At 52.9% G+C, this 202,336-nt stretch carries 190 protein-coding genes, 7 tRNA genes and 5 pseudogenes (1 of these 202 cut by a window edge); 125 read left to right on the top strand and 77 right to left on the bottom strand.

Annotated elements, in window-relative coordinates; genetic code table 11:
- Nucleotides 1-1,098 precede the first annotated feature (1,098 nt).
- Nucleotides 1,099-4,881 (top strand): peroxidase family protein, encoded by a 3,783-nt coding sequence (locus FDX22_RS19330; protein WP_186805347.1) that lies wholly within the window; start codon nucleotides 1,099-1,101, stop codon nucleotides 4,879-4,881.
- Nucleotides 4,882-5,312: 431 nt separating this feature from the next.
- On the opposite strand, the gene FDX22_RS19325 is transcribed toward FDX22_RS19330, so the two are convergent.
- Nucleotides 5,313-5,388, bottom strand: a tRNA-Phe gene (locus FDX22_RS19325).
- 169 nt (nucleotides 5,389-5,557) lie between these two features.
- Here FDX22_RS19325 and FDX22_RS19320 point away from each other — a divergent pair.
- Both FDX22_RS19320 and FDX22_RS19315 read left to right on the top strand, forming a co-directional pair.
- Nucleotides 5,558-6,403 carry an AraC family transcriptional regulator gene (locus tag FDX22_RS19320; RefSeq protein WP_137400510.1) on the top strand — a complete coding sequence of 282 codons (846 nt, stop codon included), beginning with the start codon at nucleotides 5,558-5,560 and terminating at the stop codon, nucleotides 6,401-6,403.
- A gap of 36 nt (nucleotides 6,404-6,439) precedes the next feature.
- Complete coding sequence (locus tag FDX22_RS19315; RefSeq protein ID WP_115259639.1) at nucleotides 6,440-7,030, top strand: LysE family translocator; 591 nt, start codon at nucleotides 6,440-6,442, stop codon at nucleotides 7,028-7,030.
- Here the strand turns inward: FDX22_RS19315 and FDX22_RS19310 are convergent.
- The 5 genes from FDX22_RS19310 to aspA all read right to left on the bottom strand — a co-directional run bounded on the left by FDX22_RS19310 (nucleotide 7,027) and on the right by aspA (nucleotide 12,651).
- Complete coding sequence (locus FDX22_RS19310) at nucleotides 7,027-7,602, bottom strand: transcriptional regulator (protein ID WP_115259638.1); 576 nt, start codon at nucleotides 7,600-7,602, stop codon at nucleotides 7,027-7,029. The genes FDX22_RS19315 and FDX22_RS19310 overlap by 4 nt on opposite strands.
- 35 nt (nucleotides 7,603-7,637) lie before the next feature.
- Nucleotides 7,638-9,347, bottom strand: a complete 1,710-nt coding sequence (locus FDX22_RS19305) for a protein-disulfide reductase DsbD (protein WP_146717632.1) — start codon at nucleotides 9,345-9,347, stop codon at nucleotides 7,638-7,640.
- Nucleotides 9,323-9,670 (bottom strand): divalent cation tolerance protein CutA, encoded by a 348-nt coding sequence (gene cutA, locus FDX22_RS19300; protein ID WP_096758613.1) that lies wholly within the window; start codon nucleotides 9,668-9,670, stop codon nucleotides 9,323-9,325. Before cutA ends, FDX22_RS19305 begins: the two co-directional genes overlap by 25 nt.
- Nucleotides 9,671-9,798: 128 nt before the next feature.
- A complete protein-coding gene (gene dcuA, locus FDX22_RS19295; RefSeq protein WP_115259636.1) occupies nucleotides 9,799-11,100 on the bottom strand; it encodes an anaerobic C4-dicarboxylate transporter DcuA in 1,302 nt (433 codons plus the stop codon).
- Nucleotides 11,101-11,214: 114 nt separating this feature from the next.
- A complete protein-coding gene (gene aspA / locus FDX22_RS19290; protein WP_096758611.1) occupies nucleotides 11,215-12,651 on the bottom strand; it encodes an aspartate ammonia-lyase in 1,437 nt (478 codons plus the stop codon).
- Between the two features lie 339 nt (nucleotides 12,652-12,990).
- On the opposite strand from aspA, the gene FDX22_RS19285 reads away from it, so the two are divergent.
- A complete protein-coding gene (locus FDX22_RS19285) occupies nucleotides 12,991-13,470 on the top strand; it encodes an FxsA family protein (RefSeq protein ID WP_115259635.1) in 480 nt (159 codons plus the stop codon).
- Between the two features lie 53 nt (nucleotides 13,471-13,523).
- Here FDX22_RS19285 and yjeH read toward each other — a convergent pair whose 3' ends face one another.
- On the bottom strand, nucleotides 13,524-14,786 hold the full coding sequence (yjeH, locus tag FDX22_RS19280; RefSeq protein WP_146717631.1) for an L-methionine/branched-chain amino acid transporter: 1,263 nt from the start codon (nucleotides 14,784-14,786) through the stop codon (nucleotides 13,524-13,526).
- Nucleotides 14,787-15,061: 275 nt separating this feature from the next.
- Between yjeH and FDX22_RS19275 the strand changes: the two genes are divergently transcribed.
- The 4 genes and pseudogenes from FDX22_RS19275 to FDX22_RS19260 all read left to right on the top strand — a co-directional run bounded on the left by FDX22_RS19275 (nucleotide 15,062) and on the right by FDX22_RS19260 (nucleotide 17,803).
- Nucleotides 15,062-15,355, top strand: coding sequence for a co-chaperone GroES (locus FDX22_RS19275; protein WP_000027827.1), 294 nt, complete (start codon nucleotides 15,062-15,064; stop codon nucleotides 15,353-15,355).
- A 43-nt stretch (nucleotides 15,356-15,398) separates the two neighbouring features.
- Nucleotides 15,399-16,532, top strand: a pseudogene (gene groL, locus FDX22_RS19270) (chaperonin GroEL); the annotation flags it as partial.
- 14 nt (nucleotides 16,533-16,546) lie between these two features.
- Nucleotides 16,547-17,263 (top strand): annotated as a pseudogene (locus tag FDX22_RS19265) (TCP-1/cpn60 chaperonin family protein); the annotation flags it as partial.
- Nucleotides 17,264-17,449: 186 nt separating this feature from the next.
- On the top strand, nucleotides 17,450-17,803 hold the full coding sequence (locus FDX22_RS19260) for a DUF4156 domain-containing protein (protein ID WP_042999161.1): 354 nt from the start codon (nucleotides 17,450-17,452) through the stop codon (nucleotides 17,801-17,803).
- Nucleotides 17,804-17,891: 88 nt separating this feature from the next.
- Here FDX22_RS19260 and yjeJ read toward each other — a convergent pair whose 3' ends face one another.
- Both yjeJ and epmB read right to left on the bottom strand, forming a co-directional pair.
- Complete coding sequence (gene yjeJ, locus FDX22_RS19255; protein ID WP_146717630.1) at nucleotides 17,892-18,755, bottom strand: YjeJ family protein; 864 nt, start codon at nucleotides 18,753-18,755, stop codon at nucleotides 17,892-17,894.
- A 183-nt stretch (nucleotides 18,756-18,938) separates the two neighbouring features.
- Nucleotides 18,939-19,967, bottom strand: coding sequence for an EF-P beta-lysylation protein EpmB (epmB, locus tag FDX22_RS19250; protein WP_096758606.1), 1,029 nt, complete (start codon nucleotides 19,965-19,967; stop codon nucleotides 18,939-18,941).
- A gap of 40 nt (nucleotides 19,968-20,007) precedes the next feature.
- On the opposite strand from epmB, the gene efp reads away from it, so the two are divergent.
- From efp to ecnB, 3 genes are all read left to right on the top strand, one after another.
- Nucleotides 20,008-20,574 (top strand): elongation factor P, encoded by a 567-nt coding sequence (efp, locus tag FDX22_RS19245; RefSeq protein WP_096758605.1) that lies wholly within the window; start codon nucleotides 20,008-20,010, stop codon nucleotides 20,572-20,574.
- Nucleotides 20,575-20,630: 56 nt separating this feature from the next.
- On the top strand, nucleotides 20,631-20,765 hold the full coding sequence (gene ecnA, locus FDX22_RS19240; RefSeq protein WP_043018154.1) for a lipoprotein antitoxin entericidin A: 135 nt from the start codon (nucleotides 20,631-20,633) through the stop codon (nucleotides 20,763-20,765).
- Between the two features lie 107 nt (nucleotides 20,766-20,872).
- Entirely contained in the window at nucleotides 20,873-21,019 is a 147-nt protein-coding gene (gene ecnB / locus FDX22_RS19235) for a lipoprotein toxin entericidin B (RefSeq protein WP_096758604.1), read from the top strand.
- A gap of 30 nt (nucleotides 21,020-21,049) precedes the next feature.
- On the opposite strand, the gene FDX22_RS19230 is transcribed toward ecnB, so the two are convergent.
- Nucleotides 21,050-21,649 carry a helix-turn-helix domain-containing protein gene (locus FDX22_RS19230; RefSeq protein WP_096758603.1) on the bottom strand — a complete coding sequence of 200 codons (600 nt, stop codon included), beginning with the start codon at nucleotides 21,647-21,649 and terminating at the stop codon, nucleotides 21,050-21,052.
- 259 nt (nucleotides 21,650-21,908) lie between these two features.
- Here FDX22_RS19230 and sugE point away from each other — a divergent pair, with 259 nt between their 5' ends.
- Nucleotides 21,909-22,226, top strand: coding sequence for a quaternary ammonium compound efflux SMR transporter SugE (gene sugE / locus FDX22_RS19225; RefSeq protein ID WP_016151397.1), 318 nt, complete (start codon nucleotides 21,909-21,911; stop codon nucleotides 22,224-22,226).
- Here sugE and FDX22_RS19220 read toward each other — a convergent pair.
- The 5 genes from FDX22_RS19220 to frdA form a co-directional block, all read right to left on the bottom strand.
- Nucleotides 22,223-22,756, bottom strand: coding sequence for a lipocalin family protein (locus tag FDX22_RS19220; RefSeq protein WP_096758602.1), 534 nt, complete (start codon nucleotides 22,754-22,756; stop codon nucleotides 22,223-22,225). The genes sugE and FDX22_RS19220 overlap by 4 nt on opposite strands.
- Before the next feature lie 106 nt (nucleotides 22,757-22,862).
- Entirely contained in the window at nucleotides 22,863-23,219 is a 357-nt protein-coding gene (gene frdD / locus FDX22_RS19215; RefSeq protein ID WP_003025535.1) for a fumarate reductase subunit FrdD, read from the bottom strand.
- A 10-nt stretch (nucleotides 23,220-23,229) separates the two neighbouring features.
- On the bottom strand, nucleotides 23,230-23,625 hold the full coding sequence (gene frdC, locus FDX22_RS19210; RefSeq protein WP_003025537.1) for a fumarate reductase subunit FrdC: 396 nt from the start codon (nucleotides 23,623-23,625) through the stop codon (nucleotides 23,230-23,232).
- A gap of 10 nt (nucleotides 23,626-23,635) precedes the next feature.
- A complete protein-coding gene (gene frdB, locus FDX22_RS19205) occupies nucleotides 23,636-24,370 on the bottom strand; it encodes a fumarate reductase iron-sulfur protein (protein ID WP_096758601.1) in 735 nt (244 codons plus the stop codon).
- Nucleotides 24,363-26,153, bottom strand: a complete 1,791-nt coding sequence (gene frdA, locus FDX22_RS19200) for a fumarate reductase (quinol) flavoprotein subunit (RefSeq protein ID WP_117342443.1) — start codon at nucleotides 26,151-26,153, stop codon at nucleotides 24,363-24,365. Before frdA ends, frdB begins: the two co-directional genes overlap by 8 nt.
- Nucleotides 26,154-26,477: 324 nt before the next feature.
- Here frdA and epmA point away from each other — a divergent pair, with 324 nt between their 5' ends.
- Entirely contained in the window at nucleotides 26,478-27,455 is a 978-nt protein-coding gene (gene epmA / locus FDX22_RS19195) for an elongation factor P--(R)-beta-lysine ligase (protein WP_096758600.1), read from the top strand.
- A gap of 212 nt (nucleotides 27,456-27,667) precedes the next feature.
- Nucleotides 27,668-29,170: a glutamate/gamma-aminobutyrate family transporter YjeM gene (gene yjeM / locus FDX22_RS19190; protein WP_137400505.1), complete on the top strand. Its 1,503-nt coding sequence runs from the start codon at nucleotides 27,668-27,670 to the stop codon at nucleotides 29,168-29,170.
- Nucleotides 29,171-29,251: 81 nt separating this feature from the next.
- On the opposite strand, the gene mscM is transcribed toward yjeM, so the two are convergent.
- From mscM to rsgA, 3 genes are all read right to left on the bottom strand, one after another.
- Nucleotides 29,252-32,566, bottom strand: coding sequence for a miniconductance mechanosensitive channel MscM (mscM, locus tag FDX22_RS19185; protein WP_096758598.1), 3,315 nt, complete (start codon nucleotides 32,564-32,566; stop codon nucleotides 29,252-29,254).
- Between the two features lie 17 nt (nucleotides 32,567-32,583).
- Nucleotides 32,584-33,552, bottom strand: a complete 969-nt coding sequence (gene asd / locus FDX22_RS19180; RefSeq protein ID WP_096758597.1) for an archaetidylserine decarboxylase — start codon at nucleotides 33,550-33,552, stop codon at nucleotides 32,584-32,586.
- 92 nt (nucleotides 33,553-33,644) lie between these two features.
- Nucleotides 33,645-34,697 (bottom strand): small ribosomal subunit biogenesis GTPase RsgA, encoded by a 1,053-nt coding sequence (gene rsgA, locus FDX22_RS19175; protein ID WP_170972982.1) that lies wholly within the window; start codon nucleotides 34,695-34,697, stop codon nucleotides 33,645-33,647.
- 106 nt (nucleotides 34,698-34,803) lie between these two features.
- Between rsgA and orn the strand changes: the two genes are divergently transcribed.
- The 6 genes from orn to FDX22_RS19145 all read left to right on the top strand — a co-directional run bounded on the left by orn (nucleotide 34,804) and on the right by FDX22_RS19145 (nucleotide 36,432).
- Complete coding sequence (gene orn, locus FDX22_RS19170) at nucleotides 34,804-35,349, top strand: oligoribonuclease (protein ID WP_146717629.1); 546 nt, start codon at nucleotides 34,804-34,806, stop codon at nucleotides 35,347-35,349.
- A 196-nt stretch (nucleotides 35,350-35,545) separates the two neighbouring features.
- Nucleotides 35,546-35,621: transfer RNA gene (locus FDX22_RS19165), tRNA-Gly, on the top strand.
- Nucleotides 35,622-35,778: 157 nt separating this feature from the next.
- A tRNA-Gly gene (locus FDX22_RS19160) sits at nucleotides 35,779-35,854 on the top strand.
- Nucleotides 35,855-36,011: 157 nt separating this feature from the next.
- A tRNA-Gly gene (locus FDX22_RS19155) sits at nucleotides 36,012-36,087 on the top strand.
- A gap of 157 nt (nucleotides 36,088-36,244) precedes the next feature.
- Nucleotides 36,245-36,320: transfer RNA gene (locus FDX22_RS19150), tRNA-Gly, on the top strand.
- A gap of 36 nt (nucleotides 36,321-36,356) precedes the next feature.
- Nucleotides 36,357-36,432, top strand: a tRNA-Gly gene (locus tag FDX22_RS19145).
- Between the two features lie 269 nt (nucleotides 36,433-36,701).
- Here the strand turns inward: FDX22_RS19145 and queG are convergent.
- Entirely contained in the window at nucleotides 36,702-37,841 is a 1,140-nt protein-coding gene (gene queG, locus FDX22_RS19140) for a tRNA epoxyqueuosine(34) reductase QueG (RefSeq protein ID WP_115259624.1), read from the bottom strand.
- Between queG and nnr the strand changes: the two genes are divergently transcribed.
- From nnr to FDX22_RS19035, 21 genes and pseudogenes are all read left to right on the top strand, one after another.
- A complete protein-coding gene (gene nnr, locus FDX22_RS19135; RefSeq protein WP_146717628.1) occupies nucleotides 37,840-39,369 on the top strand; it encodes a bifunctional ADP-dependent NAD(P)H-hydrate dehydratase/NAD(P)H-hydrate epimerase in 1,530 nt (509 codons plus the stop codon). The two genes, queG and nnr, sit on opposite strands and share 2 nt — an antisense overlap.
- Nucleotides 39,359-39,820 (top strand): tRNA (adenosine(37)-N6)-threonylcarbamoyltransferase complex ATPase subunit type 1 TsaE, encoded by a 462-nt coding sequence (tsaE, locus tag FDX22_RS19130; RefSeq protein WP_096758592.1) that lies wholly within the window; start codon nucleotides 39,359-39,361, stop codon nucleotides 39,818-39,820. The genes nnr and tsaE overlap by 11 nt, the downstream gene beginning before the upstream one ends.
- Nucleotides 39,821-39,837: 17 nt before the next feature.
- A pseudogene (gene amiB, locus FDX22_RS19125) lies at nucleotides 39,838-41,168 on the top strand (N-acetylmuramoyl-L-alanine amidase AmiB).
- A gap of 9 nt (nucleotides 41,169-41,177) precedes the next feature.
- Nucleotides 41,178-43,046, top strand: coding sequence for a DNA mismatch repair endonuclease MutL (gene mutL / locus FDX22_RS19120; protein ID WP_146717627.1), 1,869 nt, complete (start codon nucleotides 41,178-41,180; stop codon nucleotides 43,044-43,046).
- Nucleotides 43,039-43,989: a tRNA (adenosine(37)-N6)-dimethylallyltransferase MiaA gene (miaA, locus tag FDX22_RS19115; protein WP_096758589.1), complete on the top strand. Its 951-nt coding sequence runs from the start codon at nucleotides 43,039-43,041 to the stop codon at nucleotides 43,987-43,989. The genes mutL and miaA overlap by 8 nt, the downstream gene beginning before the upstream one ends.
- Before the next feature lie 84 nt (nucleotides 43,990-44,073).
- The gene (gene hfq, locus FDX22_RS19110; protein ID WP_096758588.1) at nucleotides 44,074-44,385 is read left to right on the top strand and encodes an RNA chaperone Hfq; all 312 of its coding nucleotides are present in this window, start codon (nucleotides 44,074-44,076) and stop codon (nucleotides 44,383-44,385) included.
- Between the two features lie 74 nt (nucleotides 44,386-44,459).
- Nucleotides 44,460-45,740, top strand: a complete 1,281-nt coding sequence (gene hflX / locus FDX22_RS19105) for a ribosome rescue GTPase HflX (protein WP_096758587.1) — start codon at nucleotides 44,460-44,462, stop codon at nucleotides 45,738-45,740.
- Nucleotides 45,741-45,929: 189 nt separating this feature from the next.
- Complete coding sequence (gene hflK / locus FDX22_RS19100) at nucleotides 45,930-47,186, top strand: FtsH protease activity modulator HflK (RefSeq protein WP_115259619.1); 1,257 nt, start codon at nucleotides 45,930-45,932, stop codon at nucleotides 47,184-47,186.
- Nucleotides 47,187-47,188: 2 nt separating this feature from the next.
- A complete protein-coding gene (gene hflC, locus FDX22_RS19095; protein WP_115259618.1) occupies nucleotides 47,189-48,193 on the top strand; it encodes a protease modulator HflC in 1,005 nt (334 codons plus the stop codon).
- Between the two features lie 82 nt (nucleotides 48,194-48,275).
- Nucleotides 48,276-48,473, top strand: coding sequence for a DUF2065 family protein (locus tag FDX22_RS19090; RefSeq protein ID WP_096758584.1), 198 nt, complete (start codon nucleotides 48,276-48,278; stop codon nucleotides 48,471-48,473).
- A 102-nt stretch (nucleotides 48,474-48,575) separates the two neighbouring features.
- Complete coding sequence (purA, locus tag FDX22_RS19085; RefSeq protein ID WP_096758583.1) at nucleotides 48,576-49,874, top strand: adenylosuccinate synthase; 1,299 nt, start codon at nucleotides 48,576-48,578, stop codon at nucleotides 49,872-49,874.
- A 216-nt stretch (nucleotides 49,875-50,090) separates the two neighbouring features.
- Nucleotides 50,091-50,516, top strand: coding sequence for a nitric oxide-sensing transcriptional repressor NsrR (gene nsrR / locus FDX22_RS19080; RefSeq protein WP_096758582.1), 426 nt, complete (start codon nucleotides 50,091-50,093; stop codon nucleotides 50,514-50,516).
- Nucleotides 50,517-50,554: 38 nt separating this feature from the next.
- A complete protein-coding gene (gene rnr, locus FDX22_RS19075) occupies nucleotides 50,555-53,017 on the top strand; it encodes a ribonuclease R (protein ID WP_146717626.1) in 2,463 nt (820 codons plus the stop codon).
- 73 nt (nucleotides 53,018-53,090) lie between these two features.
- The gene (gene rlmB / locus FDX22_RS19070; protein WP_096758580.1) at nucleotides 53,091-53,822 is read left to right on the top strand and encodes a 23S rRNA (guanosine(2251)-2'-O)-methyltransferase RlmB; all 732 of its coding nucleotides are present in this window, start codon (nucleotides 53,091-53,093) and stop codon (nucleotides 53,820-53,822) included.
- Nucleotides 53,823-53,944: 122 nt separating this feature from the next.
- On the top strand, nucleotides 53,945-54,349 hold the full coding sequence (locus FDX22_RS19065) for a YjfI family protein (RefSeq protein WP_146717625.1): 405 nt from the start codon (nucleotides 53,945-53,947) through the stop codon (nucleotides 54,347-54,349).
- A gap of 15 nt (nucleotides 54,350-54,364) precedes the next feature.
- A complete protein-coding gene (locus tag FDX22_RS19060) occupies nucleotides 54,365-55,063 on the top strand; it encodes a PspA/IM30 family protein (protein WP_096758578.1) in 699 nt (232 codons plus the stop codon).
- 58 nt (nucleotides 55,064-55,121) lie between these two features.
- Nucleotides 55,122-55,781: a YjfK family protein gene (locus tag FDX22_RS19055; protein ID WP_096758577.1), complete on the top strand. Its 660-nt coding sequence runs from the start codon at nucleotides 55,122-55,124 to the stop codon at nucleotides 55,779-55,781.
- Nucleotides 55,782-55,798: 17 nt separating this feature from the next.
- The gene (locus FDX22_RS19050; protein WP_096758576.1) at nucleotides 55,799-56,197 is read left to right on the top strand and encodes a DUF350 domain-containing protein; all 399 of its coding nucleotides are present in this window, start codon (nucleotides 55,799-55,801) and stop codon (nucleotides 56,195-56,197) included.
- 9 nt (nucleotides 56,198-56,206) lie between these two features.
- On the top strand, nucleotides 56,207-56,848 hold the full coding sequence (locus tag FDX22_RS19045; RefSeq protein ID WP_117342427.1) for a DUF1190 domain-containing protein: 642 nt from the start codon (nucleotides 56,207-56,209) through the stop codon (nucleotides 56,846-56,848).
- Between the two features lie 2 nt (nucleotides 56,849-56,850).
- On the top strand, nucleotides 56,851-58,017 hold the full coding sequence (locus tag FDX22_RS19040) for a glutathionylspermidine synthase family protein (protein WP_115259612.1): 1,167 nt from the start codon (nucleotides 56,851-56,853) through the stop codon (nucleotides 58,015-58,017).
- Between the two features lie 84 nt (nucleotides 58,018-58,101).
- The gene (locus tag FDX22_RS19035) at nucleotides 58,102-59,724 is read left to right on the top strand and encodes an isovaleryl-CoA dehydrogenase (RefSeq protein WP_146717624.1); all 1,623 of its coding nucleotides are present in this window, start codon (nucleotides 58,102-58,104) and stop codon (nucleotides 59,722-59,724) included.
- A gap of 85 nt (nucleotides 59,725-59,809) precedes the next feature.
- On the opposite strand, the gene yjfN is transcribed toward FDX22_RS19035, so the two are convergent.
- Both yjfN and bsmA read right to left on the bottom strand, forming a co-directional pair.
- Nucleotides 59,810-60,085 (bottom strand): DUF1471 family protease activator YjfN, encoded by a 276-nt coding sequence (yjfN, locus tag FDX22_RS19030; protein ID WP_135912687.1) that lies wholly within the window; start codon nucleotides 60,083-60,085, stop codon nucleotides 59,810-59,812.
- A 147-nt stretch (nucleotides 60,086-60,232) separates the two neighbouring features.
- Entirely contained in the window at nucleotides 60,233-60,562 is a 330-nt protein-coding gene (gene bsmA / locus FDX22_RS19025) for a biofilm peroxide resistance protein BsmA (protein WP_096758571.1), read from the bottom strand.
- A 182-nt stretch (nucleotides 60,563-60,744) separates the two neighbouring features.
- On the opposite strand from bsmA, the gene yjfP reads away from it, so the two are divergent.
- Entirely contained in the window at nucleotides 60,745-61,494 is a 750-nt protein-coding gene (gene yjfP, locus FDX22_RS19020; RefSeq protein WP_115259609.1) for an esterase, read from the top strand.
- On the opposite strand, the gene ulaR is transcribed toward yjfP, so the two are convergent.
- The gene (gene ulaR / locus FDX22_RS19015; RefSeq protein ID WP_146717623.1) at nucleotides 61,491-62,246 is read right to left on the bottom strand and encodes an HTH-type transcriptional regulator UlaR; all 756 of its coding nucleotides are present in this window, start codon (nucleotides 62,244-62,246) and stop codon (nucleotides 61,491-61,493) included. The genes yjfP and ulaR overlap by 4 nt on opposite strands.
- 106 nt (nucleotides 62,247-62,352) lie before the next feature.
- Complete coding sequence (gene ulaG, locus FDX22_RS19010) at nucleotides 62,353-63,417, bottom strand: L-ascorbate 6-phosphate lactonase (RefSeq protein ID WP_096758568.1); 1,065 nt, start codon at nucleotides 63,415-63,417, stop codon at nucleotides 62,353-62,355.
- A 366-nt stretch (nucleotides 63,418-63,783) separates the two neighbouring features.
- Between ulaG and ulaA the strand changes: the two genes are divergently transcribed.
- From ulaA to FDX22_RS18980, 6 genes are read left to right on the top strand one after another with little or no spacing between them, the layout of a single operon-like run.
- Nucleotides 63,784-65,181 carry a PTS ascorbate transporter subunit IIC gene (ulaA, locus tag FDX22_RS19005; RefSeq protein WP_096758567.1) on the top strand — a complete coding sequence of 466 codons (1,398 nt, stop codon included), beginning with the start codon at nucleotides 63,784-63,786 and terminating at the stop codon, nucleotides 65,179-65,181.
- A 15-nt stretch (nucleotides 65,182-65,196) separates the two neighbouring features.
- Nucleotides 65,197-65,502, top strand: coding sequence for a PTS ascorbate transporter subunit IIB (gene ulaB, locus FDX22_RS19000; RefSeq protein WP_096758566.1), 306 nt, complete (start codon nucleotides 65,197-65,199; stop codon nucleotides 65,500-65,502).
- Nucleotides 65,503-65,511: 9 nt separating this feature from the next.
- Entirely contained in the window at nucleotides 65,512-65,979 is a 468-nt protein-coding gene (ulaC, locus tag FDX22_RS18995; RefSeq protein ID WP_096758565.1) for a PTS ascorbate transporter subunit IIA, read from the top strand.
- Between the two features lie 13 nt (nucleotides 65,980-65,992).
- Entirely contained in the window at nucleotides 65,993-66,643 is a 651-nt protein-coding gene (gene ulaD / locus FDX22_RS18990; RefSeq protein ID WP_096758564.1) for a 3-keto-L-gulonate-6-phosphate decarboxylase UlaD, read from the top strand.
- A gap of 9 nt (nucleotides 66,644-66,652) precedes the next feature.
- Nucleotides 66,653-67,507, top strand: coding sequence for an L-ribulose-5-phosphate 3-epimerase UlaE (gene ulaE / locus FDX22_RS18985; protein WP_117342423.1), 855 nt, complete (start codon nucleotides 66,653-66,655; stop codon nucleotides 67,505-67,507).
- On the top strand, nucleotides 67,507-68,193 hold the full coding sequence (locus FDX22_RS18980) for an L-ribulose-5-phosphate 4-epimerase (protein ID WP_115259606.1): 687 nt from the start codon (nucleotides 67,507-67,509) through the stop codon (nucleotides 68,191-68,193). The genes ulaE and FDX22_RS18980 overlap by 1 nt, the downstream gene beginning before the upstream one ends.
- Nucleotides 68,194-68,329: 136 nt before the next feature.
- On the opposite strand, the gene yjfY is transcribed toward FDX22_RS18980, so the two are convergent.
- Entirely contained in the window at nucleotides 68,330-68,605 is a 276-nt protein-coding gene (gene yjfY / locus FDX22_RS18975) for a DUF1471 family protein YjfY (RefSeq protein ID WP_135323393.1), read from the bottom strand.
- 298 nt (nucleotides 68,606-68,903) lie between these two features.
- Between yjfY and FDX22_RS18970 the strand changes: the two genes are divergently transcribed.
- The 6 genes from FDX22_RS18970 (at nucleotide 68,904) to FDX22_RS18945 (ending at nucleotide 72,333) form a co-directional block, all read left to right on the top strand.
- Entirely contained in the window at nucleotides 68,904-69,668 is a 765-nt protein-coding gene (locus FDX22_RS18970; protein ID WP_096758560.1) for a TSUP family transporter, read from the top strand.
- Between the two features lie 158 nt (nucleotides 69,669-69,826).
- Complete coding sequence (gene rpsF / locus FDX22_RS18965; protein ID WP_096758559.1) at nucleotides 69,827-70,222, top strand: 30S ribosomal protein S6; 396 nt, start codon at nucleotides 69,827-69,829, stop codon at nucleotides 70,220-70,222.
- A 6-nt stretch (nucleotides 70,223-70,228) separates the two neighbouring features.
- Nucleotides 70,229-70,543 (top strand): primosomal replication protein N, encoded by a 315-nt coding sequence (priB, locus tag FDX22_RS18960; RefSeq protein WP_096758558.1) that lies wholly within the window; start codon nucleotides 70,229-70,231, stop codon nucleotides 70,541-70,543.
- Between the two features lie 4 nt (nucleotides 70,544-70,547).
- Complete coding sequence (gene rpsR / locus FDX22_RS18955; protein ID WP_002210155.1) at nucleotides 70,548-70,775, top strand: 30S ribosomal protein S18; 228 nt, start codon at nucleotides 70,548-70,550, stop codon at nucleotides 70,773-70,775.
- 39 nt (nucleotides 70,776-70,814) lie between these two features.
- Nucleotides 70,815-71,264, top strand: a complete 450-nt coding sequence (rplI, locus tag FDX22_RS18950; RefSeq protein WP_003025676.1) for a 50S ribosomal protein L9 — start codon at nucleotides 70,815-70,817, stop codon at nucleotides 71,262-71,264.
- A 142-nt stretch (nucleotides 71,265-71,406) separates the two neighbouring features.
- On the top strand, nucleotides 71,407-72,333 hold the full coding sequence (locus tag FDX22_RS18945) for a DMT family transporter (RefSeq protein WP_096759481.1): 927 nt from the start codon (nucleotides 71,407-71,409) through the stop codon (nucleotides 72,331-72,333).
- A gap of 88 nt (nucleotides 72,334-72,421) precedes the next feature.
- On the opposite strand, the gene FDX22_RS18940 is transcribed toward FDX22_RS18945, so the two are convergent.
- Nucleotides 72,422-73,072, bottom strand: a complete 651-nt coding sequence (locus tag FDX22_RS18940) for an OapA family protein (RefSeq protein WP_096758557.1) — start codon at nucleotides 73,070-73,072, stop codon at nucleotides 72,422-72,424.
- A gap of 219 nt (nucleotides 73,073-73,291) precedes the next feature.
- Between FDX22_RS18940 and fklB the strand changes: the two genes are divergently transcribed.
- Together fklB and cycA are read left to right on the top strand one after the other, a co-directional pair.
- Nucleotides 73,292-73,912: an FKBP-type peptidyl-prolyl cis-trans isomerase gene (fklB, locus tag FDX22_RS18935; protein WP_168246986.1), complete on the top strand. Its 621-nt coding sequence runs from the start codon at nucleotides 73,292-73,294 to the stop codon at nucleotides 73,910-73,912.
- 308 nt (nucleotides 73,913-74,220) lie between these two features.
- Nucleotides 74,221-75,636 carry a D-serine/D-alanine/glycine transporter gene (cycA, locus tag FDX22_RS18930; protein ID WP_146717622.1) on the top strand — a complete coding sequence of 472 codons (1,416 nt, stop codon included), beginning with the start codon at nucleotides 74,221-74,223 and terminating at the stop codon, nucleotides 75,634-75,636.
- A 63-nt stretch (nucleotides 75,637-75,699) separates the two neighbouring features.
- Here the strand turns inward: cycA and ytfE are convergent, their stop codons facing one another.
- The gene (ytfE, locus tag FDX22_RS18925) at nucleotides 75,700-76,362 is read right to left on the bottom strand and encodes an iron-sulfur cluster repair protein YtfE (protein WP_115259604.1); all 663 of its coding nucleotides are present in this window, start codon (nucleotides 76,360-76,362) and stop codon (nucleotides 75,700-75,702) included.
- 245 nt (nucleotides 76,363-76,607) lie between these two features.
- On the opposite strand from ytfE, the gene FDX22_RS18920 reads away from it, so the two are divergent.
- Complete coding sequence (locus tag FDX22_RS18920; protein WP_135912682.1) at nucleotides 76,608-78,179, top strand: methyl-accepting chemotaxis protein; 1,572 nt, start codon at nucleotides 76,608-76,610, stop codon at nucleotides 78,177-78,179.
- A 57-nt stretch (nucleotides 78,180-78,236) separates the two neighbouring features.
- Here FDX22_RS18920 and FDX22_RS18915 read toward each other — a convergent pair whose 3' ends face one another.
- From FDX22_RS18915 to FDX22_RS18905, 3 genes are all read right to left on the bottom strand, one after another.
- Complete coding sequence (locus FDX22_RS18915) at nucleotides 78,237-79,202, bottom strand: DMT family transporter (protein WP_146717621.1); 966 nt, start codon at nucleotides 79,200-79,202, stop codon at nucleotides 78,237-78,239.
- 75 nt (nucleotides 79,203-79,277) lie between these two features.
- Nucleotides 79,278-80,102: an AraC family transcriptional regulator gene (locus tag FDX22_RS18910; RefSeq protein WP_096758553.1), complete on the bottom strand. Its 825-nt coding sequence runs from the start codon at nucleotides 80,100-80,102 to the stop codon at nucleotides 79,278-79,280.
- A gap of 81 nt (nucleotides 80,103-80,183) precedes the next feature.
- Nucleotides 80,184-81,032 carry an SDR family oxidoreductase gene (locus tag FDX22_RS18905; protein WP_146717620.1) on the bottom strand — a complete coding sequence of 283 codons (849 nt, stop codon included), beginning with the start codon at nucleotides 81,030-81,032 and terminating at the stop codon, nucleotides 80,184-80,186.
- Between the two features lie 88 nt (nucleotides 81,033-81,120).
- Between FDX22_RS18905 and FDX22_RS18900 the strand changes: the two genes are divergently transcribed.
- The gene (locus FDX22_RS18900; RefSeq protein WP_115260000.1) at nucleotides 81,121-81,495 is read left to right on the top strand and encodes a helix-turn-helix domain-containing protein; all 375 of its coding nucleotides are present in this window, start codon (nucleotides 81,121-81,123) and stop codon (nucleotides 81,493-81,495) included.
- 95 nt (nucleotides 81,496-81,590) lie between these two features.
- Here FDX22_RS18900 and cpdB read toward each other — a convergent pair whose 3' ends face one another.
- On the bottom strand, nucleotides 81,591-83,534 hold the full coding sequence (gene cpdB / locus FDX22_RS18895; protein ID WP_146717619.1) for a 2',3'-cyclic-nucleotide 2'-phosphodiesterase: 1,944 nt from the start codon (nucleotides 83,532-83,534) through the stop codon (nucleotides 81,591-81,593).
- 189 nt (nucleotides 83,535-83,723) lie between these two features.
- Here cpdB and cysQ point away from each other — a divergent pair, with 189 nt between their 5' ends.
- On the top strand, nucleotides 83,724-84,464 hold the full coding sequence (cysQ, locus tag FDX22_RS18890; protein WP_115259599.1) for a 3'(2'),5'-bisphosphate nucleotidase CysQ: 741 nt from the start codon (nucleotides 83,724-83,726) through the stop codon (nucleotides 84,462-84,464).
- On the opposite strand, the gene FDX22_RS18885 is transcribed toward cysQ, so the two are convergent.
- A complete protein-coding gene (locus tag FDX22_RS18885) occupies nucleotides 84,454-85,011 on the bottom strand; it encodes a YtfJ family protein (RefSeq protein ID WP_135912677.1) in 558 nt (185 codons plus the stop codon). The two genes, cysQ and FDX22_RS18885, sit on opposite strands and share 11 nt — an antisense overlap.
- A gap of 326 nt (nucleotides 85,012-85,337) precedes the next feature.
- On the opposite strand from FDX22_RS18885, the gene FDX22_RS18880 reads away from it, so the two are divergent.
- Entirely contained in the window at nucleotides 85,338-85,544 is a 207-nt protein-coding gene (locus FDX22_RS18880; protein WP_003025710.1) for a DUF1107 domain-containing protein, read from the top strand.
- An 84-nt stretch (nucleotides 85,545-85,628) separates the two neighbouring features.
- On the opposite strand, the gene FDX22_RS18875 is transcribed toward FDX22_RS18880, so the two are convergent.
- The 7 genes from FDX22_RS18875 to FDX22_RS18845 form a co-directional block, all read right to left on the bottom strand.
- A complete protein-coding gene (locus FDX22_RS18875; RefSeq protein WP_096758548.1) occupies nucleotides 85,629-86,966 on the bottom strand; it encodes a hemolysin family protein in 1,338 nt (445 codons plus the stop codon).
- A gap of 166 nt (nucleotides 86,967-87,132) precedes the next feature.
- Nucleotides 87,133-88,203 (bottom strand): 1,4-beta-xylanase, encoded by a 1,071-nt coding sequence (locus tag FDX22_RS18870; RefSeq protein WP_146717618.1) that lies wholly within the window; start codon nucleotides 88,201-88,203, stop codon nucleotides 87,133-87,135.
- Nucleotides 88,204-88,225: 22 nt separating this feature from the next.
- The gene (locus FDX22_RS18865; protein ID WP_146717617.1) at nucleotides 88,226-89,758 is read right to left on the bottom strand and encodes an MFS transporter; all 1,533 of its coding nucleotides are present in this window, start codon (nucleotides 89,756-89,758) and stop codon (nucleotides 88,226-88,228) included.
- Nucleotides 89,759-89,964: 206 nt separating this feature from the next.
- On the bottom strand, nucleotides 89,965-90,987 hold the full coding sequence (locus tag FDX22_RS18860; protein WP_146717616.1) for a Gfo/Idh/MocA family protein: 1,023 nt from the start codon (nucleotides 90,985-90,987) through the stop codon (nucleotides 89,965-89,967).
- Between the two features lie 10 nt (nucleotides 90,988-90,997).
- A complete protein-coding gene (locus tag FDX22_RS18855; RefSeq protein ID WP_137363254.1) occupies nucleotides 90,998-92,065 on the bottom strand; it encodes a Gfo/Idh/MocA family protein in 1,068 nt (355 codons plus the stop codon).
- Nucleotides 92,065-93,246, bottom strand: coding sequence for a Gfo/Idh/MocA family protein (locus FDX22_RS18850; RefSeq protein ID WP_146717615.1), 1,182 nt, complete (start codon nucleotides 93,244-93,246; stop codon nucleotides 92,065-92,067). The genes FDX22_RS18855 and FDX22_RS18850 overlap by 1 nt, the downstream gene beginning before the upstream one ends.
- Nucleotides 93,247-93,256: 10 nt before the next feature.
- The gene (locus tag FDX22_RS18845; protein WP_096758543.1) at nucleotides 93,257-94,417 is read right to left on the bottom strand and encodes a Gfo/Idh/MocA family protein; all 1,161 of its coding nucleotides are present in this window, start codon (nucleotides 94,415-94,417) and stop codon (nucleotides 93,257-93,259) included.
- Nucleotides 94,418-94,606: 189 nt separating this feature from the next.
- On the opposite strand from FDX22_RS18845, the gene FDX22_RS18840 reads away from it, so the two are divergent.
- Nucleotides 94,607-95,659 (top strand): LacI family DNA-binding transcriptional regulator, encoded by a 1,053-nt coding sequence (locus FDX22_RS18840; RefSeq protein ID WP_146717614.1) that lies wholly within the window; start codon nucleotides 94,607-94,609, stop codon nucleotides 95,657-95,659.
- Between the two features lie 47 nt (nucleotides 95,660-95,706).
- Here the strand turns inward: FDX22_RS18840 and msrA are convergent, their stop codons facing one another.
- The gene (gene msrA / locus FDX22_RS18835; RefSeq protein ID WP_115259592.1) at nucleotides 95,707-96,345 is read right to left on the bottom strand and encodes a peptide-methionine (S)-S-oxide reductase MsrA; all 639 of its coding nucleotides are present in this window, start codon (nucleotides 96,343-96,345) and stop codon (nucleotides 95,707-95,709) included.
- A 212-nt stretch (nucleotides 96,346-96,557) separates the two neighbouring features.
- Here msrA and tamA point away from each other — a divergent pair, with 212 nt between their 5' ends.
- From tamA to FDX22_RS18820, 3 genes are read left to right on the top strand one after another with little or no spacing between them, the layout of a single operon-like run.
- Nucleotides 96,558-98,291: an autotransporter assembly complex protein TamA gene (tamA, locus tag FDX22_RS18830; RefSeq protein WP_146717613.1), complete on the top strand. Its 1,734-nt coding sequence runs from the start codon at nucleotides 96,558-96,560 to the stop codon at nucleotides 98,289-98,291.
- Nucleotides 98,288-102,064, top strand: a complete 3,777-nt coding sequence (tamB, locus tag FDX22_RS18825; RefSeq protein WP_146717612.1) for an autotransporter assembly complex protein TamB — start codon at nucleotides 98,288-98,290, stop codon at nucleotides 102,062-102,064. The genes tamA and tamB overlap by 4 nt, the downstream gene beginning before the upstream one ends.
- Before the next feature lie 2 nt (nucleotides 102,065-102,066).
- A complete protein-coding gene (locus tag FDX22_RS18820; protein ID WP_096758538.1) occupies nucleotides 102,067-102,411 on the top strand; it encodes a gamma-glutamylcyclotransferase in 345 nt (114 codons plus the stop codon).
- Between the two features lie 163 nt (nucleotides 102,412-102,574).
- Here the strand turns inward: FDX22_RS18820 and FDX22_RS18815 are convergent.
- From FDX22_RS18815 to ppa, 3 genes and pseudogenes are all read right to left on the bottom strand, one after another.
- A pseudogene (locus FDX22_RS18815) lies at nucleotides 102,575-104,584 on the bottom strand (TonB-dependent receptor domain-containing protein).
- A gap of 84 nt (nucleotides 104,585-104,668) precedes the next feature.
- Nucleotides 104,669-105,739 carry a YncE family protein gene (locus FDX22_RS18810; RefSeq protein WP_146717611.1) on the bottom strand — a complete coding sequence of 357 codons (1,071 nt, stop codon included), beginning with the start codon at nucleotides 105,737-105,739 and terminating at the stop codon, nucleotides 104,669-104,671.
- Nucleotides 105,740-105,945: 206 nt separating this feature from the next.
- Nucleotides 105,946-106,473, bottom strand: a complete 528-nt coding sequence (gene ppa / locus FDX22_RS18805; protein ID WP_005134479.1) for an inorganic diphosphatase — start codon at nucleotides 106,471-106,473, stop codon at nucleotides 105,946-105,948.
- Between the two features lie 309 nt (nucleotides 106,474-106,782).
- Between ppa and ytfQ the strand changes: the two genes are divergently transcribed.
- The 5 genes from ytfQ (at nucleotide 106,783) to FDX22_RS18780 (ending at nucleotide 111,960) form a co-directional block, all read left to right on the top strand.
- A complete protein-coding gene (gene ytfQ, locus FDX22_RS18800; RefSeq protein WP_096758535.1) occupies nucleotides 106,783-107,739 on the top strand; it encodes a galactofuranose ABC transporter substrate-binding protein YtfQ in 957 nt (318 codons plus the stop codon).
- 103 nt (nucleotides 107,740-107,842) lie between these two features.
- The gene (gene ytfR / locus FDX22_RS18795; RefSeq protein ID WP_146717610.1) at nucleotides 107,843-109,345 is read left to right on the top strand and encodes a galactofuranose ABC transporter, ATP-binding protein YtfR; all 1,503 of its coding nucleotides are present in this window, start codon (nucleotides 107,843-107,845) and stop codon (nucleotides 109,343-109,345) included.
- A gap of 13 nt (nucleotides 109,346-109,358) precedes the next feature.
- Nucleotides 109,359-110,381: a galactofuranose ABC transporter, ATP-binding protein YtfT gene (gene ytfT, locus FDX22_RS18790; protein ID WP_146717642.1), complete on the top strand. Its 1,023-nt coding sequence runs from the start codon at nucleotides 109,359-109,361 to the stop codon at nucleotides 110,379-110,381.
- Nucleotides 110,368-111,369: a galactofuranose ABC transporter, permease protein YjfF gene (gene yjfF / locus FDX22_RS18785; protein ID WP_096758532.1), complete on the top strand. Its 1,002-nt coding sequence runs from the start codon at nucleotides 110,368-110,370 to the stop codon at nucleotides 111,367-111,369. The genes ytfT and yjfF overlap by 14 nt, the downstream gene beginning before the upstream one ends.
- Before the next feature lie 78 nt (nucleotides 111,370-111,447).
- Nucleotides 111,448-111,960 (top strand): DUF2569 domain-containing protein, encoded by a 513-nt coding sequence (locus FDX22_RS18780; RefSeq protein WP_146717609.1) that lies wholly within the window; start codon nucleotides 111,448-111,450, stop codon nucleotides 111,958-111,960.
- Between the two features lie 38 nt (nucleotides 111,961-111,998).
- On the opposite strand, the gene fbp is transcribed toward FDX22_RS18780, so the two are convergent.
- Entirely contained in the window at nucleotides 111,999-112,997 is a 999-nt protein-coding gene (gene fbp / locus FDX22_RS18775; protein WP_096758530.1) for a class 1 fructose-bisphosphatase, read from the bottom strand.
- A gap of 175 nt (nucleotides 112,998-113,172) precedes the next feature.
- Here fbp and mpl point away from each other — a divergent pair, with 175 nt between their 5' ends.
- Nucleotides 113,173-114,552, top strand: coding sequence for a UDP-N-acetylmuramate:L-alanyl-gamma-D-glutamyl-meso-diaminopimelate ligase (mpl, locus tag FDX22_RS18770; protein ID WP_115259583.1), 1,380 nt, complete (start codon nucleotides 113,173-113,175; stop codon nucleotides 114,550-114,552).
- A gap of 99 nt (nucleotides 114,553-114,651) precedes the next feature.
- Here mpl and yjgA read toward each other — a convergent pair whose 3' ends face one another.
- Nucleotides 114,652-115,203, bottom strand: coding sequence for a ribosome biogenesis factor YjgA (gene yjgA, locus FDX22_RS18765; protein ID WP_115259582.1), 552 nt, complete (start codon nucleotides 115,201-115,203; stop codon nucleotides 114,652-114,654).
- A 95-nt stretch (nucleotides 115,204-115,298) separates the two neighbouring features.
- Here yjgA and pmbA point away from each other — a divergent pair, with 95 nt between their 5' ends.
- The 13 genes from pmbA (at nucleotide 115,299) to FDX22_RS18700 (ending at nucleotide 125,528) form a co-directional block, all read left to right on the top strand.
- A complete protein-coding gene (gene pmbA / locus FDX22_RS18760) occupies nucleotides 115,299-116,651 on the top strand; it encodes a metalloprotease PmbA (protein WP_096758525.1) in 1,353 nt (450 codons plus the stop codon).
- A gap of 80 nt (nucleotides 116,652-116,731) precedes the next feature.
- Nucleotides 116,732-117,118, top strand: a complete 387-nt coding sequence (cybC, locus tag FDX22_RS18755) for a cytochrome b562 (protein WP_096758524.1) — start codon at nucleotides 116,732-116,734, stop codon at nucleotides 117,116-117,118.
- A gap of 344 nt (nucleotides 117,119-117,462) precedes the next feature.
- Nucleotides 117,463-117,783, top strand: coding sequence for a glycine dehydrogenase (locus FDX22_RS18750; RefSeq protein WP_115259581.1), 321 nt, complete (start codon nucleotides 117,463-117,465; stop codon nucleotides 117,781-117,783).
- Between the two features lie 10 nt (nucleotides 117,784-117,793).
- Nucleotides 117,794-118,156, top strand: a complete 363-nt coding sequence (locus FDX22_RS18745) for an SFCGS family glycine-rich protein (RefSeq protein WP_096758522.1) — start codon at nucleotides 117,794-117,796, stop codon at nucleotides 118,154-118,156.
- A gap of 2 nt (nucleotides 118,157-118,158) precedes the next feature.
- A complete protein-coding gene (locus FDX22_RS18740; protein WP_096758521.1) occupies nucleotides 118,159-118,458 on the top strand; it encodes a DUF4312 family protein in 300 nt (99 codons plus the stop codon).
- Nucleotides 118,459-118,480: 22 nt separating this feature from the next.
- Nucleotides 118,481-119,257, top strand: coding sequence for a DUF4311 domain-containing protein (locus FDX22_RS18735; RefSeq protein ID WP_096758520.1), 777 nt, complete (start codon nucleotides 118,481-118,483; stop codon nucleotides 119,255-119,257).
- Between the two features lie 11 nt (nucleotides 119,258-119,268).
- Entirely contained in the window at nucleotides 119,269-119,913 is a 645-nt protein-coding gene (locus FDX22_RS18730) for a DUF4310 family protein (protein ID WP_096758519.1), read from the top strand.
- Between the two features lie 113 nt (nucleotides 119,914-120,026).
- The gene (locus FDX22_RS18725) at nucleotides 120,027-121,160 is read left to right on the top strand and encodes an amidohydrolase/deacetylase family metallohydrolase (protein WP_146717608.1); all 1,134 of its coding nucleotides are present in this window, start codon (nucleotides 120,027-120,029) and stop codon (nucleotides 121,158-121,160) included.
- Nucleotides 121,144-122,262 (top strand): DgaE family pyridoxal phosphate-dependent ammonia lyase, encoded by a 1,119-nt coding sequence (locus FDX22_RS18720; RefSeq protein WP_146717607.1) that lies wholly within the window; start codon nucleotides 121,144-121,146, stop codon nucleotides 122,260-122,262. Before FDX22_RS18725 ends, FDX22_RS18720 begins: the two co-directional genes overlap by 17 nt.
- Nucleotides 122,259-122,999: a KDGP aldolase family protein gene (locus tag FDX22_RS18715; protein WP_146717606.1), complete on the top strand. Its 741-nt coding sequence runs from the start codon at nucleotides 122,259-122,261 to the stop codon at nucleotides 122,997-122,999. The genes FDX22_RS18720 and FDX22_RS18715 overlap by 4 nt, the downstream gene beginning before the upstream one ends.
- 21 nt (nucleotides 123,000-123,020) lie before the next feature.
- Entirely contained in the window at nucleotides 123,021-124,934 is a 1,914-nt protein-coding gene (locus tag FDX22_RS18710; protein WP_146717605.1) for a BglG family transcription antiterminator, read from the top strand.
- Nucleotides 124,935-125,011: 77 nt separating this feature from the next.
- Nucleotides 125,012-125,254: a type II toxin-antitoxin system RelB/DinJ family antitoxin gene (locus FDX22_RS18705; RefSeq protein ID WP_115259576.1), complete on the top strand. Its 243-nt coding sequence runs from the start codon at nucleotides 125,012-125,014 to the stop codon at nucleotides 125,252-125,254.
- Nucleotides 125,244-125,528 carry a type II toxin-antitoxin system RelE/ParE family toxin gene (locus tag FDX22_RS18700; RefSeq protein WP_000220581.1) on the top strand — a complete coding sequence of 95 codons (285 nt, stop codon included), beginning with the start codon at nucleotides 125,244-125,246 and terminating at the stop codon, nucleotides 125,526-125,528. Before FDX22_RS18705 ends, FDX22_RS18700 begins: the two co-directional genes overlap by 11 nt.
- Nucleotides 125,529-125,531: 3 nt before the next feature.
- Here FDX22_RS18700 and nrdG read toward each other — a convergent pair whose 3' ends face one another.
- The 5 genes from nrdG to treR form a co-directional block, all read right to left on the bottom strand.
- The gene (gene nrdG / locus FDX22_RS18695; RefSeq protein ID WP_096759476.1) at nucleotides 125,532-125,996 is read right to left on the bottom strand and encodes an anaerobic ribonucleoside-triphosphate reductase-activating protein; all 465 of its coding nucleotides are present in this window, start codon (nucleotides 125,994-125,996) and stop codon (nucleotides 125,532-125,534) included.
- 121 nt (nucleotides 125,997-126,117) lie between these two features.
- Nucleotides 126,118-128,256, bottom strand: coding sequence for an anaerobic ribonucleoside-triphosphate reductase (nrdD, locus tag FDX22_RS18690; protein ID WP_115259574.1), 2,139 nt, complete (start codon nucleotides 128,254-128,256; stop codon nucleotides 126,118-126,120).
- Nucleotides 128,257-128,674: 418 nt separating this feature from the next.
- Entirely contained in the window at nucleotides 128,675-130,327 is a 1,653-nt protein-coding gene (treC, locus tag FDX22_RS18685; RefSeq protein ID WP_146717604.1) for an alpha,alpha-phosphotrehalase, read from the bottom strand.
- A 49-nt stretch (nucleotides 130,328-130,376) separates the two neighbouring features.
- Nucleotides 130,377-131,795 carry a PTS trehalose transporter subunit IIBC gene (treB, locus tag FDX22_RS18680; RefSeq protein WP_161959012.1) on the bottom strand — a complete coding sequence of 473 codons (1,419 nt, stop codon included), beginning with the start codon at nucleotides 131,793-131,795 and terminating at the stop codon, nucleotides 130,377-130,379.
- A gap of 157 nt (nucleotides 131,796-131,952) precedes the next feature.
- Nucleotides 131,953-132,900, bottom strand: coding sequence for a trehalose operon repressor TreR (gene treR / locus FDX22_RS18675; protein ID WP_146717603.1), 948 nt, complete (start codon nucleotides 132,898-132,900; stop codon nucleotides 131,953-131,955).
- Between treR and mgtL the strand changes: the two genes are divergently transcribed.
- From mgtL to FDX22_RS18655, 5 genes are all read left to right on the top strand, one after another.
- The gene (gene mgtL, locus FDX22_RS32665) at nucleotides 132,872-133,144 is read left to right on the top strand and encodes a mgtA regulatory leader peptide MgtL (RefSeq protein WP_370317568.1); all 273 of its coding nucleotides are present in this window, start codon (nucleotides 132,872-132,874) and stop codon (nucleotides 133,142-133,144) included. The genes treR and mgtL overlap by 29 nt on opposite strands.
- A gap of 143 nt (nucleotides 133,145-133,287) precedes the next feature.
- Nucleotides 133,288-135,996: a magnesium-translocating P-type ATPase gene (gene mgtA, locus FDX22_RS18670; protein WP_096759475.1), complete on the top strand. Its 2,709-nt coding sequence runs from the start codon at nucleotides 133,288-133,290 to the stop codon at nucleotides 135,994-135,996.
- A gap of 378 nt (nucleotides 135,997-136,374) precedes the next feature.
- Nucleotides 136,375-137,352, top strand: coding sequence for a TRAP transporter substrate-binding protein (locus tag FDX22_RS18665; RefSeq protein WP_096758508.1), 978 nt, complete (start codon nucleotides 136,375-136,377; stop codon nucleotides 137,350-137,352).
- Between the two features lie 62 nt (nucleotides 137,353-137,414).
- Nucleotides 137,415-137,924 (top strand): TRAP transporter small permease, encoded by a 510-nt coding sequence (locus FDX22_RS18660; protein WP_096758507.1) that lies wholly within the window; start codon nucleotides 137,415-137,417, stop codon nucleotides 137,922-137,924.
- 30 nt (nucleotides 137,925-137,954) lie between these two features.
- Nucleotides 137,955-139,241, top strand: a complete 1,287-nt coding sequence (locus FDX22_RS18655; protein ID WP_006686394.1) for a TRAP transporter large permease — start codon at nucleotides 137,955-137,957, stop codon at nucleotides 139,239-139,241.
- Between the two features lie 91 nt (nucleotides 139,242-139,332).
- Here the strand turns inward: FDX22_RS18655 and ridA are convergent, their stop codons facing one another.
- From ridA to pyrL, 4 genes are all read right to left on the bottom strand, one after another.
- The gene (gene ridA, locus FDX22_RS18650) at nucleotides 139,333-139,719 is read right to left on the bottom strand and encodes a 2-iminobutanoate/2-iminopropanoate deaminase (RefSeq protein ID WP_006686395.1); all 387 of its coding nucleotides are present in this window, start codon (nucleotides 139,717-139,719) and stop codon (nucleotides 139,333-139,335) included.
- 76 nt (nucleotides 139,720-139,795) lie between these two features.
- A complete protein-coding gene (pyrI, locus tag FDX22_RS18645) occupies nucleotides 139,796-140,257 on the bottom strand; it encodes an aspartate carbamoyltransferase regulatory subunit (protein WP_003025816.1) in 462 nt (153 codons plus the stop codon).
- A 12-nt stretch (nucleotides 140,258-140,269) separates the two neighbouring features.
- Nucleotides 140,270-141,205, bottom strand: a complete 936-nt coding sequence (gene pyrB, locus FDX22_RS18640) for an aspartate carbamoyltransferase (protein ID WP_115259569.1) — start codon at nucleotides 141,203-141,205, stop codon at nucleotides 140,270-140,272.
- Between the two features lie 2 nt (nucleotides 141,206-141,207).
- Nucleotides 141,208-141,342 (bottom strand): pyr operon leader peptide, encoded by a 135-nt coding sequence (gene pyrL / locus FDX22_RS18635; RefSeq protein ID WP_096758504.1) that lies wholly within the window; start codon nucleotides 141,340-141,342, stop codon nucleotides 141,208-141,210.
- 239 nt (nucleotides 141,343-141,581) lie between these two features.
- Between pyrL and FDX22_RS18630 the strand changes: the two genes are divergently transcribed.
- Nucleotides 141,582-142,034, top strand: a complete 453-nt coding sequence (locus FDX22_RS18630) for a YhcH/YjgK/YiaL family protein (protein ID WP_117342398.1) — start codon at nucleotides 141,582-141,584, stop codon at nucleotides 142,032-142,034.
- 117 nt (nucleotides 142,035-142,151) lie between these two features.
- Here FDX22_RS18630 and argF read toward each other — a convergent pair whose 3' ends face one another.
- A complete protein-coding gene (gene argF / locus FDX22_RS18625) occupies nucleotides 142,152-143,156 on the bottom strand; it encodes an ornithine carbamoyltransferase (RefSeq protein WP_096758496.1) in 1,005 nt (334 codons plus the stop codon).
- Nucleotides 143,157-143,320: 164 nt separating this feature from the next.
- On the opposite strand from argF, the gene rraB reads away from it, so the two are divergent.
- The 3 genes from rraB (at nucleotide 143,321) to FDX22_RS18610 (ending at nucleotide 145,535) form a co-directional block, all read left to right on the top strand.
- Nucleotides 143,321-143,746 (top strand): ribonuclease E inhibitor RraB, encoded by a 426-nt coding sequence (gene rraB / locus FDX22_RS18620; RefSeq protein WP_096758495.1) that lies wholly within the window; start codon nucleotides 143,321-143,323, stop codon nucleotides 143,744-143,746.
- A gap of 51 nt (nucleotides 143,747-143,797) precedes the next feature.
- Entirely contained in the window at nucleotides 143,798-144,556 is a 759-nt protein-coding gene (gene miaE / locus FDX22_RS18615; RefSeq protein ID WP_115259566.1) for a tRNA isopentenyl-2-thiomethyl-A-37 hydroxylase MiaE, read from the top strand.
- A gap of 148 nt (nucleotides 144,557-144,704) precedes the next feature.
- On the top strand, nucleotides 144,705-145,535 hold the full coding sequence (locus FDX22_RS18610; protein WP_115259565.1) for a topoisomerase II: 831 nt from the start codon (nucleotides 144,705-144,707) through the stop codon (nucleotides 145,533-145,535).
- 25 nt (nucleotides 145,536-145,560) lie between these two features.
- On the opposite strand, the gene FDX22_RS18605 is transcribed toward FDX22_RS18610, so the two are convergent.
- The 4 genes from FDX22_RS18605 to pepA form a co-directional block, all read right to left on the bottom strand.
- The gene (locus FDX22_RS18605; protein WP_115259564.1) at nucleotides 145,561-146,064 is read right to left on the bottom strand and encodes a GNAT family N-acetyltransferase; all 504 of its coding nucleotides are present in this window, start codon (nucleotides 146,062-146,064) and stop codon (nucleotides 145,561-145,563) included.
- A gap of 207 nt (nucleotides 146,065-146,271) precedes the next feature.
- Nucleotides 146,272-149,127 (bottom strand): valine--tRNA ligase, encoded by a 2,856-nt coding sequence (locus FDX22_RS18600; RefSeq protein ID WP_146717602.1) that lies wholly within the window; start codon nucleotides 149,125-149,127, stop codon nucleotides 146,272-146,274.
- Complete coding sequence (gene holC, locus FDX22_RS18595; protein ID WP_096758490.1) at nucleotides 149,127-149,570, bottom strand: DNA polymerase III subunit chi; 444 nt, start codon at nucleotides 149,568-149,570, stop codon at nucleotides 149,127-149,129. Before holC ends, FDX22_RS18600 begins: the two co-directional genes overlap by 1 nt.
- Before the next feature lie 129 nt (nucleotides 149,571-149,699).
- Nucleotides 149,700-151,211, bottom strand: coding sequence for a leucyl aminopeptidase (pepA, locus tag FDX22_RS18590; RefSeq protein WP_115259562.1), 1,512 nt, complete (start codon nucleotides 151,209-151,211; stop codon nucleotides 149,700-149,702).
- Nucleotides 151,212-151,364: 153 nt separating this feature from the next.
- On the opposite strand from pepA, the gene FDX22_RS30545 reads away from it, so the two are divergent.
- The 3 genes from FDX22_RS30545 (at nucleotide 151,365) to lptG (ending at nucleotide 153,660) form a co-directional block, all read left to right on the top strand.
- On the top strand, nucleotides 151,365-151,415 hold the full coding sequence (locus FDX22_RS30545) for a hypothetical protein (RefSeq protein ID WP_212723231.1): 51 nt from the start codon (nucleotides 151,365-151,367) through the stop codon (nucleotides 151,413-151,415).
- Between the two features lie 62 nt (nucleotides 151,416-151,477).
- Nucleotides 151,478-152,578, top strand: a complete 1,101-nt coding sequence (gene lptF / locus FDX22_RS18585) for an LPS export ABC transporter permease LptF (RefSeq protein ID WP_115259561.1) — start codon at nucleotides 151,478-151,480, stop codon at nucleotides 152,576-152,578.
- Nucleotides 152,578-153,660, top strand: a complete 1,083-nt coding sequence (lptG, locus tag FDX22_RS18580; protein ID WP_115259560.1) for an LPS export ABC transporter permease LptG — start codon at nucleotides 152,578-152,580, stop codon at nucleotides 153,658-153,660. The genes lptF and lptG overlap by 1 nt, the downstream gene beginning before the upstream one ends.
- Before the next feature lie 106 nt (nucleotides 153,661-153,766).
- On the opposite strand, the gene FDX22_RS18575 is transcribed toward lptG, so the two are convergent.
- The 5 genes from FDX22_RS18575 to idnD all read right to left on the bottom strand — a co-directional run bounded on the left by FDX22_RS18575 (nucleotide 153,767) and on the right by idnD (nucleotide 159,620).
- Nucleotides 153,767-155,269 carry a helicase HerA-like C-terminal domain-containing protein gene (locus FDX22_RS18575; protein WP_146717601.1) on the bottom strand — a complete coding sequence of 501 codons (1,503 nt, stop codon included), beginning with the start codon at nucleotides 155,267-155,269 and terminating at the stop codon, nucleotides 153,767-153,769.
- A gap of 79 nt (nucleotides 155,270-155,348) precedes the next feature.
- Entirely contained in the window at nucleotides 155,349-156,347 is a 999-nt protein-coding gene (locus tag FDX22_RS18570; protein ID WP_096758486.1) for a LacI family DNA-binding transcriptional regulator, read from the bottom strand.
- A gap of 51 nt (nucleotides 156,348-156,398) precedes the next feature.
- Nucleotides 156,399-157,721, bottom strand: coding sequence for a gnt-II system L-idonate transporter (gene idnT / locus FDX22_RS18565; protein ID WP_324187049.1), 1,323 nt, complete (start codon nucleotides 157,719-157,721; stop codon nucleotides 156,399-156,401).
- A 79-nt stretch (nucleotides 157,722-157,800) separates the two neighbouring features.
- Nucleotides 157,801-158,565 carry a gluconate 5-dehydrogenase gene (gene idnO, locus FDX22_RS18560; RefSeq protein WP_096758485.1) on the bottom strand — a complete coding sequence of 255 codons (765 nt, stop codon included), beginning with the start codon at nucleotides 158,563-158,565 and terminating at the stop codon, nucleotides 157,801-157,803.
- Between the two features lie 11 nt (nucleotides 158,566-158,576).
- Complete coding sequence (gene idnD, locus FDX22_RS18555; RefSeq protein WP_146717600.1) at nucleotides 158,577-159,620, bottom strand: L-idonate 5-dehydrogenase; 1,044 nt, start codon at nucleotides 159,618-159,620, stop codon at nucleotides 158,577-158,579.
- A 217-nt stretch (nucleotides 159,621-159,837) separates the two neighbouring features.
- Between idnD and idnK the strand changes: the two genes are divergently transcribed.
- Nucleotides 159,838-160,359, top strand: a complete 522-nt coding sequence (gene idnK / locus FDX22_RS18550; RefSeq protein ID WP_096758483.1) for a gluconokinase — start codon at nucleotides 159,838-159,840, stop codon at nucleotides 160,357-160,359.
- A gap of 31 nt (nucleotides 160,360-160,390) precedes the next feature.
- On the opposite strand, the gene FDX22_RS18545 is transcribed toward idnK, so the two are convergent.
- The 3 genes from FDX22_RS18545 to FDX22_RS18535 form a co-directional block, all read right to left on the bottom strand.
- Complete coding sequence (locus tag FDX22_RS18545) at nucleotides 160,391-161,410, bottom strand: NAD(P)-dependent alcohol dehydrogenase (RefSeq protein ID WP_146717599.1); 1,020 nt, start codon at nucleotides 161,408-161,410, stop codon at nucleotides 160,391-160,393.
- A gap of 74 nt (nucleotides 161,411-161,484) precedes the next feature.
- Entirely contained in the window at nucleotides 161,485-162,066 is a 582-nt protein-coding gene (locus FDX22_RS18540; protein WP_096758481.1) for a bifunctional 2-polyprenyl-6-hydroxyphenol methylase/3-demethylubiquinol 3-O-methyltransferase UbiG, read from the bottom strand.
- On the bottom strand, nucleotides 162,066-163,079 hold the full coding sequence (locus FDX22_RS18535) for an HNH endonuclease domain-containing protein (protein WP_146717598.1): 1,014 nt from the start codon (nucleotides 163,077-163,079) through the stop codon (nucleotides 162,066-162,068). The genes FDX22_RS18540 and FDX22_RS18535 overlap by 1 nt, the downstream gene beginning before the upstream one ends.
- Nucleotides 163,080-163,368: 289 nt before the next feature.
- Between FDX22_RS18535 and FDX22_RS18530 the strand changes: the two genes are divergently transcribed.
- From FDX22_RS18530 to FDX22_RS32660, 13 genes and pseudogenes are all read left to right on the top strand, one after another.
- Nucleotides 163,369-163,453 (top strand) — tRNA-Leu (locus tag FDX22_RS18530).
- Nucleotides 163,454-163,617: 164 nt separating this feature from the next.
- Nucleotides 163,618-164,880 (top strand): integrase arm-type DNA-binding domain-containing protein, encoded by a 1,263-nt coding sequence (locus FDX22_RS18525; protein ID WP_146717597.1) that lies wholly within the window; start codon nucleotides 163,618-163,620, stop codon nucleotides 164,878-164,880.
- A gap of 46 nt (nucleotides 164,881-164,926) precedes the next feature.
- Nucleotides 164,927-165,565, top strand: a complete 639-nt coding sequence (locus FDX22_RS18520) for a hypothetical protein (RefSeq protein WP_086813435.1) — start codon at nucleotides 164,927-164,929, stop codon at nucleotides 165,563-165,565.
- 363 nt (nucleotides 165,566-165,928) lie between these two features.
- The gene (locus FDX22_RS18515) at nucleotides 165,929-166,153 is read left to right on the top strand and encodes an AlpA family transcriptional regulator (RefSeq protein ID WP_086813434.1); all 225 of its coding nucleotides are present in this window, start codon (nucleotides 165,929-165,931) and stop codon (nucleotides 166,151-166,153) included.
- Between the two features lie 32 nt (nucleotides 166,154-166,185).
- Entirely contained in the window at nucleotides 166,186-167,058 is an 873-nt protein-coding gene (locus FDX22_RS18510) for a hypothetical protein (RefSeq protein WP_146717596.1), read from the top strand.
- A gap of 89 nt (nucleotides 167,059-167,147) precedes the next feature.
- On the top strand, nucleotides 167,148-168,140 hold the full coding sequence (locus FDX22_RS18505) for a P2 family phage major capsid protein (protein ID WP_086813432.1): 993 nt from the start codon (nucleotides 167,148-167,150) through the stop codon (nucleotides 168,138-168,140).
- Between the two features lie 60 nt (nucleotides 168,141-168,200).
- A pseudogene (locus tag FDX22_RS31340) lies at nucleotides 168,201-168,557 on the top strand (ash family protein); the annotation flags it as partial.
- Nucleotides 168,558-168,586: 29 nt separating this feature from the next.
- Complete coding sequence (locus FDX22_RS18495; protein ID WP_146717641.1) at nucleotides 168,587-168,781, top strand: host cell division inhibitor Icd-like protein; 195 nt, start codon at nucleotides 168,587-168,589, stop codon at nucleotides 168,779-168,781.
- Between the two features lie 154 nt (nucleotides 168,782-168,935).
- Nucleotides 168,936-169,370, top strand: coding sequence for a hypothetical protein (locus tag FDX22_RS18490; RefSeq protein WP_134950247.1), 435 nt, complete (start codon nucleotides 168,936-168,938; stop codon nucleotides 169,368-169,370).
- Nucleotides 169,363-169,602 (top strand): Derepression protein, encoded by a 240-nt coding sequence (locus tag FDX22_RS31335; RefSeq protein ID WP_146717595.1) that lies wholly within the window; start codon nucleotides 169,363-169,365, stop codon nucleotides 169,600-169,602. The genes FDX22_RS18490 and FDX22_RS31335 overlap by 8 nt, the downstream gene beginning before the upstream one ends.
- Nucleotides 169,603-169,658: 56 nt before the next feature.
- Nucleotides 169,659-170,069 (top strand): hypothetical protein, encoded by a 411-nt coding sequence (locus FDX22_RS18480; RefSeq protein WP_023239740.1) that lies wholly within the window; start codon nucleotides 169,659-169,661, stop codon nucleotides 170,067-170,069.
- Nucleotides 170,066-172,762 carry a DUF927 domain-containing protein gene (locus FDX22_RS18475; RefSeq protein ID WP_146717594.1) on the top strand — a complete coding sequence of 899 codons (2,697 nt, stop codon included), beginning with the start codon at nucleotides 170,066-170,068 and terminating at the stop codon, nucleotides 172,760-172,762. Before FDX22_RS18480 ends, FDX22_RS18475 begins: the two co-directional genes overlap by 4 nt.
- Before the next feature lie 499 nt (nucleotides 172,763-173,261).
- Nucleotides 173,262-173,750, top strand: coding sequence for an ogr/Delta-like zinc finger family protein (locus FDX22_RS32660; RefSeq protein WP_111761614.1), 489 nt, complete (start codon nucleotides 173,262-173,264; stop codon nucleotides 173,748-173,750).
- Between the two features lie 313 nt (nucleotides 173,751-174,063).
- On the opposite strand, the gene FDX22_RS30540 is transcribed toward FDX22_RS32660, so the two are convergent.
- The 5 genes from FDX22_RS30540 to FDX22_RS18450 all read right to left on the bottom strand — a co-directional run bounded on the left by FDX22_RS30540 (nucleotide 174,064) and on the right by FDX22_RS18450 (nucleotide 178,483).
- Nucleotides 174,064-174,288, bottom strand: a complete 225-nt coding sequence (locus FDX22_RS30540) for a hypothetical protein (RefSeq protein ID WP_222592532.1) — start codon at nucleotides 174,286-174,288, stop codon at nucleotides 174,064-174,066.
- Between the two features lie 659 nt (nucleotides 174,289-174,947).
- Nucleotides 174,948-176,204: an FAD/NAD(P)-binding oxidoreductase gene (locus FDX22_RS18465; protein ID WP_146717593.1), complete on the bottom strand. Its 1,257-nt coding sequence runs from the start codon at nucleotides 176,202-176,204 to the stop codon at nucleotides 174,948-174,950.
- On the bottom strand, nucleotides 176,191-176,445 hold the full coding sequence (locus FDX22_RS18460) for a (2Fe-2S)-binding protein (protein ID WP_146717592.1): 255 nt from the start codon (nucleotides 176,443-176,445) through the stop codon (nucleotides 176,191-176,193). Before FDX22_RS18460 ends, FDX22_RS18465 begins: the two co-directional genes overlap by 14 nt.
- Nucleotides 176,442-177,545 carry an FAD-binding oxidoreductase gene (locus FDX22_RS18455; protein ID WP_146717591.1) on the bottom strand — a complete coding sequence of 368 codons (1,104 nt, stop codon included), beginning with the start codon at nucleotides 177,543-177,545 and terminating at the stop codon, nucleotides 176,442-176,444. The genes FDX22_RS18460 and FDX22_RS18455 overlap by 4 nt, the downstream gene beginning before the upstream one ends.
- The gene (locus FDX22_RS18450) at nucleotides 177,542-178,483 is read right to left on the bottom strand and encodes a 4-hydroxyproline epimerase (protein WP_135912640.1); all 942 of its coding nucleotides are present in this window, start codon (nucleotides 178,481-178,483) and stop codon (nucleotides 177,542-177,544) included. The genes FDX22_RS18455 and FDX22_RS18450 overlap by 4 nt, the downstream gene beginning before the upstream one ends.
- Nucleotides 178,484-178,791: 308 nt before the next feature.
- Between FDX22_RS18450 and FDX22_RS18445 the strand changes: the two genes are divergently transcribed.
- The 8 genes from FDX22_RS18445 to FDX22_RS18410 all read left to right on the top strand — a co-directional run bounded on the left by FDX22_RS18445 (nucleotide 178,792) and on the right by FDX22_RS18410 (nucleotide 186,762).
- Complete coding sequence (locus FDX22_RS18445; RefSeq protein WP_146717640.1) at nucleotides 178,792-179,607, top strand: AraC family transcriptional regulator; 816 nt, start codon at nucleotides 178,792-178,794, stop codon at nucleotides 179,605-179,607.
- Between the two features lie 138 nt (nucleotides 179,608-179,745).
- Entirely contained in the window at nucleotides 179,746-180,666 is a 921-nt protein-coding gene (locus FDX22_RS18440) for a dihydrodipicolinate synthase family protein (RefSeq protein WP_146717590.1), read from the top strand.
- A gap of 14 nt (nucleotides 180,667-180,680) precedes the next feature.
- Nucleotides 180,681-182,288, top strand: a complete 1,608-nt coding sequence (locus FDX22_RS18435; RefSeq protein WP_146717639.1) for an aldehyde dehydrogenase (NADP(+)) — start codon at nucleotides 180,681-180,683, stop codon at nucleotides 182,286-182,288.
- Nucleotides 182,289-182,299: 11 nt separating this feature from the next.
- Nucleotides 182,300-183,901, top strand: coding sequence for an APC family permease (locus FDX22_RS18430; RefSeq protein WP_146717589.1), 1,602 nt, complete (start codon nucleotides 182,300-182,302; stop codon nucleotides 183,899-183,901).
- An 11-nt stretch (nucleotides 183,902-183,912) separates the two neighbouring features.
- The gene (locus FDX22_RS18425) at nucleotides 183,913-184,923 is read left to right on the top strand and encodes an Ldh family oxidoreductase (RefSeq protein ID WP_146717588.1); all 1,011 of its coding nucleotides are present in this window, start codon (nucleotides 183,913-183,915) and stop codon (nucleotides 184,921-184,923) included.
- 552 nt (nucleotides 184,924-185,475) lie between these two features.
- Nucleotides 185,476-185,931 carry an STM2901 family protein gene (locus tag FDX22_RS18420; protein ID WP_094760969.1) on the top strand — a complete coding sequence of 152 codons (456 nt, stop codon included), beginning with the start codon at nucleotides 185,476-185,478 and terminating at the stop codon, nucleotides 185,929-185,931.
- The gene (locus FDX22_RS18415; protein WP_146717587.1) at nucleotides 185,925-186,257 is read left to right on the top strand and encodes a DUF1493 family protein; all 333 of its coding nucleotides are present in this window, start codon (nucleotides 185,925-185,927) and stop codon (nucleotides 186,255-186,257) included. Before FDX22_RS18420 ends, FDX22_RS18415 begins: the two co-directional genes overlap by 7 nt.
- A 19-nt stretch (nucleotides 186,258-186,276) precedes the next feature.
- A complete protein-coding gene (locus tag FDX22_RS18410; RefSeq protein ID WP_094760967.1) occupies nucleotides 186,277-186,762 on the top strand; it encodes a type VI secretion system tube protein TssD in 486 nt (161 codons plus the stop codon).
- A gap of 58 nt (nucleotides 186,763-186,820) precedes the next feature.
- Here FDX22_RS18410 and symE read toward each other — a convergent pair whose 3' ends face one another.
- Nucleotides 186,821-187,183, bottom strand: coding sequence for an endoribonuclease SymE (gene symE, locus FDX22_RS18405; protein ID WP_117342378.1), 363 nt, complete (start codon nucleotides 187,181-187,183; stop codon nucleotides 186,821-186,823).
- Nucleotides 187,184-187,963: 780 nt separating this feature from the next.
- Between symE and FDX22_RS18400 the strand changes: the two genes are divergently transcribed.
- Both FDX22_RS18400 and FDX22_RS18395 read left to right on the top strand, forming a co-directional pair.
- Nucleotides 187,964-189,334, top strand: a complete 1,371-nt coding sequence (locus FDX22_RS18400) for a tyrosine phenol-lyase (protein WP_096758452.1) — start codon at nucleotides 187,964-187,966, stop codon at nucleotides 189,332-189,334.
- A 189-nt stretch (nucleotides 189,335-189,523) separates the two neighbouring features.
- Nucleotides 189,524-190,789 (top strand): aromatic amino acid transporter, encoded by a 1,266-nt coding sequence (locus FDX22_RS18395; RefSeq protein WP_096758451.1) that lies wholly within the window; start codon nucleotides 189,524-189,526, stop codon nucleotides 190,787-190,789.
- Nucleotides 190,790-191,261: 472 nt separating this feature from the next.
- Here FDX22_RS18395 and FDX22_RS18390 read toward each other — a convergent pair whose 3' ends face one another.
- Nucleotides 191,262-192,815 carry an L-lactate permease gene (locus tag FDX22_RS18390; RefSeq protein WP_096758450.1) on the bottom strand — a complete coding sequence of 518 codons (1,554 nt, stop codon included), beginning with the start codon at nucleotides 192,813-192,815 and terminating at the stop codon, nucleotides 191,262-191,264.
- Between the two features lie 432 nt (nucleotides 192,816-193,247).
- Between FDX22_RS18390 and dld the strand changes: the two genes are divergently transcribed.
- The 6 genes from dld to FDX22_RS18360 all read left to right on the top strand — a co-directional run bounded on the left by dld (nucleotide 193,248) and on the right by FDX22_RS18360 (nucleotide 200,035).
- Nucleotides 193,248-194,945, top strand: a complete 1,698-nt coding sequence (dld, locus tag FDX22_RS18385) for a D-lactate dehydrogenase (protein WP_146717586.1) — start codon at nucleotides 193,248-193,250, stop codon at nucleotides 194,943-194,945.
- Between the two features lie 130 nt (nucleotides 194,946-195,075).
- Nucleotides 195,076-195,795, top strand: coding sequence for a (Fe-S)-binding protein (locus FDX22_RS18380; protein WP_064186363.1), 720 nt, complete (start codon nucleotides 195,076-195,078; stop codon nucleotides 195,793-195,795).
- A 10-nt stretch (nucleotides 195,796-195,805) separates the two neighbouring features.
- Nucleotides 195,806-197,233 carry a LutB/LldF family L-lactate oxidation iron-sulfur protein gene (locus tag FDX22_RS18375; RefSeq protein WP_146717585.1) on the top strand — a complete coding sequence of 476 codons (1,428 nt, stop codon included), beginning with the start codon at nucleotides 195,806-195,808 and terminating at the stop codon, nucleotides 197,231-197,233.
- Entirely contained in the window at nucleotides 197,226-197,921 is a 696-nt protein-coding gene (locus FDX22_RS18370) for a lactate utilization protein C (RefSeq protein WP_146717584.1), read from the top strand. Before FDX22_RS18375 ends, FDX22_RS18370 begins: the two co-directional genes overlap by 8 nt.
- Before the next feature lie 715 nt (nucleotides 197,922-198,636).
- Entirely contained in the window at nucleotides 198,637-198,837 is a 201-nt protein-coding gene (locus FDX22_RS18365; RefSeq protein WP_096758446.1) for a hypothetical protein, read from the top strand.
- A 190-nt stretch (nucleotides 198,838-199,027) separates the two neighbouring features.
- Nucleotides 199,028-200,035, top strand: coding sequence for a porin (locus tag FDX22_RS18360; RefSeq protein ID WP_096758445.1), 1,008 nt, complete (start codon nucleotides 199,028-199,030; stop codon nucleotides 200,033-200,035).
- Between the two features lie 63 nt (nucleotides 200,036-200,098).
- On the opposite strand, the gene FDX22_RS18355 is transcribed toward FDX22_RS18360, so the two are convergent.
- The 4 genes from FDX22_RS18355 to FDX22_RS18340 form a co-directional block, all read right to left on the bottom strand.
- A complete protein-coding gene (locus tag FDX22_RS18355; protein WP_137399037.1) occupies nucleotides 200,099-200,500 on the bottom strand; it encodes a hypothetical protein in 402 nt (133 codons plus the stop codon).
- Nucleotides 200,501-200,692: 192 nt separating this feature from the next.
- The gene (locus FDX22_RS18350) at nucleotides 200,693-201,880 is read right to left on the bottom strand and encodes an MFS transporter (RefSeq protein ID WP_137399038.1); all 1,188 of its coding nucleotides are present in this window, start codon (nucleotides 201,878-201,880) and stop codon (nucleotides 200,693-200,695) included.
- Nucleotides 201,881-201,969: 89 nt separating this feature from the next.
- Entirely contained in the window at nucleotides 201,970-202,209 is a 240-nt protein-coding gene (locus tag FDX22_RS18345; protein WP_115259550.1) for a DUF2164 domain-containing protein, read from the bottom strand.
- 9 nt (nucleotides 202,210-202,218) lie between these two features.
- Nucleotides 202,219-202,336, bottom strand: the 3' portion of a protein-coding gene (locus tag FDX22_RS18340) for a DUF445 domain-containing protein (protein WP_115259549.1). It continues 1,163 nt past the right edge of the window; only the last 118 of its 1,281 coding nucleotides appear in the window; its start codon lies off the right edge, out of view — the gene reads right to left on this strand; it ends in the stop codon at nucleotides 202,219-202,221.

The raw sequence follows: 202,336 nt of genomic DNA, 5'->3' as shown, positions 1-202,336 counted from the left end.
AAAGCCTCTCTTCTGTCCGCGTAAAATGTCCTTTATCCTGCCCGTGAACGACAAAGCATTCTTCTTTAATTATAAAATCTAACTGCCCATTAATTTATGGGGGGTAGCAGCGACGGTTGCGGGTAATTGATAAGGAGATGGCTTGGGATTGGCTGAAAAGCCTTGGGAAATACAATAACAAAAAACCAGCCCGTAGGCTGGTTCTTCTAAATAGTGGTGCTGGACACGGAATCGAACCAAGGACACGGGGATTATCAAAACTCATGTCAAATTTGGCTGTTAAATGTCCATCTTGCCAGTGTACCCTATTTAGCTTCGATCCTATCGCGACATAACTTCTTTCAAGGAAGTCATCTGAATTTTCCGCGCGTCCTTACATTCCGACGTTATCCAGTAAAACCTCTAGGAAATCCGAGGCTATTCCGTATAATCCAGTCAGGAAAATCATAATTTAAACCGCATAAGAAAATTTAACATTACATATAATGACTTCATTTATGTTGGTAATGATATATTAAAATAGTTTAGCTCCGGAATTTCAGCGGCGCGGTAATGAGGATGTATTATTTTTATTGTCGCCATTTAAACTTTTATATCATTTTTATTAGTGCGGCTTGATGGGTGTTCAATTTTTTCTTTATGATTTATTCAATACTTGTCTGAATGGGTTTTTGTAGGGTATTGAATTTAAAGTAGATTAATGTGCGACTGTTAACGCAGTGATGATCGATTAAATTCTGGGTGATGTATTAGCTATGTAATATTGATGATTTTTTTTGCCATTCGAAATTTAAAAATAGTTGCTACTAATTGACGGATGTTATTTTTTTGGCTTTATTCAATATTAAGGGGTCGCTTGTCTGAAGCCTGCTATCAGTTTGGCAAAGTAAGTCGTCGCGATTTTCCAGTGGGGGCTGAGCATATCTATCATAGGGTCTTTTGTGACGTTAAAGGGTGATATATAGGTTGTGCGTCCACCCGGAGCTCGAAGTCGCTCTACCTATTCGCTCAGTTAGCAATTCCAGGCGCGTAATTCGAGTGCCGCTTACCGGCTTCGCCTTTTCGTGCCTTTCATAATCATTACTGAGAGAAATGAAAATGAAGAATGTCATAAAACCTGACCTGAAATATACCCTCAAACAAATATCTATAGCACAAATGGATGTCGACGATCTCAACTTCAATATATTATCTAACCATCTTGTGCCATTCAGTATGCGAACCTTCGATGCTAGCTTTAACAACCTGGTCACAGGGCAAGGCAAGTTTGGTGTTACAGACTTTTCCTTCCTGCGCTTTTTTGATTCCTCATTTCAGGCGGGATACGCTGGGATATGGTCGGTTATAGATCCGCCGTCATGGATTATCAGCAACCGGACCGCCAATTTCTTATCCGCAGTTGAAGTGAACAAAGAGACCGATCCGGTGCTCGGTATAAGTCTGGATGATGTGTTTGGCACGCCGACGCCGCAGGAGGTGATTGAGCTGGCACCGAGATCCAAGGCTTCTACGCTAACTCAGGACAAGATCACGGTGCATGATGGCATAAACACCAAGTTGAAACCTACCGATCCCATTGTCTTAGCACGCAAGGAAACGTCGACGGAAGCCGATGACGATGACGATGACGATGACGATGACAATGACAATGACAATGACGATGTCGGCGGCGACGGTGCTTTCCCTCTCACCGCCAGTGATGTCGCCAACCTGAAGAATCTCGTCAACGGGCTTGCAGGAGGGGAAGACAACGATGCGCTCGGGATCCGAGATCTCGAAGGTACCGGTAATAACCGGGTTCACCTTGACTATGGTTCAGCCGATCAGCCGTTCATACGGCTCACCGACGCGCACTACGGCGCCTGGAACGAGACGACCCAAAACCGCGACATCAACCCCTTGTTCTCCGGGCTGGATCCGCGAGCCATCAGCGATGCCCTTGGTGCACAGGAAGCAAACCTGTCCGGCAATGCCGCTGGCGTGAACAGCTTATTCACGGCCTTCGGTCAGTACTTCGATCACGGTCTCGATTTCCTCGGTAAGGGAGGTAACGGAACGATCCAGATTGGCACTCCGGGCTCGGTTCCAAACCCCGCGGACCTGACTCGTGGCACCGTTGACAGTATTGATGCCAATGGAATCCCGCAGCATCTCAATAAGACATCGCCATTCGCTGACCAGAACCAAACTTATGGCTCTAACGAACTCGTCGGCCAGTTCCTGCGAGAAGGTGATGGACTGGGCGGGTTTACGGGCAAGCTGTTAGAGGGCGGAGTGGATCCATCAAATCCAAATTTCAAGCTACTGCCCACGCTGAGTGAACTGATCCTGCATCACTGGAACAACAACACGCTGTTCACCGACAGCTCGCTGCCGGGCGACCACCGCGTAGCCTTCCGGGAGTACTTCGCCGGACTGGTCGACAGCAATGGCGTTATTAACCAAGCGATGCTTCCTGCCATGACCTCTAATTTCATGGGAAGTGGCTTTGCACTGCTGCTCGACACCAACCCCTTTATCAACCTGCTCGACCACTACGTGGCGGGTGATGGACGTGCGAACGAAAACATCGCACTAACCGCGATCCACAACATCTGGGAACGGAATCACAACTTCCATGTCAACGCATTGCTCGAAGCCGGATTTAATGGAACAGCTGAAGAGCTGTTCCAGGCTGCCAAGATCATTAACGAAGCTGAATATCAGCGCGTTATTTACACCGACTTTGCCGACAAGTTGCTTGGTGGCATGAGAGGTGAGGGCGATCACGGCTTCGCCGAGTACAATCCGGAAGTGGATGCACGAGTCTCGCACGAGTTCGCGGTTGCCGCTTACCGGTTCGGGCATTCGCTGATAGGGCAGACGCTGACGGTGCTCGACGCTGAGGGCAATGCAACGCAGGTGCCGCTGTTCGACGCGTTCCTCAACCCGACCAACGATACGAGCGCGTTTAACTTCCCCAAATCGCAATTGCCTTACTCTCCACAGCCAGGCTATGAGCAACTGGGTGCCGCCGGGATCATTGCCGGGGGGGTTGTCCAGCCTGCGGAAGAAGTCGACGTCAATATCGTCGATGCTGTGCGCAACGACCTTGTTCGTATGAGTGCTGACGTGTTCGCCTTCGACGTCGCCCGCGAGTGGGACGTTGGTCTGGGTTCGATGAACCAGATCCGGGCCGACCTGATGGCCTCTCTCGATCCGTACGTCAAAGAGGCGGTCAGCTTTGCGGGCGATCTCACACCCTACGGTTCATGGGAAGACTTCCAGGCACGGAACAATCTCAGCGACACCGTCATTGCGCAATTCAAGAAGGCCTATCCCGACCTCGTACTAGAGGATAGTCAAATTGCAGACTTCCTGGCGGCGAATCCTGGCTATAAATTGGTCAACGGAAACACCGTCAAAGGTATCGACAGAGTGGATCTGTTCGTTGGCGGACTCGCCGAGAAGCACATCAATGGTGGTGTGGTTGGCCAGACCTTCTGGGTCATCATCCACGAACAACTTGACCGCATCCAGGAAGGTGACCGGCTGTATTATCTCGATCGCGTGGAGCATCTGGACCTCTACGAGGTTATCGAGGAACAGGGTTTTGCCGGGATCGTGGCACGCAACACGGGCCTGACCAATCTTCCCGAGAACATCTTCGGGACGAGTCAGCTCGATAAACCGCCGGTCATTGCCCACAATAACGTCGTCCTGAATGGTGGGAACGGCATTGACATCCTGAATGGTGGGCTCGGCAACGACGTCCTGAATGGCGGGGGCGGCAACGATACGCTCAACGGTGGGGCTGGCAACGATATTCTCAACGGTGGCCTCGGGGCCGATGTGATGGTGGGCGGCCTCGGCAATGACATCTATGTTGTTGATAATAATGGCGATGTCGTCACAGAAGGTCTTAATGGCGGGACAGATACTGTCCAGACCACCCTCCACAATTACACGTTGACCAATAACGTTGAAAACCTGGTGTTCACCGGGACAGGCGCGTTTACCGGCAGAGGGAATGCCATTGCCAACACCATCACCGGTGGCAGCGGTAATGACTTTTTGTATGGGATGGGAGGAAACGACACGCTCAACGGTGGGGCAGGAAATGACGTCCTTGATGGAGGGGAGGGTGCCGATAACCTTCAGGGCGGGACCGGTAACGATAAAATGACAGGCGGAGAGGGTAACGACAGGCTTGACGGTGGCGAAGGGGCTGATCTGATGGTGGGCGGCCTCGGCAATGACACCTATATTGTTGATAATAATGGAGACGTCGTCACAGAAGGTCTTAATGGCGGGATAGATGCTGTCCAGACCGCCCTCCATAATTACACGTTGACCAATAACGTTGAAACCCTGGTGTTTACCGGGACAGGCGCGTTCACCGGCAGAGGTAATGCCATTGCCAACACCATCACCGGTGGCAGCGGTAATGACTTTTTGTATGGGATGGGAGGAAACGACACGCTCTACGGTGGCGCAGGAAATGACGCCCTTGATGGGGGTGACGGTGCCGATAACCTTCAGGGCGGGGCCGGTAACGATAAACTGACAGGTGGAGCGGGTAACGACAGACTCGAGGGGGGCCAGGGTGACGATATCATGACCGGTGGTGCCGGAAATGACACCTTCGTCTTTAGCGCAGGCTTTGGGCGAGACCGTATTACCAGCGGCTTCGACAGTAACCCCAGCGGCGGACAGGATTACCTCGATGTGAGTTTATTCGGCATTGGTGTGGCGAATTTTGCCAGCAGCGTCAAGATTGCCGGGGGAACCGGTAACAGTACCGTAATTACCATCGGCGATCCTGTTAATGCCAATGTCATTACTTTAGAAAACGTAAACTCTAAAAGCGTCAATATTGATGATTTTATTCTAATCGGATAAGGAGACGACGATGTCGCGCCAGCATACGCCAACAACACTAAATAAGTTATTAAAGGGAACGAAAGCTACCTTTATAACGCTGTTTTTTTAGTCGCGTTATCCATTTGCTTATGCTGGCGCCTCTACCGATGTGAATAGGTTCTATACCCAAAACCGAGGCTATCAAGATAAGGCGTTCAGGATTATTTTATTCCGAAAGCAATATAGTTTAATGCTCTCCATTAAATCTGAATGAGCCACAAGGAAGCGCAAAGAAGTTACAGAAATCCTGAGTGGACAACTTAAAAAAGGTCACAAATTTTTCAGTGCCATCAATATCCTCAGACTGGATGGCGGAAGCATGGTAATGACATCAGCGGTCAAAGTGACCAGAAATCTACCGTAACCCCAGAAAGCAAAAAACCAGCCCTTAGGCTGGTTTTTCTAAATAGTGGTGCCCGGACTCGGAATCGAACCAAGGACACGGGGATTTTCAATCCCCTGCTCTACCGACTGAGCTATCCGGGCAACGGGGCGCATTAAACCGCATTCACGCCTGGCAGTCAATCAAATATCGTGAAAAGCTGTTCAACCGCTTAATATTACGGCAGTCTGTACGTTTATGCCTGACGTTTGCACAAATCTTCCAGACAGGTGTGATTTAACCAGGCAATGCTGGCAGCGAGAGGAGGGCAGTATGGCAAACGACTGGCTTGAACTACGACAGCATGCCGATACCGGTATTGAGACTATTAAGGCGCACTTTGAAGGCCATGCCTTTGACCCGCACTGGCATGACAGCTATCTGGTGGGGATCACCCTTTCCGGTACCCAGCAGTTTCACTGTCGCCGGGAGCGTCATCACAGCCAGCCGGGTGATGCGTTTCTGCTAGAACCGGGTGAAATCCATGATGGTGATGCCCCGGTTGCAGGCGGTTTTACCTATCTGACCTTTTACCTTGATGAACAGTGGCTGACCCACACGTTACATGGGCTGTACGAGGCTACTCCGGGTAGCTATTCACTGCACTTTAACCAAACGCTGACCCGTGAGCCGCATCTGGTTCGGGCGATTGGTGAGACATTTGGTTCACTGCATACCGATGAAATGCGTATCGTGCAGCAAAGCAATATGGATAATTTGCTGACTCAGCTCACGGCACATTGTCGGTGGCGTAAGCGTCTGCCATCACAAATACAGGGTTGTGCAATGGCGCATCGAGCGCGGGACTATATGCATGCGCATATGGGCGACAATATCGGCCTTTCCGATCTGGCACGGGAGACAGGGACAGACCGCTTTACCCTGACCCGCAGTTTCAAGCGAGAATTCCATATGGCACCGCATGCCTGGCTTATCCAGTTGCGGCTGGCAAAAGCACGTCAGCTCCTGGCGCGAGGGGAACAGCCCGTCGCTGTGGCGACAACGCTGGGCTTTGCCGATCAAAGTCATCTTGGGCGCTGGTTCCAGCGGGCGTACAGGATTACGCCTGCACATTACCGTAAGTTGTGCACAAACCTTCCAGACGTTTCCAATAAATAACGGCACAGTCAGGACTCCAATAATAAGGAGTCACCTGTGAATATTATGCCGTACTTGCTGTTTGCTTTTGTTGCTTCGATAACGCCAGGCCCCACCAATATTCTTGTGTTGACCAGCAGTCAGCATTATGGCGTGAGAGCCACACTGCCTGCGCTTGTCAGCGGCTGTGTGGCCGCCAGCGCCATTGTGCTGATATCTGGAGCCGGTGCAGGCGAACTGCTGCGCCAGTATCCGCTGGTACGCCAGGTGATGAGCTGGGCGGGTGTACTGTGGCTGACATGGATGAGCTGGCAGCTGTTTTGTGCTCCGGCAACGAATATTGCTGGGCAAACGCGCCATCGCTTTACTGCCAAAGCAGCGGCACTGTTGCAGATTATCAATCCCAAAACGTGGATGATGGCGCTGGCGGTGGTGAGTCTGTTTGCCCCTACGGGTGAGCATATGCTGCGGGATGTCGCGCTAATGGCGCTGTGGTTCTTACTGATATCTGTGGCGTGCTTGTTGTGCTGGGCGTGGCTGGGTAAGGCGGTAAACAGGGTGTTTCGCACCACCACGGCGATGGTGCGTTTTCAACGGGTGATGGCGCTGTGTCTGCTTATCTCCGCATGGGCGGGGATGTTTGCTTAGGTCAGCGCACCGCCCATACGACATTGAGCGAAGCGCAGGATGTCTTCCGCCAGCCGGTGTGCCGTTTCCACGTCGGCCTGGCTACGATTGACCAGCATGCGGCTCAGGCAACCTTCAAGCACCAGTTCCATCTGTTTGGCGACCATCGCCGGGTCGTCAACTTCCAGCGTCGTCAGCAGTTCATGGGTAAAATCATGGGCCGCCTTTTTTTGTTGATCCGCAAGTTGATGGATAGGGTGGCCAGGGTCAGGGTAGAAGGTACAGGCGGCGATGAACAGGCAGCCGGGGTAACGATTGTTGCTCACACATTCGGCCAGGGCGTTATAGCGAGCCAGTAACTTCTGCTCAGCGCTCAGGGTGTCATCAAGCAGAAGCTGACGCCGCCAGATATCTACCCGCTGGCTAAGGTACCGCAGGGCATCGTACAAGATGGCCTCTTTATCGGGCCAGAAGCGCTGCAGCTCATCAAGCGGATAATCAATATGGTCGGCCACCATTTCCAGCGTGGTATTGGCTATCCCTTGCACCTCAAGTAATTTCAGGGCTTCTCCCAGGACATCTTCACGTTGCACGGTATTCTCCTCCGTTTTCCTTTTGCAAGTGTCGCTCACGGTTGGCGATCGTGCAAATGTGCGCTAAATGTTGCGGCATCCATAAAGCCTGTTACCCGCGCGTTTGGCTGCTCTTTACCCTGAGCATCAAAAAACAAAATGGTTGGCAGCCCTAAAACCTGCAGATGCTTCAGCAGTGCGACATCCTGGGCATTATTTGCCGTGACGTCCGCCTGCAGTAATACCGTGTTGCTTAATGCCTGTTGAACCAGCGGATCGCTGAAGGTGTATTTCTCAAATTCTTTGCAGGCTACGCACCAGTCGGCATACAGATCCAGCATCACCGGCTTACCTTTTGCCTCTGCCAGCGCCTGATTTAACGCATCGACCGTCGCGATGGGTTTGAAGTTCAGATGTGCCTGCGTTTGTGCATGCGGCGTACCGTATGCCCAGTCCTGCAAGGGACGTACGCTCACCAGAGCGGCGGCGAGCAGGGCTATTTGCACAAGGCGCATCCATGGGCGTTTGGCTTGCAGACTGGTAATGAAGGCCCAGCTAAAGAACGCGACGCCGAGTAACGACCACAAGCGGATCCCCCACTCGTCACCGATAATACGTTCCAGTAAAAATACGGGAAGCGCCAGGATGACAAAACCAAAGGCGGTTTTGACATGCTCCATCCACGGGCCGCTTTTCGGTAGCAGACGGTTACCAAAGACGGTAATGAGCATCAGGGGCAGTCCCATTCCCAGCGCGTACAGATACAGCGTGCCGCCGCCTAGCCACATGTTTCCGCTCTGAGCGATATACAGCAGAATTGCGCTCAGTGGGGCGGTGGTGCAAGGCGAACAGATCAGACCGGCAATCGCCCCCATTGTAAATACGCTGCCGGGAGAGCCGCCTTGCTGACGGTTACTCATTAACGTGAGGCGTGTTTGCAGTGATGAAGGCAGCTGTAGCGTGAACAGGCCAAACATCGATAAAGCCAGCAGCGTAAAGGCGATAGCAAGGCCAACCAGGACATAAGGATGCTGTAGCGCCGCCTGGAACTGTAACCCCGCAGCGGCAACCACCAGACCCAGCGCGGTGTAGGTGAGCGCCATTCCCTGGACATAGATAAAGGTTAGCAGTAGTGCTCGTCCGGTTGATAAGCGCTGTTTTCCACCTAGCACGATACCGGAAATCAGCGGGTACATCGGCAGGACGCAAGGTGTAAAGGCAATGCCAATCCCGATCAGCAGTGCCCACAATGCGGAGAACGGCAGTTGGGTCGTGGGTTGTGGTTGTTCTTCTGGCGATACCGTTGCTGAAGAGGTCGTTGGTGGTGTTTCTGCACTGGCCGCCACTTCACGTAACGGCACGGTTTTTGTCTCAGGCGGATAACAGAACCCGGCGTCGGCACAGCCCTGGTAGGTAACCGTTAGCATCGCACCCGCAGCAGCCTGCTTGACGGTGACAGGGATAGTCAACTGCTGACGATAAATTTCACTTTTGCCGTAAAACTCATCTTCATGCCAGACCCCGGGCGGCAATTTTACCTCGGCAGTCTCGGCCCGAGATGGGGTTATGCTTATCTGTTTACGATATAGATAATAGCCGTCTTTGACCTGCCAGGAGAGGTTCAGATCGTGTTGGTTTTGCTGAAAATCGAACACAAATGCCTGGTCGGCCGGGACAAACTGCGAGCGACCTGGTGCGTCAAATAAGCCAGCAAAAGTTGATGTGCTGCAGAGCAGCAGGATCAGCGTAAGGATGCGTTGAGCCATGAGCGGTAATCAAAATCTCCGTGAGTGACGGGTAAAACCAGAAGTTCAGGTGTTTGGTACGGGTGATGTGACTTCAGGCAATCGAGAAGTGCTTGCTGGTGTGAAACTGCGGTTTTTAAGATCATCTGGACTTCATATTCCTGCTCCAGCTTGCCTTCCCAATAATAGAGGGAGGTAGCGCCGGGCAGGAGTGTGACGCAGGCGGCCAGTTTTTCCGCCAGCACTTTAGCGGCCAGATCCTGAGCGGTTGCTTCATCCGGGGCGGTACAGAGCACGACAACGGTATCGGGGATGGAGATATCCTGATTCTTTACATCAAGCATAAACACCTCGAAAGCACAGAGTAACCAGCAAGAGAGGAGTCACTATACAACGGACGGAAGAAGGATGTTAGTCAAAGCGAGACGGGAGAGAGGAACTGCAGGGCGCACAGGCGCCCTGCAGGTAAAACTTACAGCATGAAGCTGCCCAGCAGGAAGCCGAAGCAGACAGCCAGTACCACACCCAGCGTACCCGGGATGAAGAACGGATGGTTAAAGACGAATTTACCGATGCGGGTTGTCCCGGTGTCATCCATCTGAACCGCCGCAACCAGCGTTGGGTAAGTTGGCAGAATGAACAGGCCAGAAACAGCCGCGAAGGATGCGACAGCGGTCAACGGAGAAACGTTCAGTGCCAGAGCCATCGGCATCAGAGCTTTTGCCGTTGCTGCCTGAGAGTACAGCAGTGCAGAAGCAAAGAAGAAGATGACGGCCAGCAGCCACGGATGACCCTGAATGACGCTACCTGCAGTCTCTTTGATCCAGTCAATGTTATGAGAGACGAAAGTATCACCCAGCCATGCAACGCCCAGGATACAAATACAGGCGCTCATACCGGCTTTGAAGGTGCTGGAGTTCAGGATAGAGTCCGTTTCAACGCGGCAGATGATCGTGGTCAGCGTCGCGATGCTCAGCATGATGATCAGGATGGCGTTGGTGGTGTTCATCAGCGGTTTAGCGACCAGACCGAGGCTTGGGCTGTTGATAATGGCGTAAGCCACCACGCAAACTACGCCCAGCAGGAACAACCATACGGAGGTTTTTGCACCCGCTTTGATTTCAACTTGTCTTTCACCGCGCAGTTCGACCAGGCCTTCTTCCAGACGTTTACGGTAAATCGGATCGTCAGACAGCTTGGAGTTGAACAGCATAGTGACCAGGAAGGACATCACCAGTACCGCCAGCAGCGTGGACGGAATGACCACGGACAGCAGGTGGATGTAGCTGATGCCATGACCTTCCATGACGGAAGACATGTACACCACAGCTGCGGAGATTGGCGACGCAGTAATCGCAATCTGTGCAGAAACCACAGCAGTAGACAGCGGACGGCAAGGTTTGATGCCTTGTTCCTTCGCCACTTCAGCGATAACCGGCAGCGTTGCCAGAGAGATGTTGCCTGTACCTGCAAAGATAGTCAGGAAATAGGTCACGATCGGTGCAAGGATCGTGATGTATTTTGGGTTCTTACGCAGCAGTTTTTCAGTTTGGTGAACCAAATAGTCCAGACCACCTGCAATCTGCATAGCAGAAATGGCAGCGATGACCGCCATGATAATGGAAATAACATCGAACGGAATGTTACCCGGTTTTACGCCAATAGCGGCGAGAACCAGAACACCCAGCCCACCTGCAAACCCAATACCGATACCCCCAAGTCTGGCACCTAAAAAGATTGCCAGCAAAACGATGATAAGTTCTAAAACTATCATATTAGCCTTCCTTGTTGTTTAACAAGTTGATATTAAATTGTTGTTTTTAAGTAACTTCGTGCAAGAAAAAAGGCACGTCATCTGACGTGCCTTCTCTGGTACTACCCTACACGATTACTGTTCGCTTTCATCAGTATAACGTTTTGCTTTATAAGCAGGGTGCATCAGGTTCTGAGCAGAGAAGATATCGTCCAGCTCAGCTTCGGTCAGCAGGCCACGTTCAAGGACAACTTCACGCACGCTCTTACCGGTTTCGGCACAGATTTTACCGACGATATCGCCGTTGTGGTGACCGATGAACGGGTTCAAATAGGTCACGATACCGATAGAGTTATACACGAATGCTTCACACACTTCTTTGTTAGCCGTAATGCCGCTAACGCATTTTTCCAGCAGGTTATAGCAAGCGTTGCTCAGGATGTGGATAGATTCAAACATCGCCTGGCCAATAACCGGTTCCATAACGTTCAACTGCAGCTGACCTGCTTCAGACGCCATGGTGACGGTGATGTCGTTACCGATGACTTTAAAGCACACCTGGTTGACGACTTCCGGGATAACCGGGTTTACTTTTGCTGGCATGATGGAAGAGCCCGCCTGCAGTTCCGGCAGGTTGATCTCGTTCAGGCCGGCACGTGGGCCAGAGGAGAGCAAACGCAGGTCGTTACAGATTTTGGACATCTTAACAGCCAGGCGTTTCAGTGCGCTGTGCACCATAACGTATGCGCCACAGTCGGACGTTGCTTCAATCAGGTCTTCAGCCGGAACACAGGCAAAACCAGTCACTTCAGCCAGTTTCTGTACAGCCAGCGGAGAGTACTCTTTCGGGGTGTTCAGACCTGTACCGATTGCGGTTGCGCCGAGGTTAACTTCCAGCAGCAGCTCAGCAGTACGGCCAATGTTCTTCACTTCTTCTTTCAACAGAACGCTGAAAGCACGGAATTCCTGACCGAGAGTCATCGGTACAGCATCCTGCAGCTGGGTACGACCCATTTTCAGGATGTCCTGGAATTCAACAGCTTTTTGTTCGAAGCCTTCACGCAGTTGGTTAAGGGCATCAATCAGTTTGATGATGGATGCGTAAACAGCGATACGGAAGCCGGTCGGATAAGCGTCGTTGGTAGACTGACATTTGTTCACGTGGTCGTTCGGATTCAGGTACTGATATTCACCTTTCTGGTGACCCATCAGTTCCAGACCGATATTGGCCAGCACTTCGTTGGTGTTCATGTTGACGGAGGTACCCGCACCACCCTGGTAAACATCTACCGGGAACTGATCCATGCATTTTCCGTTATTCAGAACTTCATCACATGCTGCGATGATGGCATTTGCCACACTCTTAGGAATGGTTTGCAGCTCTTTGTTGGCCAGGGCCGCTGCCTTTTTCACCATTACCATACCGCGAACAAATTCAGGGATATCGCTGATTTTGTTGTTGCTAATGTAGAAGTTTTCAATCGCTCTCAGAGTATGAACACCGTAGTAGGCGTCCGCTGGAACTTCCCTGGTACCCAACAAGTCTTCTTCGATACGAATGTTGTTTAACATGTGAACCTTCTTTTTCAAGCTGCCAATGATTTTTTACTAAACACACAGGATATATGTGATTTCGATTGTTTCTCGACCGACGATTATCCCCTGCATCGGTCTGATACCCGAGATCATATGCTGGTTCAGGATTTCTACCGTAATCTGGATCACTTAAAACGCGGAAATTACCCCTTAATTATTATTCTGTGAAATGGATCACCCCTTTAGGATTAATACCAAAAATAAGTGTAGAACCCGCTTGAAATTTTGCTAATTCCCCCCACATCTTTCCGATGCGAGTCACATAACCATTCGGACAGACGTGGCGAAAACGGCTGTTATTTACAGGAGAGTCCTTTGCGCTGGATACCATTACTTGCCATTTTTCTCTATGTTTACATAGAGATATCTATTTTCATTCAGGTTGCCCATGTTATGGGTGTTCTGATGACGCTGATTTTGGTCATTTTTACCTCGGTTATCGGTATGTCTCTGGTTCGTAACCAAGGGTTTAAGAACTTTTTGTTGATGCAACAAAAAATGGCGGCGGGTGAAAGTCCTGCTGAAGAAATGATCAAGAGCGTGTCGCTGATTATTGCTGGTTTGCTGCTGGTGCTGCCGGGCTTCTTCACAGATTTCCTTGGTCTTCTTCTTTTATTACCTCCGGTGCAGAAGCATCTGACCATGAAGCTGCTGCCGCACCTGCGCTTTTCTCGTATGCCGGGGGGCGGCTTTAGTGCAGGAACTGGTGGGGGCGAGACCTTTGACGGTGAGTTCCAGCGTAAAGATGATGAGCGCAACCGCCTTGATCATAAAGACGACGACCGTCGGGATTAATGACGTTGTAGGCCGGATACGCCGTGTGAGCGGCATCATCCGGCAACGAGGCTTTACTTGCCGGATTGCGGTGTAACGGCCTTATCCGGCCTGCGGGGTAAAAACAACCACAGTCCAGCCAGCATAACCAGTGCATACAGACTCTTCCAGCCAACCATTGCCAGCAGCAACAGGCACAACAGACAGCCAATCACCGCCAACGCACGATAATGTCCTTTTAGCAGTCGGCACCCTGCCAGCATGCACAGCAGATAAATCATAATAAAGATGCCGTTGGCATAGATGATTAATGCATCGAGGTTGATTTGCAGTATATAGATGCACAATGTGCTGACCACGCAGCAAGCTAACACCGCGTTCAAAGCATTGCGCGGAAGATGGCGAGGGGACAAGCGAGCCAGGTAACTCTCCGGCTTATATTGCGCTTGCGACCACACCAGGCGGGAGAAACTCTGAATATAAATGTTCAGGCTGGCAAAGCAGGCCAGATAACCAATGATGCAGGCTACCCACAGAGCTTGTACGCCAAACAGTTGCACGACAATATTAGGTAGCGATGCTGCCGCAGCCATTTGCTCACCATAGGCGCCAAAATGTAGTACCACGACCGTACATGCCCAGTAGACTGAACCGGCCAGTAGCAGGCCGATCATCAGTGCACGGGGAAAGTCTCGCTCCGGTTTTTTGAACTCCGAGGCCAGGTGTGCGAATGCTTCAAGACCAACAAAACACCAGAACATCACCGACAGCGCCGCGAATAGCCCAGGCAGTTCAATATCGGTAATGGTAGGAAAGGGGATTTCGCCGGGTTTAAGTTCACCCGCCCACCAGATGCCAACGATCAGGGCAACAATCAGCCCGGCGATAACCGTTTGCAGGTTTGCACTGGAGCTGGCACCGCGGGAACCCACATACCAAACCAACGCCAGCGTACCGAGTTCTGCCAACAAAAGCTGCCAGCCATGCCAGCCAAACATGGCTTGACCGAATCCGGCGGCAATGTGCAATGCCGCTGGCAGCCCGACCGGAATCACCGATAAAAACAGCCAGCCGGTAACACGCTCCAGGCGAGAGCCAAAGGCCATGCCGACAAAATGTGCCACACCGCCGGCGCTGGGGTAATGGCGACCGAGCACGGCAAAGACAATCGCTACGGGGAAGACTAGAAGAATGAGGACCGGCCAGGCCCACAGGCTATTGTTACCCGCCACCAGGGCAGCCAATGCGGGAACAGCAAAAACGCCTGTCCCTAACAATGATGTCGACAACAGGCCAATGCCCTGAGCCAGCCCCAGCTCTTGCTTCAGTCCACTCATAAATTGTTATCCGATTATGCCCGTTAAATAGGCTACAGCGCAGATTTTCGATGGTATCACAATCGGATTTGCTTATGACGACGTGACTGAAATCGGTATTAAATGTGAGGTGTGTCGGTGTTTTGGCGGGATTTTCTCCTGATAAAAAAAATTTTTCGCTTGCCCCCTTGAAGGGAGAAAACCCCATCCCCATCTCTCTGGTCACTAGCCGGTAAACCGTTCACGGGCCGGCGCCACCCATAACTGATAAAGACTTTCTCAAAGGAGAGCTATCAATGAGTATTCGTCCGTTACATGATCGTGTGATCGTCAAACGTAAAGAAGTTGAATCCAAATCTGCTGGCGGCATCGTACTGACCGGTTCCGCAGCGGGTAAATCAACTCGTGGCGAAATCATCGCTGTCGGTAAGGGTCGCATCCTGGACAACGGTACCGTACAGCCGCTGGACGTGAAAGTTGGCGATATCGTCATTTTCAACGATGGCTACGGTGTTAAATCTGAGAAGATCGACAATGAAGAAGTGTTGATCATGTCTGAAAGTGACATCCTGGCGATTGTTGAAGCTTAATCCGCGAACGACACTGAACATACGAATTTAAGGGAAAGAGAAAATGGCAGCTAAAGACGTAAAATTCGGTAACGACGCTCGTGTGAAAATGCTGCGCGGCGTGAACGTACTGGCAGACGCAGTAAAAGTTACCCTCGGTCCGAAAGGCCGTAACGTGGTTCTGGATAAATCTTTCGGTGCCCCAGCTATCACTAAAGATGGTGTTTCCGTAGCACGTGAAATCGAGCTGGAAGACAAGTTCGAAAACATGGGCGCGCAGATGGTGAAAGAAGTTGCCTCTAAAGCGAACGACGCTGCAGGTGACGGTACGACTACTGCGACCGTACTGGCTCAGTCCATCATCACTGAAGGCCTGAAGGCTGTTGCTGCGGGTATGAACCCGATGGATCTGAAACGTGGTATCGACAAAGCTGTCGCTGCTGCGGTTGAAGAACTGAAAGCCCTGTCCGTACCGTGCTCCGACTCTAAAGCGATTGCTCAGGTTGGTACCATCTCCGCTAACTCCGACGAAACCGTAGGTAAACTGATCGCTGAAGCGATGGACAAAGTCGGTAAAGAAGGCGTGATCACCGTTGAAGACGGTACCGGTCTGCAGGACGAACTGGACGTAGTTGAAGGTATGCAGTTCGACCGTGGCTACCTGTCTCCTTACTTCATCAACAAGCCGGAAACGGGCGCAGTAGAACTGGAAACGCCGTTCATCCTGCTGGCTGATAAGAAAATCTCCAACATCCGCGAAATGCTGCCGGTTCTGGAAGCCGTTGCGAAAGCAGGCAAACCGCTGCTGATCATTGCTGAAGATGTTGAAGGCGAAGCGCTGGCTACCCTGGTCGTTAACACCATGCGTGGCATCGTGAAAGTGGCTGCGGTTAAAGCACCTGGCTTCGGCGACCGCCGTAAAGCTATGCTGCAGGATATCGCGACCCTGACCGGCGGTACCGTTATCTCTGAAGAGATCGGTATGGAGCTGGAAAAAGCGACCCTGGAAGATCTGGGCCAGGCAAAACGCGTTGTGATCAACAAAGACACCACCACCATCATCGATGGTGTGGGCGAAGAAGCGGCAATCCAGGGTCGTGTAACCCAGATTCGCCAGCAGATCGAAGAAGCAACTTCTGACTACGACCGTGAAAAACTGCAGGAGCGCGTAGCGAAACTGGCAGGCGGCGTTGCAGTCATCAAAGTGGGTGNAAAGCAACTCTGGAAGATCTGGGTCAGGCTAAACGCGTTGTTATCAACAAAGACACCACCACCATCATCGATGGCGTGGGTGACGAAGCTGCAATCCAGGGTCGCGTGACTCAGATTCGTCAGCAGATCGAAGAAGCAACTTCAGACTACGACCGTGAAAAATTGCAGGAGCGCGTAGCGAAACTGGCAGGCGGCGTTGCAGTCATCAAAGTGGGTGCTGCTACCGAAGTTGAAATGAAAGAGAAGAAAGCACGCGTTGAAGATGCCCTGCACGCGACCCGTGCTGCGGTAGAAGAAGGCGTGGTTGCTGGTGGTGGTGTTGCGCTGATCCGCGTAGCATCCAAACTGAGCGAACTGCGTGGTCAGAACGAAGACCAGAACGTGGGTATCAAAGTTGCGCTGCGCGCAATGGAATCCCCGCTGCGTCAGATCGTTCTGAACTGCGGCGAAGAACCGTCTGTTGTCGCTAACACCGTGAAAGCGGGTGACGGTAACTACGGTTACAACGCTGCAACTGAAGAATACGGCAACATGATCGACATGGGTATCCTGGATCCGACTAAAGTAACCCGTTCTGCTCTGCAGTACGCGGCTTCTGTTGCGGGTCTGATGATCACCACCGAGTGCATGGTAACCGACCTGCCGAAAGGCGATTCCGCTGACTTAGGTGCTGCTGGTGGTATGGGCGGCATGGGCGGAATGGGCGGCATGATGTAATTTAATCTTCATACTTCAAGCCGCAGGTTCGTTGGCTGCAACTTGAATTATTTGATTAAATACGCATCTCGCGAAAAATGAGAAACCCCCGGGCAGAAATGTCCGGGGGTTTTTCTTTTGGTCATCTTTTTAGTATATGATTCAGCTACGGACAAAACGTCCAGCGCATTGATTATGGGGAATAACATGCACGTGAAATATTTAGCAGGGATCGTTGGTGCCGCGCTACTGATGGCGGGTTGTAGCTCCAGCAACGAACTGAGTTCAGCCGGACAAAGCGTACGCTTCGTTGAAGAGAAGCCAGGTGCCGAGTGCCAGCTGATTGGTACCGCAACCGGTAAGCAGAGCAACTGGCTTTCTGGTCAGCACGGCGAAGAGGGCGGCTCTATGCGCGGCGCGGCGAACGATCTGCGTAACCAGGCTGCGGCAATGGGCGGTAATGTGATTTATGGTGTAAGCAGCCCATCACAAGGTATGTTGTCGAGTTTTGTCCCAACCGCCAGCGAGATGATTGGTCAGGTTTATAAGTGCCCTAATTGATAAACGCTGTTGATGCCGGATGGCGACGCTGAAGCGTCTTATCCGGCCTACGGTACACATGAGCGTAGGCCTGATAAGCGCAGCGCCATCAGGCATTCTGCGCTTTACTGGCAGACTGTAGGCGTAAATGATGCAGCGCGCGCAGGCACTGATCCTGTGTCAGCTTTTGTGTTTTATCCCCCGTGAGTGTTCTGACAAACACTTTGCACGGTACACCGGCCAGTTTTTTTAGCCGTGGGCTGAAGTCGATAAGCCGACGAGAGATCGCTTCTACGTCTTTATCATCCGAAGGGGATCGAGTTTTCACCACTGAACCACAGAACCGAACTTTCCCTGCTTTGTCTTTATAGCGATAGATGACAGCCAGATAATGATTAAACAGATTATGTTTCCATTCTGATTGTGTATAGGCATCGTATTCAAGATTATCGTTATCCAGGCAATCAATGTCGTATAGAGGCAGGAAATCTAATAACGATGTGATACGCAGTGCTAATTCGCGCATCCCTGCATTATTTATTGCGTGAATAATTGCATGTGCCAGTACCGTAATTTGTAGTTCATTAATTAATAGCTCACAAACTCGACCATTATGCAGTGTAAGAGAGAGTGTTAAGTTTTCGCCTTCGTCGCTTACTAATGCCAGTGAATTTATCCGACGATTAATATCCGCATTTTTAAGTTCATCCTCCTGCATTAATGGCATGTTTTCATGCATTTTTTGACTGACTTTGTCACGTGCTTTTTCATACTGCAGACGCGCATCCTCGCCCAAAAGGTGCTTGGTATGCAATCTGCTCTCCAGCGCGATAAGCAGGTCTCGTAGCCCTAATGGTGACAGAAAAAACAGCGACTCTTTATTTCTGGGTTCCTTTATCTTTAATGCCAGCGCAATGAACTCATTTTTTTGAAGAATAATGCCCGTATTAATACCTTTAATCGTTATAGCCACGGCGGTTCTCTCTCTCACCTAATATTCAACGGAAAACTAAATATTGATCTATTTATATGATTTATAAATATATTAAAAGATAGCTATCGTTAAAATAACATAAATTAAAAGTCAGAGAAGGACTGAATAAATTGAAATTATATTATTTGGCAGTGAGTGTCCGAAAACGGACACTCATTTGGATTATTGCTGACGTAATTGCAGATCCAGCGGCGTTTTACTGGGCTCTCCGCCAATTTCACGCGCCAGTTTGGGGACCATATAGCCAGACACCAGCGTCAACAGTTCTCGCATGATTTGACGCGCTTCATCGTCGCTGACCATAAAGTGTGCGGCCCCTTGCACCTTATCCAGCACGTGCAGGTAATAGGGCATCACGCCGGCATCAAATAGCGCGTTGCTAAGATTCGCCAGCGTCTGGGCGTTATCGTTCACGCCGCGCAATAACACGCTTTGGTTGAGCAGTGTGACGCCAATCCGACGCAGTTTTGCCATCGCCTGACGAAATGTCTCATCAATTTCGTTGGCGTGGTTAATGTGATTCACCAGCAGAACTTGCAGAGAAGAGTGAGCAAAACGCTCGACCAATCCGTCGGTAATTCGCGCCGGGATGACAATCGGCAAACGGCTGTGAATACGCAGGCGCTTAATATGTGGGATGGCTTCCAGTTGCGTGAGCAACCAGTCCAGTTCGTGGTCTTTGGCCATTAACGGATCGCCGCCGGAGAAGATAATCTCATCCAGCTCCGGGTGCGCCGCGATGTAATCTAACGCAATCTGCCAGTTACGCTTATTCCCCTGGTTATCGGCATAAGGGAAATGGCGACGGAAGCAGTAGCGACAGTTGACCGCGCATCCGCCTTTTACCAGCAGCAACGCCCGATTGCGATACTTATGTAGTAATCCCGGCACGACGCTGTGCTGTTCTTCCAGCGGGTCGGTCGAGAATCCTGGCGCGGCGACAAATTCATCTTGGGAGGTGAGTACCTGGCGCAGCAGCGGATCGTTGGGGTTGCCTTTTTCCATCCGCGCGATAAACGATCGCGGGACGCGCAGGGCAAAAAGACGTTTTGCCTCACGACCTGCGAGCATATTTTCATCAGCGTCTATATTCAAAAGACGTAATAGTTCATCCGGATCGGTGAGAACATCGGCAAGTTGTACTAACCAATCTTCTCTGGATGGGGTGTTTAGGGTTACAATATGCGCCATTTTGTGGCTAAGCTACCAGTTAACAATTTCAGAGGGCCTTATGGCGACTTACTATAGCAACGATTTTCGTGCCGGTCTTAAAATCATGATGGACGGCGAACCTTATGCGGTTGAAGCCAGTGAATTCGTTAAACCGGGTAAAGGCCAGGCTTTCGCGCGCGTTAAGCTGCGCCGCCTGCTGACCGGTACTCGTGTAGAGAAAACCTTCAAATCCACCGACTCCGCTGAAGGCGCAGACGTTGTAGATATGAACCTGACTTACCTGTACAACGACGGTGAGTTCTATCATTTCATGAACAACTCCACTTTCGAACAGCTGGCTGCTGACGCGAAAGCGGTAGGCGATAGCGCTAAATGGCTGTTGGATCAGGCTGAGTGCATCGTGACCCTGTGGAATGGTCAGCCTATCTCCGTGACCCCACCGAACTTTGTTGAGCTGGAAATCGTTGAAACTGACCCGGGTCTGAAAGGTGACACCGCGGGTACGGGTGGCAAACCAGCGACGCTGTCCACCGGCGCAGTTGTTAAAGTTCCGCTGTTCGTACAGATCGGCGAAGTGATCAAAGTGGATACGCGTTCAGGCGAATACGTTTCCCGCGTTAAGTAATACATCCTATTTGATCGATGGCGCAGGCTGCTGCGCCATACTTTTCCAGGGCAGGAATGATGAAACGTCTTCTCGGTCTTGTAATGCTTATCCTGTTCACCAGCACACTCCTGACGGGCTGTAATACCGCACGTGGCTTCGGTGAAGACATCAAACATCTTGGTAATTCAATCTCTCACGCGGCCAGTTGAGCCTGTCATATTGTCTTAAAAATCTGCGTTTTTCCGTCATCCTTCCGGATCTTGTCTATCATTAAGTAGCTATACACAAACAATATTGGCTAGAAAAGGAAGACGTTATGGTTAAAAAGACAATTGCAGCGCTCTTTTCTGTGTTGGTTCTTTCTTCAGTGTTGACTGCGTGTAATACAACAAAAGGTGTTGGGCAGGATATTTCTGAAGGCGGTAGCGCAATCTCTGGTGCAGCGACAAAAGCTCAGCAATAATCATGAACGGTACGACGCTCTGTCGTACCGTTAATTCATTTTCTCGGGTAGTGACAGAAACGGTGAAAAGCGGTTTCCTAAATGCAGCTTGATGCGAATGTTGCGTTTATAGGTGTAAACCGTCTTGCCATGAATGCCGAGTGCCGAGGCTATCGCAGTGTTACTCACGCCATCCATCCACATCGACAGTACTTTCTCTTCCTGCGGCGTAAGCAGCGGTGTCGCGTTTTTAGTGGTCTTTAGCGCAGGACGAACGCAGAGAGCATCCTGAATACTGTCTGACAACTCAGAGAGCGTAGTGCGTTTGGATAATACCGAATGGACGGCGTATTGCGGGTTGTGAGCGGGTACAGGCTTTCTGTCTCCTGATTGCAGTAAAATCAGGGGGATCAGACCACAGCTCATAAAAAAAGGCGCAATAGGCGGACTGGCATGTACATCGCTGAGAAAACCATATAAATCTGCGATCACCAGATGCGGTTTCCACTGCGAAATATGTTCTTTTGCCAGTAAGAGGTTATTGATTCCTGATACCAGAAACGACGAATTAAACCTACCAGAATGATTAAGCAAGGCCTCGACCCCTGTACGGGTAAAGTGGCACCGGTCAATCACTAAAATTTTATGCATAAACTTTTCGTATTCAGAAGTGGGAAAAACGGCTTCCTGACTTCAGAAAGCCATTTATCATAGATAAGACCAATGGCAGCCAAATGCGGGAACTACGCTGCTATTTGTGCTCAATTCTTGCTTTAAGCAGGCAATGGATAAAAATGTTGAAATTCATTTTCTTTCGGGCAAAAATGCTTTTTCATACTTCAGCGTTGTAGGACGACCTGCAAACGCTTCTCTCACCGGGGACGGCCCCATTGTTATTCTGGAGCCTGATATGTCCTGGATCGTTTTATTGATTGCTGGCCTGCTTGAAGTCGTATGGGCAATTGGCCTGAAATATACCCACGGTTTTACCCGTCTGACACCGAGCATTATTACCATTGTGGCCATGATCGTCAGTATCGCCATGCTTTCCTGGGCGATGCGAACGTTGCCCGTTGGAACAGCTTATGCGGTCTGGACCGGTATTGGTGCGGTAGGGGCGGCCATTACCGGTATCCTGCTGCTGGGGGAATCCGCCAGTCCGGCACGTTTGCTGAGTCTGGGTCTGATTGTCGCCGGAATTATTGGTCTGAAGCTCAGTACCCACTAAGCGCCAGGCTGTTTTACCCAAATTAGCTTGTTCACTTCAAACCCTTCCCGGGCCGCGACTGCCAGCATTTGCTGTTTCATCTCGTCTGAAATAGTGGGGGTACGTGAGAGGATCCACAGGTAGTCGCGATCCGGGCCACAAACCAGCGCGTGGCGATACTCCCGATCGAGAGCAATCACGTTATACCCACCGTAGAATGGACCGAAGAACGACACCTTCAGCGCCGCTCGCGTAGGATCACCAGTGAAATAAGCCTTGCCTTCCGTTTTTTGCCACATGCTTCTGTCGGGGTTGTAGCCTTTGTTGATGACGTTGATACCACCATCATCACGTAGGCTGTAGGTGGCCGTGACTTTATCCAGTCCTCGTTCGAAGCGATGATCGAAGCGCGCGATTTCGTACCAGGTTCCGAGATAGCGTTTAGCATCAAAGTTATTGACAACGGTCACGCCTGCTGGTGGCGTAGGGGAGCTGCAAGCGACAACCAGAAATGCAGCCGTAACGGCAGCAACTACAGGCAGCAAGCGCATAGGATTTTCCTTTTAAGGTTTTTCCTAAGTGTAGAACCTGGCGGGGAATTAAGGGAAGAGAGAGCGAAAAAACGCCCTCTTACCGGATGATAAGAGGGCGGAGCGATTAGATGGTCAGAATACCAATCGCCGTTACAACGGTCAGGATCGCAGCCAGACCGTAGAATACCCACTTGCCAGCCGGCACGTGGATTTTCAGGTCATGCATCGCGTGGTGCATACGGTGTAAACCACACCACAGCGGCAGAACGATCATCAGGAACAGGAACGCACGTCCGATGAAGCTCTGAGCAAATGCCAGTACGCGTTCATAGCTGAAAGCATCAGGAACAAAGCCCAGCGGCAGCATAATGCCTACCAACAGGATCATCACCGGCGCAATGATAGCGCTCCACATACCGCCTGCACCAAACAGGCCCCAGAATACGGGTTCGTCAGAGCGTTTTGGATTTGGATTAATCATTCCGGACTCCTTACCAGAACAGGGCAACAAACAGTATTACTACTGTCGCAACCACAGTAACTGCCCAGAGACCTTTGATGATCGGCTCTGGCCCCATTTTTTCGTCTTTTACGATGATGTTGGCAGCTTTTGGCGCCAGCTCAAACCAGGTTTTGGTATGCAGCAGCGCTGCAGCCAGGGCGATAATATTAAGAATTACCACCACCGGGTTTTGTAAAAAGGCGACAAAACCCATCCAGGACTCTGCACCATGCTTGAGTGCAAACAGGCCGATAATCAGTTCAATGCTGAACCAGACTGCCGGAACTGCCGTGCCTTCACGCAGCATGTAAAAACGATAAAATGGCAGTTTTTTCCACCAAGTGGACGTCATTGGCCGCACATAGGCTTTGCGTTTAGTCGTCATCGTGCACTCCTTAGCGTGGTTTCAGGGTAGCGATAAGAAAGTCTTTTGAACTTTCAACTTTACCCTGCTGAATGGCCGCAGCCGGATCGACGTGTTTCGGGCAGACTTCGGAGCAGTAGCCCACGAAAGTACAGGACCAGACGCCGTTCGGGCTGTTCAACTGAGCCATACGCTCCTTCTTACCGTGGTCGCGGCTATCTTCGTTATAACGATGCGCCAGGGTGATTGCAGCCGGTCCAATGAACTCTGGGTTCAGGCCGAACTGCGGGCACGCGGCATAGCACAGACCACAGTTGATGCAACCGGAGAACTGATGATACTTCGCCATTTGCGCCGGAGTCTGGGTGTTTGGACCCTGATCCGGAGTACGCGGGTTACCAATGATGTACGGCTTGATCGCTTCCAGGCTTTCGATAAAGTGCGTCATATCGACGACCAGATCGCGTTCGATCGGGAAGTTGCCCAGCGCTTCAACCTTCATACCGTTGGTGTATTCACGCAGGAAGGTTTTGCACGCCAGTTTAGGCACGTTGTTGACCATCATGCCGCAGGAACCGCAGATTGCCATACGGCAGGACCAGCGGTAGCTCAGGTCCGGTGCCAGGTTATCTTTGATGTAACCCAACGCATCCAGTAGAGATGTGGTTTCATCATAAGGAACTTCATAGAAAGCACTGTGCGGCGCGGTATCGGTTTCCGGGTTATAGCGCACCACCTCAACTTTCAGGTTTTTCATCTCAGCCATTCGCCTTCTCCTTCTTATCGGCTGCTTCCGCTTCGCCACCGTACATACGTTTAGCTGGCGGCAGAGTGGTGATTTTCACGTCGCTGTATTCCAGGCGAGTTGTGCCGTCAGCATCACGGAAGGCGAGAGTGTGTTTGAGGAAGTTAACGTCATCACGCTCGGTGCAGCCTTCATCCAGACGCTGGTGCGCGCCGCGGGATTCTTTACGTGCCAGCGCAGAGTGCGCCATACATTCAGCAACGTTCAGACCATGACCCAGTTCGATGGTGTACAGCAAGTCGGTGTTGAAGACGCTGGAGGTATCGGTGATACGTACGCGCTTGAAACGTTCCTGCAGTTCGGCCAGTTTATCAACGGTTTTCTGCATGAGTTCCGGCGTACGGTAGATACCGCAACCTTCTTCCATGGACAGACCCATTTCGTCGCGGATTTTGGACCAGTTTTCGTTACCTTCCTGGTTCACCAGATCTTTCAGACGTTTTTCAACGCCAGCAACCTGTGCGTCGAGTGCGGCACCGTTTGCTGCGCCTACCGTTGCAGCGCGTTCTGCTGCACGTTCACCCGCCATGCGGCCAAAGACCACCAGTTCTGCCAGAGAGTTAGAACCCAGACGGTTAGCGCCATGCAGACCAACAGAGGAACATTCACCAACGGCGAACAGACCTTTAATGCGGGTTTCACAGTGCTGATCGGTTTCGATACCGCCCATGGTGTAGTGCGCGGTCGGACGTACCGGGATCGGTTCTTTAACCGGATCGACACCCACGTAGGCTTTCGCCAGTTCGCAGATGAACGGTAAGCGCTCGAGCAGTTTTTTCTCACCGAGGTGACGCAGGTCGAGGTAAACCACATCGCCACGCGGGGTGGAAATGGTGTTGCCTTTACGCCATTCGTGCCAGAAGGCCTGAGAAACTTTGTCGCGCGGACCCAGTTCCATGTATTTGTTCTTCGGCTCGCCCAGTGGGGTTTCCGGACCCATGCCGTAGTCCTGCAGATAGCGATAGCCATCTTTGTTGACCAGAATACCGCCTTCACCGCGGCAGCCTTCGGTCATCAGGATACCGGAGCCTGGCAGACCAGTCGGGTGATACTGAACGAATTCCATATCACGCAGCGGAACGCCGTGGCTCAGTGCCATGCCCATACCGTCGCCGGTAACGATGCCGCCGTTGGTGTTGTAACGGTACACACGGCCAGCGCCGCCTGTTGCCATGACAACCGCATTAGCACGGATTTGCATCAGCGTGCCTTCCATCATGTTCATCGCAACCAGGCCGCGAGCCTGACCGTCATCAACCAGGATGTCCAGGACGAAGTGTTCGTCGAAACGCTGAATTTGCGGGAACTGCAAAGACGTTTGGAACAGCGTATGCAGCATGTGGAAGCCGGTCTTATCCGCGGCAAACCAGGTGCGCTCAATTTTCATACCGCCGAAGCGACGTACGTTGACGCTACCGTCTTCACGACGGCTCCATGGGCAACCCCATTGTTCCAGTTGCGTCATTTCAGTTGGGCAGTGGTGGACAAAGTAATCCACGACATCCTGCTCACACAGCCAGTCTCCGCCAGCTACCGTATCGTGAAAATGGTAGTCAAAGCTGTCATGATCCTGCGCGACAGCAGCAGAGCCGCCTTCGGCAGCAACGGTATGGCTGCGCATTGGGTACACTTTTGAGATCAGTGCGATTTTAGCGTTGGGATTTGCTTGTGCGGCAGCAATTGCAGCACGTAATCCCGCGCCACCGGCGCCTATAATGGCAAGATCGGCTTGAAAGGTTTGCACGACATTCCTCCAGATTGTTGTTATTTCATCCCCGCCCGTAATCAGATGCTTCATCTGAGTCAAACGGGTTATGAACGCGTTTCCACTGCTCCTTTATAGGTACAATAGTATAGTCTCAGGGAGGAGCGGGAAATTTGACGTGTTCGATTTTTTTAGCGTATCACAGGGGGGAATTATCATTGATTTTGATTAATTTAATTACTAAACCACCCAATGTTGCTTTTTTTATCAACTTGTCCGTGTTTGTTATTCCCTCCCGAAATTTGTCTCGCTAACGCGTTACGAGTAGACTTCGTGCCCTTGTCTTAAATCGGAGAAACAACCATGAGCGAAACGGCAACCTGGCAGCCGAGCGCGTCCATCCCCAATCTGTTAAAACGTGCAGCAATTATAGCGGAAATCCGCCGCTTTTTTGCCGACCGTGGCGTGCTTGAGGTTGAGACACCTTGTATGAGTCAGGCGACGGTTACGGATATTCATCTGTTCCCGTTCGAAACGCGTTTCGTTGGCCCGGGTCATTCTCAGGGCATGAACCTCTATTTGATGACCAGCCCGGAATACCATATGAAGCGCCTGCTGGTTGCAGGGTGTGGTCCGGTCTACCAACTGTGTCGCAGTTTCCGTAACGAAGAGATGGGGCGTCACCATAACCCCGAGTTCACCATGCTCGAGTGGTACCGTCCTCATTATGATATGTACCGTCTGATGAATGAAGTGGATGATTTGCTCCAGCAAGTGCTGGACTGCTCTCCGGCGGAAAGCCTCTCTTATCAGCAAGCCTTCCAGCGTCATCTTGAAATCGACCCGCTGTCAGCGGATAAAACACAGTTGCGCGAAGCGGCGGCTAAGCTGGATCTCAGCAATATCGCGGACACCGAAGAAGACCGGGATACCTTGCTGCAACTGCTGTTTGCGATGGGCGTCGAACCGCACATTGGCAAAGATAAACCGACGTTTGTATATCATTTCCCGGCCAGCCAGGCGTCGTTGGCGCAAATCAGTACTGAAGACCACCGCGTGGCCGAACGTTTTGAGGTGTACTACAAAGGTATTGAGCTGGCGAATGGTTTCCATGAGTTGACCGATGCACGCGAGCAGCAGCAACGCTTCGAACAGGATAACCGCAAACGAGCCGCCCGTGGCTTACCGCAACAGCCTATCGATAACAATCTGCTTGAAGCGCTAAAAGTTGGGATGCCGGATTGCTCAGGCGTGGCGCTGGGCGTCGACCGTCTGGTTATGCTGGCACTGGGGGCCGATAGCCTCGCTGATGTTATCGCCTTTACCGTCGATCGTGCGTAATTCACGTCTCCGCATTGCAAAGTGGCGCATAGTCGTCACTTTGTAGCATCTTTTTTCATTTCCCCTCTAATAGCCACAATTTAACTCTGGAATTTTGTTAGCATTCAGGTATCAATCCTGTGTTGATTTTCTTATTGCTGATCTCTGCAAGGGGGCAGTATTCACCGGTGAGTGGTGTTTGATAAACACTCTCCAGAGTAAGGGATAGTTTAATGACCCAAACAATAAAAAAGATGAGCCTGACTGGTCTCATCCTGATGATATTTACGTCTGTTTTTGGATTTGCTAATAGCCCCTCGGCTTTCTATTTAATGGGATACAGTGCCATTCCATGGTATGTATTTTCTGCATTATTATTCTTTATCCCATTTGCCTTAATGATGGCTGAAATGGGGTCTGCCTATCGGAAAGAAGAGGGTGGGATCTATTCGTGGATGAATAATAGCGTCGGACCTCGTTATGCGTTTATCGGCACCTTTATGTGGTTCTCTTCCTACGTTATCTGGATGGTGAGCACCGCGGCGAAAGTCTGGGTGCCTTTTTCCACCTTTATATTCGGCGCGGATATGACGCAGACCTGGCGTATCGCCGGGTTTGAGCCCACGCAGGTCGTCGGACTGCTTGCTGTTGGCTGGATGGTGTTAGTGACTGGCGTAGCGTCACGGGGTATTAATAAGATTGCTCGCATTACGGCGGTTGGCGGAATTGCCGTCATGTGTCTTAATTTAGTTCTGTTGTTAGTGAGTGTCGCTATTTTGTTATTAACCGGTGGCCACTTTGCACAGGATATTAATTTTGTCTCTTCACCGAATCCGGGATATCAGTCCGGTCTGGCCATGCTGTCATTTGTGGTGTTTGCTATTTTTGCCTATGGCGGAATAGAAGCCGTGGGTGGACTGGTTGATAAAACAGAGAAACCTGAAAAGAACTTCGCGAAAGGCATTGTCTTCGCGGCGATTGTCATTTCAGTGGGTTATTCGCTGGCCATCTTTTTATGGGGCGTGAGTACCAACTGGCAGGATGTATTAAGTAATAGTTCAGTGAACTTGGGTAATATTACTTATATCCTGATGAAGAGTTTGGGGATGACTCTGGGCCATGCGCTGCATCTTTCACCTGAGGCGGCTATCACTACAGGCGTCTGGTTTGCGCGTATTACCGGCCTGTCTATGTTCCTTGCTTATACCGGGGCATTCTTCACGCTCAGCTACTCGCCGCTGAAAGCGATTATTCAGGGGACGCCAAAAGCACTGTGGCCTGCACCGATGACCAGACTGAACGCTATGGGGATGCCGACGACGGCGATGTGGATGCAGTGTCTGCTGGTGAGCCTGTTTATTCTTCTGGTGTCGTTTGGCGGCGATACGGCCTCAGCGTTCTATAACAAGCTGACGCTGATGGCGAACGTCTCGATGACGCTGCCGTATCTGTTCCTCGCGCTGGCGTTCCCTTTCTTTAAATCTCGCGTCGGCCTGGAAAGACCGTTTGTGATATTTAAAACCCGAGCCGCAACGCTACTGGCCACGAGTGTTGTGGTGCTGGTAGTGACGTTCGCCAACGTGTTCACCATTATCCAGCCGGTGATTGAAGCTGGTGACTGGAACAGTGCGCTGTGGATGACCGGCGGGCCGATTTTCTTCTCGTTGTTAGCCATGGCGATTTACCAGAACTACAGCCGTCGTATGGCCAATGAGCCTGAATGGGCGGTTGAATAAACGACCTGCCTAATCCGGCCTACTAAAGAAGCATCTTCGTAGGCCGGATAAGGCGAAGCCGCCATCCGGCACCACTCACGTTTACAAGCTTCCCGCCGGGCGCTTACCTCTGCCCGCAGAACTTAACGTTCTCCCCGTTTGCTTTCCGCTGAGGCTCTCAAGACGCATCTGGAACGGTGGGAATGGCATATCAATACCGTGCTCACGGAAGCCCGCCAGAATCAGCTGGTGGATCTCGTGGCGCAATGGCATACGGTGTCCCATCTCTGCGGCATAGATACGCAGCTCAAAGATCTGAATCCCCTGCTGAAGGTCAACCAGGAAGACTTCCGGCGCCGGTGTGTCGATAACCAGTGAGCAGCGCTGGGCGGCAGTGAGCAGGATTTGCGTGACCTCCTCGCTGTTGGCTTCTGACGGTGCAGGAATGGTCAATACCACACGAGTCACTGAGTCGGATAACGACCAGTTGATAAACTGCTCGGTGATAAACGCCTTGTTGGGCACGATGATCTCTTTACGATCCCAGTCGCTGATGGTGGTCGCGCGGGTGTTAATCTTGGTCACGCTGCCGGTGAGGTCGCGAATGGTCACCGTGTCGCCAATACGAATTGGTTTTTCAAACAGGATGATCAGGCCGGATATAAAGTTGGCGAAGATCTCTTGCAAACCAAAGCCCAAACCAACACCGAGAGCAGCAACCAGCCACTGCAGTTTCGACCACTCAATACCAATCATTGAGAAGCCCACCAGGCCACCAATTAGCATCAGTAGATACTTGGTTATAGTGGTGATGGCGTAACCGGTACCTGGTGTTAAATCCAGGTGCTGCAACAGCGCCAGTTCCAGCAGTGCAGGCAGGTTACGCACCAGCTGGGTGGTGATGATAAACACCAGAATGGCAATAAGCACTGCGCCCAGCGTAATCGGCTCTAAGCTTTCTACGCCCTGCACCGTGGACGTCACATCCCATAGAGAGATATTTTCCAGGAAGCCGAACGCGGAATGAATTTCTGACCACAGCACGATGACTGAAAGCAGGGCGATGAGCATCAGGATAGACCGCACCAGGCGCAGCGACTGTGCGCTTATCGCGTCCAGATCGACTTCGCTTTCATCGATATCTATCGCTCCTTCCAGGCTGGTGGAGTGCGCGGGTTCTTCTTCACCACGTGCACGCTGCGCCAGCATTTCTGCGCGTCGGTGTTTGGCGCGGTCAAAAGCCAGACGACGGCGCTGGATAAGCATCCAGCGGCGGATGACGTGATAAACCACCAGCAACAAGAACCATATAGCAACAGACGTCTCCAGGCGGGCCAGCAGCGCCTGTGCTGTGGCCAGGTAACCTACCGCGGCCGCAAGAATGGCAACTAACGGGGCACCCATTAGCATATTCCACAGCATGCTGTTGACCATGTTGTCGCCGTTGCCCTCTTTGTCGAGGTACAGCGGGATCCCGGCGCGTTTGAGGCTCAGAGTGACGATGGCCAGTGCGCCACAAATCAACATAAAGCACAGGCGTCCTAATGAAGCGGAGAATTCCCGGTCATTGAGATTATCAAACATGATCACCGCCATGATCAGCGGAACAATCAGTCCGATGCTCATCAGGTAATAGTGCATAGCTTTAGCGACGCGGTTGCGCGGCCAGCCAAAGTGCGCGATGAACAGACCATTCGGCCGCGCAAAGGTAGCGCAAATCATCACCGCCCACAGCATAGGCACCGTGGCGGTCACACCATCGCCGATGGCGACGGCCAGCGGATAGGGCCAGGCTTCTTGCAGGCCGTAACCCAGCGTCGCCCACAGCACCGGCAGCGGCGAGGCAACGAGAATTGACCAGAATACCGTTCGTATCGTCAGCCAGAAGTGATCCTGGGTGACTTTACCGACCCGCGCAGACGATCGCTCAAGAAAGCGGGTGAAGTGCTTACGCGAATAGAGGCTAAACCCTACCAGCACCAGCGCGGCGAACAACGGCAGCAGCGTGGCCTTACTGGTGAGCATCATGACGCTGGCTTTACCAAGCTGATTAAACGTATCTAATGAGATTAGACGACGCAGATCCTGAACCAAATCGACCGGCCAGGAGAGTGAAATCGGGCTGACGTCAGAGGTCCAGAACAGATAGCGGTGCGTGGCTTCGTTAACCTCTTTCAGCGCATCTTCCAACTGACTATTGGAGACTTTCAGCTTGGTTAACTCGAGTATCAGCGTATCGCCGCCCTGTAGCAGGGAATTCAACAGCTCACGCTGGGTACGCAGTTGGGCATTGAGAATACGGGTCTGCTCTGCGGTAAGCGGCTGTCCATCCGCTTGATGGATCTGGCGTAGCTGCGGCTGTTTGTTGAGGAGGTCTTCATAGCGCATGCGATGTACGCGCAGCTGCGCCATTTCGGTATCGAGCTGTTGCGGCTTAGGCATTTCAGGTAGACGGGAAACCTGCGCGCGAAGAGCTTCACCCAGCATATTCGACGCCCCCAGCCACTGTGACTGCTCGCGCAGCGTGTTCAATGCCTGACGTACCTGCAACGTTTGACCGGTGGCCTGACGCTGCTGAGACGCCACCAGGTCCATACGTTGTGCCTGTTGGTTTAACGCCTGTGACAGTTCGCGGTTGACCTTGAACTGATCGACAATGCCTTCCGGCAGTCCTGCACTGTTTTCTGCCAGCAGTTCGGTGCTTTCCAACGCCCGCTCCGCTTCACGCTGCCGCTGGCTATTGAGCTGATTTCGTAATGCCTGCAGGTAAGCGTCGAGCTGCTGGCTCTGTTTTTCGGCCAGTTCTGAGCGCATACGCGCCAGTTCCTGACGATTGTTGGCGGAAAGTTGTGCCAGCTCCAGCTCATCGACCAGCGCTTTGAGTCTGGCGGATTCAGCTTGCAACGACTGATTGAGCGGCGTATTGCCGCTGGCTGCGCCAAGGCGTCGTTCAATTTCATTTAATTGACGGCGAGCATCGGTTTGCTGTTGAGGGAGCTGGTTTAATGAATCGGCGATTTCGCGGGCGCGATCCTGCTCCTGCTGGGCCTGACGGCTTTTTTCCAGCAACTGGCTGCTGACCTGCAGGATCTCCTGGTTTAAGGCGTCAGCCGAGAGGTCCGTGGGGATGCTGCGAGGTTCATCGCGCAGGTTGCTAAGCTGCGCGCGTAGCGTCGCGGACAGCTTGGGGAAGTTATCAATAACCTGCTGATACTGTTCGGCGCGCTCGAGAGAGCCTTTACGCTCTTCAAGGGCATTCAGCGCGGACTGGAGCGCCTCGACGGCTTCTGGCTGAGCGGGTTTTGCCGCTTTGGCCTGCTCCAGTTCCTGGGTGATTTGTTTGGTATCGGGGGCCGTCGCAGCGTACGCCCCCTGGCTGAGGCACCAGGCCATCAGAAAAGTGATAATCAGGCGCACAGCAGCGATTCCTATGTTTAACTTTCGTCTTTTTTGTCGTCAACCAGCGGGCTGGCAGCGTGTTCTGCTTCGATCTCGTCTTGCGCAAGCGGGGCGGGTTCGGCCTCTGGCGTCACGAACGTTTCGGTAGAGATTGCCATCGGTTGACCGATTTTGGTGACCGAAAGATCCTGCAACTGCTCGACCAGATTAACTTTGCCTGGCGCAAACAGGTTGATGACGGTTGAACCAAGCTTAAAGCGGCCCATTTCCTGGCCTTTCAGCAACGCCACTGAACCTTCACTTTCACCTTCAGGCCATGTCCAGCGCTTAATTACGCCTTCACGCGGTGGCGTGATGGTGCCAGCCCAGACAGTTTCGATGCTACCGACGATGGTTGCACCGACCAGAATTTGCACCATCGGGCCAAATTCAGTGTCAAACAGGCAAATAACACGTTCGTTACGCGCAAAAAGGTTGGGCACGTTTTGCGCGGTCAGAATGTTGACCGAGAAAAGATCGCCGGGCACGTACAGCATTTCCCGCAGAATACCGTTACACGGCATATGTACGCGGTGGTAATCACGCGGTGAGAGGTACGTCGTGACAAACGTTCCGTTACGGAACTTGTCCGCCATCTGGTAGTTACCTGCCAGCAGTGCTTCAAGGCTGTAGCTGTGCCCTTTGGCCTGCAACAGTTTGTCTTCTTCGATGTTCCCCAACTGGTTAATCACGCCGTCAGCTGGCATAACCAGAACATTCGGGTCGGTATTAATTGGGCGGGCATCGTCACGCAGTGGGCGCACGAAGAAGTCGTTAAAGGTGCGATAGCTGGCGGTATCCGGCTTCTGCGCCTCTGTCATATCGACCTTGTAATATTTCACGAACAGATCGATAACCAGTTTAGTTAGCCATCCTGCTCGTTTGCTTGCACCCCAACCCGCCAGGCGAGTGAGCCATAGTTTCGGCAGAATGTATTGTAGCGAAAGCTTAAATGAATTTAACAAGGTAGCCTCCAGGCCATAATTTGTTCCCGATCCGGCATGCGGGCCGGATCCTGAAAAAAGGGGGACGATTCTAGCGATGCTTAGCTTAGTTGTCAGTTGTCCGTATCAGAAAAGTTTTTACGCGTTTTTACCTGCGCCATGCTTTCAAGGATGCGGTGATAATTCTCAAACCGAGTTTCGGCGATAGCCCCTTTCTCTACTGCTTCACGGATAGCGCAGCCTGGATCCGTATCATGCTTACAGTCGCGGTATTTGCAATGACCTAAGAAGTCATGGAATTCGACAAACCCGTGGGTGATTTGTTCCGGCTCAAGATGCCACAACCCAAACTCACGTACGCCGGGGGAGTCAATGACGTCACCGCCGTGCGGGAAGTGGTACAAGCGAGAGGCCGTGGTGGTGTGTTGCCCAAGACCGGAGTTATCGGAGACATCGTTGGTCAGGATCTCTTTCTGCAGGCCGAGCAGGTTGTTGAGCAGGCTGGATTTGCCCACGCCTGATTGACCAGCAAAAATGCTGATGCGATCGGTCAGCGCTTCCTCAAGCGGCTGCAGGCCGTCTTTTTTATGGCTGGAGACCATCAACACGCGATAGCCAATATTGCGATAGATATCCATCTGCTCATTCACGAAGACCATGCCTTCATCGTCGAGCAGATCGATTTTGTTGAGTACGATAATGGGCTCAACCTGCAACGTTTCGCAGGCAACCAGATATCGGTCGATAATATTGAGTGACAGCTCGGGTAAGATGGCTGAGACAATGACGATTTGGTCGATGTTGGCCGCAATGGGTTTTACACCGTCATAAAAGTCCGGACGCGTTAGCACCGAGGTACGTTCATGTACCGCTTCAACGATCCCTTTAACGTTCACGCCTTCGGCTGCGGCCTTACCTGGACGCCAGACTACACGATCGCCGGTTACCAGCGAACGAATTGTGCGACGGATGTTGCAACGGTGGACATCGCCGTCGGCAGACTCCACGTCGGCATGCATGCCAAAGCGGCTGATAACAATACCTTCAGCGGTCTCGCCAAACAGGTTGTCGTCGTAGTCGGGCTTCTCCGTGGACGTTTTAAGACGACGCTGGTGATTGGCGTTCACGCGGCGCTGTTGGCCTTTGGAGAGTTTATTTTTACTCAATCGTACTGACTCCTGGTCGCCCATGATGGGCAAAACATTTATGATACACGCAATTTTAGATGAATATAGTCACACTGAATGTGACGTCTGAAGGGTGGAAAATAGCATGAATGGCAATGAAAACAACCTGATTTGGATCGATCTGGAGATGACAGGTCTGGATCCCGAGCGCGATCGCATTATTGAGATCGCGACGCTGGTGACTGACGCCAATCTGAATATTCTGGCTGAAGGACCGACGATTGCCGTCCACCAGTCCGACGCGCAGCTGGCGCTAATGGATGACTGGAACGTGCGTACGCATACCGGAAGTGGTCTGGTGGAGCGCGTGAAGGCGAGCACCATGGGCGATCGTGAAGCGGAGCTGGCGACGCTGGCATTTTTAAAAGAGTGGGTTCCGGCAGGGAAATCCCCGATTTGTGGCAACAGCATCGGCCAGGATCGTCGTTTCCTGTTCAAATACATGCCGGAACTGGAAGCGTATTTCCATTATCGCTATCTGGACGTTAGCACGTTGAAAGAGCTGGCCCGTCGCTGGAAGCCGGAGATCCTCGATGGCTTCACGAAGCAGGGGACACACCAGGCGATGGACGACATTCGTGAGTCCGTCGCTGAGCTGGCTTACTACCGTGAGCATTTTATTAAGCTTTGATTTTGTTCTCCGGTGGCTTGCGTCACCGGCTTTTTGACGCTAAATTGTCCAGCTTGATTGTAAAGTAATCACTTGAACGAGTTTTCAAAAAAATCGTATTCAAGGGGGTTGCAGCTAAACGAATTTCTCGTATAATGCGCCTCCCGTAACGACAGAGATTTACGCGTTACGACAGCAACAAAAGCAGTACAGATTTGCGGGAATAGCTCAGTTGGTAGAGCACGACCTTGCCAAGGTCGGGGTCGCGAGTTCGAGTCTCGTTTCCCGCTCCAAAATTTGAAAAGTGCTTTCTAAGCACAGACCACCAATCGCAGGATTTCGAATTGCGACAAGGCGGCAACTGAATGAATCCTTGGGAACTTACTTGAGTAAGTGACTAAGGTGAATGAAGGCAGCCAACGCAGTAGCGTTTCGAAAGACGAAGATTAAGCGGGAATAGCTCAGTTGGTAGAGCACGACCTTGCCAAGGTCGGGGTCGCGAGTTCGAGTCTCGTTTCCCGCTCCAAAATTTGAAAAGTGCTTTCTAAGCACAGACCACCAATCGCAGGATTTCGAATTGCGACAAGGCGGCAACTGAATGAATCCTTGGGAACTTACTTGAGTAAGTGACTAAGGTGAATGAAGGCAGCCAACGCAGTAGCGTTTCGAAAGACGAAGATTAAGCGGGAATAGCTCAGTTGGTAGAGCACGACCTTGCCAAGGTCGGGGTCGCGAGTTCGAGTCTCGTTTCCCGCTCCAAAATTTGAAAAGTGCTTTCTAAGCACAGACCACCAATCGCAGGATTTCGAATTGCGACAAGGCGGCAACTGAATGAATCCTTGGGAACTTACTTGAGTAAGTGACTAAGGTGAATGAAGGCAGCCAACGCAGTAGCGTTTCGAAAGACGAAGATTAAGCGGGAATAGCTCAGTTGGTAGAGCACGACCTTGCCAAGGTCGGGGTCGCGAGTTCGAGTCTCGTTTCCCGCTCCAAAATTTGAAAAGTATCGCAAGATACGCACCACCCAAGCGGGAATAGCTCAGTTGGTAGAGCACGACCTTGCCAAGGTCGGGGTCGCGAGTTCGAGTCTCGTTTCCCGCTCCAAATTCTTATCTCAATAAACATATCCACAACGAATAATCGCGTTGGGGCTGTTTTCTTTTGTCTTTGACATACTCTTGTAAACAGACTTATCCACAGGTCAGAGTAATATTCCTGGAATGCAAAAAACTTCGCTTGGTGAATAGTATCTTTATAACCATTTGAATTTAATGAATTAATTATCATTTCAAATTGTTAATGTGATCACTTGACGATTTTTTCCTTCTTGAATATCAATGTGTTTTTATTTTTATGCACAAGCTGTGGATGACTTAAGCATCACGCGGCAGACCTTTTTCAATCACCCTGACCAGCCGCTGTTTCTTCGGTAACTGCACTTCAACCACGCAGGCATTTCTTTTCTCAATCTGCTGCGCAATCGCCCATTCTATGTGCTCGTCGAGAAGTGGGTGCTCACCTCTGCGATTTTCCAGCGCATTTATTACGGTTTCATCCCACGGGGCATTTCCCAGCGCGACGGCGATATTTCGCAACCAACGCAAGTGTCCGATGCGACGAATAGCCGAACCTTCCGTCACTTTTAAAAACCACGCTTCGCTCCAGCCAAACAGCTCAATCAGTTCCGGGGCATGCAGTTGTTTTCTTGGGCTAAAGTCATCTTCTACAGTGAGCTGCGAATAGCGATTCCAGGGGCAAATGAGCTGGCAGTCATCGCAGCCATAGATTCGGTTGCCCAACAGTGGGCGAAACTCTTCCGGGATAGCGCCTTCTAGTTCGATCGTGAGATAGGAAATACAGCGGCGGGCATCAACGGTGTAGGGTTCAACGATGGCGCCCGTGGGGCAAATGGTCATACAGGCCACGCATTTGCCGCAGGCTTCTTCTACAGGCTGATCCACAGGAAGCGGTAAATCGATCAGCAGTTCACCAAGGAAGAAAAATGACCCGGCTTCACGGCTAAGAATTAGTGAGTGCTTACCAACCCAGCCAAGTCCGGCTTTTTCCGCCAGCGGACGCTCCAGAATGGGCGCAGAATCGACAAAAGGTCTAAAATTCAGCGAAACGCAATGCTGCTGGATCAACTCTCCCAGCTTTTTTAAACGGTTACGCAGCAGCTTATGGTAGTCACGGCCCAGTGCATAACGGCTGATGTAGCCCAGCGACGGATTTTTTAGCGTGCTGGCAAACGCGGCGTTAGCGGGGAGATAATTCATCCGTACGCTGATGACGCGTAAAGTTCCGGGTAATAACTCGTGGGGGCGGGCGCGCATCATACCGTGACGGGCCATCCAGTCCATTTCGCCATGGTATTGTTTATCCAGCCAGGCCTGCAGTTTGGGTTCGGCTTCGCTAAGGTCTGTATCGGCAATACCGACCTGCTGAAAGCCAAGTTCCAGCCCCCACTGCTTAATTTTTTGTGCTAACTGATTGAGATCGAGGGGCTCTGACATGACGGACCATACAATGAAGAAAAACCCCGCAAGTATACCACACTCCATCTGGCACGCCGATGACATCAAACGGATGGAGCATGAGGCGGCAGACAGCCTTGGGCTGACGCTGTATGAGCTGATGCAACGTGCGGGAGAGGCGGCGTTCCAGGTTGCTCGCAATGCATATCCTGCCGCTCGGCACTGGCTGGTGCTCTGTGGCCACGGTAATAACGGCGGCGACGGCTATGTCGTGGCGAGACTTGCCAAAGCCGCGGGGATTCACGTCACGCTATTAGCGCAAGAAAGCGACAAACCGCTCCCACAGGAGGCAGAACATGCTCGTCATGCTTGGCTGAACGCAGGTGGCGTTATCCACGCCCCGGATATTATCTGGCCGCAAGAGGTGGATGTGATTATCGATGCGCTGCTCGGCACCGGCTTAAAACATGCACCTCGCGACCCACTGGCGACATTAATCAAACAGGCGAATGCGCATTCTGCTCCCACAGTGGCTATTGATATTCCTTCCGGTCTGCTGGCGCAGACGGGGGGAACGCCCGGAGCGGTGATTCATGCTACCCATACCGTTACCTTTATTGCATTGAAGCCCGGTCTGATCACGGGCAAAGCGCGTGATGTCACAGGGCGTATCCATTTTAACGCGCTCGGGCTGGATGCCTGGCTGGCGGGGCAGGACGCGCACATTCAGCGCGTTGATGCCTCACAGCTTAGATGCTGGCTGACACCACGCCGCGCAACATCGCACAAAGGTGACCATGGTCGACTGGCGATCATCGGGGGTGACTATGGCACAGCAGGCGCCATACGCATGGCCGGTGAAGCGGCGCTTCGCGCTGGTGCCGGATTGGTTAAGGTGCTCACGCGCAGTGAAAATATTGCACCGATCCTGACCGCCCGTCCGGAACTGATGGTCGATGAGTTGACGCCTCGCGCGGTGGAGGAAAGTCTGGTGTGGGCGGATGTCGTGGTCATCGGTCCCGGGCTTGGGCAGCAAGAGTGGGGAAAAAAAGCACTGCAAAAAGTTGAGAACTTTCGCAAACCGATGCTGTGGGATGCCGATGCGCTTAACCTGCTGGCAATCAATCCCGATAAACGTCACAATCGCGTGATCACGCCGCATCCGGGCGAGGCTGCGCGACTGTTGGGCTGTTCCATTACAGAAATTGAAGACGATCGCTTACTTTCTGCACAACGTCTGGTAAAACGGTACGGGGGTGTGGTGGTACTGAAAGGCGCGGGTACGGTAGTGGCCTCGGAGCACAATGCATTAGCCGTTATCGATGCCGGTAACGCAGGAATGGCCAGCGGCGGTATGGGTGATGTCCTTTCCGGAATCATTGGCGCATTGCTCGGACAGAAGCTTACCCCGTATGATGCTGCGTGTGCGGGATGTGTGGCGCACGGCGCGGCAGCGGATGTGCTGGCGGCGCGATTTGGTACGCGCGGCATGCTGGCGACAGATCTCTTTACCACGCTACAGCGTATTGTTAACCCTGATGTGATTGACGTTTATCATGATGAATAGAGTAATTCCGCTACCGGATGAACAGGCGACGTTAGACCTGGGACTGCGGGTCGCGAAGGCCTGTGACGGCGCAACGGTTATTTATTTGTACGGCGATTTAGGTGCGGGTAAAACCACCTTCAGCCGGGGATTCCTGCAGGCGCTAGGTCATAAAGGCAATGTAAAAAGCCCCACCTATACGCTGGTCGAACCCTATTCGCTTGAAAATTTAATGGTATATCACTTCGATCTGTACCGACTTGCGGACCCCGAGGAGCTCGAATTTATGGGGATCCGTGATTATTTTGCCAATGATGCAATTTGCCTGGTGGAATGGCCACAACAAGGTAAAGGTGTGCTCCCGGACCCGGACGTCGAAATACACATCGAATACCAGGCGCAAGGTCGAGAGGCGCGCGTAAGTGCCGTCTCCTCATCGGGTAATTTATTGCTGGCGCGTTTAGCCGAATAACCTTAAAGGGTGGCGGGATGATTTATCGCATCAGAAATTGGCTGATGGCAACCCTGGTCCTGCTGTGCGCGCAGGCAGGGGCCGCCAGCCTTTCCGATCTTCAGGTTTCTAACGGCGAACAGCAGGCGCGGATTACGCTCAGTTTTATTGGCGAGCCTGAATATGCTGTTTCGCAGGACGGGAAGCGCACCGTTGCGCTGGATATTAAACAAACCGGCGTGATTCAGGGACTGCCGCTGCTGTTTAGCGGTAATAACCTGGTTAAGGCCATCCGTGCGGGTACACCGAACGATCCACAGTCTTTGCGACTGGTTGTCGATTTAACCGAGAACGGAAAAGCCGCCGCTGTAAAACGGCAAAACGGCGGTAACTATACCGTGGTGTTTACCATCAATGCTGATGCACCTCCGCCGCCACCGCCACCTCCTGTGGTGGTGAAGCGCGTTGAAGCACCCGTTGTCGCTCCGCGTCCGTCAGAACCTGCGCGTAACCCGTTTAAAACGGAAAATAATCGCACGACAGCCGTCATCAACAGTAATACGGCCACGCGGCCTGCCGCTCGGGCGGTGAGCAACAATAATGGCGATAAAGTGGTCATTGCGATTGATGCCGGGCACGGTGGACAAGATCCTGGCGCGATTGGTCCTGGCGGCACGCGTGAGAAAAACGTCACCATCGCCGTCGCGCGTAAGCTGCGCAGTCTGCTCAATGACGATCCGATGTTTAAGGGCGTACTCACTCGTGACGGCGATTACTTCATCTCGGTGATGGGCCGTTCTGACGTGGCGCGTAAACAAAATGCCAACTTCCTGGTCTCCATTCATGCTGATGCGGCACCCAACCGGGATGCCACGGGTGCTTCCGTTTGGGTGTTGTCAAACCGTCGAGCCAACACTGAAATGGCTGGCTGGAACAGCACGAGAAGCAATCGGAGCTGTTGGGTGGCGCGGGTGATGTGCTGGCCAACAGTCAGTCCGACCCGTATTTGAGTCAGGCGGTGCTGGACCTGCAGTTCGGTCATTCACAGCGTGTAGGGTATGATGTGGCAACCAGTATGATCGGCCAGCTGGAGCGCATTGGTTCGATGCATAAGCGTCGTCCGGAGCACGCCAGTCTTGGCGTATTGCGTTCGCCGGATATCCCGTCTGTGCTGGTTGAAACCGGCTTTATCAGTAACAACAGCGAAGAACGATTGTTGGCGAGCGATGATTATCAGCAGCAGCTGGCCGAGGCGATTTACAAAGGATTGCGTAATTACTTCCAGTCGCATCCGATGCAAACCGGGCCACAGGGCGCACCGGCGCAAACTGCCAGTGCCATTTCGCCGGGCGACACGTTAACCAATTAAGGATTAGCCATGCCGATTCAGGTTCTACCGCCACAGCTGGCGAACCAAATTGCCGCAGGTGAAGTGGTAGAACGGCCTGCGTCAGTGGTTAAAGAACTGCTAGAAAACAGTATCGATGCGGGTGCAACGCGCATTGATATTGATATCGAACGTGGTGGCGCCAAGCTGATCCGTATTCGTGACAACGGCTGTGGCATTAAAAAAGACGAGCTGGCGCTTGCGCTGGCGCGTCATGCGACCAGTAAAATTGCCTCCCTTGACGATCTCGAAGCTATTGTTAGCCTCGGATTTCGCGGGGAAGCGCTGGCCAGCATCAGCTCGGTCTCTCGTTTAACCCTGACGTCACGTACGCAAGAACAATCCGAAGCCTGGCAGGCCTATGCCGAAGGGCGCGATATGGATGTGACGATTAAACCTGCCGCACATCCGGTGGGCACCACGCTGGAAGTGTTGGATCTGTTCTACAACACGCCAGCACGGCGTAAGTTCATGCGCACCGAGAAAACCGAATTTAACCATATCGACGAGATAATCCGCCGCATTGCGCTGGCGCGTTTTGATGTGACCATAAATTTGTCGCACAACGGTAAAATGGTGCGTCAGTACCGCGCAGTCGCCGCCGATGGACAGAAAGAGCGTCGTCTGGGCGCGATTTGCGGCACGCCGTTTCTGGAGCATGCGCTGGCGATTGAGTGGCAGCATGGAGATTTAACGCTGCGTGGCTGGGTCGCTGACCCGAATCACACCACGACGGCGCTGGCCGAAATACAGTACTGCTATGTGAATGGCCGTATGATGCGCGATCGGCTGATCAACCATGCTATCCGTCAGGCCTGTGAAGACAAACTTGGGGCCGATCAACAGCCAGCGTTTGTCCTGTACCTGGAAATCGACCCGCATCAGGTGGACGTTAACGTGCATCCAGCCAAGCATGAAGTCCGTTTCCATCAGTCCCGGCTGGTGCATGACTTTATCTATCAGGGGGTGTTGAGCGTATTGCAACAGCAGCTTGAAACGTCGCTGCCGTTGGCCGATGACGACACGCCTGCGCCAAGGCATATCCCGGAGAACCGGGTTGCGGCTGGACGAAACCACTTTGCCGAACCTGCCCCCGCGCGTGAACCGGCTACGCCGCGTTATTCCGTATCGGCAGGCGGTGGTGGTGGTGGTGGTGGTGGCCGTCAGGCGAGTGCCAGTTGGCCACATGCTCAGCCTGGGTATCAAAAGCAGCAGGGGGAAGTTTATCAGCAACTGCTGCAGACACCTGCGCCAACGCATAAAACCACGATGCCTGAAACACCCGCGGCACCGCTTACCGGAAATAGCCAAAGTTTTGGTCGTGTATTGACGATCGTGGGGGCTGACTGTGCATTACTGGAATGTGACGGTCATATTCGCCTGCTGGCGTTGCCGGTGGCCGAGCGCTGGCTGCGTCAGGCGCAGTTAACGCCAGCGCAAGGACCCGTTTGCGCCCAGCCGTTACTGATCCCTTTGCGTTTGAAAGTGACCGATGATGAGAAGACGGCACTGGAAAAAGCACAGAGTCAGTTGGCTGAGTTGGGCATTGAATTTCAACTGGATGCGCAGCATGTGACCATCCGAGCGGTGCCTTTACCCTTACGCCAACAAAATTTACAAATCTTGATTCCTGAACTGATAGGCTACCTGGCGCTGCAGTCCGTATCCGAACCTGGCGATATTGCACAGTGGATTGCGCGAAACGTCACGAGTGAACATCCGCAGTGGAGCATGGCTCAGGCCATTACGCTGTTAACGGATGTTGAGCGGCTATGCCCACAATTAGTGAAGGCGCCGCCGGGTGGTCTGTTACAACCTGTTGACTTACATTCGGTAATGAACGCCCTGAAACATGAGTGATATCAGTAAGGCGAGCCTGCCAAAGGCACTATTTTTGATGGGGCCGACGGCCTCCGGTAAAACAGCATTAGCAATTGAATTGCGTAAAGTTTTGCCAGTAGAGTTGATAAGCGTTGATTCCGCCCTTATCTACAAGGGGATGGATATCGGTACAGCTAAGCCGGATGCTGAAGAGTTAAAGGCTGCGCCGCATCGATTGCTGGATATTCGCGACCCAGCACAGGCGTATTCTGCGGCGGATTTTCGTCGCGATGCGCTAGCGGAGATGGCCGATATCACCGCAGCGGGACGAATTCCGCTGTTAGTGGGTGGCACAATGTTATATTTCAAAGCCTTGCTGGAAGGGTTGTCGCCGTTACCGTCGGCGGACCCGGAGGTCAGAGCCAGCATTGAGCAGCAGGCGGCAGAGCGTGGATGGGATGCGTTACACCGACAGCTTCAGGAGATCGATCCGGTTGCTGCGGCGCGGATTCATCCAAATGATCCGCAAAGACTTTCCCGGGCACTGGAAGTTTTTTTCATTTCGGGTAAAACTTTAACGGAGCTGACGCAAACGTCAGGAGATGCTTTGCCGTATCAGGTGCATCAGTTTGCAATCGCCCCGGCGAGCCGTGAACTGCTCCATCAGCGAATTGAGCAGCGTTTTCATCAGATGTTAGCTTCAGGTTTTGAAGCAGAAGTCCGGGCGCTTTTTGCCCGAGGAGATTTGCATACGGATTTGCCTTCCATTCGTTGTGTTGGGTATCGCCAGATGTGGTCGTACATTGAAGGCGAAATTTCATACGATGAAATGGTTTATAGAGGTGTTTGCGCCACGAGGCAATTGGCGAAGCGGCAGGTAACCTGGTTACGTGGTTGGGAAGGGGTGCACTGGCTTGACAGTGAAAAGCCTGACCAGGCGCGAAACGAAGTATTACAGGTTGTTGGTGCTATCGCGAATTGAATGTGTACAATTGAAACGTATCGTGCGCAATTTTTCAGAATCGAAAGGTTCAAAGTACAAATAAGCATATAAGGAAAAGAGAGAATGGCTAAGGGGCAATCTTTACAAGATCCGTTCCTGAACGCATTGCGTCGGGAACGTGTTCCAGTTTCTATTTATTTGGTGAATGGTATTAAACTGCAAGGTCAAATCGAGTCTTTTGATCAGTTCGTGATCCTGTTGAAAAACACGGTCAGCCAGATGGTTTACAAGCACGCGATTTCTACTGTTGTCCCGTCTCGCCCGGTATCTCATCACAGCAATAATGCCACCGGCGGCACAGGTAGCAGTAACTACCATCATGGTAGCAGCGCGCAGGGTTCTTCTGCGCAACAGGACAGCGAAGAAACCGAATAAGGTTTTGGGCTGTTTTACACACGGGGAGCCAGAGATCCTGCGTTCCCCGTTGATATATATTAAGGGGTTGACGCTTGTTTGACCGTTATGATGCCGGTGAGCAGGCGGTACTGGTACACATCTATTTTTCGCAAGACAAAGATATGGAAGACCTCCAGGAGTTTGAATCTCTGGTTTCTTCCGCCGGTGTCGAAGCAATGCAGGTGATTACCGGGAGCCGTAAAGCACCGCACCCGAAGTTTTTTGTTGGTGAAGGTAAGGCAATCGAAATTGCGGAAGCCGTAAAAGCGACTGGCGCTGCGGTGGTGATTTTTGATCATGCTTTGAGCCCTGCCCAGGAACGTAACCTGGAACAGTTATGCCAGTGTCTTGTTATCGACAGGACCGGTCTCATTTTAGATATTTTTGCCCAGCGTGCGCGTACCCATGAAGGTAAGTTGCAGGTTGAGCTGGCGCAGTTGCGCCATATGGCTACGCGTCTGGTCCGTGGCTGGACCCACCTTGAAAGGCAAAAGGGCGGGATTGGTTTGCGCGGTCCGGGTGAAACCCAGCTCGAAACCGACCGTCGTTTGCTGCGTAATCGTATTTTGCAGATCCAGTCGCGCCTGCAAAAAGTTGAAAAGCAACGTGAGCAGGGGCGGCAGTCGCGCAAGAAAGCGGATGTCCCAACCGTATCACTGGTGGGATATACCAACGCCGGAAAATCCACCCTGTTCAACCAGATAACCGAAGCCCGGGTTTATGCAGCAGATCAACTGTTTGCGACCCTGGATCCGACGCTACGTCGTATCGACGTAGCGGACGTCGGCGAAACCGTGCTGGCGGATACCGTAGGGTTTATCCGTCATTTACCGCATGACCTGGTAGCGGCATTTAAAGCCACTTTACAGGAAACTCGTCAGGCGACATTGCTGCTGCACGTTATTGATGCGGCAGATTTTCGTGTGCAGGAAAACATTGAGGCCGTCGATACGGTACTCGAAGAGATCGATGCGCATGAGATCCCGACTCTGCTGGTAATGAATAAAATCGATATGCTGGACGATTTTGAACCGCGTATCGACAGAGATGAAGAAAATAAACCAATCCGCGTTTGGGTTTCAGCGCAAACCGGTATTGGCATACCACAGCTTTTTCAGGCTTTAACAGAGCGTCTTTCTGGTGAGGTTGCGCAGCATACGCTGCGTTTGCCGCCGCAGGAAGGGCGTCTGAGAAGCCGGTTTTACCAACTTCAGGCAATAGAAAGAGAGTGGATGGAGGAGGACGGCAGCGTAGGTCTGCAAGTACGTATGCCGATCGTTGACTGGCGTCGCCTCTGTAAACAAGAACCGGCACTGGAAGACTATGTTGTCTGACCTGTCGGATATGGCCTGAAGATTTTTTCGCCTCTATACCTCGTGGATTTTGTACGGTAGGAAGGCGGCAAGTCCCGGCATCCCCAAACGCATAGTCAACTATGTGACTGGGGGTGAAGGGCGTAGCCAACGCATCTGCAACGCAAAAGACGCAGGTATAGCATCGCATAACAAATATGGAGCACAAACATGGCGTGGAATCAGCCCGGTAATAACGGACAAGACCGCGACCCCTGGGGAAGCAGCAAACCTGGCGGCAACCCTGAGGGAAATGGAAACAAAGGTGGTCGCGAGCAGGGGCCTCCCGATCTTGATGATATCTTCCGCAAGCTGAGTAAAAAACTCGGTGGTCTGGGTGGCGGTAAAGGTACAGGCTCTGGTGGTGGCGGTAGTTCATCGCAAGGCCCGCGTCCGCAACTGGGCGGTCGAGTCTTTACTATTGCTGCTGCCGCTATTGTCATTATCTGGGCAGCCAGCGGTTTCTACACCATTAAAGAAGCGGAACGCGGCGTAGTGACACGCTTCGGTAAATTCAGCCATTTGGTTGAGCCGGGTCTGAACTGGAAACCGACATTTGTGGATACCGTTACGCCGGTAAACGTTGAAGCCGTGCGTGAACTGGCAGCCTCCGGTGTGATGCTGACTTCTGACGAAAACGTCGTGCGCGTTGAGATGAACGTGCAGTACCGCGTGACCGACCCGCAGAAATATCTGTTTAGCGTGACCAGTGCTGATGACAGCCTGCGTCAGGCAACCGACAGTGCACTGCGTGGGGTTATCGGTAAATACACCATGGACCGTATCCTGACCGAAGGGCGTACCGTTATTCGTAGCGATACCCAGCGTGAACTGGAAGAGACCATTCGTCCATACAACATGGGTATTACCCTGCTGGACGTCAACTTCCAGGCTGCTCGTCCGCCGGAAGAGGTGAAAGCGGCATTTGACGATGCCATTGCGGCGCGTGAAAACGAGCAGCAGTACATTCGTGAAGCAGAAGCGTACACCAACGAAGTACAGCCGCGTGCTAATGGTCAGGCGCAGCGTATTCTTGAAGAAGCGCGTGCATACAAAACACGAACCATCCTAGAAGCTCAGGGTGAAGTGGCGCGTTTTGCCAAAATCCTGCCGGAATATAAAGCCGCACCGCAAATTACTCGCGAGCGTCTGTATATCGAGACCATGGAAAAAGTGCTGAGCCATACCCGTAAGGTGTTGGTTAACGACAAGGGTGGCAATCTGATGGTTCTGCCGTTGGATCAAATGCTAAAAGGCGGCAACGCTCCGGCAGCCAAGAGTCAGAGCAGCTCAAACCTGCTGACTCTGCCGCCAGCATCCTCTTCCAGCACGGGAGCAAGCAACACTTCGTCCACCAGTCAGGGCGATATTATGGACCAACGCCGCGTTAACGCGCAGCGTAACGACTACCAGCGTCAGGGGGAATAACGATGCGTAAGTCAGTTATTGCGATTATCATCATCGTTCTGGTAGTGCTGTTCATGTCTCTCTTTGTGGTCAAAGAAGGCGAGCGTGGTATTACTCTGCGCTTTGGCAAAGTTTTACGTGACGATGACAACAAACCATTGGTTGTTGCACCGGGTCTGCACTTCAAGATTCCATTTATTGAATCCGTGAAGATGCTTGATGCGCGTATTCAGACCATGGACAACCAGGCCGATCGCTTTGTCACCAAAGAGAAGAAAGACCTGATCGTTGATTCCTACATCAAGTGGCGTATCAGTGACTTCAGCCGTTACTACCTGGCAACGGGCGGTGGCGATGTTTCTCAGGCAGAAGTTCTGCTGAAACGTAAGTTCTCTGACCGTCTGCGTTCTGAAATTGGTCGTCTGGACGTAAAAGACATCGTTACCGACTCTCGTGGTCGCTTAACGCTGGAAGTCCGTGACGCGCTGAACTCGGGTTCTGCAGGTACGGAAGACGAAGTCGCAACGCCGGCAGCGGATAGCGCGATTGCCGAAGCGGCTGAGCGTGTTCAGGCTGAAACCAACGGTAAAGTACCGGTCATCAACCCGAACAGTATGGCGGCGTTGGGGATCGAAGTGGTTGACGTGCGTATTAAGCAAATCAACCTGCCTGCTGAAGTGTCTGAGGCGATCTACAACCGTATGCGTGCTGAGCGTGAAGCCGTAGCACGTCGCCATCGTTCACAGGGTCAGGAAGAAGCGGAAAAACTGCGTGCAACAGCGGACTATGAAGTCACCAAAACGTTGGCAGAATCTGAGCGTCAGGGCCGTATTATGCGCGGTGAAGGCGATGCAGAAGCCGCTAAACTGTTTGCTGATGCATTCAGTCAGGATCCTGACTTCTACGCCTTCATCCGTAGCCTGCGTGCTTATGAGAAGAGCTTCGAAGGCAATCAGGACGTGATGATCATGAGCCCGGACAGCGATTTCTTCCGCTACATGAAGACGCCGAGCAACGCAACACGCTAAACTCGCACCCGCGGTTTTAAACCAGCAAAACCACCAGCATCCCCAAGGATGCGGTGGTTTTCTTTTTAGATAAGGACAACGGATGAACTCAACAATTTTGTTGGCACTCGCGCTGGTTTTGGTGCTGGAAGGACTGGGTCCGATGCTTTATCCCAGTGCCTGGAAGAAAATGATCGGGGCAATGGCGCAACTTCCTGAAAATATTTTGCGGCGTTTTGGTGGAGGTCTTGTGGTTGCAGGCGTGGTGGTCTACTACATGTTGAAGAAAACGATTGGCTGACCAATAAGTAGACTAATTTACGGATTTCCGCATGCAAAAAGTGCTGTATATCTGAAAAAGCGGTGGTAGAATCCATTTTTAAGCAAACGGTGATTTTGAAAAATGGGTAACAACGTCGTCGTACTGGGCACCCAATGGGGTGACGAAGGTAAAGGGAAGATCGTCGATCTCCTGACTGAACGGGCTAAATATGTTGTGCGCTACCAGGGTGGTCACAACGCAGGCCATACTCTCGTAATCAACGGTGAAAAAACCGTCCTCCATCTTATTCCATCAGGTATTCTTCGCGAAAACGTCATCAGCATCATCGGTAACGGTGTTGTGCTGTCTCCGTCCGCGCTGATGAAAGAGATGAAAGGACTGGAAGACCGCGGGATTCCTGTCCGTGAGCGCCTGCTGCTGTCTGAAGCGTGTCCGCTGATCCTTGATTATCATGTTGCGTTAGATAATGCGCGTGAGAAAGCACGTGGCGCGAAAGCGATCGGCACCACCGGTCGTGGCATCGGGCCAGCTTATGAAGACAAGGTAGCACGTCGCGGTCTGCGCGTTGGCGATCTGTTTGATAAAGCAACCTTCGCTGAAAAACTGAAAGAAGTGATGGAATATCACAACTTCCAGCTGGTGAATTTCTATAAAGTTGAAGCCGTTGACTACCAGAAAGTGCTGGATGATGTGATGGCGATTGCCGACATCCTGACCTCTATGGTTGTTGATGTCTCCGATCTGCTGGACCAGGCGCGTAAGCGTGGCGATTTCGTCATGTTTGAAGGTGCGCAAGGTACGCTGCTGGATATCGACCACGGTACCTATCCGTACGTAACATCCTCCAACACCACCGCAGGTGGCGTGGCGACCGGCTCCGGCCTGGGCCCGCGTTATGTGGACTACGTTCTGGGTATCATCAAAGCCTACTCTACTCGTGTAGGTGCGGGTCCGTTCCCGACCGAACTGTTTGATGATGTCGGCGAGTTCCTGTGCAAGCAGGGTAACGAATATGGCGCAACCACCGGTCGTCGTCGTCGTACCGGCTGGCTGGACTCCGTTGCTGTGCGTCGTGCAGTACAGATTAACTCCCTGTCTGGCTTCTGCCTGACCAAACTGGACGTCCTGGACGGTTTGAAAGAAGTGAAAATCTGTGTCGCTTACCGTATGCCGGATGGCCGTGAAGTCACGACTACCCCGCTGGCAGCTGACGACTGGAAAGGCATCGAGCCGATCTACGAAACCATGCCTGGCTGGTCTGAGTCCACCTTCGGTGTGAAAGAGCGTAGCGGTCTGCCGCAGGCAGCGCTGAACTACGTCAAGCGTATTGAAGAGCTGACCGGTGTGCCGATTGATATCATTTCAACTGGCCCAGACCGTACTGAAACCATGATTCTGCGCGACCCGTTCGACGCATAATGTAGGTTGTAGCGTAGCGTCAGATGGCGCTGCGCTTGCTTTAAAGCAAGCCGGATGCAAGGCTTTGTATCAGTATCTGGCTTAAAATCATGTAGGTTCCTCGCTTTTTTCCTTCCCGAATTGAAATAAATTAGCGACCTGGCTGGTGGCTGGTTTATCATCAATATAATTAATACTACCAGGCTTATCCGTTTTATCCTTTTTCCAGAGGTTGATGTGCAGTTAACGAGTTTCACCGATTACGGATTACGTGCGCTAATCTACATGGCGTCGCTACCCGAAGGACGTATGACCAGTATTTCTGAGGTGACAGAAGTCTACGGCGTGTCCCGTAATCATATGGTCAAAATAATTAATCAACTTAGCCGGGCTGGCTTCGTTACTGCTATCCGTGGAAAAAATGGCGGTATCCGCTTGGGCAAAGCGGCAAAGGATATTGGTATTGGTGATGTGGTCCGCGAGTTGGAGCCGTTGACGTTGGTCAACTGCAGCAGCGAGTTTTGCCACATTACCCCTGCCTGTCGACTCAAACAGGCGCTTTCTAAGGCAGTGCAAAGTTTTCTCACGGAACTGGACAACTACACACTTGCTGATTTGGTTGAAAAGAATCAACCGCTATATAAATTATTGCTGGTGGAGTGACGAAAATCTTCATCAGAGCTGACAATGGAGGAACCTCGATGTCACATGATCCTTTCCAGGAACGCGAAGCAGAAAAATACGCGAATCCCATCCCGAGCCGGGAATTTATCCTCGAACATTTAACTAAACGTGAAAAACCGGCCAACCGCGATGAGCTGGCCGTTGAACTCAACATTGAAGGCGAAGAGCAGCTCGAAGCGCTTCGTCGCCGCCTGCGCGCGATGGAGCGTGATGGGCAACTGGTCTTCACCCGCCGGCAGTGTTACGCACTGCCGGAGCGTCTTGACCTGCTGAAAGGTACCGTTATTGGCCACCGTGATGGCTACGGCTTTCTGCGCGTCGAAGGACGTAAAGACGATCTGTATCTCTCCAGTGAGCAGATGAAAACCTGCATCCATGGCGATCAAGTACTGGCGCAACCGCTGGGCGCGGATCGTAAAGGCCGCCGCGAAGCGCGTATTGTGCGTGTACTGGTGCCGAAAACCAGTCAGATTGTCGGTCGTTACTTTACCGATGCGGGCGTAGGTTTTGTCGTTCCGGACGACAGCCGTCTCAGCTTTGATATCCTGATCCCACCAGAAGAGGTGATGGGCGCCCGCATGGGCTTTGTGGTGGTGGTTGAACTGACCCAGCGCCCAACTCGTCGCACTAAAGCGGTGGGTAAAATTGTTGAAGTGCTGGGTGACAACATGGGTACCAGCATGGCCGTTGATATGGCCCTGCGTACGCACGAAATCCCTTATATCTGGCCTGATGCAGTCGTTAAACAGGTCGCCGGGCTGAAAGAAGAAGTACCGGAAGAGGCCAAAATCGGTCGTGTTGACCTGCGTGATTTGCCGTTGGTGACAATTGATGGTGAGGATGCGCGTGACTTTGATGACGCAGTCTACTGTGAGAAGAAACGCGGCGGTGGCTGGCGTTTGTGGGTTGCTATCGCTGACGTCAGTTATTACGTGCGTCCGCCTACCCCGCTGGACCAGGAAGCGCGCAGCCGCGGGACTTCCGTCTACTTCCCGTCGCAGGTTGTACCGATGCTACCGGAAGTCCTTTCCAACGGGTTATGCTCGCTGAACCCGCAGGTAGACAGGCTGTGCATGGTTTGTGAGATGACCATCTCCACGAAAGGGCGTCTGACGGGCTACAAATTCTATGAAGCGGTGATGAGCTCCCACGCGCGTTTGACCTACACCAAGGTCTGGCACATGCTGCAGGGTGATGAGGAGCTGCGTGAGCAATACGCACCGTTGGTGAAACACATTGAAGAGCTGCACAATCTCTACAAAGTGTTGGATAAAGCCCGTGAAGAGCGCGGCGGTATCTCGTTTGAGAGCGAAGAAGCGAAGTTTATCTTCAATGCCGAACGCCGTATTGAACGCATTGAGCAGACTCAGCGTAACGACGCACACAAGCTGATCGAAGAGTGCATGATCCTGGCGAACATCTCAGCGGCACGTTTTGTTGAGAAAGCCAAAGAGCCGGCACTGTTCCGTATCCACGACAAGCCGACGACTGAAGCGATTACCTCTTTCCGTTCCGTGCTGGCGGAGTTGGGACTGGAGCTGCCGGGCGGTAACAAACCCGAGCCGCGCGATTACGCCGAGTTGTTGGAGTCGATTGCCGATCGACCTGACGCAGAAATGCTGCAAACTATGCTGCTGCGCTCAATGAAGCAGGCGATTTACGATCCCGAAAACCGCGGTCACTTTGGTCTGGCGCTGCAGTCTTATGCCCACTTTACCTCGCCGATCCGTCGTTACCCGGACCTCTCTTTGCACCGTGCGATCAAGTATCTGCTGGCGCAGGAGCAGGGCCACAAAGGCAATACCACGGAAACCGGTGGCTACCACTATTCGATGGAAGAGATGCTGCAACTGGGTCAGCACTGTTCTATGGCAGAACGTCGTGCTGATGAAGCTACGCGCGATGTATCTGACTGGCTGAAGTGTGACTTCATGCTGGATCAGGTCGGTAATGTCTTTAAAGGCGTCATTGCCAGTGTGACCGGTTTTGGCTTCTTTGTTCGCCTGGATGAACTGTTTATTGACGGCCTGGTGCATGTCTCCTCGCTGGATAACGACTACTATCGCTTCGATCAGGTTGGGCAACGCCTGACCGGTGAATCAAGCGGTCAGATGTATCGCCTGGGCGATCGCGTCGAAGTGCGTGTGGAAGCCGTCAACATGGACGAGCGTAAAATCGACTTTAGCCTGATCTCCAGCGAACGTGTCCCGCGCAACGAGGGTAAAACTGCGCGTGAAAAAGCGAAGAAAGGCGATACGGGTAAAAGCACCGGCCGACGTCGTCAGGCGGGAAAAAAGGTGAATTTCGAACCGGATAGCGCATTCCGCGGCGAGAAAAAAGGCAAAGCTAAACCTCAGGCGGATAAAAAAACGGCTGAGAAAAAAGGCGATAAAAAAGCGAAAAAGCCTTCGACAAAAACGCTTAAAATCGCGGCCGCCACCAAAGCCAAACGCGCGGCGAAAAAGAACGTCGCGCAATAACAGCCATAAACCGTAAGCCGGGCGGCCACGCGTTGCCCGGCGTTACACTTAAACTATCTTAACGAGTACATTCATGAGTGAAATGATTTACGGCATCCATGCGGTGCAGGCCCTGCTTGAGCGTGCGCCTGAGCGCTTTCAGGAGGTCTTTATTCTCAAAGGGCGTGAAGACAAACGCCTGCTGCCGCTTATCCATGCCCTGGAAGCCCAGGGTGTTGTCATCCAGTTGGCGAATCGCCAGTTCCTGGATGAGAAAAGTGAGGGTGCAGTTCATCAGGGAATCATTGCCCGCGTGAAACCGGGTCGTCAGTATCAGGAGAACGATCTGCCGGATCTGATTGCCTCACTTGATCAACCGTTCTTTTTGATCCTCGATGGTGTCACCGATCCGCACAACCTTGGTGCTTGCTTGCGTAGCGCAGACGCTGCCGGTGTGCACGCGGTTATCGTACCGAAAGATCGTTCTGCGCTGCTGAATGCCACGGCGAAAAAAGTAGCCTGCGGTGCTGCTGAAAACGTACCGCTGATCCGCGTGACCAATCTGGCACGTACCATGCGTATGCTGCAGGAAGAGAATATCTGGATCGTCGGAACCGCCGGTGAAGCGGACCATACTCTGTTCCAGAGTAAAATGACCGGTCGTCTGGCATTGGTGATGGGCGCAGAAGGCGAAGGTATGCGTCGTCTGACCCGCGAACATTGTGATGAGCTGATCAGTATTCCGATGGCGGGGAGCGTTTCATCGCTTAACGTTTCTGTTGCGACGGGGATTTGCCTGTTTGAGGCCGTCCGCCAGCGTGGATAAACGTTAATTTTCAGAAAAAGCCATCCAATTTCGGATGGTTTTTTTTTATCTAAAACTGATATTCTAATAAGAGAAGGAAAATATTTTTATATTTATTTAAGTATAACATACAGGATTTATATATGGCATGGACCCCGCATGTGCTGACTAAAGCGCTCACTAATTTTCATGGTTTAAATATAGATATTATAAGTAATGAGCAGTCATTGATTATTAAAATGAATGATTATGGAGACTTACTTCTCAGTATTCTATTTACCTCCCGCCAGATGATTATCGAAACTGTTATTTGCCCAGTGAATAATATTCAGCATCAGGACGCATTTAATCTTTTCTTATTACGCAATCAAAAGCTGCTTCCACTGTCGTCTGTAGGCATTTCTCGTGTGCGGCAGGATGAATACTACGTCGCATTTGGTGCGCTGTCGCTGAACTCCACATTAGAGGACGTGGTGCTTGAAATGACAACGCTCGTGGATAACGCGCTAGATCTGGCGGAAATCACTGAAGAATATACTCACGAATAACAAGGAACGCTGTTGATGGGAATCTTGAAAAGCCTGTTTACCCTCGGCAAATCTGTGCTTTCTCAGGCAGAAGAGTCAATCGAAGAAGCACAGGGCGTCAGAATGCTGGAGCAACACATTCGTGACGCAAGAAATGAACTGGAAAAAGCCGGGAAATCGCGAGTTGACCTGTTGGCACGCGTGAAACTGAGCAATGACAAACTGAAAGATCTGCGCGAACGTCAGTCCACTCTTGAAGCGCGGGCGCTGGAAGCGCTAAGTAAAAACGTCAATCCGTCGTTAATTAACGAAGTCGCCGAAGAGATCGCGCGTCTGGAGAACGTGATTGCGGCTGAACAGCAAGTGCTTACTAACTTAGAAATCTCACGTGATGGCGTTGAAAAGGCCGTTACCGCAACGGGCCAGCGGATTGCTCAGTTTGAACAGCAGCTTGAGGTGGTTAAGGCAACGGAAGCGATGCAGCGCGCTCAACAGGCCGTGACAACATCTACAGTCGGGGCTTCTTCCAGCGTATCGACGGCAGCAGAGTCACTTAAACGTCTGCAAACACGTCAGGCAGAGCGACAGGCCCGGCTGGATGCGGCAACACAGCTGGAGAAAGTGGCTGACGGACGTGATCTGGACGAGAAACTGGCTGAAGTCGGCATTGGCGCTGCCAACAAAAGTTCTGCCCAGGATGTGCTGGCGCGACTACAACGCCAGCAAGGCGAGTAATTATACGGCAAAGCCTGCCCGCAAAGATTGCTAGCTGGCAGGTTAGTAAGGGATAACGATGTCGACTTTTTTACAGCGTATATTTGGCACAGCAGAGGCCGCTACGCCCGTTCGTGGCCCATTGGGCCTACATTTGAGCGCAGGGTTTACGCTCGACACACTGGCGTTTCGCCTGTTAGAAGAGGATTTGTTGGTGGTGTTGCCCGGCGAGGAGTATACCGTTGCGGCAATCAGCCATATTAATTTGGGCGGTGGAAGCCAGATTTTCCGCTACTACACCTCGGGCGAGGAATTTCTGCAAATCAATACTACCGGCGGGTCAGATATGGATGATATCGACGATATCAAACTGTTTGTGTATGAAGAAAGCTATGGCTTAACTCAGAAAAAACACTGGCAGTCCGCCATTAGCCCGGCAGAGATCGGCATGCCAGCGCTTTTCTGGCAGGGTCAGCACTGGCAGCGTTTTTTTAATGACGAAGAACCGGGGAATATTGAGCCAGTCTACATGCTGGAAAAGGTCGAGAATCAGCAGCATGCAAAGTGGGAAGTGCATAACTTTACCATGGGCTACCAACGACAGGTAACAGCAGATACCTGGGAATATCTGCTGTTGAACGGCGAAGAGTCGTTCAATGAACAAGGCGAGCCAGAGTGGATATTCTCACGGGCGCTGGGTGTCGATATCCCATTAACATCTCTTAATATTATTGGTTAACGTCAGGGACGAAAACAATGCATATTCTGGAATCATTACTGGCCTTTTGTGCCTATTTTTTTATTGGTGCGGCCATGGTGATAATTTTTCTTATTATCTATTCAAAGATAACACCGCACAATGAATGGCAGTTGATTAAAAATAACAATACGGCAGCCTCTCTGGCATTTAGCGGCACGCTGCTGGGCTATGTTATTCCTTTATCCAGCGCAGCAATCAACGCGGTCAGTATTCCTGATTATTTTGCCTGGGGCGGTATTGCGTTGGTGATACAGCTTATTATCTACGGTGGTGTACGCTTATATATGCCAGCATTGAGTGAAAAAATTATTAACCACAACACCGCTGCGGGACTGTTTATGGGAACCGCTGCGCTGGCTGGCGGGATTTTTAATGCCGCCTGTATGACATGGTAATGGACGATCATGGCTAGAAAACGTAAATCCGGACAAAAGAAATTGGGAACAGGTCATTCGGCGATCGCCCGAATGAATCGCCCGGTGAATCCCTTTGAGAAAAAACGTAGTCGCTACAGTGGAAAGTATCTGACGCTGGCGATTATGGGCGGTGCAGCATTTTTTATCCTCAAGGGATGCGGGGATGATACAGGCTCGGACAACGACGGCGACGGCCGGTTTTACTCCACGGTGAGCGAATGTATTGATGACGGTAATACCGCTACCGTGTGTGCGGACGGCTGGAACAATGCCAAGACAGAGTTCTATGGCAAAGTGCCAACGCAATTAAGTAAGGCGAGTTGTCAGACCCAGTTTGGCGATTGCTACCTTGACAGCACCGATCAGAGCTGGGTGCCGGTGTTTACCGGTTTTTTGCTCAGTCGGGTGATTCGCAAAGATCGTGACGAGCAGTATGTTTACAGCAGTGGCGGCTCATCATACGTTTCCCGCCCCGTCTGGCGTACGACCTCAGGCGACTATGCCTGGCGTTCCGGTAGCGGAAAAAACGATACCGCCACGACGCATGCCTACACGACGAAGAAAGTCTCGACGGTTTCTCGCGGGGGTTACGGGCGTTCGTCCAGCGCGCGCGGGCACTGGGGAGGCTAACGATGTTACGACATGATATTCCTGTTCGCCAGGATCTGGACCAGATCGCCTACGATCATGGTTTTGATTTTCACATTATCGACAACGAAATCTACTGGGATGAAAGCCGGGCTTATCGCTTTACGCTACGGCAAATTGAAGAGCAGATCGAAAAGCCTACTGCTGAGTTGCATCAAATGTGTCTGGACGTCGTTGAGCGAGCAGTTAAGGACGAGCAGATTCTTCAGCAATTGGCCATTCCCCCACTGTACTGGGATGTTATTGCTGAGAGCTGGCGCAATCGCGATCCTTCGCTGTATGGGCGAATGGATTTTGTCTGGTGTGGCAACAATTCGCCGGTCAAGCTGCTGGAATACAACGCTGATACACCAACGTCGTTGTACGAGTCGGCGTATTTCCAGTGGCTATGGCTGGAAGATGCTCGCCGCAGTGGGGCGATCCCGCGGGACACCGACCAGTACAACGCTATCCAGGAACGTCTGATCGCCCGTTTTAGTGAGCTTTACAGTCCGGAGCCGTTTTACTTCTGCTGCTGCGAAGATTCCGACGAAGATCGCACCACCGTACTGTATTTGCAGGATTGTGCGCAGCAGGCAGGTCAAGCGTCGCGGTTTATTTATGTTGAGGATCTGGGGCTTGGCGTCGGCGGTGTGCTGACGGATCTTGATGACAACGTCATTCGTCGCGCCTTTAAGCTCTATCCTCTGGAGTGGATGATGCGTGACGATAACGGTCCGTTGCTACGTCATCGCCGGGAACAGTGGGTCGAACCACTGTGGAAGAGCGTGCTCAGTAACAAAGGGTTGATGCCTCTGCTGTGGCGATACTTCCCCAACCATCCAAACCTCCTGCCAGCCTGGTTCGAAGGTGAAACGTCAAAAATTGCACCCGGCGAAAGCTATGTACGCAAACCGATATTTTCCCGTGAGGGGGGCAACGTCACCATTTTTAATGGTCAGCAGCAGATTGTTGAACATGCTGATGGCGACTACGCAGAAGAACCGATGATCTATCAGGCGTTTCAGCCGCTGCCGCGTTTTGGCGATAGCTACACGCTGATTGGTAGTTGGATCGTCGACGATGAAGCCTGCGGCATGGGGATCCGTGAAGACAATACGTTGATTACGAAAGATACTTCTCGTTTTATTCCTCATTACATTGCTGGCTAAACGTACTTTTGTGATCTCCCTCCTTCGCAGAGAGTGTGGTTCTGACCATACTTAAGGCGATGGCCATTGATGGAGGGAGACACAATGCATTGGCAAACGCATACCGTTTTTAACCAACCAGTACCACTCAATAACAGCAACTTATACCTATCGGATGGAGCACTGTGTGAAGCAGTCAACCGCGAAGGCGCTGCCTGGGATAGCGATCTCCTCGCCAGTATTGGTCAGCAATTAGGCACTGCAGAATCGCTTGAACTGGGTAGGTTGGCTAACGCGTATCCGCCTGAACTGCTGCGATACGATCCGCAGGGGCAGCGGTTGGATGATGTGCGCTTTCATCCTGCCTGGCATTTACTGATGCAGGGATTGTGCGCCAACCGCGTGCATAATCTTGCCTGGGAAGAGGATGCGCGGCAGGGAACGTTTGTTGCCCGAGCTGCACGTTTTATGCTGCATGCACAGGTGGAAGCGGGAACCTTATGCCCGGTGACCATGACCTTTGCCGCTACGCCGTTGTTACTCCAGATGTTACCTTCGCAATTTCATGACTGGCTGACGCCGCTGCGTAGCGATCGCTACGATTCTCATCTTCTGCCCGGCGGGCAAAAACGCGGCCTGCTGATTGGTATGGGGATGACGGAAAAGCAGGGTGGCTCGGATGTGCTGAGCAATACCACTCAGGCAGAACGGCTGGCGGATGGTGCGTATCGGCTGGTGGGGCATAAATGGTTCTTCTCGGTACCGCAAAGTGACGCCCATCTGGTGCTGGCGCAGGCCAGAGGCGGCTTATCCTGCTTTTTTGTGCCGCGATTTTTACCTGATGGCCAGCGTAACTCCATCCGTCTTGAGCGCCTGAAAGATAAGCTAGGCAATCGCTCTAATGCCAGCTGTGAGGTTGAATTTCAGGACGCGATGGGCTGGCTGCTGGGAGAAGAAGGTGAAGGTATTCGCCATATTCTGAAAATGGGCGGCATGACGCGTTTTGACTGTGCGCTGGGGAGCCACAGTATGATGCGACGCGCTTTTTCTGTTGCCATTTATCATGCGCATCAACGCCAGGTATTTAGCAAGCCGTTGATTGATCAACCGATGATGAGACAGTTATTAAGCCGCATGGCGCTTCAACTGGAAGGTCAAACCGCGCTACTGTTTCGCCTGGCGCGGGCCTGGGATCGTCGAACGGATGCGAAAGAAGCGTTGTGGGCCCGGTTATTCACCCCGGCAGCCAAGTTTTCCATCTGCAAAGGCGGTATGCCATTTGTTGCAGAGGCCATGGAGGTGCTCGGCGGTGCAGGCTATTGCGAAGAGAGTGAGCTGCCGCGTTTATACCGTGAAATGCCGGTCAACAGCATCTGGGAAGGGTCTGGCAACATCATGTGCCTTGATGTGTTGCGGGTGTTGGCGAAACAACCAGGTATGGTCGACATGCTCAGCGAGGCCTTTGCCGAGGTCAAAGGGCAAGACAGGCATTACGATCGAATGGTGCGTAAGCTACAGCCGCATTTACACAAACCCAGTGAAGCGCTGGGACGGGAAATTACCCAGCAGCTGTTCCTGCTCGGCTGCGGGACGCAGATGTTGCGTTATGCGTCTCCGCCCGTGGCGCAGGCCTGGTGTCAGATGATGCTGGATACGCGCGGCGGGATGAAGTTGTCTGAACAGGTACAGAATGATTTGCTACTGCGGGCTACGGGGGGATTACGGTAATAATATGCCTGATGGCGACGCTGGCGCGTCTTATCCTGCCTACGTTCGTTGTAGGTAGGATAAGTTTACGCCATCCGGCAATCTGTTATGCATAAAGTATGGCCTGTACGCGCCAGTTATCGGGCTGCTGTTCTTCGTACATCTGAATAATCCGGTACCATGAGGCACCTTGCTCATCCGCTTTTAACGCCACAACACGCTCCACATCCTGCGGATTTCCCGCAATGTTACTGACAGATATCTGGCCAATTTCGTTGAGACCCGTTACGCAGTCAGCGCTGGCGAACTCGGCAGACTGTGCCGTGGTATCCACCATTCCAGCAGAAAGCAGCAGTGAGGATAAGGCTAGTGATTGTTTCATCGTCAGCTCCATTATTCGTACCCCTACACGTGGCAGGGCATTCCATCGCGAGAATAAACCTCCAGCTCCCTGCTGTTGGTTTATTGTGCACAGGAAAACGCATAGGGGCGCAAAGCAATGTAAAACTGACTAAATTTCAACCCAATGTTATTTACGATACAAAATGGCTTGTGAATACCATTGGCCTGTTACGATGGTCTCATCGACTAATAAGACAACGTAATAATCAGCTTTAGCCGCAGCGGCTTTGGCGCGGATCTCTGCCAGCGCATCATCTGGAGAACCTCTTACCAACGCGCTCACAACCCCCAATCGCTGTAACCCATTACTCTGGTCACGGCGGATTTCTTGTGGGTGATCGGCGACGGGCGGTGCCGGTTGTGGCGTGCCCTGCAGCACGCTACAGGCGCTTAACAACATCACCAGCATCAAAGAGGCAAACCGACGCATAACTCTATCTCGTTTCCTGATAGCCATAGTGTAGTGCCTTATTAATTTCCCTTTAGGGGGAATGTTCCCGAATTGTTATCTCTCACGCGATTTTCGAATGAAAATGTTGCGAAAGCGTAACCCAGTTCTCAACATTATGAATCATTGCCGCACACATTCACTTGCGTTAAGTATTTCGCCATGGCATACCAGAAAAAAAGAGGCGACATATGATAGAAATTGAAACACGACAGTTGGCGGGGATCCCTGTCCTGCACGCATTTCCCACGAATAAACACGACCTTTCACTCCCCTGCGTTATCGTCTATCACGGGTTTACCTCTTCCAGTCTGGTCTACAGCTATTTTGCCGTTGCACTGGCACAGGCCGGGTTTCGGGTCATCATGCCCGATGCGCCCGATCATGGCACGCGCTTCCACGGTAATGCGCAGGAAAGAATGCACCGCTTCTGGCAGATATTGCAGCAAAACATGCAGGAATTTACGGCGTTACGTGCGGCGCTGGTGGCTGAAAATTGGCTGTTGGATGAACGTCTTGCCGTGGCAGGGGCATCTATGGGGGGTATGACAACGCTGGGCATTATGGCGCGCCATCCCGAGGTGAAATGTGCAGCCTGCCTGATGGGATCGGGCTATTTTACCCGACTTGCCCATACGCTTTTTCCGCCAGTATTGGTACAGACGACGGAGCAGCAGGCGGAATTTGATGCGATTGTCGCGCCACTGGCTGACTGGGAGGTAACGCATCAACTGGAGCGCCTTGCCGACAGACCGCTGCTGTTGTGGCATGGCCAGGATGACGACGTGGTGCCGGCAGTGGAAACCTTCCGCTTACAACAGGCGCTAATCCAGGCAGGTCTGGACAACTCGCTGACCTGCCTGTGGGAAGCAGGCGTACGGCATCGCATCACGCCAGAAGCGCTGGCGGCGACAGTCGCGTTTTTCCGCCAACACCTCTAAACGCGCAGAATAGTCACGCCCTGTGCTTCCAGCTGTTGCAGGATCTCAGGGTTCGCATTTTTGCCGGTAATCAGCATGTCGATTTGATCGGCACGGCTGAACAGCATGCCCGCGCGCTCACCGACCTTGCTGCTATCGACCAGCACCACCAGTTTGCCGACCACGTTAAGCATCTTTTGTTCAGCCATCGCGGTGAGCATATCGGTTTTATACAGTCCGTCAGATGTCAGTCCTTTACCGCTGGTAAACATCCAGTGTCCGGCATACAGGCTATTCTCGCTGCCTTGTGGGCTCAGCGTGATGGACTGACTTTTGTTGTACTGTCCCCCCATGATGATGACGCTTTCATGCTCCTGGTCGATCAGAAAATTCGCCAGCGGCAGGTAGTTGGTGATGATTTGCACCGGTTTGCCACACATTTCGCGGCCAAGCAGGAACGCCGTTGATCCACAGTTGATCACGACACTTTCACCCGCGTTCACTAACTGGGAAGCGGCTTTGGCAATCCGCACTTTTTCGTCGTGGTTTTGCGCCTGATGCAGATTCATTGGGGTCCAGCGCGGGCGCTGCTGGGTAATGGCTTCTGCACCGTTACGGACTTTCTTGAGCTTGCCGCTTTCGTCGAGTTTATTGATATCCCGGCGCGCTGTGGCGGGTGAGATTCCCAAACGTTCAATCACGTTCTCAACGGTAACAAAGCCCAATTGCGCCAGCATATCCAGCAATATTTGATGTCTTTGTGCTTCAGTCATGAGCTATTCCGATACAAATTGATTTGAAAAGATGATATTTGAAATAGCCTGAAAATACTAAGATAAATGGGTAAAAATGCCGGGAAGACCCGGCATTTAACTGCAATCACAGGAAGGATTTAAACGGTAAATCCGGTTCAATGGTAAAGCAGTCTTCAAAGCCGCGCGGGTAGTGATACTCAAAATTATCTTTGTCCAGCGGCCAGGTGAACTTGCCGCCAACCTGCCAGATAAACGGTTTGAAGCCATACTTCAGCCGGTCTTTTTTCATCTCCCAAAGAACACGGATCTCCTGTGGATCGGCCTGGAAGTTTGACCAGATATCATGGTGGAAGGGGATAACCACCTGGGTGTTCAGCGCTTCTGCCATACGCAGCATATCGGAACTGGTCATTTTGTCGGTGATACCGCGCGGGTTCTCACCGTAGGAGCCAAGTGCGACGTCGATGTGATGCTCGTTGCCGTGCTTTGCATAATAGTTGGAGTAGTGAGAATCACCGCTGTGATATAGCGTACCGCCCGGCGTTTTGAACAGGTAGTTAACCGCACGTGCATCCATGCCGTCAGGCAGGATACCTGCCGCTTTTTGATCCGCAGGCAAGGTGATTAATGCCGTACGATCAAACGCGTCGAGCGCATGGATTTCAATATCTTTTACTTTAACGACGTCGCCTGGCTTCACCACGATGCAGCGTTCTTTTGGCACGCCCCAACCCACCCACAGATCCACACAGGTTTGTGGTCCGATAAACGGCACATCGTCGGCACAGTTCTGCATGACGGCGGCAGCAACGTTCACGTCGATATGATCGTTATGATCGTGCGTGGCGAGAACGGCATCGATCTGGCGAATAGCGAAAGGATCGAGAACAAACGGCGTGGTGCGCAGGTTTGGCTGGAGTTTCTTCACGCCTGCCATACGCTGCATCTGATGGCCTGTTTTCATCAGTGGATTACCGTGGCTCTGCTTGCCTGTTCCGCACCAAAAATCAACGCAGACGTTAGTCCCGCCTTCCGATTTCAGCCAAATTCCGGTACAGCCCAGCCACCACATCGCAAAGGTGCCTGGTGCAACCTGTTCTTGTTCGATCTCTTCGTTTAGCCAGCTGCCCCACTCCGGGAATGTGCTCAGGATCCATGATTCACGCGTGATACTTTTTACTTTACTCATCGCATTTACCTTCATGTTTGTTCAAGTTGAATCAAATTGTGACTTATTTTGATTAATCCTGACACCATTTTATCAAAATGGCAATGCGTGTTTTTTCAACGAAAAGAGACGTTCTCGATAAATATTGCAATAAGATAAAGTGCCTCCTCATTAATTGATAATCATACTTAATTGTTTTTATTGATTTTATTTTCGTTTTATTGAATGTGGTAAAAACCATTTCATTCGTAAGTGAATAATTTGCGTACTGCATCACATTTAATCAAATTCAATCTTGATGTGATTACTTTTGAAAACTAAAGTGAGGGCACAATATCCTGGGCATCTGTAATGAATGTTCAGCAACTTCGTCTACTGGAGATCGTTATGGAGATCCTCTACAACATCTTTACCGTGTTCTTTAATCAGGTCATGACCAACGCCCCGCTGCTGTTGGGTATTGTGACCTGCCTCGGTTACATCCTGCTGCGTAAAAGTGTCAGCGTTATCATCAAGGGCACTATCAAAACGATCATCGGCTTTATGCTGCTGCAGGCCGGGTCCGGCATTCTCACCAGTACGTTCAAACCGGTCGTGGCGAAGATGTCTGAGGTTTATGGCATCAACGGGGCGATTTCCGATACCTACGCCTCAATGATGGCAACCATCGAACGCATGGGCGACGCTTATAGCTGGGTGGGCTATGCGGTGCTGTTAGCGCTGGCGCTGAACATCTGTTACGTGTTGCTACGACGGATTACCGGGATTCGCACCATCATGCTGACCGGGCACATCATGTTTCAGCAGGCGGGATTGATTGCGGTCTCGTTCTATATCTTCGGCTATTCCATGTGGACCACCATTATCTGCACTGCGGTGCTGGTGTCGCTTTACTGGGGCATCACTTCAAACATGATGTACAAGCCGACGCAGGAAGTGACTGATGGCTGCGGCTTCTCTATCGGGCACCAGCAGCAGTTTGCGTCGTGGATTGCTTATAAAATCGCACCGTATCTGGGCAAAAAAGAGGAAAGCGTTGAAGACCTCAAGCTGCCAGGCTGGCTGAATATCTTCCACGACAATATCGTCTCGACAGCGATTGTGATGACCATTTTCTTCGGTGCGATCCTGCTCTCTTTCGGTATCGATGTGGTGCAGGCGATGGCGGGGAAAACCCACTGGACGGTCTATATCCTGCAAACCGGCTTCTCGTTTGCGGTGGCCATTTTCATTATTACCCAGGGCGTGCGCATGTTTGTCGCCGAACTCTCTGAGGCCTTTAACGGTATCTCCCAACGCCTGATCCCTGGGGCGGTACTGGCCATCGACTGTGCGGCTATTTATAGCTTCGCGCCGAATGCCGTGGTCTGGGGCTTTATGTGGGGCACTATCGGTCAGCTGATCGCCGTCGGCATCCTTGTCGGCGTAGGTTCCTCCATTCTGATCATTCCGGGCTTTATCCCGATGTTCTTCTCTAACGCCACTATCGGCGTGTTTGCTAATCACTTTGGCGGCTGGCGTGCTGCGCTCAAGATTTGCCTGGTGATGGGAATGATTGAAATCTTCGGCTGCGTTTGGGCGGTGAAACTCACCGGTATGAGCGCCTGGATGGGCATGGCGGACTGGTCAATTCTGGCACCGCCGATGATGCAGGGCTTCGCCTCCATAGGGCTGATTTTTATGGCCGTCATTATTGTGATTGCACTGGCTTATATGTTTTTCGCAGGACGCTCATTGCGCGCTGAGGAAGACGCAGAAAAACAACTGGCAGAACAGTCTGCTTAATAAGGAGTTCCGATTATGACCGTACGTATTCTGGCTGTATGTGGTAATGGGCAAGGCAGCTCCATGATTATGAAAATGAAAGTGGACCAGTTTTTAACCCAGTCAAATATCGACCACACGGTGAACAGCTGCGCGGTGGGTGAATACAAAAGTGAACTGAGCGGCGCGGATATCATCATCGCCTCCACCCACATCGCCGGTGAGATTACCGTTACCGGCAATAAATACGTGGTGGGTGTACGTAACATGCTGTCGCCCGCTGACTTTGGTCCAAAGCTGCTGGAAGTGATCAACGCGCATTTCCCACAAGATGTGAAGTAAGGACGCCATATGAAATTACGAGATTCATTGGCGGACAATAACGCGATCCTATTACAGGCCGAGGCCAGCACTTGGCAGGAGGCGGTCAAGCTGGGCGTTGATCTGCTGGTTAAGGCTGATGTGGTTGAGCCGCGCTACTACCAGGCCATTCTGGATGGCGTTGCCCAACATGGTCCCTATTTTGTGATAGCGCCGGGTCTGGCGATGCCGCACGGGCGCCCAGAAGAAGGTGTGAAGAAAACCGGTTTTGCGCTGGTGACCCTGAAAACGCCGCTGGTCTTCAACCATGAAGATAACGACCCTGTCGATATCCTGATAACGATGGCGGCTGTTGACGCCAACACCCATCAAGAAGTGGGCATCATGCAGATCGTTAACCTGTTTGACGATGAAGCTAACTTCGACCGTTTACGTGCCTGCCGCACCGCGCAGGAAGTGCTGGATTTAATTGATAACGCCACCGCGGCGGCTGTTTAAAAGGAACACCAAAATGTCATTACCTATGTTGCAGGTTGCGCTGGATAACCAATCCATGTCTTCCGCGTATGAAACGACACGCCTGATTGCCGATGAAGTAGACATTATTGAAGTGGGTACCATTCTTTGCGTTGCCGAAGGCGTGCGTGCGGTTCGCGACCTGAAAGCGCTGTATCCGCATAAAATCGTGCTGGCAGACGCCAAAATCGCCGACGCGGGAAAAATTCTCTCCCGCATGTGTTTTGAAGCCAACGCGGATTGGGTGACAGTTATCTGCTGTGCAGATATCAATACCACCAAAGGTGCGCTGGACGTGGCGAAAGAGTTCAATGGCGACGTGCAGATTGAACTGACCGGCTACTGGACCTGGGAGCAAGCGCAGGAGTGGCGTGAAGCGGGCATTCAACAGGTGGTGTATCACCGCAGTCGCGATGCACAGGCAGCAGGTGTGGCGTGGGGTGACGCGGATATCAGCGCGATCAAACGTCTGTCTGATATGGGCTTTAAGGTCACGGTGACCGGTGGCCTGGCGCTGGAAGATCTGCCGCTGTTCAAAGGCATTCCGATTCACGTCTTTATCGCGGGTCGCAGCATTCGCGATGCCGCTTCCCCGGTTGAAGCCGCGCGTCAGTTTAAACGCTCTATTGCCCAGCTGTGGGGCTAAGGAGCAATTATGCTGTCGAAACAAATTCCGCTCGGCATCTACGAGAAAGCACTCCCCGCCGGAGAGTGCTGGATGGAGCGGCTACAGCTTGCGAAAACGCTGGGTTTTGACTTCGTTGAGATGTCAGTCGATGAAACCGACGCTCGCCTGGCGCGTCTCGATTGGAGCCGTGAGCAGCGTCTGACGTTGGTTAACGCCGTTGCCGAAACCGGCGTGCGGGTACCGTCGATGTGCCTGAGCGCCCATCGTCGCTTCCCGCTCGGCAGTGAAGATGACGTGGTACGTGCTCAGGGGCTGGAGATCATGCGTAAAGCGATCCAGTTCGCCCAGGACGTCGGCATTCGAGTCATCCAACTGGCGGGCTATGACGTTTACTATCAAGAAGCCAACAACGAGACGCGTCGGCGTTTTCGCGACGGGCTGAAAGAGAGCGTCGAGATGGCGAGCCGCGCACAGGTGACGCTGGCGATGGAGATCATGGATTACCCGCTGATGAACTCGATCAGCAAGGCGCTAGGCTACGCGCACTACCTGAATAACCCGTGGTTCCAGCTCTACCCAGACATCGGCAACCTGTCGGCGTGGGATAACGACGTGCAGATGGAGCTACAGGCCGGAATCGGACACATCGTCGCCGTACACGTGAAAGACACTAAACCCGGCGTATTTAAGAACGTACCGTTTGGTGAAGGCGTTGTCGATTTCGAGCGCTGTTTTGAGACGCTCAAGCAGAGTGGCTATTGCGGACCCTATCTGATTGAGATGTGGAGTGAAACCACTGACGACCCGGCGGCGGAAGTGGCGAAAGCGCGTGACTGGGTGAAGGCCCGAATGGCAAGCGCAGGTCTGGTGGAGGCGGCGTAATGCAAAAACTCAAACAGCAGGTGTTCGAAGCCAATATGGATCTGCCGCGCTATGGCCTCGTGACCTTTACCTGGGGCAACGTCAGCGCTATCGACCGTGAACGCGGGCAGGTGGTAATCAAGCCCAGCGGTGTCGCCTATACGCATATGACAGTAGACGATATGGTGGTGGTGGATATGTCAGGGAACGTGGTGGAGGGTGGCTATCGCCCTTCCTCTGATACCGCGACTCATCTGGCGCTGTATCAGCGTTATCCATCGCTTGGCGGCATAGTGCATACCCACTCTACCCACGCCACAGCATGGGCGCAGGCGGGGCAGGCGATCCCGGCGCTGGGAACCACCCATGCGGATTACTTTTTTGGCGATATTCCCTGCACCAGGGCATTAACGGAAGAAGAAGTGCAGGGCGAATATGAGCTGAACACAGGAAAGGTGATCATAGAAACGCTAGCCGACGTTGAGCCGTTACATACGCCGGGCATTGTGGTCTATCAGCACGGCCCGTTTGCCTGGGGTAAAGATGCCGAGGATGCGGTGCATAATGCGGTGGTGATGGAGGAGGTGGCAAAGATGGCGTGGATTGCGCGCGGCATTAACCCCGGGCTTAACCCCATCGACGATTACCTGATGAATAAACACTTCATGCGTAAGCACGGTCCGAACGCCTATTACGGGCAGAAGTAAGAAAAATGCCCCGGAGCTAAATCTTTAAGGGGATGTTATCGGTCTGGCTTCGGCGGCGTTTTACTGCAAAAAAAAGCCCCCAATCAAGGGGGCAAGTCAAACTGTGGCAATGTTCTCGTTGGTTATTTCTGGGTAGCTAGCGATAAATATCCGCGCTGGCGTGCATATTTCCGTTACTACCGGGTTCCCTGGTGAGGATCACATGATAGTAGGTGGCGCCTTGCGCATCAGTCTCTTCATTCAGGGCCTGATTGGCTTCACTTTCAGTGGCGAAGTTATGGTTTATGTAAATCACGCCTAAGCTCTGCACATCATCCATATTCCTGGCCTGACGATGGGTAATTTCAATGGCTGCCATTGCATTTGCACTGAGCAATAGCACGGCCAAAAGGGTCAACACACGGGCTCGCATAGGTACCTCCTCGACCGCGGTCTCTGGTTAGCGCTCTCCTGTGAGTGGATAACTTCTGATTTAATTTTAACCACAACCGACAGAGTCGATAGCGACCATTTCTGATGCAGTTGTTCAAAAAATTACCGCATAGCCGTCTTTTCTTTAATTAACAATCAACTGATACCTTCCGCTACGGTTAAAAAATTCCTGTTTCCCCGGCATAAGCTCTTACCAAATGGTCAATTTAACCGGAAGGGTACGCCGTTTATAGTGAGCTGAAAAAGAATATAACTTCATGATTATAAGGCAAAAGCTTATGGATACTTCATTCATGGATTTCAGCTACTTCGTGATTATGTTTATGGTTGCGCTGGTGGCGGGTTTTATTAATGTGGTTTCAGGGGGCGGTGGGTTTCTTTCAATTGGCGCATTGTTGATCTCCGGTTTACCGCCGGCCAATGCGCTGGCGACCAATAAAATTCAGGCTCTGGGTAGTTCACTCACCTCTGGGATTTACTTTTTGCGCCGGGGGCATATCAACGTGCAGGAACACAAGTATGTGTTCTTATCTGCCTTTATCGGTTCCGCGCTGGGTACCACACTGATTCAGTTCATTGAGCCGGACCTGCTAAAAAAGCTGCTGCCGGTGCTGATAATTACCGTCGCCATCTACTTTATTTTTGCCCCTAACCTGAGCGAACCAAAAAGAAAGCAGCAGGTATCGCTGTTTCTCTTTTCACTTATCGGCGGTGGGTGCGTAGGTTTTTATGACGGTTTTCTCGGCGCAGGGGCCGGTTCCTTGTATACGCTCTGCTATATCACGTTATGGGGATACGGCATCGATAAGGCGCAAATTCACTCCAACTTTATTAACCTGGCGTCGAACATCGCCTCGATTCTGTTCTTCATTTTCGGCGGTAAAATGATCTGGTCGCTGGGACTGGTGATGTTCGTTGGGCAATCTCTCGGTGCGCGTCTTGGAGCCTCGGTGGTACTGACGCGTGGGAAGAAAGTCATCCGACCGATGATTGTGATTGTCTCGATTTGCATCAGTGTCAAAATGCTGGTGGATATGTATTAATGACGGTTTGATAAATATTCATACAATCACCTTGAGTTTACCTGCTACCGCCAGTATTATGACGCGTCATTTTTCAGCCGACCTTTAACACGTTCCTTGCCTCCATGGGCCTCGGCTGACCCAGACAGGAGGCTGAATAATCCGTAAGGAGCAATTCGATGCGTCATTACGAAATCGTTTTTATGGTCCATCCTGACCAGAGCGAACAGGTTCCGGGTATGATCGAACGCTACACTGGTGCAATCACTGCAGCAGAAGGCACGATCCACCGTCTGGAAGACTGGGGCCGCCGTCAGCTGGCTTACCCGATCAACAAACTGCACAAAGCTCACTACGTTCTGCTGAACGTTGAAGCGCCGCAGGAAGTTATCGATGAGCTGGAAACAAACTTCCGCTTCAACGATGCCGTTATCCGTAGCATGGTAATGCGTACTAAGCACGCTGTTACCGAAGCATCTCCGATGGTTAAAGCGAAAGACGAGCGTCGTGAACGTCGCGATGATTTCGCTAACGAAACCGCAGATGATGCTGAAGCTGGGGATTCTGAAGAGTAATTTCTGATGACCAACCGTCTGGTGTTATCTGGCACAGTGTGCAGGACGCCGCTTCGCAAGGTCAGCCCATCAGGAATTCCTCATTGCCAGTTCGTGCTTGAGCATCGTTCTGTGCAGGAGGAAGCCGGTTTCCACCGGCAGGCGTGGTGCCAAATGCCCGTTATTATTAGCGGACACGAAAACCAGGCCATTACTCACAGTATAACGGTCGGTAGCGCAGTAACTGTTCAGGGGTTCATTTCTTGCCACAAGGCAAAGAACGGCCTGAGCAAAATGGTTCTGCATGCCGAGCAGATTGAATTGATAGATTCTGGAGACTAGCCATATGGCACGTTATTTCCGTCGTCGCAAGTTCTGCCGTTTCACCGCGGAAGGCGTTGTTGAGATTGATTACAAAGACATCGCAACGTTGAAAAACTACATTACCGAAAGCGGTAAAATTGTCCCGAGCCGTATCACCGGTACTCGTGCAAAATACCAGCGTCAGCTGGCTCGCTGCATCAAGCGCGCTCGCTACCTGTCCCTGCTGCCGTATACCGATCGTCATCAGTAATCGGCCGCTGTCTATTAACGACTTTAAGAGGATAAGGTAATGCAAGTTATTCTGCTTGATAAAGTAGCAAACCTGGGTAGCCTGGGTGATCAGGTTAACGTTAAAGCGGGCTACGCTCGTAACTTCCTGGTACCACAGGGTAAAGCTGTTCCTGCTACCAAGAAAAACGTTGAATTCTTCGAAGCACGTCGCGCTGAACTGGAAGCCAAACTGGCTGACGTTCTGTCTGCTGCTGAAGCTCGCGCTGAGAAAATCAATGCACTGGAAACCGTAACCATCGCGTCTAAAGCAGGCGACGAAGGTAAACTGTTCGGTTCCATCGGTACTCGCGACATCGCTGACGCTGTAACTGCAGCTGGCGTTGAAGTGGCTAAGAGCGAAGTTCGTCTGCCGAACGGCGTTCTGCGTACCACTGGCGAGCACGAAGTGAGCTTCCAGGTTCACAGCGAAGTGTTTGCTAAGCTGACTGTAAACGTAGTTGCAGAATAAGTTTTTATTCTAAAAACCGCGTAAAAGCGCCGGCCTTGTGCCGGCGTTTTGCTTTTCTGCCCTCCTGTTTTTCGCTCTGGCTATTCTTTATCCTTTTCGCGATAATCATAAAAATAAAACACAATTTCAAAGTGGTGATGGCATGGACACAACGCACCAACCTCTGTTCGCGCGTAAAAACGTGGTCTACCTGAGCGCGGCATTTTGCTGCCTGCTGTGGGGGAGCGCCTATCCGGCGATTAAAAGCGGATATGAGATTTTCCAGATTGCCACCGATGATATTCCGTCAAAGATTGTTTTTGCCGGATACCGATTTTTGTTTGCGGGGTTATTGCTGCTACTGCTGGCGATGGCGCAGCGCAAACCCATTGGCAGGTTAAGTCCGCGTCAATTTGGTCAGCTTACGCTGCTGGGTCTGACGCAAACCTCGCTGCAATACATCTTCTTCTATATTGGTCTGGCCTTCACCACGGGTGTGAAAGGCTCAATCATGAACGCCACCGGAACGTTCTTTAGTGTGCTGCTGGCCCACTTTATCTATCAGAACGACAAGCTGAGCTACAACAAAGCGTTGGGCTGCATTCTGGGCTTTGCTGGCGTGATGGTGGTGAATTTTAACAGTGGGCTGATGGATTTTAGCTTTACCCTGTTAGGAGACGGTTCAGTGGTATTGGCGGCCTTTATTCTCTCTGCCGCTACGCTGTACGGAAAACGTATTTCGCAGACGGTTGACCCGACGGTAATGACGGGGTATCAGCTGGGGATGGGCGGTCTGGCTCTGGTTATCGGTGGCTACGCTTTTGGCGGAACACTTACCGTCCACGGCTCTGCATCGGTGGCGATTCTGGGCTACCTGACGCTGCTCTCCTCAGTGGCGTTCGCACTGTGGAGTATTCTGCTCAAATACAACCGCGTGGGAATGATCGCGCCGTTTAACTTCCTGATCCCGGTCTCTGGTGCGGTGCTGTCGTCGATTTTTCTTGGTGAGAACATTCTCGAATGGAAATACGCAGTGGCGCTGGTGCTGGTCTGTTCGGGGATTTGGTGGGTGAATAAGGTGAAGCGGTAACGCCTGATGGCACTACCGCTTATCAGGCCTACAATCGCGGGAGCCGTAGGCCGGGTAAGGCGAAGCCGCCACCCGGCAATCAGTACATTTAACGTGCGCGAATAAAGCTGCCGTTAGGCTGACGGGTAAACAGCACCTGCTGGCCGTTGCCGGTATCGATGGTTAACCCCGTGACCACGCCATTGGCATTCTGCCTGATTTGTATCATCTGACCGTCTTTCAGGTTGCTCAGCGGTTTTCCGGTACCTTCAACCTGCGCCATGGCATACACATCGGTCGGTGGAAGATTATGGTCACGGAACACCTGGGCGAGCGTTTTTCCGGAGTCTACACGGTAGGTACGCCATTGTTGGTCAATCCCGCTATCGGGCTGAAAAGGCTGCGTCTGAGGCTGGGACTGCTGGGCTTGCGGCTGCGCATCGGGATCGCCTTCCTGGATGGGTTCCGGTGCGACCGGTGCCATCTGACCCGGATCGTTTTGCGGGGCGACCAGCTGCGCCTGCAGCTGAGCTTCAGTGGGTGGCTGCGATTGCGACTGGAGATCCAACTGGGCATCACGTGTGACCGCAGGAGTATCGCTGGTATCGTTGGAAGGGAGCAGGAAACCTATCACCAGCACGATAGCGGCAGCAATAATGCCGCGGCGATGCATAGGCGGTAGCGGGTCCATAATGCGAAAATTGTCCGGTGCATGCCAGATTTTCGCCAGGGTTGGTTTTAATTCAAAGCGCCCGGGCATGGCTTTCCTCCTGCTCCGCGTCTCGTTCCTGAATCATAGAGTATAGATGCCTGATTCTATGATATTTGCCTTCATGCCCGCTTTCGTGACGTCAACGCGGGATATTCCTATTGTTTATGTTTCCTCGCGATTTGTCATCTGTTCCCGAGACAAAGTTTTACCGGATGCGGCATGGCTGCTATGCTGCCCGCTACTTTACCTCCGATGAAAGGAAATATGATGGCCACCCCGACTTTTGACACTATCGAAGCGCAAGCAAGCTACGGCATTGGTTTGCAGGTAGGACAGCAGCTGAGCGAATCCGGTCTGGAAGGGCTGTTGCCTGAAGCGCTGGTTGCGGGTATTGCTGACGCGCTGGAAGGCAAACATCCAGCTGTGCCGGTTGACGTTGTTCACCGTGCGCTGCGTGAAATCCACGAACGTGCTGATGCGGTCCGTCGTGAGCGTTTCCAGTCTATGGCTGCTGATGGCGTCAAATATCTGGAAGAAAACCGTGAGAAAGACGGTGTAAACAGCACTGAATCCGGTCTGCAGTTCCGCGTTCTGACGCAGGGCGAAGGGGCTATTCCGGCACGTACCGACCGTGTACGCGTGCACTACACCGGTAAGCTGATCGACGGTACCGTGTTCGACAGCTCCGTTGCCCGTGGTGAACCGGCTGAATTCCCGGTTAACGGCGTTATCCCTGGCTGGATTGAAGCGCTGACCCTGATGCCGGTGGGTTCCAAATGGGAGCTGACTATCCCTCAGGAACTGGCCTACGGTGAGCGTGGCGCGGGTGCGTCCATTCCTCCGTTCAGCACGCTGGTATTCGACGTTGAGCTGCTTGAAATCCTGTAAGCAGTGACTTCTGTTCCCCTCAGCTTGGGGGGAGCAGAAAAATAGCGTGAAAAGCTATAGTTATACCGATGTCGATATTTTATCTTGCAAATAGCGCGCTTGCGCGTATTTTTGTGAGCTGATTCGCGCTATCAGAGTGATATGACACTCACTTTAAACATAAAATTAACATTATATCTAAATCTTAGTATTCATCCCGCCAATTCTTACCTAATATCGATGAGTCCTGATAACGGGATCGTCGTATCATAGACACACCAAAGGCCGTAGAGCCTGAACAACACAGACAGGTACAGGAAGAAAAAAACATGGTAGATCAGGTAAAAGTCGTTGCCGACGAAGAGGCTTCGTCTGAACAGTCGCTGCGGCGCAATCTCACAAACCGTCATATTCAACTTATTGCCATTGGTGGCGCTATCGGTACCGGCCTGTTTATGGGCTCCGGGAAAACCATCAGCCTCGCCGGGCCGTCGATCATCTTTGTTTATATGATCATCGGTTTTATGCTGTTTTTCGTGATGCGCGCAATGGGAGAATTGCTGCTCTCGAATCTCGAATACAAATCTTTTAGTGATTTCGCCTCTGACCTGCTCGGGCCGTGGGCTGGGTATTTTACCGGCTGGACCTACTGGTTTTGCTGGGTCGTGACCGGGATGGCGGACGTCGTTGCCATTACCGCGTATGCGCAATCGCAATTCTGGTTCCCTGGGCTATCCGACTGGGTGGCATCGCTGGCGGTAATCATTCTGCTGCTGGTCCTCAACCTCGCCACGGTGAAAATGTTTGGTGAGATGGAATTCTGGTTTGCGATGATCAAAATTGTCGCCATCGTCGGCCTGATCGTGGTTGGTCTGGTGATGGTACTGACGCACTTCCAGTCACCTACTGGTGTTCAGGCATCGTTCACCCACCTGTGGAATGACGGTGGCTGGTTCCCGAAAGGTCTGAGCGGCTTCTTTGCGGGCTTCCAGATTGCGGTGTTTGCGTTCGTGGGTATTGAATTGGTCGGGACGACAGCGGCGGAAACCAAAGATCCGGAGAAATCCCTGCCGCGTGCGATTAACTCGATTCCAATCCGTATCATCATGTTCTACGTGTTCGCGCTGATTGTGATTATGTCTGTCACCCCGTGGGGCTCGGTGGTTCCAACCAAGAGCCCGTTTGTCGAACTGTTCGTGCTGGTCGGCTTGCCGGCGGCGGCGAGCCTGATTAACTTTGTGGTTCTGACGTCTGCGGCGTCTTCTGCGAACAGCGGTGTGTTCTCGACTAGCCGTATGTTGTTCGGTCTGGCGCAGGAAGGCGTGGCACCGAAAGCGTTCGCCAAGCTGTCCAAACGTGCTGTTCCGGCGAAAGGCTTAACCTTCTCCTGTATCTGCCTGCTGGGCGGTGTGGTGATGCTGTACGTTAATCCGAGCGTAATCGGTGCGTTCACCATGATCACCACCGTATCGGCGATTCTGTTCATGTTTGTCTGGACCATCATTCTTTGCTCGTACCTGGTGTACCGCAAACAGCGTCCGCAGCTGCATGAGAAGTCGATTTACAAAATGCCGTGGGGCAAGGTGATGTGCTGGGTGTGCATGGCGTTCTTCGTGTTCGTGCTGGTACTGCTGACGCTGGAAGAAGATACCCGTCAGGCGCTGATCGTCACGCCGCTGTGGTTCATTGCGCTGGGGCTGGGCTGGTTGTTTATCGGTAAGAAACGTATGGCAGGTGTACGTTAATAAAAAAAGAGCCGCGACGCGGCTCTAATGCTTCATCAATCAGGGCGCTCTCAGGCGCCCTTTTTATTCACCAGCGAGGGCACGCGGGAACAACACATTGTTTTCCAGACTGATGTGTTCCATCAGGTCGTCGATCAGTTCGTTAATGCCGTTATACATGGCTTTCCAGGTGGTGCAGGCTTCCGGCGGCGGCGTCACGTTTTGGGTGATGTGCTTGATCACTTCGACCAGCTCACCGGCGTCGTCATGCTCGCTTTCCATCACGCTGATTGGCCCCATCGCCTGGCTACCCATTCCCTGTTTGATCATCGGGAACAGGATCTGCTCTTCTTTCATCATGTGGCTGGACAGCTCGTCATGCAGCATGGTCAGGTTTTTCGCCAGACCGCGTGGTACGTTTGGCTTGTCTGCGTGCACGCGTTCAACTTTGGTGGCCTGCAGGATCAGTTCCGGCAGCTGTTCGCGGTGGCGGTCATGATAACGAACGACGATATGGTCGATAATTTCTGCCAGTGCCACGCTGCGCCAGTCTTTTTCCAACGGTTGCTCAGCCAGTTTCGCCAGTTCGGCTTCGATAGCCTCGACATCCAGCTCTTTACGTGCGGCAGCGCGTGCCAGCGTTTGCTTACCGCCGCAGCAGTAATCCATATCGTACTTACGAAACAGTGCCGAAGCGCGAGGAATAGAGAGCGCCAGTTCACCTAAAGGTTGATCGCGATAAGACATAGCCGTTACCTCATTCTCAATAATATAAGATGTATTTTAAATGCAACTTATAGCGAAGGATATACCCCTTTCGGGGTGGTGGGATTTGTGATGGCTGTCACGAAAATTTCTTATACCGTTAACCTGCTGAATCTTATTGAAAAGGCGTAAAACGGCGAAAAAAGCCGCGTCAGAAGATTAAATAAGCGGGCGCGGCTGCCGATAGTTAGACCTCAGACAATACCTGCATAATAAAAAGGCAACAGATGTTCAAACGAATCAAAGTGATAACCTTACTTATCACCGTGTTACTTTCCCTGGGCGCGATGCAGCTCATCTCCGCAGGCGTTTTTATTGGCGCACTCAACAACGATAAGCAAAATTTTAACGTGTCTCAGCTTTCCAGCCAGAACGTGGCCGAGTTTACCGATGCGTGGATTAGCCTGAACCAGGCGCGCGTCACGCTCAACCGGGGCATGCTGCGTCTGCAGGGCACGATGGCCAGCGAGGTGAACGGCGGGCAGCTCACAGAGCTGGTAAGCACGGCAAATCGACTGCTGGCAGAAGCGAAAGAGCATTACGATAAATACTATGCGTTGCCGGAAACGCCGGGTCTGGATGAACATCTGGCTGATCGACTGGAAGAGCAGTACGGCATTTATTCGACCACGCTTGCCAAAATGAACGCGCTGCTGGCGGAAGGCAAACTGGAAGAGATGTTCAAACAGAATGCTGAACAAAAGCAGACGGCAATGCAGGGTGTGTATCAGGAATGGCGTGCGGCACAATCCGCGCTGGCCAATGCGGGCGTGCAGGATAACGAGAATGACTACCAGAAAATTATCTGGTTGCTGTCTGCCGTCATGCTGATTGTGATCACGGTGATTGTCGTTAGCTGGATAGCCATGCAGCGCGTACTGTTGAAGCCACTGCGCGAGGTGATGGAACATATTCGCCATATTGCCGCAGGTGACCTGACCCACAGCATCAGTGCTGACGGCAGCAATGAAATGGCGCTGCTGGCACGTAACGTCCGCGATATGCAGCAGTCGCTGGCGAACACGGTTAGCGTGGTGCGTGACGGGGCCGATACGATTTACACCGGGGCGGGTGAAATCGCCGCGGGCAGTAACGATCTCTCCTCGCGTACCGAACAGCAGGCCGCATCGCTGGAGGAAACGGCAGCCAGCATGGAACAGCTCACCGCTACCGTGAGACAGAATGCGGATAATGCACGACAGGCGACTAGCCTTGCAAAAAATGCCTCGCAGACGGCGCAAAAAGGCGGCACGGTGGTTGATGGCGTGGTGCGTACCATGGATGAAATTGCCACCAGTTCCAGCAAAATCGCGCAAATTACCACTGTTATTGACGGTATTGCCTTCCAGACCAATATTCTGGCGCTGAACGCGGCGGTAGAAGCCGCACGCGCCGGTGAACAGGGGCGTGGTTTTGCGGTAGTAGCAGGAGAAGTGCGCACTCTGGCGCAGCGCAGCGCGCAGGCGGCTAAAGAGATTAAGGCCCTGATTGATGATTCTGGTCATCGGGTCAACGCCGGTACCGCACTGGTGCATGAGGCGGGTGAAACAATGGCGGAGATCGTCAGCGCCGTCACCCGCGTGACCGATATCATGGGTGAGATTGCTTCGGCCTCTGATGAGCAGAGTCGGGGAATCGATCAGGTTGGTCAGGCCGTTGCCGAGATGGATCGCGTGACGCAGCAAAACGCCTCGCTGGTGGAAGAATCCGCGTCAGCGGCGGCGGCGCTCGAAGAACAGGCGGCACGCCTGAATCAGACCGTTGCGGTATTTAAAGTGTCGCGCCGAATGGCGGCGTAAACGCCTTATCCGGCCTATTATCGCGTAGGCCGGATAAGCGCAGCGCCATTCGGCACATTATGATTGTGGAACCACGACGACGCTCGGTTTCTCCGGCTTGGCTTTGACGGCCACAACCACACCGATAACCAATAACGCGATACCGCTAATCGTCAGCGCCGACGGCATTTCATGGCGCAAGATAAAGGTATACAGCAGTCCCGCCAGCGTCTCGAATACAATCAACGGCCCGAGGATCACCGTTGGCAGCTTTTGGCTGGCGATGTTCCAGCACAATGCCCCCACCCACGAACACAGCACCGCAATGGCGACCATCAGGCCGATAAATACGCCTGGACGCGGGCCGAAGGGCAGGGAGAAGTCCGGCGTTTGCCCGTTCAGCCACAGGCAGGCCGCAATGTAACCGAGCAGAGAAACGGGCAGCGTCACCAGTGCCTGGGCGGTGGCCCACATCATCGGATGCTTATCAGGGTTTTCACGCAGCCAGCGGGCATTACGCAGCGCATACCATGCCCAGCACACCACGGAAACCAGTGCCAGGGCGATACCCGACCCGTAGCGCCAGCCGCTAAAATCAGGTAACCCCTGATTCAACTCAGAAATATTCACGCACAGCAGGCCAATGCCGATCAGCACCAGCGCCGGGGCCAAGCGCCACCAGGATAATTTACCGTCACGCTGGCTATAGAGCAGATTGGCGAAGACCGGGATCACTACCGGTAATGTGCCAATGATCATCGTCGAGACCGGCGCACCGGTGCGCTGAATGGCGCTGGCCAGACAAACATAATAAATCAGGTTGCCCATCATCGTCAGAGCCAGCGCGGTTCTCCAGTCCTTGCGCGACAGCTGACGCAGACGTCCGCGACCCAGCCAGGCCAGCGGCAGGGCAATCAGCCCCAGCGCCAGGTAGCGTCCCATCGACTGTAATACCGCCGGGTATTCCGGCACGATCAACGGCCCGACAAAAATCAGCCCCCACATCAACCCCGCCAGCAGGGCGTACAACACACCGCTAATCATTTTGACATCCACATCATTGAACATTGCGCCGAGTGTAGGCAGGGAAAATGCCGCTGTATTGTATGAGATTGCGCATTAGCGCGAATAAACCTGCTTCTGATAACGCACAGGCGTAATACCGTAGCGATGGGTAAACGCGCGGGTGAGGTGCGACTGGTCGGTCAGGCCGGTTGCCGCAGCAACGTCGGCGGCGGGCATACCGCGCGTGAGAAAATCTTTGGCGCGCCACAGGCGAACAGCCATGAGCATCTGATGCGGGGTGACGTGAAAGTGCAGTTTGAACTGGCGCTGAAAATGCCAGGGGCTGAGCGCAGCCACGCGAGCCAGTTCGTCGAGCGTAACCGGGTGCATGTAGTTATCATGCAGATATTCGCGCACGCGATCAAAGCGATGCGCGCCTTCCCGCGACACCGGTGCATGACGAGCCAGTGGCTGGAAGGTGTCGATCAGATCGAGCAGCAATCCTTTTTGTGCCAGCGGATCCTCGGTGTTCCACATCCCGTGGATCAGCGAACAGATCTGGCGTGAACGGTGGGGATCGTGGCGCGTCACATCATGGAACCACCAGTGGCGGATCCCGGTGACCTCTTGCAGAAGAGAGGGGTCGAGATAAATCATCCGGTAGCGCCAGCCGTCGGCGGTTTCAGCCTCGCCGGTGTGCAGCTCATCGGGATTCATGGTCACGACGGAATGGGCCGGTGCCACGTACTGGGTGCCACGATAGCGAAAACGCTCGGCGCCGGCTTCGATCGCGCCAATGCCAAACGCTTCGTGGGTATGAGGCTCAAACGCGTAACGCGAGATATGCGCATGATACAGCTCAACGCCCGGTATCTGCGCCAGATGGCGAAAACGGGCGCTGTCTTTCTCATCAATAAACTGCTCAGGTACACCCTGCACGTTATCTCTCCCCACACATCGTCTTATCATTATCAGAGAGGATGCGCGGGGATGCCACCGTAATTAACCAAATTTTAACAGTTATACGATGCCGCTGACGCTCTCCGCCAGCGATGTGGTCGGGCGTTTAATCAGTGTGCTCAGCGTATGGCTGTCGTCAAACAGTCCACCTTTTGAGGCACCGATATCAGAGTCGGCCAACATTTCTGCCAGTCCGGCAGGCAGGCCAAACCCTTTCAGCGCGGCGGAAAAATCGGCCTCGCTAAGGTTCTGATACACCACTTTTTTGCCGCTCTGTTGAGCCAGTTCGGCGGCCAACTGGCTCAGCGTCCAGCCTTCATCTCCCGCCAGCTCGTAGATTTTCCCGGCATGGCCTTCTTCACTGATGACGCGCGCGGCGGCAGCAGCGTAGTCCGCGCGGGTGGCGGCGGCGATTTTGCCGTCTCCGGCGGCACCAATAAACACGCCGTGCTCGAGGGCTGCGGGGGCGCTGGCGAGATAGTTTTCGCTGTACCAGCCGTTACGCAGCAGCGCGTAATCGAGGCCGGATTCTGCCAGCATCTTCTCGGTTGCCACGTGTTCATCTGCCAGCCCCAGCGGGGAGGTATCGGCATGCAGCAGGCTGGTGTAGGCGATGAATTTCACACGTGCAGATTTCGCCGCATTGATCACGTTGCGGTGCTGTGGGGTACGCTGTCCGACTTCGCTTGAGGAGATCAGCAGCAGTTTGTCGATGCCTTGCAACGCGGTGGTAAAGGCGGCTTCGTCGGTGTAATCCGCCTGGCGGACGGTAATACCCTGCAGGCTGAGGGTAGCGGCTTTCGCTGGGTTACGCACAATCGCCACAATCTGGCTGGCGGGAACGGTTTTCAGCAGGTTTTCAATAACGTGTTGGCCCAGTTGGCCAGTGGCGCCGGTAATCGCAATCATGAGGAACTCCAGGTTTTTGTCTTGTGTTGACTCACGCTAACACCTAAACTTACTTTTAGTAAGTACGCACAAAAAGGTAAGTATGAAAATGACAGATTCGACGCTTTCTCAGCAACTGCGCGACGGCAACTTATTTGCTGAACAGTGTCCTTCCCGCGAGGTGTTAAAACACGTTACCAGCCGTTGGGGAGTATTGATTCTGGTGGCGCTGCGCGACGGCACGCACCGTTTTAGCGATCTGCGCCGTAAGATGGGCGGTGTCAGTGAAAAGATGCTGGCGCAATCCTTACAGGCGCTGGAGCAAGACGGGTTTATCAACCGGGTATCGTATCCGGTGGTACCGCCGCATGTGGAATACAGTCTGACGCCGTTGGGTGAGCAGGTGAGTGATAAAGTCGCCGCACTGGCGGACTGGATCGAAATGAATTTACCGCAGGTTTTGGCGCAGCGGATCCCGGGGTGAACGATGTGCCGGATGGCGCTGCGCTTATTCGGCCTACAAGTCGGCTTCATGCGTAGGCCGGATAAGACGCTATTGTGTCGCATCCGGCACTAAAATTACTTACTCAAATCCAGCTGATAAATCGCAAAACCGATATCGTCGGTGGCGACTTTTTGCAGTGGATACTGTCCTTTTTCTTTGATAAACGCGGCGGCTTTATCGGACGGCGAGGTTTCAAAACGAATATCCAGCTTCGTCTCGCTGTGGATCGGCGCCAGACGCCAGTTATTATCCGCCGCCGGGTGAATTTCACCGGCACGCTTCGTCTCGGCCCCTATCCATGCGGCCAGCACCGAGCGGTTTTCATCCGGTGAGGCAAAGGCGATATGGCTGTCGCCGGTACCGGCAAACTTACCGCCGTAGGCGCGATAGTTATTGGTTGCTACCAGGAAGGTAGCGTCCGGGTCGATAGGTTTACCGTTAAAGGTCAGATGCTTAATACGCTCTGCCTGCGGGTTGACCGTCTGGCATTCGCCGTCGTAGCGGGCGGGTTGTGACACATCAATCTGATAGTCTACGCCGTCGATCACGTCGAAGTTATAGGTACGAAAGCCATCCCAGTTGATCAGCGACTGCGGTTTGCTGCTGTGAATATCAATCTGATTAAACTGTCCTGCGGAACATTCCAGCCACTCTTTCACCTCTTTACCGCTGGCTTTTACCACTACCAGCGTGTTGGGATAGAGGTACAGATCGGCGGCGTTGCGGAAGGTGAGCTGGCCTTTTTCCACTTCAACAAAGCTGGCCGGATCGTTCTTACGGCCGCCCACTTTAAACGGTGCGGCGGCGGAAAGTACCGGCAGTTTCGCCAGATCCGGATCGCCCTGAATAAAGCGTTCAACGTAAGCTTTTTGCGCGTTGTTCACCACCTGCACGGTTGGATCGTCCTGCACCAGTGCCAGATAGCTGTACATGTTATCGGCCGATTTACCGATTGGTTTGCTGACGAATTCGCGCGTGGCGTCATGGTCGGCTTTCAGGATCTCAACGATTTTCGTGTCTTCAGCGGCCAGGGATTTTTTTGCCGCCGCATCATAAATCGGGCGGGCTTCAGCTTTCGCCTGGGTGACCTGCCATTTCCCGCTGTCGTTATTCAGCACCAAATCCACCACGCCCAGATGATCGCCCCACATGCCTGGCATTACTGCCGGAACGCCGTTCAGGGTACCTTTAGCGATATCTGCGCCTTTGATGTTGGCAAAGTCTTTCCCCGGGAACACGGCGTGAGCATGACCAAACATGATGGCATCAACACCCGGTACTTCGCTGAGGTAATAAACCGAGTTCTCCGCCATAGCCTGATACGGGTCGGCAGAAAGGCCCGAGTGAGCCACCACGACGACCACATCCGCGCCCTTGGCCCGCATTTCCGGTACGTATTGACGTGCGGTTTCGGTGATGTCATTCACTGTCACTTTGCCGCTGAGATTGGCTTTATCCCAGGTCATGATTTGCGGTGGCACAAAACCGATGTAGCCAATTTTCAGCGTCTGCTTGTGACCCTCTTTGTCGACCACCTCGGTGTCTTTAATCAAATAGGGGGTAAAAAGCGGTTTTTTGGTTTTAACGTCGATGATATTGGCGTTAACGTAAGGGAACTTCGCGCCTGCGAGCGCCTTATGCAGATAGTCCAGACCGTAGTTAAATTCATGGTTGCCGAGGTTGCCGACCGCGTAATCCAGCGTATTCAGCGCCTTATAAACCGGGTGCGTTTCGCCGGCTTTCAGCCCTTTCGCCGCCATGTAATCCCCGAGCGGGCTGCCCTGAATCAGATCGCCGTTATCGACCAGTACGCTGTTTTTGACTTCATTTCTGGCGGCATTGATCAGACTTGCCGTACGCACCAGACCGAATTTTTCCGTTGGCGTATCTTTGTAATAATCGAAATCCATCATATTGCTATGCAAATCAGTGGTTTCCATTATGCGCAGATCGACGGTTGAGGCATTCACGCTGGCCGCTATCAGCGTGGCCAGAAGCGTTGCACTAAACTTAATCATCAGAGGGCATCCTTTTTTGAACCAGGCCACAAAAGAAAATGTATATACAGCTTATTGCTTACAGAAGTGTGAATCATGCCATGAATAGAGCGTTTAAAACCGCAGGCGCTATCACAGTTGGCGGATCCTCTGACGATCGGGTATAAGTAAAACAACGAGTTAACACCGCTGCTATAAATGAGGTGGAGAATGCTAGAACATGTATGCCAGCTTGCACGGAACGCGGGCGATGCCATTATGCAGGTCTACGATGGAATCAAACCGATAGAAATCACCAGCAAGCAGGATGATTCTCCGGTCACGGCGGCGGATATTGCCGCGCACACGGTGATCCTTGCAGGATTACAGGCGCTGACGCCGGATATACCGGTGTTGTCAGAAGAGGACCCGCCGGGCTGGGATATCCGCCAGCACTGGCAGCGTTACTGGCTGGTTGATCCGTTGGATGGTACCAAGGAGTTCATCAAACGTAACGGTGAATTTACCGTTAATATCGCGCTGATCGAGAAAGGAAAACCGGTACTGGGCGTGGTATATGCCCCGGTAATGAAGGTGATGTACAGCGCGGCCGAAGGTAAAGCCTGGAAAGAAGAGTGCGGCGTGCACAAACAAATCCAGGTGCGCGACGCGCGTCCACCGCTGGTGGTGATAAGCCGTTCGCATGCCGACAACGAGCTAAAAGAGTATCTGCAACAGCTCGGTGAGCACCAGACCACGTCGATTGGCTCATCGCTGAAGTTCTGCCTGGTGGCTGAAGGGCAGGCACAGCTGTACCCGCGTTTTGGGCCGACCAACGTCTGGGACACCGCAGCAGGCCACGCCGTTGCCGCGGCAGCCGGAGCGCACGTTCACGACTGGCAGGGTAAACCGTTGGATTACACCCCGCGTGAATCGTTCCTTAACCCCGGCTTCCGGGTCTCTATTTACTGAGCAATTTGTGCAGCAGGGCGATAACCTGCTGCACCTCTTCCTGCGTTAACGCCCCGTCTTTCGCCCACTGAACGCGACCGTCTTTGTCGAGGACCGCGATGGCTGAGCTCTCTTCGTCCAGTTGCCAGGTTTTACGCGCGATGCCATTGCTGTCGACAATAAACTGTGACCACGGGTAAAGCTTCTTGTTGCTCTCAAGGCTGCTGCGTACAAACATGCCGGAGCCGGGAATGGCATCATCCGTGTTAACGATGGTGGTGGTCTGATAGCGGTCGTGCGGCAAGTTCGCCGCTTTGATGGCCTCAATCAATGTGGCGTTTTTCTCTTTTGCCGAGGTGCGTCCGGCGATGTGTTGCACAATGCGAACTTTCCCCGGCAACTGCGCGCTATTCCAGCTTTTGTAGCTAAACTTATCGTTATCAAGAATCAGTTCGCCGCGATCGGCGATCCCGACCGGCGGCACGCGCTGGTTGGTTTCAAATTTATGGGCAGAGGCCATCATCGGCAGCAACAGGCACGACAGTGCCAGCAGTTTTTGTAAGGTCATGGTGTTTCCTTCTTTCTTATTTTGCAGGTGATCCGACCACTTGGGTGTGGAGTTTAAGCATATGTGCGATTGATGCTTTTTCCCGCAAGCGCAATACCAGTTTGCGGACGAGCGCACAAATCCTGTGAAAAATGAAGGCTTATACTGAGGACAGCGAAACGTTGAAAAGATAATTCTGAATAATTGTAACCTGAAGGTAAATAAACTTATACACGCTGGAAACAACGTAGAGATAGTCTATAGTCATATGGCATTAAAATTTGCGCCTGAGGATTGTCGGACCGATTGTGGTACCGCAAAGGCGTAATGCTCAGCAGGAGACAACAATGAAAATTTTCCAACGGTACAACCCGCTGCAGGTGGCGAAGTACGTGAAGATCCTGTTTCGTGGACGGTTATATATCAAGGACGTAGGCGCTTTTGAATTTGATAAGGGTAAGATTCTTATCCCAAAAGTGAAGGACAAACTGCATTTTTCTGTTATGTCCGAAGTTAACCGTCAGGTCTTGCGTCTGCAAACTGAGATGGCTTGATCAAAGTGCTATGCGGTAGTTTAAGTAGTCTATAAAAAAACGGCTCCTGTAACAGGAGCCGTTGATGTTTTCAGGTCGGCAAACTTATGCCGCGCCGTCTTCTTTCGCATCCGGCAGCTTTGGCACCAGAACGGTGGGTTTGCTGTCCAGACGCGTCACCAGCAGCTGATCGATCTTGTAGTTATCGATGTCCACCACTTCGAATTTATAGCCTGAGTACTTCACTGAGTCGGTACGTTTCGGGATTTTACGCAGCATAAACATCATAAAACCACCGATGGTTTCATAGTTGCCGGACTGCGGAAACTCGTCGATATCCAGTACGCGCATCACGTCATCAATGGGCGTACCGCCGTCGATAAGCCAGGAGTTCTCGTCACGCGCCACAATCTGTTCTTCCAGACCCTGACCGACTAAGTCACCCATCAACGTGGTCATCACGTCGTTCAGTGTGATAATGCCCACTACCAGCGCGTACTCGTTCATGATAACGGCAAAGTCTTCGCCTGCGGCTTTAAAGCTTTCCAGCGCCTCAGACAGCGTCAGGGTATCCGGGACGATCAGCGTATTGCGGATCTGCACGCCGCTGTTCAGCGCCATGCTTTGGTTGGCCAGCACACGGTTCAGCAGATCTTTGGAGTCCACGTAGCCGATGATGTGATCGATATCTTCGTTACACACCAGAAACTTGGAATGTGGATGTTCCGCCACTTTATTCTTCAGGCTCTGCTCATCTTCGTGCAGATCGAACCAGATGACGTTCTCACGTGAGGTCATAGATGACGGTACGGTACGGGATTCCAGTTCGAACACGTTTTCGATCAGCTCATGCTCCTGCTTACGCAAGACACCCGCCAGCGCACCGGCTTCAAATACGGCATAGATATCATCGGAGGTGATGTCATCTTTACGCACCATTGGGATCTTGAACAGCCGGAAAATACTGTTTGCCAGCCCATTGAAGAACCACACCAGCGGACGGAACACCATTAAACAGAAGCGCATCGGGTTGATGATGCGCAAAGCCACAGTTTCTGGCGCAATCATACCGATGCGTTTCGGGGTTAAATCCGCGAACAGGATGAACAGACCCGTTACTAGCGAGAACGACAAAATAAAGCTCAGTTGTTCGGACAGTTCTGGAGCAAAGTACTTTGAGAAAAGGCCGTAAAAGACCGGGGAAAATGCCGCATCACCCACGATACCGCCAAGAATGGCGACGGCGTTAAGGCCAATTTGCACCACCGTGAAGAACATGCCGGGGTTTTCCTGCATCTTCATTACGCGTTGCGCATTAATGTTGCCTTCATCGGCAAGCAGCTTAAGTTTAATTTTGCGTGATGCGGCAAGCGAGATCTCGGATATCGAGAAAAACGCACTCACGGCGATCAGGCAGAGAATGACTAAAATACTGTTTAACATATCTTATCCAGCCGTTAAGGCCAGATCCTCGGAAGGGAAATGGATAAATCCGTATGAATCTATATTGAATTCAAACTAAAGACCGGCTCGTGGAAGTGAGCCGGTAAATTCAGAAGCTAGTATAGCGTAAGGTACTGTAAAGTCGCCAGAGGGGGATTATTACGGCTTATCCAACGGCGTTAATCCGGCGTACGGTCTGCATCTCTTGTTCGCAATAGGGTGAACCGTCTGGCTTCAGGACATCATGAAACCATAGCTGTGCGGTCTTGTCGTTGAGCTCGATATCCGGCCACGGTAGCCAGGTTTGCGTTTTGCCCTGCACCAGCCCCCAGTGATAGCTGGAAACGCGCTGCGCGTTAAACAGCGGCAGCTGTTCTTCTATTCGGCTACCAACGTGGCGGGCCAGCCATTCGGTACAGAAAACCGGTCTGCCAAACTCAGCGAGCTGTGACAAAAGAGACAGTTGGCCTGGGGGATCAACATACGCATGGTAGCTAATGACATCTGAAAGTCGCAGTGCGGCAACATCTATCGGATGGGTAAAGGCGCTCCCGCATGCTGCGCGATCGTCAATATGCCAGGCGGCGACGGTTAGGGGCTGAGACGGCGACTCCTGTCGCGCCCAGCTAAACAGGTGGGTTAGCAGGGTCAAGGCGTAAATTTCCAGCCGGTCGTCGTAACGGGCAAATTCACCTGTGCTACAGAAAATCCCGCCATTGCCGGGCTCATTGTAGAGATCCCAGACGCAGATGCGCGAGTCATGACGATAGTATCGAATGATATCGCGAACGTAGGCTTCAATGTGCGGCCAGCAGGTTCTGTCCATTACGCAGGCCCGTCCCGGACTGCCCGCCGCCTGGCTATTATGCACGCCGGGAACCGGGGCTTTTTGCAGGCCGATAAACGGTTCATCGCCGGAAAAGGCGCAGTCGTCGAGCAGCGTCAACATCACCTTGATACCGTGGGCGTGTGCAATGCTTAGAAAGGTGTCGATACGGCCAATCAGGCCATCGCGGTCATGCTGCCAGACGGTAAACGGTAAGTTCGTTCGCAGCTGGTTATAGCCGTACTGGCTGGCCCAGCGAAGTTCCTGTTCGATGGTGTGGATATCGAAACTCTCGGCTTGCCACATGTCGAGCCAGTTGACCGCTGTACGTGGTAAATAGTTAAAACCACAGCCCCAGGGTTGCTGCTGATGCCAGCGCTGTGCCTGCGTTTTGCTCCAGGGTTTATACATGATGCGCTCCTTATTCTGCTTCTCAAAGACTGACGCGTCCCGTGGCCCGCTGCGTTGCACTGCCACCCCAGACTTCATCGTACTCGTAGCCGGTGAGCTGCTTTATCACCACCCGAGTTTCCTCATCGCAGTCGCGATAGTTGCCTCCCAGCTTGCGGCGGGCTATCTCTTTGAGCAGCAATTTATGCGTCTCACGCGTGAGCTTGAATTTGTAGGTGGTGTAGAAACTGACGGCCAGCAGCGCGGTGGTAGCAAAGATCATCAAGCCGATAATGGCGTGCAGCGCCATTGCAGGCTGGGCGCCGCTGCCTTTCACAAAACCCGACTCCTCCAGCACCATGCCGATCAGCAGGATAGCGATAGCCACGGTACTTTTGCGGGTGAGTACCATTACGCCCGCAAAAATGCCTTCGCGCCGCTGTTGGGTCACCATCTCGTCGATATCGGGGATAAAACTGTAAATATTCCACGGAATATAATAGAGACCCGAGCGCGCTATGCCGAGCAGAATAAAGACGGCGGAGAACAACACGTTGGAGACCTGAGTTTGGGTGTAATAGATAATAAATAAAAATGCCAGCACCGCAAATATACAGCTATAAGAGAGTCGCAGCGCCGCGGACGGCGTAATATTGAGTTTATTCAGTAATAGCATAAAACCATAGGTGCCAAACACCGACGCAAACGCGGCAATGCTTAACCAGCCGGAAACCGATGCGGCATCCTGATTCAAACAATAGATAACGTAAAAGGTAAATACTGAACCGAATACATCCATCGCGGTGAAAGAGAAAATATAAATAATAATATGCAAACGAAAGGCGCGAATTTTGAACGAGGAGAAGAGATCGAGTACCAGGTACTTCAGATGATTGAACAATCCGCTACTGCGCTGAAGGTCCGTTTTAAATGTCTCCTCTTGCACATCTTTGGCCTCCCATGTGCAGCGCCAGGTAATAAACACGGCGATACAGAAAACGACGGAAAAGATAATCCCGGTCAGGGTGTAGGTAAACGGATTATCTTTGCCCGTAAACTGCATCAGAATGCCGGGAACCGAGACGGCCAGAAAGCCGCCGAGCTGCGAGCAGATCATGCGTACGCCGGAAAGGCGGCTACGCTCTTCGTAACGGTTAGTCATCTCTGCTGCCAGGGTTTCCCACGGTACCAGTACCATGGCCGACAGCAATTCAATCGACAAATAGGTTCCCAGGTAATACCAGTAACCCATATCGGTCAGCCACAGCAGGGCATAGAGAAACATGAGCGGCGAACTGAGTAATAAAAAGAAGCGGCGACGGCCAAATTTCCGCCCAAGCCAGGTATTGCCAAAATTATCGGTGACGTAGCCCATAATCGGGCTGAGTAAAGCATCAATCACGCGGGCAATAGCAAATATGGAACCTGCCTCCAGGACGCTTAAACCGCAATAGGTAGTGTAAAAAAATAACAGCCAGGTGCCGATAATAGCGAAAGCCCCGCCGCCAAATAAATCAGTGATGCCGTAGCCAATTGCCACGCCATAACCGACTCTGCGTTCAGTTGGTTTAACCATAATTATTTTTCCAGTGTATATATACGTCATCCTTCAAGCAGCCTCTTTGTTGGCTACGCCTGCTCACCCCAGTCACTTACTTATGTAAGCGCCTGGGCGTTACCAGACTTGCCGCCTTAAAGCATCTTGAATGATTTTGTGTATAGGGTATCTGTATGCCGGTATTACCCGGCTTATTTATTTACTTATGGAATGCTTAATGAATTTTAATTATTAATATTTATCCATTGTCGCGTCAGAGATGAACGATAAATAGCGTCCACCATCAACAGCGATTTTTGGGCTTGATGGATATCGATATATTCTGTCTGACCGCGATGGGTAATAGCATGATAGAACTGGCGAATGGCCAGTTGGTGACCAAGACCCCAGTAGCTTTTGGCGCTGCCGTCTGGTGAACCATCGCTTTCCAGCTTCAGGCGCTGGTCCTTTGTGACGCGCCATAGCGCGTTGTCAGTTAGCTGAAGCATGCCGTTTTCACAGTGGATCTCCAGCAGCAGCGGCGAATCGAGCGTATTGCAGTTGCTGGCGTAAAACAGGCCACGTGCACCGTTGGCAAAATGCAGCGTTGCCATCGCGCTGTCTTCTGCTTCCGTCACCGCTGCCAGTTCGCTGCTATCCACCACGCCTTTTAAGCGTGTGACGCCCCCGGCGAACCACTGCATCAGATCGAGAGTATGAATGGCCTGATTAATCAGCAAACTGCCGCCTTCGCGGGCAAAACGCCCGCGCCACGGACTGTCGCTGTAGTACGCCCCGGAGCGTGACCAGGTCAGCACGGCTTTCATGCTGAGCATTTTGCCAAGCGTATTTTTCGCCAGTTCATCGCGTATGCGTAGGCTGGTGGGATTCAGTCGGTTTTGGTAACACACGCCCAGTAGTCCCGGCGCCGAGGCTGCGGCGTCAGCGATGTCGGCAACTTCCCCTCCATTCATGCCTACCGGTTTTTCGCAAAACACATGCTTCCCGGCAGCAAGGGCGGCGAGAATCATATTTTTATGCTCAAAATGCGGCGTACAGATATGCACGACGTCAATGTCGTTATCCAGCAGCATTTCCCGGTAATTGGGATAAAAGCGGCAGTTATAGGTCATCGCCTGCTGTAGCCCGTTGACGCTGTCGGTGTCGACCAGCGCGCGTAGCGTCACCCCCGGCAAGAGCCGTAGGGCGTTGACGTGACTACGGTGGATGGCACCGGCACCAATAATGGCGGCATTTAACGTTTTCATGCTGCCCCCATTATGCATGCGCATTGGCGAGCATTTGCGCCTTCACGCACAGCTCGGCGGCTTTAAACGCATGGGCCTGGGTCATGGCGTTTTCGGTACGGTTCAGGCAGTCGAGAATAAACTCGCCGAAGAACGGGAACCCTACCTTACCGGCGACCGGATAGCGGAATTCCCCCTCTTTATTAACCAGATACACCACATCCTGTTCACCTTGGGTAATATCGACATACTTGCGGATCTCGATATAGCCCTCAGTGCCCAGCAGCGTCAGGCGTCCGTCCCCCCAGGTGCTGAGGCCGTCCGGCGTGAACCAGTCGCAGCGGAAATAGCCCGTTGCGCCGTTCTCGCCCGCCAGCATCGCATCGCCAAAGTCTTCAAACTGTGGATACTGCGGATGATTGACGTTGCGCACCTGGCTTGCGACCACACGCGCCTCGAGGTTGTCGGTGTAAAACAGGAACTGCTCAATCTGATGGCTGCCGATATCACACAGAATGCCGCCGAAATAGCGTCGATCGTAGAACCAGTCCGGACGTCCGCTGCCTTCACGATGCGGGCCGGTGCCCAGGGTCTGGATCACCCGGCCAATTGCCCCCCGCTTGACCAGAACGCCCGCAAAAACTGCGCTTTCAACGTGCAGGCGCTCGCTGTAGTAAACCGCGTACTTGCGCCCGGTCCTGGCCACCATGGCTTTGGCGTCTTCCAGCTGTTCGAGAGTAGTCAGCGGTGCTTTGTCGGTGAAATAATCTTTACCCGCTGCCATCACCTTTAGTCCCAGTGGGCAGCGTTCAGAGGGGATTGCCGCCCCGGCGACCAGTCTGACATCGCGGTCGTTGAGAATGGTCTCCAGTGAGTCAGCCACCTGCGCCTGCGGGTACTGTTGCAGGAATTTCTCCACTTTCGCCGGGTCCGGGTCGTACACCCACTTCAGGGTGGCTCCGGCTTCGATCAGCCCGTTGCACATCCCGTAGATATGACCGTGGTCGAGCGTGGCAGCGGCAATCACAAACTCACCAGGTTTTACCACCGGCTGTGGTTTGCCGGTCGGGGCGTAGTTCATTCCATCTGTCTTGTTCATTACTCTGCTCCTGAATCTAAGTCTTTACCCAGAGGGATAGCACCGACTTCCGTGAAATTGCTCACGGAGGCGGATTTCTCATAAAAATGCGGGGCTTTTGCCATCAGGCCGCCGGTACGATAAAAATCGTCGTGGCTGGGGATGGGCAGCGTTACCACCGTGCGGGTAATGGCGGATTTGTAGATAGCGGTAATCAGCTCCAGCGAACGTTTACCCTGTTCCCCGTCGACCAGTGGGGGCGTCTGTTGTTCGATGGCGCTGAGCAGGTTGTCGATTTGTCCGCTATGCAGCGTCCATTGAAGCGCAGGCGTGGCATGAAACAGCGCGTCCAGTTGCTCTTCCAGTTCGCGATGATTGTCCGCTTGTGGAAAGCCGTTATCCGCCGACTGGCTGGCATACACCTTCCACGGGGCGGAGATCCGCGCCTTTTCGCCCTGAATAACGATTTTCTGATCTTCACCATGATGCACAACGGATGCGGTGAGCTGAGCCAGCGCCCCGTCTGAATATTTGAAAATGGCCGCACTGAGATCTTCCACTTCCGCGTTGTCATGGGCGACATTGCTCATCATCGCTACCACTTCGCTCGGGAAGCCGAGCATCCACTGAATTGCATCGATGTGGTGTACCGCATGATTCAGCGTGCAGCCGCCGCCTTCTTTCTGCCAGGTGCCACGCCACCACAGATCGTAATAGCAATGCCCGCGCCACCAGAACGAGTCCACCTGTGCGTGGCAAATTTTGCCCGCAAGGCCGGAATCAACGGCGGCTTTTAAGCGCCAGAAGGCATCGGTAAAGCGGTTTTGTGCGATGACCGATAACATTTTTCCGCTGGCTTTCTGCGCGGCAATCATCGCATCACACTCTGCGAGCGAGGCGGCCATCGGTTTTTCGCACAGCACGTGTTTGCCCGCGTGCAGAGCATCAATGCTGATGTCGGCGTGGACGTACGGCGGAGTACAGACGTCGACAACGTCCACATTAATACCCGCGTCCAGCATGGCCTGATGGCTGTTGTAGACCCGTGCTTCGCTTAGGCCGTAGCGCGTTTTCTTCTCTTCGGCTTTTTCCGGCCAGATGTCGACCAGCGCGACGATCCGGCAGCGATCCGCAAACTGTAAATAGCTTTGAATGTGGTTATGGGAGATGTTTCCGGTGCCGACAATGGCAATATTCAGCATGGTCATCCCCTTAACGCTGCCAGCTTGCGGAGGCGTCCAGCGTGCGGCTGGCGGTGGTTTTCTCGACCGATGAGTCGATACGCGCCTGCAACAACCGGGCATAGCGCTGCTCGTCAATCGGTAACTCAACCCAGTCATCGGTCCAGGTAGAGAGATGCATGGCGTTGGACAGCGTCAGGCCGCGAATGCCTTCCAGACCAGGGGCGATGAGCGGTTCGCCGTGCAGGACCGCGGCGGTGAAATTGGCGGTGATGACATGATGCTCACTGCATTCTGGTGCGGTAGGGATAGTCACTTCCCAGCACTCCGGCTCGCCAAAGCCGTTTTGCCAGCGGGCGTTGAAGTCGGTTTCGGATTCACGCAGTCGCCAGAAGCGCAGGCGACCTTCTTCCACCACCACTTTTCCACGATCGCCGACGATCTCGAGGCGATTGGTGCCGGGGGTTTCGGCGACGGTGGTGATGAACACGCCGGTTGCACCGTTGGCGTATTCCGCGTAGGCGGTGACCTCATCTTCTACTTCAATCTGGCGGTGTTTGCCAAACTGGCAAAACGCGCGCAAGCGTATGGGCATACCGACCAGCCATTGCCACAAATCAAGCTGGTGCGGGTCCTGATTGAGCAGCACGCCGCCGCCTTCGCCTTTCCATGTCGCGCGCCAGCCGCCGGAGTTGTAGTAACTCTGTGAGCGATACCAGTTGGTGATTATCCAGTTGGAGCGGCGCAATTCGCCCAGCTCGCCGCTGTCGATCAGATCTTTCACCTTCTGATACAGCGGGTTCGGGCGCTGGTTGTACATCATGCCGAACACCACATCGCATTCTCGGGCGCAGGTGTTCATCTCGTGGACCTGCGCGGTACAGACCCCGGCAGGTTTTTCGCACAACGTATGAATGCCAAGACGCATCGCCATCATCGATAAACCCGGATGCGCATAGTGCGGCGTAGCGACGATAACCGCGTCGACAAGCCCACTGTTCAGCATCTCCTCAGCGCTGATAAACAGTGCAACCGCATCGCCTACCAACTGGCGAATAGCGGCATGCTTGTCGGCGTTATTATCGCAGACCGCCGTCAGGCAGGCGTCCTTTACGGTCCCAGCCAGCAGATAGCGGGCGTGGACGGTGCCAATATTTCCCACGCCAATAATGCCAAAGCGTAATTTTTTCATGTCAGGCCTTTTCATCAGAAATAAGGGATAAGCGGACCATAAGAAACGCCTGGAATATCGACAATGTGATTTTGTGAGAGCGGTTGCAGGATGAGGAAGAAGTTCGCACAGATATTAAAAAAGTGTTTTAGAGTCAATGAACTAGGTTTGCAAAAACTTGCAAAAATAGATTGCGAGCGAGGTCACAGAATGTCAGGCAAGCTAAAAATGGATGAAATCGCTGCCTTAACCGGGTTCTCCGTGAGTACCGTGTCGAGGGTATTGAGCGGGAAGTCCTGTACCAGCGATAAAGCTCGGGAAGCCATCGTGAAATGCGCGCGCCAGCTAGGGGTGCTTGATACGCTGGCCTGCGGGCGGCTGCTGATCAACGGGATTGTGGTCTTCGCTCCACAGCGCACATTCATTGCGCAGGGTGATGTGTTTTACCTCGAAGTGACGCGCGGCATTGCTGAAGCTATTGCGCCGCATGATGTCTATCTGAGCTACTGCGGGTTAGATGAGCAGCGAGCCGACATCAAGCTCTTTCTGCAAAAGGCCAACAGTAAGAATATCAACGCCATTATTCTCATCGGCATTGATGACCCCACCGTGCATAAGCTGGCGCAGTCGCTGGGAAAACCCTGCGTGCTGATCAACTCACAGGATAAAGAAGGGGTATTGGACGCGGTCTCGCCCGATCACCGATCGATTGGCAACCAGGCAGTGCAGTATCTTTTTGAGCAGGGGCATCGGCGCATTCTCCACGTCACCAGCCTGCGACGTGAAACCCTGTACTGGCGTCTGGAAGGCATAAAGGAGATCTATCGGCAGTATCAGGTGCCGTTTGATGCCCGACGCGATCTGTTGGTGACGGAAGGATTTTCTGAACCAGAGGCGATACAGGCGATTAGCGACCGGCTACGTGAACTGCCACAGAGTGAGTGGCCGGAAGTGATTTTCTGTGCCGGGGCGTCAATGTCCAGCGGCGTTCGTCGCGTGCTGGAAGCGTTGGGGGTACGCATTCCCGATGATATCTCGCTGATGACCACGGACGTCAAAGAACTGGATGGCCATGTGGTTTCTGCGGTCACCAGCATTACCATTCCCTGTCGGGCATTAGGCGTAGAAGCGGTGCATTTGCTGCAAAACCGCCTCAATCGCCCGGCTGCGCCGGTGTTTAATCTGCTGCTCAAGGGCAAAGTGACGGAAAGGGGAACCGTCGCCAATGCCACGCGCCATGCCGCGCTGGCGCGGGAGCAATAGTTGACCCGACAGGCCCGATAAACGTAGCGCCATCGGGCAGCAGCAGATTAGTTCTGCGGCGGCAGGCACACGCCAATGCCGCCAATACCACAATATCCATAAGGGTTTTTATGCAGATATTGTTGGTGATCGTCCTCGGCATAATAGAACGGCGTGGCGGTATTAATCTCTGTCGTGATGTGGCGGTCATCGCCCGCAGCGGTCATCGCCGCCTGAAAACGCGCGAGGCTGGCATCTGCTGCACTCTTTTGCTCCGGCGTGAGCGGATAAATGGCCGAACGATACTGCGTGCCCTGGTCATTGCCCTGACGCATGCCCTGCGCCGGGTCGTGATTTTCCCAGAACACCTGCAGCAGTTGCTCGTAGCTGATAACATGCGGGTCATAAACGATACGCACCGCTTCGGCATGGCCCGTTTCGCCAGAACAGACTTCCCGATAGGTTGGGTTAGGCGTGTAGCCGCCGGTATACCCGGCAGCCGTGCTGTAAACGCCGGGTAAAGACCAGAACAAACGCTCCACGCCCCAGAAACAGCCCATCGCGAACAGGGCGATTTCCATCCCTTCGGGTACGTGGGTCATCGAATGTTGGTTCACCGCATGCAGCGTTGCCACGGGCATCGGGGTGTTGCGTCCAGGTAGAGCATCTGCTTGAGAAACAAGATGCTTTTTATCAAATAAACTCATGGCCGTTCTCCCGAAATCAGTCATTTGGGTTAAGGTTGTAACAAGACGCGTCTTTGCCCACAATAACTGGCGTGAATACGTCTAGAGTTAAACATAAGAAATATTTGGGTTGCCGTCTGTTTTTCAACTCTTATTGTTGATTTTTTGTTAAGCCGAGGAACGGCAGAGTATTTTTTTCCAGGGGTGGGAAAAAAGGATATTCAGGAGAAAATGTGCCACATATCCGTCAGTTGTGTTGGGTGGGGTTGCTGTTCTTAAGCGGCCCGGCCGTCGCCGCAAATGTTCGCTTACAGGTCGAAGGATTATCGGGACCGCTGGAGAAAAACGTCCGTGCGCAGTTGTCCACGATTCAAAGTGATGAAGTCACACCGGACCGACGTTTTCGTGCGCGCGTTGATGACGCTATTCGCGAAGGGTTAAAAGCGCTGGGCTATTTTGAGCCGACCATTGATTTTGAACTGCGTCCGCCGCCGGCGAAGGGACGTCAGGTATTAATCGCTAAAGTGACGCCCGGAGAGCCGGTACTTATTGGTGGCACCGACGTTGTTTTACGCGGCGGGGCGCGCACCGATAGCGATTACCTGGATCTGCTGAAAACGCGTCCGGCAATCGGCACGGTGCTCAATCAAGGAGACTATGACAGCTTCAAAAAGTCATTAACCAGCGTGGCGCTGCGCAAAGGCTACTTTGACAGTGAATTTAATAAAAGCCAGCTGGGGATTGCGCTCGATCGTCGCCAGGCGTTCTGGGATATCGATTACAACAGCGGTGAGCGCTATCGCTTTGGTCATGTCACCTTTGAAGGTTCGCAAATTCGCGATGAGTACCTGCAAAACCTGGTGCCGTTCAAAGAGGGCAAAGAGTACGAATCCAAGGACCTGGCGGAGCTGAACCGCCGTCTCTCAGCAACCGGCTGGTTTAATTCTGTCGTTGTGGCACCAGAGTTCGACAAAGCCCGCGAAACCAAAGTGTTACCGCTGAAAGGCGTGGTCTCACCACGCACGGAAAACACCATTGAAACCGGGGTGGGCTATTCAACCGACGTCGGGCCACGGTTAAAAACCACGTGGAAAAAGCCGTGGATGAACTCCTACGGCCATAGCCTGACCACCAGTGCCAGTATCTCTGCGCCGGAGCAGGTCCTGGATTTCAGCTATAAAATGCCGCTGTTAAAGAACCCGCTGGAGCAGTATTACCTGGTGCAGGGGGGCTTTAAACGTACCGATTTAAACGACACCGAGCAGGACTCAACAACGCTTGCCGTCTCCCGCTACTGGGACCTCTCCAGCGGCTGGCAGCGTGCGATCAACCTGCGCTGGAGTCTTGACCACTTTACTCAGGGTAACGTCACCAACACCACGATGCTGCTGTATCCGGGCGTGATGATCAGCCGGACGCGCTCGCGCGGCGGCCTGATGCCCGTCTGGGGCGATTCCCAGCGCTATTCCATTGATTACTCCAATACCGCCTGGGGCTCTGACGTCGACTTCTCCGTCTTTCAGGCGCAAAACGTCTGGATCCGTACGCTGTACGACAGCCATCGCTTTGTGATGCGTGGCAACCTCGGCTGGATTGAAACCGGCGATTTCGACAAAGTCCCGCCGGACCTGCGTTTCTTCGCCGGGGGCGATCGCAGTATTCGCGGCTATAAATACAAATCTATTTCGCCTGAAGGGAGTGACGGCAAGCTGAAAGGGGCCTCCAAGCTGGCGACCGGATCGCTGGAATACCAGTACAACGTAACCGGTAAATGGTGGGGGGCGATGTTTGTGGATAGCGGTGAAGCGGTGAGCGATATCCGCCGAAGCGATTTCAAAACCGGTGCCGGGGTTGGCGTTCGTTGGCAGTCTCCGGTCGGGCCGATCAAGCTCGATTTAGCTGCGCCGATCGGCGACAAAGATGAACATGGTTTACAGTTTTACATCGGTCTGGGGCCTGAATTATGAGTTTATGGAAGAAGATAAGCCTCGGCGTATTGATTGTTATCCTGCTGTTGTTGGGCTCCGTGGCGTTCCTCGTCGGCACGACCTCGGGCCTGCATTTGGTTTTCAAGGCCGCTAATCGTTGGGTTCCAGGGCTGGAGATTGGCCAGGTCACCGGCGGCTGGCGGGATCTGTCGCTTAAAAATATTCGCTACGACCAACCTGGTGTGGCGGTGAATGCCGGTGAAGTGCATCTGGCCGTTGGTCTTAACTGCCTGTGGGACAGCAGCCTGTGCGTCAACGATCTATCGCTGAAAGACATCAACGTGGCGATCGACAGCAAAAAGATGCCGCCTTCTGCGCCGGTTGAGGAAGAAGACAGTGGCCCGCTAAACCTCTCCACGCCTTACCCGATCACGCTTTCCCGCGTGGCGCTTAACAACATCAATATCAAAATCGATGACACCACGGTGTCGGTGCTGGATTTTACCTCCGGACTGAACTGGCAGGAAAAAACGCTGACCCTGAAACCTACGTCATTGCAGGGGCTGTTAATCGCCCTGCCAAAAGTGGTGGACGTGGCGCAGGAAGAGGTGGTGGAACCGAAGATCCAAAACCCGCAGCCGGATGAAAAACCGCTGGGCGAAACGCTGAAAGATCTGTTCTCAAAACCTGTTTTGCCGGAAATGACCGACGTTCATCTGCCGCTGAATCTTAATATCGAAGAATTTCGCGGTGAGCAGTTGCGCGTCACTGGTGATACGGATTTAACGGTGCACAGCATGCTGCTGAAGGTGAGCAGCATTGACGGCAACATGAAGCTCGACGCGCTGGATATCGACTCCAGCCAGGGGGCAGTGAAGGCCAGCGGTACGGCGCAACTGACCGACAAATGGCCGGTTGATATTACCCTCAACAGCACGCTGAACATCGAACCGTTAAAAGGCGAGAAGGTGAAGCTGAAGGTTGGCGGCGCGCTGCGTGACCAGCTGGAAGTGGGTGTCAATCTGTCTGGTCCGGTGGACATGGATCTGCGTGCACAGACACGTCTGGCGGAAGCGGGATTACCGCTCAATCTGGAGGTGGTGAGTAAGCAGGTTTACTGGCCATTTACCGGCGATAAGCAGTTCCAGGCCGATGACATCAAGCTCAAACTGACCGGCAAGATGACCGACTATACGCTCTCGATGCATGCCGCCGTGAAAGGCCAGGATATTCCTCCGGCGACCATCACGCTGGATGCCAAAGGCAATGAGCAGCAGATCAATCTCGACAAACTTAGCGTTGCCGCGCTGGAAGGTAAAACCGAGCTGAAAGCGCTGGTGGACTGGCAGCAAGCCATTAGCTGGCGCGGGGAGCTGACGCTGGACGGCATCAATACGGCGAAAGAGGTGCCGGAATGGCCCTCGAAACTGAATGGTGTGATCAAAACCCGCGGTAGCCTGTACGGCGGAAGCTGGCAGATGGAGGTGCCAGAGCTGAAGCTGAGCGGTAACGTGAAGCAGAACAAGGTCAATGTGAACGGCTCGCTGAAGGGTAACAGCTACCTGCAGTGGACCATCCCCGGCCTGCATCTGGAACTGGGGCGCAACAGCGCTGAGGTGAAAGGTGAGCTGGGCGTCAAAGATCTCAATCTCGACGCGACAATTGATGCCCCAAGCCTGGATAACGCGCTGCCGGGGCTGGGCGGCACGGCGAAGGGGCAGGTCAAGGTGCGTGGTACGGTAGAGGCGCCGGAACTGCTGGCGGATATCACCGCCCGTGGCCTGCGCTGGCAGGAACTGTCCGTGGCTCAGGTGCGTGTTGAAGGCGATGTGAAATCAGCGGAGCAGATTGCCGGTAAGCTCAACGTGCGCGTTGAGCGGATTGTGCAACCTGATGTGAACATCAATCTGGTTACGCTGAACGCCAAAGGAAGCGAAAAGCAGCATGAGCTGCAGCTACGTATTCAGGGCGAGCCGGTCTCGGGACAGCTTGATCTGGCCGGGAGTTTTGATCGCAAAGAGCAGCGCTGGAAAGGGGAATTAAGCAATACCCGCTTCCAGACCCCGGTAGGCCCGTGGTCGCTGAACCGCGCCATTGCGCTGGATTACCGCAATCAGGAACAGAAAATCAGCATCGGGCCGCACTGCTGGAACAACCCAAATGCGGAACTGTGCGTACCGCAGACGATAGATGCCGGAGCGGAAGGTCGCGCAGTGGTGAACCTTAACCGTTTCGATCTGGCGATGCTGAAACCGTTTATGCCGGATGCCACCCAGGCCAGCGGCGTGTTCACAGGCAAGGCCGATGTGAGCTGGGACACCACCAAAGAAGGACTGCCGCAGGGGCAGGTGACGCTGAATGGACGTAATGTGAAGGTGACACAAAGCGTCAACGATGCCCCGCTGCCGGTGGCGTTTGACACGCTGAATCTCACCGCCGACCTGCACAACAACCGTGCCGAACTGGGCTGGCTGATCCGCCTGACCAATAACGGCCAGTTTGACGGTCAGGTGCAGATAAGTGACCCGCAAGGACGACGCAATCTGGGCGGGAACGTCAATATCCGCAATTTCAATCTGGCGATGGTGAACCCTATCTTCTCGCGCGGCGAAAAAGCCGCCGGGATGCTAAACGCCAACCTGCGCCTCGGAGGTGACCTGCAAAGTCCACAATTGCTCGGCCAGTTGCAGCTGAGCGGCCTGGATGTTGACGGCAACTTTATGCCGTTCGACATGCAACCCAGCCAGTTGGCCGTTAACTTCACCGGGACCCGTTCGACAATTGCGGGCGTGGTGCGCACGCAGCAGGGAGAGATAAACCTGAGCGGTGACGCCGACTGGAGTCAGCTAGACAACTGGCGAGCGCGCATTGCGGCCAAAGGCAGCCGGGTGCGTATCACCGTGCCGCCAATGGTGCGCCTGGATGTCTCGCCGGATGTGGAATTTGAAGCCACACCGAACCTGTTTACTCTGAACGGCAATGTTGATGTGCCGTGGGCGCGTATTGTGGTGCACGACCTGCCGGAAAGCGCAGTCGGTGTTTCCAGTGATATGGTGATGCTCAATGACAATCTACAGCCGGAGAAACCGCAGAGCGCCGGGATCCCGATCAACAGCAACCTGAACATCCACGTCGGCAACAACGTGCGCATCGATGCCTTTGGTCTGAAAGCACGTTTGACGGGCGATCTCAAAGTGGCACAGGATAAGCAGGGGCTGGGCCTCAATGGGCAGATTAATATCCCAAGCGGCCGCTTCCATGCGTATGGTCAGGATTTGATTGTACGTAAAGGTGAGCTGTTGTTCTCCGGTCCACCGGATCAGCCGTTGCTCAATATCGAGGCTATTCGTAACCCGGATGCCACCGAAGACGACGTGATCGCCGGTGTTCGCGTAACGGGTACGGCAGATGAACCGAAAGCGGAAATCTTCTCCGACCCGGCGATGTCGCAGCAAATGGCGCTCTCTTACCTGCTGCGCGGGCAAGGATTGGACAGCGAACAGAGCGATAGTGCGGCAATGACGTCTATGCTTATTGGCTTAGGGGTTGCACAAAGTGGTCAGATTGTGGGTAAAATCGGGGAGACGTTTGGCGTAAGCAATCTGGCGCTGGACACGCAAGGGGTGGGCGATTCATCTCAGGTGGTTGTCAGCGGATATGTACTGCCAGGTCTGCAGGTGAAATATGGTGTGGGTATATTTGACTCTTTAGCGACACTCACGCTACGTTATCGTCTGATGCCTAAGCTATATCTGGAAGCTGTGTCTGGCGTTGATCAGGCACTTGATTTGCTCTATCAGTTCGAGTTTTAGCAATGCGAATATTTGTTTATGGTAGTTTACGTACCAAGCAAGGTAACAGCCACTGGATGACCAACGCCCAGTTGCTGGGTAATTTCAGCATCGATAACTACCAGTTGTACAGTCTGGGCCACTATCCAGGCGCGGTTCCGGGAAACGGAACGGTACACGGGGAAGTTTATCGTATTGATAACGCCACGCTGGCAGAGCTTGATGCGCTGCGCTCGCGCGGCGGAGAGTACGCACGCCAGTTAATTCAGACGCCTTACGGAAGTGCATGGATGTATGTATATCAACGTCCGGTAGATGGGTTAACGCTGATAGAAAGCGGTAACTGGTTAGACCGCGACAAGTACTAACATATACCTGATGGATTTCGAGTTGCATCAAGGCGGCGACGCAGGAATCCCCAGTCACGTACATCAGTACGTGACTGGGGTAAGCGAGGAAAGCCAACGCAGAGGCAGTTTGAAAGACGACAGGTATAACACGCCACCCTCGGGTGGCGTTGTTTTTTAGGATTTAGAACTCCACGCGCGCGCCAAGGTTATAGCGGCGTCCTTCCACCTGAGCGGACTCACTCCATGCGGTCGTGAGTTTCGGATCCTCATCCAGCACGTTGTAGACCCCCGCCATCAGCTGTGTGTGCTTATTCAACTGGTAGCGTACGCCCACATCCACCATCGTGTAATCATCGTACTTGTTGTTATTACCGCTGTTGCGGTTGCTGCTGCGGTAGTTCACCGTACTCCACACGTCGAGGCTTTGCGTCGCCGTCCAGTTCAGTGAAAGGTTCGCCATATGGCGTGGGTAATCGTTCAGTGCGTAGCCTTTGTTGACGCCGCTTTTCTGCTCGCTGTGGTTGTAGGTGTAGTTGGCATTGGCTTTGAAGTCGGTGCTAATTTGCCAGTCGGCGTTGAGCTCGACGCCGTACACATCGGCTTCGCTGACGTTAAAGTATTTACTCACCGAGTCGGCGTTGTAGCCATTGACTGAGCACTGGTTGGTCGCCGTGGTTTCACAAATGGTTTGTTCCGCAATCTTGTCTTTGAATTGCGTATAGAACACGGTGCCATCGAGCGACAACACATCGCCCGTCTAGTACAGACCCAGCTCAGAGTTAACGCTTTTCTCCGGTTTTAAGTCGTCATTGCCGACCGTCAGGAAGGGATAGGGCACGGTTGAACCGTAAGGGGTGACGAAGTTACTGGAGGTGGCTCGCAGTTCCGGCTTTTTATACCCGGCGGAGACGCCACCTTTCAGCGCCCAGGCATCGTTGAATGCCCAGTTGCCGTACATTTTCGGCGTAATGTGCGTACCAAAGTTATCGTCCTGATCCATACGCGCGGAGGTCGTCAGGATGAAATCGTTGATGCTCCAACCGTCTTCCACGAACAACGCCCAACCGTTGCGGCTGATTTTGGTAACAGGCTCCGAGCCTGGCAGCGTTTTGTTGGCGACATCAAACCGGTCGTTTAACTCTTCGCGGGTGAAGTTCGCCCCGACGGTCAGCTTATGGGTGTCGAGCGTGAAGGTGGTTTGTGAATTGGCGACGTAGTTTTCCATCTGCACATACTGCGGTGACTGCCCGTCATAAACGTATTTTGAGCGGCCTTTTTCGTAGTTAATGTAGTTAGTTGTCGCGATCGTATCGTCGGCATACCAGCCGGTATGGGTCAGGGTGGCGGCGTTACGATCATATAACCATGACCACGGCGCACCACGTTTCTGGGTGCGGTTTTTTTCCTGCTCGCCGGTGACAACGTTGAGATCGAAGAGGTTATTTTCGCTGGCGGCCAGACCCAGCGTCATATCCACGGATTTGCGGTTATGTTTGCCGAAGTAATTATTCCGATCGTCGTCGCGACGGTCGAGCCAGTCGGCAGCCACGCTTAAGCCGAGAACATCGGGAATAATTGGCCCCATGGTGAAAAGATTCATTTGACTGGTATTGCCGAGATACTGGTGTTCCTGAAGCCAGGTATTCGCGGCAATTGCCGTCGTCCAGTCTTTCGCCCCATAAGGTTTTTTGGTGATGACGTTAACCACGCCGCCGATGGCATCGGAACCGTACAATGATGACATCGGCCCACGAATAACCTCGATGCGCTCAATGGCTTCCATTGGCGGTAAGAAGTTGGCTTCGGTGCCTATGTCGTGCCCATAGGGGCGTGACTGGCCGGTATTTTGTTTGACGCTGTTCACCATGAAGGCGGTATAGGACGGGTCCATGCCGCGGATCATAATGCTGCCAGCATTCATGCCGCTGCTGTTCGACACCGAGACGCCGGGAATATTTTTAATGGCTTCCCCCACGTTGCGGTCCGGCTGAATATCCAGCGTTTTACGATCGATAACTGAAATAGTCGCCGGGGCTTCACGCTTTTGCTGCGAGAAACCGGACGCCGTAATCACCATTTCATCTTCGCTATTGCGTGAGGTTTCCGTTAATTCTTCGGCCTGCGCGGGAAAAATAACCCCGCCTGAGAATGCAACGATCCCTGTCAGCGTAATAAGTTGACGCGTTTTCATAATATAAGACACCTGAAAAGTAAAAAATAAAAGCGACACCTTGCCGCGCAACATGGCGACAAGGTGCAAAATAGTTTTTGATTATTAGTATTGAGATAAATCGATTTTCAGCACGTAGTCGGGCTTGACGCCAATCATTTTTTCCGGCTGTTTTACGCTGACATACAAGGTGTTAGCGTCCGGTGAAAGCGCCAGGCTGTTAGGTAACGCATTGGTTTCAATGCTGTGTTTTACCTGATAGGTGTTGCTATCGACAATGCTGACCTGCTTGGCATTGCGGTGTGTAATATAAACTTCCTGACGCGTCTCGTTATAGAGAACGGCCAGTGAATTAATGACTTTGATTGGGGCAATGACTTTTCCGGTATGAATATCGACAACCAGAACATCGGCTAAATCAGGATCGGTCAGGAACGCGCGATTATTTTTGCTATCAAGGGCGATATTCAGGAAGAAATGCTTTTTAGCGGGTTCAACGGAAAAACGGTTAATTATTTTGTGGCGGGTGGTATCCAGCGTAATCAGCTCGTTTCTGCCGTTCACCACGTACAGACGATCGTTTGTAGCATCAATCGCCATGCCGGTCGGGTATTCGCCCATATTTTCAAGGGTGGCTATTTTTTCACGCTTTTGCGTATCCACCACCCAGATAACGCCTTTTTCAGCCACGCCGGAAACGTACAGGCGGTGATGTTGCTTATCCAGCACCATTTCACGCGTATGGATGATTTCCTTCGGGTTGCTGGTATCGCTCAGTTGCAGTATCGCCCGTTCTTTACCGCTGCGGGTATCGATAATCGTCACCGAACCTTCCAGCGTATTACCGACATACAGCACCTGATTTTCTTCATCCAGCGCGGTAGCAAACGCCCGGCGGCTGGTTTCGATGACTTCGGTGGTGGTGAGTTTCTCCAGATCGAGTTTGTAGATAACCCCGCGGGTTTTGTCTTTATCAAACGACGGTGAAGAGGCGGCAAAAAGCGCCTTCTGCTGGCCATCAACCGCCAACTCATACACCCCGTTACCGACGTCGCGGGTCAGGAAATCTTTCTCAGACAGCATCTCTGCCACGCAGGGCAGGCTGGTAAATAACAATGTTGTGGCGAGGGCCACGGCGGAATAGTGTTTCAGGGACTTCACAGTGTGGAGGTTCATTGACGTTTATTCACATTTATTTACGTGTTGCGAATGATAATGAGATCTAGTCTCATTCGCAAATAAGATGAGCAAAATGTGACTACCCGATCTGGTAGGTCAAAAAGAAAACAGCGGAGAAAGGAAAAACGAAGAGAGGGAAAATGAGAAGTAAAAAACCCTTACTAACCAGACGCTGGCGTTCAGGGTTTTGAGCTCAGGCGAACTTATTTCTTCGCACGCTCGAAGGATGCAACGATTTCAGCTTTAGCGGCTTCAGCGTTGTCCCAACCGTCAACTTTCACCCATTTGCCTGCTTCGAGATCTTTGTAATGCTCGAAGAAGTGAGTGATCTGCGCTTTCAGCAGGTCCGGCAGGTCGTTCACATCTTTGATGTGATCGTATTCTTTGCTCAGCTTGGTGTGCGGTACCGCAACCAGTTTCGCATCTTCACCGGATTCGTCGGTCATTTTCAGTACGCCAACCGGACGGCAGCGGATCACTGAACCTGGCTCCAGCGGGTACGGTGTCGGGACCAGAACGTCGACCGGGTCGCCATCCAGAGACAGGGTGTGGTTGATGTAACCGTAGTTGCACGGATAGAACATCGCAGTGGACATGAAGCGGTCAACGAACAGGGCGCCGCTCTCTTTGTCAACTTCGTATTTGATCGGATCTGCGTTCGCAGGGATCTCGATAACAACGTAGATATCTTCCGGCAGATCTTTACCGGCAGGGACGTTGAGTAAGCTCATGTCTGTTTCCTTTAAATATGCTATGGCAAACAAGTGGCGGGTATTATAGCCAACTCGCGCTGAATGTCTCCGCTTGTTTTCGATTTGCCACCTCGGATTTTCGCTTTTTCTCCCTGTCTTGATGACAGAAAAATCCATAACTTCAGCTGCATTTTTCATAGGGTAATGAAAGCGATTACAAACTTGTGATTAACGTTTTATTTACTTTTTTGAAGTGTGATGTAACGCAATCCGTTACATGCTCGATTGTCTATAGTTTTTTCGCGACGGTTTATTAATCAACAATAATCACCCTACGAGGACGCACTTATGTGGAAGCGCTTACTTTTAGTCACAGCAGTTTCGGCAGCCATGTCATCTATGGCGATGGCCGCCCCTTTAACCGTAGGATTTTCGCAGGTCGGGTCTGAATCCGGCTGGCGTGCAGCAGAAACCAACGTAGCGAAAAGCGAGGCCGAGAAGCGCGGCATTACGCTGAAAATTGCCGACGGCCAGCAAAAACAGGAAAACCAGATTAAAGCGGTACGTTCATTCGTGGCGCAGGGCGTGGATGCTATTTTCATTGCGCCAGTGGTAGCAACAGGCTGGGAGCCGGTATTAAAAGAAGCAAAAGATGCCGAGATCCCGGTCTTTTTGCTCGATCGTTCCATCGATGTCAAAGACAAATCTCTCTATATGACCACCGTGACGGCCGACAACGTGCTGGAAGGCAAATTGATTGGCGACTGGCTGATTAAAGAAGTGAACGGCAAGCCGTGTAACGTTGTGGAGCTACAAGGAACCGTCGGTGCCAGCGTGGCGATTGACCGTAAAAAAGGCTTTGCTGAAGCCATTGCCAAGGCACCAAACATCAAAATTATCCGCTCTCAGTCCGGCGACTTTACCCGCAGTAAAGGCAAAGAAGTCATGGAGAGCTTTATCAAAGCGGAAAACAACGGCAAGAACATCTGTATGGTTTACGCCCACAACGATGACATGGTGATCGGGGCGATTCAGGCAATCAAAGAAGCGGGTCTGAAACCGGGCAAAGACATTCTGACCGGCTCTATCGACGGCGTGCCGGATATCTATAAAGCGATGATTGACGGGGAAGCCAACGCCAGCGTCGAGTTGACGCCGAACATGGCCGGTCCAGCCTTTGACGCGCTGGAGAAATTCAAAAAAGACGGCACCATGCCTGAGAAGCTGACCATTACCAAATCTATCCTCTATCTGCCGGATACCGCGAAAGAAGAGTTAGAGAAGAAGAAAAACATGGGCTACTAAGCCTTCATGAAAATGCCGGGGGCGCTGCGCTTGCCCGGCCTACATTAAGCGCTTTTGTAGGCCGGATAAGCGTAGCGCCATCCGGCGTAATGCAGGGGGAACCATGACCACCGACCAACATCAGGAAATCCTTTGCACCGAAGGGTTGAGTAAATTTTTTCCTGGCGTCAAAGCGCTGGATAACGTGGATTTCAGCCTGCGGCGTGGCGAGATTATGGCGTTGCTCGGTGAAAACGGAGCCGGTAAATCGACGCTGATCAAAGCGCTGACCGGCGTTTACCACGCCGATCGCGGCACCATCTGGCTTGAAGGCCAGGCTATCTCACCCAAGAATACCGCCCATGCCCAGCAACTGGGGATTGGCACCGTGTATCAGGAAGTGAACCTGCTGCCCAACATGTCGGTGGCAGATAACCTGTTTATTGGCCGCGAGCCGCGACGTTTTGGCCTGCTGCAGCGCAAGCAAATGGAAAAGCGTGCCACGGAGCTGATGGCCTCCTACGGTTTTTCCCTTGATGTGCGCGAGCCGTTAAACCGTTTTTCGGTGGCGATGCAGCAAATTGTCGCCATTTGCCGGGCTATCGATCTGTCGGCGAAAGTATTGATCCTCGACGAACCCACCGCCAGCCTGGATACCCAGGAAGTCGAGATGCTGTTCGGTCTGATGCGGCATCTGCGCGATCGCGGCGTCAGCCTGATCTTCGTTACCCATTTTCTCGATCAGGTCTATCAAGTCAGCGATCGGATCACCGTTCTGCGTAACGGCGGCTTTGTCGGCTGTCGCGAAACCCGCGAACTGCCGCAGATCGAACTGGTGAAGATGATGCTCGGTCGGGAACTGGATACCCACGCGTTGCAGCGTGCGGGCCGCACGCTGCTGAGTGACAAACCGGTGGCTGCCTTCAGTGGTTTTGGCAAAAAAGGCACGATCGCACCGTTCGATCTGCAGGTCCGTCCCGGCGAGATCGTCGGCCTGGCGGGGTTGCTGGGATCGGGACGTACAGAAACTGCAGAAGTGATCTTTGGCATTAAACCTGCCGACAGCGGCAGTGCGCTGATCAAAGGCAAACCGCAGACCCTGCGATCGCCGCATCAGGCCTCGTGTCTGGGGATCGGCTTCTGCCCGGAAGACAGGAAAACGGACGGCATTATTGCTGCCGCCTCGGTGCGAGAAAATATCATCCTGGCCCTGCAGGCACAGCGCGGCTGGCTGCGGCCGATTCCGCGCAAAGAGCAAAATGACATTGCCGAGCGTTTTATCCGCCAGTTGGGTATCCGCACCCCCAATGCCGAACAGCCGATCGAGTTTCTCTCCGGCGGTAATCAGCAAAAAGTACTGCTGTCGCGCTGGCTGCTGACCAAACCGCAGTTTTTGATCCTTGATGAACCCACGCGTGGGATCGACGTTGGGGCACACGCCGAGATCATTCGCCTGATCGAGACACTCTGCGCCGACGGTCTGGCGCTGCTGGTGATCTCTTCTGAACTGGAAGAACTGGTGGGTTACGCCGATCGGGTCATTATCATGCGCGATCGCAAACAGGTGGCCGAGATCCCGCTGGCTGAACTGTCCGTACCGGCAATCATGAACGCCATTGCGGCCTAAGGAGACTGTTGTGATGCCTCAATCTCTCCCTCAATCCAACACCACGAAACGACGATTTCGCTGGCCGAAGGGCATGCCGCAACTGGTGGCGCTGCTGCTGGTGCTGCTGGTTGACAGCCTGGTCGCCCCGCACTTTTATCAGGTGATTTTGCAGGATGGCCGTCTGTTCGGCAGCCCGATTGATATTCTCAACCGCGCCGCGCCCGTGGCGCTGCTGGCGATTGGCATGACGCTGGTGATTGCCACCGGCGGTATCGATCTTTCCGTTGGCGCGGTGATGGCCATTGCGGGGGCTACCACCGCCGCGATGACGGTTGCCGGGCACAGCCTCCCGGTGGTCCTGCTTGCGGCGTTAGGCTCCGGTATCCTGGCGGGATTGTGGAACGGGATTCTGGTGGCCATCCTTAAGATCCAACCGTTTGTTGCCACGCTGATTCTGATGGTGGCCGGACGCGGGGTAGCGCAGTTGATCACCTCCGGGCAGATCGTCACGTTTAACTCGCCCGATCTGTCATGGTTCGGTAGCGGATCGCTGTTGCTGTTCCCGACGCCGGTGATCATCGCGCTGCTAACGCTGGTCGCTTTTTGGCTGCTGACGCGTAAAACGGCGCTGGGTATGTTTATTGAGGCGGTCGGCATCAACATTCGGGCGGCGAAAAATGCCGGGGTGAATACCCGCGTTATTGTGATGCTCACCTATGTGCTGAGCGGTCTGTGCGCGGCCATTGCCGGGATTATCGTCACGGCGGATATTCGCGGAGCCGATGCCAACAACGCCGGGTTATGGCTGGAATTAGATGCCATTCTGGCGGTAGTGATCGGCGGCGGTTCGCTGATGGGCGGGCGATTTAACCTGCTGCTGTCGGTGGTGGGGGCGTTGATTATTCAGGGCATGAACACCGGGATTTTACTGTCCGGCTTCCAGCCGGAGCTCAACCAGGTGGTTAAAGCCATCGTGGTGCTGTGCGTGCTGGTCGTCCAGTCGCAACGCTTTATCAGCCTGATAAAAGGAGTGCGTGGTCATGATAAAACGTAACTTACCGCTGATGATCACCCTTGGCGTCTTTGTGCTGGGCTACCTCTACTGCCTGACGCAGTTCCCGGCCTTTGCCTCGACGCGCGTGATCTGCAATATCCTGACCGACAACGCCTTTTTAGGCATTATCGCCGTGGGTATGACCTTCGTGATCCTCTCCGGCGGCATCGATCTTTCCGTCGGTTCGGTGATTGCCTTTACCGGCGTATTTCTGGCAAAAGCCATTGGTTACTGGGGGATTTCCCCGCTGCTGGCGTTCCCGTTGGTTCTGGCGATGGGCTGCGCGTTTGGCGCCTTTATGGGGTTACTGATTGATGCCCTGAAGATCCCGGCGTTTATTATTACGCTGGCGGGAATGTTCTTTCTGCGTGGCGTCAGCTATCTGGTCTCCGAAGAGTCTATCCCGATCAACCACCCGATTTATGACACTCTCTCCAGCCTTGCCTGGAAGATCCCCGGCGGTGGTCGTCTGAGCGCCATGGGACTGTTGATGCTGGGCGTCGTGGTGATCGGTATCTTCCTTGCGCACCGTACACGCTTTGGCAATCAGGTGTACGCCATTGGCGGTAGCGCGACGTCAGCTAACCTGATGGGGATCTCGACCCGCAGCACGACAATCCGCATCTATATGCTTTCTACTGGGCTGGCGACGCTGGCCGGGATTGTCTTCTCCATTTATACCCAGGCCGGATATGCGCTGGCAGGCGTCGGCGTCGAGCTGGATGCCATTGCCTCGGTGGTGATCGGCGGTACGTTGCTGAGCGGCGGCGTGGGCACGGTGCTGGGCACCCTGTTTGGCGTGGCAATCCAGGGATTGATTCAGACCTACATTAACTTTGACGGCACATTAAGCTCATGGTGGACGAAGATCGCCATCGGTATTCTGCTGTTTGTTTTTATCGCCTTACAGCGCGGTCTGACGGTGCTATGGGAAAACCGCCAAAGTTCACCGGTCACACGGGTGAATACCACGAGCGCGTCAAAATGATGTCGTGGGCTGTTTTTCGCGTATAGCGGGTAATGCGTATACACTAGGAGGCTACACTTACTTAATGGAATCAAAAGCATGAAAGGAATCGAAGGCGAAGGGCTACCGACAGCATGCGCCAGCTGTGGGGAGAACGTACTGCCTCCGGATACCCATTGCACGCGTTGTGAGAATAAAAAATATACGGGAATTGGCGGCTGGCTTTATTTACCGGCGGTGACGCTGGTGATGTCCGTCATTTCTGGGGCCATTGGCTTTTTCGGTGTGGCGATGTTTGTTTTGCACACTGAAACGGACGTGAGTGCGCTGGTTATTTTTGAACTCGTCTGTATGGCCGTTCTCTTAATGCTGCTGGTTTACACGACGTTTTTGTTTTTCAAAAAGAAACGTCAGCTACCCAAGTTTTATACTGCCTTCATTTTAGGCACCACGCTTTACTACGCGATGGACAGCTGGCTGGGCGCCACGTTCTATGGCGTGGGGCTGAGCACTGACGATATAAAAGCGTTTGTTTCCTGCGCGGCCCAGATCCTTATCTGGATACCGTATTTCCGCGTATCAAAACGAGTCAAACTGACCTTCGTCAACTAAGCACGTAAAGGACGCCGGATTGCTCCGGCGTCTGAGTCTTACGCGTCCGGGAACTCACGGATTAAACGTTCAACGTCTTCAACCATATGGTCGTTACCGACGAAGAATGAACGACGCTGGTGCAGGCTCTCCGGGATGATATCCAGAATACGGTTTTTACCGTCACTTGCTTTGCCGCCCGCTTGCTCGGCCAGCAGGGCCATTGGGTTGCATTCGTACAGCAGGCGCAGTTTTCCATCCGGATGGCTGGCCGTGCTCGGGTACAGATAGATCCCGCCTTTCAGCAGATTGCGGTGGAAATCCGCCACCAAAGAGCCAATGTAGCGCGAGGTATACGGGCGCTGGGTGGCTTTATCTTCTTCCTGGCAGAACTTAATGTACTTCTTCACGCCATTCGGGAATTTGATGTAGTTGCCTTCGTTAATGGAGTAGGTGCTGCCTTTGGCCGGGAAACGCATGCGCTCCTGGCTGAGGCAAAATACGCCCAGAGAAGGATCGTAGGTGAACGCATGTACGCCACAACCGGTGGTATACACCAGCATGGTGGATGAACCGTAAACGACGTAGCCCGCCGCCACCTGCTTGTTGCCCGGTTGCAGGAAATCCTCTTCCGTTACCGGCGTACCGACAGGGGTGACACGACGATAAATCGAGAAGATCGTGCCGACAGAGACGTTAACATCGATGTTCGATGAACCATCCAGTGGATCCATGAGTACAACGTATTTTGCGTGTTCACAGCCTTCGAAGACGACGATTTCATCTTCTTCTTCAGAGGCAATGCCCGCCACAATATCGCGTGCCTTCAGTGCAGCTTTCAGTTTTTCGTTCGCGAACAGATCGAGCTTCTGCTGAACCTCTCCCTGCACGTTCTCAGCACCGCTGGCACCCAGGATATCGACCAGACCGGCCTTGTTGATATCGCGGTGGATGATCTTGGCGCCCAGCTTTATTGCCGATAACAAAGCAGTCAGCTCACCGGTAGCATGAGAGAACTCGTGCTGCTTTTCGACAATAAATTCACCTAACGTTTTCATAACACTTTCCCTGCAAATTGTATGGAGTAAAGCGACCGCCATAATCTTAACAAATATTTCAGCCCTCGCGCTTAGGTGAATCGCGCCAGCAAACTGCGGATTATCCTGAAATGCGTTTCTCAGTTGCCTGACATGTGCGTAAAATGACCCCCAGATTAAAAAAGGATAGTGACGTATGCGCATTCATATTTTGGGAATTTGTGGCACCTTCATGGGCGGTCTGGCGATGCTGGCTCGCTCGCTCGGTCATGAAGTAACGGGTTCGGACGCCAATGTGTATCCGCCGATGAGCACCTTACTTGAGAAGCAGGGCATCTCACTGATTCAGGGTTACGATGCCAGCCAGCTCGACCCGCAACCGGACCTGGTGATCATCGGCAATGCCATGACACGCGGTAATCCGTGCGTGGAAGCGGTGCTGGAGAAGAACATTCCGTACATGTCTGGCCCGCAGTGGCTGCATGACTTTGTGCTGCGCGATCGCTGGGTGCTGGCAGTGGCGGGAACTCACGGCAAAACCACCACGGCTGGAATGGCGACCTGGATCCTCGAAGTCTGCGGCTATAAGCCAGGCTTTGTCATCGGCGGTGTGCCGGGGAACTTCGAGGTTTCTGCGCGTTTGGGTGAAAGCGACTTTTTCGTTATTGAAGCGGACGAGTACGACTGCGCATTCTTCGATAAGCGTTCCAAATTCGTACATTACTGCCCGCGTACGCTGATCCTCAACAACCTTGAGTTCGATCACGCGGATATTTTTGACGATCTGAAAGCCATTCAGAAACAGTTCCACCATCTGGTACGTATCGTGCCGGGTCAGGGACGCATCATCTACCCGGAAAACGACATCAATCTGAAACAGACGATGGCGATGGGCTGCTGGAGCGAACAGGAACTGGTTGGTGAGCAAGGTCACTGGCAGGCGAAGAAACTGACGACCGATGCCTCCGAATGGGAAGTGTTGTTAGACGGTGAAAAAGTGGGCGAAGTGAAGTGGGGCCTGGTCGGCGAACACAACATGCACAACGGCCTGATGGCCATTGCTGCCGCTCGCCACGTTGGTGTTCAGCCTGCGGATGCCGCCAATGCGCTGGGCTCGTTCATTAACGCACGTCGACGTCTTGAACTGCGCGGCGAAGCCCATGGCGTGACGGTGTATGACGATTTCGCCCATCACCCGACGGCGATTCTGGCAACGCTCGCCGCGCTGCGCGGAAAAGTCGGTGGCACGGCGCGCATTATTGCCGTGCTGGAACCACGTTCTAACACCATGAAAATGGGACTGTGCAAAGACGATCTGGCGCCGTCGTTAGGTCGTGCAGATGAAGTGTTTTTGCTGCAACCGCCGCACATTCCGTGGCTGGTATCGGAAGTCGCGGAAGCCTGCGTGCAGCCTGCTCACTGGAGCGGTGATGTTGACGCGCTGGCGGACATGGTGGTGAAAACCGCGCAGCCTGGCGATCACATTCTGGTGATGAGCAACGGCGGGTTTGGCGGTATTCATCAAAAACTGCTGGACGGCCTGGCGAAGAAAGCACAGGCACAAGCCGAAGAGTAAAAAAATGCCCGGTGGCGCAATGCTTACCGGGCCTACGATCGACTGTAGGCCGGATAAGGCGTTTACGCCGCCATCCGGCACTTTCAGCATACGAAGAAATTAGACTTCGTTTTCTGCCAACTCACGCAAATACTGAAAAATCTGACGTGCTGATTTTGGCGGCTTATTGCCTTCCTGCTCTTTCTTCGCATTGCGAACCAGAGAACGAAGCTGTTGGCGATCGGCGTGCGGCCACAGTCTGAGGACTTCCGCTACCGCATCATCACCTTCAACGATCAAACGATCGCGCAGCTGCTCCAGCTTGTGAAACATTACAACCTGTTGGTTGTGACGGTTCTTCAGCTTATCCAGCGCCTGACGGATAGGATCGACATCGCGCTGACGCAGCATCTTGCCAATCAGCTGCAGCTGGCGGCGACGGCCTTCCATCTTAATACGCTGAGCCAGCTCAATGGCGGCACGTAAATCCGCATCGAGCGGGATTTTATCCAGCGCGTTTTTCCCCAGTTTTACCAGTTCCACGCCCAGGTGCTTTAACTCCTCGGCGTCACGTTTTATTTCACTTTTACTGACCCAGATAATTTCATCGTCTTCGTCTTCGATGTCATCACCGGGAACGTCGTCGAGCCAGTCTTCGGGCTGCTTAGTCATGTCAGGCTCCTTAAAAAAAGAGGCTAATGTTACCAGTTAAGATGCGCACTGAAAAACGGTTCTCTGTTAGACTTCAGAGAAACTCTCTCTACATTATGGCATTTGCGATGAAAGTAATCTCACAAGTTGAAGCGCAGCGTAAGATTCTGGAAGAAGCAGTCTCGACAGCACTGGAATTAGCATCAGCTCAGTCGGACGGTGCAGAAGTCGCCGTAAGCAAGACGACGGGTATTAGCGTCAGCACCCGTTATGGTGAAGTGGAGAACGTAGAATTCAACAGCGACGGGGCGCTGGGCATTACGGTGTATCACCAGAACCGTAAAGGTAGTGCGTCGTCCACCGATTTAAGTCCACAGGCGATTGCGCGTACCGTGCAGGCTGCGCTGGATATTGCTCGTTACACCTCGCCGGACCCGTGCGCAGGCGTGGCGGATAAAGAACTGCTGGCCTTTGATGCGCCAGATTTAGACTTGTTCCACCCGGCGGAAGTCTCGCCTGACGAAGCTATCGAACTGGCGGCACGTGCTGAACAAGCGGCGTTGCAGGCCGATAAGCGCATTACTAACACCGAAGGTGGCAGCTTTAACAGCCACTACGGCATCAAAGTGTTTGGTAACAGCCACGGTATGCTGCAGGGCTACTGCTCCACGCGTCATTCTCTCTCCAGCTGCGTGATCGCAGAAGAAAATGGCGATATGGAACGCGACTACGCCTACACCATTGGCCGCGCAATCGGCGATCTGCAAACGCCGGAATGGGTGGGGGCCGACTGTGCGCGCCGCACCTTATCCCGTCTGTCACCGCGTAAACTGTCCACAATGAAAGCACCGGTTATTTTCGCCAATGAAGTGGCGACCGGCCTGTTTGGACACCTGGTCGGGGCCATTGCAGGTGGCTCGGTGTATCGTAAATCTACCTTCCTGCTGGACTCGCTGGGCCAACAAATTCTGCCGGAATGGTTGACCATTGAAGAACACCCGCATCTGCTGAAAGGGCTGGCCTCTTCGCCGTTCGACAGCGAAGGCGTGCGTACGGAACGTCGCGATATTATCAAAGACGGCGTCCTGACTCAGTGGCTGCTGACCAACTATTCTGCCCGCAAGCTGGGACTGAAAAGCACCGGTCATGCCGGTGGTATTCATAACTGGCGTATTCCCGGACAAGGTCTAAGCTTCGAGCAGTTGCTCAAAGAGATGGGCACTGGTCTGGTCGTAACCGAGCTGATGGGGCAGGGCGTGAGTGGTATCACCGGCGATTATTCGCGCGGCGCGGCTGGCTTCTGGGTCGAAAACGGTGAAATTCAGTACCCGGTGAGTGAAATCACCATCGCCGGTAACTTGAAAGACATGTGGCGCAATATTGTCACCGTCGGTAACGATATTGAAACGCGCAGTAATATACAGTGTGGTTCTGTGCTACTGCCGGAGATGAAAATCGCCGGGCAGTAATACCCGTCATACTTCGAGCTGCGGCGTGAATTATTACGGGTATCTGGCGTTATTCTTAATAATAAAAAAGGAAGTGAGCAATGCGTAAACACCTGTTAGCGATCGTCGCGGCTTCAACGCTGGTTTTAGGTTCATCTGCGTTTGCAGCCGATCTCGAAGACGATATGGGGATCCTCAACGACAACCTGAAAATCGTGGAAAAAACGGATAACGCAACTGAACTGAAAGACGCGTTAACCAAAATGCGTGCAGCCGCGCAGGATGCACAAAAAGGAACGCCACCGAAGCTGGAAACTAAATCCCCGGACAGCCCGGAGATGAAAGATTTCCGTCACGGCTTTGACACGCTAATCGGCCAGATCGACGGCGCGTTAAAACTGGCGAACGAAGGTAAAGTCAAAGAGGCGAAAGCGGCAGCGGAAGAGCTAAAAACCACCCGCAACGCTTACCATAAGAAGTACCGTTAATTTATGTATCCGGCCTGCGCGACGTCGTAGGCCGGATAAGACGCGACAGCGTATCCATCCGGCACCGCCCCCCATAAGTAAACGCTATACCCATCACATTTTTTAACTTTTAACGCCAACCCGTTTTTCCTGCCACTTGCGGTTTCCCTGCTATCTCGTGCGATCCCCATCACGTTATCCAGGCGATAAATAACCAATCCCGCCCTTTTTGCGGCACAGATCACTATCGTTGCTCACCTTTCCACTTCGAAGTGGAAAACAACTCGCTACAAACTTTTAACCTCCACCGTTAGTTTACGCTTAGAGCCATTAGTGGGGTATGACGAGTGAATAACGGAGCGGTAATGAATGACAGGGGGGAATCGGTGACACCGTCTGGTGAACTGGCCGAACGCATGCTGGCGCAGGTGTATGCCCTGTTGCGCGCACGCCACATCATTCCCAATGCCGTACAGGAACAAATGCTGACATCGCATGTTCGCGCCATGGCGCACCGCTCGGTGACGGGTGAGCCTTTACCCGACGTTGATGCCAGCTTATTTGATGAAATTTCAGCCGAATCAATGGCACTTGCCCGCGACATCGTGGCGGAGTTTGGCAACCTTCCTGAAGAAGAGGCCTGGCTGCTGTCGGTACATTTCGAAGTCGCAAAAGAGAACCTTTAAGGAGCACAAGATGGAACAGATTACTGTGGTGATTGGCGATCGTCTGGGTAAAGGCCAGAAAGTGGCGGCAGGCGTTGAGAAAGCAGGCGGACGTGCGGTCGTGGTACCGGGCGTGGCGGCAGATATGAAGCTGGGTGACATGATGAAAGCGGAAAATGCCACCTTTGGCATTTCGTTTTGCGGCAGCGGCGGCGCGGGGGCTATCACCGCGCAGACCAAATATGGTTACAAAGCCAAATACGGTATGCGCTCGGTTGAAGAGGGCGTCACCGCCATCAACGAAGGTTGTAACGTGCTGGGATTCGGCTTTATGGACAAAGAAGAGCTCGGCGAGCGCCTGGTGCAGGCGTGGCAAAAGAAATACGGCGCTTAAGTATGAAAGAGCAATTCACCACAACGGTGAGAGTCACGGGTAAGGGTGACGCCAAAGCGCGCGCCTTTGCCGATGCCCTGAACCACGTTCAGGCCGCGGTGATGAAAGGGTCGCCGCATATCTTACTGCGTATTGAGCCACAGGATGTGCAGGTTGTTCAAGCGCGTGAAACGGTGCGTAAAGAGGCGTTCTTATTCCTCTTTTTGCGCCGCGAAAGACGCACTTTCAGCGTGGAGCTGGATGTGACCGTCAACGTGACTGCCATCAATCTTGAGAAGGTGGATTTCGTCACGCAACGCTGATTCACTATTAAAAGGCATAATTATGTTCCTGATAATATTAATAAAATCGCTCATCATCGGCGCGCTGGTTGGCGTAGGTGTCGGCGCTGGGGCTGCACGCATGTTTCATGCGCCTACCTCTCAGGGGATGGGCGCGTTTCGTACTCTGGGGGAGCTGAATTCCTGTGAAGGGGATCCTGCTTCTCACTTCTCATTCGGCCTGGGCTTCTTCTTTAACGCCTGGGCTTCATCCGTTGCGGCGGGGGCGTTCACGCAGGACGTTGACCACCGCATCATCCCTAACTGGGGTGCGGCGGCATTGATGCTCAAAAACCGTAATGTCGGTGAGACGCTGCATGACCCCAGACGCATGGCGATTGCCTGTGGCGTGATTGGCATGATTGTCGTGACCTTCCTGAACCTGACCGCGTCATCCGTACCGGCGGCGCTGCAGGTTACTGCCGTGAAGGTGCTGGTACCGGCGGCAAACCTGCTGGTCAACACCGTGATGCCGGTGATCTTCTGGCTGGCGGCAATCGATGCCGGCAAGAAATCGGGTTTCTGGGCGACCGTCTTTGGCGGCGCGGCGCAGCTGATAATGGGCAACGCCGTACCGGGTCTGGTGCTCGGTATTTTGATTGGTAAAGGCGTCGAAGAGAGCGGCTGGAACCACGTCACGAAAGTGATGATGGTGGCTATCGTGGCGCTGTTCGTGCTGAGCGGTTTCTTCCGCGGCTTCGATATGAAGATGATCGAATCCTTCCATCTGACCGTGCCTAACTGGCTGGAACTGATCCACAACTCACTCAGCGGCAAATAACGGAGGCCACAATGGAACAGAATAAAGGTTTTTGGTTCGCCGACTGGTCGTTCCCGATCTTCGTGGGCCTGCTCTCCTCCGGCGTCTTTGCCGGCACGCACATGTACTACCTGTATGGCATCGGTGCGTTTAACGAAGTGGCCTTTGTGGCAATGCTGAAAGCGGGAATGGACACCGGTTCTTACGGGGCGGTAGCGGCGTTTGGTGCGAGCTTCCTGTTTGCCCGCATTATTGAAGGTTCGCTGGTGGGTATCCTGGATATCGGCGGGGCCATCCAGACCGGCGTTGGTTTGGGCGTGCCGGCACTGCTGCTGGGGGCTGGCATTATTTTCCCGGTCGCTAACTTTGCTGCCTCGCTGGTCACCGGTCTGGTGATTGGTCTGGCAATTGGCTACATCATCATTCTGGCGCGTAAGTTCACCATCAATCAGAGCGATTCGACCTACGGGGCGGACGTGATGATGGGAGCTGGTAACGCCTCAGGTCGCTTCCTTGGACCGCTGATCATCCTCAGCGCGATGACGGCTTCCATCCCTATCGGCGTCGGTTCTCTGGCCGGGGCGCTGCTGTTTTACCTGTGGCAGAAACCGATCACCGGCGGTGCGATCCTTGGGGCCATGATCCTCGGTTCCATCTTCCCGATTGCGATTAGCTAATTGCCTGATGGCGCTGCGCTTATCAGGCCTACAGCATCGTACTCGTTGTAGGCCGGATAAGACATTTATGTCGCCATCCGGCAACCGATTTCCTCTTTCTACAGGAGAGTGTGATGTTTGATTTACTCCTGCGCCATGCGCGTCTGGTAGACGATACGGTAAGCGATATTGCGGTCAAGGACGGCAAAATTGCGGCGCTGGGCGAGATAACCGATCCGGCGGTGAAAACCGTCGATTTACGCGGTGAGTGCTACGTCAGCGCCGGGTGGATTGATTCTCACGTCCACTGCTACCCGAAATCCCCGATTTATCATGACCAGCCCGACAGCATCGGGATAGCCACCGGCGTCACCACGGTGGTGGATGCCGGTAGCACCGGCGCTGACGATATTGATGATTTCTATACCTTAACCCGTGAAGCGACCACTGATGTTTATGCCTTGCTGAATATTTCCCGCGTGGGGCTGATTGCGCAAAACGAGCTGGCCAATATGGCTAATATCGATGCTGACGCGGTGAAGCAGGCGGTGCAACGTCACCCGGACTTTATTGTCGGCCTGAAGGCGCGGATGAGCAGCAGCGTGGTCGGTGAAAATGGCATTACCCCGCTAGACCACGCCAAAACCATGCAAGCGCAGAATGGTGACCTGCCGCTAATGGTGCACATCGGTAACAACCCGCCGGATCTGGATGAGGTAGCCGAACGCCTGACAGCGGGCGACATTATTACCCACTGCTATAACGGCAAACCGAACCGTATTCTGACCCCGGAAGGCGAGCTGCGCGCCTCGGTGACGCGGGCGATTTCGCGCGGCGTACGCCTCGATGTCGGACACGGTACCGCCAGTCTGAGCTTTGCGGTGGCGAAACGCGCCATCAGCTTAGGCATTTTGCCGCACACCATCAGCTCAGATATTTACTGCCGCAACCGCATCAGCGGCCCGGTGCATTCATTGGCCAACGTGATGTCGAAATTTCTCGCCATCGGTATGTCGCTCCCGCAGGTCATTGAGTGCGTGACCGCCAGTGCCGCCGACGGCCTGCGCCTGAAAAATAAAGGCCGACTTCAGGTCGGTCTGGATGCCGATCTCACCCTCTTTACGCTGAAGCGCCAGCCCGCCGTGCTGGTCGATGCCGAAAACGACAGCCTGCAGGCTGAACAACTGCTGGTACCGCTTGCCGCAATACGTGCGGGCAAGGGCTATATGACCGAACAAGGGAGCGCGGAACATGCCTTCGATTTTTGAGAAATACCATTTAAAACAGGTTATTAATACCTCTGGGCGCATGACGGCGCTTGGGGTCTCTACGCCGCGACCCGAAGTGGTACAGGCTGCGATGGCGGGGATGAATCAGTACTTCGAAATGAAAGATCTGGTCAATAAAACCGGAGACTACATCGCGAAGTTGCTCGAGGTGGAAGGCGCCACGGTGGTGTCCTGTGCCTCGGCGGGGATTGCCCTGTCAGTGGCGGCTGTGCTGGTAAAAGACAGCGACTGGCTGCTGGAAAACCTGCACGCCACACCAATCGACAACAACGAAATCGTGCTGCCTCGCGGCCATAACGTCAACTTTGGCGCACCGGTTGGCAGCATGGTGGCGCTTGGCGGTGGCAAGTTAGTCGAGGCCGGCTACGCCAATGAATGCTCGGCGGCGCAGCTGACAGCCGCCATCTCGCCGCGCACGGCGGCCATTCTGTATATCAAATCGCACCACTGCGTACAAAAAAGCATGCTCAGCGTAGAGCAGGCCGCCGTGGTCGCACGTACGCATAATCTGCCGCTGATTGTGGATGCAGCGGCGGAAGAAGATTTGCAGTGCTACTACCGTGTCGGTGCGGACCTGGTGATTTACAGCGGCGCCAAGGCGATCGAAGGGCCAACCAGCGGCCTGGTGATTGGTAAAACACAATATGTGGAGTGGGTGAAACGCCAGACGGCGGGCATTGGCCGGGCGATGAAGGTCGGCAAAGAGGGCATTCTCGGGCTGACCTGCGCCATCGAACTGTACCTCAGCGCGCAGAAAGAGAGCGGCGCGGAGATGGTCGAAAAAATGACGCCGTTTATTAATACGCTGAATACCTTCAATGGCGTCAGTGCGCGCGTGGTGTGGGACAGCGCAGGGCGCGACATTGCACGTACCGAAATTAAGTTTGACGAAGCGGTAACCGGGATCGCCACCGGCGAGCTGGTTGAGGCGCTTAAGCAGGGCGAGTATGCGATCTACTTCCGCGGCTACAAAGCCAACGAAGGCATTATTGAAGCGGACGTGCGCAGTGTAGACCGCGCGCAGCTAGAGATAGTGGCGCGTCGTATTGCGGACGTGACCGGGCAGGAGAAAAAAGTATGAAACTGACGCCTAACTTTTATCGCGATCGCGTCTGCCTGAACGTGCTGGCGGGGTCAAAAGAGAACGCCAGTGATATTTACGCGGCGGCCGAAGGCCATGTGCTGGTCGGCGTACTGTCCAAAAATTACCCGAGCGTTGAAAGCGCGGTGACGGATATGCGTGAATACGCGGCGCTTATCGACAATGCGCTGTCCGTTGGTCTCGGGGCGGGCGATCCGAACCAGTCGGCGATGGTCAGTGAAATTTCCCGTCAGGTGCAGCCGCAGCACGTCAATCAGGTGTTTACCGGCGTGGCGACCAGTCGGGCGCTGCTGGGGCAATCTCAAACGGTGGTCAACGGTCTGGTTTCGCCAACCGGTACGCCGGGTTGGGTGAAGATCTCCACCGGCCCGCTCAGCAGCCAATCAGCAGATGGCGTGGTACCGGTGGCAACCGCCATTGCACTGCTGAAAGACATGGGCGGCAGCTCGATTAAATACTTTCCGATGGGTGGTCTGCAATGCCGCGACGAATATCAGGCGGTGGCTGAAGCCTGCGCCCGGCATGACTTCTGGCTGGAGCCTACGGGCGGTATCGACCTGGACAACTTTACTGAGATTCTGCAGATTGCCCTTGATGCCGGCGTGAGCAAAATCATTCCTCACATTTATAGTTCTATTATTGATAAGGTGAGCGGCAACACCCGGCCTGACGATGTGCGCCAGCTGTTGGCAATGACCCGGGCCTGCGTAGGTTAACTGACTAGTGAGGAAACTGACGTGCGATTCCCCAACCAACGTTTAGCGCAGCTGTTTGGCATGCTGCAAAGCGAGGCGCTGCCGCAGGATGAGCTGGCGCAGCGGTTGTCGGTTTCCACACGCACGGTCAGGGCGGATATTACCGCGCTGAACGCGCTTCTCACCCCGTATGGCGCGCAGTTTGTCCTTAGCCGGGGCAACGGTTATCAGTTGAAAATTGACGATCCGGCACGCTACCAGACGTTACAAACGCAGCAGCCCGAGCGGTTGCTGCGCATTCCGCGTACCAGCCAGGAGCGGGTACACTGGCTGGTGGTTCGTTTTCTGACATCGGCTTTTTCGCTGAAGCTGGAAGATTTAGCTGATGAATGGTTCATCAGCCGGGCGACGCTGCAAAACGACATGGCAGACGTGCGTGAGCACCTGCAACGCTATCGACTGACGCTGGAAACGCGCCCCCGACATGGGATGAAGCTGTTTGGCAGTGAGATGGCGATCCGCGCCTGTTTGACTGATCTTCTGTGGACGCTGGCGCAGCAGGACCCGGCCCATCCGCTGGTGATGGAAGAGGCGCTCAATGAGGGCGTCCCGCAACAGCTGCAGCCGGTTTTACAGGATATTTTTACCCGCTTTCATATTCGCCTGACCGACGAAGGAGAGCTCTTTCTGCGCTTATATTGTGCGGTGGCGGTACGCCGGATTAGCGAGGGCTATCCGCTGCCGGAATTTACCGCAGAAGAGGTGGAACATGAGGTGTGCCTGGCGACGCGGGAAATTGCTTCGGTCCTGCACCAACTGGCAGACAAACCACTCTCCGTGTTTGAGGAGAACTGGCTGAAGGTACATATCGCCGCCCGTCAGGTACAGGATATCGCCCCCAGCGCGATTAACGCCGATGATGACGAAGCGCTGGTCAATTACATCCTGCGTTTTATCAACACGCAGTACAATTACAACCTGATGAACGATCGGCAACTGCATGCCGATCTACTGACTCATATTAAGACCATGATCACCCGGGTACGCTACCAGATCATGATCCCCAATCCGCTGCTGGAAAATATTAAACAGCACTATCCGATGGCATGGGATATGACGCTGGCCGCCGTGTCGGGGTGGGGGAAATACACCCCGTATACCATTAGCGAAAATGAGATTGGCTTCCTCGTGCTGCACATTGGTGTTGGGCTGGAACGTAGTTACAACATCGGTTACCAGCGACAGCCTCGTGTGCTGTTGGTTTGTGACGCAGGAAACGCCATGGCGCGCATGATTGAAGCGGTGCTGGCGCGTAAATATCCGCAGATTGAGATTGTCGGCACCGTGACGCTGCGCGACTACGAACAACGGGACGCCATCAGCGAAGACTTCGTGATTTCTACCGCACGAATAAATGAAAAAGATAAGCCCGTGGTGATGATCGCCCCGTTCCCCACTGATTATCAGCTGGAGCAAATTGGTAAGCTGGTGCTGGTGGATCGCACCCGCCCGTGGATGCTGAACAAGTTCTTCGACGCCGCCCATTTTCGCATTATTGACGAACCGATGGATCAACAGACGCTGTTCAACACGTTATGCGGCCACCTGCACGATGAAGGCTTTGTCGATGCGGAGTTTCTCGACTCCGTCGTTGAGCGCGAGGCCATCGTCAGCACCCTGCTGGGTGATAGCATTGCCCTGCCGCACTCCCTCGGTTTGCTGGCTAAAAAAACGGTGGTCTATACGGTGCTCGCCCCGCAGGGCATCGCCTGGGGAGACGAAACCGCCCACGTGATCTTCTTGCTGGCCATCAGTAAAAGCGAGTATGAAGAAGCGATGGCCATCTACGATATTTTCGTCACCTTCCTGCGCGAACGCGCTATGACGCGGCTCTGTGCGTGTCAGAATTTTACCGAGTTCAAAACGGTCGCCATGGAGTGCGTCAGTCGTTTTTGAGAGGTGTTATCCATAATTCGATGTAATGCGAATGTAATGCTAAACTGCATTACACATTCGATTCTACCGGAGGCATAATGGCCACGCTGAACGTCCGTCTGGATGACAAACTCAAAAATGAGGCTTATGCCGTGCTGGATAAACTGAACATTACTCCAACGGAAGCCGTGCGATTACTGTTCCAGTACGTCGCAGAAACGGGGCGCATGCCAGTGAAAACCGTCACTCTTAGCGATAGTGAAGATGCACTGATTCAGACAGTTCGGGAGAGGCTGTCTAGTCCGCAAAAGGGAATCAAGGTTAGTCTGGATGACTTATGAACTGGAATTCGACCCGAGGGCCTTAAAAGAGTGGCATAAGCTGGGCGATACAGTGAAGGCTCAGCTTAAGAAAAAGTTGGCTGATGTGCTATTGAACCCCAGAATTGACTCTGCCCGTTTAAACGGTCTTCCTGACTGCTATAAAATTAAGCTTAAATCGTCCGGCTATCGTCTGGTGTACCAGGTTCGGGATGAAGTTGTGATTGTGTTTGTTGTCGCGGTAGGCAAGCGAGAACATTCAGCCGTCTATCACGATGCAAACAAACGGCTTTAGCGATCATCGCAAGTGATGTACCACCTGGTTGCTGCTACCGCGCCAGATCAGTGCCGGGTCTTTGAGATCCTGCACAAACTTGCCATCGACCAGCACGTTGATGAGATCCACCACCTGCATTTGCGCGGCGTTGAGTTCATCAAGCTTGTAGCCGGTCCATACCCAGATGTCTTTCCCCGGACACTCAGCGTGAATGCGTTGCACCAGTTTCAGGATATCCGGCACGTTTTGCGGATGTAGCGGATCGCCGCCGGACAGCGAGATCCCCTGGCGAGGGATCCGCGTATCGTTGAGATCGGCAATGATCTTATCTTCCATCTCTTTGGTAAACGGCTCGCCGGAGTTCAGACGCCAGGTGCTTTTGTTATAGCAGCCTGGGCATTCATGCACGCATCCAGACACAAACAGGGTGCAGCGCGTACCGGGGCCGTTGACGATGTCGACGGGGTAGTATTGATGATATCGCATAGAGGATGTCCAGAAAGAATGTAGGCCGGATAAGGTGCTTGCACCGCCATCCGGCAACATTGTGATACCTGATGGCGACGCGATTGCGCCTTATCAGGCCTACGGTCTTTGCAAACGGAAATTAACCGAGCTGCCCGTTACCTAAGTGCTTCACGCGGCGCTTCACTTCTTCCTGCTTACCGGCGTTAAACGGACGTGCGTCCGGGCTGCCTAAATAGCCGCAGACGCGACGGGTGACTGACACGCGAGCAGCGTCGTGGTTACCGCATTTCGGGCAGGTGAAGCCTTTGCTGGTGCATTCGAATTCACCGGTAAAGCCGCACTCGTAGCACTCATCGATCGGCGTGTTGGTTCCGTAATACGGCACGTGCTGATAGCTGTAATCCCAGACGTCTTCCAGCGCTTTCAGGTTGTGCTGAATGTTCGGGTACTCGCCGTAGCAAATGAAGCCGCCGTTCGCCAGCGGCGGATACGGTGCTTCGAAATCGATTTTGTCGTACGGGTTAACCTTTTTCTCCACGTCGAGGTGGAAGCTGTTGGTGTAGTAGCCTTTGTCGGTCACGCCCGGCACTACGCCAAACTCGGCGGTATCCAGACGACAGAAGCGGTCGCACAGGTTTTCACTTGGCGTGCTGTACAGGCTGAAGCCATAGCCGGTTTCGTCTTTCCATTTATCGACGGCCTGACGCAGGCGTTCAACAATGGCGATGCCTTTGGCGCGAAGCTGCTCGCTGTCGTACATATGCTTTTCGCCAAACAGCGCGTTGATGGTCTCGTGAATACCGATGTAGCCCAGAGAGATCGACGCCCGGCCGTTTTTAAAGATTTCAGACACATCATCGTCGGCTTTCAGACGCACGCCGCAGGCACCTTCCATATACAGGATTGGCGCCACGCGCGCTTTTACGCCTTCCAGACGCGCGATGCGGGTCATCAGCGCTTTGCGCGCCAGCACCAGGCGATCGTCCAGCAGTTTCCAGAAGGTGGCTTCATCACCGTGTGCTTCCAGTGCAATACGCGGCAGGTTGAGGCTAATCACGCCAAGGTTGTTACGCCCGTCGTGAACCTGTTCGCCGTTCTCGTTTTCCCATACGCCGAGGAAACTGCGACAGCCCATCGGGGTTTTGAACGAACCGGTCACTTTTACGACCTGATCGTAGTTCAGGATGTCCGGATACATACGCTTGCTTGCGCATTCCAGTGCCAGCTGTTTGATGTCGTAGTTTGGATCGCCAAACTTGTGGTTCAGACCGTCACGAATCGCGAACACCAGTTTCGGGAACACGGCGGTTTTACGATTTTTACCCAAACCGGCAATGCGGTTGCGCAGAATAGACTGCTGAATCAATCGTGATTCCCAGCTGGTTCCCAGGCCAAAGCCAAAGGTAACGAATGGAGTCTGGCCGTTGGCGGTATGCAGCGTGTTCACTTCATACTCGAGGGACTGGAATGCGTCGTAGCACTCTTTCTCGGTACGGGAATGCGCATAGCCGTCGGCATCCGGGATCTGCCACTCTTCTGCGGTTTTACGGTGCTTGTTAAAGCTCTCGGTGACGAAAGGCGCGAGAACTTCATCGATACGGTTAATGGTGGTGCCGCCGTAAATGTGGCTGGCAACCTGGGCGATAATCTGTGCGGTGACCGCAGTCGCCGTGGAGATGGATTTTGGCGGCTCAATCTCCGCGTTACCCATCTTAAAGCCCTGCGTCAGCATGCCTTTCAGGTCGATAAGCATACAGTTAAACATCGGGAAGAACGGCGAGTAATCGAGATCGTGGTAGTGAATATCACCGCGCTCGTGTGCCTGAACTACATCACGCGGCAACAGGTGCTGGCGCGCATAGTGCTTGGCGACGATACCGGCCAGCAGGTCGCGCTGGGTTGGGATCACTTTACTGTCTTTGTTGGCGTTTTCGTTCAGCAGCGCGGAGTTGGTTTGCTCAACCAGACCCCGAATTTCCTGGTTCAGGCGGCCACGTTTTTCACGCTGGATATCACGGTCGTGGCGATATTCGATGTACGCACGGGCGAGTTGTTTGTACGGGCCAGACATCAGCTGGTTTTCCACCGCTGTCTGGATCTCGTTGATATCGACCTGGCTGCGCTCATTCATCTGGCTGCTAACGACTTCTGCGACGGTGGCACAGTAATCTGCGTCATCGACTCCCGCTGCTTTAGCTGCACGCAGAATGGCTTCTTTGATGCGCTCTGATTTAAACGGCACTTTACAGCCATCACGCTTCATCACATGCGGTGTCATGATCACTCCATATTTATAAGAACATTATAAGAACAGGTTATCCACAGAGGGTGGGAAGCACTCACTGGTTTATTCATCTCTCTGGTCAATGACTTCCCGTAATTCAGACCCCATTTATCCACATTTCCACCGCTACCGAGGGAAATGGCGTTGTAGCAATTGTAGTCGATTAATACAACATATTGGGTCGGCGTGCATTTTAAGTTCTATATGTAGTGATTTGCATCAAGGATGTTTGCGATTTTATTGATGTAGCTCAAAGTAAAAACCAGAGCGTACAGATGACGGGCAGTACAGCGATTGTAAATTGCCCGTAGAAAATTCTGATTAATTATTCAGCAAAAACAGACGGGTAAGTTGAGCGTATGCCGTGAAGCCCGGCAGCGCTATACGTGCCGGGCTTGATGCCAATTGCAAGCTATTTTTGCAGCCACCAGATAGCTTCAAAAGGACGTAGCGTCATCGCGCCGGGCTGGCGGGCGACCTCGTCATAGTTGTGCATCAACACCTGCCAGTTGTCGCGAGTGTTCGCCGGTTGCCAGGGCTGGAAGGCGTTGCTCAGATTAGCAACGACCAGCAGACGTTGTCCCTGCCATTCGCGCTGATAGCACCAGACATGCGGACTGTCCGGCAACAGATCCTGATAATCGCCCCAGGTGAGAATCGGTTCTGTTTTGCGTAAGGCAATCAGCTTCTGATAGGTGTAAAACACCGAATCGGAATCCCTTAGCGCTGCAGCAACGTTGATCTCCGCCGCGTTGTCGCACAGGTTGATCCACGGCTCCCCCTGGGTAAAGCCCGCGTGCTTGCTTCCGTCCCACTGCATCGGCGTGCGGCTGTTATCGCGGGATTTACTGGCGAGGATCGCCAACAGCTCGTCGGCATCACGCCCGCTAGCATTCATCTCGGCAAACATGTTATGGCTTTCGACGTCGCGATAATCGGTAATCTGGCGAAAATGTGGGTTGGTCATGCCAATTTCTTCGCCCTGATAGATATAAGGCGTGCCCTGCATCCCGTGCAGCACCATCGCCAGCATTTTGGCGGCCGGTACGCGATATTGTCCTTCATCGCCAAAACGTGAAACGATGCGCGGCTGATCGTGATTACACCAGAACAGCGCGTTCCACGCGACGTTGTGCATTCCCTGCTGCCAGTGGCGGAACAGAGTTTTCAGCGCCACGTAATCCGGTTTGGCTAACGACCACTTCTCACCATTCGGGTAATCGACTTTCAGGTGGTGGAAGTTAAAGGTCATCGACAATTCGCTGCCGTCCAGTGCGGCGTATTGCTGGCAATGTTCGAGCGTGGTGGAGGACATTTCACCCACTGTCATCAGGCTGCGTGGGGTGAAGACATCGCGGTTCATCTCGCGTAAGAATTCATGCACGCGCGGACCATCGGTGTAAAAACGGCGGCCATCACCGTCAGGATCGCTCGGGAAGTCCTGATCCTTGGAGATCAGATTCACCACGTCGAGGCGCAGTCCGTCTACGCCGCGATCGGCCCAGAACTCACACACTTTTTTCAGCTCGGCGCGAACCGCCGGATTTTCCCAGTTCAGGTCGGCCTGTTGCGGGGCAAAGAGGTGTAGATAATACTGTTCGCTTGCGGCGTGCCAGTCCCAGGCGTTGCCGCCAAATTTGGAGCGCCAGTTGTTCGGGCAGGCCTCAGGCGTACCGTCACGCCAGATATAGAACTGACGATACGGACTGTCTTTATCCAGCGCTTCACGAAACCAGGCGTGCTGCGTCGATGTATGGTTAAACACCATATCAAGAATAATGCGTATGCCGCGCGCTTTCGCCTGCGCCACCAGTTCGTCGAAGTCATCCAGCGTGCCATAGGCCGGGTCAACGGAGATATAATCTGCAACGTCGTAGCCGTTATCAACCTGTGGCGAAATGTAGAACGGCGTCAACCATATCGCATCAACGCCCAGCGTTTGCAGATAGTCGAGACGCTGCGTAACGCCGCGCAAATCGCCGGTGCCGCTGCCGGTGGTGTCCTGAAAACTCTTGGGGTAAATCTGATAGATAACGCCGTGTTGCCACCAGTGTGGAATAGTCATTGTGGTTTCCTGCAAATGCGGAGGGGTGCAATGGCACCCCAAAAAAGAGTCAGACAATTTGTAACGTGCCCTGACGGTATTTACGCTGGTAGACGAACGAGGTCAGTACCATCGGGATAACAATCGCGATGACCATCGCCAGGCCAAATACCTGCCAGTAAGTCGGCTGGATGGAGAGGATGCCAGGTATACCGCCGACGCCAATCCCGTTCGCCATCACGCCGTTCAGGCCGCACAGCAGACCGGCGAGGCCGGAACCGATCATTGCGCACAGCATCGGGAAGCGGTATTTCAGGTTGATGCCGTACATTGCCGGTTCGGTCACGCCGAGCCAGGCGGAGATAGCGGCAGGTACCGAGATTTCACGTTCGTTTTGCTTGCGGCTGGCGATGATAATCCCTATTACCGCCGAGCCCTGGGCGATATTTGACAGTGCAATCAGCGGCCACACCGGCGTACCGCCCATGCTTTGGATCATCTGCATATCGATGGCCAGCGTAGTTTGATGCACGCCGGTGATCACCAGCGGGGCGTACAGGAAGCCAAACAGCGCTGCGCCAATTGGGGCAAAGCTGCCGGTCATCAGATGACGCACGGCAAAGGCGACGCCATCACCAATCCAGCGACCAAACGGACCAATAAACGCGTGGGCGAGGAACACCGCGAGGATCAGCGAGCACACCGGGACGATCACCAGATACAGGTAATCAGGGACGAGGCGTTTCAGGCGCGTTTCAATCAATCCCAGCGCCAGACCTGCCAACAGAGCAGGAATAACCTGCGCCTGGTAGCCGACTTTTTCGATCGTAAACAGGCCGAAGTTCCACACTTCCGGCACCTGCTGGCCCAGCAAATACGCGTTCATCAGCTGCGGTGAAACCAGCGTGACGCCCAGCACGATGCCGAGGATCGGCGTGCCACCCATTTTCTTCACCGCTGACCAGCAGATGCCGACCGGCAGATAGAAGAAGATCGCTTCCCCGATCAACCACAGGAAGTCATAGAGGGTTTTCAGCGACGGGTACATCTGCGCCAGCGTCTGACCGTTGCTCATCGGCAGATCGCCGATCACATTGCGAAAACCTAAGATCAGGCCGCCGCTGATCAGCGCGGGCAGCAGGGGGAAGAAGATCTCCGCGAAGTGCGAGATCAGCTGCTCGTGCCATTTCATGTTCTGTCGCGCGGCTTTTTTCGCCTGCTCTTTGTCGGCACTGGCCTGTCCGGTGGTGGCCAGCAGCGCTTTGTAGTAGTCGCCCACCTCGGTGCCAATCACCACCTGAAACTGCCCGGCGTTGGTGAAGCAGCCTTTGACCATCGGCAGCTGCTCGATCTCTTTCGGTCTGGCATTCGCGGGCTGATTCAGCACAAAACGCAGGCGCGTGATGCAATGACTCACCGTGGCGATATTGTCGCGCCCGCCAACCAGCTCTACCAGCCGGTCGATGTCTGCTTGTTTTACTTTGCTCATGATGAAGTGTCTTCCCCGTAGGCCGGATAAGAGGCGTTAGCGTCGCCATCCGGCAACGTTCTTGTTGTTGGCGCCAGAGTATATCTTCGCTGGATATTTAAAAATGGGAACGTTCCCGAAACGCAGCGAAGATCACAAATTAGCGCTCAGAAAGCGATCAGGAAAAGGTGGCGGGAATGACGATCTGTCGGGGTTCGCTGCGGCCGTTGATCTGCTCGATCAACTGCAACGCCGCCTGTCGACCGGCTTCGGCGTAACCGGGATCGACGGTGACGATCTCCGGATGGAGGAATTTCATCAGCGGTGTGCTGCCCACGCTCGCCAGCTGCAGATGTTCAATGCGCTGCTCCTGCAAATATTTGCTGACCCCAAGAGCCAGAGTATCCGTGGCGCACACTAAGGCGGTGGTCTCTGGGGTAATGACATCGGCAGCGTGTTCGTAGCCCTGCTTCATGGCGAGACCCGGCAGGGCCGCAACAGGATGCAGTTGATGTTTTTTACAGAAGGCCAGGTAGGCGGCATGACGCCGTTGACCGGTGGTGACGTCGCTGTGGGGAACGCCAAGAAAACTAATATGGCGGTGTTGGCGATCGTATAAACGCTGCATCAGGGTATGGATTGCGCCTTCATCGTCATAACAAACCGAGGCAAAACCGTTAGCATCCCTTGCCAGCAGCACCAGGGAGTCCTGCCAGGAGGCGATCATCGCTTCGGTAATACCGGTAAAACCGAACAGCACCACGCCGTCAATGTTGCGGCGTCGGAGCATACCCAGGTGTTCTTCCACTAGGTCGGGCGAGAACTGGCTTTCCATCATAATCGGGTCGTAGCCCTGCTCATAGAAGGCGGGCAGCATGGTCTGCACGGCCAGATTCTCGGAAAGCGAATCCAGTCGCGTGACAATAATCGCCACCACTTTGTCACTTTGCCCACGCATGGCACGGGCAGAGCGGGAAGGGGAGAAACCGTGCTGATTCATCACCGCTTCAACGCGTTCGCGGGTGCGCTCACTGACGCCGCTTTCATTGTTGAGGACGCGGGAAACGGTTGATTTTCCCACACCGCTTAAGCGGGCGATGTCTTTAATGGTCAGCCGATTTTGCATCCTGTATTCCCGTGTCGCGTGTGAAGTTATGCCAAAAGAGAATAACTTTACTCATGCTCAGCGCAATGGGCAAAGTCTGGTATACGTTTGGTTTAGTTTCTGTGCTTTATCATACCGCCATAATTGCCACGAACCTTATAGATTTATCCCTATAATGCGCGGGGCAAATCATTCACTTACCGGAGGCTGTATGGATCCCGATCCCACCCCTCTCCCGAAACGGAGAAAAACCCCTTTCCGGTAAGCCTGCATTCACTGTCTTACCGGAAACGTAAGACAGTGACGTTCTGACGTCCCTGTTGTGATTTTATGATTGCCATCAGGCAAGGCTTTGCCACGCCTGAAGGATTTACTGCGCCTGTTGATACCGGCGCAGAGGGACTGCCTATGTTTAAAAATATCACCCGCCAGCTGTTTGCCCGGCTGAACCGCCATTTACCGCATCGTCTGGTGCATCGTGATCCGCTGCCGAACGCCCAGACCGTTGCCAGCACGCCTATTCCGCCTTCTCTGAGTGAACATTGCCTGAAGATGGCGCTGATGAACGAAGAGACGCTGTGGAAAACCTTTAATACCCACCCTGAAGGCTTGAACGCCGCGGAAGTGGAAAGCGCCCGTGAGCAGCATGGCGAAAACCAGCTGCCGGCGCAGAAACCGTCGCCGTGGTGGGTACATCTGTGGGTCTGTTACCGCAACCCGTTTAATATTCTGCTCACCATTCTGGGCGGGATTTCCTATGCCACCGAGGATCTGTTTGCCGCAGGCGTGATTGCCCTGATGGTGATTATCTCGACGCTGCTGAACTTTGTGCAGGAGGCGCGCTCCACCAAAGCGGCGGATGCGCTAAAAGCGATGGTCAGCAACACCGCCACGGTCCTGCGGGTGATTAACGAGACCGGCGAAAACGGTTGGGTTGAGCTGCCTATCGATCAGCTCGTGCCCGGTGACATTATCAAGCTGGCGGCGGGGGATATGATCCCGGCGGATTTACGCATCGTTCAGGCGCGCGATCTGTTTGTCGCGCAGGCCTCGCTGACCGGTGAGTCACTGCCGGTTGAGAAGGTGGCGACCAGCCGTGACCCGCAGCAAAGCAACCCGCTGGAGTGCGATACCCTGTGCTTTATGGGCACCAACGTGGTGAGCGGTACGGCGCAGGCGATCGTCATTTCTACCGGGGCGAACACCTGGTTTGGACAGCTGGCGGGTCGCGTGACCGAGCAGGATAGCGAGCAGAATGCATTCCAGAAAGGGATCAGCCGCGTCAGCATGCTGCTGATCCGCTTTATGCTGGTGATGGCGCCGATTGTGCTGATTATCAACGGTTACACCAAAGGCGACTGGTGGGAAGCGGCGCTGTTTGCCCTGTCCGTGGCAGTAGGCTTAACGCCAGAAATGCTGCCGATGATCGTCACCTCAACGCTGGCGCGCGGGGCGGTGAAGCTGTCAAAACAAAAAGTTATCGTTAAGCACCTCGACGCCATCCAGAACTTTGGTGCGATGGATATTCTGTGTACCGATAAAACCGGTACGCTGACCCAGGATAAAATTGTGCTGGAGAATCATACCGATATCTCCGGTAAACCCAGCGAGCACGTTCTGCATTCTGCGTGGCTGAACAGCCATTATCAGACCGGGCTGAAGAACCTGCTGGATACGGCGGTGCTGGACGGTGTGGATGAAGAATCGGCGCGTCAACTCTCGACCCGCTGGCAGAAAATCGATGAGATCCCGTTTGATTTCGAACGCCGCCGCATGTCGGTGGTGGTGGCAGAAGTGGGCGATGTTCACCAGTTAGTGTGCAAAGGCGCGCTGCAGGAGATCCTCAACGTCTGTACCCAGGTGCGCCACAACGGTGAAATTGTTCCGCTGGACGACAACATGCTGCGTCGGGTGAAGCGCGTGACCGACACGCTGAACCGTCAGGGGCTACGCGTGGTGGCAGTGGCAACCAAATACCTGCCCGCGCGTGAAGGGGACTACCAGCGTATTGATGAGTCCGATCTGATCCTCGAAGGGTACATCGCATTCCTCGATCCACCGAAAGAGACTACCGCCCCGGCGCTGAAGGCGCTGAAGGCCAGCGGCATTACGGTAAAAATCCTCACCGGCGACAGCGAACTGGTGGCGGCAAAAGTGTGTCATGAAGTCGGTCTGGACGCGGGTGAGGTGGTGATTGGTAGCCACATTGAAGGGTTGAGCGACGACGAGCTGGCCCGGCTTGCCCAGCGCACCACGCTGTTTGCCCGCCTGACGCCAATGCACAAAGAACGCATAGTGACCCTGCTCAAACGCGAAGGCCACGTGGTCGGCTTTATGGGCGATGGCATCAACGATGCCCCGGCGCTGCGCGCGGCGGACATTGGGATCTCCGTCGATGGTGCGGTTGATATTGCCCGTGAAGCGGCGGATATCATCCTGCTGGAAAAGAGCCTGATGGTGCTGGAAGAAGGGGTGATCGAAGGGCGTCGAACCTTCTCGAACATGCTGAAGTACATCAAAATGACGGCCAGCTCCAACTTTGGTAACGTCTTTAGCGTGCTGGTGGCGAGCGCATTTCTGCCGTTCCTGCCAATGCTGCCGTTGCACTTACTGATCCAGAACCTGCTGTACGATGTATCCCAGGTGGCAATTCCGTTTGATAACGTCGATGAAGAGCAGATCAAAAAACCACAGCGCTGGAATCCCGCCGAACTGGGGCGCTTTATGCTGTTCTTTGGACCGATTAGCTCGATCTTCGACATTCTGACCTTTTGCCTGATGTGGTTTGTCTTCCATGCCAATACGCCAGAGCATCAGACGTTATTCCAGTCGGGCTGGTTTGTGGTGGGGCTGCTGTCACAAACGCTGATTGTGCATATGATCCGTACCCGCCGCGTGCCGTTTATCCAGAGCCGTGCCGCATGGCCGCTGATGCTGATGACGCTGGTGGTGATGGTGGTGGGGATTGCGCTGCCATTCTCCCCGCTGGCGAGCTACCTGCAATTGCAGGCATTGCCGCTGAGCTACTTCCCGTGGCTGATTGCGATTCTGGCGGGTTACATGACGTTGACCCAATTAGTGAAAGGTTTTTATAGCCGCCGTTACGGCTGGCAATAACCGTTTCGTTTCTCTGCCGAATGGTGCGGGTACAGCCATTCGGCATTTTTATTTTTCATTCGAAGATATTCCCTCGCAATATTTGTGTTTTAATTTTATTGAAATACTAACGGGGTAAAGTATTAACATATCCCGTTCTCGCCTTTTGTTTTTTCTCAATAAAACGATCTCCGTTGCAAAAATGAAACAGTGTGCTAAAAATTATTAGCATTGACGTTTTTTTGTGAAGGCAGTCATCGAAATAAATTGTTACACCAGCTAGTCTGCGCAGGTAACGTCGTTAAAAAAGTTTCTCGCTGCCCATTTTTAATTCCGGCAGTCATTTGCTCTGCATGCCATTTCTATTAATGGAAATTATGAACTTCTGGAGAAGGACAAATGAAACTGACAAAAAACCTGTTAAGCCTGTGTATTGGCGCGTCAGTCTTGCTGGCCAGCCATACCACGTTAGCCCAAACCTTCCGCGCCGCTGATGTGCATCCGGCTGATTACCCGAACGTTGTTGCCGTGAAGCACATGGGGGAAAAACTCAGTGCAGCGACCGACGGGCGTCTGGAGATTAAAACCTTTCCCGGTGGCGTATTAGGCGATGAGAAACAGATGATTGAGCAGGCGCAATTAGGCGCCATCGATATTATTCGCGTCTCAATGACCCCAGTTGCCGCCATACTCCCTGAAATTAACGTCTTTACCCTGCCGTATATTTTCCGCGATGAAGACCATATGCATAAGGTGCTGGACGGGATGATTGGCCAGGAGATTGGCGACCGTCTGACCGCAAACAGTAAATCACGACTGGTATTCCTTGGTTGGATGGATGCAGGTACGCGCAACCTGATCACTAAAAACCCGGTTATCAAGCCAGAAGATTTACACGGGATGAAAATCCGCGTGCAGGCCAGCCCAATCGCGCTGGATACCTTAAAAGCGATGGGCGCGAACTCCATTGTGATGGGGGTCAGCGAAGTGTTTAGCGGCATGCAGACCGGCGTAATTGATGGCACGGAAAATAACCCGCCAACGTTTGTGGCGCACAACTATTTACCGGTAGTTAAAAACTACACCTGGAGCAAACATTTTATTATTCCTGAGCTATTCCTGTTCTCGAAAACGAAATGGGATAAATTGAAAAAAGAAGATCAGGATCTCATTATTAAGCTCGCGAAAGAAGCGCAGGTAGAACAGCGTAAATTGTGGGAAGCCTATAATGCGAAATCACTGGAAACTATGAAAGCCAATGGTGTTCAGTTCCATGATATTGATACTGATGTTTTCTATAAAGCCACGCAGTCGGTAAGGGATAATTACGGTAAAGATCACCAAGATTTGATCAAACGTATTCAGGATGTGAAGTAGTTCATCAGGCGGATGGCATCCACCATCTGCCTGAGTCTTTTGATTAATTCGAGGTGATGATTATGGGTGAATGCTATTCATCGGTAATGGATTTTTTTTACCGGGTCTCAATGTGGATTGCCGGGATGGCATTATTAGTGATGGTCGCCATCATCCCAATTGGGATATTTGCACGATATGTTCTGAACAATGCCCTGTCATGGCCTGAGCCTGTCGCTATTCTCTGTATGGTGACATTCACCTTTATTGGCGCCGCGGTGAGTTATCGCGCAGGTTCGCATATCGCGGTAAGCATGGTGACCGATCGTTTGGGTGAAACCGCCCGCCGTTACTGCTCTCTTATCGCCGATATTATGCTGACGGCGATTAGCCTGTTTATTCTCTGGTACGGCACCACGCTGTGTCTTGAACTGTGGGAACAACCCGTTGCGGAATTCCCGCTGTTAAGCGCCGGGCAAAACTACCTGCCGTTACCGATTGGCTCTGCCATCACGCTGCTTTTTATTGTTGAGAAGATCTGCCGTGGTCCGCAGTACCAACGTCCTGTTGTCATGCTGGGTTCGACCAGCTAGTTACCGCCCCCATTTCAGAAAGGAAAGCAGATGGATGCATTTATTCTCGTCTTTACGCTCGGCATTATGCTGGCGATTGGGGTACCGGTAGCGTACGCGGTGGGTATTAGCGCGATCATTGGCGCCTGGTACATTGATATTCCACTGGAAGCGGTAATGATCCAACTGACCAGCGGGGTGAATAAATTTTCATTGCTGGCGATCCCGTTCTTTATTCTGGCCGGAGCGATTATGGCCGAAGGCGGGATTGCGCGTCGGCTGGTGAATTTTGCCTACATATTTGTGGGCTTTATTCGCGGCGGACTGTCGCTGGTGAATATTGTGGCCTCCACCTTTTTTGGTGCGATTTCCGGATCGTCCGTAGCCGACACCGCCTCTATTGGTTCGGTGATGATCCCGGAGATGGACAAAAAAGGCTACCCGCGTGACTTTGCGGCGGCGGTGACCGCCAGCGGATCGGTACAGGCGATCCTGACGCCCCCCAGCCATAACTCGGTGATTTACTCGCTGGCGACCGGCGGTACGGTGTCTATTGCCGCGCTGTTCATTGCCGGCATCTTACCGGGTCTGCTGTTGAGCTTTAGCCTGATGGTGATGTGCGTAGCGTTTGCGCACAAACGCGGTTATCCAAAAGGGGAGCGCGTACCGTTTCGCCAGGCGTTGAAGATTTTTGTCGACACGCTGTGGGGCCTGATGACGGTGGTGATCATTATGGGAGGGATCCTCTCGGGTATCTTCACCGCGACGGAATCCGCGGCGATCGCCTGTCTGTGGGCCTTCTTTGTCACCATGTTTATCTATCGTGACTACAAATGGTCTGAGCTGCCGAAGCTGATGTTCCGCACGGTGAAAACGGTCACTATCGTGATGATCCTGATCGGCTTTGCCGCCGCCTTCGGCGCGGTAATGACCTATATGCAGCTGCCGATGCGTATCACCGAAGCCTTTACCAGCATCTCGGATAACAAATACGTCATTCTGATGTGCATTAACATCATGCTGCTGCTGATCGGTACGCTAATGGACATGGCGCCGCTGATCCTGATCCTGACTCCGGTCCTGCTGCCGGTGACCAACGCGTTGGGTATCGATCCGGTGCATTTTGGCATGATCATGCTGGTGAACTTAGGGATTGGCCTGATTACGCCGCCGGTAGGATCGGTGCTGTTTGTCGCCAGTGCGGTGAGTAAGCAGAAGATTGAGCAGGTGGTGAAGGCGATGCTGCCGTTCTATGCGGTGCTGTTCCTGGTGCTGATGTTGGTGACGTATATTCCGGCGATTTCGTTGTTCCTGCCGAAACTGTTTGGTGTAATGTGATAAATGCCCGGTGGCGCTCGCGCTTACCGGGCCTGCAAACTACGCTTCCCCAAGTCGGATAAGGCTAAGCCGCCATCCGGCACAAGAAGGTTTAGCGACGAACGGCGATCGCTTCAATCTCGATTTTCACGTCTTTTGGCAGACGGGCCACTTCCACGCAAGAGCGTGCCGGGAAGGTTGCGTTGTGCTCGGTGAAGAACGCTTCGTAGGTGGCGTTGACGGTGGCGAAATCGTTCAGGTCTTTAACGAAGACCGTAGTTTTTACGATGTCGCCTACTTTCAGGCCTGCTGCTTCTACGATAGCTTTAACGTTTTCCAGCGACTGACGCGCCTGAGCGGACACGTCTTCCGATACGGCACCGGTTTTTGGGTCAACCGGGATCTGACCGGAAGTGATTACCATGCTACCCAGATCAACACCCTGAACGTATGGGCCGATTGCTGCTGGTGCATTTTCCGTCGCGATAGTCTTACTCATGATTTCTCCTGAATTACAGCGGTAATAGAATGTTCCCGCTCATTATAGGGAGCCGGGATCTCATAACCAACCCCAATTAGTTGGCCAGCACCACATAATGGGAAAACTCTTTTTCACAGTATTTGCATTTGAGTGCGATGTCATCGGCACGCTTTTTCACTGCAAAACTGGAGGAAACCGGCTCGGCATGACTGATACAGTTACTGTTCGGGCACACCAGCACGTTATCGATACGCTCAGGCAGGCTGGGACGTGATTTACCCACCACGTCATAGTCATCAATGCGGTTTACCGTGGCCTGCGGGGCGTACAGCGAGAGCTGGTTGACCTGCTCGTCGGTCAGGAAGGTATTTTCAATTTTGATCAGGTCTTTACGCCCCATCTCACCGGACGGCAGGTTCAGGCCGATGGTGATACGCTGATCGGTCTCTGTCAGTTTGAATAGTGTCAGCAGCTTAAAACCCACCTGTGCGGGAATATGGTCAATCACGGTGCCACGTTTGATGGCTTCAACCTGCAGTTTGTTATCGTGTGTCATCGTCATGTCCTCTTACAGTGCCAGTTCGCTATTCAGTACCAGTGCCAGTAACGCCTGGCGGGCGAAGATGCCGTTGCCTGCCTGCTGGAAATACCAGGCGTGTGGCGTCTTATCGACGTCGGGAGTGATCTCATCGATGCGCGGCAGCGGGTGCAGCACCTTCATGTTCTCTCTGGCACCTTCCAGGTCACTGGCGCGCAGAACGAACTGTGCTTTCACGTTGGCGTATTCGGACGGGTCCAGGCGTTCTTTTTGCACGCGGGTCATGTAGAGGATGTCTACGTCCGCCATCACTTCTTCAATCGTGCCGTGCAGGCTCCAGGCGATACCTTTTTCATTCAGCATGTCCAGAATGTACTGCGGCATTGCCAGCGCATCCGGGGCGATAAAGTAGAAGCGGTTGCCTTCGAACTTCGCCAGCGCCTGAGTCAGAGAGTGAACGGTACGGCCATATTTCAGATCGCCCACCATCGCAATTTGCAGATTGTCCAGGCGACCCTGCGTTTCCTGAATGGTGAACAGGTCCAGTAGCGTCTGGGTCGGATGCTGGTTAGAGCCGTCTCCCGCGTTCAGTACCGGCACATTGCCGGAGAACTCCGTGGCCAGACGCGCGGCGCCTTCCTGCGGATGACGCATTACAATGGCGTCGACGTAGGTGCTGATTACGGAAATGGTGTCAGCCAGCGTTTCACCTTTTTTGCCCAGTGAGGTGTTGCTGCTGTCAGAGAATCCCACCACGCTGGCGCCCAGACGGTGCATCGAGGTTTCAAAAGATAAACGGGTGCGGGTTGAGGCTTCGAAGAAACAGCTGGCGATCACCTTATGCTTCAACAGCTCCGGCTGCGGGTGGGCTTTTAGTTTCGCCGCCGTCGCGAGTACCAGATTGAGGTCATCGCGGCTGAGGTCGTTTATGGAAATGATGTGTTTTTGATAGAGCGGGTTAGCCATGTTTATCTCCTGACGCCTGGGCAAAAAAAAAGCCCCTCAATTGAGGGGCTTAGAATGATGAGCAACGGGAAGAAAAACGGCAGGCCAGCGTCTTTTTTCAGACGCGGTAAGACAAAATGTCGTACACACTGAACCATAGATCCTCCCGGCAAATTGTCGGCGATTATACTCAGCTACGTTATAGGATCAAGCGAATAATGCACAAATTATTCATCGCAAACGATTCTCATGAATATTCATTCACCCAAGCCCGCGGGGACCGCCGCAGGCGATAAACATGCGTTGACGCAAAATATCGGTAAATAGCAGTGGTATGGCAGACGGATTTTTCGTATAACAACTAAAATGAAACAATGTTTTAATTAAGGGGTTTGAAATGATTATCGGCAATATTCATCACCTGGAAGCATGGCTGCCGGAAGAGCTGCGTCAGGCAATTGAACACATTAAAGCGCACGTGACGGACACAACCGAAAAAGGGAAACATGATATCGACGGTAACCGCCTGTTTTATCTGATCGCCGAAGATATGACCGAGCCGTTTGAGCAGCGTCGCGCCGAGTATCATGCCCGTTATCTGGATATTCAGATCCTGCTAAAAGGCCAGGAAGGGATGACCTTCAGTACGCTGCCTGCGGGCACGCCGGAAACCGACTGGCTGGCGGACAAAGATATCGCTTTCTTGCCGGAAGGGGCGGAAGAGAAGACGGTGGTGCTGAATGAAGGTGATTTTGTGGTGTTCTATCCGGGCGAAGTGCATAAGCCGCTGTGCGCGGTAGGTACGCCTGCGCTGGTGCGCAAAGCCGTGGTAAAAATGCTGGTCGAATAAGTGATTTTATGATGCCGGATGGCGACGCAATAGCGTCTTATCCGGCCTACGGGAGCACGGTTGTAGGCCGGATAAGATGCGTAGCATCGCCATCCGGCATTCTTTTTACCGACGTACTCACTTCGCTAATGTCGCCACCATCACCGCTTTAATGGTGTGCATGCGGTTTTCTGCCTGATCAAAGACAATACTGGCTGGTGACTCAAAGACCTCATCGGTTACTTCCATCCCGCCGTGCAAACCGTATTCTTGCGCCATTTGTTTACCCAGCGTGGTTTGGTCATCATGAAATGCTGGCAGGCAGTGCAGGAATTTCACCTGCGGATTGCCGGTTAGCGCCATCATCGCGCTGTTGACCTGATAGTTACGCAGCAGGGCAATTCGTTCGGCCCACTTCTCTTTGGCTTCACCCATGGATACCCAGACGTCGGTATAAATGAAGTCCGCACCTTTCACGCCTGTCGCAATATCGTCGGTCAGGGTGATATTACCGCCGTTTTTCTGTGCCAGCGCTTTGCATTCGGCTACCAGGCTCTCTTCTGGCCAGCAAGCCGGTGGTGCGACCAGGCGAAGATCCAGCCCGGTTAACGCGGCGGCTTCCAGCATTGAATTGCCCATGTTGTTACGGGCATCGCCGGTGTACACCAGCGTCATCTCATTAAACGCTTTGCCCGGCAGGTGTTCCTGCATGGTTAGCAGATCGGCCAGTAATTGGGTGGGGTGGAATTCGTTGGTCAATCCGTTCCATACCGGAACCCCGGCATATTCGGCCAGCGTCTCCACCACCTCCTGGCCGTGGCCGCGATACTGGATACCGTCATACATGCGGCCCAGTACGCGGGCGGTGTCTTTTATCGACTCTTTATGGCCAATCTGGCTGCCGCTTGGCCCGAGATAGGTCACGCGCGCGCCCTGATCGTAAGCGGCAACTTCGAAAGAGCAACGAGTACGGGTCGAGTCTTTTTCGAAGATGAGCGCAATATTTTTACCGGTCAGCATAGCGACCTCTGTGCCGTTTTTCTTGTCCGCCTTGAGCCGGGCGGCGAGCTGCAGCAGTGACGTGAGTTCAGCAGAGGTAAAATCGAGCAGTTTCAAGAAGTGCTTCTGATAAAATGCAGACATGGTTCCCTCACATGGCTTAGGCCATTTATTGAATTAAAATTCAATTTATATGTATGTTTATTCATTTGCAACCTTGTTTAACAAATCTTTCCTGGAAAGGTGGAGGCAATGTCAGCGGTATGTGACAATAAGAGTATCGGCAGGACATTATGAGGATATGAGCCATGGCAAACCCGGAACACCTGGAAGAACAGCGTGAAGAAACACGCTTGATTATTGAAGAGTTACTTGAAGATGGTAGCGATCCTGACGCGCTGTATACCATTGAGCATCACCTTTCCGCGGATGACTTTGAAACCCTGGAAAAAGCAGCGGTAGAAGCCTTCAAGCTGGGTTATGAAGTCACCGAGCCGGAAGAGCTGGAAGTGGAAGAAGGCGACACGGTCATTTGCTGTGACATCCTCAGTGAATGTGCGCTGAACGCCGAGCTGATTGACACTCAGGTTGAACAACTGATGAACCTGGCTGAAAAATTTGACGTGGAATACGACGGATGGGGCACTTATTTTGAAGACCCTAACGGCGAAGAAGGTGAAGACGGCGACGATGACGATCTCGTCGACGAAGATGATGACGGCGTGCGTCACTAAGTCATCTGCTGACCTACGGCGGCGCATGCTGCCGTAGGGCAAGGACAACGTATGGATTACCCGCAAATACTCTCCCCGATTCTGGATTTCCTGCACTGCAAAACGCCCGAGGCCTGGCTTGATAAAGCGCGCGACCCGGCAAATCTTCCCCTGCTGCTGACCGACCATCTGGTCTGCGAGCTGAAAGCGGCGCAAACCGCGATGCTGCTGGTGCGTAAATATGTTGCGGATAAGCAGGGATCGCAGGCAATGCTGGAGTGGCTGAAACCCTATGAAGCCTTTGCCTTCCGGGAAGGGGAAGAGCCGGATTTCACCTTGCTGAACAAGCAAATCAGCAAAAGCATCATGCCCCAGACTGACGACCCGTGGGGGCGACAGCTTATCGACAGCATGGTGCTGCTGATCAAAGAAGAGCTACACCACTTCTGGCAAGTGCGTGAAGCGATGCTAAGCCGCCAAATTCCGTATATCAAAATGACCGCCAGTCGTTACGCCAAGGGCATGCTTAAAGAAGTCCGTACCCATGAGCCGTTAACGCTGATTGATAAGCTGATCTGCGGCGCCTACATTGAGGCGCGATCCTGCGAGCGTTTTGCCGCGCTGGCACCGTACCTGGATGATGAATTACAGGCGTTTTATCTGTCGCTGCTGCGCTCAGAGGCGCGCCATTATCAGGATTATCTGGCGTTGGCACAGCAGGCGGCCGACCATGACATCAGTGACCGGGTACGGTTTTTTGGTGAGGTGGAAGCATCCCTGATCTTATCGCCGGACGATGAGTTTCGTTTTCATAGCGGCGTGCCAGCCTAGCTCCACTCTCTGGTACGGTGTCTCTCTTCCTCCTTCCCGGTAGCTAAAATCTGGTGGCTAGAAATCGATCGCGCCTGCCGCAATAATCAAACCACTTGAAGGGGGAATATATCCTCGCCATATGCATTGATATGAAAAAGGATGGTGAATGAACTGGGCACACGTATTGTTGGCAGGCTATATCGGGGCGGTGATTGCAACCGTGGTGGGCGTCTGTCGTAAAAAGGGCTGGGTAGGTAAGGTTTCCGGTGCGGTGATTTTTGTCGTGGCGATTATCGGCTGGAATCTGTTTGATACGCACTATCTCATCCCGCGCGAAAGTCCGGACTATGGGCTGACTGAAACGCAGAAATTCGAGAAAGCAATGCTGACAATGCCCGTCTATGAGGTCATTAAGGAGCAGGAACCCGCGCTATGGCAGACGATTCTCAACCAGGCGGTGGAGATGAAAACGGCGGGGAAAAGCGAGCAGCAGATTATTGACACCATACAGCCGCAGATCCTGACGTTCCAGATGGCGCGCTTACAGCAGGCACCCGATGCCAACGTGATTGCCTATATGCAGGTGAACCTCGCGCAAATTGACGCGATAGCGAAAGTAGGCGGTGACGAATGCTTTCGCTTCCTGTTCCCGGCGGTAAAGGGCGGTATCAACCCGGTACAGCTTATTCCACGTGAAATTATGAGTCGCCGTATGGCGAATGACATGACGATGCTGCAGGCGGCTTACGGCCCGGGAAAACATACAGTTACGGCGGAAGAAAAAGAGCTGGCGCTTCAGGATCTGCAAGCCATTAGTCCGGGACTGGTGCAGCGCTATGGGCCGGATATTCAAATCATGGCCGACCCGAATAAAGGCGTGGGTAAAGAGCAACTGGCTTGCGATATGGTTCAGGATCTGTGGACGCAGGTTCTCAAATTGCCGACCGCTCGCGCCGCCGGCGTGATTCGTCTGATGCTCTCAGCCGAAATGCAATAACGCAGTATTGCCCCTTTGCCTAACGTCAGAGGGGTTTTAGCATCCGCACTTCGCAATCTACATGCCCCGTGCAGCCCAGCGGCTCGGCAATATGCGCAAAGCCCAGACGTTCGTAGAGGTGAATCGCCTCGGTCAGAAATTCGGTGGTTTCCAGATAGCACTGTTTAAATCCCTGCTCACGGGCGTGATCGAGAGCCATCAACGCCAGCTTTTTCGCCAGTCCCTGACCACGCACGCTCGGCAGAAAGTACATCTTCTGTAATTCGCAAATATCCGGCTCGCTACAGCCTAATGGCGCAACGCCACCGCCACCGACGACCTGCCCATTTTGTTCAACCACCCAATAGGCCGCACCCGGCTGGCTGTATACCTGGAATAACTCATCGAGATTAGGGTCAGCCACCGTGTAACCTTTATCAGCGGTCAAACCGTATTCGGCGGAGACCTGGCGGATCACGTGGGCAATGGCGGTGTTATCGTCGGCAGCAATGCGACGCAGCGTCGCCGAGACAGGTGTAATGACACTCATAGCGAACTCATGACGTAAAAGTGGGACATATGCAGTTAATACCACTGCGGAGAGGGAAAGCGCAAGCGAGGATAATTCAATAAAAAGCCTCTGGGCGAGTGCGTCAGAGGCTTTTATCGTCTGCGGTGTCGGATGCGCTACGCTTATCCGACCTACGATGACGGTGTCTGTTTGCCGGATAAGCGTAGCGCCATCCGGCAAACAGCTTTACAGCGCGGCAATAACCGCCTGCTGTTCAATCAGCTTCGCTTTCGCTTCCGCGTAACCTTCCAGCTTCTCACGCTCTTTAGCGATCACCGCTTCCGGCGCGCGTGCGACAAAGCCTTCGTTGGACAGTTTGGCTTCAATGCGGCCAATCTCACCGTCGATTTTGGTCACTTCTTTCGCCAGACGTGCCAGCTCATCTTCTTTATTGATCAGGCCAGCCATCGGGATCAGCAGCTCGGCGCCGTCGATAATTTTAGTCACGGAAACCGGACCTTTATCATCAGCAGGCAGCACGGTGATGCTTTCCAGACGTGCCAGGTTCAGCAAGAAGCTACGGTTGTCGTTCACACGACGCATCGCGGCTTCGCTGCAACCACGCAGCAGCAGCTCCAGCGGTTTGCCCGGCGCGATGTTCATTTCCGCACGGATGTTACGGATGGCCACGATTGCCTGCTTCAGCCATTCGGTATCGGCCAACGCGGCTTCATCAACCTGTGCCGTATCGTATTCCGGGAACGGCTGCAGCATGATGGTGTCGGCAGTGTTACCGCAAATAACCTTCACACGCTGCCAGATGGTTTCGGTGATGAATGGGATGATTGGGTGCGCCAGACGCAGCAAACCTTCCAGCACGGTTACCAGCGTATGGCGGGTGCCGCGCAGCTCAGACTCAGAACCACCGGTCATGACCGGCTTGGTCAGCTCCAGGTACCAGTCGCAGAACTGGTTCCAGGTGAACTCGTACAGAATGCCCGCGGCGATATCGAAGCGGAAGTTATCCAGTGCCTCGCGGTACGCTTTGATGGTCTGGTTGAATTCCGCCAGAATCCAACGGTCCGCCAGCGACAGGGTCATTTCGCCGCCGTTGAAGCCGCAATCCTGATCTTCAGTGTTCATCAGCACAAAGCGGCTGGCGTTCCACAGCTTGTTACAGAAGTTACGGTAACCTTCCAGACGCTTCATATCCCAGTTGATATCGCGACCGGTTGAGGCCAGTGCCGCCAGGGTGAAACGCAGGGCGTCGGTACCGTGCGGCTCGATGCCGTCCGGGAACTGCTTCTCGGTACGTTTAGCAATTTTCTCAGCCAGCTGCGGCTGCATCATGTTGCCGGTACGTTTCTCCAGCAGATCCGGCAGGGAAATACCGTCAACCATATCCAGCGGGTCGATAACGTTACCCTTGGACTTGGACATCTTCTGGCCTTCGTCGTCACGAATCAGACCGGTCATGTAGACCGTCTTAAACGGAACCTGCGGCTTGCCGTTTTCATCTTTGATGAAGTGCATGGTCATCATGATCATGCGGGCAATCCAGAAGAAGATGATGTCGAAGCCAGAAACCATCACGCTGGTTGGGTGGAACTGACGCAGCGCGTCGGTGTTTTCCGGCCAACCCAGCGTAGAGAAGGTCCACAGCGCGGAGGAGAACCAGGTGTCGAGAACGTCTTCGTCCTGACGCAGTGCAACGTCGGCGCCGAGGTTGTTTTCCTGACGCACTTCGTCTTCGGTACGGCCGACATAGACGTTGCCGTCGTTGTCATACCAGGCCGGGATGCGGTGACCCCACCACAGCTGACGGGAGATACACCAGTCCTGGATATCACGCATCCAGGAGAAGTACATGTTTTCGTACTGCTTCGGCACGAACTGAATGTCGCCGTTCTCAACCGCTTCTACCGCCGGTTTTGCCAGCACGTCGGCACGGACGTACCACTGGTCGGTTAGCATCGGTTCGATAACCACGCCGCCACGGTCGCCGTAAGGCACGGTCAGGTCGTGCGGTTTAATCTCTTCCAGCAGGCCCAGCGCGTCGATAGCGGCAACCACCGCTTTACGTGCGGCAAAGCGCTCCAGCTTCTGGAACTCAGCCGGGATCGCGTTGGAATAGACGTCAGATTCTTCGCCTTTGGTGTCGTACACCTCCGCGGTTTCGCGGATGTCGCCGTCAAAGGTCAGGATGTTGATCATCGGCAGGCCGTGACGTTTACCGACTTCATAGTCGTTAAAGTCGTGCGCCGGGGTGATCTTCACGCAGCCGGTGCCTTTTTCCATATCGGCGTGTTCATCACCAACAATCGGAATACGGCGGTTAACCAGCGGCAGGATAACGAATTTGCCGATCAGATCTTTATAACGCGGATCTTCCGGGTTGACGGCCACACCGGTATCGCCCAGCACGGTTTCCGGACGCGTGGTGGCGACCACCAGATAATCTTTCCCGTCTGCGGTTTTTGCGCCGTCAGCCAGCGGATAGCGGATGTGCCACATTGAGCCTTTTGACTCGCGGTTTTCTACTTCCAGATCGGAGATGGCGGTGCGCAGTTTCGGGTCCCAGTTTACCAGGCGCTTGCCACGGTAAATCAGGTCTTCTTTGTACAGGCGAACAAAGACTTCTTTCACGGCATTGGAAAGACCTTCGTCCATGGTGAAGCGCTCGCGCTCCCAGTCCACGGAGTTGCCCAGACGGCGCATCTGACGGGTGATGGTGCCGCCGGATTCCGCTTTCCACTGCCAGATTTTATCGATAAACGCATCGCGACCGTAGTCGTGACGGGTTTTACCTTCTTCGGCGGCAATCTTACGCTCAACCACCATTTGGGTGGCGATACCCGCGTGGTCGGTACCGGCCTGCCACAGGGTGTTTTTACCCTGCATGCGCTGGTAGCGAATCATGGTGTCCATGATGGTTTGCTGGAAAGCATGACCCATATGCAAACTGCCGGTGACGTTCGGCGGCGGGATCATGATGCAGAAGGACTCTTTGCTTTCATCGCCGTTAGGTTTGAAATAGCCCTGCTTTTCCCAGTGCTCGTAAAGCGGCTGTTCGATATCTTGTGGGTTGTATGTCTTTTCCATTATTTCCAGGTTGCCGTATTCAGGTTAAAACCAGCCACGCGGTAAGCTTTGTAGCGCTCGCGTGCCGATTGTTTCAAAGAATCTTCATAAGGGACGAAGTCTACCACTTCTGTGAAAGCGGTGGCAAAATCTACAAAGCCGACGCGCAAACTGATCAGCAGATCGCGTGGGCTGCTGTTGCGTTTTTCTGGCCAGGCTATTTCGACCGGAGCACCACCACGCGGACCTTCCCCCGCCAGATTATGCGGCACGAAGCTTTCTGCCGGTCTTGCCCACAGCGCTTCATCCAGCCGAATAGCCTGTTTTTCGTCTTCACAGGCGATCAGTACGCGCTTGCCCGCGCGCCAACGTTCTGCGGCAATTTCACACACCAGTTGTTCAACGGCGCTTAAGCCATCTTGTTGTGTGTCGTTATCCAGAAGATAGAACGTTGCGTTTCTCATAATATGGGGCTTCTTGTTGTGGATTTAAATGCAAAGCCGGATGGCGCTACGCTTATCCGGCCTACGGTTAAATACTCACTGTAGGCCGGATAAGACGCGTATGCGGCGCCATCCGGCAATCAAGCAAACTTACTCTTCGCCGTTAAACCCGGCGCGATTGAGCAGGAACTGCGACAGCAGCGCCACCGGACGACCGGTTGCACCTTTGGCTTTTCCTGAACGCCAGGCGGTTCCCGCGATGTCGAGGTGTGCCCAGTTGTACTTACGGGTAAAGCGCGACAGGAAGCAGCCAGCGGTAATCGCGCCACCAGGGCGTCCGCCGATGTTCGCCATATCTGCGAAGTTGGACTCCAGCTGTTCCTGGAACTCATCACCCAGCGGTAAACGCCATGCGCGATCGCCCGCCTGTTCGGACGCGCCAATCAGCTCGTGCGCCAGCGGGTTGTGGTTCGACATCAGGCCAGTGATGTGATGGCCCAGCGCAATCACGCAGGCACCGGTCAGGGTGGCGACGTCGATGACCGCTTCAGGTTCGAAACGCTCGACATAGGTTAACACGTCACACAGCACCAGGCGGCCTTCGGCATCGGTGTTCAGTACTTCAACAGTCTGACCGGACATGGTGGTTAACACATCACCCGGACGATACGCGCGCCCGCCTGGCATGTTTTCACAGCCCGCCAGCACGCCGACAACGTTGATGGGTAACTGAAGTTCCGCCACCATGCGCATCACGCCGTACACTGCCGCCGCGCCGCACATGTCGTATTTCATTTCATCCATGCCTTCGGCAGGCTTGATGGAAATACCGCCGGAGTCAAAGGTTAGCCCTTTACCGACCAGCACAATCGGGCGCACGTCTTCTGACGGGTTGCCTTTGTACTCGATAACCGACATCAAGGACTCGTTCTGCGAACCCTGGCCGACGGCAAGATAAGAGTGCATACCCAGCTCTTTCATCTGCTGCTCGCCAATGACGCGCGTGACGACATTTTTGCTGTAGCTGTCGGCCAGTTGACGCGCCTGAGAAGCCAGGTACGCTGCGTTACAGATGTTCGGCGGCATGTTGCCGAGATCTTTCGCGGCTTTAATACCGGCGGCGATCGCCAGGCCGTGCTGAATGGCGCGCTCGCCGCTGGTCAGTTCACGGCGGGTAGGGACGTTGAACACCATTTTACGCAGCGGGCGACGTGGCTCGCTTTTGTTGGTCTTCAACTGATCAAAACTGTAGAGGGTCTCTTGTGCTGTCTCGACAGCCTGACGCACTTTCCAGTAGTTGTTACGGCCTTTAACGTGCAGTTCGGTCAGGAAGCAGACGGCTTCCATGGAGCCGGTATCATTCAGAGTATTGATGGTTTTCTGAATAACCTGCTTGTACTGGCGCTCATCAAGCTCACGCTCTTTGCCACAACCAATGAGAAGAATGCGCTCAGACAGAACGTTAGGAACGTGGTGTAGCAACAGGGTCTGACCCGGTTTGCCTTCCAGTTCGCCACGACGCAGCAGGGCGCTGATGTACCCGTCGCTGATCTTATCGAGCTGCTCTGCAATCGGAGAAAGGCGGCGTGGTTCAAAGACGCCCACGACGATGCAGGCACTCCGCTGTTTCTCTGGGCTACCGCTTTTTACACTGAACTCCATGCACTACGCTCCTGAATCTTAAAGACAACGGCGGTGGCTACGGATAGAATTGCAAGCTTTCGTAACTCATACCCGCTGTTGCGGTGACTTCGTGTTAATCTTAACGTTATTACGGCATTGGCACGTCAGAACAATTTCTGAGAGGTGGATCCGTTGAGTATAATGATCTTAGCGACGATTTCGACGACTCAAGAGAATAAATGACGTTTAAGCCATGAAACAAGCTATTTTCCTGCAAAAGACGGGTTTTTACGGGCGTATTTAAAGTGATAATCATAAGATATCTGGTACGGGAAACGCTCAAAAGCCAACTTGCGATCCTATTCATCCTGCTGTTGATCTTCTTTTGTCAAAAGCTGGTCAGGATCCTCGGTGCGGCGGTTGACGGTGACATCCCGGCAAATCTGGTGCTCTCGCTGCTGGGGCTGGGCGTGCCAGAAATGGCGCAACTTATCTTGCCATTAAGCCTGTTCCTCGGGCTGCTCATGACGCTGGGCAAACTGTATACCGAAAGTGAAATTACGGTGATGCACGCCTGCGGGCTGAGTAAGGCCGTACTGGTGAAAGCGGCGATGGTGCTGGCGCTGTTTACCAGTATCTTTGCGGCGATCAACGTGATGTGGGCGGGGCCCTGGTCTTCAAAGCATCAGGACGAAGTGCTGGCGGAAGCGAAAGCGAACCCCGGCATGGCGGCACTCGCGCAGGGACAGTTCCAGCAGGCCACTAACGGCAGCTCGGTGCTGTTTATCGAAAGCGTCGATGGCAGTAATTTCAAAGATGTGTTCCTCGCGCAGATCCGCCCAAAAGGTAACGCCCGTCCTTCCGTGGTCGTGGCCGATTCCGGACATCTGACGCAACTGCGCGATGGCTCCCAGGTGGTGTCGCTGAACGAAGGTACGCGCTTTGAAGGGACCGCGCTGCTGCGTGACTTCCGCATTACCGACTTCAAGGACTATCAGGCGATTATCGGCCATCAGGCCGTGGCGCTGGATCCGAACGACACCGACCAGATGGACATGCACACGCTGTGGACGACTGACACCGATCGCGCCCGTGCGGAGCTGCACTGGCGTATCACGTTAGTATTCACGGTGGCGATGATGGCGCTGATGGTGGTACCGCTGAGTGTGGTGAATCCACGTCAGGGACGCGTACTGTCGATGCTGCCCGCCATGCTGCTGTATCTGATGTTCTTCCTGATCCAGACCTCACTGAAGTCGAACGGCGGCAAAGGGAAACTGGATCCAGTGTTCTGGATGTGGACGGTTAACCTGAGTTATCTGGCTCTGGCGATTGCGCTTAACCTGTGGGATACGGTGCCTGTGCGCCGCTTGCGTGCCCGTTTTCTGCGTAAAGGAGCGGTATAATGCAGCCCTTTGGTGTACTTGACCGCTATATCGGTAAAACCATTTTCACCACCATCATGATGACGTTGTTCATGCTGGTGTCGCTCTCCGGCATCATCAAGTTTGTTGACCAGTTGAAAAAGGCCGGGCAGGGGAGCTACGACGCGATGGGGGCCGGGCTGTATACGCTGCTCAGTGCCCCTAAAGACATTCAGATCTTCTTCCCGATGGCGGCGCTGCTCGGTGCGCTGCTGGGATTGGGCATGCTGGCCCAGCGCAGTGAACTGGTGGTGATGCAGGCGTCTGGTTTTACCCGCATGCAGGTTGCGCTGTCGGTGATGAAAACCGCTATTCCGCTGGTGCTGTTGACGATGGCCATCGGGGAATGGGTTGCGCCGCAGGGTGAACAGATGGCGCGTAACTACCGCGCACAGCAGATGTACGGTGGCTCGCTGCTGTCTACCCAGCAAGGGCTGTGGGCGAAAGACGGCGACAGCTTTGTCTACATTGAGCGGGTGAAAGGCGACGAAGAGTTAGGGGGTATCAGTATTTATACCTTTAACGACCAGCGTCGTTTGCAGTCCGTGCGCTATGCGGCTTCTGCCAAATTTGATAAAGACAATAAGGTCTGGCGTCTGTCGCAGGTGGATGAGTCCAACCTGCAGGATCCGAAGCAGGTTACCGGTTCACAAACTGTTAGCGGCACCTGGAAGACCAACCTCACGCCAGACAAACTCGGTGTCGTGGCGCTGGATCCGGATGCGCTGTCGATCAGCGGTCTGCATAACTACGTGAAGTACCTGAAGTCCAGCGGCCAGGACGCCGGACGCTACCAGCTCAACATGTGGAGCAAAGTCTTCCAGCCGCTGTCCGTGGCGGTGATGATGCTGATGGCGCTGTCGTTCATCTTTGGCCCGCTGCGTAGTGTGCCGATGGGCGTGCGTGTAGTGACGGGGATTAGCTTCGGTTTCGTGTTCTACGTGCTGGACCAGATCTTTGGTCCGCTGACGCTGGTATACGGTATTCCACCGATTATCGGGGCGCTGCTGCCAAGTGCCAGCTTCTTCCTGATAAGCCTGTGGCTGATGCTGCGTAAATCGTAATTACAGCCCGCCAGCAGTGCCGGATGGCGCTGCGCTTATCCGGCCTACTCAGGACCCGGAGGCCAGATAAGGCGTTAATGCCTTATCTGGCAAAGTAACACAGGTACTAGCGTTTTCTTCCGCCCATCAAACTTCCCAACATGCCACGAATAATCTGATTGGTGACCTGACGCGCCGCGCTTTTTGCCACGCTCTGCACCACACCATCACGCTTGCCGCCGCGCGGCCCGGTGCTGCCAAACAAGATATCCTTCAGCCCGCCGAGAATACCGTCGTCCACTGCGACCGCTTTGCCGTTGGCGGGTGGTGTGTTTTGCTGCTCAGTACTGGCCTGCACGCCTTGCTGTAAGCGCTCATAGGCCGACTCACGGTCAACCTCTTCTTCATATTTGCCGTACAGCGCGGAGTGATTAATCAGCCCGTTACGCTCATCGTCGGTTACCGGTCCCATGCGCGAGCACGGCGCAATCACCATCGCCCGCTCCACCACCGACGGACTGCCTTTGGCATCGAGGAACGAGATTAGCGCCTCGCCGGTCCCCAGTTCCTGAATGGCTTTTTCGGTATCAAATGCCGGATTGGCACGCATGGTTTGTGCCGCAGTTTTCACCGCTTTCTGGTCTTTGGGGGTGAATGCGCGCAGGGCGTGCTGCACGCGGTTACCCAATTGACCGAGCACGTTGTCCGGAATATCGGCGGGGTTTTGCGACACGAACCACACGCCGACGCCTTTCGAGCGGATAAGGCGGATCACCTGTTCGATTTTATCCAGCAATACCTGCGGGGCATCGTTGAACAACAGATGGGCTTCGTCGAAGAAGAACACCAGCTTGGGTTTTTCCAGATCGCCCGCTTCCGGCAACTGCTCGTACAGCTCGGAGAGCATCCACAGCAGGCTGGCGGCGTACAGTTTGGGCATCTGGTACAGTTTTTCTGCGCTAAGGATGTTGATTATCCCCTTGCCGCTGGCGTCGGTGCGCATCCAGTCTTTGATACCCAGCATCGGCTCACCAAAGAAATGCGCCGCGCCCTGTTGCTCCAGCGACAGTAGCCCGCGCTGGATAGTCCCGACCGAGGCGCTACTGATATTGCCGTACTGATTCTGGAAGGATTTAGCGTTATCGCCGATGTACTGAGTGATGGCCCGCAGGTCTTTGAAATCGAGCAGCAACAGCCCCTGGTCATCGGCAATGCGGAAGATAATATCCAGCACGCCGGACTGCACATCGTTCAGGTTCAGCAGGCGGGCCAGCAGCAGCGGGCCGAGATCCGATACCGTGGCGCGCACCGGGTGACCTTTCTCACCGAAGATATCCCACACCGTGACCGGATTATCATGCGGCTGCCAGTCGGTAATACCGATGTTGTTCAGGCGGGTCAGCAGCTTTTCAGACGCCTGTCCTGCCTGCGCTACGCCGGTTAAGTCGCCTTTAACATCGGCCATAAACACCGGCACGCCGATCTCCGACAGCGATTCGGCCAGCTTCTGCAAGGTGACGGTTTTACCGGTCCCGGTCGCGCCGGTAATCAGCCCGTGGCGGTTGGCCATGCCAGGCAGTAAAAACAGTTCGGTGTCCGGCGTGCGGGCAATTAACAGGGGTGCGCTCATTGAGATTTCCTCCATTTATCCTGCCTGGAGTATAGGCAATGTCGATGAAAGAGAATATGCGCAGGGGAGAGAAAATGACTTAAAGCGTATTGCCGTGATAAATCTGATATCCCAAATCTACGGTGTTGTGGTTATGGTCGTTGTTCTTGATTTTACTGAGCAACATCTGCGCCGCCATGCGACCAATGTCGAAACGTGGGGTGATCACGCTCGCGAGGCTTGGGATCATCTGCCTGCCCATTTCCAGCCCGTGGAATCCGGCAATCGAGATCTGCTCCGGCACCGCCAGATCGCGCTCGCGGCACAGCAGCAGCGCGCCCATCGCAATGTCGTCGTTGGTACAGAACACGCCGTCTACATCCGGGTGCGCAGCCAGCGCGTCACGCATCATCTGGGTACCGAGATGGATGGAGGAGATGGCGCGCGGATTCACGCGCAGCGGTTCCAGACCCCGGCGAGTCATGGCATCGCAATAGCCGCGATAGCGCTGCTCGTCACGGACGTCGTCTTTCGAACCCAGATACAGGATTTTGTGGCGCGGGCGTTTATCCAGCATGGTGCTGACCATATCAAACGCCGCCTGGCGGTTATCGAATCCCACCTCCATATCCAGACGATCGCCCTGGATATCCATCAGCTCAACCACCGGAATAGTCGCTGAACGCAGAAACTTCACGGTACGTAAAGTGTGATATTTCTCGGAAAGAATAATGCCGTCGATGTTGTACGACAGCAGGTTGATAACCGATTCTTCCTCGGACTCCCGATCGTAATTGTAGTTGGCGATCAGCGTTTGATAGTTATGGTCCGAGGTCACGGATTCAATCCCCGCCAGAATGTCGGCAAACAGCTGGTTTTGAAACGAGGGGATCAGCACGCCGAGCGTATAGCTTTGCGCGTTCAACAGCATTGCCGGCGCGCGGTTGGGGATGTAGTTAATCTCCTCCATAATCTGCGCGATGCGCTCGCCGGTTTCCTTTGCGACTTTTTTCGGCGAGCGGATGTAGCGACTCACCGTCATTTTGGTCACACCCGCCAGGGTGGCGATATCTTGCAAAGAAATTCTGTGGTTCCTCATCTTCTCTCCTGAGCCGGGGAGCGCTGGCTTGTGCTCCCCGGTAATGCCGAACTAATGCAGAATGGCGTTAAGCGCCAGAACCCCAAGGAGTCCCATAATGGAAATCAACGTTTCCATGACTGTCCAGGTGCGCAACGTTTCGCCGACGCTGAGATTAAAATAGCCTTTAAACAGCCAGAATCCCGGATCGTTAACGTGGGAAGCAATCACGCTGCCCGCACCGGTTGCCAGCACCATCAGCGCCGGATCGGCATGGGTGACGTTAATAATCGGCAGCACCACGCCCGCGGTAGTAATCGCCGCCACGGTGGCTGAACCGAGCGCGATGCGCAGCAACGCCGCGACCGTCCAGCACATCAACAGCGGAGAGAGTGAGGTACCGGTCATCAGGTGCGAGATATACTGGCCCACGCCGCTGTCGACCAACACCTGCTTAAACGCCCCACCGCCGGCGATGATAAACACAATCATGGCGATGGCACCGATAGAGTCGCCAATGATATCCATTATTTGCTCGATCGTACGTCCGTTACGACGGCCAAGGGTAAAAATGGCGAGGACGATGGCAATAAACAAGGCGACCGCAGGGTTACCGATAAACTCAAAGAACACCCGCACGCTGTTGGTCTTCGGTAGCGTAATTTCGCACACTGCGGCGACCGCCATCAGTATGACCGGGATAACCGCGGCAAAGATACTGTTCCAGAACGACGGCATCTCTTCTTCGGTAAACAGATGCGGGTTAAATAAGCCTTCCGGCGGCGCTTTCTCAAAGCGGGTCAGCAGCTTGGAGAACAGCGGCCCGGCGACAATCACCGTCGGGATAGTAATAATAAATCCGTACAGCAGCGTGGTGCCAAGGTTGGCCTCGAAGATCGTGGCAATCGCCGTTGGTCCCGGATGAGGCGGCAGAAAACAGTGGGTCACGGACAGCGCCGCCACCATCGGCACGCCGACGTACAGCAGCGGCAGTCCGGATGAGGCCACCACCGTAAACACCAGCGGCAGCAGCAGAACAAAACCGACTTCGAAGAACATCGCCAGACCGACGACCAGCCCGGTAATGACCAGCGCCCACTGCACGCGTTTTTTACCGAACGTACCAATCAGCGTAGTGGCGATGCGCTGGGCTGCGCCGGTATCGGAGATTAGCTTTCCGAGCATGGCGCCGAACCCGAGGATCATCGCCAGCCCGCCGAGCGTCCCGCCGATCCCATTTTGTATTGAGTGCAGAACGGCCTGGGCATCCATCCCTTCGGCAAAACCGACGACCGCCGCTACCAGGACCAGAGCAATAAAGCCGTTAACTTTAAAGCCAATCATCAGGACCAGGAGCAGCGCGACGCCTGCCGCAATAATAATTAATGGCATAATCTTTTCTCTTATAAATTATGTAGAGTGGTGTGCCAAAAATGCAGCGCCAGGGCGCTGCGTGATGTTGCGTTGTGTTGTATCAGACGGCGACCAGCATGCCGCCATCGACAAACAGCAGGTGTCCGTTAACAAAATCGGATGCTTTGGACGAGAGGAAAACCGCCGCACCAATTAGCTCCTGCGGATCGCCCCAACGTGCGGCAGGCGTCCGTTTGCACAGCCAGGCGGTGAAGGCTTCGTCTTCGACCAGCGCTTTGGTCATCTCGGTTTTGAAGTAGCCCGGCGCGATGCCGTTCACCTGGATATTGTGGCGCGCCAGCTCAACGCACATCCCACGGGTGAGCATTTTTACCGCCCCTTTTGAGGCGGCATATGGCGTGATGGTGTCGCGGCCCAGTTCGCTCTGCATGGAGCAGATGTTGATGACTTTCCCGGCCTGGCGTTCCACCATGCGACGAGTGACCGCCTGCGACACCAGGAATACTGCCGTCTGGTTCACCGCAATCACGTCGTTCCAGTCCTGTTCCGGGAACTCGGTGAACGGATGACGGCGCTGAATACCGGCGTTATTCACCAACACATCAATCGGGCCAATATCTTTTTCGATATGGTCAATGGCGGCGTCGATATCCTGTTTATGCGTAACATTGAAAGGCGCGGCAACGGCGCGGATCCCTTCCTGCTGCAGTTTTGCCACGGCGGCTTCTGCGCGTTCCGGCGTAATGTCATTGACGATGATCTGCGCGCCATATTTGCCCAGCCCGGTCGCCAGTAAATAACCAATTCCCTGCGCCGAACCGGTGATCAGAATATTTTTGCCATCCAGTGAAAAAAGATCGTTCATCATGCTATTCCTTATTTTATGTCTTCAAAAACGAGCTGGACTTTCGCCGCCTGGGTTTTATCCCCGGCGAAGATCAGCGCCTGTTCAAGGTCGGTAAACGGATATTCGGCGCTGAGTAACGGCAGCGGATCGATAACGTTATTTGCCAGCCACGACACCGCGGTATTGAATTCGGTGGTAAAGCGGAACGAGCCTTTAAGCGCGATCTCTTTGCCGATCAGCATCATCATCGGGAACTCTGGTACCGCGCCGCCCATGCCGACCTGCACCATCACGCCTTTCGCGCGGGTGACTTCCAGACAGGTGGTGATTGAGGAAGGATGGCCGGAGACTTCGAAGCTGACGTCAAAATAGCCTTTCTCTTTTTTCCACGCGTCGAGCGAGTCTTGTTGCGGATTAATCAGCGTGTCTGCGCCCATCTGTTGCGCCAGCGAAAGCGAACGCGGGCTGACGTCTGCACAGACGATTTCTGCTGCGCCGAGCGTTTTCACTGCGCTGACGATCAGACAGCCAATTGGCCCAACGCCGGAGATAAACACGCGTTTACCCTGCAGGTCGCCCGCTTCATGCGCGGCGTGGATTGCTACCGCCAGCGGTTCGGCAAAGGCCATCACTTTTTCATCGGCCTCTTGCGGGTAAGGGATACACTGCGCGGTATCAACGGTTTTAAACCGGGTAAAGCCGCCGTCGACATGGGGAAAATACATGGCGCTGCCAAAAAATCGCATTTCCGTACACTGATTTTCTTCATGCTGCAGACAGTATTTGCAGTGGCCGCAGGGCTTCGACGGGTTAATCGCCACCGCCTGACCTTCATGTAATTCAGGTGAATCACTCTTGACCACTTTACCAATAACTTCATGGCCTAAAATCATCGGGGCTTTAACGGTAAAATTACCGACTTTGCCTTCCTGATAATAATGTAAATCGGAACCACAAATTCCCCCTCGGGTAATTTGCACTAACGTTCCTTTATTATTCCATTCAATATTTTGGTCGGTAATGGCAACAGCTTTCTTACCCGCGACAACGCAGGATTGGGTTTTGACTTGCATAAATTCCTCACTGGTCAGGTAGTAACCTCGGCAGCATTTAAACGGTTTTAATTGTTATTATTTGTGATGAAGATCACGCTGGAAAATTGTTACACTACAATGTTACGCATAACGTGATGCGCCTTGTAAATCTGCTCCGTGGTACTGAAAAAGCGTGAATTTCCCCATCAGCAAGGCGTAATATCGCGCCATGGAATATGAATCTGGAGTTTTTTAGATGGCTGGGGAAAGTTATATTTTGATGGGCGTTTCTGGTAGCGGTAAATCACTCATTGGCAGCAAAGTTGCCGCCGTATTATCCGCTAAATTCATAGATGGTGACGATCTCCATCCCGCCAAAAATATTGATAAAATGTCGGAAGGTATTCCATTAACTGATGAAGACCGGCTGCCGTGGTTAGAACGGTTAAATGACGCGTCATACAGCCTGTATAAAAAGAATGAAACCGGATTTATTGTCTGCTCGTCATTAAAAAAACAGTATCGCGATATATTGCGCCAGGGCAGCCCGAATGTGCATTTTTTGTGGCTAGATGGCGATTACGAGACTATTTTGGCGCGCATGCAGCGTCGGGCAGGGCATTTTATGCCGGTGGGATTACTAAAAAGCCAGTTCGACGCGCTGGAGTGCCCGCAGGAAGATGAACGCGATATTGCCCGCATCGACGTGAACCATGACATCGAGCATGTGACGGAACAGTGCCGCCAGGCGGTGCTCGCATTTCGTCATGGGCAATAAGCTCAGCCCCTTACGGGACTGAGCCACCGCATCAGAAATCGGCTTTTAGCACCACGCGGTAACGGGCTTTGCCGTCGCGCACGTGCTGGATAGCTTCATTGATTTTTGACATCGGGTACTGCTCGGTGACTGGCGACACCTTGCTGCGCCCGGCAAACTTCATCAGCTTGCGCAGTTCGAACGGTGTGCCGGTTGCCGAACCGGAGACGCTGCGATCGCCGGCAATTAAGGTAAACGCCAGCACCGGCAGCGGCTTCAGCACCGCGCCGACGGTGTGGAAATTACCGCCGTAGGCCAGCGCTTCAAAATAGGGCTGCCAGTCGAGATCGACGTTAACCGTATTAATAATGAGATCGAACTGGCCCGCCAGCGCTTTCAGCGCCTCCGGATCGCGGCTGTTAACCACTTTATCGGCCCCCATCGCCAGCACTTCCTGTTCTTTCGCTGGGTTGGAGCTGAACGCGGTGACTTCGCACCCCATCGCGTGTAACAGCTTAATGGCGATATGCCCCAGACCGCCGATACCAATCACCCCGACGCGGCTGGTGGCGGTGATGTGGTGCATCAGCAGCGGTTTGAACACCGTGATGCCGCCGCACAGCAATGGACCGGCAGCCGCATGATCGATGCTCTCCGGCAGCGGGATCACCCACTGCCAGTCTGCACGCAGCTTCTCGGCAAAGCCGCCGCGATTGAGGATCGTGGGAACGGCACCTTCCAGGCAGTTAATCTGATTACCGCTGATACAGGCATCGCAGTGCCCGCAGCTGCGCGCCGTCCAGCCGATGCCGACGCGCTGGCCGACCTTCAGGCCTTTATCCTGCGCCGCACTGCCGAGCGCCGCCACGCGACCAATCACCTCATGCCCGGCAACCAGCGGATACTGAGAGAACCCCCATTCGTTGTCGATCATCGACAAATCAGAATGGCAGATACCGCAGTATTCGACCTGTACTTCGACATCTTCCGGCTTTAGCTCGCCCGCATCATATTCATAGAGTTCGAGTTCGCTGCCCGCCTCTTTTGCGGCGTAGCTTTTTATCATCGACATCGTGTTTCCCTCAGTGTGGTGTTGAACAGGAAGTGTAGAGCATGGGGAAATAGGGTGCTTCGCAGAAGGGGGGATTAGGGCCTTTTCTGCAGCAATGCGTTGAGCCACATTTCGTCGCGGTCAGGACGCTTATCGAGCGTCGTCCAACTGCTGATTAGCGTGATATCGCTCAGCGGTGCGATCAGCTTTTCCAGTCCCTGCTCGGTGAGATCGGTAAAGTGACGGCCGTCTTTTACTCTTTCTGTTTCGCCGTATTTGAACGAGACATACCATATCCCCCCGGTTTTAAGCGCGTGAGCGAGTTTGCTCATTACACCGGGTAACGCTTCGGCGCTCACATGCAGCAACGATGCACAGCACCAGATACCATCATAGCGTTCGGTGTCGGCGATATCGTTAAATGTCATCTGTTTGACGCACAGTCCGGTATGCTGGCTGGCAAGGTTAACCATTTCTGCAGAGGCATCGAATGCTTCGACTTGATAACCTTTTTCCAGGAAGGCCTTACTGTCACGGCCGGAGCCGCAGCCTGCATCCAGAATACGTCCGCTCTGCGGGAGGTGTCGCAGGAAGGGGAGATAAAGCGATTCCATATCGACATTAACCGTAGAGCTAAAAAAATCCTGCGCGTGGCGCTGGTAATATTCGAGAGTCATCAGAATGTATCCGTTCCTTGTGCAAGGGGTTCCCATTGGTGAAAGAGTATTTTAAGCGCCTCGTTCCAGCTGTCGTTCAAAAATGTGTTTCTCAGCGTCGGGGTCGCGCCCGTCTGGCGAATCAATGTTTCACGCAGTGGAAGATGGCTGTTTATGAAATATTCATTTCTGTCCCGAAGACGCTGAAGTAGCCTGGGTGAGGGAAGTTGGGCAAATTTACCTTTCCCACCCCGGTTACATTCTTTGCAGGCGAGTACCAGATTCCAGACGCCATCGATATTTGCGACCTGTCCCCGAACTTTCCACGGGATAAAATGATCAACATCGGCAAAGGTGTCGTCGCCAGGGAGCAAACTAATAGGCGCAAAACAGTAGAAGCAGCGCCCCTTCTGATAACCGTTAAGGCTGTCACGACAGCTGGAGATCGTAACCCGCCGGTCACTGTTCCTGCTAAACAGCATTTGGTCATCGTTGTCATACTCGACATTTATCAGGTGGCTGGAGATATTCATTGCCCAGGCTTGTTCGACGAGGTTCCAGCGCGCATCTGTTTCAAAAATAAGGTTTCGGTATTGCAAACGTTCACCCAGATTGTAGAAATTATCCGTCATCCGAATGCCTTTATGCGTTTTACGCTCATCAATAAAAAAGCGTTTTTCAATTTCGCCCTGATTCACATTGTGAAAGGCATCAATCACATTATTAAACCCCTGCCGGACCGTGATGGCGGTGAGTTCATCACGCGTGATCTCGCCGTTATTAAATTGCGTACAGGCGGCAATAAACTGGCTGCTGCGTGAGGTTATCTGCTTTGGCGCATGTCTGAGATGGCGGCACAAATGGCTGCTGAACGGTACAGCCAGATCTTCAAGCGTGATGAGATCGCTGCCATCAGGTTTGAGTTCGTGCAAGGCATGGGCGAGCGCAAACTTGTAGGAAGCCACATTCTTGCCAAAGAGGATAATCCCGCGCCAGTAGTTTTCCAGCGTGGGTTCAACCTGATAGAAACGCATAACGGTGTCCTGAGAACGGTTGGTAACTGCTATTACTGGATTCAGTAACGACATCTCATAGTAAACAGCAGCAAATGTAAACCGAGCGGGTCACGTTGCATTTTTTTGCGAGGTAAATTCCGGAAAAATTCAGGTTAGAGATGAGAATAGCGGGAGGAAGAAGGGCGCGTGGGCGATCGAACCGCAATGGCGCTGTTTTTTTCAACACTTAGCGCGACTATCGTGCGCTGCCGCTTGCATGGTGGCGTGCGACAGGTATAATCCACAACGTTTTCCGCATCCCTTCCGTGCCGGAGTGGCGAAATCGGTAGACGCAGTTGATTCAAAATCAACCGTAGAAATACGTGCCGGTTCGAGTCCGGCCTTCGGCACCATTAACACTTCTTTTGACGTTTCCTGAAGTCTACAAATCAAGAAAAAACCCTTAAAAACAAGCAAGTTACCGTATTTCATGGTCTTTGTTGGTCTCTTGTGGTCTACCCTCTTTTGGGGGCATAATCGGGGGCATGTCAATTCGATCAGGATTTGTGCCCCCAAAATGAAACTCAACGCTCGCCAGATAGAGACCGCAAAGCCGAAAGAGAAAGCCTATAAAATGGCTGATGGGGGCGGCTTGTATCTTGAAGTCTCCCCTAAAGGTTCCAAGTACTGGCGCATGAAATATCGCCGCCCATCTGACAAAAAGGAAGATCGGCTCGCTTTTGGTGTATACCCGACGATCACTTTGGCTGAGGCTCGGGGTAAGCGCGATGCAGCAAAGAAATTGTTGTCTCAGGGCATTGACCCCAAATCTGAGCAAAAAGGGGCACAAGCTGAAATTGAGGGGGTATATTTATTTGAAACTATCGCAAGGCAATGGCACGCAAGTAACCTAACTTGGAGCGAAGATCATAGCCGTCGCGTTCTGCTGACGCTTGAGCAGTATATTTTCCCCTCGATAGGTCAAATTGACGCCAGAACGTTGAGAACCAGCCAGCTTCTCAATCCGATCAAAGCTGTCGATACGGCAGGTAAACATGATGTTGCGCAGCGACTGATGCAGCGCGTAACTGCAATTATGCGTTTCGGTGTGCAGAATGATCTTCTTGAATCAAACCCTGCCAGTGATATGGCTGGAGCGCTTTTAAGCGTTAAGGCAACCCATCACCCAGCACTCCCCCCAAAAAGAATCCCTGAGTTTCTTGAAAGACTATCACGCTATAAAGGGCGACTTATGACACGGCTTGCTGTTGAATTAACGCTGCTTACATTTATTCGTTCAAGTGAGATGCGTTTTGCTCGCTGGAGTGAGGTTAACTTTGAGCGAAGCGAGTGGACGATACCCGGAATTCGTAAGCCTATTCCCGGCGTAAAACACTCTGAGCGTGGGATGAAGATGAAAACCGAACATATTGTTCCGCTTAGCAAACAGGCATTTGATATTTTTAAACGTTTACATGCCTTGAGTGGTAAAGGCGAGGTTATATTTCCCAGCGATCATGACCCTAAAAAAGTAATGAGTGAAAATACAGTAAATAGCGCCTTACGTGTAATGGGATATGATACGAAAACAGAAGTGTGTGGGCATGGTTTTAGAACTATGGCGCGTGGTGCATTAAGTGAGTCGAAACTATGGAATGATGATGCTATTGAAAGACAGTTAAGTCACGTAGAACGTAAGCATGTAAAAGGTTCATATATGCACACTTCTGAATACTTAGAAGAAAGAAAGTTAATGTTGCAATGGTGGGCTGATTATATTGATTCCAATAGAAATGGCGCTGTTACACCATATGATTTTGCACGTGTGCATGGAAAGTGAATAATAAAAAACCACTTTTTTAATATTTGATATTAATGGAGATAACATGGGCGATTTAAAATCTAACGATAGATACTTTTATTTTAAACGGCTAACATATCTTATGCCTCATGAGGTTGCATTGGCAATGCATGGTTTTGATTATGATGCAAACGAAAAAGATTTGTCTGTTGATGAGATTAAAGAGGTTCATAAATTAAGGTCTGCTATAACCAGAAATCTTCAATTACTGGATGCGTATAAAAATGCTAGTGCAAAAACTAGGATTGAGGCTAGTTTAGTTTTAACTGCTGCTTACATTTTTCAACGTGAAGATTGCATACCATCTGAAGTTAAAGAAAAAATTTATGTTGCTTTACAGCAGCAACTTAATAATAAAGATTGGGGGGATATATTTTTAACCCTTGGAGGTAATGAATTATATGAAGTTGGAAAAAGCTTAAAACATAATGGCAGGGGGCAATATAGAAAAGAGGATGAGGATAATAACAATTGGAAATTGATTGCGCTGCTTGTAGAGCTTTTGGGGGAACATGGAAAAGCAAGCTATAAAGATTTAAGTGTGATCTATAACGATGTTATTTCTTTGTGTGAATTTAAAGGTATAAAAATGAATGGTATTAAAAAGTCTACTTTTTATAAAAAAGTTAAAATGGCCAGAGAAATAATTAAGTATGAGAGCTAGAGACAGTTTTAAGCCATCTCAAGGGGTTTGAAGGGATTTCAAGGAGTGACCAGATCTTGTTAAGCCTCTACAAATCCCTACAAGCCTCTATAAGTACCTGTCTTCAATAATAAAAACACTAATATAATGTAAAGCGATATCTTATAACCTATTGTTTTTAAAGTATTATATTTATTTTTATAAACTATATTATAACTCAATTCCCCCACGTATTATTCGGTATCATATTTTCTTTTAATTTAAGAGACTGATGTTTGTTTCAGTAGAATCTATTGTCGTTTCGATAGATTTTATTATCACTAGAATCCCTCTTGAACATTGTTTACAGTCTTCGTAAACCTGAATAGAACAAGAGGTAACAGCATGGAATATGTGAACAATAATTCAGATAATCAAACACTTATTTCCGCGAAGGAAGTGCTAAAACGTGTGCAGCGTAGTAAAGCATGGCTATATAAACAGATCTCAAAGGATGCTTTTCCACGCCCAGTTAAGATTGGAACGCGTGCAATCTCTTTTATTGAAAGTGAGGTTAATCTCTGGATTAAAGAACAAATATCTGCATCCCGCAGTGAAAAAACTTATTAATATATTAAATTGTTGTAGTAAAGGAATTCATAATGAATACACATATCATTACCGGATGGAATAATAACAGCGTCTATGCCAGCGGCAAGGACAGCGATATGAATACAATTCTTGGATATATCGCTGTACCGTTCGCCATTGAACATGGTAGCGCTGGTGCAATTTCCCGTATTATTGAACTGGCACGACTGAAAGAAATGCGGCCCCTGTTCGAAAAATTTAATAATCTTACCTGTTATTGCGCTGGTCTGGATCGCCCTAGTGTGGATGAACTTAATTTACTGGCTGTAACAGTGACTACGTTACATAAAAACATCAATAATTATATTTTAAAGCTGGAAAGTAAAATTTCGCAGTGCACTATCGCGCTGGCAGCCCTTAGTAAAGGCAGCGTTAGCGGTAGTGGTTATTATATCAGGCAACAAATACAACAAAATGAAGATAACCGGGAACGCAGTCAAAACCAGATTGCAGTAGCGGAAAAAGACCGTCTGTATGTGGAGTCTGTTATTTCTTTGTTGCGCTCTCTGGTGCGGAGTGAAAAAGAATCTAATCCTGAGTTTATTCTCAATACCGAACTGCCAAAGACTGATACTGACAATAGCGGATGGTATTTTTTCAGGCGTGGTAATGAGGCCGGGGAAATGGTTTTAGCGTCGCTGGAACGGGTCCAGAAAGCGCTGGATAACATCATTGTTAACTGCACCTGTGTTGGCAGCAACATCAGACACAAAGAAGAAAAAAACGCACTTATTAATGCGTATACTTATTACTACAGTAGCGGCGGTGAAACATTGCGTTTTGCAATTGCTCTTAGTGATTATATTGGCGCAGTCATGGAACCCGTAAGGAATACGATAAAGAAAGAATATAAGATGACGCATTCTTTTAGCACAAACTACTGACATAGAAAAACCTCCCATCATTAATGTCGTGCTGATATATCGTGTTCTCCGCACGTTTCTGCACGCCTGAATAAAATAAGGAACACATAATGAATACATTAACAGTTGATGAAAGAGCGGTAATTAAGTCTCTTTCTGTATATGGCGGAAGTACGAATGAAAAAGACTGGGTTTATTTCGAAAAGTCAGATGGTCGGCTGTTAAATATTGCCCTGACGGAATCTAACTGGATGATGAAAAACATCACCCTGCTGCCCGTCCGGGATGCCACCGGGCAGGCTTATACGGTTGGCAGTCGCCAGCTTCACACCGGGCGCGAAATTTCCGGGCGTTTTCGTCGCAGGATTTCCGCCAGCGCCACACCATACGAACTGGTGGAAACTGACACCTGCGCCTTTCTCCCTTATCAGGATCTGGTTGCCATGATTAACACCGGCAAAGAGGGGGAACTCGAAAGCAAGATGGAGGCATTTTTCGACCAGGCCGTCGCACTCGATATGCTCCGCATCGGGTTTAATGGGCAACGCGTGGGCTGGCCGACAAAACCCGACGAAAACCCCAATGGCGAGGATATTAATAAAGGCTGGCATACCATCGCGAAAGCCTTTAACAAAGGCTCACAGGTACTGACAGACGCAATCACATTAGGGGGGATTGGCAGTGATTTCCCGCATCTTGACGCCCTGGCTAATCACATTATCCAGACAAAAATCCCCGAAGGGCTGCGGGAAGATCCCCGCCTTGTAGTGATGGTAGGTTCTGAACTGGCCGCCGCTGAACGTCTGCGGTTATTTAACGGGGCTGACACCCCGGCGAATGCCGCTGCCGCGCAATCTGCGACAAGTTCCATTGCCGGGCGCTTTGCGTTTGTACCGCCCTTTATGCCCGGTAAGCGTCTGGTCGTCACCACGCTTTCAAACCTGCATATCTACACGCAGGAGGGAACACAGAAAACCCGTGCGGAGTTCAACGACGAAGAAAGCGCTTATGAGCAAAGCTATCTGCGTAGTGAGGGGTATGCATTACAGGACGGCATGATGTATGCCGCCGTCGATGAAAGTGCAATCACACTGAAAAGCTGAATAACAGGCATAAGAAAAGCCCGGTGGAAGAGACCGGGCTTTGAGAGCGAGGATATTGCAATGGTTCGTACCGGGAACAAAAACACTATGGCGCAGCGGGTTGAGAGCGTCAACGGCCAGAATTCGGTTATAATTCTCTTGCGTCGTCGTGAATATGCGGGTTATAGTTTTCACGTTGCTGCAAAATCAGCAACCGGGCGTGGAAACCCGTTTATCTTCAAGGCGACACAGACGCCTTTAGCGTCTTTTTTTATTGTCGCAGCCTCAGCATACCTATATTCAGCGGCATCGATCCGCACCGAATCAATGGTGGCTCTGGCGGGGCTGACTTCGGTCAGGCCGGGTTCCTTGAAGACCGGTATTTCCACCCCCGTCAGGGCCATCACCAATCAAGAGCGTGGAAACTCCGGTGGTGGCAAGTTTTGCTACTTCAAGGAGATTGACGCATGTCAACGATCCATACCCAAACTCACTCGCAATTTATCTGGCTTTTTCTGGCCGTTCGCCGTTCTGATCTGCGTGATAAACCTCATCGCAGACAAGTTACAGCTCCTGATTATCAAACTGCACGTCGCCTTATTGCGCGTGATTTTGTGGCTGCCTTTGCAGGTCGTATGCCATCAGGAACGCTCCCCCATTAATTCAGGGCCGGAGATACGACAATGATTGTTTATCCACGGCACGGCGAACAATGGCAGCACATTAAAGGATGGAAGATTTACATCCTGGGGATTAAATATTGTGCCAGCGTGGAAAAAATTAACCCAGAGTTTTATCGCGAAGTGAGGTTTATTTATGAAAACTCAGGCGAATATACAGAAATGCCCCTTGACTGGTTCCGTGAAGTCTATCGAAAAATCAGTGATAAAGGTATCTATCCACAAATTAAAAGAAATTCCGACCGAATCCCGTTATACATTTATTACAGGGGTGATAAGGCTTCTGAATAAAATTGGTGATCTGATAACATTCAATAAACGCTACTTTATCTTATTGGGTGGTAGTCGGGATAAAATTCATCCCGTTACAGGTTATGCGGTGATCGATGCTGTAAGTAAAACCAGTGCCATTAAACAGATCCGTGAAATCCTTAATGTGACGTCATCAACCGGATATGGTGTTTATTACATTTCATTAGTTGTACGTGTTAACACGTATACACGCGATTTAAAAGCATTTGCAGCTTTCTGCAATGCTGAATGGATTATGAGTGAGGTTGAGTATGAATAAGTCACAAATCAGCATTGAGTGCTATCACAAATTAAACCGCTCAAGCGCTGTTGCTCAGTACTTTCATCTTAACCTGCACAGGCAGGAGCTTAACGGAATGCATCAGTTATATATTCCACATATTTTCAGTTACATCCATGAGGATATAGCGGCTGTACTTAAAGAGCTTAAGGATAAAGGGTTGTGTGACGACTGGTTGAATCAGAGAGATAAACATTCAGATAAAGAGTAATCAGGGCTTTCAGTGCCGGATACCTCCGGCACTGCATTGAATACATAAGGACTGACATGAATATTATCAAGTTAATTAACATGATGGAATTCAGAATAGCACTGATGCGTAACTATATTGCGCTGGCATTTATTGCAGAAACTGAATGTAAAAATTCATCACCTGATTTTATCCAGGACGGTGTCACTGTTGAGTTAACGCCAGATAAAGTCAGTGCAAACATTGCCAACTATATTGAACGGGAAAATATTCAGCGTTGTGGTGTCCATTTAGGACAACTATTAAATGCTGAACAGTTAAAGAATATGCTGGAAAAAGACTTTATGGCAGAAGATGAACCGCAATTATCTGATTATGGTCAGGCTGTCATGATGGATATTTACAGACATATTGCGCGTGGCGGTTTGGACGGTGTTTTACCAGTAGAAGCCAATATACAAGTACTGGCGGGAGAGGTTGACGTATGAAAAAGCAGGTGACTGAAACAATGAAACTTGCGCTTAATCGCTGGCCGTTTGTTCTCCAGACGCTGGGCATCACCGTTCCTGTTAACGGCAGGCATGGAGCATGTCCGGCATGTGGTGGAAAAGATCGTTTTCGCTTTGACGATAAAGACGGGCGCGGGACGTGGTTCTGTAATCATTGCGGCAGTGGTGATGGTCTTGACCTGGTCAGTCGGGTGATGAAGCTGGACGTTAAAGCCGCGGCTGAAAAAGTGGCCAGCACTGTTGGGAATATCAGTGCTGCAGGTGTAACACCGGTAAAAACGCTTGCCAGAAAAGAAATCTCAGACGCGCAGAAACGGGCGCAGATGGTGAAAACCTACGGCGCACTGGTGAGTAATACCACGACAGGCGAAAGTGCTTATCTCAAAAGTAAGGGTTTGCCCGGTCATCAATATCAGCTCCTTAATCAGCCAGTTACTGCGGGTGGGATGACGTTCCCGGAGGGATCATTGTTATTGCCGCTGACAGGCATCGACGGCAGTGTGACTGGTGCGCAGCTTATCAGCCCGGATGGTAATAAGTGTCTGCTGGCAGGGTCGAAAATGACCGGCGCATTTGTGGCTGTGTCTCCAGTCCCGGAAGAATACCCGGAACGGGTCATTATTACTGAAGGTTTCGCCACGGCGATTACGGTTTCTGGTCTGGCTGATGGCTGGTGCGTGGCTGCGGTATCGGCCAATAACCTGCTTAATGTGGCGCGGGTATTACGTGATAAATGGCCGGACACCCGTCTGGTTATTGCCGGGGATAATGACTTCGCTGACGGGAAGGATAATCCGGGGCGTGAAAAAGCATACCAGGCGGCTCAGGCTGTCAATGGATGGGTGACTATTCCCCCCGGGCAGTTTAAGGCCGACTGGGACGATTTCCGGCGCGAATTTGGCATCCTGCGGGCGCGTGATGCATTCAGTGACGAAATGGTCAATCCTAACGATACGGAAACCCGGCTTCCTCATGGTTTCAGGCTGACAAAGGATTTTCTCTGGTTTGATAAACCGGCAGGTGACGACGGCGACAGCAGTCAGACGCGACAAATCAAGATTTGCAGCCCGTTGCGGGTCACGGCAATAACCTGTGATGCAGACGGTGGCAAGTTTGGCCGTCTGCTGGAATGGGAGGATTCAAACGGGATCAAGCATGAATGGGCAATGCCCATGACCGTGCTGGCCGGTAGTGGTCAGGAACTGCGGGAGGTGCTGCTTGATAATGGTCTTCACTTTATCAGCGTTAACGGCGCAGCGCGTGGCTACCTGATGGAATACATTTCGACATGTCGCCCTGTTCGTAAAGTGACATGCGTCAACAAAACCGGCTGGCATGGCTCTGTATATGTACTACAGGACGAGGTTATTGGCACCGGAGCGGGGTCGGTTATTTTACAGTCGGCCTACTCCACAAAAAATGATTTCAGGGCATCGGGGACGACAAAGGAATGGATCGAGCAAATCGGCCGTTACTGTGTCGGTAACTCCCGGCTGGCGTTCTGTGTGAGCCTTTCTCTGGCGGCCCCGCTGTTACATCTGATTGGCGCCGCTGCGGGTGGCTACCATCTCAAGGGAGAATCAACGGACGGGAAAACCACCACAATGAAAGTTGCCGCGTCGGTTTGTGGTAGCCCGGAATACTGGAAGACGTGGAGAGCCACAGGAAACGCGCTGGAGGGTATTGCACTACGCCGCAATGATGCTGCATTGATGCTCGATGAAATCAGTGAAGTTGACGGAAAGGAAGCCAGCCGCATCGCTTACATGCTGGGCAACGGTCAGGGTAAATCACGAAGCCGGGTTGATGGTAGCCTACGCGATCCGGTCACCTGGTCAGTGTTATACATGTCAACCGGCGAAGTTTCCATCATGGAGCACGCGGCTGAATCCGGGGAAAAACGCACCGGTGCCGGGGTTGGTGTTCGTATGGTGCAAATCCCCAGCGATACCGGCAAGCACGGCGCATTTGAAGAATTGCATGGCTTTGCCGGAGGCAAAGAGTTTGCGGAACATCTTGAACAGGCCAGCAAGCAATATTACGGGGCGGTGTTTAGGGACTGGGTTCGCTATCTCACCGGTAATCTGCTGGACGTGACAAACCGTGCCAGAGCGATGAAAAAAGAGTTTGAAAAATCACTGTTGCCGGAAAATGCCGGTAATCAGGTTGGCCGCATTGTGGATCGTTTTGCGTTGCTTGCTGTGGCGGGAGAACTAGCCACCGAAGTTGGGATTACCGGTTGGGGAAAGGGCGAAAGTTACCGGGCGGCAGAGTCTTGCCTTGCATCCTGGTTGACGGATCGTGGTCACTCTTCAAATCAGGAGGAACGCGACGCACTGGAACGGGTACGCCAGTTTGTCACTGCAAACCAGTTTACCCGCTTTGCAGACTGGAACGACGAGAAGAGCCGCCCGGCCAGCATGGTTGGCTATCGTCGCACTATCAAGGGTAATGACAGAACCAGAACTGAACCCGAGACAACTTTTTATATGCTTTCAAGCGGCTGGAAAGAAATGTGCGGGAATTATGACCCGGTGAAGGTTGCACGACTTTGTCGGGCTGCGGGCTGGCTGATGGTCGATCCAGACAGCACACGGAACCAGACAGCCGTCAGACTGCCAGAAATCGGGCTTAAAAAAGTGTTCGTGCTGAGTAGTGAGGTTATCGGTTAATTCGTGGCGGAATGTCATTTGATTTGCCGTCCCGTATCGAGCACTGTCATTTCCGGCTGTGTCTTCCTGACTCTGTGGAATTAAAAGCGGCCAGCCAGAGAAGAAGCCTGAAAAGAGAAAAGGTATCGCGCGTATTTATATTTTTTAGGGGTAACAAGGGTAACAGGGGTAACAATATTGTTTTTATTAATTATTTCCTGTTACCCATGAATATATATGAGGGGTAACAAGGGGTAACAAAACTGGGTCTTGTGGAAGATTGTTACCCCTGTTACCCCACTAAAGAAAGGAGGGGTAACGTATTTAATGCTTTTAAATCAACGATGTTACCCCTGTTACCCGTGTTACCCCTCCCCAGAATACATAAATGATTTTAAAAAGCTTTTTTCTGGCTGGCCTGCGGTTAATTGAAGTGAAAACGGATACCAGATTGCGATATACTCTTATTTCGTTTTGGTATATAAAATTCTATATTTATAACTAACATTGGGTGTAGCACATGAGCCGACAGATTCACATTTTCTGCCCTGAGTGTGGCGAACGCTCGACGATTAGCAAAGTGACTTATTCAGGTGTGACCGGCGCAACGCTGACCTGTCGATGTAATAACCTTGATTGCGGGCATATTGCCGTCTGGGAATGCGAGTTTGCTCATACTGTAAAAAGCCCGATGCAGATTTTCGACGTAACAGAACGGCAGATAACACCCGGCAGAAATAAGGTAAGCCAGTTTGTATTAAGCTGTACAAACTGCGGGCGGCGGGCAACCATAACGAGAACGGCCCGCGTACATGATGAGTCATATGTTCTGTACGTCCGTTGCTCACATTCAGACTGCCAGCATCGCTTTGTTTCCCGCCTTAACTTCAAAAACGCTGTCGTGCCTGGTGCCGGGGTTAGTGGGCGACTTATTCAGGATATCATTAAGTACCTTCCCGCCTCAGAGCGACAAAATGTTATCGATGCGCTGCGCGAGGCGGGTAGATAACCCTGGTATACCTCAACCAGAGCAGCCCGCAATGCTATGCAGCGGGCTTATTTATCGGCTGTAAAATCACCCCTCACGGAATCGACAAAAACCACCTCGCTGCCGTTCCATACGTTTTCCGTCACCTCATCCCCGGCAGTACATTGGCACGAATAAACAGCGCACGGATTGCGCAACGTTTTGCAAAAGCTGAAAGACCATTACCAGCCTTGCAAACCCTGTCCCGTAAGGGCTGGCGATTTTCGGTCTGAAATGTTTTGCACAAATGCAGCTCGCACAGCAGGTGACGAAAAGTAAATATAACCGTTAAATTTCATTGCGTTACATTTTTCTTTCCTGGCTGGCAATGGCGCTGTTTTTGCAAAGACTTGCAAAACATTGCACAGATTGCAAAACCATTCAGAGGCAGAGAAGCCGCACACGGCGCGGGATGGCGGTATGGTTTGCACAAAATTTCTTTTGCAATAATTTTAAGATCCAAACAGTGCAGGCGGGTGCGGTGTAGCGCCGTTTCCGTCTCGATCGCGATTCCGTCCATAATGCCTGGATAGCTGTAACGGGGCGCTGCTGGGCTGTATGAGTTAATGCCTGGCGTTGGTATGGGTGAGATTTTGAGAGCGTTACAGGCCGTTTCAGGGGGCTTATTGTGCCTCTTGAGAGGTAAATTCCGTTGTCACGTTCCGGTAAGGATCCGTAGAACGGAACCAAACCAAATATCGCGAGGAAACTTGAAGCAGATCGCAGTATATACATAAGGCTAAAATTTCTATGGGGGCACAAAAGGGGGCATATTGATTTATATTGTAAGATTTTTACTTTAAAAACATGCTGATATTTTATTTTTAGATTCCGGCCTTCGCACCATTAGTAAGTAAATAGACCTTAACTGATGTCTTTTTTATATCTGAAATCCAGTCCACGCAAGGCGTCTCTCGCTTATTCAGTCAATATAAGTCAATCGGTTCTTTTTTGTCGCTGTGCGTAGAATGCTTCAAAATCATCAGCGCGTAGCGGGGCAATCGGGATGTATTGATTTCTCAATAGATCATTCATTGCGATGTCATTGAACCGGGCTGAACCAGTAAACTACTTCAACACGATTAATGTGAGCAGTACGTGTTACAAAAGATGACGGTACTGCGCAAAGCCTTTATCGCGCTCGGCATTCCCATATTGCAAAGCGCGGGAACAAATAAATCAGCCCTCTGGTTTTGCGAGATGGATAAGCGTGTCGACACGCGCGGGGGAGAGCGGTTCGCGCGGTTGTGGTAGCGGCCAGCCGTACAGCCAGCGGGCGCTGGTGGCGCAGACTTTTCCCTGACAGGCACCCATACCACAGCGTGAGGCGAGCTTTGCTGTTTGCCAGTTTTCAGCATTTTGTACATCTCCACAGCGAATATCCTCACAACGACACAGCAACGTATCCGCGGTGATCGCGGCTTTGAGCGACTCCGGCAGCGCAAATGTCGCATGCAGTGCCTGGGCAAAACGCTGCCAGCGCGCGCGCGCGGCTATGGCGGTTTGGGCCTTTTCCGGACAATTTGCTGCGGTATAACCGGCAATCTCTCCCTCGGCTAACGCCAGCTCGCTGCCGCCAAAACCTGTGCATTCCCCTGCCGCATAGATATTTTGCACACTGGTGCGTTGCTCTGCATCGACCCAAATCGCCTGGTTTTCTGTTTTGCAGCCAAAGATTGCACCGGGTTCAATATTCGGTACCAGTCCGTAGCCGATAGCCAGCCTGTCGCAGACGATCTCCCGGGTTTTTCCCTGGTGGCGCACGGTCACTGACTGCAGACAGGAATCCCCCTGCGCATGGATGACCTGGCTTGCCGGGTGATAGCGGGCCGGAAAGAGCTCGCCCAACTGGCGCAATTTTTCAGGCCAACGCCAAAGCCCTGTCGCGAAACGGGCCAGTGCGGTCATCGGTGCCTGTTCGATGATGGCCACAATATTCCCGCCAGCGCGTTTCACCGTACTGGCGACCGCCAGCAGAAGTGGACCGCTGCCTGCAATGACCACGCGCTCCCCCTTGAGCGGCAGGCCGTGCTTTATCTGGGCCTGCAGGCCTCCGGCACCCGTCACGCCGGGTAGCGTCCAGCCGGGGAAAGGCAGTGAGAGTTCTCTGGCGCCGCAGCATAAAATCAGCCGCTGCCAGCGAATTTCGCCGCAGTCGTCTGCGGTTTCGAATACAACGGAATGTGGGGCGGGACGGGCAATGAGCCGGGCACCGTTCAGCAGCGTAATGTGGGGGTGTTCCGCCACCGCCTGACGAAGCTGCCGGGCGTGCTGGGGTAGCGAGACCTGCGGCCCGTCGCGCCAGATTTGCCCGCCGGGGCGCGGGTTGTCATCGAGGATCACCACCGATTTTCCACAACGTGCGGCAGCCAGTGCCGCCGACAATCCTGCAGGCCCAGCACCAAGGATCAGGATCTCACAGTCAACGTTTTGCATGATGGCTCCTTTCAATCACCATTTCGGGCTGGCATTCCGTCTGACAGGCCAGCACCCGGCGCCCGTTCACCGTGATGCGGCACTCCTGACACACACCCATTCCGCAGAAGGGCGCGCGCAGTTTGCCGCTGACCGAACGGCGGATCACGCCGTTGCCCACCAGGGCCAGTGCTGCCGCAATACTTATTCCGACGGGAACCTCACAGATCTGGCCGTCGATTATCACGTTCAGGGTTGTCATGCGATGGCCTCCTGCTTGTGCAGGCGTGCGGGGAGCCAGGCATCCGGAGATATCGCCGGGCGTTCACCAAGGATCTGGGCGCAGAGTAATTCGGCGGTTGCCGGTGCGGTCGTGACGCCCAGACCTTCATGCCCCAGCGCCAGCCAGATACCCGGACGCGTGGGATGTGGGCCAATCAGCGGGTTGCCGTCAGCGGATGCTGCCCGAAAACCGCTCCAGCAGCGGATGATATTAAGCGTCTCCAGAGAAGGTAAAAAATGGCGTGCTCGCGCCAGCATCTGTGCCAGCAAGGGGAGATCAACCTCGCGGTCGGTGTTATCGAACTGGCGGGAGGAGCCAATCAGCAGCTGTCCGGTGGGGCGTGGCTGAATGTTAAATGCCACAGAGGTGCCGCCTGCATGGGCGCTGGCACCGTATCCCAACTCTACCAGTTGGTGGCTGAGCAAGGGGCCGTAACGGTCGGTGATCGCCAACTGGCCTTTTTTTGCCCTGAGCCAGTGTTCATCCAACAGCGTGTTGGCCCCCAGACCATTGGCGATGACGATGGCGCGTGCGCGCAGTCGTTTGCCGCTGCGTAGGGTGACGTAGGGGGCATCAACAGAGAGGGCGCTATCACGAAGATGGGTTAAATCGGCATCGTCAATAAACCAGCGGGCGACGTTTGGGGCGTAAACTATCCCGTCGTCGGGGACCCACAGCCCGCCGGTGAGCCCGGCGGTGAGCAGCGGTTCACGTGCGGCAAGCTGATCGCGGGTCTGCATTTCGCTGACAACCTGGTATTGTGCCATCCGTTGTTTCTTTTCTTCTGCCAGCGCAAGCTCTTGCGGCGTTTCTGCCAGCCACAGCGTGCCGCATCCGTGCCAGGCGCAGCTTTCCGGCATCCGGGGCGTCAGTTTGCGCCAGCTCGCCAGAGACCTGGCGGAGAGGGCGAGCTCCGCAGGATCGTCATCCATGCACACCAGGTGGCCCATGCCTGCCGCCGTCGCGCCCGGGTTGCCGTCATCGACCAGCGTGACGCGCTGCCCGCGAGCGGCCAACTGCCAGGCGCAGGCGGCACCGATAATCCCGGCACCGATGACAATAACGTCACTTTCGGTCACAGCACGATCCCCCAGCAGAACGGATCGTCAGGATTGAGGATCAGCCGGTTATCACCGCAGACCCATGCTTCTCCGCGGATCGTCGGGACGATCTTGTCGCCATGCGGCACGAAATGCGCCGTAAATTCACTGCCGATGATGCTTGCCTGCCGCCAGGACTCTCCGGATTTGAGTTTACCGTCCTCTGCCAGGCAGGCCAGTTTGGCGCTGGTGCCGGTGCCGCAGGGTGAGCGATCCCATGCTTTACCTGGACAGAGAACAAAGTTACGGCTGTCCGCGTGATCATCCTCAGCAAACAGTTCGATATGATCGATAATGCCCTCATGTTCGCCACGGATGCCTGCACGATCTAACCCTTCACGGATTGCCCATGCGTACGCCGTCAATTCAGGGATCTTGTCCGGCGTGACCGCGAACGGATGATCGTTGACGAGGAAGAACCAGTTGCCGCCCCAGGCGATGTCACCCGTTACCGTACCGTGAACGGTTTCAACTTGTACCTGCTTACGCCAGCGGTATGCCGGAACGTTTTCGACCGAGACACTGCCATCTTCGTGCAGCGTGGCGGTCACATCGCCCACCGGCGTTTCAATCAGATGTTTACCGGGTTGAATGCGGCCAAGCCATGCCAGCGAGGCAATAAGCCCGATGGTGCCGTGGCCGCACATATTCAGAAAGCCGCAGTTGTTAAAGAAGATGACCCCCGCCGTGGCTTGTGGCGAAACAGGTTCACAGAGTAATGCGCCGACCAGGACGTCGTTACCGCGTGGCTCAAGAATAATGGCTTTTCGCCAGTCGTCGTAGTCGCGGGAAAAACGCGCCCGACGTTCGGCCATGTTTCCCGTACCCAGATCCGGAAAACCGTCGATGACCAGGCGAGTAGGTTCACCGCCGGTGTGGGAATCAATCACTCTCAGTTCACTGTACTGCGCTGTCATAGGATCTCCGGAAGGTTAATACTTTGTTGCTAAATGCTGACGCAAGCCTTGCGTTCCTGCTTGATCGCTTTCGTCACGCCAAATGACGAAATCAGCATAATGGCCGGCATCATTGTTAGGGCTTTGTCATATTTATTTTTTATTAATCATTTGGTTAGTGGTGTGGTAAACCAAAAAAGGCAACCGCGCCAGTGGTTGGAAAAGGGGAAATTATAAACCTACGGCAGGATCGCAAAACGCGGTAAGGACACTTGCTCAGTTAACAAAAAGTTAATAAATATTCAGGTCACTAATCGGGAGGAAGCATGATGTCCTGTGTGATTGATGATGTGCGGGCCCCGTCGCCGGTGCTGGAAGTGGCTGAACTTAGCCAGATATGTGAAGGGCTGGCGCGCCAGCGTCCGGACAATATCCAGACGTTGCTCCATGCGATGGCATTGATTGCGCCACTGCTTAATGCCATTCCGAATGTGGTTTTTTTTATCAAAGATGTGCAGGCCCGCTATTTGATGGTCAATATGACCCTGGCACGTCGCTGTGGGTTTAAGACCGTGGTCTCTCTGCTGGGCAAAACCTCTGCCGATGTTTTCCCTTCGGCGCTTGGGCTGGGCTATACCGAGCAGGATATGCGGGTGCTGCGCGAAGGGGTAACGCTGCGCGATCAGCTGGAAATGCATCTCTACAACGGTCGTGAACGTGGCTGGTGTTTGACCCAGAAACTGGCGTTACGGGATACGCAAGGCCAGGTCATCGGTATGGCGGGAATTTCACACGATCTGCAGGAAGCGCAGGCGCGTCACCCGGCGTGGCAGCGGCTGGCGATCGTCGATGATCATATCCGCAATCATTACCACCGGCCCATTGCGATGGAAGAGCTAACCGCCCTGAGTGGCATGTCGGTCGCGCAAATTGAACGCTACTGCAAGCGTATTTTTCATCTCACACCGCGCCAGATGATCCACAAAGTTCGACTGGAAAAAGCCACCGAACTGCTGGCGGGCGATACGCCGATTACTGATATTGCGTTGCAGTGTGGTTATACCGATCACAGCGCGTTTAGCCGCCAGTTTAAGGCGATGACGGGCTCTACACCGCGTGATTTCCGCCTCACGCTCGCCGGGTAAAACACGCTCACTGTGCTAATTTCGTCATCAAAGAGGAAGAAAACCACCAAGCAGTCGGTCGCCTGAAACGTCAATCTGTCAGTGAATATTCACCATTCATTCACTTTAAATTAACAAATTGACGACAAGGAACCGAACATGAGCAAGAAAGCCATTCACTGGAGCGGTGTATTCCCGGCAGTCAGCACCCAGTTTCGCAGCGATTATTCCCTGGATTTGGATTCCACCCACACGGTGATGAAAAACCTGGTCAAGGATGGTGTTTCTGGCCTGGTGGTGTGCGGCAGCGTGGGGGAGAACACCTCTCTGACCACGCAGGAAAAGCTGCAGATCATCGAAGTGGCGAAAGACGCTGCGGGCGGTCAGATCCCGGTCATTGCGGGGGTGGCCGAATTCACCACCGCGTTTGCACAAAAGATGGCGAAAGAGGCTGAGCACGTGGGCGTTGACGGCATTATGGTGATGCCTGCGCTGGTGTATTCCTCAAAACCACATGAAACGGCGGCCCACTTCCGCAGTGTGGCTATGGCTACCGACCTGCCGATCATGGTGTACAACAACCCGCCGATTTACAAAAACGACGTGACGCCGGACATTCTGGCCACGCTCGCCGACTGCGACAACATCGTCTGCTTCAAAGACTCCTCCGGCGATACCCGCCGTTTTATCGACCTGCGTAATTCCGTTGGCGACCGCTTTGTGCTGTTCGCCGGTCTGGATGATGTGGTGGTAGAGAGCATCGCCGTTGGGGCAGAAGGTTGGATCTCCGGGATGTCAAACGCCTTCCCGCGTGAAGGAGAGACATTGTTCCGCCTGGCAAAACAGCAGCATTATGAGGAAGCGATGGCGCTCTACCGCTGGTTTATGCCGCTGCTGCATCTGGATGCGCGTCCGGATCTGGTGCAGTGCATCAAGCTCTGTGAAGAATTGCTGGGGCGCGGTAGCGCGATTACCCGCCCACCGCGTCTGGCGCTGGAAGGGGATACCCGTGCGCAAGTGGTGGCGATTGTTGAGAAGGCGCTGGCGACCCGACCACAGCTGCCGGATGTCGGCCTTTAAGTAAAGGAGCGATGATGACATTACCTCTCTCTGTATCGGGTCAGCAGTTTATTGCCGGTCGCCGCGTAGCAAGCGGCGAGGCGACGCTGCCGAGCCTGTGTGCCGCTGACGGCAAGCTGACCGGATACCATTTTTACCCGGCCTCTGGTGAGGAGGCTGCCGCCGCGGCGGTGGCGGCGGCTCAGGCGTTTCCTGTTTATTCACAGACCGCGCCGGATGTACGCGCCCGTTTTCTCGACACTCTGGCCGACGAACTGGATTTGCTCGGCGAGGACTTTTTCGCCATCGCCCACCAGGAAACGGCGCTGCCGCTGGCGCGGTTACAGGGAGAGCGCACCCGGACCAGCAATCAGCTGCGACTGTTCGCCGGGGTGCTGCGTCGCGGCGATGCCTTTGGCGTACGTATTGATACCGCACTCCCTGAGCGCCAGCCTCTGCCGCGCCCGGACCTGCGTCAGTATCTGACCGCGCTTGGCCCGGTGGCGGTGTTCGGTGCCAGCAATTTCCCGCTGGCCTTCTCTACGGCGGGGGGCGATACCGCCTCCGCGCTGGCGGCCGGTTGCCCGGTGGTGGTGAAAGCCCATCCTGGGCATATGGCGATGGCGGAGTTGACTGCCCAGGCGATAGTGCGTGCGGTCGCGGCCTCTGGCCTGCCTGCGGGTGTTTTTAACATGATTTTCGGCACCGATATTGGCGCGGAGCTGGTTCGCCATCCGGCGATTCAGGCGGTGGGGTTTACCGGTTCGCTGCGCGGTGGCAAGGCGCTCTGGCAACTGGCGCAGCAGCGTCCACAGCCGATCCCCGTCTTTGCGGAAATGTCTGCCATTAACCCGCTGATTATTCTGCCGCAGGCCGTCGCTGCCCGGGCAGAAACGCTGGCACATGAGCTGGTGTCCTCTTTCACCCTGGGATGTGGCCAGTTTTGTACCAAGCCGGGGCTGATCCTTGCCTTGCGCGGCGAGGGCATTTCCCGCTTCACCCAGGCACTGAAAGACGCGGTGGACCAGGTGCCGGCACAGGTTATGCTGAATGCCCCGACGCTTGCCCATTACGAAGAAGGGGTCAGCGCGTTTGAGGCGCATCCGAATATTCAGCGTCTGGCAGGATCGGACGAAAGGGTTATCGGTCGCGCGCAGGCCCGGCTGTATCAGGCACCGGCTTCGCTGCTGCTGGCACAGGATCCACTTCTGCAGCATGAGGTGTTTGGCCCGCTGGCGGTGTTGGTCGAGGTGGCTGATGAGGGGGAATTGCAGTCTATTCTGCGTGCCATTCCGGGCCAACTGACGGCAACGGTTCATGCTGAATCTGATGATGGGCCGCTGGCGCAGCACCTGCTGCCCGCCCTCAGTGAAAAAGCGGGACGCGTTTTGTTTAACGGTTATCCGACCGGTGTCGAGGTCTGTGATGCCATGGTGCACGGCGGCCCGTGGCCTGCCACTACCGACGCTCGTGGTACCTCGGTAGGAACCCAATCTATCGATCGTTTTTTACGTCCGGTATGCCTGCAAAATGTGCCTGCCGCGCTGCTTCCGCCTGCTGTCCAGGATGACAACCCTCTGAACCTGCTGCGCCTGATTAACGGGCAGTGGACCCGGGAAGCCATTTCCCCCTCTGTTGACTGAAGGGCATGACCATGACGATTCACTCTACGCACCAAACACAGTCCCGCGTTGTCGAGGTGGGGAAATTTAAAAAGCAGCTTACGCTAACTGACCTGACGTTTATTGGGCTCGGGGCCATCTTCGGTTCCGGCTGGCTGTTTGCCGCAAGCCATGTCGCATCCATTGCCGGACCTGCGGGCATTGCCTCGTGGGTCATCGGCGGGATTGCCGTTCTGCTGTTGGGGATTGTCTATTGTGAACTGGGCGCTGCGCTGCCTCGCGCCGGGGGGATTATCCGTTATCCGGTCTTTTCCCACGGTGAATTGATGGGATACCTGCTTGGATTTATTACGCTGATTGCGTTCTCAAGCCTCATCTCCATTGAGATTGTTGCCGCGCGGCAGTATGCGGCAGCCTGGTTCCCTATGTTGACTCAACCTGGCTCGAGCGACCCAACGCTGCTGGGATGGGTGGTGCAGTTTTTGCTGCTGTGTTTATTCTTCGCGCTGAATTACTACAGTGTAAAAACGTTTGCCCGCTCCAATAACATCATCAGTATTCTGAAGTTTTTGGTACCGCTGGCGGTGGTTGTGACGCTCTTTACCTTTTTCAAACCGGAGAACTTGCACATTCAGGGCATTGCCCCTTTTGGCATGTCGGGCGTTGAGGCCGCGATTAGCGCCGGTGGGATCATCTTTGCCTACCTGGGGCTGACGCCAATTATTTCGGTGGCGAGTGAAGTAAAGAATCCGCAGCGTACCATTCCGGTGGCGCTGATTTTATCTGTGGTGCTGTCGACGATTATTTACGTGCTGCTGCAGGTGGCGTTTCTTGGCAGTATTCCGACCGATATGCTGGGTGGTGGCTGGGCGGAGATCAGCAAGCAATTCTCGCTGCCGTACCGAGATATCGCCATTACGCTCGGTATGGGCTGGCTGGCGTTTATGGTGGTGTGCGACGCGATTGTCTCCCCAAGTGGTACCGGCAATATCTACATGAACGCCACGCCGCGTGTGATTTATGGCTGGGCCAAAGCGGGCACCTTCTTTAAGGCGTTTACCCACATTGATAAAGAGTCTGGCATTCCGCGTCCGGCGCTGTGGCTGACCTTCGCATTGTCTATCTTCTGGACATTGCCGTTCCCGTCATGGGAACAGTTGATTAGCGTGGTGTCGGCGGCGCTGGTGCTGAGCTACGCCATTGCTCCGGTCACGGCGGCGGGGCTGCGCCGTAATGCGCCGGATTTGCCGCGCCCATTCCGCGTGCGTGCCTTCGGGATCATCGGCCCGGTGTCGTTTGTGATTTCGGCGCTGATTGTATTTTGGTCCGGCTGGGGCACGCTGTCATGGCTGCTGGGGCTGCAGATTGTGATGTTTGTCGTCTATGTGCTCTGCAAGTCAAAAGTGCCGGTGCACACCGTGAGTCTGGCACAACAGGTGAAATCGTCTCTGTGGCTTATCGCCTTCTACGCGCTGATTATGCTCTTCTCCTGGCTGGGCAGTTTTGGCGGCACAGGGGTCATTGGTCATCCGTGGGATACGGTCGTGGTGGCGGTGATGTCGCTGGGGATTTACTACTGGGGCGAGCGAACCTGTCTGCCGCAGGCTAACTTTACCGGTGATGAAGAAGAGTAAAGGAGTCGGTCATGGAGATGGTAAACCTCTCGTTAACAGAGGCTTATGCGCTGGCATATAAGGTGCTGCGCGGGAACGGATTCAGTGAAGCGCATGCCGCTGTGGTAGCGAAAAACGTTTCCCACGGCGAGCGTGATGGCTGTGCCTCGCATGGTCTGTGGCGGTTGCTGGGGATTGTGGCGACCCTACGTAAAGGGAAGGTGTCACCCGACGCCGAGCCAGTTATCACCGATACCGCGCCGGCCATTGTGAAGGTGGACGCCGGTGGGGCATTTTCCCTGCTGGCGTTCGAGCGCGCGCTTCCGCTGTTGATGGAAAAGGCGCGCCACAGTGGTATTGCAGCACTGGTGATTAACCGCTGCGTCCACTTTTCGGCGCTGTTTGCCGATGTTGAGCCGCTCACGGAGGCTGGGCTGGTGGCGCTGGCGACGACGCCCAGCCATGCATGGGTTGCCCCTGCTGGCGGGACGCAGCCACTTTTTGGCACTAACCCGATAGCGTTTGGCTGGCCGCGTGAAGAAAAACCACCGTTTATCTTTGATATGGCGACCAGTGCAGCGGCACGGGGTGAGATCCAGCTCCATCAACGGGCAGGAAAAGCGGTGCCGGAAGGGTGGGGTATCGATGGTGACGGTCAGGCCACCACCGACGCGCAGGCGATCCTCGACGGTGCGATGCTGACGTTTGGCGGGCATAAAGGGTCAGCTCTGGCGGCGATGGTGGAACTGCTTGCCGGACCGCTCATCGGTGATATGACCAGTGCGGAATCACTGGCGTGGGATAACGGCGCTGGCGGGTTGCCCTATGGCGGTGAGCTGATCCTGGCCCTGGATCCTGTCCGCTTCCTGGGGGCGGACGCCCCGCGGCATCTGGCGCGTGCCGAGATGCTCTTTGCCGGGATGCAGCGGCAAGGGGCGCGTTTGCCGGGTGAGCGTCGCTACCATTCCCGTACGCGTACAATTCGAGACGGTGTGGAAATCGCCCATTCACTTTTCAAGGATATATCTGCGTTAGTGAAATAATTATTGCCATTTTCGCGATAACAGGAGGGATGATGTCCCTCCTGTTATAGGTTTTTCGTTACGTATTTCTTTTTCACACCGTATTTCGAGCGTAAAGTCGCCCTGCCAGGATCTATGCAGAGAGGGAAATCGGGTATGGTGACGGATAATATATCAAGTACTCCACCCAACAGGCGTATCTTCGAGGATAATAACCTGTTGACTATAAAGGCGGGAATATAATCACTCCTGGCGGTGATAATAATGGAAAGTCGAATAAGTAAATTAAATATACAATTGCCAAATAGCTGCTAAGAATTATATTTATTATCGAAATGGTAAGCTTGCTCATATTACACTGTCTCAGTATTTTTATTTATATTACTGTTGTGAATGTCTTCCTTGCCAGATATTACAGTCAATTACTATATTACTGTCGTCTGTTATCTTACTACCAGCGACATGAATTTTATTTTATCTGAAAATAGCACTTTTATGGTAGTCAACCTTATTCTTCGTGATTCCTCAGGAGTACGATAAGCAAGCAAATTATTGAGGGGAGAAGGGGGGCTGATGGACACAGTAGAGGAACTCAACGGAACATACTTTTATGCCGGTCGCTCTAACCTTACCGCGTCTGAATTGTTTTTCATGATTTTCTGCGAAACCACAGCAGATCACTTTGGGGTTGATGTGTTAGCAATGGTTGCACTTTACAGCGGCGTTAACAATCAGAAAACGAGAGCCAAGCCTAAAGGGGCAAAGGAAGGTACGTCACGGATTTCTAAAGCAATGCGGAGGTATTTTAAAACTGCCAAATTTCCTTTTGGCATAAAATTACCAACCTGGGTTGGCGGCTATACTCCCTGGACGGCAAAACGACGAATGGTTACGAAAATAAGTACATTCGTAGGTCGGACGATTCCCCTAATAGGTGAGGTGATTTTATTCGCTGATGTTTCGATAATCACTTACTGCTCAATACGCGATTACAATCGTATAGCGCGGGGTAATGATAAGTTATGGTAGATGATATTGAGCAACGTGTTTTTGCACTGATAAGACGCTACAACGGTGTTTATTTATTCAATAATGAAAAGAAGCAAAGCTTGCTAACGATGGACAGTGATTTTGACACTGACATGCAGTTTGATGTTAGTGAAGCAGAAGAGCTAATGGATGAGTTCTTTGAAGAATTTCAGGTCGCCAGAGGGAATTTTAAGATTGAAACTTACTATCCTGTTGAGCCTTTCTCATGGAATCCCTTCAAGAAGTTACGACCTGTTCCTGTGCCTGACTTCACTATCGGGATGTTGATTGCATCGGCAAAAGCCGGGAAATGGTTATACGACTAAGTGGTAAGGAGTGCAAAAAATGGCTGTACCAGTACACTTATTTTTGACTGATGATGGCGGTGCAGTTATCCGCGGTTCTTCTGATGTTGCTGCTCGTGAGGGAAGCATTGAACTACGGGGTTTGTACCATAATTTAAACATCCCGACAGATCCAATGACCGGCAAGGTTACTGGCACCCGTCAGCATTCGCCATTCCAATTCACCAAAGAACTTGATAGTTCGTCTCCCTATCTTTTCAAGGCGACAGCAACGGGCCAGACGTTTAAAACTGCTGACTTTCGTTTCTACCATATCAATGATGCAGGGCAGGAGGTGGAGTATTATCGGATCACGCTGGAAAACGTAAAGGTCATTTCAGTCAGTCCGGTTATGCATGACACGAGAGGTTGTCCGGGTACGGGTCATATGGAAGAAGTTGCAATGAATTACGAGAAGATCACTCATCTCTATAAAGACGGTAATCTTTTAGCGCATGATTCCTGGAACGAACGCGCCACGGCATAATGGAATGATGGCGCAGCCCACTCTAAAAAGGCGCCCGCAGGCGCCTTTAGCAAGACCGTTACCCCTTCGACGCTTTCCCCGCAATTACCGCGATAAACTCCAGCACCTGCTTTTGTTTGCGTGCCGACAGTTTTTCCACTTTGCGCAGCGATTTCATCAGCGCTGACTCTTCGGGTTGGGGCGTTTGGGCGGTGAGCACGATGCAGCCTTCCATCACCCGTACTTTTACGTCGGTGCCGGTGTCGAATCCGGCGGCTTTTAACCACATCCCCTTCATCACGATGGACGGAAAGCGAACGTACTTCACCGGAATACGGCTGTAATCGGGATAACGACTCGCATATCCCACCTTCAAATGGCGGTTATCGGCGGCGTGGACTTCTGGATCAAACGAAACTGCAATACAATGCGTATCAGTCATGGTGGCTATTCTCCGATAATAGTTACTGCGATTAGCGATGCGGAGGTGTTGGTAGCACCTTTGCGTCGCGCTAATAAAACCCCTGTAAATTACGCCAGTAGAATGGGGGAAGTCCAGATGTAAATATAATGAAATAAGCGCGATTAGCGTGCTATTCGGAATAAACAGAACATCTCTCTGCGCCAATAAAACCAGTATTATTCAGCGTATAAATTCATTCTCATTCCATCCGTCAAAGACCGATTATTTCCAGAAAATATCATGGCCCTGAGTCGGGCTAAAAATGCGATCTAAATCACTGAAGCAAATAGCAAACTCTGAAACTACACCGGTTTGTACACTTTGGTTTACACTTTTAGTGATATGAATCACAAATATAACCCCGTGAAGTGATCCGACTCTCACAAAATGGCGTGTACTTATTCACCCGTAGATTGTGAGAACAGCGTGGAAAGTTAAGTTTTCAGTATTTCCACTTTCCACAGACACACAACGGCAAACAGCAAATCAACACGCAGAAAAAAACTTGTTGAATATGAACGGGTAAAAAAAAGACGTGTGATTTGCATCACTCACATTTACAGCTTTTTAAATTATTGGCAGTGATTAATGTTGACTGGGCTATTTCCATAATCAATCAAATCTTGCATAGTGCTTCCACATTATTTCACCCCCTGTATCAGGCGGAGAATAGTAATATTTCATCAGCCTCTGTTGATGAACTCGATATGATTTACTTCACATTAATACGTACACGACCACTGTTACTGGAGAAACAACATGAATTATCCGGCAGAACCCTTCCGTATTAAAAGCGTTGAAACTGTATCTATGATCCCGCGTAATGAACGCCTGATAAAAATGCAAGAAGCGGGTTACAATACTTTCCTGTTAAATTCGAAAGATATTTATATTGACCTGCTGACAGACAGCGGCACTAACGCGATGAGCGACAAGCAGTGGGCCGGAATGATGATGGGTGATGAAGCGTACGCGGGCAGCGAAAACTTCTATCATCTGGAAAGAACCGTGCAGGAACTGTTTGGCTTTAAACATATTGTTCCGACTCACCAGGGACGCGGTGCAGAAAACCTGTTATCGCAGCTGGCCATTAAGCCGGGGCAATATGTTGCCGGGAATATGTATTTCACCACCACGCGTTATCACCAGGAAAAAAACGGTGCCATCTTCGTGGATATCGTGCGTGACGAAGCACACGATGCTGGTCTGAATATTGCTTTTAAAGGTGATATTGATCTTAAAAAATTACAAAAGCTGATTGATGAAAAAGGTGCAGAGAATATTGCGTATATCTGCCTGGCGGTGACGGTTAACCTCGCGGGCGGGCAGCCGGTCTCGATGGCTAACATGCGTGCGGTGCGCGAGCTGACGGAAGCTCACGGCATTAAAGTGTTCTACGATGCCACCCGCTGCGTAGAAAACGCCTACTTTATCAAAGAGCAAGAGCAGGGCTTTGAGGACAAGAGCATCGCCGCGATCGTCCATGAAATGTTCAGCTATGCCGACGGTTGTACCATGAGTGGTAAAAAAGACTGTCTGGTGAACATCGGCGGCTTCCTGTGCATGAACGACGACGAAATGTTCTCTTCTGCCAAAGAGTTAGTGGTGGTCTATGAAGGCATGCCATCCTACGGCGGTCTGGCCGGACGCGACATGGAAGCGATGGCGATTGGCCTGCGCGAAGCCATGCAGTATGAGTACATCGAGCACCGCGTGAAGCAAGTTCGCTACCTCGGCGACAAGCTGAAAGCTGCCGGTGTGCCGATTGTTGAGCCAGTGGGCGGACACGCGGTATTCCTCGATGCGCGTCGCTTCTGCGAACATCTGACCCAGGACGAGTTCCCGGCGCAGAGCCTGGCAGCCAGCATTTATGTCGAGACCGGCGTGCGCAGTATGGAGCGCGGTATTATCTCTGCGGGCCGTAATAATGCCACCGGTGAGCACCACAGACCAAAACTGGAAACAGTACGCCTGACTATTCCACGCCGCGTGTATACCTATGCGCATATGGATGTTGTGGCAGACGGTATCATTAAACTTTACCAGCATAAAGAAGATATTCGCGGGTTGAAGTTTATTTACGAGCCGAAGCAGTTGCGCTTCTTTACCGCACGCTTTGACTATATTTAAATGTTATTCAGGCCCCATCTTGTGATGGGGCTTTTTTGTATTCCTTTTCCATGAACAGGAAGCCTTTGCGGTGCCCATTACCGCAATATAACGAAAAAATTGCAAACCCTGACTCCGACATTTTTATTATCCGCATGATGTACAAATGACAGCTGTAATTATAACGAATAGTCTACAGGAACATTTATCATGGATATTAATGCCATTGAGCGACAGAGTAGTACCCCCGGACTGATTAGCGGAACCATGTTGGTTATCGCAACCGTCGTGGGCGGTGGAATGTTTTCCCTGCCGATTGCGATGGCCGGCGTATGGTTTCCCGGCGCCTCTGTCATTCTGCTTTTTGTTGCCATCATGATGTTATTAACCGGCCTGATGCTGGTTGAAGTTAACCTGCATTACGGCGCAGGTGCCAGTTTTAATACCTTTACTCAGGATTTATTAGGCCAGAAGTGGAATATCGTGGTCGGTATCGCGTTTGGCTTTGTGTTGTATATTCTGACCTACGCCTATATCTCCGGGTCATCGGCGGTGATGGCGCAAACTGTGTTCAAATACAGCGGCGTGCGCTTTCCGGCGAATGTCTCAGTGGTGATTGTCAGTATGCTGGTCGGGGCGATTGCCTGGTACAGTTCGCTGCTGGTCGGACGCATCACCACTATTTTGATCATCGGTAAGTTTATCGCGTTCTTTGCCACATTCTCCGGGCTGGTCGGCCATATTGAAGTGGCGAAACTGGTCGACAGTGTCGCGGTGGCGATCCCAGGGTCGCAGTACCTGCCGTACATCCTGATGACGCTGCCGTTCTGTATTATCTCATTTGGTTTTCATGGCAACGTGCCGAGCTTGGTCAAACTGTACGGTAAGAGTGGGATCCCGCATATTACGCGTTCGATAATCATCGGCACGCTGTTTGCTCTGCTGCTGTATGTCTTCTGGCTGGGCGTGACGATGGGCAACATCAGCCGTTCGGAATTCCCGCCGATTATCGCTAAAGGCGGCAATATCGATGTGTTTGTCGAGGCCATCAGCGGGCTGTTTACCAGCCGCTATATGGATCTGATCCTGACTTTCTTCGGCAACTTTGCGGTAGCCAGTTCCCTGCTGGCGGCAACCCTCGGCCTGTTTGACTATATCGCTGACCTGTTTCACTTCCCGGATAACGGCGTCGGTCGTCTGAAAACTGCGCTGGTAACCTACTTCCCACCGGCTGCTGTGTGCTTTTTCTTCCCGAATGGTTTTGTTCACGCGATTGGCTATGCCGGTCTGGCCTTCACCATCTGGAGCGTGATCCTGCCACCGTTCCTGGTAAAAGCGGCGCGTAAGCGTTTCCCTACGGCCAGCTACACTGCACCCTGCAATAACACGGTGCTTAACCTGGTGATCGTCTGCGGGGCGGTTGTCTATCTGACGGTGGTGCTGGACGTGTTTGGCCTGCTGCCTACGTTCCGGTAACGGGAGGCGCTATGTTTTTGACATTGCTACGGTTTCAGCATCCGCTGGTTTATCGCTTTGCGTGGCTGCGTTTACGGGTGGTGGTGTTAAGAACGTGCGGAATGCGTAAGAGAAAGGGGTGAGTGTTTTACTCTGTTGTAGCAGCCGGATGCGGCGCTTGAGCCTTATCCGGCCTACAAATGTGCGTGAAACGTAGGCCTGATAAGCGAAGCGCCATCAGGCATAAGTGCCAGGCATTACACGCGGAAGTAGCGTGGTGGGATCAACGCAGAAAAGGCGTCGAACTTCTTCACCATCTTTTTCCAGAACAACATAACAACAATCCTCTCTTTGAAATATCGGCGCTATTTTAGTCAGCGCCGACAAATCGTAAAGCCAGCCGCGGCGTTCTCTTGACCGGGTGGCTGTAAACCTTTTTGTTCACTGTCTTGTCAAACACGCTTGCCAGAATATGGCTGGGGTTGACAATGCGTTACGCCATAAACCAGTAGTAAAAGAGGCCGACCTTTAAGCCGAGGATCACGATGTAGGCGCAGCAGTATTTCATGGTGCCAGACATAATCTGGTTCGCCTGGCCTTCCATTTTGGTGGCGGAAACCGCAATGGCGATGCTCTGCGGGGAGATCATTTTCCCGCCCGTCGCGCCGGAGGTGTTGGCCGCCGCCAGCCAGTTAGGGTCAATATTCAACTTGCTGGCAGCAATGGTTTGCAGTTTACCAAACAGAATATTCGAGTTGGTGTCGCTGCCGGTGACAAACGTACCCAGCGCGCCAATGACCGGGGCGAGAAAGACATACGAGCCGCCGGTCAGGTCAACAATCGACTGAGCCAGCGTGGCGATAATACCGCTGAGATCCATCACCGTGGCCAGCGCAACAATCGCCATAATGGCGACGATCGAGTTCTTCAACTGGAAAATGGTTTTGACAAACACTTCCAGCATCCCGCGCGCCGAAGCCCCCTGGATAAAACCGCCGATCAGGGTCGCAAAGATGATCAGCATCCCCGGCGTGGTGACCCACTCGATTTTCAGCGCCAGCGTTTTACCGTCGGCGAGGGTGAAATGCAGCACCGAAGCCAGCTGTGATGCTGCCGCTTTTACCGCCGGGAACAGCGGCGAGCACAGCAGAATAAAGATAAAAATAAACAGGTAGATGGAGCCGACCCGGAACAGCACCTTCGCCGAGCGCGGTGTGGTTTCCCGGGTATGGCTGGTTTCAATGCGCCATTCGGGGGCGGTTTTGCCGTTGCGCAGGCGACCAAGAATGGCGACGGCAAACAGGCTGACCAGGCTGCCGGCAAATGCAGGGAGTTCTGCGCCAAGGTGGATAGCGACAAAATACTGCGGCACCAGCGTGGTAATACCGCAAATTAGTGTGATGAAGAACACGCCGCGAATCGCCTTCAGGCCACCGCCGATAATACAAATAATCACAAACGGCAGCAGAATATTAAACAGCGCGAGCTGCATAATAATGGTTCCGCCGAGGGTGAAAACCGGCAGGTTAACCTGTTCAGCGAGAATTGAAACCGGAATACCCACCGCGCCGAATGCCGTCGGCACGGTATTGGCGACGAGTGAGGCGATGGCCGCTTTGAGCGGATTGAATCCCAGTGCGATCAGGATGCCAATAGGAATGGCAACCGCGGTGCCGTAGCCAGCGGCGGCCTCAAGAAATCCGCCAAAACACCACGAAATAAGCAGTACCTGGATGCGTTTATCTTCACTAATACTGGCGAGAATATCGCGCAGAATATCCAGCGCTTTGGTGGCCTGCATCACGTTATAACTGAATATCGCACCGAGGATCACAATCACAATCGGCCATAACCCTTTGAGGGCACCATAGCCCACGGAGGCTTTCAGATTCTGTAACGGCATATCCCAGAATATCGCCGACAGCGCGATGGTAAAGGCCAGCGTTATCAAGACTGAATAATGAATCGGCATTTTTAATTTTAGTATTAAAAATACCATAAGCAGCAAAGGAGAGAGGGCTAAAACAAACATAATATATTCGTTCATTACTATTCCTGATGGGTTTGTTAAACCTTATTTGTATTTATGGCGGGAAACTTACATGGCTGGATAAATAAAATATGCAAACTGAATCGCTTCAGTGGATAAAGTAATTATGATTAATGGTTTTGTAACTATTGTAAGCTTTTAATTGAGAAATAATGCTCTGTAAATATCTTTGGGCGCAAAATGGGTACCTATAAATAGTTATATAATGGTCTGTGTAATAATGATAGGGACGGTCTGGTAAGTCGTTTTAAACGGTTTTTTGATTTCTGATAATTGTGGTTTTCAATATAAAAATGTGAGCGAGGCCGAAAGAAATAAACCAGGGTATTGCATGTAAGTAATGATTGGGGGATTATTTTGTTTTGTCATACAAATGAATGTATCGCCATTTTCGATTGCCCTGATATAAGGAGCGGAGAGCCGCCCTCCATGAAAAACACTGATAATAAATCCTTTTTGACTGCACTTACCCAACGGGTTGGCCCCGCCTACGTCCTTACCGATCCGTCCAAAACGGCGCGTTATCGCAAGGGCTTCCGCTCGGGTCAGGGCGAGGCGCTGGCGGTACTGATCCCCGGCTCTCTGCTTGAACTGTGGCAGGTGCTTAAGGCCTGCGTGGAGGCCGATAAAATCATTCTGATGCAGGCCTCAAATACCGGCCTGACGGAAGGCTCCACGCCGAACGGCAAGGGCTACGATCGCGACATCGTTATCATCAGCACGCTGCGCCTCGACAGTCTGCATGTGCTGGATGAGGGCAAGCAGGTGTTGGCGTATCCGGGCACCACGCTGTATTCGCTGGAGAAGGCGCTGAAGCCGTTTGGCCGCGAGCCGCATTCGGTGATTGGCTCCTCCTGCATTGGTGCGTCGGTGATTGGCGGTATCTGTAATAACTCTGGTGGTGCATTGGTTCAGCGTGGCCCGGCGTACACCGAGATGTCACTGTTTGCCCGCGTGGATGAACAGGGACAGCTACAACTGGTTAATCATCTGGGTATCGAACTGGGCGAGACGCCGGAACAGATCCTCGCCCGCCTGGATAACAACGCGATTGCGCGTGCTGACGTCAGTCATGACGGGCGTCACGCGCACGACCACGATTACGTGACCCGCGTCAGAGACGTTGATGCCGACACCCCGGCGCGTTACAACGCCGACCCGGATCGCCTGTTCGAATCCTCAGGCTGCGCGGGGAAACTGGCGGTGTTTGCCGTGCGTCTGGACACCTTTGAAGCTGAGAAGAATCAGCAGGTGTTCTACATTGGCACCAATCAGACCTCGGTGTTGACGGACATACGCCGCCATATGCTGGCGACGTTTACACACTTACCGGTCGCCGGTGAGTATATGCATCGTGATATCTATGATGTTGCAGAGAAATACAGCAAAGACACCTTCCTGATGATCGACAAACTCGGCACCGACAAAATGCCGTTTTTCTTTAATCTGAAGGGGCGCACCGAGGCCATGCTGGAGAAGGTGAAGATTTTCCGCCCGCACTTTACCGACCGCGCAATGCAGACATTCAGTCATCTTTTCCCGAGCCATCTCCCGCCACGCATGAAAACCTGGCGTGACAACTACGAGCATCATCTGATGCTGAAAATGGCAGGGGACGGCATCGGCGAAGCGCAGGCGTGGTTAACCGAGTACTTTAAAACGGCAGACGGAGATTTCTTTGCCTGTACCCTGGAAGAGGGCAGCAAGGCGTTTCTGCACCGCTTTGCTGCAGCGGGAGCCGCCATTCGCTATCAGGCCGTTCATTCTGATGAGGTTGAGGATATTCTTGCGCTGGATATTGCGCTACGCCGCAATGATACCGAGTGGTATGAACATCTGCCGGCTGAAATTGACAGTCAGCTGGTGCATAAACTTTATTATGGCCACTTTATGTGCCATGTGTTCCATCAGGATTATATCGTTAAAAAAGGCGTTGATGCGCACGCGTTAAAAGAACAGATGCTGGAACTGTTGCGCCAACGCGGGGCGCAATATCCGGCAGAGCATAATGTTGGCCACCTTTATAAAGCGCCTGAAAATCTGGCGCGGTTTTATCAGGAAAATGACCCGACCAACAGCATGAACCCGGGCATTGGTAAAACCAGTAAACGTAAAAACTGGGCCTGACAAACAGACAATAAAACAGTAAAGGTCAGGTATCACCGTTTTATTAATGGCCAGTTTTTATTATTGAATTATTACCGGGCGGCGATGTGCCGCCGGTTTTAAAAGGCAATGAAGCAATGGGGTATTTATTGTGAATGTAAATTTCTTTGTCACCTGTATTGGTGACGCGCTGAAATCACGGATGGCACGTGATTCCGTATTGTTGCTGGAAAAGCTCGGCTGCCGCGTTAATTTCCCCGAGAAGCAGGGGTGCTGCGGTCAGCCCGCCATTAACAGTGGCTATATCAAAGAAGCCATCCCGGGGATGAAAAACATGATCGCTGCGCTGGAGGATAACGACGATCCGATTATCTCTCCGGCAGGTTCGTGCACCTATGCGGTCAAAAGCTACCCGACGTATCTGGCCGATGAACCTGCATGGGCATTGCGCGCCGAAAAGGTTGCCGCGCGTATGCAGGATCTCACCTCTTTTATTGTCAACAAACTGGGCGTCGTGGACGTCGGTGCCAGCCTGCAGGGCAGAGCGGTTTATCACCCTTCGTGCAGCCTGACTCGCAAGCTGGGCGTGAGAGAAGAGCCGCTCACGCTGTTGAAAAACGTACGCGGTCTGGAGCTGTTAACCTTTGCCGATCAGGACACCTGCTGTGGATTCGGCGGCACTTTCTCGGTCAAAATGGCCGAAATATCCGGCGAGATGGTGAAAGAGAAAGTCCTGCATCTCATGGATGCGAAACCGGAGTATTTGATTGGTGCCGACGTCAGCTGCCTGCTGAACATTGGCGGCCGACTGCAGCGTGAAGGCCAGCCGGTCAAAGTAATGCATATTGCTGAAGTGCTGATGAGCCGCTGAGGGGAAAGAGATGTCGATAAAAACCAGCGATGTAGAGTTTAAAACGCGCATTCGCCAGCAAATTGACGATCCGATTATGCGCAAAGCCGTGGCTAACGCGCAGGGGCGCATCGGCGCGAACCGGCAAAAAATGGTCGATGAGTTAGGGCACTGGGAAGAATGGCGCGACCGTGCCAGCCAGATCCGCGACCACGTTCTGAGTAACCTCGACGCCTACCTGTATCAACTCTCCGAGAAAGTGACGGAAAACGGCGGTCAGGTGTTTTTCGCAAAGACCAAGGAAGAGGCTACCCGCTACATTTTGCAGGTCGCAAAAGCGAAAAACGCGAAGAAGGTGGTGAAGTCCAAGTCGATGGTGACCGAAGAGATCGGCGTTAACCACGTGCTGCAGGATGCCGGTATTCAGGTGATCGAAACCGATCTGGGCGAATATATTCTCCAGTTGGATCAGGATCCGCCTTCGCATGTGGTGGTCCCGGCTATCCATAAAGATCGCTATCAGATCCGTCGCGTGCTGCATGAGCAGATGGGCTATGACGGTCCGGAAACGCCGGAAGCGATGACCTTGTTCATCCGCCAGAAGATCCGCGAGGATTTCCTCAGCGCTGAAATTGGCATTACCGGCTGTAACTTCGCGGTGGCGGAGACCGGCTCGGTTTGTCTGGTCACCAACGAAGGTAACGCGCGGATGTGTACCACGTTACCGAAAACGCACATTGCGGTGATGGGCATGGAGCGCATCGCGCCGACGTTTGCCGACGTGGACGTGCTGATCACTATGCTGGCACGCAGTGCGGTGGGCGCTCGTCTGACGGGCTATAACACCTGGCTTACCGGGCCGCGCGAGGCGGATAACGTCGACGGGCCGGAAGAGTTTCACCTGGTGATTGTGGATAACGGTCGCTCGCAGGTGCTGGGTTCTGAGTTTCGCGATGTGCTGCGCTGCATCCGCTGTGGAGCCTGTATGAACACCTGCCCGGCGTATCGCCATATTGGCGGGCACGGCTACGGTTCTATTTATCCAGGGCCTATCGGGGCGGTGATCTCTCCGCTGCTCGGCGGCTATAAAGATTTTAAAGACCTGCCTTACGCCTGTTCACTGTGCACGGCCTGCGACAGCGTTTGTCCGGTACAGATCCCGCTGTCAAAACTGATCCTGCGCCATCGCCGGGTAATGGCCGAGGAAAGGATTACCCCGAAAGCGGAACGTCGGGCGATCAAAATGTTCGCTTATGCCAACAGCCATCCAGGGTTGTGGAAGGTCGGCATGATGGCCGGTGCCCACGCGGCGAGCTGGTTTATCAATGGCGGTAAAACGCCGCTCAAGGTTGGCGCGATTGGCGACTGGATGGAAGCGCGCGATCTTCCTGATGCTGACGGAGAGAGTTTCCGTAGCTGGTTTAAGAAACATCAGGCGCAGGAGAAAAAGAATGGATAACCGTACCGCGTTTTTAAACACCGTTGCCCAGGCGCTGGGCCGTCCGCTGCGGCGGGAACCGCAGGCCGAAGCCGCGCCGGTGAACAACTATGCGAACGAGCGGCTGACCGAACTCAGCCCGCAGCAGCGCTGCGACGCGTTTGTGCAGTTTGCCAGCGAGGTGATGCTGGCGCAGTGCGAACTGACCCATGAGGCGCAGGCCCCTGAGGTGGCGTTACGTCTGTGCCAACAGCTGGGGCAGCAGCCGGTGGTGGTTAGCGGCGACAGTCGGCTGGCAGAACTGGGGATAACCGATCGTTTGCAGCGAGAGTGTAATGCTGTGGTCTGGGATCCGGTGCGTGGAGCCGAGAATATTGTTCAGGCCGAGCAGGCGAAAGTTGGCGTGGTGTATGCCGAGTATGGCCTGACGGAGTCCGGGGGCGTGGTGCTGTTTTCCGCTCCGGAGCGCGGGCGTTCAATCAGCCTGTTGCCCGAGTCCTCTATTTTCGTGCTGCGTAAAAGCAGCATCCTGCCGCGTGTGGCGCAACTGGCGCAGGTTCTGCATCAGAAAGCGCAGGCCGGTGAGCGTATGCCGTCGTGCATTAACATCATCAGCGGGCCCAGCTCAACGGCGGATATTGAGCTTATCAAAGTGGTCGGGGTGCATGGTCCGGTGAAGGCGGTGTATCTGATTATTGAAGATTGTTGAGATTCGTGAATAAGACCGCTCTGGCGTTGTAGCCCAGAGCGGGATGACATTCCGCACTCTGCGGACTCTCCTTTCGCAAGGGATCGCCTGAAAATGGCGTCCTGGTCCGCGCTTTCCTCTGCGGTTTAATGTCCCTGCACCTGTTTTTTCTGCTGATAAAATCGGCGTACAACATTGTTTCCAGTCACCGCAAGTGGCGATTTTTACGCCGTTAAGTGGCTGGTAAAATTGATCTAAATCAATTTAAATCGACTTATTTTTAAAAGCGAAAGAATGCAATGTTTACTAAAATTTTACCTTTCCGTGCTTATTTTTCGACAACGCAGGCGACAACGCAGTGAGAATCAACGCGATTTACGCAGCGGATAGCACCGAAAATCAACGCAAAAAGGCATATAAAAACAGGGGTTTTAGGTAAAAGTAGACATTAAACACGTTATGTAACCTATTGGCTGGAATGATGTTTTGATGGCACATTGTTAGCCACGCGGTAGACGTCTTTTTTTTAATCTAATGAGTCACAATGAATGTGCGTAAAGTAAAAATTACACATTATTCTACAATCAAGTTATCTTTCATTTGAAATAGCGTTCCACTTTTAAGTGATTTATTAACAGTTTCATTACTATTGTGCATTTTTTTTGCCGTTGACATGTTTTTACACTGGATGCATATTTCATCGCCATAAGCGTATTATTGCGTTCAGGAGATGACAATGCCTTCTCGAGATTATCCCGATAGTCGAAAAGCCAGAGGTACCCGCTCGAAAGATATGGTTCTTTTAAGTGCGCGTGTCGATACCTCTTTGTGGGAATACGTTCGCACACTGGCATTTGAAACACGAAAAAGCAAACAAGATATTATTGCTGAAGCATTAATGCTACATCGCTCTATTAATGAGAGTGACTCTCAGTAATACATGCTGTCACGCTCTGTCTGGGTTTTATTTATATTCCCAATAATGATATATGCCTTGCTGCGTCCTTAATAATTTTACTGGTGTGTTATTTGTTTTCCCCTTGTTCAATAGGGGGCTTTTTTATGTTGGCGCGCTGCCCGCATAACAAAGTTGATAGCAAAATTCACAATTAAAAGTGAGTAAAAAAATGAAAAAGACAGCAGTGGCATTAGCCGTGATGGCATTAGGGGTAACGTCCGTTCATGCAGCGGAAATTTATAACAAAGATGGCAATAAACTGGATTTGTACGGCAAAGTTAAAGCCGTACATACCTGGACTGACGGCACCGACGCCGACGGTACTTATGCGCGTCTGGGTTTTCGTGGTGAGACACAAATTAACGATCAGCTGACCGGTTATGGCCACTTTGAAAGTCAGTTTGATGCCGCTGGAGCAGAAGGTTCTCAGGATGGTATTAAAACACGTCTCGCGTTTGCTGGCCTGGATTACGGTCACGACGTTAGCTTTGACTACGGTCGTAACTACGGTGTCGCTTATGACGTGGGATCTTACACTGACGTTCTTTCAGAGTTCGGCGGTGATTCCTATGAAAATACTGACCGCTTCCTTACTACACGCACTTCTGGCGTTGCAACACTCCGTACCAAAAATCTGTTTGGTGCCGTTGATGGTGTAAACCTGGCGGCGCAATACCAGGGTCAGGATGATACCGATGCGGACCCGGCTAAACAGCACGGCAATGGCTATGGCTTCTCTCTGGGTTATGACAACATCGCGGACTCTGGCGTGTCTGCCATCGCGGCTTACTCTACCAGCGCGGTAACTGCTGAGCAGAAACAGCAGGGCTGGGAAGGTGATAACGCTGAATTCTGGGGTGCGGGCCTGAAGTATGATGCCAATGCTGTCTATGTGGCGACGATGTACGGTGAATCCCACAACCTGATCCAGAATGCCAACAAAGCGCAGCACTTTGAAGCGATGGCGGCCTATGTGTTTGATTTTGGTCTGCGTCCGAACGTGGCTTACGTCCACTCACGTGACACTGACAACACTGACCTGACCGAGTACGTGGCGCTGGGTACCGATTACTACTTCAACAAAAACATCGTGGCCGATGTGGGTTACAAGTTTAACCTGCTCAATGGCCAGGACGGTGACAACGAAGTTGTTGCTGGCCTGACCTACCAGTTCTAAGTTTTTGTTATGTCATGAAAAAGGCGTCTCTAGTCAGACGCCTTTTTTACATTGCTTTTCCTGTCAGACTGGCTGCTGTGGGTTGCCACGCACTTCGCTAAATAACCACTTCCAGATCCCCACTTTTACCCATGCCACCACGCAGAAAATGAGATAAAAAAGGGGTTTATGCGTAATCGAAACGCGCATTACTTCCATCAGATCTACATGTAAATTTCCGGCGATGGCCATATTAATGACGAATATAGAGGCAATGGTACTGGCCAGCAAAATAAGAATCGCTTTGATGGTGCCTATCTCTGGCCACTTTCCGGCAGCCCACTGCCAGAGAAAAATCGTGGTGAGTACAAATATAATAAACAGCCCTGCGGCCCCGAAAAAGCCGAAGTCTTTATAATCCTTCATGGTGCTAAATAAGCTGATGATAATAATTAACCCAAGTATGATTTTTTTAAACCACGACATGTACTGTTCCTGAATATGCTGTTGATGTTGTATGGATATGTCCATTTTTACTCATTTTATGTTTATTCTACAAATGAGTTAAGACGGATTATAAAGTGTCTGGAAAATGAATTATTGGTTATTTGTGGATTATGAAATGTTGACATTTAATTGCGGAGTAATCCGAATCTAAGATTTTTTAGAGGGGGGCGCTTATACTTCTTTAGGTGTAAGAGAACGCTGTTTATAGCATTGTACTGCACTAATCAGTGCAGCAAAAAATAGCGCCGCTGCACCACACAGCGTAGCGTTGATAATGGCGACAGCACCGCTTCCCAGCAGGCTGGTTAATAGCGGCCCGAGAATTTGCCCAATGCCGTACGTCAGCGTCACCAGTCCCAATAGGTTAATGTTTCGCGGCACGCTGAGTTGGCGGGCGAGCGGCATCACCAGTGAGGTGGTTCCCATAAAGGTTGCGCCAAAACCGATACTGCTGAGAACCAGCAGGAACAACGAGTCGCTGGCAAGTGTTAACACCACGCAGGCGCTTTGGGTCAGCAGATTGGCGGTCAGGCATTGCAGGACTCCCCAACGTTTCGCCGCCCATAGCCAGCCGAAACACCCCGGAATGATTGCGATGCCAACCAGCGACCACAGGTGTACGGTCAGCAGTGGCGAACCGGCATTTTTCGCCATCAGCGGCAGGTAAGTGGCGACAATGATGTAGCCAAAACCGGCCAGCCCGTAAAGCAACGCCAGCAGCCACCATGACATCGGTTGATGCGCGGATTTTGCCAGTGGTACGGCGGGCAGCACGCGGTCACGAGAGGGGAGCAGCACGACCAGCAGCAGAAGGAGTAAGCCAGAAAGGACTCCGGCACCCAGCCACAGCGTATGCGATGACAGCGCAAAGCGTAAACCAGCGATGACATACTCATTACCGAGAAAAATGCCGGTCCCGACGCCGGAGAACAGGGCCGCAATCACAAACGGATGACGGGTATGCTGCAGAACCACCATCGAACCAAAGATCATCATACCGGCACTGGCGACACCTGCCAGAAAGCGGATCGCCATCATCAGTGCGGGCTGGGTAAAAAATGCCATCGCCAGGATAAGTCCGGTGGTCGCGAGCGCAGACGCTAATAGCATCGGACGCAGGCGTGAGGGCTGGTGGAACAAACCGAAGGAAAACAGCAGGCTGCCTGCCAGATACCCGGCGTAGTTGGCGCTGGCAATCCACGAGAGTTGGCTAAAGGTAAACTGACCTTCAGTCAGCAGCACCGGCAGCATTGGCGTATACAGAAAGCGGCCAATCCCCATGCCCAGCGTCAAGACCAGCAGGCCAAACAGCGCGATGCGGATGGAATGATGATTTGAACCAGGACTTCCCTGCGGCATGCAGACGCTCACTTCACGCTGTTATGTGGATATTTGTTATATTACATATGCAAATGATAATTTAAAGTTAAATGATGCGGGGTTTACCGTCAGAGGATTTTCTTCAGGTCCATTTCTTCCTGGATCCGTTCGCTGTAGGCGATATGGGTGCGGATCGCCTCTTCAATACCGGCGTTGTAAAACGCAGGTCCCAGTTTTTCGATAATAAAATCAATAAAGAACTCGGCATCGAACTGCTCAAGGTCGAGATCGAAGTGGTCGCTGCAATACGTTTCCAGTTCGTTGCGCAGGCGATCGCGCTCCGCGGATGACAGGGTGATTTCAGCCATTTTTTCTCCTTAAAAATTCGGCAGCGTGAGCAGAGACGGTAGTTGCGACAACAGATATAACACCAGCCCGATAGAACCGCCAACCAGCGTGCCGTTGACGCGAATAAACTGCAAATCTTTGCCGATG

The organism is Citrobacter sp. TBCS-14, from assembly GCF_005280805.1.
Classification (GTDB): Bacteria; Pseudomonadota; Gammaproteobacteria; order Enterobacterales; family Enterobacteriaceae; genus Citrobacter; species Citrobacter gillenii.
Note: the sequence above shows the minus strand (reverse complement) of the source record. Positions and strands in the feature narration are given on the sequence as shown.

Excerpts from the sequence above, each read along its gene's own strand:
- ulaB (WP_096758566.1), top strand. The coding sequence starts at position 65,197 with ATGACCGTACGTATTCTGGCTGTATGTGGTAATGGGCAAGGCAGCTCC.
- FDX22_RS18980 (WP_115259606.1), top strand. The coding sequence starts at position 67,507 with ATGCAAAAACTCAAACAGCAGGTGTTCGAAGCCAATATGGATCTGCCG.
- aspA (WP_096758611.1), bottom strand. The coding sequence starts at position 12,651 with ATGTTAAACAACATTCGTATCGAAGAAGACTTGTTGGGTACCAGGGAA.
- FDX22_RS18700 (WP_000220581.1), top strand. The coding sequence starts at position 125,244 with ATGACTTATGAACTGGAATTCGACCCGAGGGCCTTAAAAGAGTGGCAT.
- frdC (WP_003025537.1), bottom strand. The coding sequence starts at position 23,625 with ATGACGACTAAACGCAAAGCCTATGTGCGGCCAATGACGTCCACTTGG.
- yjgA (WP_115259582.1), bottom strand. The coding sequence starts at position 115,203 with ATGACTAAGCAGCCCGAAGACTGGCTCGACGACGTTCCCGGTGATGAC.
- FDX22_RS18480 (WP_023239740.1), top strand. The coding sequence starts at position 169,659 with ATGAATATTATCAAGTTAATTAACATGATGGAATTCAGAATAGCACTG.
- cpdB (WP_146717619.1), bottom strand. The coding sequence starts at position 83,534 with ATGATTAAGTTTAGTGCAACGCTTCTGGCCACGCTGATAGCGGCCAGC.
- FDX22_RS18720 (WP_146717607.1), top strand. The coding sequence starts at position 121,144 with ATGCCTTCGATTTTTGAGAAATACCATTTAAAACAGGTTATTAATACC.
- tamB (WP_146717612.1), top strand. The coding sequence starts at position 98,288 with ATGAGTTTATGGAAGAAGATAAGCCTCGGCGTATTGATTGTTATCCTG.
- FDX22_RS18490 (WP_134950247.1), top strand. The coding sequence starts at position 168,936 with ATGAAAACTCAGGCGAATATACAGAAATGCCCCTTGACTGGTTCCGTG.
- FDX22_RS18865 (WP_146717617.1), bottom strand. The coding sequence starts at position 89,758 with ATGGTTAAACCAACTGAACGCAGAGTCGGTTATGGCGTGGCAATTGGC.
- FDX22_RS18450 (WP_135912640.1), bottom strand. The coding sequence starts at position 178,483 with ATGACAGCGCAGTACAGTGAACTGAGAGTGATTGATTCCCACACCGGC.
- frdB (WP_096758601.1), bottom strand. The coding sequence starts at position 24,370 with ATGGCTGAGATGAAAAACCTGAAAGTTGAGGTGGTGCGCTATAACCCG.
- FDX22_RS18445 (WP_146717640.1), top strand. The coding sequence starts at position 178,792 with ATGTCCTGTGTGATTGATGATGTGCGGGCCCCGTCGCCGGTGCTGGAA.
- FDX22_RS18540 (WP_096758481.1), bottom strand. The coding sequence starts at position 162,066 with ATGACTCTCGAATATTACCAGCGCCACGCGCAGGATTTTTTTAGCTCT.
- ppa (WP_005134479.1), bottom strand. The coding sequence starts at position 106,473 with ATGAGCTTACTCAACGTCCCTGCCGGTAAAGATCTGCCGGAAGATATC.
- FDX22_RS19045 (WP_117342427.1), top strand. The coding sequence starts at position 56,207 with ATGGCTAGAAAACGTAAATCCGGACAAAAGAAATTGGGAACAGGTCAT.
- pepA (WP_115259562.1), bottom strand. The coding sequence starts at position 151,211 with ATGGAGTTCAGTGTAAAAAGCGGTAGCCCAGAGAAACAGCGGAGTGCC.
- FDX22_RS18395 (WP_096758451.1), top strand. The coding sequence starts at position 189,524 with ATGGATATTAATGCCATTGAGCGACAGAGTAGTACCCCCGGACTGATT.
- lptG (WP_115259560.1), top strand. The coding sequence starts at position 152,578 with ATGCAGCCCTTTGGTGTACTTGACCGCTATATCGGTAAAACCATTTTC.
- epmB (WP_096758606.1), bottom strand. The coding sequence starts at position 19,967 with ATGGCGCATATTGTAACCCTAAACACCCCATCCAGAGAAGATTGGTTA.
- FDX22_RS18360 (WP_096758445.1), top strand. The coding sequence starts at position 199,028 with ATGAAAAAGACAGCAGTGGCATTAGCCGTGATGGCATTAGGGGTAACG.
- FDX22_RS18970 (WP_096758560.1), top strand. The coding sequence starts at position 68,904 with ATGGATACTTCATTCATGGATTTCAGCTACTTCGTGATTATGTTTATG.
- FDX22_RS19320 (WP_137400510.1), top strand. The coding sequence starts at position 5,558 with ATGGCAAACGACTGGCTTGAACTACGACAGCATGCCGATACCGGTATT.
- FDX22_RS18435 (WP_146717639.1), top strand. The coding sequence starts at position 180,681 with ATGACATTACCTCTCTCTGTATCGGGTCAGCAGTTTATTGCCGGTCGC.
- FDX22_RS18535 (WP_146717598.1), bottom strand. The coding sequence starts at position 163,079 with ATGCGTTTCTATCAGGTTGAACCCACGCTGGAAAACTACTGGCGCGGG.
- FDX22_RS18570 (WP_096758486.1), bottom strand. The coding sequence starts at position 156,347 with ATGAGGAACCACAGAATTTCTTTGCAAGATATCGCCACCCTGGCGGGT.
- FDX22_RS18475 (WP_146717594.1), top strand. The coding sequence starts at position 170,066 with ATGAAAAAGCAGGTGACTGAAACAATGAAACTTGCGCTTAATCGCTGG.
- FDX22_RS18665 (WP_096758508.1), top strand. The coding sequence starts at position 136,375 with ATGAAACTGACAAAAAACCTGTTAAGCCTGTGTATTGGCGCGTCAGTC.
- FDX22_RS19305 (WP_146717632.1), bottom strand. The coding sequence starts at position 9,347 with ATGGCTCAACGCATCCTTACGCTGATCCTGCTGCTCTGCAGCACATCA.
- ulaR (WP_146717623.1), bottom strand. The coding sequence starts at position 62,246 with ATGACTGAAGCACAAAGACATCAAATATTGCTGGATATGCTGGCGCAA.
- FDX22_RS19275 (WP_000027827.1), top strand. The coding sequence starts at position 15,062 with ATGAGTATTCGTCCGTTACATGATCGTGTGATCGTCAAACGTAAAGAA.
- FDX22_RS18885 (WP_135912677.1), bottom strand. The coding sequence starts at position 85,011 with ATGACCTTACAAAAACTGCTGGCACTGTCGTGCCTGTTGCTGCCGATG.
- FDX22_RS18575 (WP_146717601.1), bottom strand. The coding sequence starts at position 155,269 with ATGAGCGCACCCCTGTTAATTGCCCGCACGCCGGACACCGAACTGTTT.
- FDX22_RS19060 (WP_096758578.1), top strand. The coding sequence starts at position 54,365 with ATGGGAATCTTGAAAAGCCTGTTTACCCTCGGCAAATCTGTGCTTTCT.
- FDX22_RS18390 (WP_096758450.1), bottom strand. The coding sequence starts at position 192,815 with ATGAACGAATATATTATGTTTGTTTTAGCCCTCTCTCCTTTGCTGCTT.
- FDX22_RS18880 (WP_003025710.1), top strand. The coding sequence starts at position 85,338 with ATGAAAATTTTCCAACGGTACAACCCGCTGCAGGTGGCGAAGTACGTG.
- FDX22_RS18850 (WP_146717615.1), bottom strand. The coding sequence starts at position 93,246 with ATGCTGAATATTGCCATTGTCGGCACCGGAAACATCTCCCATAACCAC.
- FDX22_RS18495 (WP_146717641.1), top strand. The coding sequence starts at position 168,587 with ATGTCAACGATCCATACCCAAACTCACTCGCAATTTATCTGGCTTTTT.
- FDX22_RS18515 (WP_086813434.1), top strand. The coding sequence starts at position 165,929 with ATGGAATATGTGAACAATAATTCAGATAATCAAACACTTATTTCCGCG.
- rraB (WP_096758495.1), top strand. The coding sequence starts at position 143,321 with ATGGCAAACCCGGAACACCTGGAAGAACAGCGTGAAGAAACACGCTTG.
- pyrB (WP_115259569.1), bottom strand. The coding sequence starts at position 141,205 with ATGGCTAACCCGCTCTATCAAAAACACATCATTTCCATAAACGACCTC.
- FDX22_RS18715 (WP_146717606.1), top strand. The coding sequence starts at position 122,259 with ATGAAACTGACGCCTAACTTTTATCGCGATCGCGTCTGCCTGAACGTG.
- FDX22_RS18660 (WP_096758507.1), top strand. The coding sequence starts at position 137,415 with ATGGGTGAATGCTATTCATCGGTAATGGATTTTTTTTACCGGGTCTCA.
- miaE (WP_115259566.1), top strand. The coding sequence starts at position 143,798 with ATGGATTACCCGCAAATACTCTCCCCGATTCTGGATTTCCTGCACTGC.
- FDX22_RS18750 (WP_115259581.1), top strand. The coding sequence starts at position 117,463 with ATGAATGACAGGGGGGAATCGGTGACACCGTCTGGTGAACTGGCCGAA.
- FDX22_RS18545 (WP_146717599.1), bottom strand. The coding sequence starts at position 161,410 with ATGTCGATGATAAAAAGCTACGCCGCAAAAGAGGCGGGCAGCGAACTC.
- rpsR (WP_002210155.1), top strand. The coding sequence starts at position 70,548 with ATGGCACGTTATTTCCGTCGTCGCAAGTTCTGCCGTTTCACCGCGGAA.
- rpsF (WP_096758559.1), top strand. The coding sequence starts at position 69,827 with ATGCGTCATTACGAAATCGTTTTTATGGTCCATCCTGACCAGAGCGAA.
- FDX22_RS18365 (WP_096758446.1), top strand. The coding sequence starts at position 198,637 with ATGCCTTCTCGAGATTATCCCGATAGTCGAAAAGCCAGAGGTACCCGC.
- FDX22_RS18355 (WP_137399037.1), bottom strand. The coding sequence starts at position 200,500 with ATGTCGTGGTTTAAAAAAATCATACTTGGGTTAATTATTATCATCAGC.
- yjfF (WP_096758532.1), top strand. The coding sequence starts at position 110,368 with ATGATAAAACGTAACTTACCGCTGATGATCACCCTTGGCGTCTTTGTG.
- FDX22_RS18350 (WP_137399038.1), bottom strand. The coding sequence starts at position 201,880 with ATGCCGCAGGGAAGTCCTGGTTCAAATCATCATTCCATCCGCATCGCG.
- hfq (WP_096758588.1), top strand. The coding sequence starts at position 44,074 with ATGGCTAAGGGGCAATCTTTACAAGATCCGTTCCTGAACGCATTGCGT.
- FDX22_RS18840 (WP_146717614.1), top strand. The coding sequence starts at position 94,607 with ATGTCAGGCAAGCTAAAAATGGATGAAATCGCTGCCTTAACCGGGTTC.
- FDX22_RS18375 (WP_146717585.1), top strand. The coding sequence starts at position 195,806 with ATGTCGATAAAAACCAGCGATGTAGAGTTTAAAACGCGCATTCGCCAG.
- pyrI (WP_003025816.1), bottom strand. The coding sequence starts at position 140,257 with ATGACACACGATAACAAACTGCAGGTTGAAGCCATCAAACGTGGCACC.
- ulaG (WP_096758568.1), bottom strand. The coding sequence starts at position 63,417 with ATGAGTAAAGTAAAAAGTATCACGCGTGAATCATGGATCCTGAGCACA.
- yjfP (WP_115259609.1), top strand. The coding sequence starts at position 60,745 with ATGATAGAAATTGAAACACGACAGTTGGCGGGGATCCCTGTCCTGCAC.
- FDX22_RS18900 (WP_115260000.1), top strand. The coding sequence starts at position 81,121 with ATGACAGATTCGACGCTTTCTCAGCAACTGCGCGACGGCAACTTATTT.
- msrA (WP_115259592.1), bottom strand. The coding sequence starts at position 96,345 with ATGAGTTTATTTGATAAAAAGCATCTTGTTTCTCAAGCAGATGCTCTA.
- FDX22_RS18460 (WP_146717592.1), bottom strand. The coding sequence starts at position 176,445 with ATGACAACCCTGAACGTGATAATCGACGGCCAGATCTGTGAGGTTCCC.
- ulaD (WP_096758564.1), top strand. The coding sequence starts at position 65,993 with ATGTCATTACCTATGTTGCAGGTTGCGCTGGATAACCAATCCATGTCT.
- mpl (WP_115259583.1), top strand. The coding sequence starts at position 113,173 with ATGCGCATTCATATTTTGGGAATTTGTGGCACCTTCATGGGCGGTCTG.
- FDX22_RS18440 (WP_146717590.1), top strand. The coding sequence starts at position 179,746 with ATGAGCAAGAAAGCCATTCACTGGAGCGGTGTATTCCCGGCAGTCAGC.
- FDX22_RS18465 (WP_146717593.1), bottom strand. The coding sequence starts at position 176,204 with ATGCAAAACGTTGACTGTGAGATCCTGATCCTTGGTGCTGGGCCTGCA.
- hflC (WP_115259618.1), top strand. The coding sequence starts at position 47,189 with ATGCGTAAGTCAGTTATTGCGATTATCATCATCGTTCTGGTAGTGCTG.
- ecnA (WP_043018154.1), top strand. The coding sequence starts at position 20,631 with ATGATGAAACGTCTTCTCGGTCTTGTAATGCTTATCCTGTTCACCAGC.
- symE (WP_117342378.1), bottom strand. The coding sequence starts at position 187,183 with ATGACTGATACGCATTGTATTGCAGTTTCGTTTGATCCAGAAGTCCAC.
- cutA (WP_096758613.1), bottom strand. The coding sequence starts at position 9,670 with ATGCTTGATGTAAAGAATCAGGATATCTCCATCCCCGATACCGTTGTC.
- idnK (WP_096758483.1), top strand. The coding sequence starts at position 159,838 with ATGGCTGGGGAAAGTTATATTTTGATGGGCGTTTCTGGTAGCGGTAAA.
- FDX22_RS19230 (WP_096758603.1), bottom strand. The coding sequence starts at position 21,649 with ATGCATAAAATTTTAGTGATTGACCGGTGCCACTTTACCCGTACAGGG.
- FDX22_RS19055 (WP_096758577.1), top strand. The coding sequence starts at position 55,122 with ATGTCGACTTTTTTACAGCGTATATTTGGCACAGCAGAGGCCGCTACG.
- FDX22_RS18855 (WP_137363254.1), bottom strand. The coding sequence starts at position 92,065 with ATGAACAAGACAGATGGAATGAACTACGCCCCGACCGGCAAACCACAG.
- FDX22_RS18345 (WP_115259550.1), bottom strand. The coding sequence starts at position 202,209 with ATGGCTGAAATCACCCTGTCATCCGCGGAGCGCGATCGCCTGCGCAAC.
- efp (WP_096758605.1), top strand. The coding sequence starts at position 20,008 with ATGGCGACTTACTATAGCAACGATTTTCGTGCCGGTCTTAAAATCATG.
- bsmA (WP_096758571.1), bottom strand. The coding sequence starts at position 60,562 with ATGGCTATCAGGAAACGAGATAGAGTTATGCGTCGGTTTGCCTCTTTG.
- FDX22_RS19330 (WP_186805347.1), top strand. The coding sequence starts at position 1,099 with ATGAAGAATGTCATAAAACCTGACCTGAAATATACCCTCAAACAAATA.
- queG (WP_115259624.1), bottom strand. The coding sequence starts at position 37,841 with ATGTCAGAGCCCCTCGATCTCAATCAGTTAGCACAAAAAATTAAGCAG.
- FDX22_RS18525 (WP_146717597.1), top strand. The coding sequence starts at position 163,618 with ATGAAACTCAACGCTCGCCAGATAGAGACCGCAAAGCCGAAAGAGAAA.
- FDX22_RS32660 (WP_111761614.1), top strand. The coding sequence starts at position 173,262 with ATGAGCCGACAGATTCACATTTTCTGCCCTGAGTGTGGCGAACGCTCG.
- FDX22_RS30540 (WP_222592532.1), bottom strand. The coding sequence starts at position 174,288 with ATGGACGGAATCGCGATCGAGACGGAAACGGCGCTACACCGCACCCGC.
- FDX22_RS18600 (WP_146717602.1), bottom strand. The coding sequence starts at position 149,127 with ATGGAAAAGACATACAACCCACAAGATATCGAACAGCCGCTTTACGAG.
- treC (WP_146717604.1), bottom strand. The coding sequence starts at position 130,327 with ATGACTATTCCACACTGGTGGCAACACGGCGTTATCTATCAGATTTAC.
- rlmB (WP_096758580.1), top strand. The coding sequence starts at position 53,091 with ATGAGTGAAATGATTTACGGCATCCATGCGGTGCAGGCCCTGCTTGAG.
- FDX22_RS18415 (WP_146717587.1), top strand. The coding sequence starts at position 185,925 with ATGGTAGATGATATTGAGCAACGTGTTTTTGCACTGATAAGACGCTAC.
- FDX22_RS18725 (WP_146717608.1), top strand. The coding sequence starts at position 120,027 with ATGTTTGATTTACTCCTGCGCCATGCGCGTCTGGTAGACGATACGGTA.
- FDX22_RS18740 (WP_096758521.1), top strand. The coding sequence starts at position 118,159 with ATGAAAGAGCAATTCACCACAACGGTGAGAGTCACGGGTAAGGGTGAC.
- miaA (WP_096758589.1), top strand. The coding sequence starts at position 43,039 with ATGAGTGATATCAGTAAGGCGAGCCTGCCAAAGGCACTATTTTTGATG.
- FDX22_RS18655 (WP_006686394.1), top strand. The coding sequence starts at position 137,955 with ATGGATGCATTTATTCTCGTCTTTACGCTCGGCATTATGCTGGCGATT.
- FDX22_RS18400 (WP_096758452.1), top strand. The coding sequence starts at position 187,964 with ATGAATTATCCGGCAGAACCCTTCCGTATTAAAAGCGTTGAAACTGTA.
- ulaC (WP_096758565.1), top strand. The coding sequence starts at position 65,512 with ATGAAATTACGAGATTCATTGGCGGACAATAACGCGATCCTATTACAG.
- FDX22_RS19220 (WP_096758602.1), bottom strand. The coding sequence starts at position 22,756 with ATGCGCTTGCTGCCTGTAGTTGCTGCCGTTACGGCTGCATTTCTGGTT.
- FDX22_RS19040 (WP_115259612.1), top strand. The coding sequence starts at position 56,851 with ATGTTACGACATGATATTCCTGTTCGCCAGGATCTGGACCAGATCGCC.
- rnr (WP_146717626.1), top strand. The coding sequence starts at position 50,555 with ATGTCACATGATCCTTTCCAGGAACGCGAAGCAGAAAAATACGCGAAT.
- treB (WP_161959012.1), bottom strand. The coding sequence starts at position 131,795 with ATGAGCAAAGTAAAACAAGCAGACATCGACCGGCTGGTAGAGCTGGTT.
- mgtA (WP_096759475.1), top strand. The coding sequence starts at position 133,288 with ATGTTTAAAAATATCACCCGCCAGCTGTTTGCCCGGCTGAACCGCCAT.
- FDX22_RS18370 (WP_146717584.1), top strand. The coding sequence starts at position 197,226 with ATGGATAACCGTACCGCGTTTTTAAACACCGTTGCCCAGGCGCTGGGC.
- FDX22_RS18420 (WP_094760969.1), top strand. The coding sequence starts at position 185,476 with ATGGACACAGTAGAGGAACTCAACGGAACATACTTTTATGCCGGTCGC.
- ytfQ (WP_096758535.1), top strand. The coding sequence starts at position 106,783 with ATGTGGAAGCGCTTACTTTTAGTCACAGCAGTTTCGGCAGCCATGTCA.
- FDX22_RS18630 (WP_117342398.1), top strand. The coding sequence starts at position 141,582 with ATGATTATCGGCAATATTCATCACCTGGAAGCATGGCTGCCGGAAGAG.
- ecnB (WP_096758604.1), top strand. The coding sequence starts at position 20,873 with ATGGTTAAAAAGACAATTGCAGCGCTCTTTTCTGTGTTGGTTCTTTCT.
- mutL (WP_146717627.1), top strand. The coding sequence starts at position 41,178 with ATGCCGATTCAGGTTCTACCGCCACAGCTGGCGAACCAAATTGCCGCA.
- FDX22_RS19260 (WP_042999161.1), top strand. The coding sequence starts at position 17,450 with ATGCACGTGAAATATTTAGCAGGGATCGTTGGTGCCGCGCTACTGATG.
- nrdD (WP_115259574.1), bottom strand. The coding sequence starts at position 128,256 with ATGACACCGCATGTGATGAAGCGTGATGGCTGTAAAGTGCCGTTTAAA.
- FDX22_RS18875 (WP_096758548.1), bottom strand. The coding sequence starts at position 86,966 with ATGTTAAACAGTATTTTAGTCATTCTCTGCCTGATCGCCGTGAGTGCG.
- FDX22_RS18915 (WP_146717621.1), bottom strand. The coding sequence starts at position 79,202 with ATGATTAGCGGTGTGTTGTACGCCCTGCTGGCGGGGTTGATGTGGGGG.
- orn (WP_146717629.1), top strand. The coding sequence starts at position 34,804 with ATGAATGGCAATGAAAACAACCTGATTTGGATCGATCTGGAGATGACA.
- dld (WP_146717586.1), top strand. The coding sequence starts at position 193,248 with ATGAAAAACACTGATAATAAATCCTTTTTGACTGCACTTACCCAACGG.
- FDX22_RS18730 (WP_096758519.1), top strand. The coding sequence starts at position 119,269 with ATGGAACAGAATAAAGGTTTTTGGTTCGCCGACTGGTCGTTCCCGATC.
- ridA (WP_006686395.1), bottom strand. The coding sequence starts at position 139,719 with ATGAGTAAGACTATCGCGACGGAAAATGCACCAGCAGCAATCGGCCCA.
- ytfR (WP_146717610.1), top strand. The coding sequence starts at position 107,843 with ATGACCACCGACCAACATCAGGAAATCCTTTGCACCGAAGGGTTGAGT.
- FDX22_RS18810 (WP_146717611.1), bottom strand. The coding sequence starts at position 105,739 with ATGAACCTCCACACTGTGAAGTCCCTGAAACACTATTCCGCCGTGGCC.
- FDX22_RS18920 (WP_135912682.1), top strand. The coding sequence starts at position 76,608 with ATGTTCAAACGAATCAAAGTGATAACCTTACTTATCACCGTGTTACTT.
- ytfT (WP_146717642.1), top strand. The coding sequence starts at position 109,359 with ATGCCTCAATCTCTCCCTCAATCCAACACCACGAAACGACGATTTCGC.
- cycA (WP_146717622.1), top strand. The coding sequence starts at position 74,221 with ATGGTAGATCAGGTAAAAGTCGTTGCCGACGAAGAGGCTTCGTCTGAA.
- FDX22_RS18425 (WP_146717588.1), top strand. The coding sequence starts at position 183,913 with ATGGAGATGGTAAACCTCTCGTTAACAGAGGCTTATGCGCTGGCATAT.
- frdD (WP_003025535.1), bottom strand. The coding sequence starts at position 23,219 with ATGATTAATCCAAATCCAAAACGCTCTGACGAACCCGTATTCTGGGGC.
- FDX22_RS19050 (WP_096758576.1), top strand. The coding sequence starts at position 55,799 with ATGCATATTCTGGAATCATTACTGGCCTTTTGTGCCTATTTTTTTATT.
- nnr (WP_146717628.1), top strand. The coding sequence starts at position 37,840 with ATGACGGACCATACAATGAAGAAAAACCCCGCAAGTATACCACACTCC.
- sugE (WP_016151397.1), top strand. The coding sequence starts at position 21,909 with ATGTCCTGGATCGTTTTATTGATTGCTGGCCTGCTTGAAGTCGTATGG.
- FDX22_RS18605 (WP_115259564.1), bottom strand. The coding sequence starts at position 146,064 with ATGAGTGTCATTACACCTGTCTCGGCGACGCTGCGTCGCATTGCTGCC.
- ytfE (WP_115259604.1), bottom strand. The coding sequence starts at position 76,362 with ATGTCTTATCGCGATCAACCTTTAGGTGAACTGGCGCTCTCTATTCCT.
- FDX22_RS31335 (WP_146717595.1), top strand. The coding sequence starts at position 169,363 with ATGAATAAGTCACAAATCAGCATTGAGTGCTATCACAAATTAAACCGC.
- treR (WP_146717603.1), bottom strand. The coding sequence starts at position 132,900 with ATGCAAAATCGGCTGACCATTAAAGACATCGCCCGCTTAAGCGGTGTG.
- ulaE (WP_117342423.1), top strand. The coding sequence starts at position 66,653 with ATGCTGTCGAAACAAATTCCGCTCGGCATCTACGAGAAAGCACTCCCC.
- FDX22_RS19035 (WP_146717624.1), top strand. The coding sequence starts at position 58,102 with ATGCATTGGCAAACGCATACCGTTTTTAACCAACCAGTACCACTCAAT.
- hflK (WP_115259619.1), top strand. The coding sequence starts at position 45,930 with ATGGCGTGGAATCAGCCCGGTAATAACGGACAAGACCGCGACCCCTGG.
- FDX22_RS18510 (WP_146717596.1), top strand. The coding sequence starts at position 166,186 with ATGAATACACATATCATTACCGGATGGAATAATAACAGCGTCTATGCC.
- FDX22_RS18940 (WP_096758557.1), bottom strand. The coding sequence starts at position 73,072 with ATGCCCGGGCGCTTTGAATTAAAACCAACCCTGGCGAAAATCTGGCAT.
- cybC (WP_096758524.1), top strand. The coding sequence starts at position 116,732 with ATGCGTAAACACCTGTTAGCGATCGTCGCGGCTTCAACGCTGGTTTTA.
- FDX22_RS19065 (WP_146717625.1), top strand. The coding sequence starts at position 53,945 with ATGGCATGGACCCCGCATGTGCTGACTAAAGCGCTCACTAATTTTCAT.
- mgtL (WP_370317568.1), top strand. The coding sequence starts at position 132,872 with ATGTCTTTAATGGTCAGCCGATTTTGCATCCTGTATTCCCGTGTCGCG.
- yjeM (WP_137400505.1), top strand. The coding sequence starts at position 27,668 with ATGACCCAAACAATAAAAAAGATGAGCCTGACTGGTCTCATCCTGATG.
- FDX22_RS18735 (WP_096758520.1), top strand. The coding sequence starts at position 118,481 with ATGTTCCTGATAATATTAATAAAATCGCTCATCATCGGCGCGCTGGTT.
- fklB (WP_168246986.1), top strand. The coding sequence starts at position 73,292 with ATGGCCACCCCGACTTTTGACACTATCGAAGCGCAAGCAAGCTACGGC.
- FDX22_RS18430 (WP_146717589.1), top strand. The coding sequence starts at position 182,300 with ATGACGATTCACTCTACGCACCAAACACAGTCCCGCGTTGTCGAGGTG.
- purA (WP_096758583.1), top strand. The coding sequence starts at position 48,576 with ATGGGTAACAACGTCGTCGTACTGGGCACCCAATGGGGTGACGAAGGT.
- yjfN (WP_135912687.1), bottom strand. The coding sequence starts at position 60,085 with ATGAAACAATCACTAGCCTTATCCTCACTGCTGCTTTCTGCTGGAATG.
- FDX22_RS19090 (WP_096758584.1), top strand. The coding sequence starts at position 48,276 with ATGAACTCAACAATTTTGTTGGCACTCGCGCTGGTTTTGGTGCTGGAA.
- FDX22_RS18610 (WP_115259565.1), top strand. The coding sequence starts at position 144,705 with ATGAACTGGGCACACGTATTGTTGGCAGGCTATATCGGGGCGGTGATT.
- cysQ (WP_115259599.1), top strand. The coding sequence starts at position 83,724 with ATGCTAGAACATGTATGCCAGCTTGCACGGAACGCGGGCGATGCCATT.
- FDX22_RS18870 (WP_146717618.1), bottom strand. The coding sequence starts at position 88,203 with ATGTATAAACCCTGGAGCAAAACGCAGGCACAGCGCTGGCATCAGCAG.
- fbp (WP_096758530.1), bottom strand. The coding sequence starts at position 112,997 with ATGAAAACGTTAGGTGAATTTATTGTCGAAAAGCAGCACGAGTTCTCT.
- FDX22_RS18520 (WP_086813435.1), top strand. The coding sequence starts at position 164,927 with ATGGGCGATTTAAAATCTAACGATAGATACTTTTATTTTAAACGGCTA.
- holC (WP_096758490.1), bottom strand. The coding sequence starts at position 149,570 with ATGAGAAACGCAACGTTCTATCTTCTGGATAACGACACACAACAAGAT.
- idnO (WP_096758485.1), bottom strand. The coding sequence starts at position 158,565 with ATGAACGATCTTTTTTCACTGGATGGCAAAAATATTCTGATCACCGGT.
- argF (WP_096758496.1), bottom strand. The coding sequence starts at position 143,156 with ATGTCTGCATTTTATCAGAAGCACTTCTTGAAACTGCTCGATTTTACC.
- FDX22_RS18905 (WP_146717620.1), bottom strand. The coding sequence starts at position 81,032 with ATGATTGCGATTACCGGCGCCACTGGCCAACTGGGCCAACACGTTATT.
- nrdG (WP_096759476.1), bottom strand. The coding sequence starts at position 125,996 with ATGCGATATCATCAATACTACCCCGTCGACATCGTCAACGGCCCCGGT.
- FDX22_RS18410 (WP_094760967.1), top strand. The coding sequence starts at position 186,277 with ATGGCTGTACCAGTACACTTATTTTTGACTGATGATGGCGGTGCAGTT.
- FDX22_RS18505 (WP_086813432.1), top strand. The coding sequence starts at position 167,148 with ATGAATACATTAACAGTTGATGAAAGAGCGGTAATTAAGTCTCTTTCT.
- idnD (WP_146717600.1), bottom strand. The coding sequence starts at position 159,620 with ATGCAAGTCAAAACCCAATCCTGCGTTGTCGCGGGTAAGAAAGCTGTT.
- tsaE (WP_096758592.1), top strand. The coding sequence starts at position 39,359 with ATGATGAATAGAGTAATTCCGCTACCGGATGAACAGGCGACGTTAGAC.
- FDX22_RS18860 (WP_146717616.1), bottom strand. The coding sequence starts at position 90,987 with ATGAAAACGTTAAATGCCGCCATTATTGGTGCCGGTGCCATCCACCGT.
- FDX22_RS18820 (WP_096758538.1), top strand. The coding sequence starts at position 102,067 with ATGCGAATATTTGTTTATGGTAGTTTACGTACCAAGCAAGGTAACAGC.
- FDX22_RS18945 (WP_096759481.1), top strand. The coding sequence starts at position 71,407 with ATGGACACAACGCACCAACCTCTGTTCGCGCGTAAAAACGTGGTCTAC.
- pmbA (WP_096758525.1), top strand. The coding sequence starts at position 115,299 with ATGGCATTTGCGATGAAAGTAATCTCACAAGTTGAAGCGCAGCGTAAG.
- epmA (WP_096758600.1), top strand. The coding sequence starts at position 26,478 with ATGAGCGAAACGGCAACCTGGCAGCCGAGCGCGTCCATCCCCAATCTG.
- rplI (WP_003025676.1), top strand. The coding sequence starts at position 70,815 with ATGCAAGTTATTCTGCTTGATAAAGTAGCAAACCTGGGTAGCCTGGGT.
- dcuA (WP_115259636.1), bottom strand. The coding sequence starts at position 11,100 with ATGATAGTTTTAGAACTTATCATCGTTTTGCTGGCAATCTTTTTAGGT.
- FDX22_RS18705 (WP_115259576.1), top strand. The coding sequence starts at position 125,012 with ATGGCCACGCTGAACGTCCGTCTGGATGACAAACTCAAAAATGAGGCT.
- FDX22_RS18845 (WP_096758543.1), bottom strand. The coding sequence starts at position 94,417 with ATGAAAAAATTACGCTTTGGCATTATTGGCGTGGGAAATATTGGCACC.
- FDX22_RS18745 (WP_096758522.1), top strand. The coding sequence starts at position 117,794 with ATGGAACAGATTACTGTGGTGATTGGCGATCGTCTGGGTAAAGGCCAG.
- pyrL (WP_096758504.1), bottom strand. The coding sequence starts at position 141,342 with ATGGTTCAGTGTGTACGACATTTTGTCTTACCGCGTCTGAAAAAAGAC.
- yjfY (WP_135323393.1), bottom strand. The coding sequence starts at position 68,605 with ATGCGAGCCCGTGTGTTGACCCTTTTGGCCGTGCTATTGCTCAGTGCA.
- priB (WP_096758558.1), top strand. The coding sequence starts at position 70,229 with ATGACCAACCGTCTGGTGTTATCTGGCACAGTGTGCAGGACGCCGCTT.
- ulaA (WP_096758567.1), top strand. The coding sequence starts at position 63,784 with ATGGAGATCCTCTACAACATCTTTACCGTGTTCTTTAATCAGGTCATG.
- yjeH (WP_146717631.1), bottom strand. The coding sequence starts at position 14,786 with ATGAGTGGACTGAAGCAAGAGCTGGGGCTGGCTCAGGGCATTGGCCTG.
- FDX22_RS18780 (WP_146717609.1), top strand. The coding sequence starts at position 111,448 with ATGAAAGGAATCGAAGGCGAAGGGCTACCGACAGCATGCGCCAGCTGT.